The organism is Rhizobium sp. ZK1, assembly GCF_047782645.1.
In the GTDB taxonomy this organism is placed as follows: domain Bacteria; phylum Pseudomonadota; class Alphaproteobacteria; order Rhizobiales; family Rhizobiaceae; genus Rhizobium.
This window is the reverse complement of sequence record NZ_CP180587.1, coordinates 401,252-628,649: the sequence shown is the minus strand read 5'-3', so window position 1 is coordinate 628,649 and position 227,398 is coordinate 401,252. Positions and strand designations below refer to the sequence as shown.

Sequence of the window (227,398 nt, the reverse complement as noted above, 5' to 3'; positions counted from 1 at the left end):
AATAGAGAATACCGCCGAGCTTGTTTCCACCGATGTCACGGACCGCACGCACCGCATCGGCCAGCGTCTGCTTGCCGGCGGAGACGGCCGCCGCATCCTCGCTCGAAATATCCTTCTCGACCGGCAGCCCCATCGTCACACCGATCTCGACATCGAGCGATTGTGCGAGCTTCGCCAGACGGTCGAGATTGAACTTCTCGGGGCGCAGATAAGCGAATTCGATCGTGCGATATCCATGCTCGGCCGTTTTGTTAAGGGCCATTTCAAGGCCCTCCTGCGTTTGGCCGCCTGTCCATACAAATGAATGGATACCCAATCGGCGCATGGCTTTTTTCCTCCACTACAAGCCTTCAACTTTGCCACACCTATGCCATTTAGTATGGTAAGACAACAAATAAATTCGCAGATCAAAATTTTGCCCCTGCGAGCAAATTCGTTGCATTGCAGCATTTTAGTTTGATAGATCTGTATTTGTTATTTTCATCAGAATTAGTTCTGACCAAAATCAACGACATAGCCGGCATATTTGCAGGTTTAGACAACAAATATTGCATGAGCAGCATTTTTCGTCTACAAAATGGCTCGGCGAAATGATCTCGCTGCTATCTGGGAGGATTGAAATGAATTACGCTCTGAAGGCCAGCGCACTTGCGCTGACGCTCAGCCTGGCCACCGCCGCTTCGCCGGCTTGGGCAGACTTCTGGTCTGACGCCGGCGCCAAGTTCAAAGGCGTGACCTTGCACGGCGTGACCGAAAGCACGCCGCCATCGAACTACATCAAGAACGTGCTCGCCCCGGAATTCGAGAAGAAGACCGGCATCAAAGTCGAGATCGAGACGACGTCCTGGGATCAGATGTACGACAAGGCCATCAAGGACATGGAGGCCAAGACCGGCATCTACGACATGGTCTACATCGAACAGGACATCATTTACTCGTATCTGTCCCGGAATTTTCTCGTCAACATCACGCAGACGCTGAAGGATCAGGCGGATCTGAAGGCGCCGACCTACGACGACGCGAACTTCACGAGCTTCGCCGACTATTTCAAGGACAAGAAGGGCGATCTCTTTGGCGTCCCGATGGAAGCCTTCCTGAAGACATATCTCTATCGCAAGGACCTTTTCGACGATCCGAAGATCAAGGAAGCCTTCAAGAAGGAAACTGGCAAGGACCTGAAGCCGGCAATCACGCATGAGGACTACACGCAGATCGCCGAATTCTTCACCAAATACGGCAAGGATAACGGCCTGGAGCTTTGGGGCACTACCGCTCAGGCCCATACAGGTCACGCGGCGTCATGGTATGAATATTTCGAATCCATCGCGCCGACCTTTGGCGTCTATAACTGGGGCATCGACGCCAGCAACAACTATGCTGCAACCGTCGAACATGGCGGCGCGATGAACAGCGACAAGGCGAAGGCCGCGCTGAAATACTGGCTGCACCTGCGCGATATCGCTCCACCGGAATCGACCCAGTCCACCTGGACGGAGACTGCGACGACCTTCGCTGCCGGCCGTGTCGCCCAAGGATTGATCTACGGCGAGAACGCGGCATGGATTGCGAGTGATCCTGCGCAGTCGAAGGTGGTCGACAAAGTAGGCTTTGCCCTGCCGCCGCTCGAACCGGGCGTTCTGGAAGATGCGAAATCCGGAAAAGGCTATATTGGCTATTATGACGGCGGCGCTTTCGGCCTGCCGATTACATCCAAGAACAAGGAAGCGGCCCTGCTCTTCCTCGAATTCATGGGTCAGAACGATGTGCAGCCCGACTGGGCGATCGCGGCACCGCGCATCACCAACAAGGCGACCTTCGATGATCCGAAGGTCAAGGCGATGGATGTCAAGCTCGGCGGCTTCTACACGATGCTGAAGGATGAAGGCAAACTCTTCGCCGGCGCTCCCCCGTATCCGTTCCATGCCCAGTTGCGTGAAGCAACCCTGCCGATCTTCTTCGACATCCTGACTGGCAAGATCGCGCCCGACGAAGGCCTCGACCAGATGGCCGCCAAGACGGAAGAGGAGCTCACGTCGCTCGGCTATCGCAAATAAGTCATCCTCCCCACCTTGGCGGGTCGTCTTCGCTTGGCGACCCGTCTCTTTCTTGGCTCGATAGGCCGCCCCGGGGGGCCAAAGAGGATGAGGCAATGCATTCACAAAAGCTTGGATGGCTGCTGCTGTCACCGACGATCCTGATCCTCGGGCTCTTCGGCATCTTTCCTTTCATCTACGTCGTCTGGGTTTCGTTTCACCAGTGGAATCCCTTCGCCGCAAATCCGCTGATGGTCTTCAACTGGGCATCGAACTACCGCACCCTCGTCTTCGACAAACAGTTCCTCGCCTCGCTGGGAATCACCATCGCATTCGTCTTCTTTGCTGTCGTTTCCGAACTCGTCCTCGGATACGTGCTCGCGCAGGCGCTGATGAAGGATTTTCCCGGAAAGGCGTTCTTCCGCACCATCCATACCCTTCCTCTGATCATGGCGCCCATCATCGTCGGATCGGTGTGGAAGCTGATGACAACACCGTCGATCGGCATCATCCCATATCTCTTGCGAAGCTGGTTCGGGTATGATTTGAACATCGGCCAGAGCGCCGCCGCGGCCTTCACCATTACCGTTATCATGGACGTCTGGCACTGGACACCGCTGGTCACCCTGTCCCTGATTGCTGCCTTGGTCTCGCTTCCGCCAGATCCCTTCGAGCAGGCGCAGATCGATGGCGCCGGCAAGAGCCAGATCTTCTGGCACATCACGCTCCCTCTGATCCGTCCCGCCCTGCTGGCCACGGTGTTCATCAGGCTCATGGACGCGCTGCGCACGGTCGACGAAGTCCTGATGCTGACCGGGGGCGGTCCGGGGTCTTCGACGCGCTACATCGGCGTCCACATCTTCAGGGAAGTCTTTCCGAAGACGAATTACGGCTACGGTTCGGCGATTTCGGTCGTCGTGCTTTACCTCACCATCGTCGTCTGTTGGCTGCTCTACGTTGGCCTGATTGCTCCCCGCGCGAAGAGAGGTTGATCCGATGCAGAGACGGAACCCCTGGCTTTCGGTTCTCTTGTGGACGCTGATAAGCTTTGCAACTCTCTTCCCGATCTATTGGCTCTTCGTCATATCGGTAAAGCAGCCCTTCGACCTGTTCTCGACGCCAGACGTCGTCATCAGCAGCTTCTTCTGGAAGAACTATCAGGACGTGCTGACGAACGAGACATTGCGGCGATACATGATCAATTCGCTGGTCATCTCGTCTGGAAACGCAATCCTGGTCACGACCCTCGGTTTTCTTGCCTGTTACGCGCTGAGCCGCTTTGATCTCGCCGGCAAGGAAAGCATTTTCTTCTGGACGATCACCAACCGCATGGCGCCGCCGGCCGTCTTCCTGCTGCCGCTTTTCCTGTTGCTGACGCAGGTCTACAGGATCGGCGACTTTTCGCTGGCGGATTCCAGGCTCGGCATGATCCTGGTCTACTGCTCCTTCAACCTTCCCTTTGCCATCTGGACGCTGCGTCCAACGGTAGAGGGCATCCCCAAGGAACTGGACGAGGCGGCCTATATGGATGGCGCAAGCCCCTGGATGGTCCTTTACGACATCGTCTTTCCCTTGGCGCGACCGGGGCTTGCAGTGACGCTCATCCTCACCTGGGTCTTCGCGTGGAACGAATATCTGCTTGCCGCGACACTCACCAACTTCAACGCCCGCACACTCACCACCGGCCTGTCGGAATACGTGACGACGACAGGCACCGCCTGGGGCATCATGGCCGCGATCTCGATGCTGACATTGATCCCGGCGCTCATCGTCTTCTCGGTGGTGCAGCGTCACATCGTTGCCGGCCTGACCTTCGGCGCAGTGAAAGGATAGCGAGATGGCTTCGGATTCTCGAAACAACGAAAAACAACCGGGCTTCCTGCCGATCGAGACGAACTGGTTCGACCGGCTGTTCATCTCGATCGTGATCTGGGTCGCGCTCTCCCTGTTCTGGATGCGGTTCATCGAGCCGCTCGGGCTTTCGGTCTGGTTCGCCGTCGCAATCTCCGCCGTGCTCGGCGCCTACATCATCCGGAAGGGGTGAGGCGGCATTCTGTCAACAATATCAATACGCAAGCGGTGCTGCATTAGGGAGAAACGAGATTGGCAAACGTACAGGTCAGCGACGTCACCAAGAGATATGGCGCTCTTCAGGTCATGCACGGCGTCAGCGTCGATATCGAAGATGGTGAATTCGTCGTGCTGGTCGGCCCATCCGGCTGCGGCAAGTCCACGCTGCTGCGCATGATCGCCGGTCTTGAGACGGTCAGCAGCGGCGACATCAGGATCGGCGGCCGCGTCGTGACGAACGCTCCGCCGAAAGAACGCGACATCGCCATGGTCTTCCAGAGCTATGCGCTCTACCCCCACAAGACGGTCGCCGAGAACATGGGCTTCCCGCTGAAGATGCAGAAACGCCCCAAGTCGGAGATCAACGAAAAGGTCGGCAGGGCAGCCGAGATCCTCGACCTGACACGCTATCTCGACCGCTACCCGAAACAGCTGTCAGGCGGACAGCGCCAACGCGTCGCCATGGGCCGTGCCATCGTCCGAGACCCGCAGGTCTTCCTGTTCGACGAACCGCTGTCCAACCTCGACGCCAAGCTTCGCGTCACCATGCGCGTCGAAATCAAGGAGCTGCATCAGCGACTGAAAACCACCACCGTCTACGTCACGCATGACCAAATCGAAGCCATGACGATGGCAAACAAGATTGTCGTCATGCGCGACGGAAGGGTGGAACAGGTCGGCAAACCGCTCGACCTCTACGACTTCCCCGCTAATCTCTTCGTAGCCGGTTTCATCGGCAGCCCATCGATGAATTTTCTTCAGGGCAAGATCGCAACAAGGGACGGCAAGCAAATCGTCATCACCGACCAGGGCGTCATCCTGCCCGTCGACCGCGTGAATGCTGAGGACGGCAAAGCGGTGACCTACGGCATTCGCCCGGAACACATCACCATCAGTGACGACGGCATTCCGGTGGAAGTTTCGGTATACGAGCCAACCGGCTCCGAAACATTGATCTTCGGCCGTGTCGGCGGCACCCCGATCGATGCCCTCATCCGTGAACGCCTTGAGGTCGCGCCCGGCAAGACATTGCACTTTCATATTGATCCGAGACGCGTTCACATCTTTGATCAGTCGACGGGACAGCGATTGTAAAGCGAGGATCACATGAATTTTGAAGGTAAAAAAGTCATCGTCACCGGCGCCGGCAAGGGCATCGGCCGTGTCGTCGCAGAGATATTGGTCAAGCGCGGGGCTGAGGTCGCGGCACTGACCAGAAGTGCTGACGATGTCGTTTCCTTACGGGAGGATCTTGGCTGCCGGGCCATTCAGGTCGATCTTGCTGATGCGAAAGCAACGCGGGAGGCTGCGCAAGCTGCTCTGCCAGCGGATCTTCTGATCAACTGCGCCGGTACGACCGAGCTGCAATCCTTCCTGGACACCACGATAGAGGCCTTCGATCATCTGATAGCCGTCAACACACGCGCTCCGATGATCGTCGCACAGGAATTTGCGCGCTCCCTGATCGAAGAGGGGCGCAAGGGCGCCATCGTCAACGTCTCTTCCGTCGCCGCCTTCGTCGGTATTCCTGATCATGCCGCCTATTGCGCTTCGAAGGGCGGCCTTGATGGGCTGACGCGCGTCATGGCCAAGGAACTGGCGCCGAAAGGCATCCGCGTGAACGGCGTACATCCGACGGTGACGCTGACCCCGATGGCGATCAAGGCGTGGAGCGATCCGGAAAAGGCCGCCGGCATGCTGAACCGCATCCCGGTCGGACGGTTCGCGGAGTCCGAGGACGTGGCAGAGGTGATCCTTTTCCTGCTCTCGGACGAAGCCGCGATGGTCAACGGCATCTCCATGCCTGTCGATGGCGGCTACATGATCGCTTGAGACCGTATATGCCTATGGATCAGCCGCCGGAGGCAATCTTCCTGGCGGCGTTGATCTGTTTGCGGGCGCCGGAGCGTAATTGCGCGGTTTCCGCGCCGGCGATGACAAAGACGAAGCCGAATTTCAGAAGTTCGCCGGCGCGCTCGCCGTCACCGGCAAAGGCGCAGGCGAATTTTGAATGCGCGCGGCAACGCGCAACGGCATGCCGCATGGCGCTGTCGATCTCGGCGGCATTCGGTGCGACTTGATCGCCGTTGGAAAGTGCGATGGAAAGGTCCGAAGGACCGATGAAGATGCCATCGATACCGGGCACACCAAGAATATCGTCGATTGCTTCGAGCGATGCGCGCGTCTCGACCATGGCGATCGCCACCGTCAGGTCATTGGCATTCTTGAGGTAGTCATCGGCGGAGAGACCGGTATGATTGAGAGCCAGCGAAGGACCCCAGCTACGTTCGCCGACGGGCGGATATTTGGTGGCCTTGACGAAGGCCTTCGCATCCTCGGCCGAGTTGATCATCGGCGCGATGATGCCCGACGCACCGGCATCGAGCAGACGCGAGGCAGAGGCGAAATCGCCGACCGGAATACGGGCGAGAGCCGGCTTGCCGGCAATACGCACATGACTGACGGCGGCGGCTGCCGATGGCAGATCCCACATGCCATGCTGCATGTCGAGCACGACGGCATCAAAGGCTTCCTGGGCCAGATGATTGACCAGCAGCGGATCGGGAATGCCGACCCAAGCGGAAATCATCCCGCTTGCATGGTTCCTGATCCGGGCTGCAAAGCCGTCGATGTCAGTTGCACTCATGGCATTCTCCTCAGTTCGTCAGGCCACCAATGGCCATGTATTTGACCTCGAGGAACTCTTCGATGCCGTATTTCGAGCCTTCCCGGCCGATGCCGGACTGCTTCATGCCGCCGAAAGGAGCGACGGCCGTCGAGATGAGTCCCTCGTTGATACCGACAATGCCGAATTCGAGAGCCTCGGCAACCCGGAAGATGCGGCCGACGTCGCGGGCATAAAAATAGGCGGCAAGACCGAAGGGGGTATCATTCGCCATTTCGATCGCCTCCTCCTCCGTCTTGAAGCGGAAAAGCGGGGCAACCGGGCCGAACGTCTCGTCGGAGAAGATTTCCGCTGCAGGGGAGACATCTGAGAGAATGGTGGGCAGGTAGAAATTGCCGCCGCGCTGATCGCGCTTGCCGCCGGAGACGATTTTCGCACCGTGTTTGACGGCATCCTCGACATGCGTCTCGACCTTCTTGACCGCCGCCTCGTCGATCAACGGGCCGAGGGTGACGCCCTCATCCATGCCGTTGCCGAGCTTCAGCCTGGCAACGGCGGCTGCGAGCTTTTCGGCAAAGGCGTCATGCACCTTGTCCTGCACGAGAATGCGGTTGGCGCAGACGCAGGTTTGCCCCGTATTGCGGAACTTGGAGCCCATGGCACCTTTCACCGCCTCGTCGAGATCGGCGTCATCAAAGACGATGAAGGGCGCATTGCCGCCGAGTTCCATGCTGGTCTTCTTGATGGTCGGCGCACATTCAGCGAGCAGCTTGGCGCCGACTGCCGTGCTGCCGGTGAAGGTGAGCTTGCGCACCTTCGGGCTGCTGGTGATTGCGGGACCTGTTTCCGATGAAGGACCGGTAATGACGTTGCAGACGCCGGCCGGAAAGCCCGCCTCTTCCGCCATCACCGCCAGCGCCAGCGCCGAATAGGGCGTCTGGCTCGCCGGCCGGATGACGCCGGTGCAGCCTGCCGCCCAGCCGGGACCGGCCTTGCGGGTGATCATTGCCGAAGGGAAGTTCCACGGCGTGATCGCCGCGAAGACGCCAACCGGTTGTTTCTGCACGATCAGCCGACGCCCCGGAACTGGCGAAGGGATCGTGTCGCCATAGATGCGTCTTGCCTCTTCGGCGAACCATTCGATGAAGCTTGCGGAATAGACGACCTCGCCGCGGCTTTCGGAGAGCGGCTTGCCCTGCTCGATCGTCATGATCGCTGCAAGGTCCTCAAGATTCTCGTGCATCAGTTCGGCGAGGCTCCAGAGATGATTGGCGCGCTGCTCGGCGGTCAGCGCCGCCCATGCCTTCTGCGCCTTGTAGGCAGCGTCGATCGCACGGTTCGTTTCGACCGCACTCATGGCCGGCACGGTGCCGATCACCTCGCCGGTCGCAGGATTGGTGACGTCGTAGGTACGGCCGCTATCGGCCTGCACCCATTGGCCGGCGATATAATTCGCTTCGCGAAAAAGTTCCGGACGGCGAAGCTTGTAGCCCGAAAGTCTGTTGCTCATGACTGGACACCTTCCATGAAACGCGGATGCTGGGGGTCAGACGGCCGGAATATTCTCGTCATCGGGAGCGAAGTTCGATCCTCGCAACGCTTCGCAAACGGCGCGCGTCACATCCGCCGTGGTTGCCTTGCCACCAAGATCTGGAGTGAGAATGCCGGCGGCGCAGACCTGTTCCACGGCCGAGATCAGTATCTTTGCCGCAGCCGCCTCGCCAAGATGTTCCAGCATCAACGATGCCGTCCAGAAGCTCGCGACCGGATTGGCGATGCCCTTGCCGGTAATATCGAAGGCCGAACCGTGGATCGGTTCGAACATCGAGGGGAACCGGCGCTCGGGATCGACATTGCCGGTCGGCGCGATGCCGAGAGAGCCCGCAAGTGCCGCCGCGAGATCGGACAGGATGTCGGCATGCAGGTTGGTCGCAACGACAGTGTCGATGCTCTTCGGTTTTGCGACCATGCGGAAAGTCATGGCATCGACCAGTTCCTTGTCCCAGGTCACGTCGGGGAAGTCCTTGGCGACCTCGGCGGCAATCTCGTCCCAGAGCACCAAGCCGTAACGCTGGGCGTTGGACTTGGTGACGACCGTCAAGAGCTTGCGCGGGCGCTTCTGCGCCTCGCGGAAGGCGAAACGCATGATGCGCTCGACGCCACGACGCGTGAAGATCGAAGTCTCGGTCGCCACTTCCTCTGGCAGGCCGATATGGGCGCGGCCACCATGGCCGGAATATTCGCCCTCGGAATTTTCGCGCACGATCAGCCAGTCGAGATCGCCTTCTTCCGCACCCCTCAGCGGGCTTTTCACGCCGGGGAAGATTCGGGTCGGCCGGATATTGGCATATTGGTCGAGACGCTGGCAGATCGGCAGGCGCAGGCCCCAGAGCGTGACGTGATCCGGCACGTCAGGCGCGCCGACGGCGCCGAAATAGATGGCGTCAGCCTGCTTCAGCAGAGACAGCGCATCGTCAGGCATGAAGGCACCGGTCTTGCGGTAGCGCTCGCTGCCCCAGTCATAGTGATCGACGTCGAGCACGAAAGTACCGCTGCGGGCGGCCAGCACATCCAGCACTTCAAGGCCGGCGGCGATGACTTCGGGGCCGATACCATCGCCCGGAACGGAGGCGATGCGATAGCGGCGGGGCGCGGTGTTGGTATTGGCGTTCATGGGACCCCCACTCATCGTCAGATAAGGCCGCCATTGATCACAAGCATCTGCTTGGTAATCAAGCGGCTGTCGTCAGAGGTAAGCAACATTGACCACGCCCTCGACCTCGATCTCCTCGGGAACGCATTGCAGCTTCGCCGAGTTCGGCGATCCTGCTTTCATGGCTCTTGAGTTCTTGCACAGTCCACCAAGATACCCAACAATATTGTTGCGATATTCGCTGCCTGCCTTGAGGGGTAGCAGCATGGCATGATGATCTCCTATGGAAAAGGGCGATCGCGAGAAGCTTGTCGAGATCGTCGGCCGCCATATCCAGCCGTCGAAGGAAGCCTGTCTGCGGCTGGCGCGCACGCAATGGGTCCGTCCCTTTCGCTAGGTTTCAGTCAGTGCAATCCGCCGACCCCGAGGAAACGCTCCACGGCATCGTGATCGGCTGACAATTCCGACGGCGTGCCGCTCCAGGCAATCCGGCCGCGCTCCAGGATAATGACGCGATCGGCAAAATCGACGGCGCTCTGGATTCGCTGCTCCACAAGCAGGATGGTCATGTCGCCAGCCTTGGCAAGCTCGGTAAAGGCGGCCATCAATTCCTCGCAGATGACGGGCGCCAATCCTTCCAGCGGTTCGTCAAGCAGCAGCACGGATGGGCGGCCGAGAATGGTGCGGGCCGTCGAGAGCATTTGCTGCTCGCCGCCCGAGAGCTGGTTGCCGAGGTTCTTGCGTCGCTCCTTCAGCCGCGGAAACATCGCATAAGCTTCCTCCAGCGCCGTCTTCGGGCGCCCCTTGAGACCGACGAACAGATTCTCCTCGACCGTCAGGGTCGGGAAGATACAACGTGCCTGCGGCACATAGCCGAGACCACGATGCGCGCGCGTTGCGCTCGGCGCATCGGTCAGATCGGCTTCGCCGAGCCGGATGCGCCCCTCATAACGTTTCGTCTGGCCCGCGAGCGTTGCGAGCAGCGTCGTCTTGCCCATCCCGTTTCGGCCGAGCACGGCGAGGCGACAGCCAGAGGGCACCGAGAAGGTGATGCCTTCGAGCACTTTTGTCGGACCGTAGCCGGAAGAGAGATTTTCAACCTCAAGCGACATGGCTGGCATTGGCATAGCTCCCCAGATAGGCCTCACGGACACGTGCATCCTTCGTCACCTCGGCCGGCGCGCCATCAAAGATGATAGCGCCGGCCGCAAGCACGATGACGCGTTTGGCGAAGCGGAAAACGAGGTCCATGTCATGTTCGATCATCAAGACGGCGAGATCGGCCGGAAGATCGGCCAGCGCCTGTTCGATACGACCTGTGTCGCTTTGCGGTACGCCGGCTGCAGGTTCGTCGAGCAACAGCACCTTGGGCTTGAGTGCAAGCGCCAGCGCGATTTCCAGAAGCCGTTGTTGGCCATAGGCGATTTCGGCGACTTTGCGATGCATCAGCGGTCCAAGGCCAAGCTTGTCGAGCATCTCGTCGACCTCGGCCATGACATCAGGCATGGCCAGAAAATTACCGATGAGGCGCCCGGTTCGCCCCTTCCGGCGCAAGACGGCAAGCGCGACATGCTCGGCAGGCGTCATGTCCTGGAACAAGCGAGTGACCTGGAATGAACGCACGAGCCCTCGTCTCACCCGACCAATCGCATCCACTTTCGTCACCATCTCGCCGGCAAGGCGCACTTCGCCGGAATCGGGCGCCAGATTGCCGGTAACAAGATTGACGAAGGTCGTCTTGCCGGCCCCGTTCGGGCCGATCAGCGCGATGCGGTCGCCAGGCGACATGGAGAGCGAGACATCGTTGGTGACCGCCAGACCGCCGAAGGCCTTCTTCAGATGGGCGACTTCGAAAACGGCGCTCATGGACGGGCCTCCTTGCGGCGGGCGACGAGGGCAGCCGCGGTGCCGTAAAGCCCCTTGGGTGCAAAGAGTACGACCGCAATCAGCAAGGCACCGATCATCGTCAGCCAGTGGAAAGGATTGGCGGCCGAGACATAATCCTCGAAAAGCATGAAGATAACAGTGCCCGACAGTGCACCAAACAGCGAGCCCGTGCCGCCGAGCACCAGCATCACCAGCGCTTCCGCCGATTGGGTAAAGGAGAGGCTGTCGAGACCGACGACCTGGGTGGAAATCGCGTTCAAGGCGCCGCCGACACCAGCAACCGCGCCGGACAGCACATACATTTTCGCAAGCGCCGCTTTCGGCGAGGCGCCCATGGCGCGGATGCGCAGCGGATCCTCCTTGATGCCGCGGCACAGCATGCCGAAAGGCGAGCGCACGAGCAGGCGCAGCAGCACGAAGACGATCAACAGCAGAGCGATCCCGAAGACATAGGCCGTGTGGCCGTAGAGGTCGAATTCGAACATGCCTAAAATCGGATCAGGCGAAATGCCCGACAGACCGTCGCTGCCGCCCGTCCAGGAGGACGCCTTGTTGGCGAATTCGTGGAAGAGGTTGATGAGCGCAATCGACAATACGAGTTGCGGCAGGCCATGGGCGCGAAGAATGACGGCACCGCAGATGAGGCCGGCGATCGCCCCGCCGAAAATGCCGGCAAGCGTCATCAGCAGCGGATCGTTGATGCCGTAATGGGCCGAGACAATACCGGCCGCATAGGCGCCGGAGCCGAAGAGCGCGGCATGGCCGAGGGTGGCGATGCCGGCATAGCCGGTAACGAGATCGAGCGACAAGACTAGAAGCGCAATGGCGATGATGCGGGTCAAGAGCGCCAGATTGTCTGGAAAGGCGAAATAGCCGACGATAGCGGCGGCGATGATGACGGCAATGCCCGAGAGATCGCGGCTGAGGGCACTGCGGCGGCGCTGCACCAAAATTTCTTTATCATGCATGGCGAGCGTCATTTCGCCCTCCCGGCAAGGCCGCGCGGGAAGATGCAGATGATGGCGATAACCGCGAGATAGAAGAAGAATTCGCCGAATTCCGGCATGAGATAACGTCCTGTCGTATCGATCGCGCCAAGCAGCAGGCAGGCGATCAGCGCGCCCGGAATGGAACCCGCACCGCCGACCGAAACGACGACGAGGAAGGTCACCATGTAGCGCAGCGCATAATAGGGCTCGACCGGCAGCAATTCGGCACCGACGACCCCGCCAAATGCGGCAAGGCCGACTGCAACGCCGAAACTCACGGCATAGATGATCTCGGTGCGCACGCCGAGAGCTGCAGCCATCGGTGCATTATCGACCGAAGCACGCAGCTTCACACCGAAACTCGTCCTGTCGATCACGAACCAGAGGCCGAGGGCGACGGCCAGACCGCAGACGATGGCAAAGAGCCGATGCACAGGAATAGTGCGAAAGCCGAGATCGGCCGACCCCTGCAGCGCCTCGGCAAGCGGAATGGTCTTCAGCGTCGGTCCCATGAGGTAGTTGGCGATGCCGATGACACAGAAAGTAATACCGATCGTCATCAAGACTTGTGTCAGTTCCGGCGCGCCATAGATGCGCCGATAGAAGAAGCGCTCGATTGGAATGGCGATGATGATCGTTGCTGCAACGGCGGCAACGATTGCGACTGTATAACCAAGCCCCAGATCGCGGGCGACATAAGACGCCACATAACCGCCAATCATCGCGAAGGCACCATGCGCCAGGTTGACGACACGCATCAAACCCATCGTCACTGAAAGGCCGATCGATATGACGAAGAGCACCATGCCATAGGCAAGCGCATCCACGGCTATGCTGAAGACTGTCTGCATGGAACTACCCTGCTTTGATGCGGCAGACCCCCGAGGGAGGCCGGCGGGTCCGTCGCATGTCTCTTTCGAAGTCAGTGGCCTGTTACTTGGCGGCCGCAAGGCCCGGATCGCCCTGCTTTTCGAAGGTCTGAACTTCCTTGTTGATGTAGGTCCCATCACCGGCCTTGGCGACTTCGCGCAGATAGATGTTCTGTGTGATGTGGCGGCTTTCCGGATCGATGGAAACCGGGCCGCGGGGGCTGATCCACGAGAGACCCTTGACCGCATCGACCGCCTTCTGTGCATCCTGCTTGCCGCCCGTCGCTTCGATCATCTTGTAGATGACATACATGCCGTCATAGGCGCTGACGGCCGGGAAGGAGAGCTCGGCCTTGTTGCCGATTGCCTTGGTTGCGGCATCGACGAAGGCCTTGTTCTCCGGCGAGTCATGCGACACCGCATAGTGGAACGTCGTCTGGATGCCGAGTGCGGCATCGCCGAGCGCCGGCAGGTCGGATTCCTGCGTCAGGTCACCAGGCGCAAAGAACTTGATGCCGGCAGCCTTCAGGCCGTTTTCGTTGTAAGCCTTGACGAAGCCGAGCGTCGTCGGACCGGACGGTAGGAAGGCGAAGACGCCCTGCGCGCCAGAATCCTTGATGCGCTGCATGATCGGGCTGAAATCGTTGGTCGCAAGCGGCATGCGGATCGCCTCGACCACCTGACCGCCGGCCTTTTCAAAACCGGCCTTGAAGGCGTTTTCGGCATCGACGCCCGGGCCGTAGTCGCTGACGACAGAGATCACCTTCTTGACGCCGGAATCGAAGGCGACCTTGGCGATCGGCGTCGAGGTCTGCCAGGTGGTGAAGGAGGTACGCACGACGAGCGGGCTCTTGGTGACGATCGCCGAGGTCGCAGCGTTCATGATCACCATCGGCACATTGCCCTGCTTGAGGATCGGCGTCACGGCCATCGCATCCGGCGTGAAATAGAAGCCGGCGAGATACTGCACCTTTTCCTTGACGATCAACTCCTGCGCCAGCGCCTTGGACTGGGCCGGATCGGCCTGCGGCACGTCGCGATAGACGACCTCGACCGTATCATTGCCGACCTTGTTGCCGTTCAGCGCCATATAGGCGTCGATACCGGCCTTGAAGTTCTTGCCCTGCAAGGCAAACGGACCGGAGAACGGCCCGATCACGCCGACCTTGATCGTATCGGCATAGGCAGTTCCGCCGAAGAGCGCCGCCGCGACCGCAGCCATAACGAGCTTTTTCATGATGTGAGTTCCTCCCTCTATCAAAGGTGCCGCCCTCCATGGCACTGCACCGGTCTTAAGTCATTCCGTCAGAACGGCAATCCGACGTAGTTCTCCGCAAGCGCCGTCGAGGCGGCGCGGGAATGGGTGAGATAGTCCAATTCCGCCTCCTGGATCTTCTGGTCGAAATCATCCGTATCCGGGAAACGATGCATCATCGTCGTCATCCACCAGGAGAAACGCACGGCCTTCCACACACGGGCGAGCGCCTTCTGCGAATAGGCGTCTACCCCGGCACTGGAGCGATCACCGTAGAACTCGCTCAAGCCTCCGAACAGATAATGCACGTCGCTGGCGGCAAGGTTCAGCCCCTTGGCACCGGTCGGCGGCACGATATGGGCGGCATCGCCGACCAGGAACATGCGCCCGAAACGCATGGGCTCGGCCACGAAGGAGCGCAGCGGCGCAATCGACTTTTCGAAGGAAGGCGCAGTCTTCAGCACCTCGGCGTGATGGGCTGGCAAGCGGCGGCGCAGTTCGTCCCAGAAACGGTCGTCACTCCAGTCCGCGGCCTTTTCCTCCAGCGAACACTGGATGTAATAACGGCTGCGGGTCGCCGAACGCATTGAACAGAGCGCAAAGCCGCGCGGATGGTTGGCGTAGATGAGCTCATGATTGACCGGGGCGACATCGGCAAGCAGGCCAAGCCAGCCGAAGGGATAGACCTTTTCGAAAGTTCTGATTGCCTTTTCCGGAACCGCCTTGCGGCTTGCGCCGTGGAAGCCGTCACAGCCGGCGATGAAATCGCAGTCGATGCGGTGAGTGACGTCGCCCTTCTCGTAAGTAACGTAGGGTGCGCTGTCGTCGAAGTCGTGCGGCGTCACATTGGCAGCGTCGTAGATCGTCACGGCGCCGCTTGCCTCCCGCTCGATCATCAGGTCACGCGTCACTTCGGTCTGGCCGTAGACGGTCACGCGTTTACCGCCGGTCAAGCCATGGAGATCGATGCGGTGATCGCGCCCGTCGAAAGCCAGCGAAAAACCATCATGCGGCAAGCCTTCGGCGTGCAGGCGCTTAGCGGACTTCGCCTCTTCCAGCAGACGGACCGTGCCTTCTTCCAGAACGCCGGCGCGAACGCGCCCGAGGATATAATCCTTGCCTACGCGATCGAGGATGACATTGTCGATCCCAGCGCCGGTCAACAACTGACCGAGCAGCAGGCCTGATGGCCCCGAGCCGATGATGGCGATTTGGGTGCGCAATTGCTTCCTCCCCGCAATTTGTCTTTTGCCAGATTCTGACCTGCTACCTCTCATGCGGCAATGGACTTTCCCACCGAAAAATTGCACAAAACGAACATGGGAACGGGAGGAAACCCATGACGAGACATGTGCCGACCTATGAACTCTACGGCGAGGCATCGGGCAAGGAACCCGATTTCTGGCTGCATTGCGAAACAATTCCCTCGCGCAGCAGCCTTCACCATTGGGAGATCAAGCTGCACCGGCACGCGAGTTTCTTTCAGATATTATACATCGACGCCGGCGCGGGCGATGCCATTTTCGGGGAGCGCAGCCAGAGCATCCAGCCGCCGGCAGTCGTCACGGTTCCTCCCGGGTTGGAGCACGGTTTCCGCTTTTCGAAGGATATCGATGGCTTGGTCATCACGATGCTGAGCGCCAATCTCAGCCACCCTCCCGGAGACCGCAGCCGGCTCGGCGAATGGCTTGCTGTGCCGCATCTCATAGCGCTCGATCCTGATGATCCCGACGCCGCCTATCTCATGCAGAGCCTGAGGCGGCTCGGCGATGAATATCGCAACAACCGCAGCGGCCGCAGCGAGCTTCTCGCCTCCTATGCCGCATTGGCGCTGCGGCTGACGGCGAGAATTTCCTATCAGGAGGATATCAGCCAGTTCCCCACCGATGAAAACGAACGGCGGATGGAGCACCTGACTGGCCTCATCCAGCAGCATTTCCGTTCGCACAGACCTGCCTCATTCTATGCCAGGGAAATCGGCATTTCGCCGACCCATCTCAATCGTATAGTCCGATCGATGACCGGAAAGACGGCTCACGACCTGATCGCCGGCAAACTCGTCGACGAAGCCAAGCGCGAGCTCGTTTTCACGCTCGCGAACGTTCAGGAGGTCAGCTATCGGCTTGGCTTTGCCGACCCGGCCTATTTCTCCCGCTTCTTCCTCAAGCACGCCGGCGAGACCCCCAAGGATTGGCGCAAGCGGGCGAAGAACAGGCTTGAACGAGCCTAGGCTGTGCGGCGCGCCGGGACGTCCTCAAGGAAGTCCTCGATGAAGCGCTTTTGCAGCAGGATGCCATCCCACTCATCCGCAAAGAATGGCGAGTCGTAGATCAGCGTGTAGGGTCCGGCGTAACCAGCCCTTTCGCACATTTCCAGGCAATGACGGTAATCTGCGGCATCAAGTCCGGAGGCATTGTAATCGGCCTTGGCATGGCAGATTTCGGCCCGGCGCATGATATTCGCCAGCCCTTCATATTTCGCCGGCGCGCCCCAGTTTCCGAGGTCGCCATTGAGACCGATCTTGCCGTCGAGTTCATCAAGCAGCCAGTTCACTTCCCTCGGTGAGGGCAGAAGGGCGAACCAGTTTTCGGTGACAACGCGCACGCCACTTCCCTCCGCTTGCCGGGCCAGCCACTTCAGATGCCGCGCGGAACGCGCAAGGTTCTCCTCGTTAGGCGCCTGCTTGCCGGCGATGACGCGGATGCGCTCGGCACCGAGCTTCTTTGCGATATCGATCCAACCGGCAATCCATCCTGTGTCACGTTCCGCCGTCTCACCGTTGCTGGGATCGCCATCCTCGACGAGCAGCGTCTGGAAGAGAATGTTGGAGGCCTTAAGCGCATCGCGAAATTCGGCGAGATAAGAGGCATCCAGGCTCGGCAGATGGAACGAGCAGACCTCTAGCCGGCCAAGTTCGCGTTCGGCGAGCATGCCCGGCACTTCGAGCAGGCTGACGGTGCCTGGCCCATAGGGCTCCTGGCGTGTCGCGCTTTTCTGCGGATCGGGACTATAGGGGTGGGTTGCACCCAGCATCCGGTGAAGCGACCATGTGGAAACCGCAAACCGGCCATTCTGCAAAGCCTGCATCTTTCATCTCCTCCCGTTTCCACTCTGGCAAGAATGGCGTGCGGCTTCAAGCCCGCAACGCTAAATCTGGTCACCGCGAATGATCGCTTCTGCCGCCAGAGAAACCGCGAGCAGTGCGTCATCCCGATTAGCCGGGGCCGACAGAAGGAAACCAACCGGCATATCCGCCTCACCCTTTCCGCAGGGAATGGAAACGCCACACCAGTCCAGAAAATTGCCGAGCGCCGTATTGCGCAACGTCTTGCCATTTGTGGCAACGAAGAGCTCGTCGTCGCGCTCCAGTGCGGCGATCGGCGGTGCGACATGGGCAACCGAGGGGAAGGCGATCAGGCGATTGCCGATCAGACGCTCCGTATCGGCGATTAGTCGGGCACGCGCAGCAAGAATGGCGATATAGTCGGGCATGCTGGTCTTCTCGCCAAGACGAGTGCGCATGACGACACGATGATCCCTGCGCGCAGCCTCCGGCCCTGCAAGTCGTTCGCGATGGAGGGCGAAGGCTTCGGCGGTCACGAGAGCTCCATGTTTTGCCATCAGCGCAAGGATCTCGTCGAAAGCCGGGATTTCGAGCGGGCTGACAAGCGCACCGGCAGCGCGCAGCCGCTTCACACCGCCTTCGAAGGCTTCGGCGACGCCAGCACCCAGACCGTCGAACACGACGTTCCGCGGTGTTACGATCTCGATGCCTTTCAGGGACTGCCAAGCAATGGTCGGCGCGGTCAGACCGCGCATGGCGGCATCGACCCAGATGGCATCCTGCACGGAACGGCAGAGCGGGCCGAGGGAATCGAGGCTCGTTGACAGCGGATAGACGCCTTCCATGGCATAGCGTCCGCGCGTCGCCTTGTAGCCGACGATGCCGTTCAGGGCGGCAGGAATACGCACCGAACCGCCGGTATCCGTGCCCATCGCAACCGGCACAAGGCCTGCGGCAACGGCGACGCCCGCGCCGGAAGACGACCCACCGGGAATACGCGGTTCGTCCCTGCTGTGAGGATTTTCCGGCGTCCCATAATGCGGATTGATGCCGAGGCCGGAGAAAGCGAACTCGCTCATATTGGTACGGCCGATCGCCAGCATGCCGGCATTCTTGAGCGTGGTGACGACGGCAGCGTCCCTTTTAGCGGGCGCATCGCCCGCCAGTACCACCGAACCAGCCGTGGTTGCCATGCCTTCGATGTCAAAAAGATCTTTCCAGGCGATCGGAATGCCGTCGAGCGCACCGAGCGAACGGCCGTCGCGGATACGCTTCGAGGAAGCGTGGGCTTCCCGCAATGCTCGCTCGCGCAACAATACGGTAAAGACCGCCTTGTCGGCATATTGCTCGATGCCGTCGAAGATCGCCTCTGCGACGTCAACAGGATCAGCCTTTCCGCTCTGGATGATGAGGGAAAGCTGAGCGATCGACATCGCGCCGAAAGTAAGGGCCATGGGGGAGAGTCCTGTGGATATCACACAGGATTTACCGCCTATCATTTTGCAGGACCAGCCCTTGCACGGCTTTTCACGACGATTGGTACGATTTTGTGAACACTGAGTTTGAATTAGCCCTCTTCAATTTATCGCAATTAAGACACACATGCGGTGCTGCACGCGGGAAGCGGATAGGCGCGCCATTAGCTTGCCTTTCCAAGCCGCATCCCAGTGCATTGCAGGAGACTTGAAATGACACAATCTGAAACTTGGACCTCCGGTCACCAGGATATGGTGCACCAGCATGTGAAGGAGGACGTGAGCTACGGCGAAGCTGAACGCGACTACGCCGACCACGTCAGCGCGCAGAAGCTCTCGGTCCTGGAGCGGATCGTTGTCGTGGGCGCCCTCGTACTGCTGAGCTTTGTAGGCTTCACAGCACCGTCGGCACAGACATCAGCGACCGATCCGATGACGACCTCGGCTATTGAAGAAAAAGCACCTCCAGGTGATAGTCTGGTGCCACATCACCAGCGCTACGGCCATTGCCGTGAAACAAGCCCCTACGCAGACAAGGTCTGCTGAGAACCAGCGATTTTTGCCGGGCATGGAAATCTTTCGTCTGACGTGCATAAGAAGCATAGAAAAGGGAAAGAGCCATGGCCGGTGACGTAGACTACGACCTCCACCGCTTCATCGAAGCGCAGAACGGCATATACGAACAGGCTCTTACCGAGCTGAAAACCGGCCGCAAGCGCTCCCACTGGATGTGGTTCATTTTCCCACAGATCGCCGGTCTTGGGACGTCTTCCATGGCGGAGAAATATGCCATTCGCTCCGCGGAGGAAGCGTCAGCCTATCTCGCCGACCCAATCCTCGGCAGCAGACTTTTGCGCTGTGTCGAGGCGATCATCTCTGTTAACGATCGCAGCGCCCACGATATTATGGGCGCACCCGATGATCTGAAGCTGCGCTCGTCCATGACGCTCTTTGCTGCGGTCAGCGACCACGGCTCGCCCTTTCACAAGGCAATCGAGCGTTTCTACGATGGAAAATTCGACGAACGGACAATTTCGATTCTGAGCGCCGGTAATAATTAAGCCGGCGAGCGCTCCAGCGCCGCAATCTCCTTGGTGATTTCTTCGAGGCGCTGTTTCAGATCGTTTTCCGTACCATCGTCCACTTCCTCTTCGCCGAAGCAGTAACGTGCGTCGTAGAGTTCGAGCTTGGCTTCAAGCTCGGCACGTCTGGCATATAGCCGCCGGAGATAAGCGTAATTCATCTCTGCCTCCAGATTGCTCCCAGATCAGCAGAATAACGGCCATGCACCTCCAAGGTTCCCAAGACTGAGCACCTTGGTCGCGTGGGGATCAGCCGAAGGCGGAGATCGCCACGTTGCACGCTTTTTCGAAATGGCAGGAACAGCCGCCATCCGTCATGGCCTGACGGGTGACGCGCGCGCCCTCGAGCAACAGCGTCAGCGTGTCGGCAAGAAGTTCCGGCTCACGTGCACCGGCAGCCACGCAAAGAGCCGCGAGCCGGTTGCGCTGCATGGCCTTGTGGCGCTCGATCAGCTCGTGCGCCGGATGGCCTTCGCCCTTCAATTCGATGGCGGCATTGGCGAGATCGCAACCTGCTGGCTCGCCGTTCAGACAGTGAGCCCGATCTTCGACCCAGGCAAGCAGCTGGGCGCGCGCATCACCAGGATGGGCAGCTTCGAGATCGCGCCAGATCTTCTCGGCCTTGTCGGAGGCGCGGCGCAGTGTCTCGCAGACCAGTTCATCCTTGGAGCCGAAATGCCGGTAGAGGGTCATCTTGTTGGTGGAGGCAGCATCGGCGATGGCATCGACGCCAATGCCGCGAATGCCGCGCTCGCGGAAAAGCTCCGAAGCCGTCGAAACGATACGCTCCCGCGGCGGGATTCGATCATCTGAAACGGCTGCGGAGATTTCGTTCAATGTTTCTGATTTTTTCGCGGACGAAGTCCTTGACATCGATGTGACCGATCGGTAACAAATGCATTGTTACTTACCGGTAACACCACTCTTCGCGGAAGTCAATGCCAAGAGCGCTTGGCAGCGGGAGTGGAACACGGGCGACCGCCCACGAAAGGAGGACTGCACCATGAGAAAGACCAGAGAAGATTTGACCATTTCCGAAGCCCTTCGCGACCCGCTGATCGCCATGGTGCTGCGCGCCGACGGCGTGAAGCTTGACGACTTCAAGCAACTCCTCGAGACGGCCGCCCGCAAACGCGAGCCGCGTACCTCCACGGCGAGCGATATGATCGGGTCCTTTGCCAGCCGCGCCAATCTGCCGGCGATGCCCTGCTTCGGCTGATCTGACCGCTGGCCTTACAAGGCCCGATCGGCACTGGGGTTAAGCCCTGCCCCAGACGGGCTGCCGCTATCAACAGGCGGCAGCCCTTGCAACATGGTTGTTGGGCGCTTCACGTCTCCGGCATTCCGGAGTTGCGAGTTTTTTTAACATCCAACCGATTATGACTATATCTCCCAAGACGATAGAACGCTCGCCGCCGGTGACGCCGTCATCATGACAATGTTCACCGGCGGTGGCTTTGCAAGCCCAGACGGACTTGCCATGACTGACCGCAATGCCTGGCCGGAGACATAGCCCGCATCCGATCAGCCAATATCTGTACTGATAGGTCAAGAACTCGGGCTGGGCCTTGTTGTTCCTGCCTGCGGCTCTTTGTGCCGTTGCAATTTAGAGCGATGGCAAATGCCTGCGCCGTATTCGGCATTTGACCCCAAGTTCTTTAGCCACCTCAACCTGCGCCGCCTGAAAGCGGTATCCGCTGCGCCGCTATCAGGCATTTCCGTAAGCTCCCAAGATTTTGCGATTTGCTTCGCAAGCAGCTATGCCATAGTAATGTAACAGGCTCGCATAGCATCAGAGGTACGTTGAGTTGGACGGAAACACATCACCCGCAATCTCCGAAGATGAAAGCCCGGCCGAAGAGACCGGCACCAAGGGTAGCCGCCGCGCGCGTGTCAGCGGTATCGACCGCGCGCTGCAGGTGATCGACCATCTTTACGAGACGGGATCCCCGGCCGGCGTCTACGCCATTGCGAAAGCTGTAAAGGCGCCGCTTTCGACCGTCTATGTCATCGTCGACGATCTCGTCGAAAAGAACATGCTGACGCGTCAGTCCGACGGTTCGATCTGGCTCGGCTCGCGGCTTTACCATTATGGCCTTGCCTATGCCCGCTCGCTCGACTTCATGAGCGTTGCCACACATGAAATGCACGATCTTTGCCGGCAGGCCGGCGAGACCGTTCAGGTCTGCGGTCGTGACGGCGATTACATGCTGGTGCTCGCCATGGCCGATGGCCCCAGCCATTTCCAGGTCGCCTCGCGTGTCGGCACCCGCGTACCGCTCAACTGGACAGCCTCCGGCCGCCTGCTGGTCGGCCACCTGCAGGAAGACGAGCGCGTCGAGCTCTTCAAGCGCTGCGCCCGCTCCTCGCCGACCGGACGCGCCGAAATCGATCCCGCTACACTATCGCAATCCGCCGGCAAGGCCTTCGAAGCGCGCCTGTCGATCCAGGCCGGTGAATCCGACTATGCCGTCGCCTGCATTGCCTCGCCGATCTGCGATCGTGAAGGCCAATGCGTCGCCACCATTTCCATCGTCCTGCCGGAACAAAAGGCCTTTTCAGACGAGAGCCATTATACCACGCAGGTGCGCAGCTCAGCGGAACGCATCGAAAGGCTGATGGGCTGGCGCGGCCACTAAAGCGCCTGTCTCAGTCTTTAAGCGCGACGATCGCGCCGATTGCAACGGTGATATTGCCAGGCAGTTTTGGCCTTGCGGGATCCGGCAGATTCTCGAGCAGGCGAGCTCTTCAAGAACCGCCTGGTCGAAATTTACCAATTTGAGATCGCTCAGCTTTCGAAGGCCGAATAGCCAATTTCGCTAAGATGATCGGCATCGGCAATCGCATCGATGGCCGAGATTCTGTCTCCATGGAAGCTGAGGGACAGGACAACACGAAGCTCGCCCTGGACGCGGATGATGAGGCCGACCTCGCCATCCACAAGCGCGACTTCGGCGGACTGTGCCCTTCCCTTGAACATTTTGGCCACGGCATCCACGCCACGAAGCAGAACAACCCCGCCGGTGCGAGCGGCGGTCGCATCCGGCCGGAAGACGGCGTCCGGCGCGAGCAAGGCTATCAGCCCTTCCAAGTCGCCGTTGCGAGAGGCAGCAATAAAAGCTTCCGCAATGCTGCGTTTGCGAACCTGATCGACCTCAGGCGTTTCAGGTTGCCCGCTGACCCTGCGTCGCGCACGGCTCGCAAGCTGCCGGGTGGCGGCAGCGCTGCGACCGATGATCGTGGCGATCTCCTCGAAGGGAAGATCGAACATGTCATGCAGCACGAAGGCGACACGCTCTGCAGGCGAGAGCGTTTGCAGGACGACTAGTACGGCTATGCCAACCGAATCGGCAAAGGCTGCCTCGCGCTCCGGATTGCTGGCAATATCGGCGATTGCGCCATGCGCCGGCAACTCCAGCGGCTCTTCGCGTCGCGTCTTGCGTGAGCGCAGCATGTCCAGGCAGATGCGCGCCACGACCGTCGTCAGCCAGCCGGCGAGATTGTCGACGCCAGACCTGTCCGACCGCGTGAGGCGCAGCCACGCTTCCTGCACCGCATCCTCCGCTTCCGTACGCGAACCGAGCATGCGGAAGGCGACGGCCCGCAGATGCGTCCGGTTCGCCTCGAATTCATCGGCCAGCCAGTTTTTTTCATTCATTGGTCCACTCCTCATCCTGTCATGTCAAAGACCATGACGAACGGAAGCCGGACGATGTGACAGGAGCGATGTCGCATCAAGCCCTCGTGAAATTACTCCGGCGACTTGACCTGCCGCATTTTTCATTGGCTGATGGCGCGCAGATCCCTCCCTATGGTGTTTCACTATGTCCTTCCGATTTGATAGTTCAAAACAATATGCCGCCTTCCTGTTCGACATGGACGGCACGATCCTGAGCTCGACTGCGTCAGCAGAGCGCGTCTGGGGACGCTGGGCCGAGCGGCACGGGCTCGATGTCGAAAAGTTCCTGCCGACCATGCATGGATCGCGCGGTATCGACACGATCAGGCGGCTGAACCTTCCTGATATCGACGCCGAGGCGGAAGCAGCAGAGATTACTGAAGACGAAATCCGCGATGTCGACGGCGTCGTGGCACTTCCGGGTGCCGCCGATTTTCTGGCGTCGCTCCCACCGAACCGGTGGACGATCGTCACCTCCTCTCCGCGTCGCCTTGCTGAGCGCCGGCTCGAGGCAGCCGGCTTGCCGATGCCGCGGGCCATCGTGACGGCCGAGGATGTGACCGTCGGCAAGCCTGACCCGCAATGCTACATCCTCGGTGCCGAGAAGCTCGGCTTTTCCACGCGTGAATGCCTGGTCTTCGAAGACGTCGAAGCCGGCGTGAAGGCAGGAGCGGCAGCCGGAGCCGATATCATGGTCGTCACGGCCGCCGGCCACAAACATTCGCTGCAAGGCTATCCCGAAATCGAACATTATGCCGATGCGACCGTTCTCATTGCCGACAGCGGCCACCTCTCGATCAAGCTTTGATCGGCCAAGCTCTAATCGGCCAAGTTTTGATCGGTTTGCCGCACCCGCTTGAAAGGAATTGCCATGAAGCCGGAAATCGTCTGCCTGATGATGTCGTCGCTCGACGGCGGTCTGCATCCGAGCAAGTGGACAGAAAGCCCTGATGGCAGCCGCAAGGAATGGTCTGCGCTCTATCAGAGGGTCCATGAAGAGCTGCAGGGTGACGCCTGGATCGTCGGGCGCGTGACGATGGCCGAAATGGCGAAGGGAGAACCACATCCGCCGAAATCGGCCGGTGCTGTGGAGCGGCCGAACCATTTTGCCGATCGCGCGGCAAACGCTACGCGATTGCCCTCGACACCTTGGGCAAACTGCATTTCACGCGACCGGAGATCGATGGCGACCATATCGTCGTCATCCTCGGCGGCGAGGTGCCGGATACGCATCTTGCGGAGCTTGCCGCCGACGGCATCTCCTACATAGTCTCGCCTTCCGCCGAAATCGACCTGCGCGCAGCACTCGAGGTGCTGGACAAGGAACTCGGCATCCGCAAACTGCTGCTCGTAGGCGGAGCCGCGATCAACGGCGCCTTCTTTGCCGCCGGGTTGATCGACGAGTTCTATCTGCTCGTCGCTCCGGCGCTGGATGGCAGCGGCGGCCAGCCTGTCGTCACCTTTGACGGAGGACTGGCGGGCAAGACGCAGCTCTCACTGATATCGGCCGAGACGATGGGCAATGGTGCTGTCACCCTGCGCTATAAGGTCAACGCCTAACGGGCATGATGGACAGTGCAGGTATGCGGGCCCGACCAGCGATAGCACGAAGCAGGTCGGCGATGGCGGCTTTGACCGAGCAGTCGACAGTCGTTTTGCTTCCCATCTTTTTCTTCTGTTCTCGTCACATTGCCTCATCCTGATCCGTCAAACCTATGACGAACGAAAGCCGGCGACATGCCGGCCCTGCGTCAAGGGAAACACGCAATCAGGAGATTGAACATGCAAGAGAGAATGGGAAATCCAGCCCTCGTCATCCCGGAAGCCATGCAGGCACTGAATGCTCTCGGTAAAGTGCCTGCTGCGGCCGGGCTTGCGCCGGGATTTCTGGAAATCATCTATCTGCGCGCCAGCCAGATCAACGGCTGCAGCGTCTGTATCGATGGGCATTGGCGCATCGCCCGCAAACATGGGGAGACCGACGAGCGGCTCTTTGCTGTCGCATGCTGGCGCGAGGCTCCCTATTACAGCGATGCCGAACGTGCAGCACTTGCCCTGGCCGAGGCCGTCACCCGCCTCAACGACCGCACCGATCCGGTATCTGACGACGTCTGGGACGAATGCACCCGCCACTACGACGGCAAGAGCCTTGCGGCCCTCGTCATCGCGATCGCCAATATCAATGTCTGGAACCGGCTGAACGTCGCCACCCGGCAGATTGCGGGGAGATGGAAGCCCTGATCCACGGCTTCCCGGTGCTTAGATGATGCCACCGCCGCCGGAGACCGAAGCAGGGCGCTCGGCGGCGACTTTTCTGCGGTAGCCGCTGGCGCGGAAGGTGGCGACTGGATCGATCGCGCCGCCGGCGCGGCGGCGGGCTTCGGCCAGGATCGGTTCGACATCGGCGCGGTAAGCGCGCTTCAGCGTCTCGGAAGCCATCAGCGCATCATTATCCTGCTGGTAACCATCGAGCGCCTTGCGGTCGACGATCAGGGCCTGGGCATAGGCACGGCGGATTTCGTTGGCGCTGTTGATCAGGCTTTCGATCGGGTCCGTCACATTGTGAGACTGGTCGATCATGTGGGCCGGATGGAAATCATTCACGCCGCGCTGTTCAGCATCGACCAACTCGTTGAAAACGAGGAACAGGCGATAGGGCTCGATCGCACCGGCGTCGAGGTCATCGTCGCCATATTTCGAGTCGTTGAAATGGAAGCCGCCGAGCTTGCCGAACTGGATCAGGCGGGCGACGATCATCTCGATATTGGTGTTCGGTGCGTGATGGCCAAGGTCGACAAGGCAATGCGCCTTGGGGCCGAGCGTCTGGGCGATCAGGTAGTTGGTGCCCCAATCCTGTACGATGGTCGAATAGAAGGCCGGCTCGTACATCTTATGTTCGGAGAAGAGCCTCCAATCGTCCGGTAGCGCCTTGTAGATATCTGCCATCGAGGCGAGGTAACGCTCGAACGCCTTGGTAAAATTGCTCTGGCCGGGGAAGTTGGAGCCGTCGCCGATCCAGACGGTGAGAGCCTTGGAACCGATCGCCTTGCCGATCTCGATGCATTCAATGTTATGCTCGATCGCCTGCCGGCGGGTCGCCGCATCCGTGTGGCTGAGCGAACCATATTTATAGGTCAGCTTCTGGCCGGGTGCGTCCGAGAATGTATTGGAATTCATCGCGTCGAAGCCGAGACCGAGCGCATCGCCCTTTGCCTTCAGCTCCTTCACATCGGCCTTGTCCCAGGGAATATGCAGGGAAACAGTGGGGGTCGCCCGTGTCAGCTCGTTGATGACGGCGCAATCGTCGAGCTTGTCGAAAATGCCGCGCGGCTCGCCCGTTCCGGGGAAACGGGCAAAGCGCGTGCCGCCGGTGCCCACGCCCCAGGAGGGGACGGCGACGGAGAACTCCGCCACCTTGCGGGTGATCGTCTCGATATCGACACCGCGGCGCGCAAGCGTTGCACCCAGCGCTTCATAGTCGGCCTTCAGGGCCGCAGCGCGCTTGTCGTTTTCCGCCGCAACTAGATCCTGCGCAATCCTGGATTCTGTCATCTGTTCCTCCCAGAAATTCTGTTGCGGCGGGCGTGACCCGCCGCTCGCTATCAGCGGGTAAAGCTCTGAACGTTGCCAGCGTCAACGTTGATGATGTTACCGGTCGACTTGGCCGACAGATCAGACGCCAGGAAGTAGACGGCCTCGGCGATATCTTCCGGGAACACGTTGAGCTTCAGCATGGAACGCTTGCGGTAATGTTCCTCAAGATCGTCGACCTCGATCTTCGAAGAAGCCGCGCGCTGTTCGCGCCATTCACCGCTCCAGATCTTCGAGCCGCGAAGAACGGCATCCGGATTGACGGTGTTGACGCGGATGCCGGCTTCTGCGCCTTCCAGCGCCAGGCAACGGGCAAGATGGATTTCGGCAGCCTTTGCAGTGCAATATGCAGCTGCCCCCGGCGAAGCGGCAAGGCCGTTCTTCGACGCGATGAAGACAACGTTGCCGCCGAGCGCCTGACGGCGGAACAGCCGGAACGCTTCACGCGAGACGAGGAAATAGCCGGTCGCCAGAATGTCGATATTGCGGTTCCAGGTCGACAGCTCGGTCGTTTCGATCGGCGCCGATGACGCGATGCCTGCATTCGAGACGAGGATATCGATGCCGCCAAACTCGACGCAGGATTCGGCGAAGGACGAAATCACTCCGTCTTCCTTGGTGACGTCGAGCTTCAGAGTGCGAACCGCATCGGCCCCGTATTTCTTCACGAATTCGGCTTCCGTCGATTCGAGCGCTGCCTGGTCGATATCGGCCAACACCACGCAGGCGCCCTCGCCGACCAGACGAGCAGCCGTTGCGCGGCCAATGCCGCCGGCTCCGCCGGTGACGAAGGCGACCTTGCCGGCAAGGCTCTTCGGCTTCGGCATGCGCTGCAGCTTGGCCTCTTCCAGCAGCCAGTATTCGATGTCGAAGGCTTCCTGCTCCGGCAGTCCCTGATATTCAGAGACCGTGGAGGAGCCGCGCATCACGTTGATGGCGTTGACATAGAATTCGCTGGCGATGCGAGCCGTCGCCTTGTCACGGGCAAATGAGAGCATGCCGACGCCCGGCACCAGGAAGATCACCGGATTGGCGTCACGCATGGCCGGCGAATTGTCGCGCTTGCAGGCATTGTAGTAGCGGGCATAGTCCGCACGGTAATCTTCGAGCGCCTTGTCGAGGCCGGCGATGATGGCATCGACATCGGGATTTGCCGGATCGAAATCGATAATGAGCGGGCGGATCTTGGTGCGCAGGAAATGGTCAGGGCAGCTGGTGCCGAGCGCGCCGAGCGGACGCAGGTTCTTCGAATTGACGAATTCAAGCACCGCATCCTGATCGTCGAAATGGCCAAGCTTGCGTTCCTGCTTGCCGATGCGTCCCCGAATTTCCGGCATCAGGCGGGCAGCGATGGCGCGACGTTCGGCAACCGGCAGGCTTTCAACGACGGCGCCGCCGAAGATCGTCTTGCCTTCGGTCTGCCCGGCAAACCACTCGATCGCCTTGTTGATGATATCGAGCGTCAGCTCGTAGCAGGCCTTGGCGTCGTTTGCCCAGGTGAAGAGACCGTGGCTTTCGAGCACGACGCCCTTTGCGTCAGGGTTCGCCTTGACGAAGGCTTCGAGATCAAGGCCGAGCTGGAAGCCCGGACGGCGCCAGGGCAGCCAACCGATCGCGTCGCCGAAGATCTGCTTGGTCAAATCCCTGGAATTCTTGGAGGCAGCAATCGCAATAATCGCATCCGGGTGCATGTGGTCGACATGCGTATAGGGAACGAAGCCATGCAGCGGCGTATCGATCGAAGCGGCACGGGCGTTCAGGTTGAAGGTGCAATGCGGCAGGAAGCCGACCATGCGGTCTTCGTCTTCAACACCCTTGTAGATGCCTTTCAGCGATTCCAGCTTGTCCTGATAAAGCGTCGCAAAACCGTCGAGCTTGATCGTGCCGACATCGCCGCCCGAGCCCTTGACCCAGAGAACCTGAACCTTGCCGCCGCTTAGCGGATCGGTCTCCATGACCTTGGCCGAGGTATTGCCGCCACCGTAATTGGTGATGCGCTTGTCGGCGCCGAGCAGATTCGAGCGATAGAGAAGCTTGCCGGGCTCATCGAGGCCCGCCGCATAAGCATCATCCCACCGGTTCTCGAGAAGTCGAACCTTTGCCGCCATGTCATCCTCCCATATAGGCTTGTGTATAGGCCTGCGGGGCGCCGCGATAAGCACGCCCTTTCGGTCACGGTATCGCGCATCGAAATGCAGCTTGTCAATCGAAAACGATCAAATTCGATTATGTTGCATCGCAATATGAAAATTTATGATCGTTTCTGATTGACAGGCTTTAACGGATACGAAATAAATATGACAAGAGGAGGAGCCCAATGCACGAACGCGAACGCCATCGCATTATCTTAAGCGCTGTCCAGGAAAAGTCCGTCGTTACGATTCAGGACATTTCCGAGCTGACTGAGGCTTCTGAAGCGACAATTAGGCGCGACATTGCGGCTCTTCACGTGCAGGGCAAGATCCGGCGCGTTCGTGGCGGCGCGGAGGCTGTGCACCCGCCGCAGCTTGGAAATCTTGCAGGTCGCCCCTTCCGGGTGTCAGAATCCGTCAATATCGATAAAAAGCGCTCAATCGCGCGTGCGGCCGTCGATCTCTGCGAAGCGGGCGATGCCATCATCATCAACGGCGGCACAACCACCTTCCAGATGGTTCACTATATGGCCGGCCATCGCATGCAGGTCATGACCAATTCCTTCGCCATAGCCGAACATTTGGTGAAGCACTCCAAAAACACGGTGACGGTACCGGGTGGCGCAATCTACCGCGAGCAGAGCCTGATCCTGTCGCCCTTTGATAATGACGCGATCCGCAATTTCTATGCGCGGCGCATGTTCATCGGCGCTCAGGGCGTCGGCCCGCTTGGCATCATGGAGGCGGATGCCCTCATCATCCAGAGCGAGCAGAAGCTGATGCATCAGGCCGACGAGCTGGTCGTCATGGCCGATTCCAGCAAGTTCAATCGCCGGTCGAGCCTCATCCTTTGCGCGCTCGACCGGGTTTCGACAATCATAACCGACGACGGCATCGCCGATGAGGCTGCGCGTATGATCGAGAATGCCGGCGTGCGGCTCGTTGTGGCAAGCCCGGTGGCCCAGGCTGTGAAGGAGGATTCCTCGTCGGTCGCATGAGGCGTCGGCGAGGTGTGGAAGTCTAAATCTTAATGGGAGGACATGACATGAAACTTGCAAAGACACTTGCAATCGGCGTGGCTTTTGCCGTCGCCATGATGGCCGGCGCTGCAAGCGCCAAGGACATCAAGATCGGCCTCGTCGTGAAGTCGCTTGGCAACGGCTTCTTCGACGCTGCCAACAAGGGCGCTCAGGAAGCAGCCAAGGAACTCGGCGGTGTAGAAGTGATCTACACCGGCCCGACGAGCACGACGGCCGAAGGCCAGATCGAAGTCATCAACTCGCTGATTGCTCAGGGCGTTGATGCCATCGCCATCTCGGCAAACGACCCGGATGCCGTCGTTCCGGCTCTGAAGAAGGCTGCCCAGCGTGGCATCAAGGTCATCTCCTGGGATTCCGGCGTTGCTCCGGAAGGCCGCATCCTGCAGCTCAACCCGTCATCCAACGAGTTGATCGGCAAGATGTGCCTGACGCTCGCCAAGGATCATCTCGACGGCGGCAAGGGTGACTTCGCCATCCTGTCGGCCACCACGACCTCGACCAACCAGAACATCTGGATCGACCAGATGAAGAAGCAGCTGAAGGACTTCCCGGGTCTCAACCTCGTCACCACTGTCTACGGCGACGACCTCTCGGACAAGTCCTATCGTGAAGCCGAAGGCCTCCTGAAGTCCAACCCGAACGTCAAGGTCATCGTCGCTCCGACGACGGTCGGCGTTCTGGCTGCTTCGAAGGTCGTCGAAGACAAGGGCCTGGTCGGCAAGGTCTACGTCACCGGTCTCGGCCTACCCTCCGAAATGGCTGGCGCGATCAAGTCGGGCGCGACAAAGGAATTCGCAATCTGGAACCCGATCGACCTCGGCTATTCCGCAACGCAGATCGCCTATCACCTGGCAAAGGGTGATGCCGACGGCAAGCCGGGCAGCGAAATCGAAGCCGGCCGCATGGGCAAGATCAAGATTGGCGACAATGGCGAAGCCGCTATGGCCGATCCTTTCGTCTACAATGCCTCGAACATCGACCAGTTCTCCAAGGTCTTCTGATTTACGGAGATCATGAACAGACCCCCGGCGGTTTTGCCGCCGGGCTTCTCTTTCGATGGTGGTAAGCTTGCTGATGACCCCTGCCCTTCAATATCCCGTCACGGACCCAAAAGCCGACGACGCAGCCGCCATTCTCGAAATGCGCGGCATCTCGCAGATCTTTCCGGGCGTGAAGGCGCTCGATAATGTCAGCATCGCGCTCTATCCCGGCAAGGTGACGGCACTGATCGGCGAAAACGGCGCCGGCAAGTCGACGCTCGTCAAGATCCTGACCGGCATCTACCGCCCGAACGAGGGCGAAATCATCGTCGACGGCAAGCCGGTGCATTTTGCGACGGCGCAGGCCGCCATCGATGCCGGTGTCACCGCCATCCATCAGGAAACCGTGCTCTTCGACGAGCTTTCGGTCGCTGAAAACATCTTTCTCGGCCACGCGCCGCGCACACGCTGGCGCACCATCGACTGGAGCGAGATGAACAGCCGCGCAAGAACGCTGCTGACCTCGCTCGAAAGCAATATCGATCCGACGATCCGCCTGAAGGACCTCTCGATTGCGCAGCGCCATCTCGTGGCGATCGCTCGCGCCTTGTCGATCGAGGCCCGCATCGTCATCATGGACGAACCGACTGCTGCCCTGTCACGCAAGGAGATCGACGACCTCTTCCGCATCGTCGAGGGCCTGAAGGCAAGCGGCAAGGCCATCCTCTTCATCAGCCACAAGTTCGACGAGCTCTATGAGATCGCCGACAATTACGTCGTCTTCCGCGACGGGCGCGCCGTCGGGCATGGGAGGCTCAAAGAAACGCCGCAGGACGAAATCGTCCGCATGATGGTCGGCCGTGATGTCGAAAACGCCTTCCCGAAGATCGATGTGGCGATCGGCGGCCCGGTTCTCGAGGTCGAAAAATACAGCCATCGCACCGAATTCCGCGATATTTCGCTGACGCTGCGCAAGGGTGAGATCCTCGGCATTTACGGCCTGATCGGCGCCGGGCGCTCGGAGCTCGCCCAATCGCTCTTCGGCATCACCAGGCCGCTCTCCGGCAGGCTGTCACTTGAAGGCCGGGAGATTTCGATCAATTCTCCGCATGACGCCATCCGCGCCGGTATCGTCTACGTGCCGGAGGAGCGCGGCCGTCACGGCCTGGCGCTGCCGATGCCGATCTACCAGAACATGACGCTTCCCTCTCTGGCGCGCACTTCGCGCAAGGGCTTCCTGAAGGCGGCGGAAGAATTCGCGCTCGCCCGCAAATATGCCGAGCGGCTGGACCTGCGTGCTGCCGCCCTGTCCGTGCCAGTCGGCACTCTGTCAGGCGGCAACCAGCAGAAGGTCGTCATCGGCAAGTGGCTTGCGACCATGCCCAAGGTCATCATCCTCGATGAACCGACCAAAGGTATCGACATCGGCTCGAAGGCTGCCGTCCACGGCTTCATCAGCGAGCTTGCCGCCGAAGGCCTCTCCATCATCATGATCTCCTCCGAACTGCCTGAGATTATCGGCATGTCGGACCGTGTGCTCGTCATGAAGGAGGGCCTGTCGGCAGGGCTCTTCGAACGCGATCAGCTTTCGCCGGAAGCGCTGGTGCGCGCGGCGACCGGAAATGCATGAGGTGACGGCTTGATGAGACTGATCAGAAAACGCGAAACCCTGCTCTTTGCCATCATCGTGGTGATGATTGCCGTCTTCTCGACGCGTGCTGCCGATTTCGCCACACCGGACAATCTCGCCGGCATCTTCAACGATACGGCAATCCTCATCATCCTGGCGCTCGCCCAGATGACGGTCATTCTGACGAAATCGATCGACCTCTCGGTCGCTGCCAATCTCGCCTTTACCGGCATGGCAATCGCGATGATGAACGCCGCTTTTCCCGGCCTGCCTCTCGTCGCGCTCATCCTTGCCGCGGTCGTGATCGGTGCAGCCCTCGGCAGCATCAACGGCTTCCTCGTCTGGCGCCTCGAAATCCCGCCGATCGTCGTGACGCTCGGCACGCTCACCATCTATCGCGGCATGGCCTTCGTCCTGTCGGGTGGGGCCTGGGTCAATGCCCACCAGATGACGCCGACCTTCCTTGCTATTCCGCGCACGCCGATCCTCGGCTTGCCTGTGCTGAGTTGGGTTGCGATCATCATCGTTGCATTGATGTATATGCTGCTGCGCTACAGCCAGTTCGGCCGCTCGGCCTATGCAACCGGCGGCAACCCGACGGCCGCCGTCTATGCCGGGATCGATACCGGCCGGACGAAGTTCCTGGCCTTCGTCCTCTCGGGCGCGCTCGCCGGTCTGTCCAGCTATCTCTGGGTCTCGCGTTATGCAGTCGCCTATGTCGATATCGCCAATGGCTTCGAGCTCGACAGTGTTGCGGCCTGCGTGATCGGCGGCATCTCGATTGCCGGCGGCGTTGGCTCGGTTGCCGGCACCGTGCTTGGCGCGCTCTTCCTCGGCGTCATCAAGAATGCCCTGCCCGTCATCGGCATTTCGCCCTTCACGCAGATGGCGATCTCGGGAACCGTCATCATCCTCGCCGTCGTTTTCAACGCCCGGCGCGAGCGCAATCGCGGCCGTATCATCCTGCGGGATCGCGCAGCAGCGGAGGTCGCAGCATGAGCATGGTTTCGTCAACGCCCGAAAAGCGCGTCATTCCCGATCGCCTCGGCACGCCCTTCAAGCGCATCATGTCGAGCTGGGAAGTGCTGCTCTTCGGTGTGGCCGTCCTGATCTTCATCTTCAATTCCGTGGCCTCGCCCTATTTCCTCGATGCCTGGAACCTCTCGGACGCGACCTTCAATTTCACCGAAAAGGCAATGATCGCCTTTGCCATGGCGCTGCTCGTCATATCAGGCGAGATCGACCTGTCGGTTGCCGCCATCATCGCCCTTGCCTCAACGGCGATGGGTGCTGCCGCACAGGTCGGCGTCGGCACGCCGGGCCTCGTGCTGATCGGCATCGGTACCGGGCTTGTCTGCGGCATCTTCAACGGTTTTCTCGTTTCGGGGCTGAAGCTGCCGTCGATCGTCGTCACGATCGGCACGATGAGCCTGTTTCGCGGCATCTCCTATATCGTGCTCGGCGACCAGGCCTACGGCAAATATCCGGCGGATTTCGCCTATTTCGGCCAGGGTTACGTCGTCTGGGTCTTCTCCTTCGAATTCGTACTGTTCATCGTGCTGGCGATCCTCTTTGCCATCCTGCTGCATGCGACGAATTTCGGCCGACAAGTCTACACGATCGGCAACAATGATTTTGCCGCCCGTTTCTCCGGCATTCCGGTCGAGCGCGTGAAATTCATCCTCTTCCTGCTGACCGGCGTGATGAGCGGTGTCGCCGCCGTCTGCCTGACCTCGCGCCTCGGCTCGACGCGTCCTTCGATCGCGCAAGGCTGGGAACTCGAGGTCGTCACCATGGTCGTGCTCGGCGGCATCTCGATCCTCGGCGGCTCCGGCACAATCGGCGGCGTCGTCATCGCCGCCTTCGTGATGGGGCTCGTCACCTTCGGCCTCGGCCTGTTGAACGTGCCCGGCATCGTCATGTCGATCTTCATCGGCCTGCTTTTGATCATCACCATCGCCATCCCGATCATCGCCCGCCGCATCAAAGCCATGAGCGCCAAATGACCCTGGAAAAACATGCCTTCAAGATGAAGCTCAATCCCGGCATGGAGGCCGAATATCGCAAGCGTCATGACGAGATCTGGCCGGAACTGGTCGATCTTCTGCACAAGTCGGGCGCCAGCGACTATTCCATCCATCTCGACCGCGAGACCAATACGCTTTTCGGCGTGCTGACGCGCCCGAAAGACCACACCATGGCGAGCCTGCCCGACCATCCCCTCATGAAGAAGTGGTGGGCGCATATGGGCGACATCATGGAAACCAATCCGGACAATTCGCCAGTTCAAAGCGACCTCGTCACCGTCTTCCATATGCCATGAGTGACTATCGCCACATCGCCGTTCTCGACATCGGCAAGACCAATGCCAAGGTCGTCGTGCTGGACAGCGCGACGGGCGCTGAAATCGCCGTTCGCAAGCAGCCGAACGCCGTCATACGCGATGGCCTCTATCCGCATTACGATATCGAAAACCTCTGGAATTTCGCGCTAGCCTCACTCAAGGCCTTCGCCAGGGAGCCAGGCTTCGACGCGCTCTCGATCACCACACATGGGGCAGCTGCCGCCCTGCTCGATGCAAATGGCAAACTTGCCATGCCTGTCATCGATTACGAGCATGAATACCCGCAGGACATCCGCGACGCCTATGACGCGCTCCGGCCGCCCTTTGCCGAGACATTCTCGCCACGCCTGTCGATGGGGCTGAATGTCGGCGCACAGCTGCATTATCAAAAGACCGCCTTCCCGGACGCGTTCGCCAAAGTCGCAGACATCCTCACCTATGCACAATACTGGTCCGCACGGCTGACCGGTATCGCGGCAAACGAGGCGACCTCGCTCGGCTGTCACACCGACCTCTGGAACCCGAAAACCGGCGCTTATTCCTCGCTGGTCGACACGCTGGCCATTCGCGCCCGGATGGCTCCGATCCGTTCGGCTTTCGATGCGCTTGGCCCAGTCCTGCCCGAGATCGCCGATGAAATTGGGCTTTCCGTGCCCGTCTATTGCGGTATCCATGATTCAAATGCCTCGCTATTGCCGCATCTCGTCGGCCGTGAGGCACCCTTCTCCGTCGTCTCGACCGGCACGTGGGTCATCAATTTCGGCGTCGGCGGCGATCTCGACCATCTCGACGCGAAGCGCGATGCTCTTGCCAATGTCGACGCCTATGGTCGCGCCGTACCGTCGTCCCGTTTCATGGGCGGTCGCGAATTCGAAATTCTCTCAGCGGAAATCGGTGAAGTCAGCGATGCCGCTGCGCGAGCTGCCGTTGCCGATGTCATCGCCAAGGGTATCATGCTGCTGCCGAACGTGGCGACGGGCTCCGGTCCCTTTCCCGGCAAGGTCAGCCGCTGGGTGGGTCTGGAGGGCGCCAGCCGCGGAGAGCGATATGCCGCGGCCTGCCTCTATCTGGCATTGATGACACAGGCCTGTCTCGGACTGATCGGCGCAAAAGGCCCCGTTATCGTCGAAGGTCCGTTCGCGCTGAACGAGGCCTACCTGTCCCTGCTTTCCGCGTTGACCGGCCGGGACACGATGGCGCTTCCCGGCTCGACGGGTACCAGTCAGGGTGCCGCGCTGCTTGCCGGCATCAGACCCGTTTCCGGCGCGGAAAGACATTTCGCACCCTATGCAATCCCAGGGCTTTCCGGCTATCGGGAGCGGTGGTACGCCGCGATGGAATAACAGTCTTTCCAACAGTGCCCTTGTTCAGACCGGCTGCGCCGCTACTGTGGCACCTCTCGATTTGATGGAGGAGACAGCATGACTGATCCATTCGACGCGCGGGCGCTGGCCGCCAAGCTTTACAGCCTGCGCCAGGACGGAAAGCAGGAGCCGACAAGCGCCTTTCCGCTGCCGAACGATTTTCACCAGGGCATGGAAGCGCAGAATTTCCTGAAGGGCCACGAAGCTGTCGCCAGCAATGCCTGGAAGGTTACGGCCTCCCCCGAGGGCCAGCCGGTTACTGCGCCCCTCCATCCCTATGCTGAAGCCGTCTCCGGCGCAACGATCCCCTGGTATCCGGGCATGAAATTCGAGGCCGAAATTGCGGTGCGCCTCGGCAAGGACCTGCCGTATCGCAAGGGCGCACCCTACAGCCGCGCCGAAGTGCTGGAAGCAATATCCAGCGCCTATCTCGGCGCCGAACTGCTGGTCAGCGCGGTCAAGGAAAGCGGTGCTGTCTCCTTCCTTCTCTTCCTCGCAGATCGCCTTGGCAATAGCGGCTATGTGCTCGGCCCCTCCATCGCAAAGAGCTTCATCGATACCGCCGCAAGCACGCCGCTGAAGGTCACCCAAGGCAGCAAGACGATCTATGACGGCCTAGCCAAACATCCGAAGGGCGACGTCGTAACCTGGCTGGTCGACTACGCCAACGATCCGCTGCGCCCGGACGATTCGCTGAAATCGGGCGCGCTCGTCACGACCGGCACGCTCAGTGGCGCCGTCGAGCTCACCGAACCCGGCGAGATCGACATCCACTTCGGCGACAGCGCGAGATTGACCTTCTCCGTCGTCTGATACGGGCATTTCCACCCGCATGAACTGGGTGATTGTCATCCCACTCCGCCTCCTGTATTAAACTTGAGTTTATTACGAAGGTTTATTTCGGCCATCCGGCCGGAGGCAGAAGTGGAAATGACGTTTCAACCGCGCATGCAAAACAGGATCCACGGCTTTTCCGTCACCAAAGGCGTCAATCGCCGGGTGTGGAACGGCATCGTGGCGGATGTCTGGGATGTGGACTGCGCTCCTCATTCCGGTGGCTATTACGTATCGCGCGACCCGCGGCTTTTCATCCTCCTTGAAAAACGCGGGCCGGGCAATTCGCGGGTGAAGCTCTCGCCACGTGCCCATGGCACGGTGCAGGACACCGAAAAGCGGCCGATCTCCTATGTGCCGGCCGATATGGAGGTCTGGGCCGATCTGGTGGGTGTGCATTCGCTGCGCCATCTCGATATCCATTTCGATGTAGAGACCATCAGCCGAAGGCTCGGCGATGAGCTCGATCCGCAGCGTCTCGCCAATGCTCAGCTCCTGTTTTCCGACGAGCGCCTTTTGTCGCTTGCCCAGTTGATTGCTGCCGAATGCGTCAATCCGCAGCCGCTGCATGATCTCTATGGAGACGGCCTGTCGCTCTCCCTCATCATCGATGTGCTGAAGCTTACCAAGGTGCAGCCGCGCAAGCGCAGCAAGCTTGCAGGTTGGCAATTGCGCCGCGCCACCGATTTCATCGAGGAGAATTGCCTGCGCAATATCCGGCTGGAAGAACTGGCATCTGTCACCGGCCTGTCGCAATCGCATTTCAGCCATGCCTTCAAGGCATCGACCGGCGTTGCGCCGCATCAATATCAGACCAATGTCCGCCTTGACCGCGCAAAACATCTGCTCGTTGGCAGCGAATATCCGCTGACGACCATCGCTGTGGAAACCGGCTTTGCCGATCAGGCCCATTTCACCCGTGTCTTCCGTAAGAATTTGGGAACCACACCGGCGAACTGGAAAAAGGCGCAGATTGCCTGATTGCAACACGCCTGGGCATTTGCGTGCAGCGCGGAAAATTGCCCAAGAACGTTCAATTTCCACCCGATCGCGACAATCCGCCCGATTAAATTTGAGTTAAACACTCGACTTATTCAAGGCCAAACCGTGGCAAGCGAGGCCGCGGCATGAGTGGGGTAAATTATGCGAGCGCAGACCAAGGGGCTCACCTTCAGGACATATCTACTGGCAGGAACGGCATTCGCCGGGATCATGGCGGGCTCTTCCGCCCTTGCTCAAGATGCCAATCCGACGCAACTGGCGCCGATCGTCATCCAGGGCGGCGATGAAACCGCCACCAGCCCCGTCAAAGGCTATGTCGCGAAAACCTCTTCCACGGGCTCCAAGAGCGATACGCCGATCAACGAAATCCCGCAGTCGGTCTCCGTTATCGGCAGGCAGGAAATGGATGATCACGGCATCACCAACAAAATCGACGAAGCACTCCTTTACACGCCCGGCGTCACAACCCAGCCCTTCGGCAATGATCCCGATACCGATTGGTTCTATATCCGCGGCTTCAACGCGACCCAGACCGGCGTCTTTTTCGACAACCTGAACCTCTTCAGCTACGGCTTCGGCGGTTTCCAGATCGATCCGTTCATGCTGGAGCGTGTCGAGGTTCTGAAGGGGCCGGCCTCGGTTCTTTACGGCGGCGCCAATCCCGGCGGCATCATCAATCTCGTACGCAAGCGCCCGCTCGATGAGCCGCTTTATTACACCGATATCGGCATCAACAGTAACGGCAACGCCTTTACCGGTTTCGATATCTCCAACAAGGTCGGCTCCAGCGATACGATGACCTACCGCATCACCGGCAAGGTCTCCGGCGGCGACAACTACTCCGATTTCTCTCATGATTTCCGCGGCTTCATCATGCCGCAGCTGAAGGTCGCCCCTGACGATGCGACGAGTTTCACCGTCTGGGGTTATCTCGCAGGCCTCGATCAGGTCCACACAGGCAACGGCTTCTTCCCCTATGAGGGCACGGTCGTGGACGCGCCCTTCGGCAAGATCCCACGCGACGCCTTCTATGGCGAGCCTGATATCGACGACGGCAGCTATGTGCAGAAGATGGTCGGCTACGAATTCGAGCATGAATTCGACAATGGCGTGAAATTCACCTCGAATTTCCGTTATGGCCACCTGGATAAACATGAGCAGGGTCCGTACCTCAACGGCTATGTGGGTGGCGTTCCAACGGCTCCAGATTACGATCTTGCCCGTATCGGTTTCGAAGGCCGGTCCGGCGTTGATTCCGTCGGCATCGACAACCGCGTAGAGGGCGAGACAGAGCTCGGCGGCACTACCCATAACCTGCTCGCCGGTATCGACTACAAATATTACCGTCTGGACAACTGGCAGGCTTGCTGCGGCTCGAACCCGATCAGCGCGACCGATCCGGTCTATGGCACGCCGCAGGGCGCCAACTTCGTTTACGCCGATGGTATCGTGAGCATGAAGCAGATCGGCATTTACGCTCAGGACCAGATCCATTTCGGCGACGGCTGGCTTCTGACGCTGAACGGCCGCTATGATCATGTCGATATCGACTCCGATGCCGTGATCGGCACGAGCTACAGTTTCGATGACGGCGCGGCCAGCGGCCGTGCCGGCCTCGCCTACGAGTTCGACAACGGCCTGACCCCCTATGTCAGCGCAGCAAGCTTCTTCAACCCGTTGATCGGCACCGGCATTTCTGGCCCCCTCAAGCCTGAAGAAGGCTATCAGATCGAAGGCGGCGTCAAATATGAACCGGCCTTCTTCGATGGCGTGATCACAGCCTCCGTGTTCCAGATCGACAAGCGCAACAATGCCGTGACCAATCCAATCACCTTCGAACAGAGCCAGCTCGGCAAGGTACGTTCGCGCGGCTTCGAACTCGAAAGCAAGATCAACGTCAACGACAACTGGAAGGTCACGGCGGGTCTCGACTATACCGACATGGAAGTGTTGGAAAACGCCGCCAACCCGCTTCTGGTCGGCAAATCCCCCTATATCACACCGAAGGTCAAGGCTTCGCTCTGGGTCGATTATCTGGTCACGACGGGTGCGCTGGAGGGTCTCAGCCTTGGCGCCGGCATTCGACATCAAGGTTGGTCATGGGCGGATGAACAGAATACCGAAAAAGTGCCATCGGCGACGGTTTTCGATGCAGCTATCCGCTACGAGAAGGAAAACTGGGCCGCATCGCTCAATGTCGCCAACCTCTTCGACAAGGAATATGTCACCAGTTGCCAAGGCCTTACGGTCTGCGGTTATGGCGATGCACGCACGGTCACTTTCAAGCTCAGCAAGAAATGGTAAGTTGACAAATATAGTTTAGTTTTTCAGGAAGCTGCGATAAAGGAGGGTTAAGGCCCTCCTGAGCCCTTTTGCAGCCAAGCCGGAGTTTCCTCGTGTCCAAGCCCTTCCTGACCCTTACCGGGATCGATTATGCCATCGGCACCAGACCCATCCTTGATGGCATCGATCTGACGCTCGAGGCTGGCCGCATCTACGGCCTGGTCGGCCCGAACGGGTCCGGCAAGAGTACGCTCTTGAAGATCGTCGCCCGACAGATTGCCCCAAAGAGCGGTGCGATCGACTTCGACGGCAAAGCCGCCGCCGACTGGGGCAGTCGCGCCTTCGCCCGCCATGTCGCGTATATGCCGCAATTCACGCCGGCGACCGACGGCATGACCGTGCGGGAACTGGTGGCCCTTGGCCGGTTCCCCTGGCATGGCACGCTCGGCCGCTTCAGCGCCACAGACCGTGAGATGGTCGAAGAAGCGATGGTCCGCACGGAGCTTGAGGATTTTGCCGACCGTCTCGTCGCCAGCATGTCCGGCGGCGAGCGCCAGCGCGCCTGGATCGCCATGATGCTTGCCCAGAATGCCCGCTGCCTGCTGCTTGACGAGCCGACGTCCGCGCTCGACCTCGCACATCAGGCAAGCGTGCTCTCGCTGGTACAGGAACTCAGCCACGAGCGCGGCCTCACCGTCATCATCGTCCTGCACGACATCAATCTCGCGGCGCGCTATTGCGATGCCATCATAGCCCTCAATCGCGGCCAGATCACCGCCGAAGGTGCGCCGGCCGATATCATGCAGGCCGATAAGCTCCAGTCGATCTTCGGCGTCGGCATGGGCGTCTTCCCGCATCCGGTTCGCAACGAGCCGGTCAGCTACCTGCTGTAGGCCATGGCGTCTTTCTCCCGCAGGCGTTTTCTAGCCGGCGCCGCAGCCACGCTGTCTGCCCCTGCACTCCTGCGGGCGGCCGACAGCCCGCGCGTCGCGACCCTCGACTGGGCACTGCTCGAAACCCTGCTGGCCATCGGCGCCAATGTGGTCGCCGGAACGGAACTGCGGCAGTTCCGTAAGGTGGCGGTCACGCCTGTCGTTCCCGGCGGCGTCACCGATCTCGGCCTGCGTGGCACGCCGAATTTCGAGGTGCTGCGCTTCGCTCGCCCGGAAGTGATCCTCAATTCGAATTTCTACGCCTGGGCTGATGCGCGCATGCAGCCGATCGCCCCTGTCGAAAGCCATGCGATCTACAAGCCCGGCGAAAGCCCCTATGCGCTTGCCGAACAGACAACGCTCGCGATCGGCGAGCGGCTGCAGCTTGCTGCTGCAAGGCAGCTTACCGAAAAGCTTTCCGCCAAACTCGACGGTTATAAGACGGCCTTTGCTGCGGGCGATGGCAGGCCGGTCATCCCGATCAATCTCGGCGATGCCAGGCATTTCCGCGTCTTCGGTTCCGACAGCATGTTCGGCGAGGTGCTGAAGCGTGTCGGCCTAACCAATGCCTGGCAGGGAGCGACCAGCTATTCGGCGACCGCTCCCGTCGGCATCGAGACGCTGGCTTCTATGCCGGATGCCTGGATCGTCATGATCCCGCCCCATCCGGCCGATGCGATCGAGGAACTTTCGACCAGCGCCTTCTGGAACGCATTGCCGGCCGTGCGCGAGAAGCGTGTGCTGATGCTTGGCTCCATCAATCCCTATGGTGCGCTCCCGGCTGCCATGCGCTTTGCCGATCTTCTGCAGGAGGGTCTTGACCATGCATGGAATGGTTAGTCTCGCCAGGCCCGCCCGCAGCCTCAACATTCCGTTTGCCACTGTTGCGCTGCCGGTGCTTTGCATCATTGCCTTCGCGCTACTGATCGCAACACGCCCGCAGGTCCCCGGCGACGTCGCTCAAGCCACCATGCTCGACGGCGTTCTGCTCTGGAACAGCATCATGCCGCGCGCCGTAATGGCGCTGATTGCCGGTGCCGCCCTTGGCCTATCCGGCACGCTGTTGCAGCGGGTGTTGCGCAATCCGATCGCCGACGCCTCAACGCTCGGCATCGCCTCCGGCGCGGAACTGGCGATGACGGCGGCGCTCAGCTTTTCGCCGCTGCTACCTGGTTTTTCGCGAGAGGTCATCGCCTTTGGCGGCGGGCTTGGTGCCGTCGCGATCGTGCTCGCCTTGAGCTGGCGGCGCGGGCTCGATCCGGTCACCGTCGCGCTCTCGGGCATGATCGTCAGCATGATCGCTGTCGCGCTGAGCGTCACACTCATCCTGGAGCGTGGCGAATATGCGATGTCGATCTATATCTGGGGCGCCGGTTCGCTGAGCCAGCAAGATTGGAACGGCGTGCTTTCGCTCGGTCCCCGCCTTGTCCTCGGCTTTACCGCCACCCTGATCCTGGTGCGGCCGTTGCGCATTCTGACGCTGGATGACGGCAGTGCCAGGAGCCTCGGCCTCGCATTGCATTCTGCCCGCCTCGCCATCCTTGCGCTCGCGGTCTGGCTCGCTGCTTCGGTCACGGCAGAGGTCGGCATCATCGGCTTCCTCGGTTTGGCAGCACCGGCAATCGCGAGACTTCTCGGCGCACGCAGCACCGGACGCCTGATGATCGCGGCACCGCTGACCGGCGCCGGTCTGCTCTTCCTCACCGATTGCCTGACCCAGATCCTCGGCCCCGGCTTCACAGATCTCGTGCCAACAGGGGCTGCGACAGCCTTGCTCGGCGGCCCATTGCTGATTTTCCTGCTGCCGCGCGTACATTCCGTTGCGGCCACGGCGGCTCAATCAACGCGGCCGCTCACGAGACTATCAAAGCCGCTTGGCGCCCTTGCCTTGCTCTGCGCCACAGTTGTGCTGCTCTTCATCGCCTTCCTCACGCTCGGCCCGGCCGATGACGGTTGGCATCTCGCGACCGGCACCCTCTTCACCGGCCTCCTGCCCTTTCGTCTGCCACGCATCATCGTCGCGGCCTGCGCCGGCGGCATGCTCGCGGCGGCCGGCTTCATCATGCAGCGGATGACCGGCAATCCGATCGCAAGTCCGGAAGTGCTCGGCATCAGCAGTGGCGCCGGGGCTGGGTTGACGGTGGCTCTCTTCTTGTTTGGCTTCCCCTCACCCGCCATCATGCTGCTCGCCATGGCGCTTGGCGCGCTCGCCGCATTCGGGACGATGATTGCCATTTCCGCCCGAGCGCAATTCTCGCCGGAACGCATGCTGCTTGCCGGCGTCGGCATCGGCGCGTTCGCCATGGCGATCGTCACCATGGTGCTCGCTCAAGGCGATATGCGCGGATACATCCTCTTGACCTGGCTCTCCGGCTCGACCAATCGCGCCGGTGCTCTTGAAGCTTGGGCGGCAATCATCTCACTTGCCATCCTCGTCGCGCCGCTGCCGTTCCTCGGCCGCTGGCTGACGATACTGCCGCTCGGTGGCAATTCCAGCCGGTCTCTCGGTCTTCGCGTTGGCGCAAGCCGCCTGACACTTGCCATTCTCGCCGCACTGATGACGGCAATCGCCTCATTCCTCGTCGGGCCGCTCAGCCTGGCCGGGCTCATCGCCCCGCACCTTGCGCGGCTTGCCGGCTTCCACCGGCCGGGCCACCAGCTTACGGTGAGCGTTCTCTTCGGGGCTGGCGTGCTGATGACAGCCGACTGGCTCTCGCGCGTCGTTATCTACCCTTATCAGGTGCCGGTCGGCCTCTTCGCGGCCTTGATCGGCGGTCCCTATCTCATATGGCTGCTTTCGCGAAAGGACATCAAACAATGATGGCTGCACCTTTTACCGCATCCGGCGTCGCAATTGCCGTCGATCCCGGCAGGATGCTCGACGAGCTTTGCACTCATTTTGTCGAACACAGCATCGTCAGGCGCGATGGCGACCAAGTGACCCTGGAGATGATGATCGGCAAGGCCGATATCCGCCATGAAGGCCGCTCGCTTGCGATCGAGCTCTCCTGCAAGAGTGCGCGCGCACTTCAAAATGTCCGCTCAGTGCTTGCCGAGCACCTCTTCCAGTTTGCCGGCGAGGATACGTTGGAGCTCACCTGGTCGGACGCGCCGAAAGCCGACCGGCTGCCGGACTTGCGAGAAATCCGCGTCATCGGCGCCTGCAATATCAGCCCTCACATGCGCCGGGTAACCGTTGCCTGCGACGACACCAAACATTTCGCTCATGGCGGACTGCATTTCCGCCTGCTCATCCCGCCGAAGGGTCGCGTGCCTGTCTGGCCGAAACTGCGCGCGGATGGGCGTATCGAATGGGCGAAAGACGAGGATGCGCTGACGGTGCGCATCTACACGTTCCGCAGTATCGATCTGGAGCGTGGCGAGATCGACATCGATTTCGTGCTGCACGAGGGCGAAAACATGCCCGGCGCGGAATGGGCGATGAATGCGAAGCCCGGCGATATCGCCGGTGCTCTGGGGCCTGGCGGCGGCGGCGTTCCCGATGCAACCACGATGATCCTCGCCGGAGACGAGACGGCGCTACCGGCCATTTCGCGCATCGCCGCCGAAGTCCCTGCCGGAACACGGCTGCGCATCTTCCTCGAAGTCGATGGCCCTGCGGAAGAGCTGCCCCTGCCGTCGGCCGGTACGGCCGATCTTACCTGGATGCATCGCAACGGTGCGCCTGCCGGCTCTATGGGTCTCATCGAAAACGCCATCAAGGATGCGTTGGCTGACGCCGCTGCGGACACTTTCGTCTGGGCCGGTTGCGAGCGATCCGAGGCCAAACGCATTCGCGATTTTCTCAAGAGCGAACGCGCCCACGATCGCCACAAGATGAGCATCGGCGCTTACTGGGAGCGCTAGACGCCCCTCACATCTTTTCGCGGAACATCTCGATGATGGCGGAAAAATCCTTGCCGCCATTGCCGAGCTTTTCGAAGAGCGCGTAGAGCTGTGCTGCCTCCGCCCCAAGCGGCGTGGACGCACCGCTCACCAGCGCCGCTTCCTGCGACAGCCTGAGATCCTTCAGCATCAGCGCTGCGGCAAAGCCCGGCTTGTAGTCATTATTGGCCGGCGAGGTCGGCACCGGCCCCGGCACCGGGCAATAGGTATTGATCGACCAGCATTGGCCCGATGAGGTGGAGGCGACATCGAAGAGCGCCTGATGCGAGAGGCCGAGCTTTTCGGCCAGCACGAAGGCCTCGCAGACGCCGACCATGGAAATGCCGAGGATCATGTTGTTGCAGATCTTCGCCGCCTGACCAGCGCCTGCCTCACCGCAATGGACGATCTTCTTGCCCATGGCATCGAGGACCGCCTTTGCCTTGGCGAAGGCTTCGTCGGAGCCGCCGGCCATGAAGGTCAGCGTGCCGGCGCTTGCCCCGCCCGTGCCGCCGGAAACAGGTGCATCGAGCGACAGGCAGCTCGCGGCCTTGGCCATCTCATGCGCCTTGCGGCTGCTTTCGACATCGATCGTCGAGCAGTCGATGACGAGCGTGCCCTGCGCGGTCGACTGCAGGATATCGGTCCAGGCCGTCAGCACGTGTTTACCCTGCGGCAGCATGGTTATGACGATGTCCGCGTCCTTGACCGCCTGGCTAGCATGGCTTGCCGGCTTCACGCCGCTTTCTTCGGCAGCCTTCAGCACGGGAGCGGCCAGGTCGAAGCCAAGCACCTCGTGACCGGCCTTGACGAGATTGGCGGCCATCGGCCCGCCCATATTGCCGAGGCCGATGAATGCGATCCTTGCCATGCTCATCTCCTATCTGTTGTCCTCGAGGATCATGGCCGCTGCCTTTTCGGCGATCATGATCGTCGGCGAATTGGTATTGCCCGAGGTGATGGCGGGCATCACCGAGGCATCCGCGATCCTGAGCTTGCCTAGCGCCCGCAACCTGAGCCGCGGGTCAACCACGCTGTCCCTGTCCACGCCCATGCGGCAGGTGCCGACGGGATGGAAGATCGTCGTGCCGATATCGCCCGCTGCCTTCTCCAACTCTACCTCGCTCTGATAGCTCGGCCCCGGCTTGAACTCTTCCGGGCGGAAGCGGGCAAAGGAAGGCTGCGCCACGATCCGGCGCGTCAGCTTTATTGAACGAACAGCTATGTCGCGATCGCGCTGCGTCGAGAGGTATTTAGGCGCGATGACGGGTTGGGCGGCAAAATCCGGGCTGGAAACATGCACGGAACCGCGGCTTTCCGGCCGGAGATTGCAGACACTCGCCGTGATCGCCGGAAAGCGGTGGACGGGATCTCCGAACCTGTCCAGCGAAACCGGCTGGACATGATACTGCAGATCAGGCGTTTCCTTGTCAGGACCGGAACGGGTGAAGATACCGAGCTGGCTTGGCGCCATCGCCATCGGGCCGGAGCGGCGCAGGAGATATTCAATCCCGATCGCCGCCTTGCCGATCAGCTTGGAGGCCTTTTCGTTGAGTGTCGGCACGCCGGTGACCTTGTAGGCAAGCCGAAGCTGCAGGTGATCCTGCAGGTTTTCACCGATACCCTTCACCTCGGTCAGCACATCGATGCCGGCCTGATGCAGAATCTCACCGCGGCCAATGCCGGAGAGTTCAAGAATATGTGGCGAACCGATGGAGCCGGCCGATAGCACGGTCTCCCTCGCCGCATAGGCCCGCTTCGCCGTGCCGCCATGCTGGAACTCGACACCAACAACAGCGCCCTCCTCGATAAGCAGCCGGCGCACCTGTGCCTTTGTCATGACAGTGAGATTGCCGCGTTTCATCGCGGGGCGCAGGAAGGCCTTCGTCGCATTCCAGCGGATGCCGGAGCGCTGGTTGACGTCGAAGTAGCCCGAACCCTCATTGCTGCCGCGGTTGAAATCCGCCGTTTCGGGAATGCCGGCCTCCTTGGCGGCCTGCTGGAAAGCGTCGAGCACGTCCCAGCGCACCCGCGCCTTTTCCACGCGCCATTCGCCTCCGGCGCCATGCATATCGTCCCCACCCTGGTAGTGATCCTCCGACTTGCGGAAAAAGGGCAGCACGTCATCCCAGCCCCAGCCGGTGCAGCCCATCTGCCGCCAGAGATCGTAGTCGCGCGCCTGGCCGCGCATGTAGATCATGCCGTTGATCGACGAGCAGCCGCCAAGCACCTTGCCGCGCGGATAGTTCAGCGCCCGTCCGTTTAGCCCGTCCTCGGGCGCGGTCGTAAAACACCAGTCGGTGCGCGGATTGTTGATGCAGTAGAGATAACCGACGGGAATATGGATCCAGTGGTAGTTGTCGTTGCCGCCCGCCTCCAGCAGAAGAACCCTGGTGTTGCGGTCGGCCGACAGCCGGTTCGCGAGCACGCAGCCGGCGCTGCCGGCGCCGATGATGATATAGTCGTAGCGATCCATGGATCGTGCACTCCGAAATGGCTGCGTCCCGCCTCCCCGGGGTCGGGGAAGCGGGATTTCGCGCCGCCGCTGCACATCTTCTCCCGTTGCAGGAAAAGCGGTCCGCCCATTCAGCGGCGATAGACAAAGCCCAGTTTACGCCCGAGCCGAGAGGCGTAGAATTCGCCGATAATGCCGCGACGGAAGATCAGCACGCAGATCATGAAGACCACACCGGTAATGATGGTCACCGGAAATTCCGAGGTGGCGAGATAATTCTGCAGTGTCACGACCAGACCGGCTCCGAAGACCGGGCCGATCAGCGTGCCGATGCCGCCAAGCAGCGTCATCAGGATCACCTCGCCAGACATCTGCCAGGCGACATCCGTCAGCGTCGCAAACTGGAAAACCAGCGCCTTGACCGATCCGGCAAGCCCGGCAAGTGCTGCAGACATGACGAAAGCGCCGAGCTTGTAGCGCGCCACGGAATAGCCGAGCGATATCGCCCTTTGCTCGTTCTCGCGGATCGACTTCAAGATCATGCCGAAGGGTGAGTTGATAAAGCGCCAGATGATCAAAAGGCCGATCAGAAATACCGCCAGCACGAAATAATACATGTTGGTCGAACTGTTGAGATCGATGAAACCGAGGAGATGGCCGCGCGGCACGGACTGAATGCCATCCTCGCCCTCGGTGAATTCCGCCTGCAGACAGAAGAAGAAGAACATCTGCGACAGCGACAGCGTGATCATCGCGAAATAGATGCCCTGCCGGCGGATTGCGAAGAAGCCCATGACGAGGCCGAGAAGTGCTGCCCCGAGAACACCAACGAGAATTCCGAGCTCCGGCGGAAAGCCCCAAGACTTCACCGTATAGGCAGTGAAATAGGCCGCTCCCCCGAAGAAGGTCGCATGACCGAAGGAGAGCAGACCGGTATAGCCGAGCAGGAGGTTAAAGGCGCAGGCAAAGAGCGCGAAGCACAAGAGCTTCATCAGGAAGATCGGGTAGAAGAAGAAGGGAGCAAGCAGCAGAAGCAGCAGCCCGATGATCAGGAACCCGGTCTGCACCGACATCGCGGTGCGGCTCTTTTCCGTGCGGATCGTTTCGGTGATGTCAGCCATGTCACGCATCCCGTCCGAAGAGGCCCGCGGGCCTGATGAGAAGCACGATCGCCATGATGACGAAGATGACGATATTGGAGGCCTCCGGATAGAAGACCTTGGTCAGACCTTCCGCGATACCGAGCACATAGCCGGTGACGATGGCGCCCATGATCGAGCCCATGCCACCGACCACGACCACCGCAAAGACGACGATGATCATGTTCGAGCCCATCAGCGGCGACACCTGATAGATGGGTGCCGCCAATACACCGGCAAAGGCGGCAAGGCCGGCACCGAGCGCATAGGTGAAGGTCAAGAGAACCGGCACATTGACACCGAAGGCCTGGACGAGAGTGGCATTTTCCGTTGCAGAGCGCAGATAGGCGCCAAGCTTGGTCTTTTCGATCAGCAGCCATGTGCCGATGCAGACGACGAGCGACACGATCACCACCCAGCCACGATAGATCGGCAGGAACATGAAGCCAAGATTCACGCCGCCGGCTAGCGCCGGTGGCGTCGCATAGGGTTGGCCGGATGAGCCGTAGAGATAGCGGAACGTTCCTTCGACGGCGAGCGCCAGCCCGAAGGTGAAGAGCAGGCCGTAGAGCGGATCGAGATCATAGAGGCGACGAAGGAAGAGCCGCTCGATAACGGCGCCGGCAAGCCCGACGATGACCGGCGCCAGGATCAGCGATGGCCAGTAACCTATACCGAGATAATTCAAGAGCAGATAGGCGACGAAAGCGCCGAGCATGTACTGGGCGCCGTGCGCGAAGTTGATGACACGCAGAAGACCGAAGATGATCGCAAGACCGAGGCTCAGCAGCGCATAGAACGAGCCGTTGATCAGGCCGATCAGCAACTGGCCGAACAACGCCTGCAGGGGGATGCCGAAGATCATCGTCATCGCGTCACACTCCCAGAACCTTGTGCAGCACATCCATGCGCTGCGGCAGTTCGCCGACAGGGAATTCCGAGACCATCTGCCCATGATCCATCAGATAGAAGCGATCGGCAATACGGCTCGCGAAGCGAAAATTCTGCTCGACCAGCACGATCGTCATGCCGCGCTCCTTCAGCGTTTTCAGAACTTCGCCGATGCGCTGCACGATAACGGGCGCCAGTCCCTCCGTCGGCTCGTCGAGCAGCAACAGGCGCACGCCGGTGCGCAGAATGCGGGCGATCGCCAGCATCTGCTGCTCGCCGCCGGAGAGCTTGGTACCGGAACTCGTGCGCCGCTCGTAGAGGTTCGGGAAAAGCTCGTAGATTTCATCCAGGCTCATGCCGCCTGGCGCCACGACGGGCGGCAGCAGCAGGTTTTCCGAAACCGTCAGCGTCGAGAAAATGCCGCGCTCCTCGGGGACGAAGCCGATGCCCTTGTGCGCCGTCTTGTGCAGCGGCACCTGCATCATGTCCGTGCCGGCAAAGCTGATCTTTCCCTTTCGAGCGCGCACAATGCCGGTGATGGTGCGCAAAGTCGTCGTCTTGCCGACACCATTGCGGCCGAGAATGGTGATCATCTCGCCCTCGCCGACCGTCATGTCGATGCCGTGAAGGATGTGACTTTCGCCGTACCAGGCGTTGAGGCCCTGGACTTCGAGAAGCGGTGCCATCAGTCGTGCTCCTCCGTACCCATATAGGCCTGGCGCACACGCTCGTCCCGGCTAACGGTCGCATAGTCGCCCTCGGCAAGGATTTCTCCACGTTGCAGCACGGTGACATGCTGGCAGATATTGGCGACAACGGAGAGATTGTGCTCGACCATCAGAACCGCACGATCGCGTGCAACATCCCGGATGATGGCGGAGACGACGCTGACATCCTCCTGCCCCATGCCGGCCATCGGCTCATCGAGCAGCAGCACCTTCGGATCGAGCGCCAGCGTGGTGGCAATCTCAAGCACCCGCTTGCGGCCATAGGAGAGATCGACGGCGATATGATCGCGCTCCTTGGAAAGTCCGACGCTGGCAAGCAATTGCTCGGCCCGCTCATTCAGGCTGTCAAGCGCCGAAAGCGGCCGCCAAAACTGCGTGGAAAGATTGTTCGACCGCTGCAGGGCGACCCGCACGTTGTCGAGCACCGTAAGGTGCGGAAAGACCGCCGAGATCTGGAAGGAGCGGACGAGGCCCATGCGCGCCACCCTGTCCGGCGGCGTCCTGGTGATATCCGTGCCCATCAGCGTAATCGTGCCTGATGTCGGCTGCAGGAACTTGGTGAGCAGGTTGAACACCGTCGTCTTGCCGGCGCCATTCGGCCCGATCAGCGCATGGACGCTCGCATCATGCACATCGAGATCGACATTCTTGACGGCCGTGAAGCCGCCGAAATCGCGCTGCAGGCCGCGGGCGGAAAGCACCACCCGCGGCTTGGCCTGAGTTTCATTTGCGGAAACCGCCATTGTTCACTTCACCAGATCGCAGCCGCTCTTGGCGGGGTCGATATAGGCTTCCTTGCCCGGAATGGTGGCGAGAACGTTGAAATAGTCCCACGGCTCCTTGCTTTCCGAGGGCTTCTTGACCTGCAGCAGGTACATGTCGTGGATCATGCGGCCGTTCGGGCCAACCGTGCCGCCACGGCCGAAGACGTCGTCGACAGGCATCTCGTGCAACTGCTTGGCAACGGCTTCCGTCTCGTCCGTGCCAGCTTTCTGGATCGCCTTCAGATATTGCAGAACGGCCGAATAGGTGCCGGTGTGGACCATGTTCGGCATCTTGCCGGTACGGGCGAAGAACTTCTTGGCGAATTCCCGGCTCTCGTCATCGCGGTTCCAGTAATAGCCTTCCGTCAGCGTCAGGCCCTGCGCGGCCTCCATGCCGAGGCCATGGACTTCGGCAAGTGTGAAAAGCAGCGCCGCCAGATGCTGGCCGCCCTGAGTGATGCCGAATTCAGCGGCCTGCTTGATGGCGTTCGACGTGTCGAGGCCGGCATTGGCAAGGCCGATGACCTTGGCGCCTGATGATTGCGCCTGGAGCAGGAAGGACGAGAAGTCCTGGGTCGACAGGGGATGGCGCACCGACCCGACAACCGTGCCGCCGCTCGCCTTCACATAATCGGTGGTCTGTTGTTCCAGCGAATAGCCGAAGGCATAGTCCGCCGTCAGAAAGAACCAGCTGTCTCCGCCCTGTTTGACCAGCGCACCGCCGGTGCCGACGGCCAGAGCATGGGTGTCATAGGCCCAATGGAAGCCATAGGGCGAGCAGGCCTTGCCGGTGAGATCGGTCGTCGCAGCGCCGGTAACGATATCGATCTTCTTCTTTTCCTTGCCGATAGCTTGCACGGCAAGCGCCACCGAAGAGGTCGTCAGCTCCATAATGGCATCCACCTGTTCGGTGTCATACCACTGACGCGCAATGTTGGAGGCGATATCAGGCTTGTTCTGATGGTCGGCATCGACGATCTCGACCGGCATGTCGAGTACCTTACCGCCGAAATCCTCGACCGCCATCTTCGCAGCCTCGACAGAAGACTTGCCACCGAAGTCGGCATAGACGCCCGACTGGTCGTTCAGAATACCGATCTTGACCTTTCCATCGGAAATGGCTGCGCTCTGGGCAAACACGGCAGTGCTGCTTGCAAGCAAAAATGCAACGGACGCAATGAAATTCTTTCGCATAGTCTCTCCTCCCAGAGATTGGCCAGATTGCGAATCTGTTCAAATTTGGCGACCCGCCCTCCTCAAAGCGGCCACTCCGCCCTTACGATCACGGAATTTCCTCCATGAGGCAACTGGCGGTTTACATCTAATTCCAAACAGTATCTGTTCGTTTTTGAACAGAACCCGTCACAAGCCGCTCTGGCGACAGTCGCGGCGCCTCCTTGACGGGCGGCATTAGACCAAAGACGTAGACGGATAGGCGACGCCAATGAGTCACGCTTCGCAATTTACCTGGGACGATCTGCAGTTTTTTCTAGCCGTCGCCCGCACCGGTCAACTTTCGACGGCGGCGCGGCAGTTGCGTGCCAGCCACGCGACCGTCTCGCGGCGCATCGACAGGCTGGAATTTGCGCTGAAAGTGAAGCTTTTCGAGCGAAATCCGCGCGGCTACGTGCTGACCGCCATGGGTGCGCGCTTTGTCGAAACCGCCGAGAAGATGGAGCAGGAGACGGAGCGCCTGCGAGCCGATCTTTCCGATGGCTCCGGAAGCCAGCGCGGACTCGTGCGGCTGAGCGCGCCGGAAGGCTTTGCCAACTTCTTCTTTGCGACGGTGCTGCCACAATTTGCCGCGCGCCATCCACATCTCGCGCTGGAACTCGTCACCATTCAGCAGATCATGTCGCTGTCGCGCAAGGAGGCGGATATTTCCGTTGTCCTCGACGAGCCGAAGGGCGGGGCTTATTTTGCGGAGAAGCTCACGGATTACCATCTGCAGGTCTACGCTTCGCGCGACTATCTGGCGCGCGCCGAGCCGATCCGCACGCGCGACGACCTGCTGAAACATCCTTTCATCAGTTATATCGAGGAAATGATCTTCGCGCCGGGACTGGATTATCTCGGCGACGTGCATCCGCGCATCAAGCCGCAATTCCAGAGTTCAAGCATCTTCGCGCAACTGACCGCCACGAGAAACGGCCTCGGCCTCGGCATCCTGCCCTATTTCTTCGCCTGCCGTTATCCTGAGCTTGTGCGCGTGCTGCCCGACGAAATCGACCTCAAGCGCCACTACTGGATCACCTGCCATCGGGATCTCAAGCAGGCACCGCGCGTGCGCGCCGTCATCGACTTCCTGCGGGAAACAGTTCGCAGCGAGGATGCCCGTTTTATCCCGCCTTTTATCGGCGTGTCAGGCGCGATACGGAAGGCGAAGGCCGAAACCTGACTATTTCAGGAATTCGGCGCGGTGCGGGGTGAAGGTGTCGATCAGCCGGCCCTTTTCCAGCGCCTTGACGCCATGGACGAGATTGGGCGGAACGATGAAGCTGCCGCCTTGCTTCAGCACTTCGGTGCGCCCGTCGATCGTCACCTCGAAGCTGCCTTCGGCAACATAGCTTGCCTGGATATGCGGGTGAAAATGCGCAGCCCCTACGGCGCCCGGCTCAAAGACGACTTCCACCATCATCATCTCGGGCAGATAGGTCATGATACGCCGGGTCACACCTGGCTCGGGGTTCACCCACTCGGCGGCCTCGGCCGATACGAAAAGATCGCTTGATGACATGTCTGCCTCCTCGCTCCAGAATCCACCTGACCGGAATCTATCCGACCAGATCCGTCGCGCGCAAACTGGCGCACCGGCCGTCAATTGAAAAGATGACTTCCGCATCTTTGGTGCGATAGTCACTTCTGTTGACGCCGTCAGCCGGCAGGTCTATGGCGACCTTAAATCAGGGATGCCTGTGACAATCGCCCTGAACACTGGCGAGGAGACTGGACATGCAGCATACGCGCGAGGTTTTCGACTGGGCCGATCCCTTCCGGCTCGTGGAGCAACTGACCGATGAGGAGCGCATGGTGCAGGATACCGCCCATGCCTATGCGCAGGAAAAGCTCGCGCCACGCGTTCTCGAAGCCTTTCGCCACGAGAAGACCGATCCGGAAATTTTCCGCGAGATGGGCGAACTCGGGCTGCTCGGCCCGACGATCGATCCGGAATATGGCGGCGCCGGCCTCGGCTATGTCGCCTATGGCCTCATCGCCCGCGAGGTGGAGCGCGTCGACAGCGGTTACCGCTCGATGATGAGCGTGCAATCCTCGCTCGTCATGGTGCCGATCGACGCCTTCGGCTCCGAAGAACAGAAGAAGAAATACCTCCCGAAGCTTGCGACCGGCGAATGGATCGGATGTTTCGGACTGACCGAACCCAATCACGGCTCCGATCCCGGTTCCATGGCGACGCGGGCAAAGAAGGTCGACGGCGGCTATAGCCTGACCGGCTCCAAGACCTGGATTTCGAATGCGCCGATCGCCGATATCTTCGTCGTCTGGGCAAAGACCGAGGATGGCGTCATCCGCGGCTTCATCCTGGAAAAGGGCTGGAAGGGTCTCTCTGCCCCGAAGATCCAGGGCAAGGTCGGGCTCCGCGCCTCTATAACAGGCGAAGTCGTGATGGCCGACGTCTTCGTGCCGGAAGAGAACCTGCTACCGAAAGTTGCCGGCCTCAAGGGGCCTTTCACCTGTCTCAATTCCGCGCGTTTTGGCATTGCCTGGGGGGCGCTTGGCGCTGCGGAGGCCTGCTATGCCATGGCTCGGCAATATACGCTCGACCGCAAGCAGTTCGATCGGCCGCTTGCCGCCAACCAGCTGATCCAGAAAAAGCTTGCCGACATGGCGACTGAAATCTCGCTCGGGCTTCAAGGATGTTTGCGGCTCGGCCGCATGAAGGAAGAGGGTCATCCGCCGGTCGAACTCACCTCGATCCTGAAGCGCAATTCCTGCGGCAAGGCGCTGGATATCGCCCGCGCAGCCCGCGATATGCTGGGCGGCAACGGCATTTCGGATGAGTTCGGCGTTGCCCGCCACCTCGTTAATCTCGAAGTGGTCAACACCTATGAGGGAACGCATGACATCCATGCGCTGATCCTTGGCCGCGCCATTACGGGCATTGCAGCCTTTTCCAACTGAATCTGCCGCGGACAAGGCGAATTGCAACGGAGTTAACAATGTGCAACTTTTCCCCTACCGCGGCAGACAAGCCGGCGGCTTAAGGGGGATCGGCCTATGTTTCTGCTGCTCGCACTCCTGATCGGCGTCGTTGCCGGTCTTCGCGCCATGACTGCACCGGCCGCCGTCGCCTGGGGCGCAGCACTTGGCTGGTACGATCTCTCTCAGACTCCGCTTGCTTTCATGGGCTACCAGTGGACGCCATGGATCTTCACCATACTGGCTGTCGTTGAGCTCATCACCGACCAGTTGCCCACCACGCCGTCGCGCAAGGTGCCGATCCAGTTCGGCGCCCGCATCGTCATGGGTGCGTTTAGCGGCGCCGTGATCGGCGCGGCCAGCAGCCTGCTCTTCGGCGGCCTGATTGCCGGCGTCATCGGCGCCGTCATTGGCACGCTTGGCGGGGCTGCCCTGCGCGGCAGGCTCGCTGCCTCGTTCGGCCAGGATCGCCCGGCCGCCTTGATCGAAGACGCCGTCGCCATCATCGGCGCCATCATCATCGTGGCAGCGGTCTGATGAAGACCTTCGACGCAATATTCATCGGCGCCGGCCAGGCTGGCCCTTTCCTTGCCGCCCGCATGGCGGAAAAAGGCATGAAGGTGGCGCTGATCGAACGCAAGTTCCTCGGCGGCACCTGCGTCAATGCCGGCTGCATGCCGACGAAGACGCTGGTGGCAAGTGCGCGCGCCGCCCAGGTGGCGCGACGCGGAGCTGATTACGGGGTGCGGATAGCGGGGGAGATCGGCATCGATATGAAGACCGTGCGCGGTCGCGCAGAGACGGTCACCATGAATGCCCGCAACGGTCTGAGCGACTGGTTCGCCAGCATGAAAACCATGACGGTCATCTCTGGCCATGGACGCTTCACGTCTCCCAAGGAAGTCGCCGTCAACGGCGAGACGCTGACGGCGCCGAAGATCTTCCTCAATGTCGGCGCGCGGCCAACGATCCCCGACATGCCGGGCCTTGCCGATATCGATTATCTCACCTCCACCGGCATCATCCATCTCGACAGCCTGCCCAAACATCTCGCCATCATCGGCGGCAGTTATATCGGCCTGGAATTTGCGCAGATGTATCGGCGTTTCGGCTCGGAGGTAACGGTGATCGAGCGCGGCCCGAAGCTCGCCTCCCGCGAGGATGAGGATATTTCCGATGCGATCGCCGATATCCTCAGATCCGAGGGGATAAAGATCCACACTGACGTCAAGGACATCCGCTTCGCAAAGAGTGCTGATGGCGCGGCCGTCACGATCGACTCCGAGACGATCGAAGCAAGCCATGTGCTTATCGCCACCGGCCGCACGCCGAATACCGACGATCTCGGCCTCGATGCCGCGGGTGTGGCCACCGACAAGCACGGCTACATCACCGTCGACGACCGGCTTGCCACCAATGTGGACGGCATCTGGGCGCTTGGTGACTGCAACGGCCATGGCGCTTTCACCCACACGTCCTACAATGACTTCGAGATCGCAGCCGCCAATCTGCTCGACGGCGAAGATCGCAAGCTTTCGAGCCGCATTCTTGCCTACGCCCTTTATATCGACCCACCGCTCGGCCGTGTCGGCATGACCGAGAAACAAGCGCGCGCCTCGGGCCGCAAGATCATGGTCTCCACGCGGCCGATGAGCCGGGTGGGCCGCGCCAGCGAACGCGGCGAAACCAAGGGCTTCATGAAAGTGATCGCCGATGGCGAAACCAAGGAAATCCTGGGGGCGGCGATCCTCGGCATCGAAGGCGACGAGGCAATCCACGGCTTTATCGACGCCATGAACGCCGGCACGACCTATCCCATATTGCGATGGTCCGTGCCGATCCACCCGACGGTGTCGGAATTGATTCCGACGTTGCTCGGAGATTTGAAGCCTGTCTGATCTGCACCGCCGACAGATGCATCGCAATCAGCCGGAGGCCGGTCATTGAATATCGAACTGCTGATCGAAAATTACGGCCTACCCGCAATCTTTCTCGGCACCGCCTTCGAGGGGGAAACCGCTGCCTTTCTGGCCGGCGTCATCGCGCACAGAGGCCTTCTGACATATTGGGCTGCCTCGATGGCGGCTTCGGCGGGATCCTTTGCTGGCGATCAGATGTGGTTCTTTGCCGGGCGCTACGCCGCTCAAGGGAGCTTCGTTCGCCGCCTGATGGAGACGCCGGCGCTGGAGAGGGTAACGCACCTTCTTGAAAAATACCCGACGGGTTTCATCTTCGCGTTCCGCTTCCTGGTGGGATTGCGAACGATCAGCCCCATCGTCATCGGCACGACGCGCATATCGACGCAGAAATTCCTCGTCATCAACCTGCTGGCGGCGCTGGTCTGGGGCCAGCTTTTTACCGCCCTCGGCTATGCCTTCGGACATGGAATAGAACAGATGCTCGGCCGCCTTCCGCTACACAACCATCTGCTCGTTGCGCTTGCCGCCGCGGCCATCATCGCGGGCGCGGCGCTGCTGCTTCACAGGATGAAACCCGGCATAAGGCACCCGTAGGGGCGCCTTATGCCATGACGATCTGCAGTTTGACGTCTGTTGGACGTGCTTCGACCGCACGATCGAAAGCCTTGATCGAATCCTCGAAGGTAAAGGTCTCTGATATCAGCGGCTTCAGATCGACGCGGCCCGATCCGAGAAGGGCGATCGAGCGCTCGTACTGGTGCGCATAGCGGAACACCGTCTCAATGCGGATTTCCTTGGTGGAAGCCGTAGAGACGTCGAACCCGATCGGATTGACCGGCAGGCCGACGACGACAATGACGCCGCCCGGACGCGGCAGGGCCATGATCGTCTCCCAGGCCTTCGGTGAACCCGAGCATTCGAAGACGACATCGGCACCCCAGCCATCGGTCAGCCGGCTGACTTCTTCGGCCAGGTTCTTCTCGCGGATATTGACCGGAATGACGCCCTGATACTGTGCGGCAATGTCGAGCTTCGGCTGGGCGAGGTCGGCAACGATCGCGCGGGCGCAGCCGCCGGCAAGGGCGGCAATCGCCACCATGGTGCCGATCGGCCCGGCACCGAGAACGACGGCCGTATCGCCGGGCGTGATCTTCGCCTTGGTGGCAGCCTGCATGCCGACCGCGAAAGGCTCGACCATCGCGCCCTCGGCGAAGCTGACATTGTCGGGCAGCTTGAACGTGTAGTTGGCGGGATGCACGACTTCAGGCGTCAGCACGCCATGGATCGGTGGGGTCGCCCAGAAGTTGACGGCCGGGTCGATATTGTACATGCCGAGGCGGCTTGCCTTGGAATTGGGATCGGGAATGCCTGGTTCCATGCAGACGCGATCACCGATCTTCAGATGCGTCACACCCGCGCCGACTTCGACCACCGTGCCTGCCGCTTCGTGGCCGAGCACCATTGGCTCGTTGACGATGAATGGGCCGATCTTGCCGTGTGTGTAATAGTGGACGTCGGAGCCGCAGACGCCGACGGTATGGATCTTGATCTTCACCTGCCCCGGTCCCGTCTCCAGAGGCAGATCAATATCGCGAAGCGCAAGCTCATGCTGGCGCTCCAGTACCAGAGCACGGACTTTGGTCATGATCGGTTTCCTTCCCTATGGCTCCCGCGATTCATGGGGCGCCGTTGCGGCGACTATAAGACCGTAAGGCGCAGCAATTCAATCATGTCCGGCAGGCTTTTGCTCAATGCGTGACAAAGTGCTCACATACCTATCACCCGAAAGATAAGCACTCCCTAGACGTCCGTATGATTCCGGAAAGACCCAGCGAGGGCTACACTTATCTCCAGCTACCACGATAACGTGGGAAGGAGAAAAGCGATGAAGCACGACAACGATAACGTCGGCAGGAACCCTGCTTCCAACTCGCGGATCACAAAACAGCTCCGTGAATTCTGGCGCGACCTGGTGGATGAGGCCATCGCCGTACTCCGGCAAGGTCGCCAGCCGCAGCCGCTGCTCCAACCGGTGCGGGTTATTGCGCGGGCGCGGGATCGAAATCGCCCCCAGCAGCGTTATTAGACATGCGCCGACATGGCGTGGCGGGGGCATGACGCCTCCGACACCATGCGGATCGGCAATGTAAGGAAGACCGTCATGAAATCGATTGTGTCATTCTGCCTGTTCGCATCCCTTCTGCTGGCCGCAAACGAGGCGTCTGCGGCGCTCGAGGAAGCATCGCTTCCGCCGCCACAGCAGGAAGAAAAGCTGGTGCCGGCCAACCTCGAACTCACCTTTACCGGGCCCGTCGATCTCGCCCGCTCGACAGCTATCCTGCTGGATGCGCAGGGTACGGCGCTGCCCACGGGCAAACCATTCCTCTCCGGCTCGGAAGGATCCGTCTTCAAGATCCCGCTCGATCCCGCCATGGCGCCCGGCTTCTACACGCTCAACTGGCGTGTGCTCTCGAGGGACGGCCGCAGCGCCGAAGGCAACTACCAGTTCAAGGTCGACCCTTGAGCTTTTCGACATTGCACCATCTGATATCGCGCCGTGCTCGGGGCACGGCGTTTTGTTTGCATCGACGTGCCGATGGCGCCACAATTCCGACTTCGGGCGCAAAAAGGCATTTATAAGATTTTTATATTGATGCCTGTTGCCCAGTCTCGAACCTTTATGCGCTTCGGTCGCATATTAATGTCCGAGAGATCGCAAAGGTCGTCTCCACGCCAGAAAGCATAAAGGTGCCGCCTCAGCGAGACGGCGCCCTTTATCTTGTCTGACTCCAAGAATATCAACCGGAGTCAAGATCGATGATGGATATAATTCTACTCGGCACTGCAATCATTTTTTTCGGGCTTTGCTTTGCCTATACGCGCGCCTGCGACAGGCTTTGACAGGAGAAACACTGATGACCCTCGATTATGTCTTGAGCGGTGCCGTGACCGTGTTTCTCACCGTCTACCTCACCTACGCTCTCATCCGCCCAGAACGTTTCTGAAAGCGCCGGCGCTTCTCATCCAGAAGCAGCCGGGTACTGAAAGTTTCCTCCCATGACCCTCAACGGATGGCTTCAGATCCTGCTTTACTGCGGGATCGTCCTTGTGCTCGTCAAACCGCTCGGCGGTTACATGACGCGTGTCTTCAGCGGCGAGCGCACATTCCTTTCACCGGTCCTCGTTCCGATCGAACGGGGCCTTTACGCCGTTGCCGGCACCAGCGAGCGCGAAGATCAGCACTGGACCTCCTATGCCTTCGCCATGCTGATGTTCAATCTGCTTGGCGTCATCGTGCTTTACGCGCTGATGCGTCTGCAGGGCGTACTGCCCTATAACCCGGCCGGCATGGCCGCAGTGCCCGAAGAGCTTTCGTTCAATACCGCCGTCAGCTTTGTCACCAATACGAATTGGCAGAATTACGGCGGCGAAAGCACGATGTCCTACCTGGTGCAGATGATGGGCCTGACGGTTCAGAACTTCGTCTCGGCTGCGACCGGGATGGCGATTGCCGTTGCCTTCATCCGCGCCTTCTCGCGCGCATCGGGCAAGGCGATCGGCAATTTCTGGGTCGATATGATCCGCGCAACGCTCTATATTCTGCTGCCGATCTGCATTATGCTGACGCTTGCCTATGTCTGGCTTGGCGTGCCCCAGACACTCGGCCCGTATATCGATGCGACGACGCTTGAAGGCGCCAAGCAGACGATCGCCGTCGGCCCCGTGGCCTCGCAGCTTGCCATCAAGATGCTCGGCACCAATGGCGGTGGCTTCTTCAATGTCAATTCCGCCCATCCCTTCGAAAACCCGAACGCGATCTCGAACCTCATCCAGATGGTCTCGATCTTCGCGATCGGTGCAGCCCTCACCAATGTCTTCGGCCGCATGGTCGGCAATCAGCGCCAGGGCTGGGCGATCCTGGCTGCCATGGGCGTCCTCTTCATCGTCGGCGTCGGCATCACCTATTGGGCAGAAGCTGCCGGCAACCCGCTGATGCATGCCTTCGGTCTTGAGGGGGGCAACATGGAAGGCAAGGAAGTGCGCTTCGGCGTCGCCATGTCCTCGCTGTTTGCGGTCATCACCACGGCTGCTTCCTGCGGCGCGGTCAATGCCATGCACGGCTCGTTCACTGCGCTCGGCGGCCTGATCCCGCTCATCAACATGCAGCTCGGCGAAATCATCGTCGGCGGTGTCGGCGCCGGCTTCTACGGCATCCTGCTCTTCATCATCGTCGCCGTCTTCGTGGCGGGTCTGATGGTCGGCCGCACGCCGGAATATCTCGGCAAAAAGATCGAGGCAAAGGAAATGAAGATGGCTGTTCTCGCCATCCTTTGCCTGCCGCTCGCCATGCTGGTCTTCACTGCCATTGCCACCGTGATGCCTTCGGCTGTCGCCTCCGTCGGCACGGCCGGTCCACACGGCTTTTCCGAAATCCTGTATGCCTACACGTCGGGCGCGGCGAATAACGGTTCGGCTTTCGGCGGCCTGACGGGCAACACGCCCTGGTACAATATCTCGCTCGGCATCGACATGCTGATGGGTCGTTTCCTTGTGATCATTCCCGCACTTGCCATCGCCGGCTCGCTGGTTGCCAAGAAGACGGTTCCGGCTTCGGCGGGCACTTTCCCGACGGACGGCCCGCTCTTCGTCGGCCTGCTCGTCGGCACGATCCTCATCGTTGGCGGCCTTACCTTCATGCCGGCACTGGCTCTCGGTCCGGTTGTCGAGCATCTCGTTGGCCTTGCGGGCCAGACGTTCTGAGGGCTCAGCCATGCTCGTGCGCCACAGGCTCCGAAAAGCCTTCCATCCACGTCCCGGTCTGCCGGGGCGTGGAGCCCAGCGGATGCCGCGCGCCTCCGACATCATCCTGGTGATGATGGCAGGCCTGCTCGTCGTCGTCTGCGCAATCAGAATTTTACAGGGCTGACCGGCTGTCCGGTTCGCCATCCTCGTTTCAAAGCTGGAGTCTCTTATGAGCCAGGCAAAATCCGCGAGCATCCTTGATTCTCGCATTCTCATTCCGGCCGTGGGTGCAGCTTTCACCAAGCTCAACCCACGCACCCTTGCGAAAAACCCGGTCATGTTCGTCGTGGCCACGGTCTCGGCACTGACCACCGTTCTGTTCTTGCGCGACCTCGTCTCGGACAACGGCAATCTCGGCTTCTCCTTCCAGATCAATCTCTGGCTCTGGTTCACCGTGCTCTTTGCCAATTTCGCCGAAGCCGTCGCCGAAGGCCGCGGCAAGGCGCAGGCCGAATCGCTGCGCAAGGCGCGCACCGAAACACAGGCCAAGCTGCTGACAGCCAATAATGGCAGCGGCTACCGCATGGTGCCCGGCACGAGCCTGAAGGTCGGCGATCTCGTTCTTGTCGAAGCCGGCGACATCATTCCTTCCGACGGCGAAGTCGTAGAAGGTGTCGCCTCGGTCAACGAAGCGGCCATCACCGGTGAATCCGCTCCCGTCATCCGTGAATCCGGCGGCGACCGCTCGGCCGTAACCGGCGGTACGCAGGTTCTTTCCGACTGGATCCGCGTGCGCATCACGGCGGCTGCCGGCTCAACATTCCTCGATCGCATGATCTCGCTCGTTGAAGGGGCGGAACGCCAGAAGACGCCGAACGAAATCGCGCTCAACATCCTGCTTGCCGGCATGACGCTGATCTTCGTACTCGCAACGGCAACGATCCCGAGCTTTGCCTCCTATGCCGGCGGCTCGATCCCGATCATCGTGCTCGTTGCCCTTTTCGTGACGCTGATCCCGACCACGATCGGCGCCCTGCTTTCGGCGATCGGTATTGCCGGAATGGACCGCCTCGTCCGCTTCAACGTACTCGCCATGTCCGGCCGCGCCGTCGAAGCCGCCGGTGACGTCGACACGCTGCTGCTCGACAAGACCGGCACGATCACGCTGGGCAATCGCCAGGCGACCAGTTTCCGCCCGGTGCGCGGAATTTCCGAACAGGATCTCGCCGATGCGGCCCAGCTTGCTTCGCTCGCCGATGAAACGCCTGAGGGACGTTCGATCGTAGTGCTCGCCAAGGAAAGATACGCGATCCGCGGCCGCGACATGGCAAGCCTGAAGGCCACCTTCGTGCCCTTCACCGCCCAGACCCGCATGAGCGGCGTCGACCTCGAAGGGTCTGCGATCCGCAAAGGTGCCGTCGATGCGGTACTCACCTATGTCAATGGGGACGCTTCCTCGAAGAACGGCGCCGAAGTCGTTCGCGAACTGCAGTCGATATCAGACGACATCGCCAAGACCGGCGGCACCCCGCTCGCCGTTGCCCGCGATGGCAGGTTGCTTGGCATCATCCAGCTCAAGGATATCGTCAAGGGCGGCATCCGCGAGCGTTTCAACGAGCTGCGCCGTATGGGCATCCGTACAGTCATGATCACGGGCGACAACCCGATGACGGCAGCCGCCATTGCAGCCGAAGCCGGCGTGGACGACTTCCTCGCCCAGGCAACACCTGAAAACAAGCTGCAGCTGATCCGCGAGGAACAGGCCAAGGGCAAGCTGGTCGCCATGTGCGGCGACGGCACGAACGATGCGCCGGCACTGGCGCAGGCTGACGTCGGCGTCGCCATGAACACCGGCACCGTTGCGGCCCGCGAAGCCGGCAACATGGTCGACCTTGACTCCGACCCGACGAAGCTCATCGAAATCGTCGAAATCGGCAAGCAGCTCTTGATGACCCGCGGCGCGCTGACGACCTTCTCGATCGCCAACGACATCGCCAAGTATTTCGCCATCATTCCGGCGATGTTCCTGACCTTCTACCCGCAACTCGGCGTGCTCAACATCATGGGCCTCGCCACACCGCAGAGCGCCATCCTGTCGGCGATCATCTTCAACGCGCTGATCATCATCGCGCTGATCCCCTTGTCGCTGAAGGGTGTCCGTTACCGCCCGATCGGGGCCGGTGCGCTGCTGTCCCGCAACCTGCTGATCTACGGCCTCGGCGGCATCATCGTCCCCTTCATCGGCATCAAGGCGATCGACATCGTCATCACGGCCGTCGGCCTCGCCTAAGGAGATATCCAATGTTTAGAGAAATTCGTCCGGCAATCGTCATGATCGTTGCCACCACGGCCATCACCGGCCTCCTCTACCCGCTCGCCATGACAGGGGTCGCCCAGGCTCTCTTCCCCTCTCAGGCAAACGGCAGCCTCATTGAAAAGGACGGCCAGGTCATCGGCTCCACGCTCATCGGCCAGGCCTTCACCAGCGACAAGTATTTCCACGGCCGCCCATCCGCCGCGGGCGATGGCTACAATGCCGCTGCTTCCTCCGGCTCCAACCTCGGCCCGACCAGCCAGAAGCTGATCGACCGTGTGAAGGGCGACTATGATGCGGCCAAGGCAGCCAACCCGAATGCCGAAGTTCCTGCCGACCTCGTCACCGCGTCGGGCAGCGGCCTCGACCCGCATATCTCGCCGGATGCCGCCTACTTCCAGGTACCGCGCGTCGCCAAGGCGCGTGGTGTCGACGAAGCCAAGGTCAAGGCGCTGGTCGATGCGGCCGTGACTGACCGCGAACTCGGCCTGCTTGGCGAGCCGACCGTCAATGTTCTGGCGTTGAACCAGAGCCTTGATGCTTCTATGACTCAGTAAAGGTTGAGAGCCCCGGAGCGCTGCAGGCGGGCCGGGGCTCGCTCGTGAGGAAAGACCGAACCGCATGCCAGACGACAACCGCGACCAGGCCGGCAGGCCCTCGCCCGATGCGCTCCTTGAAAAGGCCCGGGCGGAGTCGCGTGGGCGCCTCAAGATCTTCCTGGGTGCCGCACCAGGCGTCGGCAAGACCTATGAAATGCTCGTCTCCGGCCGCGCCAAGATGGCCGACGGCTTCGATGTGGTTATCGGCGTTGTCGAAACCCACGGCCGCAAGGAAACCGAGGCGCTGCTCGCCGGTTTTGAAATCATCCCTCGCATCAAAGTCGCCTATCGCGGCCAATCGCTCGAAGAGATGGATCTCGACGCCATCATCGCTCGCAAGCCCGATCTCGTTCTCGTCGACGAGCTTGCCCATACCAATGCCGAGGGCAGCCGTCATCCGAAGCGCTACCTCGACGTCAAGGAGCTGCTTGATCGCGGCATCGATGTCTATTCGACGCTGAACATCCAGCATGTCGAAAGCCTGAACGACGTTGTTTCGCAGATCACCCGCATCCGGGTGCGCGAGACCGTGCCGGACTCTGTCATCGACATGGCCGACGATATCGAGATCATCGACCTGACACCCGACGACCTCATCAAGCGCCTCCATGACGGCAAGGTCTATGTAGCAAGGACCGCCGAGCGAGCGCTGACCAACTATTTCACCCCCGGCAACCTGACGGCTCTGCGCGAGCTTGCGCTGCGCAAGACCGCCCAGCGGGTCGACGACCAGCTGCTGACCCATATGCAGGCGCATGCGATTTCCGGCCCATGGGCTGCCGGCGAGCGCGTGCTGGTGTCGATCGACGATCATCCGCGCTGCGCCTCGCTCGTGCGCTACGCCTCGCGCATGGCTGCGCGCTTGCGCGCGCCCTGGGCTGCCGTCTATGTCGAGACCAACCGCTCCATCAATCTGTCGGAAACGCAGCGCGATACGATCGCGGCCACGCTCCGGCTTGCCGAACAGCTCGGCGGTGAGGCGATCACCATTCCCGGTCGCGAAGTCACCGAAGAATTGGTGCGCCACGCCACCGCCAACAATGTCACCCACATCGTCATCGGCGCACCGAAGAAGCCGACATGGCGCGAATGGTGGTGGAGCCGCTCGACGACTGACGAGCTCATCCGGCAGGCCGGCGATATCAGCGTTCATGTCATTTCCGGGAACGAGAAAGACACGGCTTCGCAGCGCGGCGTCAAGGCGGCCCCGAGCGCGCCCACGCTGAATTTCAGAGCCTATATCGTCTCGACAGCCTATGTCGCGATCGCGCTGGCTGTCAGCGTGGTACTCGATCAGGTGCTCGATGTGCGCAACCTGGCGCTCGTCTTTCTGATGGCGGTTCTGACCTCAGCGGTCATTCATGGCCTGAGGCCGGCGCTTTATGCCTGTATTCTCAGCGCTCTCTCCTTCAACTTCTTTTTCCTGCCGCCGCGCTACACGCTGACGATCAGCGACCCCGAAAGCGTGCTGGCGCTGTTCTTTTTCCTCGGCGTCGCCATTATCGCCTCAAATCTCACGGCGACGGTGCAGCGTCAGGCGGCAGCGGCCCGTCAAAGGGCGCGGACGACCGAAGACCTCTATCTCTTTTCCAAGAAGCTCGCCGGTACCGGCACACTGGATGACGTCCTCTGGGCGACCGCCTTTCAGCTTGCCTCCATGCTCAAGGTGCGCGTTGTTCTGCTCCTTCCGGAAGAAGGCTCCATCGCGGTCAAGGCCGGCTATCCGCCTGACGATACGCTCGACGATGCCGATATTGCCGCCGCCCGCTGGGCCTGGGAGCATAATCACGCTGCCGGACGCGGCGCCGATACGCTGCCGGGCGCCAAGCGTCTCTATGTACCGCTGCGCACCGGCCGCACGGCCGTCGGCGTCATCGGACTGGACAGCGACCGTCGCGACGGCCCGCTGCTGACGCCCGAGCAGCAACGTCTTCTGGACGCCCTGGCGGATCAGGCAGCACTCGCCATCGAGCGTGTCCAGCTTGTCGCCGATGTCGATCGCGCCAGACTTGCGGCGGAGGCAGATCGCTTGCGTTCGGCCCTGCTGACCTCGATTTCGCATGATCTGAAGACGCCGCTTGCGGCGATCCTCGGCGCGTCCGGCACGCTACGCGACTATTTCGATTCCATGACTGCGGAGGACCGTACCGACCTTCTCTCGACCGTCGTCGATGAATCCGAGCGCCTCAACCGCTTCATCGCCAACCTACTCGACATGACGAAGATCGAATCCGGTGCCATGGAGCCGAACTATGCACTGCACTATACTGGAGACATCGCCGGCAGCGCGTTGCGCCGCACTGCCAAGATTCTCGACCGTCACAGAACGGAAATGACGATCCCCGCCGACCTGCCCATGGTACGCGTCGATCCCGTGCTCTTCGAGCAGGTCCTCTTCAACCTGCTGGACAATGCCGCGAAATACGCGCCCGAGGGTTCGGTCATCCGGATCGAGGGTTGGGCGGATGCCGACAATGTCGTCATACAGGTCTCCGACGAAGGCCCGGGCATTCCCCCTGCAGACCTCACCCGTGTCTTCGACACCTTCTACCGCGTGCGCAAGGGCGATCAGGTCCGCGCCGGCACTGGCCTCGGCCTTTCCATATGCCGGGGCTTCATCGAGGCGATGGGCGGAACGATCACCGCCGGCAACCGGACGGACCGGTCCGGCGCCGTCTTCACCATCCGCCTTCCCAAACCGAATGACATTCCCAAACTGGATGAACTCAAATGACCGGTTCAGCCGTCAAGATTCTCGTAGTGGACGACGAGCCCCCGATCCGCAAGCTTTTACGCGTCGGCCTTACCGCACAGGGCTACGAAGTCCATGAAGCGCCGAATGCCGGTGCTGCCCGCCAGTCCGTCAAGGACGACCAGCCCGATCTCATCGTGCTCGATCTCGGTCTTCCCGATATTTCGGGCCATGACCTTTTGCGGGAATGGCGCGAGGATGGGCTCACCATGCCCGTCGTCATCCTGTCGAGCCGTACCGACGAAGCCGGCATCGTCAAGGCGCTGGAAACCGGTGCCGACGACTATGTGACCAAGCCCTTCGGTGTTAACGAGCTCGGCGCACGAATCCGCGTGGCGCTCCGCCATCGGCTGCAACAGCAGGGAGAAAAGGCGATCTTTCAGACCGGCGGTCTGTCGATCGATCTCGTCAAGCGCATCGTCAAGGTCAACGGCAGGGAGATCAAGCTGTCGCCGAAGGAATACGACATCCTGCGCGTACTCGCCCAGCACGCCGGCAAGGTGCTGACACATCAATTTCTTCTAAAGCAGGTATGGGGGCCGGCGGCGGACGTGCAGTATCTGCGCGTCTATGTGCGCCAGCTGCGGCAAAAAGTCGAGCAGATTCCCGACCAGCCACACTATATCACCACCGAGACCGGCGTCGGCTACCGGCTCCGCGAGCCTGACTGATACAAGTCGAAACAGCATCGAGAATGAAATGAACCTCTCCAACATCATCCGGCCGGAGCATACCTTCATCGGCCTGTCGGTGACGACCAAGTGGCGCGCGCTACAGGCGATTTCCGAAAAGGCCGGCAAGGCTTTCGAAATTGACGGCCAGACCGTTCTGAAAGCGCTCGAATCCCGCGAGAAGCTCGGCTCCACCGGCATTGGCAACGGCATTGCCGTTCCGCATGCGGCGATCGACGGCATGACGAGCCCACGCGGCCTCTTGATCCGCTTCGCTCAACCACTGGATTTCGATGCGATCGACGATATCCCGACAGACATCGCCTTCGTGCTGCTCTTCGGGGAAAACAATCGTGGGGAATATCTGAACGTGCTTGCCGCCATCGCCCGCAGGCTTCAGTCGGATGGCGTCTTGGCGGCCATGCGCAAGGCAAAAAGCAGTGATGAATTCTATTCGGATTTCATCGCGGATTCACGCGTCTGAAGCGAAATACGCTTTTCGCTTCAGACCTTCTCCCCGCCGTGGCGGGGGGAAGGCAAATCGAAACAAAGGGGCCGCTCCGGCTCCTTTTTATTAGAAGTCGCGCTGGAAACGGAGGAAACCGAAGGTTTCGTCGTCACCATCTTCTTCGTCGTGATACTGAACGCTGAGTTTGCTGCGCAGGTTATCAGCAATCCGGTAGTCGATGGTCACGCCAGTCGTGTAAGCGCTGCCGCCGCTGAAATCGCCGTCAGCATCGATATTGATCTTATCGAAGTACTGGAAGGCCGGGGTAACGGCCCACTTGTCGGTGAGCTTCACCTTGTACTCGGCAGCAACCGTCCATTCGGACTCTTCATAATAGTAGTTAGCACCGCTGGCCCAGATGCCAGCGAGGCCGAGGGTGCCGGGGCCGATATCAGCATAGACGATTGCGCGGATAGCGCCTTCTTCATTGTCGCTATCGTAACCACCGAGCAGGTAGCCGCTGAATGCGCCGCTCTTGAACGAAACCTGGGCTGCAACGCCGAAGTTGTTCGGGCCTTCGCCCGGCTTTTCGACATAGGCTTCTTCAAGTTCGTCGACCGAGATACCGGCTGCGAAGTTGCCAGTCTCGTACTGATAGCGGATCGAGTTATGGGTCGTCTCGTTGCTCGAGAGCGTATCCGTCTCGCCGCTCAGATCGTCATCCCACCAGCTGTACTGCTTACCAGCGCGGAAGCCGGCGATGTCGAGGTAGCCTTCATCGAGCAGGGTTTCCTGATCGGTGGCGTTGTCAGCGTTGGTGCGCAGCGTGATAACGCCGGTCAGCGTGCCATACTCGGTGTCGTTCTTGGTCTGGAAGGTGACCTGACCGCGAGTCCAGAAGTTCACGTCGGAATCGCCGGAGATGTTGTCGCCAAAACGAACTTCAGTACGAATGTAACCGCTGATCTGAAGGCAGGTTTCGGTGCCCGGGATGTAGAAGTAGCCAGTCCCGTAGGCGTCGCAAACGCGAACATATTCTACGGGCTCCGGCTCGGCTGCGACGATAGCGTCGGCTGCATGTGCTCCGGAAACCGCTGCAAGGGCGGCAACAGAGCCAAGAAGGATAGTTTTAATAGACATCAGAAAGACCTTTTACGGTTTGAAAGAGGCAAGCAGTGCTTCAAGGACACCCCCACCATCGGTCGCCGAATCCCAACGACCGGAAGTCCATGTAGGCACTCGAAAACGTCAGCGCTGCAAAAGAAGACTAAAAATCGACACACCAATGTCACTTTGGCGGTCGAACTGTGGCAGAAAAATCACGACTATGGCGCAGCGCCTTAATTGGCCGCGGGCCGACTGGCAGCACGTCCCATTCGCAATCACCCGCTGAAAATGGGATGGCTTTCTAAGGTTGGTCCCCGGAAGCGGAACAATCTTCGTTTCATTATACGACTTAGTTGATAGAGTTTAGCGTATAACCACGGAGGGTTCCCATGCAGACTTCAAGGCTCACACGGCTCATCGCGGCCGCGGTCATGGCAGGCAGCTTTGCGATCGGCAGCGTCGCGCCCGCATTCGCCGACCAGACGCTTCTCAACGTATCCTATGATCCGACGCGCGAATTGTATAAGGATTTCAACGCCGCCTTCGCTGCAAAGTGGAAGACCGACACTGGCGAAGCCGTAACGATCCAAGCCTCTCACGGTGGTTCCGGCGCCCAGGCGCGATCGGTCATCGACGGCCTTGATGCCGATGTCGTGACGCTGGCCCTCGAAGGCGACATCAACGCAATTGCCAAGGCGACGGGCAAGATTCCAGCCGACTGGAAGACCAGGCTCCCCAACAATTCGACCCCTTACACGTCGACGATCGTCTTCCTCGTGCGCAAGGGTAACCCCAAGGGCATCAAGGATTGGAGCGACCTGATCAAGGACGACGTGCAGGTCATCACGCCGAACCCGAAGACTTCGGGCGGCGCCCGCTGGAACTTCCTTGCCGCCTGGGCATGGGCCAAGCAGGCGAATGGCGGCGACGAAGCCAAGGCACAAGACTACGTCACCAAGCTCTTGCAGCACGTTCCGGTTCTCGACACCGGCGCACGTGGCGCGACGACCACCTTCGTCCAGCGCGGGCTCGGCGACGTACTACTCGCCTGGGAAAACGAAGCCTATCTCTCGCTCGAAGAACTCGGTCCCGACCAGTTCGAGATCGTGACCCCATCCTTCTCGATCCGTGCCGATCCGCCGGTTGCAATCGTCGACGGTAACGTCGACAAGAAAGGCACCCGCAAGGTCGCAGAAGCCTATCTGAACTACCTCTATTCGGATGAGGGCCAGAAGATTGCGGCGAAGCACTATTACCGCCCGATCAAGCCGGAAGCAGCCGATCCGGCCGATATTGCCCGCTTCCCGAAGCTGACGCTCGCGACGATCGATGACTTCGGCGGCTGGAAGGATGCGCAGCCGAAATTCTTCGGCGACGGCGGCGTATTTGACCAGATCTACAAGCCGGCCCAATAATAGATCTTATGAGCGCACATAACCCCACACGGTGGCGGTTCAAGCGGCCGAGCGTCATTCCGGGTTTCGGATTGGCGCTCGGCCTTACCTTGATCTGGCTCACCCTCATCGTACTGATTCCCCTGTCCGGCCTTGCCTGGCGGTCGAGCGCACTCGGCTGGGAGACGTTCTTCGGCATCGCATTCGACCAGCGAACATTGAGCGCGCTGCGCATCAGCTTCGGCTGTGCGTTCATCGCTGCCTGTCTCAATGTCGTCTTCGGCGTTATCCTTGCCTGGGTTCTGGTGCGTTACCGGTTTCCCGGCAAACGCATTATCGACGCCATGGTGGATCTGCCCTTCGCCCTGCCGACGGCCGTCGCCGGCATAGCACTGACCACTCTCTACGCTCCGAACGGCTGGGTCGGGCAATTCTTGACGCCGCTCGGCATCAAGATCGCCTTCACGCCTGCCGGTATCGTCGTTGCCCTCATCTTCGTCGGGCTGCCCTTCATCGTGCGAACGGTCCAGCCGGTCATGGAAGAGATCGACAAGGAAGTAGAGGAAGCCGCCGCCACGCTTGGCGCCAACCGCTTCCAGACCATCGCGCGCGTGCTGCTGCCGGGCCTTGCGCCGGCGGTACTGACGGGCTTTGCGCTCGCCTTTGCCCGCGCCGTCGGCGAATATGGTTCGGTCATCTTCATCGCCGGCAACCTGCCGTTCAAATCGGAAATCGCCCCGCTTTTGATCGTCATCAAGCTCGAAGAGTACAATTATGCTGCTGCGACCGGCATTGCGGCGATGATGCTGATCATCTCCTTCGCGATGCTGCTCGTCATTAATCTCATCCAGAGCTGGAGCAGACGGAGGTACGGTTATGGCGTCTGATACCATCCCATCGACCGAGCCGCACAAGCTCCATTCGGCGGTCACCGAAAGCAAGGTCGCCCGCGTCACGCTGGTCGCCATCTCGCTCGTCTTCCTGCTTTTGATCCTGCTTCTGCCGCTGGCGGCGGTCTTCGTCGAGGCCTTCCGCAAGGGTGCCGGCTCGTTTTTCGCATCGCTTCAGGATGCCGAAACCTTCTCGGCGATCCGCCTAACGTTGATCGTCGCCGGCATCAGCGTGCCTTTGAACCTTAGCTTCGGCGTCGCCGCCGCCTGGGCCATCGCCAAGTTCGAATTCAAGGGCAAGGCGTTCCTGACGACGCTGATCGACCTGCCCTTTTCGGTTTCGCCGGTCATTTCGGGTCTTGTCTTCGTGCTGCTCTTCGGCGCCAACACGTGGCTCGGCCAGTGGCTGAGCGCCAACGACATCAAGATCCTGTTTGCAGCGCCAGGGCTGATTCTCGCCACCATGTTCGTCACCTTTCCCTTTGTCGCGCGCGAGCTTATCCCGCTAATGCAGGAACAGGGAACGCAGGATGAGGAGGCCGCCCTTTCGCTCGGTGCCAGCGGCTGGCAAGCCTTCTGGCACGTCACGCTGCCGAACATCAAATGGGGCCTGCTCTACGGCGTACTGCTCTGTAATGCCCGCGCCATGGGCGAGTTCGGCGCCGTTTCGGTCGTATCAGGCCATATTCGCGGCCAGACCAATACAATGCCCTTGCAGGTGGAAATCCTCTACAACGAGTACAATTTCACCGGGGCCTTTGCGGTCGCTTCGCTGCTGGCCTTGCTTGCCCTTGTCACGCTTGTTTTGAAGACGCTGCTGGAAATGCGCTTTAGCGCGGAAATCGCCGCCAGCCGGCGGCACTGAAGGAATTAGAATGGAAGTACGCGTCCAAAACCTACGCAAGGAATTCGATCGCTTTCCGGCGCTGCACGATGTCTCGCTCGACATCCGCTCCGGCGAACTGATCGCACTGCTCGGGCCGTCAGGCTCTGGCAAGACCACGTTGCTGCGTCTCATCGCCGGCCTCGAAAGCCCGACCGAAGGCCAGATCTTCTTCGGTGACGAAGACGCGTCGAGAAAGACGGTCCAGCAGCGCAATATCGGCTTCGTGTTCCAGCATTATGCGCTGTTCCGCCATATGACGGTGCTCGACAACGTCTCCTTCGGCCTGAAGGTACGTAATTCATCCCGCCGTCCGCCGCAGGCGGAGATCCGCAAGCGGGCGCTGGAACTGCTCGATCTCGTGCAGCTCTCGGGTCTTGAAAAGCGATATCCGGCCCAACTTTCCGGCGGCCAGCGTCAACGCGTGGCACTCGCCCGCGCCATGGCAGTCGAGCCGAACGTCCTGCTGCTCGACGAGCCCTTCGGTGCGCTCGATGCACAGGTTCGCAAGGATCTGCGCAAATGGCTGCGTGAGATCCATGATCGTACCGGCCATACCACCGTCTTCGTCACCCATGATCAGGACGAAGCGATGGAGCTTGCCGATCGCGTCGTCGTCATGAGCCAGGGTGCGATCGAGCAGGTCGGCACGCCGGACCAGGTCTATGACAGTCCCAATTCGCCCTTCGTCTTCGGCTTTGTCGGCCAGTCGAACTGCCTGCAGGTGGAGGTCGCCGGCGGCGATATTCGTTTCGAGGGCCGTTCGCTGGGCCTCAACGCCGAGGATGAGGCCGATGGCGCCGCCCAGCTCTATTTCCGTCCTCATGATGTCAGGCTCTGCGAATCGGCGGAGAACTGCATTGCCGGCCAGCCGGTTGCCAGCCGCCGTGTCGCGGGCACCCGCCATATCGAGCTCGATATCGGCAAGGACCGCCCTCATATCGAAATCGAGCTTCCGCCGAGCGAAGCCGACCGGCTGGACCGCACGCGTGTTGCCTTCAAGCCGACACGCTGGAAGCTCTTTCGAGGCTGACATCATCGCAGCACCGGTTCCCGCCAGAATCGTATTTCGGGCGGGAACCCATTGGTATTTTTGTGATCTCCGGTTGTTTGTATTTTTGTCACATGCCGGGTAAAACGTTTTCGCTTAGATCGAAAAGGGCTGGACTAATTCCAATAGGAGGCACCTGGCGTTGAGGGCGGAGATATCCTTTGGAAAATCCCTGGTCGGGATTTTATTCGTAGGACTGGCAGCCGCGAGCTGCACGACGACACCGAAACCGGCGACAGCGCCGGTCAAAGCCAAACCGAAACAGTTTCAACCGGCAAAGGTCACTTTCAATTACACCACCAAGGATCGCGACTGCCTGAAACGGGCGATGTACTTCGAATCCGAGCATTCGGATGAGGCCGGCTATATGGCCGTCGGCAGCGTCGTCATGAACCGTCTGACCTCCGGCGCCTATGCCGACTCCATCTGCGGCGTCGTGGCCCAGAAGAGGCAGTTTGCGCCAGGCGTTATGACTCGAGAGGTCAAATCGCAGGCAGAGCCCGAGCTTGCGACCGCGGCTGATGCGATACTGAGCGGCGAGCGCCATCCCGCGGTGAAGGACGCAATGTTCTTCCACACCGCAGGGTTGAAGTTCCCCTACAATAACATGCATTATGTGACGGTTGCGGGCGGCAATGCCTTTTACGAGAAGCGCGATGAAGACGGCACGCTCGAAACCCCGCCGCCGCTGCCTTCTTACGAAGTCGCGATGAACTATGTACCCGGCGAAAGCATGCTGCCGCCACAGTTCGAGGCGCTGATCCCGTCAGCCGTTCCCGTGCCGATTCCAGCGCCCGATCCCATGGCGACGGCGAGCACACAACCGATACCGGTCAGTGAGCCGGTGACGTCGATCGAGCCGGAACCCGGAATGCCTGTTGCGATTCCGACGCCCCGCCCTGCCTATGACAACGTGATGCTGCGCGGAAGCATTCCGGCATACGGCGGCTGATGCGGGAAGAATGAAGAGCGCTTCAGCATCGGCCCGCAAATCAATTCCGATTTCGGGCCGACGCTTAGAGTAGCGGCGCTAGGCGCGCTCTTCCCATATCTTCGCAAGCTCCACGATCGTCCCGACAGCCTTTTCCATATCCTGGCGGCTGATCCATTCGAGCGGCGAGTGGAAGGCATGGCCTCCGGCAAAGATGTTCGGACACGGCAAGCCCATGAAGGAAAGGCGCGAACCATCCGTGCCGCCGCGGATGCTGCCGCGCACCGGTGTCATCCCTACCCTGTGCACCGCCTCGACTGCGTTCTCGACGATCTCAGGGTGACGGTCGAGCACCACCTTCATATTGCGGTACTGCTCCTTCACCTCAAAGCGATAGGTCGAGCCTGGATAGGACTTCATCACATCCTTGACGATCGCTTCGAGCATGGTCTCCTTTTCGGCAAGGCCTTCGTCGGTGAAATCGCGAATGATGAGGCTGATCGCTGCCTTTTCCATCGAGCCGGCCACACCCGTCGGATGAATGAAGCCCTGCTTTCCTTCGGTCGTCTCCGGCGCGATATCCTTCGGCAGCCGGTCGATGATGGCGCCGACGATCTTGATGGAATTTTCCATCCGGTTCTTGGCAAAACCCGGATGGATAGCGACGCCGGCAATGACGATATCAACGCTGTCGGCCGAGAAGGTCTCGTCCTCGATATGGCCGGCGGTCTCGCCATCCATCGTATAGGCGTAATCGGCGCCGAGCTTCTTCAGATCGACCTTGTTGACGCCTCGGCCGACTTCCTCATCAGGCGTAAAAAGGATCTTGATCGTCCCGTGCTTGATCTCCGGATCGTCGACGAGGATCTTTGCCGCGGCCATGATTTCCGCCAGTCCCGCCTTGTCGTCGGCGCCGAGCAGGGTCGTACCATCCGTGGTGATGATGTCGTTGCCGATCTGGTTCTTCAGCTGCGGATGCTCGGAGACACGGATCACCCGGCTCGGATCGCGGGGAAGCTGGATATCCCCACCGGCATAGTTCCTCACCATCTGCGGCTTGACGTTCTTGCCGGTGAAGTCAGGCGCCGTGTCCATATGCGAGCAGAAGCAGATGACCGGCACCTTCTTATCGGTATTTGCCGGAATGGTCGCATAGACATAGCCGTGCTCGTCAAGATGCGCATCCGAAAGGCCGATCTCCAGGAGCTCCGCAACCAGAACCCGGCCGAGATCCTTCTGTTTCTCGGTGGTCGGCTGCGTGGATGAGGCGGGATCGGATTGGGTGTCGATGACGACATAGCGGAGAAAACGGTCGAGAACGGTACCTGTCATAATATCCCTTCCAGCATGATCATCGTCTGATGATATAGCGTCCGAAGGCCCTGTGATGAAAGCTCTTTCCGCCGGCAGCGGGCCGGCATTCACCGCTCAATCCAACTCATCCACCCTCGGCGAGCGACTGTATCGACACGATATGCGACAACAGCCGGTCGTTCCTGACCTCGTGCAGCAGAAAGGAGGAGGCGTCGAGAACGGGAAGATCACCCCGATCTCCCAGCAACAGCGGATTGGGCGGACAAAGCGAACCGCATGTCTGAAGGGCGAGCGATCCCGTTCTGCCGAGAACGGCCCGGTGAACATGGCCGCAGAGAATTCCAAGTGGTGGACGTTCCATTGCTTTCAAAAGCGCAAGAAGCGCATCACCATTCTTGCATCCGACCTGATCCAGAACCTCTATGCCGATCTCGAACGGCGGCTGATGCAAAAAGACGAGAACGGGTGTCGCCGCATCGGCAAGCGTGCTTCCTAGCCACGGCAGATGCGGCAGGATGTCACCATAGCTTTGTCCGGCTACCGTTACATCGATCCCAACAAGGGTCACACCAGTGAGAGCTGCATGGAAATGCATCGGGACGGACGTGCCGGCCCAGTTGCCAATCCCGGCAAGTTCGCCCCGCATCACGGGTTGATCATCGCCATTGCCCGGCAACAGATAGACAGGAAAATCCAGCGACCGCAGGCTTTGCGCCATGCGGCGATAGCCCTCCCGCCATCCGTTATCCACCAGATCTCCGGTCAGGACGAGCGCATCGGGCCGAAATGCCTTCAGCCAATCGATCGCCCTTTCGAATATAAGCAGCGACGGACTGTCCGGTCCGGCGTGGATATCGGATATCTGTGCAACAAGCATATCGTGCCCCTCAATTCCCAATGAAGGCAGTATGCCGAAGGCGACCGTTGCATTCTATCGCCTTGCCTCCGTTCAATCGACGCGGTTGCCCGCGCCGTTGAACACATGCAGGTGCTTGGCCGGAAAGGCGACGTTGACCTTTGGTCCCGCGCTCAGCGCCTCGCGATCGAGCGTGAAGATTTTGAACGGCAGGCCATGCAGCGAAAGATGCAGGATGATGCCGAAGCCCGTCGGCTCGACGAGCTCGACATCGGCGGCAATTCCGGCTCCGTCATTCGTCATGACGACATGTTCCGGTCGGATGCCGAGCGTCACCCTCTCGCCGTTCGACAGAGGCAGCGATCTGTTGAGAGGCACGTTCGTGCCGTCCTTCAGCTTCACGCCACCGGCATCGTAATTTGCATCCAGGAAATTCATGCCGGGAGAGCCGATGAAACCGGCGACGAAGAGATTGGCGGGCCGGTCGTAGAGCTCCAGAGGGCTGCCGACCTGTTGCACGATCCCGCCATGCATGGCGACGATCCGGTCTGCCAGCGTCATCGCCTCGATCTGGTCGTGGGTCACGTAGATCGAGGTTGCCTTGAGGTCGCCATGCAGCTTCTTGATTTCGGCACGCATCTGCTCGCGCAGGCGCGCATCGAGGTTCGAAAGCGGCTCGTCGAACAGGAAGGCTTTCGGCTGGCGCACGATGGCACGGCCCATGGCGACGCGCTGACGCTGGCCGCCAGAGAGCGCCTTCGGTCGGCGCTCCAGCAGCGGATCGAGGCCGAGTTTGGAGGCGGCACTCGCCACCGCGCTGGCGATTTTCTCCTTCGCCGTCTTCCTGAGCTTCAGGCTGTAGCTCATATTGCCCGCGACATTCATGTGCGGATAAAGCGCGTAGGACTGGAACACCATGGCGATGTCGCGGTCCTTCGGATGCAGCTCGTTGACACGGTTGCCGGCGATGCGGATCTCGCCAGCTGTGACCTCTTCGAGGCCTGCGATCATGCGCAGCAAAGTGGACTTGCCGCAGCCGGACGGACCGACCAGCACGACGAATTCGCCGTCCTTGATCTCCAGGTCGACGCCTTGCAGCACCGAGAAATGACCATAGGACTTCTGGATATTCTTGATATCGATCGATGCCATGTAACTAACCCTTGACCGCGCCGGCCGTCAGGCCCTGGACGAGATACCGCTGGATGAGCAGGAAGAAGAGGCCGGCGGGAATGAGCGCCATGATGCCCGCCGCCATCATCTGCCCGAAATCCACGGAAAATTTGGAGACGAAAGTAAGAAGGCCGACCGGGAAGGTCGCGGCATCATTGCCGTTGATCAGCATCAGCGCGAAAAGCAGTTCGCTCCAGGCCGCCGTGAAGACGAAGCCGAGGGTCGCCGCTATGCCTGGCAGCGTCAGCGGCAGGATGATCTGCCGGAAGGCCGTGAACTGGGTAGCGCCATCGATCATCGCCGCCTCTTCCAGATCCTTCGGAATACCGTCGAAGAAGGACTGCATGAGGAAGGTCGCGAAAGGCACGTTGAAGGCGGTGTAGACGATGACGAGGCCCGTCAGGCTGTTTGTCAGGTGCAGCGGCGACAGGATCTTGAAGATCGGCGCCACCAGCATGACGAGCGGAAACATCTGGGTCAGCAGCATCAGCGCGATGATCCAATATTTCGCCCGAAAGCTGAAGCGCGACAGCGCATAGCCGGAGAGCGAGGCGCAGATCGTCACCGCCACCGCCGTTGAGGCCGAGACGATCAGGCTGTTCTTGAAGAAGGTCGGGAAGGCGCTGTGCTCCAGCACGAAGCTGTAGTGTTCCCATGTGGTCCGCGACGGCCACATGCGCACACCCTCGGTATAAAGCAGGTCGTTCGGCGTAACCGAAACCTTCAAGAGCCAGAAGAGGGGGAAAAGCGCGAAAACGACATAGGCGAGGATCGCCAGACGGTGCGCAATGATGGGAAGAATGGATCGTCTCATGGCTCAATCCTTGGCAAGCAGGCTCTGCCGCAGCAGGATGATCAGCATGGAATAGGCCAGAAGCAGGACCAACAGCACCAGCGCGATCGCTGAGGCATAGCCGAAATCGAGACGTCTGAAGGCCTGGGTGAAGATGTAGCTCGCAACGATCTGAGTACGATCCGCCGGCCCACCGCCGGTCATGACGACGATCAGGTCGGCGAAATTCGAAATCCAGACGGTACGCAGCATCACAGTGATGGCGATCGTCGGCGCCAGGAACGGCAGGGTGATCGACCAAAAGCGCTGGAACCAGCCCGCACCATCGATGGAGGCCGCCTCATAGAGATCGCGCGGGATTGCCTGCAGGGCGGCGAGCAGCGTGATGGCGAAGAACGGAATGCCCCACCAGACATTGGCGATGATCGGTCCCCACATCGCATATTGCGGATCTGAGAGGATATTGCCCGGCTCGCTCATCAGCCCGAGCGCAAAGAGCCAATGCGGAATCGGCCCGATGACCGGATTGAAGAGCCAGGCCCAATTCAACCCGGCGAGAAAGGACGGCACGGCCCAGGGCAGGAAGACCAGCGCCTGGATAACACCCCTGCCCCAGAACGGCTTGTCGAGCAGAAGGGCGAGGACAAGACCGAGGAAGAACTGCAGGATGACCGAGGCACCGGCCCACCAGAGCGTATTGCGCAGCGCGCCATAAAAGGCCTTGTCCCGTGAAAGTTCCCGGAAATGCTCTAACCCCACGAAGCCGCCGGAAAAGGGATTGAGAAGCTGAATATCGCGGAAGGCATAGGAAACGCCGACCACCAGTGGAACCAGCATGACCGCGATGATCAGAATCAGCGACGGCGCGCTGTAGAGATAAGGCTCCGAGGCATCGGCCAGACGGCGCAGCCATGGCCGGCGGTCGTGGCGTAACTCGAGCGTATGGGCGGTGGTGGTCATTAACCCGATACTTTCCCTCGCGACGCTTCAGGGCGCCGTCTGTCGTTGAATGAGCGGCGGCGGAAGATTTCCGCCGCCGTTTCAGTAGCCTGCTTACTTCTTGGCGAGGAACTTCTGCTGTGCCTTGGTGAGGTAATCGGCCCACTGGTCGGCGAGATCCTTGGCCGAAATGTCACCGAGCAGCGCCTGCTGCGAGGTCTTGATCGCCATGGAATCCTTGAAGAAGGCGAATTCCTCGAGATAGGTCGGCATGACCGTCGGGACGGTGTCCTTGTCGGCCAGTTCCTCGAACCAGCCCTTGAACTGGTCACCAGCGTAGAAGGGATCTTTCTCGGCTGCCGTATAGGCCGGCAGAGCGCCGATCTTCTTGTTCCATTCGATATTGCCTTCCGGGCCTTCGAGCGTGGCAATCAGCTTCCAGGAGAGATCCTTATTCTGGCTCGTCGTGAACATCGACCAGCCGCCGTAACCGATGGTCGGATAGGACTTGCCGGCCGGACCCTTGGGCAGCGGAGCGACGCCGAAATCGTCCTTTTTCATGCGTTCGGCAATCGCGATCAGCGCATCGGGGTCCTGGTCGAGGAAGGCGCAGGTGCCGGAATAGAAGCCGGCGACGACTTCATTGAAGCCCCAGTTGACGCTGTCCTTCGGCGCATAGCCCTTCTTGTAGAGATCGACCATCCACTCGATGCCCTTTGCCCAGCCTTCGCTGTTCATGGTCGAGGTGCCGTCTTCCTTGAAGTATGTGTTGTCGCCCGCCATGGAGGCGGCAAAGATCATCCAGCCGTTGAGGCCACCCGGACCGCCGCGCATGCAGTAGCCGTATTTGCCCGGCAGCTTGGAGACGGCTTCGGAGGCCTTGGTGAAATCCTCCATCGTTTTCGGCGGTTCCTTCACACCGGCTTCAGCAAGCAGCTTCTTGTTGTAGAACATGGCGCGCAGATAGAAGCCATAGGGCAGCATATAGGCGGTGTTTTTGACGTCGCGCCCGAGTTCGAGCGCGCGCGGCGTCAACTCTTTGGTGTGTTCCCACTTCGCAAGATAAGGCTCGAGGCTTTCGAGCATGCCGTTATTGGCATAGAGCGACAACCAAGTGTCAGGCATTTCCATGACGTCAGGCACGTCGCCGGCCGAGACCATGGTCGCAAACTTCTGGAAGGCTTCGTTCCAGGGCAGCGAGATGATGTCGACCTTGGTGCCGGGATTGGCGGCTTCGAACTTGCCGACGATCGACTTCAGCGTTTCGGTGCGCTCCGGGCTGGTGATGACTTCGACGAGCTTCAGCGTCGTGTCCGCAAAAGCCGTACCTGCCATCATCGTGGTCGCAAATAGCGTTGAAAGAATCAGTTTTTTCATTTTCGGTTCCCCTCCGTCGTTGTTTGTGAGGTTTCAGTTACGAGGCGACGGCAATCGCCTCCTCGATATCCCTCCACAGGGCCTCGGTTCCTTCGAGGCCGATATGAAGGCGCACAGATCGTGGGCTGATGCCGAAGGCTTGTGCGGAATTCGGCTGTGCCTTTTGCTGCAGCACCACCTCGCCCGGTACGATCAGGCTTTCATGTCCCCCCCAGCTTACGCCCAGTTTGAACAGCTTGAGGTGATCTGCGAAGGCTCTGATGTCGATGCCTTCGCGGAATATAAAAGAGAAGAGGCCCGACGTGCCGTTGAGGCCGGCAGGCAGGCGGTTGGCAAGGCCCGGATGGCAGACCTGCTCGACAACGTCGAGCGCCTGCAGGCGCTGTGCGATCGTCATGGCCGCCGCCTCATGCGCCCGCATGCGGATCGGCAGGGTGCGCAGACCACGGATCAACAGCCAGGCATCGAAGGGAGAGAGCTTGCCGCCCAGATAGGGATAGGATTCGGCCTTGATGCGGGCGATCATCTCTTTGGAGCCAGCCACAACGCCGGCAACCACATCGCTGTGGCCGCCGAGATATTTGGAGGCGGAATGGATGACGAGATCGACGCCGAGTGTTATCGGCCGCTGGAAGAACGGGCTCGCCCAGCTGTTGTCGATCATGGTGACGACGCCGTGTTTCTTTGCCAGTACGGCCAGCGCGCCGACATCATGGGCTTCCATGACCCAGCTCGTCGGGCTTTCCATGTAGAAGACCTTCGCACCGGGCAGCGCCTTGGCGACGGCCTCTTCGTCGCGGCCGTCGACATAGGTCACTTCGACCTTCATGCGCTTCAGAATGGTGCCGAACAGGCGGAAAGCATCCGGATAGACGTGCTTGACGGCGACGATACGGTCACCCGGCTCCACGAAGCTGAGAACCGCAGAAGAGATCGCCGCCATGCCGCTTGCAAAACCCAGCGCATCCTCCGCACTTTCGAGCTTTGCCAGCATCTCCTCGAACATGCGCACGGTCGGATTGAGGCCGCGCGTATAGATCGGCCGTACCTTCTCGCCGCGATAGGAGGCGATCATGTCGTCATAATCTGAAAAAGTGAAAAGCGACGTCTGGAAGATCGGCGGAACGACCGCTTCGGCGAAGTTGCCTTCGTCATGGGCGGTGATCAGCGAAGCAAGGTCAAACGGTTCGAGGCCGTCAGTCATCGGGACATTTCCTTGATGTCTTCCTCGACCACGTCGAGGATTTTCAGTGTCTCACGCCGCGCCGCCTCGGTGTCCTGGGCGGCGATGGCATTGAAAAGGGTGCGGTGAAAGGGAAAGGAGCGGCGAGCAAAGTCCTGCCTGTCGAAAGGGTGCTCCCAGAAGCGTTCGAAGGTCTCGCGCATCTGTTCGAGCAGCTGGCGAAACAGCGGATTGTGCGTGGCGTCATAGACGGCGAGGTGAAAGGCCAAGTCCTCCGGCCCGGACGTCCCCTTGGCGATATGGACCCGCTCCATCTCGTCGAGCTTCTCCTCGATGACCATGAGGTCCTTCGGCGTGCGCCGCCGTGCAGCGACCATGCCGGCCTCGCATTCGATGCCCCGGCGAACTTCCAGCGTCTGCAGCAACACGTCACGCAAATGCGCGGTATCGAGCGACAGCGACATGTGGACCGTGTCCGGGGAAACCGGTTTCAACAGATAAGTTCCACTGCCTTTGCGCGTCTCGATGACGCCAAGCGCCTGGAAATGCCGGATTGCCTCGCGAATGGTGGAACGCCCGACGGCAAGGGCGGCCATCAGTTCCCGCTCCGCCGGCAGGCGGTCACCCGCCTGAAGCCGGGCATCCTCGACATAATGCGCCAGCGCATCCGTCACTTGACGGGCGCGGTCAATCGCCGGAAGCGGCCGGATTACCGGCCTGTCGCTACCATTTGCCTTCATGGTTCCCCAAGCTCTTTTCTAAGGCAGCCGACCCTTAAAATTGGTCTGACATCCTAGCATTTCCGAAAGCTGAAGCAGCGTCAAGGCAGTATTTTGGGGTGCGGATCCCTGATGGCAAATGCGGACCTACTTTTACGTTCAGAGAGTTCCGCTCTCGCTGAAGAGGCTCAAATCACTGTTTCCACTGGATTATTGGGATTGTCCCGTTGACCCTTCAGCTCGCCTAGCCCTGATGCTCCCTCGCCTCAAACGTTCGGCGTCGCCGAACAATAGAATTGCTTTCGGCCCACTAATTCGAACGGCTCGCCAGTAGTAAATCATTGTCATCGACCCCGACATCGAGGCCGTCTCAACAACGCAAAAGGAAATCAAACATGTCCAGACTTGCTAACAAGACCGCCCTCATCACCGGGGGCACCAGCGGCATCGGCCTTGAAACGGCTCGCCAGTTTGTCGCCGAGGGCGCGCGCGTCGCCGTGACGGGCAGCAGCGCTGCCAGTGTCGAAAAGGCGCGCAAGGAGCTTGGCGAAGACGTCATCGTCATTCAGTCCGACGCTGGCAACGTCGCCGGTCAGAAGGAGGTCGTCGACCAGGTCACGAAAGCCTTCGGCCAACTCGACATCCTGTTCGTCAACGCGGGCGTCGCTCAGTTCGGTCCCGTCGAGAGCTGGTCGGAAGCGGACTTCGACAAATCGTTCGCGACAAACGTCAAGGGCCCCTATTTCCTCATCCAGGCTCTCCTGCCGATCTTCTCGAAGGGCGCCTCGATCGTGTTAAACACGTCGATCAACGCGCATATCGGCATGCCGAACTCGAGCGTCTATTCGCTGACGAAGGGCGCCCTCCTGACGCTGGCAAAGACGCTCTCGGGCGAGCTGGTCGGTCGCGGCATCCGCGTCAACGCCGTCAGCCCCGGCCCGATCGCGACCCCGCTTTACGGAAAGCTCGGTATGTCGGAAGCCGACATGAAGGCGATGGCCGAAGGCGTGCAGAACCAAATTCCGGTCGGTCGGTTCGGTGACGTGTCGGAAGTGGCGAAGACGATCGTCTTCTTCGCATCTGACGAAGCGGCCTATATCGTCGGGAGCGAGCTCATAATCGATGGCGGCATGAGCAATCTTTGATCGACGTCCAACCTCACAGGAGCAGAAAGTGCAGATCGATCTCAAAGGAAAGACAGCCCTGGTGACAGGGTCCACGGAGGGCATCGGCTACGCGATCGCCCGGCAGCTCGCAAGAGCGGGCGCGGACGTCGTCGTGAACGGCAGATCCGAAGACAAGACGGCAAAGGCCGCCGCACGGTTGAGAAACGAGGGTGCCAAGGCCAGCGTCATCGCAGTCGCGGCCGATCTCGCCACCGCCGAAGGATGCAGCGCACTTGTAGCCAAGCTTGCCCATGTCGACATCCTCATCAACAACGCTGGCATCTTCCAGCCGAGTGACTTCTTCGACACCAGCGACGAAGTGTGGGACCGGCACTGGCAGGTGAACGTCATGTCGGCGATCAGGCTATCCCGCGCCTATCTGCCAGGCATGGAGAAGGCGAACTGGGGCCGCGTCATCTTCATCGCCTCGGAATCGGGCTTCAACATCCCTGTCGAGATGATCCACTACGGGGTCAGCAAGACGGCCGATATCGCCGTCGCTCGTGGACTCGCCAAGCGCATGGCAGGCACCGGCGTGACTGTGAACTCGGTTCTTCCCGGCCCTACTCTCTCGGAGGGCGTCGAGGCAATGCTTGCCGACGAGCAGCAGAAGACCGGAAAGTCGATTGAGGAAGTTGCCGCCGACTTCGTCAAGCAACACCGCAGCGGCTCGCTCATCCAACGTGCTGCCAGCGTCGACGAGATCGCGAACCTAGTGACCTATCTGGCATCCCCGCTCGCATCGGCCACGACTGGGGCTTCTATGCGGGTGGACGGCGGCCTCATCGACACGCTTTGAGAAGAGGCCGGCTTACGGCGCAAGGTCGAGCTCACAGCATTAGAAAACCCCCGTAGAAGATGGAGGCTTCCGCCCGTGCAACGGAGTGTGGCGGGCAAGACATACGGGTAGGATAGACTTCGAGACCGACCGCTAGCTCCGGGCGCCGTCGGCCAAGCAGTGCCAGCTAACACTCAATAGCCCGCTTTCGCGGCTCCGCTTCGCGGGCTTTTTCTACGCATCGCCGGCCGGTAATCTTGCAGGGCGAAAATCGCGGGATCCTGGGGACGGGAAATCGCCTTCGTATTGGGGAAAAGTAGTGCTCGATGAAGATGAGCAAAAACAATGGGTGGTACACGCGACATTTGTGCATTTTAGGGCCGAGCAAGTTGCGTTACCCTCTTGACGAACGCACATGCTCAGCGCTTACTATGCCACCGACGGATATAAACCAAATAAATTGATATGAATGGTGGGGAGGAATATGGAGGCTCGAGTCACAGCGCACGCGCGTTATACGGTAGCCGATATCGACAAGAGATTGTATGGGTCGTTCCTTGAACATCTCGGAAGGGCCGTCTACACGGGCATCTACGAGCCCGGGCATCCAACAGCCGACGAGTCTGGCATGCGCCAGGACGTCCTTGAATTGGTTCGCGCTCTTGATACGCCAGTCTGCCGCTATCCCGGCGGAAACTTTGTATCGGCTTACAATTGGGAAGACGGTATCGGCCCCAAAAGTGAGCGTCCGACACGGCTCGACCTGGCCTGGCGGACTTCCGAGTCCAATCAGGTAGGCATTCACGAATTTGCGGGTTGGGCGAAAGCTGCGGGTACCGAGATGATGCTTGCCGTCAATCTCGGATCCCGCGGGCTTGATGACGCTCGCAACTTCGTCGAATACGTCAACCACCCAGGCGGCAGCTACTGGTCTGACCTTCGTCGCAAAAATGGACAGGCCGATCCATGGAACGTCAAGCTCTGGTGCCTCGGCAATGAGATGGACGGCCCCTGGCAGGTTGGGCACAAGACCGCAGTGGAATACGGCCACCTCGCAAACGAGACGGCCAAGGCGCTGCGTGCCTTCGACGATAGCTTGGAGCTCGTCGTTTGCGGCTCCTCACATTCCGACATGCCGACCTACCCCCAATGGGAGGCGACGGTTCTGGAAGAGACCTACGATCAGGTCGACTACATCTCGCTGCATATGTATTTCGAGAACTACGAGAAGAAGACCTCGGAGTTTCTGGCCCTGCCAGAGAAACTCGATCGGTATATCGGCACGGTCGGTGGCGTTATCGATTATGTGAAGGCGAAGAAGCGCTCCAAGAAGAATGTTCGCATCTCATTCGACGAATGGAACGTCTGGTATCACGAGCGTCGTAGCGATGCCAAGCGAATGAAGGAGTGGGACTGGCCGCATGCGCCCGTGCTGTTGGAAGACATCTATAATTTCGAGGATGTGCTTCAGGTCGGCTGCATACTCAATACCTTCATCCGCCGATCGGACGTCGTGCGGATCGCCTGTATAGCGCAGTTGGTCAATGTCATTGCGCCGATTATGACCGCACCGGGCGGCGCTGCCTGGCGCCAGACCATCTACTTTCCATTCCAGTTCGCGTCGAATTATGGACGCGGCACCGCCCTTCGGCTCGATGTGGATTGCGCCAGGTACGACGCCGATATCGCCGCGGGTGTCTCCTACCTGGACATCGCCGGCGTTCATGACGGGGATGCGGGTACGCTGACCTTCTTTGCGATCAATCGCCACGGTGAGGAGGCCATGACGATCGATCTCTCTGTGGAGGGGTTCGGCAAAGCCCGCAACGTCGAGCATACGCTGATCAAGCACGATGATCTGGAGGCTCGCAACACCAAGGACGCGCCGGACACAGTTGCCCCGATGAAGGTCGAGGGCGCGACGATTTCCAGCAATGGCGTGCAAGTCACCGTGCCCCCATACTCTTATTCGATGATCAGGATCACGCTTTGACTTTGTTGTGAAACAAGTGAGCGGCGGGAGGCCGCGAGCAATAGGGAGGAAATATCATGTTCAGAATGCTGAAACTCGCTAAGTGCATTGTGGTCGCAACTGCATTATGCGGGTCCGCTGCCCATGCACAGGAAACGGTCGCCTGGTGGGATTTTCTCAGCGGTGGTGACGGCGTGCGCATGAAACAGATGATCGCCGATTTCAACAAGGCCCATGAGGGGAAAATCAAGATCGAGGCGACCACGCTGGAATGGGGCACGCCATTTTATTCCAAGGTTCAGACCGCAGCCTCGGTCGGCGAAGCGCCCGACATCATGACTTATCACGCCAGCCGGATTCCGCTGGCGGTGAAGCAGGGAATTCTCCAGGAAATAACTGCTGACGACTGGTCCAAGATGGGCCTTGCGAAAGATGCCTATGCCGAAACCACGTGGGATGCCGTTACGATAGACGGCAAACAATATGCCGTTCCCTTCGACACCCATCCGATCGTGCTCTACTACAATAAGGATATCCTGGCTAAAGCGGGTCTGCTGACCGAGGACGGCAAGCCCAAGGGGCTCGACAGCCGGGAAAATTTCGAGGCAACCCTGCAGGGGCTGAAGAAAGCCGGCGTAAAATTCCCGCTTGGGTCGGTCACCGCCGATGGCAACTTCATGTTCCGGACAATCTACTCCTTGATGGGTCAGCAGGACGGAGAACTTCTGACCGACGGCGAATTCCTCGCGGGTGACAACGCGCAGAAACTGCAAAACGCGCTTGCCCTCCTCCAGGGGTGGACCAAGGAAGACCTGCAATCGACATATACCGATTATCCCGCGACTGTCGCCCTTTTCACATCAGGCGAGGCCGCAATGATGATCAATGGGGTTTGGGAAGTGCCGACCATGGTCGACCTTCACAAGCAGGGCAAACTCTTTGAATGGGGTGCCGTCGAGCTTCCTGTGCTTTTCAAACACGCCTCTACCTACGCAGATAGCCATACCTTTGCCATTCCCGCCAACAAAGGAAAGGACATGACGGCGGACAAAAGAGCAGCCGTGCTGGAAGTCATTTCCTGGCTTTCGAAGAACTCGCTCTACTGGGCAAGTGCAGGCCACATCCCCGCCTATGGACCGGTCACCCAGAGTGCCGAATACAAAGCCATGCAGCCGAATGCTACCTATTCTCCTCTGACGGCCAACATGATCTTCGATCCAAAGACGCCGCTCGCCGGCGTGGCCGGACCGATCTTCGATGTGATGTCCAACTACTTCGTTCCAACTCTCAACAATGAGATGGATCCGGCTAAAGCCGTCGAGGAGATCAAGACCGAACTCAACGACCTCTAGCTCCTTCTACGACAGGTCGCGGCACATTGCTCCGACCTGTCAGCAGCCCTCACGATCCCCTTATTGGAACGAAGGAAGCTTGCATCAATCATGCTCAGGAATAAACGAAGCGAGGCTTTGATCGCCGCCGTACTGGTTGCGCCTTTTGTGGCGATATACGGTCTGGTCTTTATCTACCCTTTGATCAGACTTTTCCTGACCAGTTTCACGGACGCTCCTCTGATCGGCAGCGGCGCGTATGTCGGTTTCGATAACTATGCGCGCCTCTGGGGTGAACGGCGTTTCGACACTGCACTGTGGAACACAGCCTATTTTGTCTTGCTAACGGTTGTGCCTGGGACATTTACCGCCTTTGCCATAGCACTCGGCATCAATCGGCTAGCAGGCCGGATTCAGGCCTTCGTCCTGGCGCTGTTTTTTCTGCCTTATATCCTGCCGGTGTCGGTCGTCTACCTGATCTGGGACTGGACTTTGAACTTCCAGTTCGGAATCGCAATGTATCTCTTTGACATGGTAGGGATAAGCCGGGTCCCAGTTTTCAAGTCGACAGGCTGGTTTATGCCGGCCGTCGCCTTCATCACCATCTGGTGGACTGCCGGCTTCTCCATCCTTCTGTTTCTTGCCGGTCTTCGTTCAATCCCCGCCGAAATTTATGAAGCAGCCGCTCTCGACAATGCCGGCCGCTGGGCGACGTTCCGGCAAGTTACATGGCCGCTCATGTGGCCGATCACGGCCTTGGTGCTCACCATACAGTTGATCCTGCAGCTAAAGATCTTCGACCAGGTCTACCTGTTTTCGACTGGTGGCCGCCCCAACGACAACCTTGTCCTGGTCTACTATGTCTTCCAACGCGCGTTCCAGTCCGACCAGGGAGGTCGTGCCGCTGCGGCTGCAGTCGTCCTTTTCGTGATCGTTATCGTCGTCTCGGTCATCAACTTCCAGCTCACACGTCTGTCGAAGGGAGGCGCGCGATGACCTCAACAACTGTCCAGCGCCTAAATGTGGCTGGTTTTGCGATTACGCTGGCGACCGTCATCATCGCCGTGCTCTGGGCGTTCCCGCTCTATTGGGGCGTCGTCTCGTCGCTCAAACCGGAAGACGAAGTGATAAGGCCCTACATCGAATTATGGCCAGACACCTTCACCCTCTCGCATTATGTCTTCGCACTGACTCAGACCCAGATCGGGACCTGGTATCTGAACTCGATCGTGACGGCACTGGCGATCACCGTACTGACCGTCGCTTCATCGCTTCTGTGCGGCTATGCGATATCGCAACTCGAATTTCCGCTCCGCCGCCCACTCTGGTGGCTAATCCTGGCGAGTTTCATGGTCCCTATGCAAACCATGATCGTCAATCACTTTGAACTTGTGGCAAGCCTCGGGCTTCTCAACACATGGAGCGGCATTGTACTTCCGCAATTGATCCACCCTGTGATCATCATCGTCTACAAGCAGTTCTTCGATGGAGTGCCGAAGGATTTTCGCGAGGCCGCTGTCATGGACAATGCTTCTGAATGGCGCATTCTGACGCGGGTCTACATGCCAATGAACTGGGGTGTCACGGCGGCACTTGCGATCGTCACCTTTATCTGGTCTTGGAACGCCTTTCTCTGGCCCTTCCTTGCCGTGACGAAGACCGACATGATGACCATCACCGTCGGCATTACGCAGGTCAACGATGCCTTCGGGGTCTATTATGCCCGGCAACTCTCTGCAGCCGTGCTGGCCGGCCTGCCGGTGGCAATCGCCTATCTGGTGTTTCAGCGGCGCGTGACGGAAGCGATTACCCTGTCAGCCGGCATCAAGGGATGATATTGACCGTCGGCAAGAGCTGCCGCCGTTCCGTATAAGAAGAGATTTTGCTCCTCAGTGTACGTGATGCGCCTTTCCGTCCTTGTCGAAGAGATGGACGGCAGTCATGTCGAATGAGATGAAGACGGTATCGCCCGGCTGAACATTGCAACGTCCTCCATCCTGCGCAATGACCTCGCTGCCATCCTTCAAGCTGCAATAGAGGAGCGTTCGATCGCCGAGCCGCTCCACGACACCAACTTTCGCCTCACTGCCCCGTGCGCTGGCACCTTCGCCTTCAACGGCCCGTACGGCTTCCGGCCGGATTCCGAGTTCGTAGCGACCCGGGCCTGACGGTGGCGGCGAGATTTTCAATTCGGCTCCGTCTCCTAGCCGTAAAATCCCTTCGGGTAGCAGGTCCACAGGGAGAAAATTCATTGCAGGACTGCCGACAAACCCCGCGACAAATCTCGATGCTGGCCTGAGATAAACCTCCATCGGCGTGCCGATCTGTTCGATCCTGCAATCGTTGAGCACAACAATACGGTCGGCAAGCGTCATAGCTTCAGTCTGGTCGTGCGTTACATAGATCATCGTCGACTTCATGCGCTGGTGAAGCTCGGCAAGTTCCACGCGGGTGCGTACGCGCAGCGCAGCGTCGAGGTTGGAGAGGGGCTCGTCCAAGAGAAAGGCTGTTGGGTCCTTGACGATTGCACGACCGATTGCGACGCGCTGGCGCTGGCCACCCGAAAGCTGGGCAGGCCTTCGCCCAAGTAGCGCATCCATCTCCAGCATCCGCGCCGCTTCGGCAACGCGCAGGTCGATATCCTTTTCTGGCATTCCTATGTTTCGCAAGCCGAAGGCCATGTTGTCCCGGACCGTCATGTGCGGGTAGAGCGCGTAGTTCTGAAAAACCATGGCCAGCCGGCGCTGACCTGGCGCCAACGTCTCGCTTCGCACACCGTCGATGCTCAAGGCCCCGCTCGTAATCGTTTCAAGCCCAGCGATCATCCGCAGTAACGTTGACTTTCCCGAGCCAGAGGGCCCGAGAAAAACCATGAGTTCTCCGGAACGGATTGTCAGGGATATATCTTCGATGACTTTGACATTGCCGAAGCTCTTGGTGACATTTTCAAGCCTGATTTCTGCCATGAAGTTCCTCCCGATTAAAACCATTCTTTCCGGTATATACCAGAAGTCAAGATATCAGTAGGATACGACCATTCTGTTGTGACTTCTCTCACGCCGCTCGCGAAACGGACACTTGAGCACCCGGTATACCGGCGGCATTGCGCAGTCTTAATCAAGGTTGGACGTGCTTGGCTGAACGGCATTCATACAGCAGCCAGCTGGCACCTGTTGTCCTCAGATTCTAGGGCCGCCTGACTAGCAGGCCGAGCGGCGCCCTTGATACATCATAATTTCCGATATACACATGAACAAAACATGGGGACATGATGGAGCGGGCGTTTTTAACAATTTTCGCTGGCGAGAACAGTGACGCCATCCGCGCGCTCTCGGCACCCGCGAGGGTTGATATGCTTAAACTTCTCTGCGCGGAAGGGCCGATGAACATCAATGATATTGCGCGTGCCCTTTCCCTTCCCCAATCGACAGTTGCTACCGGAATACAGATTTTGGAAGACGCGAGGCTCGTCGAGTCCCGGCTCGCCAAAGCACGGAAAGGGAACCAAAAAATCTGCTCGGCGATCTACAGTGAGATCGTCATCAGTTTCGAAAAGACGGCGGCTCAACGGCTTGATGATGTTATCGAGGTCGAGATGCCGGTCGGGCTGTATACCAGTTGTGACGTTTACGCGCCGTGTGGACTTTGTTCCACCGAAAGCGTCATCGGTCCCCTTGACGTCCCGGATTACTTTCTTGATCCGCAGCGCATGCAGGCCGGGCTCATCTGGTTCGGCAGGGGATATGTGGAATACAAATTCCCCAACAATGCCAGAGTCCTTAACAAGGATATCCGTGCAATCGAGTTCTCCCTGGAACTCTCGTCGGAAGTGCCGGGCACGAACGCCGACTGGCCATCGGATATAACACTATGGGTCAATGGAGTGGCCATCGGAACGTGGACTTCGCCTGGTGACAACGGCGATAAGCGGGGTGCGTTTACTCCACCATGGTGGAAGCTGGAGGGCTCGCAATATGGGATGCAGAAGACGTGGCATATATCACGTAGGGGGACCTTTGTTGACGGCGCTCCCGCATCAGAAGTGACGATAAACGATCTCGCGCTTGCCCAGCACTCTTCCATACGGCTAAGGGTCGGCATTGCGGAGGATGCCCGCCATACCGGGGGCGTTAACATTTTTGGTCGCAATTTCGGAAATTACGGCCGCGATATCGTTATGCGATTGCATGTCTGATCACGGTCGCCAGCAGGGTCACCGACATTGTCCGCCCCATTCCATATGGCATGATAACAACGTTAGCCCAACGCTGAATTGGAGCATTTGCGGTCGCGCAAGCTGCGCGCCCATAGCCGATTCAAATCACACCAATAAATAGCAGTTTCGCTACCGCTTCTGCACGGGGCCGCAATCTTCCTCAAAGGTTATCACACACCCCGCATGTTTCCCCAGAGCAAGACGTGAAGCTGGGGAAGAACGCGAGCGTCGAACCACCGGTCCGAGGTAACCCTGTCGACCAGCCACCGCATGCGGTTCAGTATTCCTTCGAGATCAATCAAAGCTTCCTCTTCCGTCGGCGGCGTGTGATTGCCGGGTTGCAGGAAGATCGGAAGCTCTTTGAAATCCCTTGCGACGGACCTTGCAAAGGCATAGTCGTCTTCGTTGAATATGACGATCTTCATTGCGATCCTGGGGCCGTTGCGAGCCGCAGTTATGCAGTTTGTCAATTCGCCCGGGTTGAATTCCATACCACTGGACGGTGGTTTGGGACTGAGGATCAAATGATCCAGCTCGGCAAACCAGTCCTGGGCTATCGACCCCTGTGTTTCCAAGGCGAATTGATAGCCATCGTGCTTTCCTCGGGCAATCAGCGGCGCAAACGGCTGGATCGCCGGGTTTCCACCGGACAGGGAAACCATGAGAGGACAGCCTTGAGAGAGCAATTCCACGTTCGACCAGACCTCATCGACCGACATTGGCGTCCACTCGTCGCGGAAGGCGCTGTCGACTGCATGGAGCGTGTCGCACCATTTGCAGCGATAGTCGCAGCCGCCCGTTCTGACGAAGACGGTCGGAAGCCCCATGAGCGGCCCCTCCCCCTGGATCGTCGGTCCGAAGATTTCGGTGATGCGGATCTTTTGTTCCTTGCCGATCATGGGCGATATTCCGCCCATGTCTTCGGGGTCTCGCTTACCCTGACGGCGGAGGTTTCCGGCAGGCGCTGCTTGCACCAGTCGTAAAAATGCTTGGCGAGCCATTCGGATGTCACCCGGTCATGGCCCAACGCGTCGTTGAGATGCCGGTGATCGAAAGTCTCATCTATGTATCGCTTGAGCGGCGAAAGCTCGTGATAATCACGGACGAAGCCGTCCTCGTTCAACTCCAATGCCGCAAGCTCGACCTCCACGATATAGTTGTGGCCGTGCAGACGTGCGCACTGATGGTCACCGGGAAGGTGGGACAGCTGATGCGAGGCGGAAAAATGGAACTCCTTGGTGATCCGGTACATCACTTCGCCTCTTCTGCTTTGAACGCACCCGTCGCAGCGATCCAGAAATCCGGGTCGTCATAAACGGTCGGATCTTCAACGCCGGCGAGATGGAAAGCTTCGCGGCGCTCGACGCATGTCCCGCATCTTCCGCAATGGAAACGACCGCCTTTGTAGCAAGACCATGTCTCTTCAAAAGGCGTTCGGTATTTTGCACCGTCAGCGACAATGTCGGCCTTCGTTGCGTTTACATATGGAGCAAACAAACTGACGTCGGCATATCCCTCAAGTGCATGCTGCTGCATCGTCCCGAATGCCGAAATGAACCCCGGCCGACAATCCGGGTAGATGAAGTGGTCTCCTCCGTGGACGGCAATCGCCACGGCGTCTGCGTGACGAGCAGCAGCAAGTCCGAATGCGATCGACAGCATGATGGCGTTACGGTTCGGCACGACCGTCGCCTTCATCGTCTCCTCGGCGTAGTGCCCATCAGGAACCTTGACGTCGTCCGTAAGGGCGGAGCCGGTCAGGTGCTTACCTACGTTCGATATGTCGATGATGTCGTGTGGCACGTCGAGCTTTCGCGCGCAGAGAGCCGCGAATTCCAGCTCTTTGACATGCCGTTGGCCGTAGTTGAATGAGATGAGGCCGACAAGTTTGTGGTTCGCCGCAATCTTGTATGCAAGCGAAATGGAGTCGAGACCGCCTGAGCAGACGACAAGTACTTTCATTGTAGGATCCCTTGTTTTGTTGAACCGGGTGGGCTGCGACCGGTTAGCGGGGCACCTACTAAACTTCTGAAACCGGGATGTCCAGTAACTTTGCCGGCAAGATGGCGAGCGGCGATCAGCGTCTTCGGTGCGCGGCGCTCGAACGGCCATTTCCTCTTGCAATCACATTATGATGACCTGCCCGGCAGTCCTGCTGATGGCGGCAAAGTGAAGTCTATAGTCTGCAATCGGATCGAACAATTTCAAAAGAAGGCGGCGGCCGAGGGCCACCGCTGAGAAGCTCAACTTAGCTGGTAATAAAGGGAACTCAGGCGACGTTCTGCCGTTTCGGCAACTTCCAGCCGGGGCGAGCAAAATGGCATGTGTAACCATTCGGAATCCGTTCGAGATAATCCTGATGCTCCGGTTCGGCTTCCCAGAAATCGCTGACGGGAACGACTTCCGTGACGACCTTGCCCGGCCACAGGCCTGAAGCATTCACATCGGCGATCGTGTCCTCGGCGATGCGATGCTGGTTCTCGTCCGCGTAAAAGATTGCCGACCGATAGCTTGCGCCGATGTCATTGCCCTGGCGATTGCGGGTCGATGGATCATGAATCTGGAAGAAGAACTCCAGGATGTCGCGATAGCTCGTCTTTTGCGGGTCGAAGATGATCTCTATCGCTTCGGCATGGTTGCCATGGTTGCGGTAGGTTGCATTGGGGACTTCACCGCCCGTATAACCGACACGCGTTGAAACAACGCCGGGAAGCCGTCGAATAAGGTCCTGCATTCCCCAGAAGCAGCCGCCAGCAAGTACCGCACGTTCTGTCGTCATAGAAATGTCCTTTCCAAATGCGCGAAATTGACGGGGATCGTCAAGGTCCGCTTCGCTGACGCCTATATGGGTGCTCGGCTCAATAATCGCCAGTCCCCTGCCGCGGCATCGGGACCTTCCCTGAACCACATTCTGGCTTCCAGGCTGCTGCCTCAGCCGAGGGTATAATTTCTGCGAAACGAGATTGCCCGGTGAGACGGGTCAAAGCACTCTGAGCCGAATTGCCTCGTCTATCATCCGGGCGGCATTCTCTGGTTCACAATTTCGGGCACCGCCTCTCAAAATCGGCTGCGAGCGTCGCGCAAGGGAGCTTTTGGACATGGCACCGGAAAGACGGACGACCCTGGAGCTTGATGGAGAAACCGTTCAGCAGATCGTCCAAAATCTCGATCCTGGCTTCGTCGCCGGCGGCTTTGCCCGTCTGCATGGCGGCAGCACGGAAGTTTACAGGATCGACCTTGCCGGCGCCGACCACGAGCCGCTGGTCCTCAAGATCTATCCTGACGAACCTGAATGGGGACCGGCGAAAGAGAAGCTTGTGGCGGGTTGGTTCACGGAGCTGACGCCGCTTGCGCCAAACTGGCTGGAGATCGACGAGTCGCGAAACCTCCTACCGTTGCGCTACGCCTTGCTGCCGCTGCTGCCCGGCCGCTCGCTGCGCGACTGGATGGCCGAGCCGGATATAGAGCAAGCCTATCGGCAGATGGGGGAGTTGTTGAGAGGCATTCATGCGATGCCAATGCCAGCCTATGGCTACGTGCTCGGCCACGGGATCGACAGACCGATATCAACGAATGCGGACTATATGACTTCAGCTTTCGAGGACGTGTTCCGGCGCTTTCGCGACCTGGGCGGCGATGTCGATCTCGGGCGCCGTCTGCGGCAGCTCACAGAAGGAAACTTCGGCCTTCTGCAGCAAAGCAGCAATGCCGTGCTCTGCCACGACGACTTCCATCAGGGCAATGTATTGGCCCTGCGCGGTGATGGCGGCAGGCTTCAGCTCAGCGGGCTTATCGATTTCGGCAATGCGCGGGCAGCAGACAGGCTCTTCGATCTTGCCAAAGCCCTCTTCTGCTCGGCACATGAAGATCCACGCAGCTATAAGCCCATCCTTGAAGGTTATGGCCCTGTCGATCACTTCGATATCGAGCGGGCGCTTTGGCTTTATACGCTTTTCCATCGACTGAGCATGTGGTGCTGGCTGACGAAGCTCGGCATGGATCCCGCGGCCGAGAACGGTCCCGGTGGATTGATCCGGAATCTGCGCGCGATGGTCAAAGGTCCGGGCGCTTGATATGGTGAGGCATGACGGCTCGCGCGGCTACCAAACAGGATACTGACTGGCTTGCGAGACTCCTCGTGCAGCGATGGGGCAGCACGACGATTGTCGCTCACGGCGAAGCCTTTGATCTGTTGTCCCTTCCAGCACTTGTGGCTGAACCGCAACGCGGGCTTGCGATATATCGGCTGCGGGACGACGATCCAGAACTGATGTCGCTGGGTGCGGTCTCTCCCGGCCAAGGCGTCGGTACTTTTTAGATCGAGGCCTTGGCCGATCTTTTACGTGATCAAGGAATTTCATCCCTCTGGGTCATGACGACTAACGACAACCTCGCTGCATTGCGGTTCTACCAGCGGCGAGGTTTCGAGCTGCAACAAGTTCGGCCAGGTTCGGTCGATGAAGCGCGGTTGTTGAAACCCGCGATTCCGAAAATTGGTGATCATGGAATTCCAATTCGGGATGAAATCGATTTATGCCGCCCGCTTCTCTAAGCGTGGACGAACAATGTGTTTTCGATCGCGGGCCTCTATGCCGGTTTTGACAGCATGATGGCAGATGCGTTCTTTACGCGAATATCCGACCCGAACGTCACTTCACAAACAGGGTCTTGAACTGCGATGGCTGGCATCGGAGATACTGATTGGCTGCTTTCACCTGTCCGCCGAGTTCGGCGGCCGCGTGCCACGGCCAGCGCGGATCATAGAGGATGGCACGGGCGAGCGCGATAAGGTCCGCATCGCCGGTTGCTACGATCGCTTCGGCCTGCGTCGGCTCGGTGATCAAGCCGACGGCGATGACTGGCATTTTGACGGCGCTTTTGATCGCCCTGGCGAGCGGCACCTGGTAACTCGGGCTGATCGGGATCGCCTGCGAGGGATGCAGACCGCCGCTCGATACGTGGATGGCGTCACATCCGCGTGCTTCGAGCATCCCGGCAAATTCCACACTCTCGGAAATCTCCAGACCGCCTTCGACCCAATCGGTGGCTGAAACGCGCATCGTCACCGGCCGATCAGACGGAAAGGCATCTCTGACGGCGTCGAGAACCTCCAGCGGAAACCGGGCGCGATTTTCCAGCGAACCGCCATATTCGTCGGTTCGCTGGTTCGACAAGGGCGACAGGAACTGGTGCAGCAGATAGCCGTGGGCACCATGGATCTGAACGGCGTCGATACCGATCCTTGCCGCCCGCCGTGCGGCAGCAGCAAAGGCATCGCGGACGCGCTTCATGCCATCGCGATCCAGCGCGGTCGGCGGCACGTAATTCGGATTGAAAGCGACAGCGGAGGGCGCTTCGGTCTGCCATCCGTTCGGATCGGTCGGTGGAAACTGACCGCCGCCTCTCCAGGGAACCTCAGTCGAGGCCTTGCGGCCGGCATGCGCCAATTGCACTGCAATCGGCATGTCCGACCATTTTCTGATGCTGTCGAGCGTGCGAGCCATCGCAGCTTCCGAGGCGTCATCATAAAGGCCAACATCGGCAAAGGTGATGCGTCCCTCGGGAACGACGGCAGTTGCCTCGATGGTCAGAAGCGCGGCCCCGGAAAGCGCCAGCTGTCCGAGATGAATCAGGTGCCAATCCGTCATGCATCCGTCTAAAGCCGAATACTGGCACATGGGTGCAATCACGATGCGGTTGGCGAGTTCGAGATTGTGCACGGTGAAGGGCGAGAACAGGACGGGCTGGGGCATGGCGTTCCTCGAAGCGGAATTCAGTGGTCTCGGTTTATAGCATTCTGTCGGAGTTTTACGACGGTTAGCAGAGCCTCCCCATTTCAGGAACTGTTCTTTGGTGTGGGTCCGCCTTGCGAAGCGGCTCCGTATGGCAGCTTCTTCCGATTGTTTCGCCACGCGGAAGAAAGCCTTCAGCACAACCTCTGTTCAGGGCAGGTGCGGCCGGATGTATTGATCCATCGACGATATTTCGTCCGCGAACGGCCAACGGGCCTGCGATCGCTTCATCGGCCAAAGCGTCGCAGGACATCTTTACCGACAGGCTCGAAACGGCGACCGACGAGGCGAGCGCTGTTTGAGGCCTATGGAGATAATACGGTGAGCAAAGATCTCATCACCCCGATCATGCGCATACAAGTCGAACTTGCTATCGCAAACGCGAGAAATGATCTCAACGCCCTCCGATCTCTGGAGATCGAGGCGAAACATCTAGCGCTGAGCGGCGCGGAGATCGACGCAGCAAAACGCGGAGGCAGTTTCGACTTGCTTGCCGATATCACCGTGAAACTCGCGCTGGCGATCGAAGCGGGCGATGAAGAGGCAAGCACCGTCGCACGACGACAGCTCACCGTTTTCGGTGTTCCAGACGTCGCTTCGGAACTGCTCGCCTTCGTCAAGGGGCTGGAACCACCGCCACAGAAATAAGATGCTTTCGCCCGGCAGCTTGTCCCTATGGGATCGATAGATTGCGATTGGGAGAAAAGCGCTTAAATCTCTGTCCGGGACTTAATCTTTTCAAGACAATGTGGATCGCATGGATCGATGGCAGGCAATGAGGGTCTTCGTGAAGGTCGCGGAGGCTGAGAGCTTTGCAGATGCAGGACGGCAACTCCACATGAGCCCTCCGGCCGTCACACGCATTGTGTCTGCCCTGGAAGACGTCATAGGGACGCGCCTTCTGACGCGCACGACCCGATCCGTCAGACTGACGGCAGCAGGTGCCCAGTATTTTGCGGATTGCCGGAGGCTTCTCGCCGATCTCTCGGAGGCGGAGGCTGCTGCTGCCGGCGCCTACGGCAAACCGACGGGCACGCTCACCGTGACAACCTCCGCCATGTTCGGGACAATGTTCGTCTCGCCGCTGATGACAGAATATCTCGATCTCTACCCCGATGTCATCGGTCGCGGCCTGTTCGTCGACCGCATCGTCAGCATGGTCGATGAAGGCATCGACGTTGCGATCCGTATTGGCCATCTGCCTGATTCCGGCCTCAGCGCGACGCGCGTCGGCCAGGTGAGGCGCGTCATCTGCGGATCGCCTGCCTATTTTGAAAAGCATGGCCTCCCGATGACCCCCGGCGATCTGTCGAAGCATCGCATTATCGCATCGACCAGTGCTTGGACGTCGCTCGAATGGCGCTTCGGGGTGTAGAAGAAGTCTGCGGTCCACGTCAATCCCCGCCTTTTCTGCAACACCAACGAGGCGGCAATTTCGGCGGCGGTCCGAGGCTGGGGCCTGACGCGCGTTCTGTCCTACCAGATTGCGCCGCAGCTTGAGGCAGGTGAATTGCGCACGATCCTGGCTAATTATGAGGAGGAGGCCTTGCCGATCCATGTCGTCCATCCGGAAGGCCGGTACGCTTCGGCAAAGGTACGGAGTTTTATCGATTTTGCCGTCGGAAAGCTGAGAGCCAACAGGCATTTCAATTAGCAGCGAAAGCCCGCGTATGCATCGCTGAATGCGCGGGCTCTCATGAAAGCGATTATTGCTTTGCGATCTTGCGGTCGAGGAAGTCGTGAATGAGCGGCGCCATCTCATCCAGCTTGTCTTCAAGGGCAAAATGTCCGGTGTCGAGGAGGTGCATTTCAGCGTCCGGCAGATCACGCAGGTAAGGATGCGCGCCTTCCTCAGGGAAGATCTTGTCATTCTTGCCCCAGACGATCAGCGTCGGCGGCTTGCGTTCGCGGAAGAAGGCCTGGAATTGCGGGTAGAGCGGAACATTCGTGCCATAGTCGTGGAAGAGATCGAGCTGAATATCCTTGTTGCCGGGACGGTCAAGCAAGGCCTGATCATGCACCCAATTGTCGGGGCTGATGCGGGTGAGGTCCTTGACGCCGTCGGTGTACTGGAACTTGGTGGTTTCGAGGACGACGAGATTGGACAGGGCCTCGCGTTTCTCCTTTGAATCGTCGGCCCAGTAAGCCTTGATCGGATCCCAGAACTCGCGCAGGCCTTCTTCATAGGCATTGCCGTTCTGGACGATCAGCCCGCTTACCCGTTCCGGATGCTTGATAGCCAGACGATAGCCAACGGGCGCGCCGTAATCCATGACATACATAGCGTAGGTCTTGGCGCCGAGCTCAGTCATGAGCGTATCGACCATGTCGGCATAATGGCCGAAAGTGTAGGCGAACTTGGTGTGATCGGGTGCATCGCTCTGACCGAAACCCGGATAGTCAGGTGCGATAACATGATAACGATCGGCAAGCAGCGGAATGAGGTTGCGGAACATGTGCGAGGATGTCGGGAAGCCGTGCAGAAGCAGGACGACAGGACCATCAGCCGGACCAGCTTCGCGATAGAACATGTTGACGCCATCGATCTTGGCTGAACGATAATGAACGGTCACCGGCGCCTGCCGGGTCATCGCTACATGCTTGGCAGGAGCAGCTGCGGCTTCAGAAAGGGGAGCGAAGCTGACGGTTGCCAGCATCAGGGAAAGGATCAGTCGGTTCATGTTGGTTCTCCGTTTTAACAGATCCGCCAACAACCCTTGCTGGCCTCGCACCAACAATAGCCATTCACTCGAATCCGTTAATCGGCAGAATGTGGAAGTTATTATTCCCCTTAGCGGAATAGTGAAATGTCTCGTTGTGAACCGGGACAGCGGCGCCGGCGGCGGCGATGTGACGATCTGCGCCTATGCGAAGCGGCCAACCGTTTCTTCACACCGGGCAGGTAGTTCAAGATTGGGATAATCTGTTCTCGGCCGCGTCGGCGGCGAAGAACTTGTTCTGGTTCTTCCGAACACGGCTCCCGAAATCGTCAATCGCATGCTGGTAGCCGTCAGGCGTCTCGCTCGCTAGCCGATCAGCTCAGCTTCCGGTACAGTTTTTCTGCAGCCATTGCCTGTGTCATGAGCGGAGACTATGCCAATGATATCTATCGAAGGGCCGATCTGGCGCTCTACGCGGCCAAGATGAGAGGTCGCGACCAGATCAGCATCGATCCCCATGCGCACCCGCTTGGGCGACAGAAATCATAGCAAGGTCCGCCAGTCGGGCCATAAGCCAGAGAGTTTCAATGGTCGAAAAGATTGCGCCCACCTCGCCTACGGCAGCCTCTTCGGCCACGCATGTAAACCACAGCACCTCCATCGGCTCCGAACCTGACAATGCCTGGGTCGCCGAGCGACAGGCAAAGATCACCGCCGGCAGTGGGAAAAAAGACGATCACCATGCTGCTGACAGCGATGAAGATCGTATCGATCGTGATGACGATCCGGCAGCAGAGCGGCATCTCGACCATCATTCCACCCATCCCCATACGGAGGGCTCCGATCCGGCCGAAGAACGCCTGTCCGGCGAGAGCGAGCGCATCGGTACCGGCACCCTGGATGAGGATGTTCCGTTCGGCGAGCACGTCGGATATCTGTAAGTGATCGCGCTCGCACGCTGACAAGCCTTGTGGTGCCTAGCTTTGATCAGAAGCCGGCTCATCATTGGCATCAAGCCTCCCCTCTTCAACCAGCCCCAGATTGGTCAGCAATGACTGAGAAAACCTTTTCTCACTTGACAATTTCTTTGGGAAAAGGTTTTTTCATTGCAAGTTCGATGGAGGGACGACTGGACATAACAGGAGGAAAAAGAGGCCGGATCACCATTCATGATGTCGCGGCGGCTGCTGGAATCAGCATCTCGACGGCATCGAAGGCGCTGAACGATACGGGCCGGATGGGACTGGAGACGCGCGAGCGGGTCAAGCGCATCGCGGCGGAGATCGGATACAGACCAAACGCCTTGGCAAGAGGCCTGCTCAGCAAGCGCAGTTTCACGATCGGTCTTCTCACCAACGATACCTATGGCCGCTTCACGCTGCCGGTCATGGCGGGCATATCTGATGCTCTCGTTGATCATGGTGTTTCAGTATTTCTATGCGCGATCGAGGAGGATCCGGCACTCGGGCAGATTCATGTTGAGGCGATGCTCGACAAACAGGTCGACGGCATAATTGCGACGGGAAAGCGTCTGGACAGACGGTTGCCGGTCGATCTGTCGAATTTGAACGTGCCCGTGGTCTACGCCTTTACGGAGGGAGCGCCGGGAACCGTGACGTTCCGCTCCGATGATGCACAGGGCGCGCGGCTTGCCATCGAATGGCTGGCAAAGCTCGGGCGCAAGCGGATCGCACATGTCACCGGACCGGAGAGTTTCTTTTCGGTGCGCGAGCGTGCCGATGCCTATCGCAAGGTTGCGGGAGAGGCGCGGCCGGTTCTGTTTGGAGCCTGGTCGGAAAGCTGGGGTCACGAAGCCGTCGCAAGATTGTGGGGCGGTAGCAGCGAAAAGCCCGACGGCATCTTCTGCGGCAACGATCAGATTGCGCGTGGTGTCATCGATGCGCTGCGCGAACGCGGCATCCGGGTGCCGCAGGATGTTTCGGTGGTCGGTTTCGACAATTGGGAGATTGTCGCCGCCCAGACACGTCCGCCTCTGACGACGGTGGATATGGAATTGAAGGAACTGGGGCGGCAGGCTGGATTGACGGTTCTGGCGCTTGCGGAGGGACATCAGGTGGAGCCCGGCATCAGGAAACTGCCGTGCCGTCTCGTCGTGCGGCAGTCATGCGGGGGAGACACCCTCGGAATATAGCAACGGCGCGCAGGAGGCGCGCCTTATTGGGAGGAGAGCCATGATGAAGCGCCTATTGGTGGCAACCAGCCTTGCCACACTCTGCCTGGTTTCGACAGCTTCGGCTGCCGAGAAGATCGAAATGTGGGTCCGCACCGGTATCGGCGATTCCTTCAACAAGGTCGTCGAGGCCTATAATGCGAGCCACGAAAACCAGGTGGTCACCACCGAAGTGCCCTTCGGCGAACTGGTGCAAAAATACGCAACCGCGATCGCCGGCGGCCAAGCGCCCGATGCCCTGTCGATGGACCTCATCTATAACCCGGCCTTCGCGGCCGCCGGTCAGTTAGAGGACCTGACGGATTGGGCAAAGAGCTTGCCCTATTTCAATTCTTTGTCGCCGTCGCATGTCAAGCTCGGCACCTATCAGGACAAGATCTACGGCCTGCCGCTGTCGGTCGAAACCTCGGTCTTCGCCTGGAACAAGGACCTCTACAAGAAAGCCGGTCTCGATCCTGAAAAAGCGCCCACGACCTGGGAGGAGATCGAGGCGAACGCCGAGAAGATCCGCAAGCTCGGCGATGATACCTACGGCTTTTACTTCTCGGGCGGCGGCTGCGGCGGCTGCATGATCTTCACCTTCACGCCGCTCGTCTGGGGCGCTGGTGCGGATATCCTTTCGGCGGACGGCAAGACCGCAACGCTGGACACACCGCAAATGCGCAAGGCCGTCGGCTACTATCGTGACATGGTCAAGAAGGACCTCGTTCCGGCGAGTGCCGCGAGCGACAACGGCACGAACTTCCTGAGCTTTACAAACGGCAAGATCGGCCAGCAGAGCCTCGGTGCCTTCGCCATCGGCACGCTGGTCACCCAATATCCCGACATCAACTTCGGCGTGACGCTGATCCCCAGCGTCGATGGCAAGGCCTCGTCCTTTGCCGGCGGCGACAATTTCGTCATCACCAAGGGCACGAAGAAGCTCGATGCCGTCAAGGAATTCCTCGAATATATCTATTCGATGAATGGCCAGAAGGTCATGGCGAAATATGGAAGCCTGCCGACACGCGGGGACATTGCCGACCAGGTTCTTGCCGGGCTCGATCCGCGCATGCAGGTCGGCCTCAAGGCAATCTCCGTTGCCAAGACACCCTACACGCTGCAGTTCAACGATCTGATCAACAGCGCGAACGGGCCTTGGGCAACCTTCACCAACGCCGCGATCTTCGGCGATGACGTCGATGGCGCGTTCTCGAACGCTCAGTCCGAGATGCAGTCCATCATCGACAGCGGCCAATAACTCTCCCGGCCGTGGCCGGGGGACGGTGGCAGTTCCCCGGCCGATTCAAAGATAGAAGAACTCGTAAAGCGCGGAGGTTTCGATGACCGGTTCCGGTCCACAGCGCACGCGCGCTGTCCGAAAGCGGCAGAGGTCGCAATGGCGCGGCTTTCTTTATATCGCGCCGGCCATGGCGCTCGTCATCGTCTTCTTCGTCATGCCCGTTCTCTTCACGGGATGGATGAGCCTGCACAACTGGCCGCTGATGGGCGCGGCGCGCTGGATCGGCTTTGCCAACTATATTCGCATGTGGAACGACAGCCGCTTCATGGCGGCCTTGAACTTCACCGCCTATTACACGGTGATCGTAACCATCGCGATCTTCGCAGTCGCCTTCCCGCTGGCGATCTTCGTCGAGAAGGAACGCCGCTTCGTCAGCACCTACCGGACGATCATCTTCCTGCCCGTCGTGGTCGGCCTGGCAACAGCATCGCTGCTCTGGGTGTGGCTTGCCAATGTCGACAGCGGTTTTGTCGGCCCGGCCCTTCGTGCGCTTGGCTTCGTCGAGCGAAGCCCCAATATCATGGCAAGCTTCGATACCGCTTTTGCAACCATCATCGTCATGGTCGTCTGGAAGATCGCCGGTTTTACGATGATCATCCTGTTGACCGGGCTGCAGGCCATCCCGTCCGAGTTGACTGAGGCTGCCCGCATCGATGGCGCCGGGCGCTGGCAGCGCTTTCGACATCTGACCCTGCCGCTGATGCGCAAGACGATCGCGCTGGCGCTGATCGTCTCGGTCACCGGCTCGATCCTCGCCTTCGACCAGTTCTACATCATGACGTCGGGCGGGCCGCAGAACAAGATGATCTCTGTCGTCTACTACATCTTCAACCAGTCCTTTGTGTCCTTCAATCTGGGCTACGGATCCGCCCTTTCGATCGTCCTTCTGGCGATCCTCGTTGCGATCTCCATCGTCCAGCTCTGGCTGCTGCGTGTCGGAGAGGAACGCTGATGATTTCCTCCCGTGAACGCCGCGCCCGCAAACGCTTCAGATCGCAATCGGCCTATCATGTCGCCGGCATCGCCATTTCGATCTTCTTCCTGGCACCCTTCGTCATCACGCTGCTCGCCTCCTTCCGGCATGGCACGGAGGCGAGCCTGCCGCCGCTGCCGCCCTGGCCGACGACAGGTGTCAGCTTCGATGCCTATGCACTGCTCGATACCTTCGGCGCCGGCATCTGGCGGCACATGATCAACTCGCTCTTCGTCTCGCTGGCGACGGTGTTGCTGACGGTCACTGTGAGCCTGCTCGCCGGCTACGGCTTCTCGCGCTATCGTTTCCCGCTGAAGAATGCCCTCTTCGTGCTGATCATCGCGACGCTGATGATCCCCTTCCAATCGATCCTGACGCCGCTCTTCATCATTCTGGCGAAGCTCGGCCTCAACAATTCGCTGCTGGGGCTCACCCTCGTCTACGTGACGCTGCAACTTCCCTTCTCCGTCTTCATGATGCGCAATGCCTTTGATGCCGTGCCGAAGGAGATCGAGGAAGCGGCGCGCATCGATGGTGCGCGGGACCTGAGACTGCTGATCCGCGTACTTCTGCCCCTGGTGCTGCCGGGTATTGCGACAGTCGCGATCTTTGCTTTCCTCAATGCCTGGAACGAATTTCTGGCCGCCCTCGTGCTGCTCTCCAGCAACGAGAAATACACGCTTCCCGTCCTGATGACGGCGGTGCGCGCCGGCCGCCTCGGCGCCATCAACTGGGGCGCGGTTCAGGCCGGTGTCGTCGTCATGACGATCCCCTGCCTGATCGTCTTCCTGCTTCTGCAACGCTACTACATGCGCGGGCTGATGGCCGGCGCGGTGAAATGATGATCTTTCAACGAAATGGATGAAGCCATGAACAAGCTGAAGAGAGACCGCCAGTTCCGTCCCCTGCCCGTGCCGAGCGTCGAGTTGCAGGGGCTGTTTGGCGATCGCCAGGATGCGATCTGCGATTCCACCGCCGAAACGCTGCTCGACCGCTGCGTCGAGGCCGGCATGCTGCAGGCGATCGACGTGACCCAGCCAAGCCCGGGCGTCGTCATTCCGATCGGACCCTGGGGCGGCACGACGCAGATGTTCTGGGACAGCGATCTCGGCAAGTCGATAGAAACTGTCGCCTATTCGCTCTACCGCCGGCCCAATCCGCAGCTCGAAGCCCGCGTCGATGAGATTATCGACATGTATGAGAAGCTGCAGGACAAGGACGGCTATCTGAACGCCTGGTTCCAGCGCGTCCAGCCCGGCCGACGCTGGACGAACCTGCGCGACCATCACGAGCTCTATTGCGCCGGACACCTGATCGAAGGCGCCGTCGCCTATTACCAGGCGACCGGCAAAAAGAAGCTACTCGACATCATGTGCCGCTATGCCGATTACCTGATCACGGTCTTCGGCCACGGTCCCGGCCAGATCCCCGGCTATTGCGGCCACGAGGAAATCGAGCTCGCACTGGTCAAGCTGGCGCGGGTCACGGGCGAGAAGAAATATCTCGACCTGTCGAAGTTCTTCATCGACGAGCGCGGCACCGAACCGCATTTCTTCACCGACGAAGCGATCCGCGATGGCCGGAGTGCTGCCGACTTCCACCAGAAGACCTATGAATATGGCCAGGCGCATATGCCGGTACGCGAACAGAGGAAGGTCGTCGGCCACGCAGTGCGCGCCATGTACCTCTATGCCGGCATGGCCGATATTGCCACCGAATATAATGACGACACGCTGACGGCTGCACTCGAAACCCTTTGGGACGATCTGACGACCAAGCAGATGTATGTCACCGGAGGCATCGGTCCGGCAGCTGCAAACGAAGGCTTCACCGACTATTACGACCTGCCGAACGAAAGCGCCTATGCAGAAACCTGCGCCTCGGTCGGCCTCGTCTTCTGGGCAAACCGCATGCTCGGCCGTGGCCCGAACCGTCGTTATGCCGATATCATGGAGCAGGCGCTCTATAATGGCGCCATGGCCGGCCTGTCGCTCGACGGCACGCGCTTTTTCTACGAAAATCCACTGGAAAGCGCTGGAAAGCATCATCGCTGGATCTGGCACCATTGCCCCTGCTGCCCGCCGAACATCGCCCGCCTGCTCGCCTCGGTCGGCTCCTATATGTATGCGATCGCTGAGGACGAGATTGCCGTCCACCTCTACGGGGAAAGCAAGGCGCGCTTCGATCTCGCCGGTGCCAAGGTCGAGCTTGCGCAGCAGACGCGCTACCCTTGGGATGGCGCGATCCATTTCGACCTGACGCTCGACCGCCCGGCTCACTTCGCACTGTCGCTGCGTATCCCGGAATGGGCTGACGGTGCGACGCTTTTCATCAATGGCGAAAAGCTCGATCTCGCATCCGTGCTGATGGATGGTTATGCCCGTATCGAGCGCGACTGGAAGAGCGGCGACACGGTCGATCTGTCGATCCCGCTGACGGCCCGCAAGCTCTTCGCCAATCCGCTGGTCCGTCAGGACGCCGGCCGCACGGCACTGATGCGTGGTCCGATGGTCTATTGCGTCGAGGAAACCGACAATGGCGCTGGATTGAATGGCATCACGCTCTCAGCTGATATCTCCCAGGCCAAGACATCAGAGATATCAGGTCTTCGCGGCGCGGTCGCCCTCGAACTGCCCGTCAGCCGTGATACGGCCGACTGGGGCTCTACGCTCTACCGTATCTCGCCGCCAGCGGCAAAGCAGGCGAGCGCGCGTTTCGTGCCCTATCCTTTCTGGGACAATCGCGAACCGGGCGAGATGCTCGTCTGGGTCAGAGCCGGCGAGGCGCGCGGTGAATAAAATGGCGGATACGGGCGTTGTGCTGACCGAAATTCGCAAGAGTTTCGGCAATCTGGAAGTCATCCATGGCATCGACTTGACCATCGCTGAGGGATCCTTCGTCGTCTTCGTCGGACCCTCGGGATGCGGAAAATCGACCCTGCTGCGCATGATTGCCGGGCTGGAGGATGTCACCGACGGCGAGATCGAGATCAAGGGACGCAATGTCACCGATCTCGACCCTTCCGATCGCGGCATCGCCATGGTCTTCCAGTCCTATGCGCTCTATCCGCATATGAGTGTGCGCGACAATCTCGCCTTCGGCCTGAAGATGGCCCGGACGCAAGCCTTAGAGATCGAGGCCCGCGTCAAGGCGGCCTCGGCGATCCTGAAGATCGACCATCTGCTCGATCGCCGGCCGGGACAGCTCTCGGGCGGCCAGCGGCAACGCGTGGCGATCGGTCGCGCGATCGTCCGCAAGCCGGATGTCTTCCTCTTCGACGAACCGCTGTCGAACCTCGACGCGGAGTTGCGCGTCTCGATGCGCATCGAAATTGCCAGGCTCCATCGTGAGCTTGGCAATACGATGATCTACGTCACGCACGACCAGACCGAAGCAATGACGCTCGCCGACAAGATCGTCGTGCTGCGGGATGGGTATATCGAACAGGCAGGAACGCCGCGCGAGATCTATGAGCGGCCGAACAATGTCTTCGTCGCAGGCTTCATCGGTTCGCCGCGCATGAACCTTCTCGACGCAAGTTGGACTGGCGACGGCAATATCATGGTAGCCGGCAATCGAATCCGTTCGCCGATCGGCGGGGCTGGTTTGAGCCAAGGGCAGAAAATTACCCTTGGCATGCGCCCGGAGCATCTGAGGATCGCCGCAGGCTCACAGGATGAGGCACTGCGGGCCACGGTCGATTTTGATGAATATCTCGGCGGCACTCAGTTCCTCTATTGCCAGCTTGGCGACGGCCAGCCGCTGACCGTGGAGTATAGGGGCTCGTCTGACATCGCGACCGGCAGCCAACTCGCCTTCACCTGCGATCCCGATTATTTGCACATCTTCGACGCAGACGGCATGCGGCTCGACAAATAAACTCGGCCGGCTGTAGGCTGCGTTCCTGTTCTTCGGTCGGGCGCCTGCGGCACCGGCCGATCGGCAGCAGAACTCTCGCTGGAGGACAGCACCCGCCTGTCGCGTTGCATTGATCGTTTTCCTGGATTTCGAGGCCTCGTCCCTCGGCAAGAAAAGCGTTCCGATCGAAGTTGCCTGGGTGTTCGAAGACGGCCGCTCGCGCTCGCTTCTGATCCGTCCCGCTGCCGACTGGGACGATTGGGCGGCCGATGCGGAAGCAATCCATGGGATTTCGCGGGAGTTACTGGCATCGGAGGGCGTGCCGGTAGAGCAGGTCGCTCGTGAAATGGTCGAGGTTTTGACGGGGCACGAGCTCTATGCGAGCGCCCCTTCGTGGGATGGAAAATGGCTGAGCGTTCTCCTGCGCGCCGGCGGATTTCCTCGGCATGCCCTCCGGCTCGGCAAGTCACGTGATGCCTTTATGGCCGCGGCGCGTGAATTAACAGGAGCGGCGATCACGGAGACAGAGCTATCGAAGCTCATCGACGGCATTGTCGAGGAAAGCAAGGCGGCAATCCCGGCGCATCGCGCATTGGCTGACGCCACGCTTGAGCTTACCCGATGGAAGCTTGTCCGCGAGGCGGCCAGGAAGCGGATGGCGACAGAGGGGTAGAGGTCAGCGCTTGTGAAGGCTCTCGGTTACCCAGCGTGCAAAATCCGCAGCCGGGGGCGCAAGGCGGTCGAAGCTGCGGGTAACCAGCCAGTAGGCGCCGTTCGGAACCGTGAGGTCGAAGAGCTGGCGCAAGCGGCCAGCCCGGATTTCTTCCTCTGCAAAGGCTTCATCCAGGAGCGCAACGCCCTGGCCGCGCAGCGCCGCCTGCAGCACGAGACCGTCATCGGCATAGACTGGCCCCCTCGCCGTCTCGGGCATGGCGATGCCGGCGGCCTCGAACCACCGGCTCCAGGCGTCGCGGGTCTCCTCATGCAAAAGCCCGTAAGTAAAAATGTCATGCGGAGAGGAGATCGGTGAGCCACGCTCCAGAAGATCGGAGGCGATCACCGGCACCATACGGACATCGATCAAGTGCCGGCTTTCCGTCCGTGGCCATGCGGTAACGGTGGCGCTGTGCCTGATCGCGATCTGCGCCTGGCCAGTGCGAAATTCGATCGTCCGCGGATCTGCATCGAGCGATATCTCGACGTCTGGATGAAGTCTGCGGAATTCCGGCAGGCGCGGCACCAGCCAGCAGGCGGCAAAGGAAGGTTCGACGCTGACCTTCAGATCCGAGGATACTGAAACCCCACGGATATCCTCCAGGCATTCGTCGATCCGATCCAAGGAGGGCGTCAGGATGGCAAGCAGCTTCCGGCCACTGCCTGTCAGAACGACACTTCGGTGGCGCCGCTCGAACAGCGGTTCACCCAATAGCTGTTCCAGGTCGCGGATCTGCCGGCTGACGGCCGCCTGCGAAATGAACAGTTCCTCGGCCGCAAGCGTGAAGCTCTCGAGCCGGCCCGCAACCTCGAAGCTTCGCAATGCCGTCAATGGCAGTCGACCACGCTTCATTCCATAACCTCAAGTCATCCGAAGTCGACGATAAGCTCGTTTGAAGACCGTGCGCAAGAGGAGGAGAACCACAGGAAAAGGAGAAAAGCCGTGTGGAAGCAGATCGTCTCCATCCTGATGGATGCCATTCGTCGCGTCACCTTCACATCTGATGACAGAGACAACCGGTGGCACACGGACTGTTGAACGCTCACGCAGCTTATCGGGATTTTCGCGCATTCATAATCCTGCACCGGGGTCTATAAAGACCTCTTCTTACTTGAGAAGCAGGAGCATCACGATGCAGAAGCGCAAACTCGGCAACCAGGGACTTGACGTATCGGCCATCGGTCTCGGATGCATGGGCATGAGCCAGTCCTACGGGCCGGCAGATGAGACGGAATCCATCGCAACCCTTCACCGTGCCATCGAGCTTGGCTGCACGTTTCTCGATACGGCCGAGGTTTACGGCCCCTACAAGAATGAGGAACTGCTCGGCCGTGCGCTGAAGGGGCGCCGCAATGAGGTGACGCTGGCCACCAAGTTCGGTTTCCGCCTGAAGGACGGCAAACAGGTGGGCACGGAGCGCGACAGCCGGCCCGATACCATTCGCAGCGCCATCGAAGGCTCGCTCAGGCGTCTTGCCACCGACCACATCGACCTCATCTACCAGCACCGCGTCGATCCGGCTGTGCCGATGGAAGATGTCGCCGGCACGGTCGCCGATCTCGTCAAGGAAGGCAAGGTTCGTTACTTCGGCCTTTCAGAAGCCGGTGTCGCCAATATCCGCCGCGCACACGCCGTCTTTCCAGTGTCGGCCGTGCAGAGCGAATATTCGCTGTGGGAGCGCAATCTGGAAGCCGACATCATCCCTGCTTTGAAGGAGCTCGGCATCGGCCTCGTGCCCTTCAGCCCACTTGGTCGCGGCTTCCTGGCCGGGGAGGTCAAGCGCGCCGAAGATTATCCGGAAGGTGATTTCCGCCGCGGCGATCCGCGCTATCAGGGCGAGAACTACGACGCCAATATTCGCGCGGCCGATGCCGTTCGCTCGCTCGCATCCTCGCTCGGCGTCAAGCCTGGCCAGATCGCGCTCGCCTGGATCCTGCACAAGGGCAGCGACTTCGTGCCGATCCCCGGTACCAAGCGCCGCACCTACCTGGAAGACAATATCGCTGCAGCCTCCATTGCGCTCAATGCCGAGCAGATGAAGGCGCTCGATGAAGCGCTTGCCCCCGGCAAGGTCTCGGGCAAGCGTTACAACGACACGATCATGTCGACGATCGATCGCTAAGGGTGGCTCACGCGTCGATATCGGTCGACAGCGTGATCTCCTTTTGCGCTTCCAGCTCGGCGAGCCGCTCGTTCAGGGCCTTGCGGATCGATTGATAGGTCGTGCTGCCAAGCGCCAGCCTTTTGGGCGCCGGTTGTTTTTCGGCCGCCGCGATCATCGCGTCGGTCATCTTCACGGGATCGCCCAGGATCTTGAACGAGCCATCGGCGATTGCCTTGCGCACCTGGCCGGCTGGTGTGTCCTCATAGATATCCATCTGCGGCGGCCTGACGAGGCCGGCGCCGAAATCCGTGCCCGCAGGCCCCGGCTCGGCAATGGTGATGTCGATGCCGAAAGGGGCGACTTCTTGTGCCACAGCTTCGATGAAACCTTCGATCCCCCATTTGGTAGCGTGATAGAGGCTGAAATTCGGATAGGCGATCTGGCCGCCTTCCGAAGCGACCTGCAGGATGCGACCGCCGCCCTGCTGACGCAGATGCGGCAAGGCCGCCCGGATCACCTGGATGGAGCCGATCAGATTGGTATCGATCTGATGGCGTATCTGCGCATCGTTCGCCTCTTCTGAGGCGCCGAACAGGCCATAACCGGCATTGCTGACGACGACATCGATGCGTCCCATCTCTTCGAAAGCGGCGTTGACGACCGCATGAACGGCCCGATCATCGGTGACGTCGAGGGTCGCGACCCAGAGCCGGTCGCCATACTGCGCTTCAAGATCAGTCAGGGCTTGGCGCTTGCGCAAGGTTGCGGCGACGCGATCGCCGCGCGCCAGCAGCTTCTCGGTCATGATCCGACCGAAACCGGAGGATGTGCCTGTAATGAACCATGTCTTTGTCATCGTCGCTACCTTTCTGATGCCGCCGGATCGCGGCTTGATGACAGCAAAGATAGAGAGGTTTATTGATGTGATAATCCGTTCAAATCCGCATGATCTGTTGAAAAATACCCATGAGTTATCGACCGACGCTTGATGACCTCAATGCCTTTGCGGCAATTGTCACCCATCGCAGCTTCCGCAAGGCGGCCGGGGAACTCGGCCTGTCGCCGTCGACACTGAGCCACGTGATGCGCAATATGGAAGCGCGCATGGGCGTGCGCCTGCTGCATCGCACGACACGCAGTGTTGCGGCCACGGAGGCCGGCGAAATGCTTCTCAACAGGCTGAAACCGGTCTTGCGCGATCTCGGTCTGGCGCTCGATGCCGTCGGCGAATTCGGGGGCCAGCCGAGCGGTACGCTGCGCATCAACGCCAGCGAAATTGCCGCCCGCGTGCTGTTGAATGCCGCCATTCCTCTCTTTCTCCAACGCTATCCGGAAATATCGCTCGATATCGTCAGCGAGAACCGGCTGGTCGACATTGTCGGCGAGGGCTTCGATGCCGGCATCCGCCTGCGGGAATCCGTGCCGCTCGATATGATAGCGGTCGAATTCGGTGGCGAGGCACGTTTCCTCGCGGTTGCCTCACCAGCTTACTTGAAAGACCACAGGCGGCCGAAGACGCCTGAAGACCTTAAGCGCCACCGCTGCATCCGCCTGCGTATGCCGAGCGGCAAGCTCTACCGCTGGGAGTTTGAGAAACACGGCCAGGAAGTGACGATCGAGGTATCGGGCGCTCTGACCCTCGATCATGTAGAATTGATGGCGGAAGCCGCAGTCAAAGGCCTCGGCATCGCCTATGTGCCGGAAAGGGTCGCGCGGCCCTATCTTGCCAGCGGCGAGGTTATCTCTGTTCTTGACGACTGGTGCCCGTCAATCCCCGGGCTCTGCCTCTATTATCCCGGCCACAGGCATGTGCCGCAAAGCCTCAGAGCCTTCATATCCGTGCTGACGGAAGTCGAGCGGCAAGGTGCTTAGCCCCCCGCGCGCATCACCCCTGCCCATTCTGTCTCGCCTTTTCTGCAGCGCGGAAGCGCGCCGGCGTTATGCCGCGTCTTGCCTTGAAAGCCTTGCCGAAGGCGGCTTCGGACTCATAGCCGACCCCTGCAGCGATATCTGCAACAGTCCGGCGTGTCCCGAGCAGCAGGTCGCTCGCCAGCATCATCCTGATATCGGTCAGGAACGCGCCGACCGTCATTCCGGCGCGCTCGCGAAATTGCCGGGCATAGGTAGCCCGCGACATAGCCGAATGACGGGAAAGAGAATCAATCGTCCAGGCAAAGGCCGGCGAGGACATCATTGCCACGACGGATTTGCCGAGCCTGGCATCGTCAAGCAATTGCAGCAGTCCCGAAGATGCGACGGGCGAGACCTTGCTTGCCCTCACCGCCATGACGAAAAGCGAAAGACAGGTCGCGGTGATGATCGCCAATGCTCCCGGCTTTTCTTCAGCCGTTTCCCTATAGAGCATGGCGACCAGCATCTTCAGCAGTTCCTCCTGCTCCTCGGCGAGCGATACGTGAAAGACGTCGGGCAGGCTATCGAGCAGCAAGGCGGCCGATCCCGGCGCGCAGTCGAAATGACCACAGAGCAAGTCGACATCGGCCTCACCTTCGCCGTTTTCGCGCAAGGGCAGCATGCCACCCACGGCGATGCGCAGAGGCTGTGCTTTGCCGCGTGGTCGCAGACCGACGATCGCATGCGCATCCCCGCGCGGCAGTAGCAGGAAATCGCCGGAGCGCAAGATGATTTCACGACCGGAGCCGAGGCGAATGAGACAATCGCCACCGAGGATCAGATGAAACGGCAATGTACCTGCAGTAACAGGTTCGTGGTCGATATGAAACGCACCCTGCAGCCGGCAGCGAATGTCGAGCGTTGGCTGCAGGCGGGCAAGTTCGATAAGGCGGCTTAAAACATCCATGAGACGATTGCGCTAGAAAATGACATTTTTGAGCATTCAAATTATCACCACTGAAGGTCATAGCCACGTCCAACAGCCGAGGCAATTACGCCGTCGCTGGTATGAGAAGGAATGATCTTCATGTTGGACTGGAAGGAATATCGCGGCGAACTCTTGGGCCGGATCGGCGAAATCGCCAAGATCGTGCCAGAGACGATCAAAGGCTATCAAACCCTTTCGACCGCCGGACAGAAGACCAACTATCTCGACGCCAAGCAGCGCGAGCTGATCGCCCTTGCCGTGGCCGTCACCATCCGTTGCGATGGCTGTATTGCCGTACATACGACCGAAGCCCAGAAGGTAGGCGCCACCAAGGAGGAAATTGCCGAGGCCCTCGGTGTCGCGATCTCCGTTAATGCCGGCGCTGCTCTTGTCTATTCGGCCCGCGTGATGGACGCTGCCGATGCCGTTGCAAAGTAAAACGTCCAACGTGGACCGCTTGCCGCCTCGGCAGGGTAAATGATCCTGCCGGACCAATTCGGAGAACCGAACATGTCGCTCCCCCGCATACCCGCTGCATTCTTTGGCATTGTTCTTGGCGTTGTCGGGCTCGGCAACAGCTGGCGCGCCGCCGCTGCCATCTGGCCTGTTCCGGCCAGCGTGGGCGAAGCCATCAGCCTTCTTGGCTTTGCGACCTGGCTCGTCCTCATCCTACTCTACGCCGCGAAATGCTTTATCGCGCCGAAGGAGGTGATGGCGGAACTTGAACATCCCATTCAGTGCTGCTTCGTCGGACTGGTCGGCGTCGCAACCATGCTGGCGGGACTTGCGATCCTTCCTTATTCGCGCATCGCAACGGAAGTTCTGGCTCTGGCGGGGTTCGCCATTACCTTGTTTTTCCTGCTCTGGCGAACCGGCCTGCTCTGGCGCGGTGGGCGTGATCCGGCAACCAACACGCCGGTCCTTTATCTGCCGACTGTTGCCGGCTCTTTCGTCACCGCCATTGCGGCAGGCACGCTTGGTTATGCCGACTGGGGCCAGCTCGCCTTCGGCGCCGGCTTCTTTTCCTGGCTGGCGATCGAATCCGTCTTGTTGCACCGGCTGCTGATGGCGCCGGAGCTAGCCGCACCGCTGCGCCCGACTCTGGGCATCCAGCTTGCCCCGCCAGCCGTCGGCAGCGCCGCCTATCTGAGTGTGACGACCGGCACACCCGATATGCTCGCGCATGCCATGTTCGGCTACGCCATCCTCCAGGTCCTGATCATCGGCCGTCAGCTGCCCTGGATCATGCAACAACCCTTCGCCGGCTCCTATTGGGCGTTTACCTTCGGCCTTACTGCGCTTTCGACAACAGCACTGCGCATGACGGCGCGCGGCGACACCGGCGCGATCAGCGAGCTTGCGCCCGTTATCTTCGTGCTCGTCAACATCGCGCTTGCGATCATTGCAGTCGGAACGCTCTGGCTGCTGGTGAGAGGCAAGCTTCTTCCCGCTCCCGTCCGGGCCTGAGAGCCCGAACGGCTTTAGGCGCCTGCCACCTCCTGCTGCAGATCGACCACCGCCTTAATCGGCAAATGGTCGGATGCCATGCGGGCAAGCGGAGTGTCATGCACCTCCACGGCGGAGATGATGCCTTTCCGGTTGGCAATGATGCGGTCGAGCGCCAGGACCGGCAAGCCGGCCGGAAAGCTCGGAACGGCAGGGGGCAGCGGACCGAAAGCCATCTGAAAGGTACTGAGGGACGAGCGGTCGCCGAGCCGCCATTCGTTGAGATCGCCAAGCAGGATGGTCGGCATCTCATGGCGGTCGCTGATGAGATCGACCAGCGTCTTTGCCTGTTGCGCCCGCGAGTGGCGCAGCAGGCCGAAATGGGCGGCGATGATGCGCAGCCTCGCGCCGGCTTCGAGCTCTATTTCCGCAACCAGCGCGCCGCGCGGCTCCAGCCCCGGCAGCTTCACCTGGTGGACATCATGCACGAGACCCTTGCGGACGAGCACGACATTGCCGTGCCAGCCATGCGCCTTCACCGCCCCTGAGATCGGAACCGGGACGAGTCCGGTTTCGCGCTCCAGCCGGGCGAGATCGAGAATGCCCGTACGCTCGCCGAAACGCGTATCGGCCTCCTGGAGCGCGATGACGTCGGCATCGATCTCATGGATGACACGGCTCGTGCGTTCCGGATCAAAACGTCGGTCAGTGCCGACGCATTTATGGACATTGTAGGAGGCGATAAGAGTGCCGTCATTGCGCGGCTTTGGTCCCGCACGCCAGGTCTCGACGCGCTTCTTCCTATTCTTGATGGAAGCGATGATACTGGCGGGCAGACTGTCTTTCTTCTTGACTTGCATCGGAAGGAACGCCGGCTCCATTGCTCGAAAGGCTCTTTGTCAGGATTATAGGCAGCGCAGCAAAACTTGCCATGCTGCAATCACGAAACGCGGTCAAAGATATGGGGAACCCAGCCACAGCACCTTTTCAAGCAGCCGCACCAGGAAGGGCCGTGACCACAGGCCCTCGAGCGTAACCGGCGTGGCGGACTTAATGGCATCGTCGATGCGCTCATCGATTTCGGCAGCAAAGCCGGCATTCAGCACTTCGAGATCAACCTCGAAATTCAGCCGAAGCGAGCGCGGATCGAGATTGGAGGAACCGACATAGGCCCAGGTTCCGTCGATAGAGAGAAGCTTGGAATGGCTGAAGCTGCCGGTCGAACGCCAGATGCGGCAATAGTTCTTGACGATCTGGTCGAACTGCGCCGTCATCGCCCGGTCGACCAGAACGAGATTGTTGGCCGCAGGCACTACGATATCAACCTCCACGCCACGCCGGGCCGCCGTCGTCAGCGCACTGATCAGCTCCCGATCCGGCAGAAAATAAGGCGACATGATCCGGATCGACTGGCGCGCGACGGAAAAGGCACCCATCAGCATCTTGTGGTTCGTTTCCACGCTCCGGTCCGGTCCGGAAGCCACGACGCGCAAGAAGACCGGGTCGCCGCGCTTGCGATCCAGTCGGTCGATGCGCCAGGCCTCGCCGTTCAGGACTTCGCCTGTCGTAAAACGCCAGTCTTCGGCCGCGACATCGAAGAGATCGGCCACTGCCGGGCCGCTGAGGCTGAAATGCGTGTCATGGGCAAAACTCTCGCCGACCGCCTCCTCGCTGAAACCTTCGCGGATATTCATGCCACCTGTCAGTGCGATCTTTCCATCCGCGATCAGGATTTTGCGGTGTGTGCGCAGGTTCGCATAGGGCAATCTCAGGCCCATGATGACATTGCCGTTGAAGACATCGACGGTCACGCCGCCGTCCTTCAGGTATCCGAGAATGCTCGGCACCGAATAACGCGCGCCGACTGCATCGATCAGCACGCGCACTTCCACGCCGCGCTTGATGGCTGCGATCAGCGCATCGGCGACGCGCAGCCCGATCCTGTCCCGGTCGAAGATATAGGTTTCCAGCAGGATACTGCGCTCGGCGCCATCGATTGCGGTCTTCATCGCCGCATAGGCCTCGTCGCCGTTTTCCAGCATGTCGATCGTATTGCCTGTTGTCAGCGGGTAGCGCGTGATGCGATCACCAAGCGTCTGCAGAGCGGCAAAACGCCGGCCGAACTGGCTGATGACGGCATCGGTCTCCGCGTCGAACTTTTCGAGCTCATCCAGATCGGCAGCAGGCAGCAACGCGTCGCGGCGAAGGCTCAGCGACTTGCGGCGGATGCGGTTGATGCCGGCAATCATGTAAAGCAACGCGCCGATAATCGGCGAGAGGATGATGACGCCCACCCAGCCTGTCGCAGCCCGCACCTCTTCCTTGGTCATGGTGGCGTGGATCGCCGCCGCTGCCCCCATGGCAATGGAGATGACGAAGAGGATATGCGGCCAGTAGGTCGACAGCAGTTGAAACATCGCCACAGGATATAACCGCGAATCGTCTGCGTTCAATCAGTCAGCGGCTCGCTCTCAACGCGAAATTTTCAGATGCTTAATCTGCCGGCTCAATATCGATGGCAAAGATGACCGAATGCGGCGGCAGCGCGCCATTCTCGGCGGGCTTTGCTTCCTTACCGTAGCGCTCATAGATCACCGTCCCGGCGACCGACGGCATGACCAGTGCCTGCCCTGACAAATTGGCGCGCAGCGCCAGCGTCAGATTGGCGAACTTCCACCAGACGGCGACCGCTCCTTCAGGCGCTTCCAACGCGCCGCTCCCGATGGCAGAGCTCTGCTTCAGCAGCGGTACGATATAGGTCTTGCGCAACTGCAGGAGCGATGCGACGAAAGCCAGGCTTTTCCGGCCCTCCTCGTTCTCCCGCCATTGCCAGTCGAGTTTCGAATTCTCGAAGGTCGAAAGGGTATTGGGATCGGGCAGATCGGCCACGGTCCTGCCGGCCTTCAATCCGCCGAACCCCTCAGCTTCCGCCATGCGACCCTCGCGAACTATCTTGGCGAGCTCGCCCGTGTAATCGGTGAAGAAATAGAAGGGCTGCCTCTCCCCATACTCCTCTCCCATGAAGAGGAAGGGGATATGCGGCGAGAGCAGGAGTATCGCCGTCAACGCATCCAGCATATCAGGATCGGCAAGGCTTATCAGCCGCTCGCCGAAGGCGCGGTTGCCGATTTGGTCGTGGTTCTGCAGGAAATCGACAAAGGCGGTCGGCGGCAGGTAACGACGCTCGCCGACAGGCAATTCCGGCGGATCGGTTCGGTCAGGATAGATGAAGCCGTGCTGAAGCGCCAGGCGAAGCTTGTGCCAGAGCTGATCGGCGAAAGGCTTGTAATGGCCGATGGTTTCGGCGGTCGCAATGATGTGCGCGACATGATGGAAATCATCGTTCCATTCGGCTTCATAGGCATTTGGAACGCCATTCTCGTCACGGACAAGCAGCTCCACGAGATTACGCTGGTCTTCGACGACGAGATGGACCTGTCTATCGACAAAGGCAGTTTTCACTTCGTCGGCTATCGCCGAAAGCACATGCTTTTCTGAAGTATCGTAGATTTGCTCCACGGCATCAAGCCGGAGCCCATCCAGCCGGAACTCGTCGATCCAGTAGAGCGCGTTCTCGATGAAAAAGCGCCGCACCGGTTCGCGCTCGAAATCAATCGCCGCCCCCCAGGGCGTCTCCCGGTCTTTGCGAAAGAAGCCGGGCGCATAGCCGTGGAGATAATTGCCTTCAGGTCCGAAATGATTGTAGACGACGTCGAGCAGCACCATGATGCCGAGGCCATGCGCCGTATCGATGAAGGCCTTGAAATCGTCCGGCATGCCGTAAGCGGAATGCGGCGCATAGTGTAGAACACCGTCGTAACCCCAGCCGCGACTACCGGCAAATTGCGCAACCGGCATCACTTCGATAGCCGTGATGCCGATTTCCGCAAGATGTTTCAGCTTCTCCGCCGCAGCCCGAAACGTACCCTCAGGCGTAAAGGTACCGATATGGATTTCGCTGATGACCGCCTCTTCCCAAGGACGGCCGCGCCAGAGTGAGTTCTGCCATTGATAACTGCGATCGACGATCAGCGACGGACCATGCACATCCCCGGCCTGCCGTCGCGACGCCGGATCCGGCACGGTTTTTCCATCTGGGAGGACGTACATGTACTCATCGCCTGCGGACGCTTCGGCCCCTGTCAGCTCGAACCAGCCGCCGCCGATGTTCTCCATGCGAGCATCGTGGCCGCGATGCCGCAGCGAGATCGCATCCGCGCCAGGCGCCCAGAGACGAAAACGCGCCCTTCCGCCCGCAAGCAGCTCTGCACCCCACCGCCCTGTGCGTTCCGTGACCGTGCCAGTCTTTGAAATCTGGTTCATCCCTCACTCCGTGTGGCTTCCAATCACGATCAAATTCTTGAAGCTGCGGGTTGTTCCGAACGGGCAGGAACAATCCGCGACGCGATCGGTTGAAGGTGAGAACCAAGAGATTGCCGTCATGAACGTTGCACAGAAATTTGGCCCTGCCTTCACGCTTGAAAGCGCTGACGCTGCCAGCCTCGATCAACTCAGACATCAGGCGGAAGGCTGCACGCGCTGTGAGCTCTACAAGAACGCCACCCAGCTCGTCTTTGGCGAGGGATCTCAAGAGGCCGATATCATGCTTGTCGGAGAACAGCCGGGCGACAAGGAAGATATTGCAGGATGCCCCTTTGTCGGCCCTGCCGGTCGCCTGCTCGACATCTGTCTGGAAGAGGCCGGGCTCGACCGCTCGCGATGCTATGTCACCAATGCGGTCAAGCACTTCAAGTTCCAGCCCCGCGGGAAGCGCCGCCTGCATTCGAAACCCAATGCCGGGGAGATCCGGCGCTGCGCCTGGTGGCTCGGTGCCGAAATCGAGATCATAGATCCCAAACTCGTCGTTGCGCTTGGCGCGACGGCACTTTATTCCCTCCTCGGCGCGAAGGTGAAACTGACACCCGAGCGCGGTCACGTCCTCACGCCAAAGGATCACCCGCCGGTTCTCGTGACCATCCACCCTTCCTTCCTCCTGCGGATTCGCGAGGAAGAGGATGCCGCGCGCCAGCGTGCGAATTTCATCGAGGACCTACACCGCGCTGTTCAATTTCAGGGCAACTAGAACGAGTTATTGCCTATAAATGTTGCAACGCAAAAATATTCCCGGTTTACTTGGCAAATCCACTTGAAACCGGCCCCATAGTCTGGAACCTTTTCAACAGTATCGCGTTCGAACGACGGCATGTTGTGACTGGAGATCAGCGATGGCAGAAGCTCGGGAAGAGTGGATAAAAAAACGTGCATATGCCCTTTGGGAAGAAGAAGGGCACCCGACGGGGCGAGACTCCATCCATTGGGAACAGGCAAGGGCCGAGCATGATGCGCTCAAGGGGGCCTCGAAGTCTGGAAACGGGAAGGAAGTAAAGCCTCGAGCGAAACGGGCGACCGCCGCTAAGGCTGATGCGCCGAAGGTAGCAGAGCCCACCAACGGTGGTGGCGAAGCCAAGACGAAGGCCAAACGGCCAGCGACAAGCACCAAAGCCAGCGACATCGTCAAACCGGCGCCGAAACGCGCGGTTGCTCGTAAGTCGGCTCCCTGACGAGAAATATTCAGATTTTAATGAAAAAGGGCGCTTAATCTGCGCCCCTTAAGCCTTTGTGTCATAAGTTTGAATCAGTCGCGCGCTATAAATTTCGTGAAGCGCCAGCTTCTGTGCGGGGGTGACCACAAATCGAATGAAACGTCCGTCTGGACAGACTTATAAAAAGCTGCGTCCGCGCCTCGAAACGGGGAACAAGAACGTCTTCCGTCTGTTAATGGGCAAACAGGGGAAGTCGCTGTGAACAGTCGTTTTGCTCATGCCATCAGCATCCCAGTTCCCGCGCCCCCCGGCCGGGATTTCGCGGTGTCGGTGTGAGGGATGGAGATGTCGCTTCTTGTGATCGCCGCTTTGCTCTACATCGGTTTCGCGCTGGGGCTTATTCTTTTCGTCGATAATATAGTCGGCGTATTTTTTCGTGATCCGCGCAAACCGATCCAGCTTCGTTCCTTTGCTCCGAAGCTGGACCAGGAATAACGAATATAGACAGCCTTATTGCGAGTAATCGGACAATTTGCCCGATTAACGATATTTGCAGCACGCCCTTTCCCTTATGTCCGATGCCTCTATTTTGTGGACTGGACCGGCAGACCCGGCGCGGATGATGCCGCATAAGGAATGAAAGCGATTTTTAATGGCACTGGTTGGAGGCCGCTGGCCGGAAGGCAACAGCGAAATCGGAAATTTGCTGCGCCGGAAAGGTTTGAACGCAGCCGGCATCGGGTCAGTTGAAGCATGGCCGAGTTCACTCCGACATATCGCGGAAATGGTCGTCAATTCACGCCAGCCGAAATTCGTCGCCTGGGGTCCCGAACTCGCTTTTATCTATAACGACGCCTATGTGGCGATCTTCCCAGAACGGCACCCTGATGCCCTTGGAAAACCTTTCCAGCAGGTCTGGTCTGATATCTGGCCGCAGTTCGAATCAATCGTGCAGGCAACACTTGACGGCCAGTCGCAGCTCTACAAGGAACTTCTCGTTCCGATGCAACGCGAGGGCCGGACGGAAGATACCTGGTTCACCTTCTCCTACACGCCGTTGCGGGACGACGACGGCAAGGTCGCCGGCATTCTCTGCGCCACCATGGAAGTGACGGATCAGGTGCTCGCCAAGCGGCGCGAGCGCGCTGCGCTGGACGAGTCACGGGAGAAATCCGCCACACTGGCCGTCGTCAACCGCGCCGGCGCGGCGATCACCGCAGAACTCAATGTCGACCGCCTGACGCAGATCGCCGTCGATGCCGGCGTGGCGTTGGCTGGCGCCGAATTCGGCGCCTTCTTCTACAATGTCGACGATGGCGAAGGCGGCAGTTACATGCTCTATGCGCTGTCGGGTGTCGATCGCAAACATTTCGACCGGTTCCCGATGCCGCGCAACACCAATGTCTTTGCGCCGACCTTCAATGGCGAGGGCGTAGTACGCTCCGACGATATCCTGCTCGATCCGCGTTACGGACAGAATATGCCGCATTCCGGCATGCCGGAGGGCCACCTTCCGGTGCGCAGCTATCTCGCCGTGCCGGTCAAGTCACGCGACGGCAGTGTGATTGGCGGGCTGTTCTTCGGCCATAGCGAGCCCGCCCGCTTTTCGGAAGCGGTGGAAGCAAGCCTCGTCAGCCTTGCGGGCCAGTCTGCCGTCGCGATCGATAACGCCCGGCTCATCCGCGCCGCCGAGGTCGAAATCGCTCAGCGGCGCGAGGCAGAGGATAAGCTCCGCAAGCTGAACGAAACGCTTGAGGTACGTGTCGCCGCCGAAATCCTCGAACGCCAGCAGGCCGAAGCAGCCTTGCAGCAGGCGCAAAAGATGGAATCGATCGGCAAATTGACCGGCGGGGTGGCGCACGACTTCAACAATCTGCTGCAGGTCATATCCGGCAACCTGCAGCTTCTCGGCAAGGACGTGACGAATAACGGCCGGGCCAAGGAACGCATCTCCAATGCGCTCTCCGCCGTCGAGCGTGGATCGCGCCTCGCCAGCCAACTTCTCGCCTTCGGGCGCCGCCAACCGCTGGAGCCGAAGGTAATCAATGTCGGCCGCCTCGTCTCGGCGATGGACGACATGCTGCGCCGTGCGCTCGGCGAGGAGATCGAGGTGGAGACCATGGTCTCCGGCGGTCTCTGGAACACCTTCGCCGATCCGATCCAGATCGAGAATGCGCTGCTCAACCTTGCCATCAATTCACGCGATGCGATGGATGGCGCCGGCAAGCTGACGATCGAGGTTGGCAATGCCTTTCTCGACGATTCCTACAGCCGCACTCATCCGGAGGTCGCAGCCGGCCAATATGTGGTGCTCGCCGTTACCGACACCGGCTCAGGCATGGCACCCGAGATCATCGAGCAGGCTTTCGAACCGTTCTTCTCCACCAAACCGGAGGGCAAGGGCACCGGGCTCGGCCTTTCCATGGTCTACGGTTTCGTCAAGCAGTCCGGTGGCCATGTGAAGATCTACAGCGAGACCGGCGAAGGAACGACGGTGAAGCTTTATCTCCCCCGCTCACTCCGGAGCGAGGATCGAATCGCAACTGGCGACAATATTCCCACAACCGGCGGCACCGAGACGATTCTAGTCGCCGAGGATGATGAAGGTGTGCGCACGACGGTCGTCGAGATGCTGACCGATCTCGGCTATTACGTGCTGAAGGCCAAGGATGCGCAGAGCGCATTGACCGTGATCGAGAGCGGCGCGCATATCGACCTGCTCTTTACAGACGTCGTCATGCCCGGTCCGCTGAAGAGCCCGGAACTCGCCCGCATGGCCCGCGAGCGCCTGCCCAATATCGCCGTACTTTATACGTCAGGCTATACCGAAAATTCGATTGTTCATGGCGGCCGGCTCGATCCTGGCCTGGAGCTCCTCTCCAAGCCCTATACGCGGGAGGCCTTGGCGCGGAAAGTCCGCCACGTCCTCGTCAATCAGGCGCAACGCCGCCAGACCAATCCGGTGCCGCTGCCCGGCAGCCCACAGCCGCGTGATATCGTCCAGGCCAGGCTGAAGCTTTTGCTGGTCGAGGATGATGCCTTCATCCGCATGGATACTGCAGAAATTCTGCAGGATCTCGGCTATGACGTGATCGCAGCCGACAGCGGCGAACAGGGCGTCGAACTCCTGCGCACGACGGATATAGACATCATCGTTGCCGATGTCGGCCTGCCGGGCATGTCCGGCCCGGCCTTCGCAGCCCTCGCACGCGAGGCATTCCCTTCTGTCGGCCTTGTCTTTGCGACCGGTAACAGCAATCCGCCGGATGCAAACCGTTTTTCCGGCTCCGTTCTCCTGCCGAAACCGTTCACCAGCGTAGCGCTCGATCACGCGGTGAAAACCGCCGCGCAACAGCGCCCTATCGCCTAAACCCGAGCCACCTGGGAACCATCAAGTTCGGGATATTTTCGAAATAGATCCTCGCGACTTAGGCAGCTGTCATCACGCGCCGAAAGCTCGACCGACAGATTGTCACCAACATGAAGTCGCTCGCCATCATGATAGATCGGAATGCGCGTGCCGCTCTGACTGATCAGCACGGCGTCCTTTTCAAAGCCCCTCCTCAACAGCCAGTCGCGTGGCGCCAGCAACCGGATGCTGATCTCAAACGAATGGCCCATCCCCTCTTTGACACTAAGGCTGTAGCCGACAGGCGAAAGCTGCCCGTTTACATCGATCTTGCCCTGAGCATCTGCTTTCAGAAGGTACTTTTCCATCTCTCTGCTCCTTTTCGGGGTCCGCAGGGGTGGTATCGAAACCGGGCAATTGCCGCTTTTGTTCCGAATTTCCTGTTTTTCGCCGTCAAGCCGAAAATCCAGGAACTTTTAGAAAAGACGGCGGTTGAACTTCTTTCGAAACAAAGGAGGCAGCCATGCCAAGAGGCGACAAATCCGCATATTCCGACAAACAGAAGAGAAAAGCCGAACACATTGAGGAAGGCTATGAGGATCGCGGCGTTTCCCATCAGGAGGCCGAACGTCGTGCCTGGGCAACGGTCAACAAGGAGAGCGGCGGCGGCAATAAATCGGGATCGGGACGCGGCAAGAAGGATAGCCATGAATCCTCGGAGAAGGGCGGGCGCGCCTCTGCATCCCGGTCGAAGGAAGAGCGCTCGGCATCGGCCAAGAAGGCGGCTGCAACCCGCAAGCGCAACGAACATCACGCCCATCACTGACGGTTTGTCACCAATCTTTGCAGGCGTTAGGCCTGCAACGTTCTGGAAAGGAACTTGCAATGGCGAAGAAGAAGAAAAAGTGGTCGCAGGATGTGACCGAAAACAGCGACGCCATGGACATTGAGGGAGGCGTCTTCAAATCCCACAATCCGAAGAAGATCGCCAGTTCCCTCAAGCATTCGGCCGAGGGCAGCGATCGCCGCAAATCGAGCCCCTTTCGCTCGGCCATGTCGATGCTGAATTTCTACATCAACCGCGCCGGAGACCAGTTGACGAAGAAGCAAAAGGGCACACTTGAAAAGGCGAAGGACGAGCTTCGTAAGGATTTCGGCCGAGAAACCAGGCACTGAATCACGAGGGTAAATGACTTACGAGCTTTATTATTGGGACGGCATCCAGGGCCGTGGAGAATTCGTGCGGCTGGCGCTTGAGGAAGCCGGTGCCGACTATATTGACATCACCCGCCAGTCCGACCGCGGACGCGGCACCGGCGCAATGTTAGCGATCATGCAGAGCAGCAGCGAAGCGCATATTCCCTTCGCCCCACCCTTCCTGAAGGATGGCGATCTCATTATTCCGCATGTCGCCAACATTCTTCTCTACCTCGGCCCTAAACTCCGACTGGCGCCTGATGACGAAGGGATGCGCTATGTCGTAAACGGGTTGCAGCTCACCATTACCGATTTCGTGGCCGAGGTGCATGACACGCATCACCCGATCGCCACCTCGCTCTATTACGAGGATCAGAAGGAAGAAGCGAAGGCCCGTTCGGCCAGTTTCATCAAAGAACGTATCCCGAAATTTCTCGGTTATTTCGAACGTGTGCGGCAACAGAATCCAACGAGCAGCCAATATATTGTCGGCGACGTGCTGACTTATGTAGATCTGTCGCTTTTCCAGATTATCGAAGGTCTCGTCTATGCCTTCCCAAAAGCGATGAGCCGCTATCGCAGCAAATACCCGCTGCTTGCCGCCCTCCATGACAGCGTCGAGGAGCGGCCCAACATAGCCCGCTACCTGAAATCCGACCGGCGCCTGCCTTTCAACACGCAGGGAGTTTTCCGCCATTATCCGGAACTCGACAGGGATGTGTCCTGAACCTGTTTTCGTTTCGATTTTTCGGGAACGTTTAATCGTGACACCTGTTCTTCGTAAGCACCCCGAATTCGAACCGAAGGAAAGTTGAGGCCATGCCTTCCATCAAATCTGCAAAAATCCTGGTCCTAGCAACTGATGGCTATGAGCGCTCAGAGTTGCGTGTACCGTTCGAAGAACTGAAAAAACGTGGCGCCACCGTGAAGATCGCGTCCATCAAAGAGGGCGAGATCAAGAGCTGGAACAAGACCGACTGGGGCGATACCGTTCCCGTCGACCTTCAGGCCAAGGACATCAGGGTCGAGGATTTTGATGCCCTGGTGCTGCCGGGCGGGCAGATCAATCCGGACAAACTGCGCATCGACGACAGCGCCCTGACAGTCGTCAGCGAATTCTTCAAATCAGGCAAAGTCGTTGCTGCCATCTGTCATGCGCCCTGGCTCCTGGTGGAGGTGGACGCCCTTCGCGGCCGTCAAGCGACCTCCTATTGGTCGATCAAGACCGATCTAATAAATGCCGGGGCTATCTGGAAGGATGAGAAAGTCGTCACCGACGAGGGGATTATCACGTCCCGCTCGCCTGACGATCTTGAGGCTTTCGTCGCCAAGATTGTCGAAGAGGTCGAGGAAGGGCGCCACGAGAAGCGTGCCGCCTGACGCATACCCTCCCGTTAAACTTGAAGCCCGCGGTATCAAACCGCGGGCTCTTTTTTCACTCGGGAACGGCGCGACGCGTCAGGAAATCCAGCATGCGGTTCTCATTCGCCCGAAGCCCCCGCAAGGGCTCGGTATTCCCCTCCTCCAGCGTCTCGTCCCCAGCCGAAAGTGCGATAATCTCCGGGTGGATGTAGCTGGAGCGCGAGATCGCCGGCGTATTATGCAGGACTTCGGCCGCCGCTTCCGACATTTCCTTGACGGTCGGCCGTCGTCCTTCCGACACGGCACTTCGCACCGCATCGAAGGCGGCGAGCGAACCTGCCCATGTCCGGAAGGTCTTGGCAGAGATTGCAATACCCGAGATATCAGCAAGATAGGCATTCAGCCGACCGGAATCGATCGGCTTCAGCGCGCCGGTCTCATCCTTCCAGACGAAGAGCTGCCTGCCTGGAAGGTCCGATATCTCCTCCAGGATTTTCTGCAGGCGTGGATGTTTAAGGCTGCGTTGCACGCGCTTGCCGCCCTTGGCGCGGAACTTCAGCTCTATACGGCCATCGACGATCTTCAGATGGCGCTTGAGCAGCGTCGTTGCACCATAGGTGCCGTTTTCCTTCACATAGGCCTGGTTGCCGACGCGCAGATGCGCTTCGTCCAGCAGTATCGTCAGCGCCGCAAGCACGCCGTTGATATCTTCCGAGCCGGTATCGAGATGATGCAGGACCGTTCGCCGGATCTTCGGGAGCGCCCGGCCGAACTCGATGAGCTGATAAAACTTGCCGGCACTTCGGAAAGATTGCCAATCCTTGTGGTAGCGGTACTGTTTGCGGCCACGCGCGTCATAGCCTGTCGCCTGCAGATGACCGTTCTCGTCAATGCAGATCCACACATTTTCGTAGGCTGGTGGCAAGCCGAGCGCGCGGATGCGCGCCCGCTGGATTTCGTCGGCCAGTGTTTTCCCGTCCGGCAACGTATAGCTGAAGCCCTTGCCCTTTCGTCGTCTGCGAATACCCGGTTCGGTATCGCTGACATAGATCAGGCCAAGCTCGGTGATGACGTCGGCATTCATTGCTTGTTATGAATCCGTCACTTGCTCCGCCGACCGAAGTGGAACCATCTGCGGCGCTCCGCCTTGCTTGCGTCTTTTGGCGGTTTGGTCTGCCCCTTCGGCGCAAAGACTGCAATGCTTTGGGCATAAACCATGACGGGACCCTCCTGCTCATGGAGCTTGAAAGCATCCTCCTCTGCGCCGGTATCGAGGACACGCGCCCAGTGCTTCAGGCCGTTGACCTCCGGCAAACGTACCTCGCAATCGCCGCCGGCGTTGAAGACCAGATAGAGATCGTCCATTTCCTCGGTATCGGGGGAATACGCACTCTTTGAAAGATAGACGCCGAGCACTTGCAGCCCATCATCGTTCCAGGCGCCATCGTCCATGAAATTGGCATCCGGCTTGTACCAGGCGATTTCGATGCGGCCGTCCTCGGAACTGTCGCCGGTCAGAAAGCGCTCCTGCCTCAGCACCGGATGCGCCTTACGGAAGGCAACCGCTTTGCGGCAAAAGTCGAGGAACGGATCATCGAGACCGTCCCATTTCGTCCAGCCGATCTCATTGTCCTGACAGTAGGCGTTGTTGTTGCCGCCCTGACTGTTGCCAACCTCATCGCCGGCAAGGATCATCGGCACGCCCTGAGAGAGCATCAATGTTGCCATCATGTTGCGGCGTCGGCGCGCACGCAGCCTATTGATGTCTTCGTTATCACTCGCGCCTTCGGCACCCATATTGTCGGAATGATTGTCCGAATGGCCGTCTCTGTTATCCTCGCCGTTTGCCTCATTGTGCTTGTCGTTGAAGGAAACCGTGTCCATCAGCGTAAAGCCGTCATGCGCCGAAAGGAGGTTGACCGACGACGTCGCGCCGCGATCCGAGTGATTGAACTGGACCGCCGAGCCGGTAATGCGCTGGGCGAGTTCCGACACCATGCCGCCGTCGCCCTTCCAGAAGCGGCGTACATCATCGCGGAACTTGTCGTTCCATTCCCGGAAGGGATGCGGGAAACCGCCGACCTGATAGCCGCCGGCACCGACATCCCAAGGCTCGGCAATCAGCTTCACGCCGGCAAGGATCGGATCCTGGCGGATCGCGCCGAAGAACAGGCCCTGCCGGTCGAATTCCAGATCCTGGCGGCCAAGCGTGCTGGCGAGATCGAAGCGGAAACCGTCGATGTGCATGACGCCGACCCAATAGCGCAGGCTGTCGAGCACCATGCGCATCACCATCGGGTTGGCGACGTTCAGCGTATTGCCGGTACCCGTCGTATCGAATGTGTGGCGCGGATCGTCAGGCGAAAGGATGTAGTAGCTGGCATTGTCGAGACCGCGAAAAGACATCGTCGGCCCCTTCTCGCTGCCCTCGGCCGTGTGATTATAGACGACGTCCATGATGACTTCGATGCCGGCCGCATGAAACCTCTTCACCATGGTCTTGATCTCGGTGATCTTGTCGCCCGAGAGATAGCGCGCCTGCGGTGCGAAGAAACCGAGCGTCTGATAACCCCAGTAATTCGTCAGCTTCTTCTCTTCGAGATAGCGGTCGTTGGGAAAGAACTGGATCGGCAACAGCTCGATCGCGGAAATGCCGAGTTTGACGAGATGATCGATGATTGGATCGCTACACATGCCGAGAAAGGTGCCACGCAGCCTGTCGGGCACTTTGGGATGCAGCATCGTCAGTCCGCGAACGTGCGCCTCGTAGATAATCGTCTCCGGCCAAGGCCGCCGTATTGCTTCTTCACCCGCCCAGTCGAAATCCGGATCCTGAACGACGCCCTTGACCATGTAAGGCGCGCTGTCACGCTCATCGAAGGAAAGGTCGTCCTTGCCGATCGTATAGCCATAGAGCGCATCGTCCCATTGGAGATCGCCGAGCACCTGCTTGGCATAGGGATCAAGCAGCAGCTTGTTCGGATTGAAACGATGCCCATTCTTCGGATCGTAAGGGCCATGGGCGCGATACCCATAGACCGTACCCGGGCCGATGCCGGCAATATAGCCCGACCAGATGTCGCCTTCTCGCTTCGGCAGCGGCAGCCGGGCGACTTCCTTTTTACCGTCGGGAGAAAAGAGGCAGAGCTCAATCTGCTCGGCATGAGCGGAAAAAACCGCGAAATGCGTGCCTGTGCCGGTATATTCCGCCCCCAGCTCCGGTTTCAGGAAGTCGAGTTCGGAAAAGGAAAAGCTCATGACGCCCCCACTTGATGAATGGCAAGCAGGAAACGTCGTTGCAGTGCGAAAGTTCCGTAAACTACAATCTTTCCGGCCCCATCAGGGCATCAGCTGGCCACCGTTGACCTCGATGATCTGACCTGTGATGTAGCCGGAGAGCGTCGGCGAGGCGAGGAAAAGATAGGCACCGACACAGTCCTCCGGCGTGCCGACGAAGCCCATCGGGATGGACTTGCGCTGCAATTCCATCTGCTCGTCATTCGTATAGCGCTCGTGGAAGGGTGTCGCGATGACGCCCGGCGCAACTGCATTGACGCGGATCCTGTCGGCGACGAATTCCTTGGCGTGGCCATGGGTCATCGTCGAGACGAAACCCTTGGACGCGGCATAGAGGATGGCGCCATTGCCGCCGCCGTTGCGCGCAGCAATCGATGTCGTGTTGATGATGAAGCCGCCCTGCTTCTTCAGCCAGGGATGAGCAGCGCGCGTGGCCGCCAGCACAGAGCGGGCATTAAGGTTCATGACCTTCTCATAATGCTCGTCGGTATATTCCGACGTCGGCTTGCGGCCGAGCATGCCGCCAGCATTGTTGATGAGACCGTCCAGATGGCCGAAGGTCTTGGCCGTCTCTTCGACGACGCGTTCCGTTTCGCCCTCCTTCGATACGTCACCATGCACCAGATGCACCGTGCCGCCGGCTGCCCTGATCTCGTCGGCGAGCTGTTCGGCCGGTTCGCGGCTCGAATTGTAGTGTACGCCGACCTTGGCGCCCTGCGCCGCAAAGGCGCGCGCAACGGCCGCACCGATGCCGGTGGAAGCGCCGGTAATCAGCACAGCCTTACCGGCTAGATCGGGAATTTTGATGGATGCAAGCGATTGAGCAAGATCTGCCATGGCGACGATAGCCTCCCGAAAAACCAAGAACATAGGTGATGACGTGATATGCGCCAGTCTTAGCAGGGGAGATTGGTGAAGGGCAATGCACGAACGAGCGAGATCGGTACGATTGCGGTACCAGTGCCGCCGTTGACACATGACCGGCAGGCCGTAGTCTCGGCCCGACGCAGCGCAATCAGGATGCAGTCGATCGTCGAATAGGCCGCTCTCAGACCCGTTCGAGCGCCACAGCAATCCCCTGGCCGACGCCGATGCACATTGTCGACAGCGAATAGCGACCGCCGGTTTCAACAAGCTCCAGTGCCGCGGTGCCGGTAATGCGGGCACCCGACATGCCGAGCGGATGGCCGAGCGCGATTGCGCCGCCATTGCGGTTTACGCGCTGATCGTCATCGGCAATGCCGAGTTCGCGCAGAACAGCAAGCCCCTGGCTGGCGAAGGCCTCGTTGAGCTCGATCACATCGAACTGTTCCTGCTTCATCGCAAGCCGCGCCATCAGCTTGCGGGAAGCCGGGACAGGTCCAATGCCCATGACGCGCGGCGGGACGGCCCCGGCCGCACCGCCGAGAATACGTGCAATCGGCGTCAGGCCGTATTTTTTGGCAGCCGCTTCCGACGCGATGATGAGGGCCGCCGCTCCGTCATTGACGCCCGAGGCATTACCGGCTGTCACCGTACCGCCCTGACGGAAAGGTGTCGGCAACTTGGCGAGCGCTTCCATGCTGGTCGCACGTGGATGTTCGTCTTTCTCGACGATGATAGGATCGCCCTTGCGTTGGGGGATGGTCACCGACGTGATTTCCTTGGCCAGTCTGCCGCTTGCCTGAGAGGCCGCAGCCTTCGCCTGCGAACGCACGGCAAAGGCGTCCTGGTCCTCACGGCTGACCTTGTAATCCTCAGCAACGTTCTCACCGGTTTCCGGCATGGAATCGACGCCGTACTGCTTCTTCATCAGCGGGTTGACGAAACGCCAGCCGATCGTCGTGTCATGAATTTCGGCAGCACGCGAAAAGGCCGTGTCGGCCTTCGGCATGACGAAGGGCGCGCGCGACATGCTTTCCACGCCGCCGGCGATCATCAGTTCGGCCTCGCCTGATCGCACGGCGCGCGCTGCGGTAATGACGGCGTCCATGCCCGATCCGCAGAGCCGGTTGATCGTCGTGCCCGGCACAGAGACCGGCAGGCCGGCGAGCAGCAGCGACATGCGCGCGACGTTTCTGTTGTCCTCGCCCGCCTGATTGGCGCAGCCGAAGATCACGTCATCGACGGCCTGCCAATCGACGGACGCATTCTTCGCCATCAGCGCCTTTAGCGGAATGGCGCCGAGATCGTCGGCACGCACGGAGGAGAGCGAGCCGCCATAACGGCCGATCGGCGTGCGGATATAATCGCAGATAAAGGCTTCGGTCATGGACTTGTCCTCAAAGTTCGGGAACGACGAGGTCGCCAACCGGCCCCTCGATATGAAGATGCGCGCCGGTCATGGCCTGCAGTTCTTCGACAGACATCCCGGCAAGCTTCTCGCGCAGCACGAAACGCCCGTCCTTGATGTCAATGACGGCGTGGCTCGTATAGATGCGGGTGATGCAAGCCACTCCCGTCAGCGGGAAGCTGCATTTATCGACCAGCTTCGGCTCGCCGTTCTTGGTGACATGCTCGGTGATGACGCAGACCTGTTTGGCGCCGTGCACCAGATCCATCGCACCACCGACCGCCGGCACGCCCTTGGCGCCGACGCGCCAGTTGGCGAGATCGCCGTTCTGGGCAACCTGATAGGCACCGAGGATCGCGACATCGAGATGACCGCCGCGTACCATGGCAAAACTGTCTGCGTGGTGGAAGAAAGCCGCACCCGGCTTCAGCGTCACCGCCTTCTTGCCGGCATTGATGAGATCCCAGTCCTCCTCACCTGAAGGCGGCGCCTCGCCGAAATTGAGGATGCCGTTTTCCGTGTGGAAGATCGCCTGTCGGCCCGGCGGCTGATAGCGCGCAACCATCTCCGGAAAGCCGATGCCGAGGTTCACATAGGCACCGTCGGCGATGTCCTGCGCTGCCCGCCAGGCGATCTGTGCGTTGGAGAGCTTGATATCTTCTCTGGTGTCGACGGTCATATGTAGGCCACCCCGGCTCGAATAAGCTCTTCTTCCTGTTGCGGATTGGCGATCTCGACGACGCGATCGACGAAGATGCCGGGTGTGACGACATGTTCGGGATCGATGCCACCGGCCGGCACGATCGTCGAGACCTGCGCGATCGTCTTGGCAGCTGCCATGCACATCAATGGGTTAAAGTTGCGGCCGGCCTTGTTGTAGGTGAGGTTGCCGTGGACATCACCGACCTGCGCCTTGACGATCGCGAAGTCGGCCTTCAGCCAGCGTTCCTGCACGTAGTGGCGGCCATCGAATTCGGCGATGGCCTTGCCTTCGGCAAGCTCGGTCCCGTAACCCGTCGGCGTATAGAAGGCCGGGATGCCGGCTCCGCCGGCGCGGATTCGTTCGGCGAGCGTGCCCTGCGGCACCAGCTCCAGTTCGATTTGCCCTGCAAGATATCTGTCGGTGAAGGCACGTGGATCGGACGAGCGCGGGAAGGAGCAGACCATCTTCCTGACCATGCCGGCATCGATCATTGCGGCGATGCCGATGCGGCCATTGCCGGCATTGTTGTTGATGACCGTGAGATTTTTCGGCCCTTTGTCGATCAGGGCATGAATGAGCTCGATCGGCGCACCCGAGCCACCGAAGCCACCGATCATCACGGTGGCGCCATCGCCGATTTCGGAGACGGCATCCGCCGCCCTCCCGATTGTCTTGTCCATGCTGGATCTCTCCTTGCCGGCTGAGGCTTCCTCGTGCCCCAATGAGCAAGGCATAAAGCCAGAGCCACCCGGACGGCAAGAATTTTGTGCGTTATTTTATATTTGTTTACATACCGCACAAAGAATTCACGTGCGAATGCGCAATGTTGGTGAAAATTTGATCAAATGGAACGGGCGGAAGAGATGGCAAAAACCTTGGCGGCGAAGCGGAAGCAAGCTTTACGATGTCTCCGGTGGCCTTGCCCAGGTAACTGGAGGCTAGACAGCGGTCAGACGAGAGTGCCCTTCATCCAAGTCTTTCGCCATTTCAGTGTTGCATTTCCGCACTCGACTCATGGAGCGCTCAATGGTTCAATTTCCGCGGCTGGGAGGGGAGTAAGCAGCGATGTATTACGAATGGGACGAGGCCAAGGCGCGCAGGCGGTACCTGATCAAGTTCGCGTCCGTATGGTTGGCGGCTATTGCTCTCGGATTTCTCCCAGTTTGGTGGTTGGTGCAGGAAACCACATTCTAACCTGCCGTTGATACAACCGCACGGCAAATTCATTACCGCAGCTACCTACGATCCGCAGCCTCGATCAGGCTTGGAGGATGCCTCGTAGCACTTTTGGCAGCGAGAACGTTGTCTTCGGATATAGCGTACCGACAAAGGGGGATCGGAAAGCGCCGACACCGGTACCTCGTTTTGCCGAATTGCGGTTCCCTCGGATTGACTGTTTCATGCCAATAATGTGCACCTCCCGTGAGGCGGTTATGGCCCATCACAGTATGCAAACCGAAGACGAAACCTGGTCCGTTATTGACGAAGAGACGCAGATCGTGGCGAATATCGACGGCGTCGAACTGTCAGGTATGCCCCGTCACGAGGCCAGCCAGATGCTTAAAATCCTGGACGCCATTGATAGCATTCGCCGCTCGGCTATTTGCGCCTCCCATGAACTCGCCAAATCCCGAAAGCCGAGGACCCGTCCACGCGGCTAGCAAGAGCGCGTATTGTGCGGAATCCCGCTGGCTTGTCTTTCTTGGCCATCGGATCATTTGCAAGCGACGACCGCATGTCCGCCGTAACGACGATACCCAAGGAAAGGGTTAGCTGAAAGGTGCCCGTACGGTTCGGGGAGGAGAAATGCGCCTCCGCTTCTTACTCCACTTCCAATAGCGCGGGGTTTCGTTTTACCTCTTCCCGGCGAAATCTCGAATGCCCAAATACGGCGATCCCGGTGTAGACGCGGGAACAGCAGAAAAGAAAGCGCTCAAAAAAATGCCGAACACGCTTGCCATGTGAAGCCCATGGTTCGGCTGTTTTCACCGCTTTGCACTGTCAGGCTTAACGTCCTTTGCTTTCCCGCGATGCCGGCAGTGTCGTGCTTTCCCAATGCCACTCCACATTTCCGGGTACAAATCCGAGCTTGAGGTTCCTTCGACCAATAATTCGACGGCTTCCGGTGTTCGGCGCAAGATGGTCGATATCTGTCAGGAACGCGTCAAAACTGTCGCGCCAGCGTGGATCGATGTGGTGATCGGACGCAAGCATGCGTCGATACTGTTCCCGCAGGAACTTGTGCTTATGGGTTTTTGGCATGGTGCTCGAGTGGGAATGCTGGGGTGTCGGAGCAATAGTGAGCGGGCCGTATAAATTGAGTTTGCGTTGGTTGTAAAGGCCTCTTGTCGGCAAAGCAGTTTAACCGTCACGTTCATCCGGCTCGTTGCGAGTGGCAGAACCCGGACGCGAAGCGACATAGGCGGCGCAAGCCAGGATCAGCGCACCGACAATGATTACGAGCGGAACAGATGGCTTGGACGTAACAAGGAATATTGCGTATCCCGCCGACATCCCCATCAAGGCTAAGCTCTTGGACTTGCGGGAAATCGCGCCACTCTCGCGCCAGTCACGCAGCGAGCCGCCAAATCGACTGTTCATCAGATAGGCCTCCAGGCGCGGAGATGACCGGCTGAAGAACCATGCGGCCAGGATCAGGAAGATCGTCGTCGGCATGAGCGGCAGAATGGCGCCGACAATTCCAAGGCCAACCATCAACAGACCAAGGCAAAGGTAGACAGCCCGTCGGAACGAAGGGCGCGATGGACCTGGCGTAGTACTCAATTCACACACTCCTGTCGGGTCGTCAGACCCCGAAATAATCGAAGCCCTGTTCGCCATCCACTCACCCAGACATCAATTTTGACGTCGACGGTTGCCCAGCTGACGCGTAAGTTCGCCGAACCACACGACCACCTTGCGCAACACATTCCAAACATCTGAGCGGAACCTCTACCATGACGACCCACGATTTCGTCGCGACTGCCTTTTACAACGTTATCGGCACCTTGCCTCCTGCTTTGAAAATCATGAGCGGCGATACGGTCGTAACCCGCACGCTCGATGCAGGGGGCCACGACGAGAATGAGGTCCAGCGGGCGCATGGTCCAAATCCTATGAATGGGCCGATCTTCGTTGAAGGTGCCGAACCCGGAGATGCCCTCAAGGTCGAGATTATGGACATGAAACCGACGCGGGACATGGGCTTCACTCGCAGTGTGCTGGCGGCAAATGTCATCGACCCCGAGGCGGCTCGCGATCTTCCGAGATCCGAAAAGACGTTGTGGGACATCGACCGGCAAGCCATGACGGTGAAGCTGAAGGAGCAGGTTGCCGGCATCGAAAACCTCGTCCTACCGCTATCGCCGATGATCGGATGTTTCGGCGTTGCGCCGAGCCACGGCCAGGCGATCTCAACGGCGACCAGCGGCGCGTATGGTGGAAACATGGACTATCGCTTGCTCGGTCCAGGCGCGACGATCTGGTTTCCGGTCTTTGCGCCCGGCGCGTTGTTCTTTCTCGGCGATTGTCATGCGGTCCAGGGTGACGGCGAAATCGTCGGCACCGGCGTCGAAACGACATTCGAGGTCACGGTCCGGCTGACCGTAGAAAAGGCAAGGTCAATGTCCTGGCCGAGAGCCGAGATTGCCGATGACATCATCACCATCGGCAACGCGAGACCGCTGGATCAGGCTCTGCAGCATGCGACGACGGAGATGCTGAACGTGCTCGTAGTGGACTACCGTCTGACGAAGGTGGCGGCCAGCCATCTGCTCGGCCAGGTGGTCCGCTACGATATCGGCAACGTCTTCGATCCCGCCTATACGGTCGCCTGCCGGGTTGCGAAGAAATGGCTTCCGGCGCGCTGAGCAATTGCCGGCCGCACAAGGGCTGCGATCGGAACCTCACCCATCATCGATCCGACAACAGAACTTCTGAGCCACTATCAAGGAGCCACACAAGTCCATGCGCGAAAGCGATTTCGTCAGCGGCTTCGCCCGCGGCCTCAAGGTGATCGAAGCTTTCGGTGAATTGCATCGCCGCCTATCCATCACCGATGCGGCGAAGCGCACCGGCCTCGACCGCGCCACAGTGCGCCGCTCGCTGCTGACGCTCGCCGAACTCGGCTACGCCGATTACGATGGCAAGTTCTTCACGCTGACACCGAAGATCCTGCGGCTCGGGCATGCCTATCTGGAGGCGACACCGTTGCCGGTGCTCATTCAACCGCATCTCGATGCCCTCTCAGAGAAGGCGGGCCAGAGCGCATCCGCTTCGGTGCTCGACGGCAGCGAGATCGTCTATATCGCCCGCGCCTCGCAGCGTCGCGTCATGTCGATCAACTTGACGCCGGGCAGCCGACTTCCCGCCTATTGCGCCTCGATGGGCCGCGTGCTGCTTGCCGCCCTCCCTGAAGCCGAGGCATGGGCGGTTCTTTCGCGAAGCGAGCTGAAGGCGAACACGCCGAACACGAAGACCGATCCTGGGGAACTGATGGCCGAGTTCCGCAAGGTTCGCGCACAGGGCTATGCTCTCATCGACCAGGAGCTTGAAATCGGCCTCTGCTCCATCGCCGTACCGGTCGAGAACGATCGCGGTCAGACCGTAGCTGCCATCAATATCGGTGCACCGGCCGCCCACGTGCCGGCGGCCGAGATGGTCGCGCGCTACCTGCCGCTACTCAAGGAAACGCAAACCACACTGCGCACCGTGCTGCGCTAAAGCATGTCGCGCAAAAGTGCGCAGCAGTTTCGCGATAATGACATGCGTCGAACAAAACCGAAGGCGTGGCAAGCGCAACTGAGAGATTGCGACACGCTTGTCTCATGACTATCCCCGCTTCTCGTGAGAAAAAGGAAGCGCCGGCTCGGGGTTGCCGGCCGGCCTGCGGAGTTGCTTACGGCGCTTACGATTGCTTACGCAAACTTTGTAAGCGAATTTCAATAATGGTTTCAATGGCTTGTTGTTTCGCTTACGGACCTACGAAGATAATGGTGAACTCAGGTGAAGAGACCGCCGGTATTCCGGGGCTGTTGGCTATAACCATGAGAGTTTGAGACAGGCCGTAATTTCGTAAGTTCGTAAGCGCAGTCGTTAAGGTACTGATTTTGTTCGGTAAGCGCGCTTACGAAATTCGGCAAGGCGGTGAGCCGTCACTCCGGCCGGCGCGAAATGCGAAAAACGCTGGCGGGCGGAATATTCAGGCGCACCCGGCCGAGCCTCTCCGCCCGCAGACCCAATTCCGCAAGCACATCTGGTGGAATGGAACAGGATTGGCCGTAGGTGAACTGGTAGAATGCGCCGCCACGTTCCAGCAGGCTGAAGCCGCCGCCGACGATGGCGGTGATGACCTCGATGGGCATGTTGCGAAAAGGCAGGCCGCTGACGATTGCCGCCTGCGGCCCGAGCTCGGCCCTGCAGGCAGAAAGCTCGCACGCGTCTCGCTGGAGGATCGTCACGTCAGGATAGCGCTGCCGCAGTGGAGCGATGAAGCGGGTTTCGAGCTCCACCAGGGTCAGGTCTCGCGCCGGTAGGCCGCGTTTGAGAAGCGCCTCGGTGAAAACCCCGGTGCCGGGGCCGAGCTCCAGCACCTTGCCGGCCGAAGGCTCGATCTCGCTGGTCATTAACCGCGCCAGCCGCCCTCCCGAGGGCACAATCGCGCCGATTTTCCTGGGCTCGGCGAGAAGCGCACCAAAGAAGGCGGCCAGTGGCGGCTGTTGCATGCGGGTCTCCGGCATAGATTATCCAATTCCGGTATTCCCCTTTCAAATGATGCGAGCATGACGTGCACTCGCAGCGTCGGAAAGATTCATACAGTCTGGACCGTCGGCTCGAAACTCATGTTGAAGCTCGCGCCGCCACCCTCCGCATCCGACACCCATACGCGCCCGTGGTGCAGCTTGACGATCTCGCGCACGAGGTGGAGGCCGAGCCCGATGCCCTGGCTGCGCCCGTTGGCGCGCTGGAAGGGCTCGAAAATCCGCTCCCGGTCCTCAGGCGCGATACCGCGGCCTTCATCGCTGACGGAAATCTGTGCGGGGCGCTCCACGGCGATGGTGATCGTGCCGCTCCTGCCGCCATGCTGGATGGCATTCTGCACCAGATTGGCGAGTGCCCGCTCCAGCGCGGTCTCGTCGCCGAGAATGCGTTCGGGCATCGAGCGCAGCTCGAAATTGGCCTGATAGCCGGCGGCGATGATCAGCGGCGCAAGTTCTGCGGCCTGCCGTCTGGCGACCGTCGCAAGGTCGACGGAGCGATCCGGCACCGGCTCCTGATTGAGCCGCTGCAGGTCGAGCAACTGCTGGGCCAGCGTCGAAAGACGTGCGACATCCTCCAGCAGCCGGTTGGTTGCTTCGGTCGGCGGCATGGTTTCCAGCCGGTTCTGCAATATGGCGATTGGCGTGCGCAATTCATGGGCGGCGGCCAGCATGAAACGCCGCTGCTTGTTGTGATCGTCGTCGAGGCGCTGCAGCGTCTCGTTCATGGCGATCACCAGTGGCGCGACTTCCTCCGGCACGTTCTCGAGCGGCAGGCGATAGCCTCGCGTGGTGCCATCGATGCCCTGGGCAGCCTGCGCCACCTCATTCAATCCGCGGTGAATGCCGCGCGCAACGAAGGGCGTGACCGCCAGTGTGATCAGGCCTGTCAGCAAGATGACCGGCAGCACGACGCCGGAGGCGATCGCCACGAAGACGACCAGAAGTTTACCGGCCGAAAGACTGCCCTGACGTCCGACGATAACGAGGAGATCACCGTGACTGGTCTTCACCTTTTGCAGGCGTGCGGCAATTGTCGCCGGGTTGTCCTCATCCCCGTTGAAACGCGCCTCGGCGATATCCGTACCCGAGTTCGCAATGGCGAAATATTGCGCCGGCACATTCCCATCGGTCAGCATGTGCCCCTGCTGATCACGCACCAGGAACCAGAAATCGGCGGCCTTATCGCGCTGGTAGTCCAGTGCGTCCGTGCTGGTGATGTGCATCGAACCATCGGGATTCCAGGCGATCGATTCCGTCACCGCATCGATTGCATGCTCGTCAGGAGCGAAAATCCCGCTCGTGCCCGAGATCCAGAAGACGAAGGCAAAGGCGATCGCGATCAGCACCAAGGTCGCGGCCTGCAGCGCCACCAGCCGGCGGATCAGCCGCCATTTCAGCGAATAGAACTTCATCTTCTTCATGGCCGGGCCTGCCGGATCAGATAACCCACCCCACGGATCGTATGGATCTCGACCCCGGCACATGCCGCATCAAGCTTGCGACGCACGCGCGAGACATGCGCATCGAGCGCATTGGACTGGATCTCGTCATCCATGCCGTAGACCGCCTCCTCGAGGCTGGAGCGCTCCACCGTGCGGCCGGCGCGGCGCATCAGCGCTTCCAGCACCAGCAATTCGCGGCGCGGCAATTCGAGCGCTATCTCGCCGACACGTGCCTCGCGATTGCGCAAGTCGAAATGCAGCCGGCCGAGGCACAGGCTTTCGATCTCGATATTGCCCGGACGGCGCAGGATCGCTCTCAGCCGCGCCATCAGTTCCTCGACGGCGAAGGGCTTGGCGAGATAATCGTCGGCGCCGAGATCGAGCCCCTCGATCCGGTCTTTCAGATCGCCGCGCGCCGTCAGCATGATGACGGGAACGGCCGGCTGGATGCGGCGGGCTTCGGCGATCAGTTCCAGCCCGTCGCCGTCAGGCAGGCTACGGTCGAGCAGCAGCGCATCATAACTGTTCAACCGCACGGCCTCCTCGGCCGCCTCGATGGTAGAAACGTGGTCCGTGATGATATTGTTGTTGCGAAGCGCCGCGACAAGCACAGCGGCCATTTCCGGTTCATCTTCCGCCAGCAAGACGCGCATCTAACCGTCCAACTTCAAAAGCCGCTCTCTGCACAGGCAAGATTGCGTCAGCATGACGAAAACTGCCAGAGCGCCCTGAGGTTCAATCGCCGAAAGGCAGACCAAGCGCCTCGGTCCGCGCTTCAAGAGCACGGGTGACAGCCGCCATGTCTTCACGGCCGAAACCCAGGCTTTCGGTTTCGGCATAAAGCGCGTGGCAAGCATCGAGCAGCGGCGAGGCGATGCCCGCCTGACGGGCCGCTTCGGCCACCAGCCGGTTGTTTTTCAACACGTCCGATATCGCCGCCTGAACGGAGAAATCGCGTTCCACCAACTTGCCGCTCTTGATGCGCGATATGCCGCTCGCCATCTGGCCGGCATCGACCACGGCCTTGAAAAGCGCCATGTCCAGCCCTTGCCGATCTGCGAAATGGGCGGCCTCCACGAGCCCCGTCACCGACGTGATCAGGAAGATATTGACGGCAAGCTTCATCAGAAGCGCATTCGGCACCGCACCGCAGACGACCGCCTCCCGGCACATGGGCGCCAACAGTGGACGGACCTCTTCGACAATATCCGCCTCTCCCGCCAGCATTGCCACGAGCTGCCCCTCCTCCGCCGGTCGGCGCGAACCCGAAACGGGCGCCTCGACATAGCGACCGCCGGCTGCTTGGATATCCGCTTCCAGCGCTTTCGAATAGGCCGGTGTCGTCGTACCCATATGGATGACGACATGCCTGGAAACCCGTTCCGCAAAGGCTGGCGTGCCGCGCCCGAGAACCGTATCGATCACCACGTCCGTCGCAAGCATGAGGATCACGGTGCTTGCCTTGCCGAACACCTCATCGACATCGGCTGCCACCTCGGCGCCCCCCGCTCGCAGCGTCTCCGCGCTTTTCGTCGAACGGTTCCAGACGATGAGATTGGTGCCTGTCCGTACGAGATTGAGTGCCATCGGCGTGCCCATCACGCCGAGACCGATGAAGCCCGTTTTCATTGTCGCCGCCTCTCTGGGTGCCCGAAGCGGGAAGTTTACGAGCAAACGAGATGTCTGTCTTGAAGGTTAGTGCTCAGGCGCAGGCTGGCCAGAAATCTCCAGTGCCGCCTCGCGGATCGTCTGCATGAGGATCGACAGCGGAAGCGAGGGAATGGAGTCGATACGCATCGTCAGTCCCACCGGTCCCTTCGTCTCGCCCGTATCGATCGGCAGGGCGGCCAGCACGCCGTCGGCGATATCGCGCGCCACCACACCATCGGAAATGATCCAGATCGCGTCGCTGTCGCGCACGAAGGCACGGCCGAAGGCATCGGAGACGGTTTCGATCTGGTTCGGCAGACTGGCGACACCGTTGGTAATCAGGAAATTCTCGACCACCGGCCGGATGATCGAACCGCGGGTCGGCATTAGCAGCGTATAGCGGCCGAGTTCGGCAAAGAGCGATTTTCTGGTGCCGAGCAGAGGGTGGCCGGGGCGGACGGCAAAGACCACCTGTTCGGAATAGAGATGCTCGAAGGAAAAGCCTGCCATCCTTTCCGCTCCCGCGAGACGGCCGACGACAAGATCGAGATCGCCAACACGCAGCTGCTCCAGCAGTACGGCATTGTCGCCGGTGACGATCTTCACCCGGCTCCAGGTATTTTCCTTCAGAAACAGGTCCATCGCCCGCGGCATGATGCGTGTCGAGACCGTGGGCAGAGCGCCGATACGGATCGGCGGGGCATCGCCGAATTGCTCCTGCGAGACGGAATCGAGCCCCTGCCGGAGTGCTGTCAGCGCAGCACCTGCATGGCGCAGGAAGACCTCGCCGTACCGGGTGATGCGGATGCCGCGTCCTTCCCGCTCGAAGACCCCGACGCCGAGCGCCTGCTCCAGCTCGCGGATCGTCTTCGTCACTGCCGGCTGACTGACATGCAGAAGTTCGGCCGCCTTCATGACGCTCTTCTGCCGCGCCACCTCGACAAAAGTCTGCAGATGACGAAACTTGATGCGGCTATCGATCATTGCTTTCATAACTCACGGGTTATCGGAAAGCTGGAAAATATCATTTTACTTAACCGGTTCAACTCATCAAATTGAACATGGAGGAGATTGAAAGTGCAGTTCGCCAGTATCAACGACGTCACGATCCACTACCAGCTCATCGGCGCGCCGGCTGACAGGCCGGTTATCGTCTTTGCCAATTCGCTCGGCACGGACTTCCGCATCTGGCGCGATGTGGTCGTGCGTCTTGCCGGCGATTTTGCCATCATCCTCTATGACATGCGCGGCCATGGGCTTTCCGATGTCGGCCAGGTCCCCTACGCCATGGAGGACCATGCCACCGATCTCGCCGGCCTGCTTGATCTGCTTTCGGTCAGGGATGCCGTCATCTGCGGTCTTTCGGTCGGTGGTCTGATCGCCCAGTCGCTCTACCAGCGCCGCCCGGATCTGGTGAAGGCGCTGATCCTTTGCGATACCGCCCACAAGATCGGCACGGCCGAGAGCTGGGACAGCCGTATCGCCGCCGTCGAGAAGAGTGGCATTGCCAGCATCGTCGACATGGTCATGGAGCGCTGGTTCACGCCGGCGTTCCGCCGACCTGAAAACATCGCCTATGCCGGCTACTGCAACATGCTGACCCGCCAGCCGGTGGAAGGTTATGTCGCCACATGCGCTGCGATCCGTGACGCCGATTTCACCGAGGTTGCTGCCAAGATCAAAGTGCCGACCATTTGCGTCGTTGGTGATCAGGATGGTTCGACGCCGCCGGATCTGGTGCTCTCGACAGCAAAGCTGATCCCTAACGCGCGCTACGAGGTCATCAAGGACTGCGCCCATATTCCGCCGATTGAGCAGCCGGAGGCGCTCACCGCAATCATCCGCGCCTTCCTCTCATCCATTGGAGACAAGAGCCCATGAGCGACATCGCGTCCGAACGCTATCATCAGGGCATGGCGACCCGCCGTTCCGTTCTCGGCGATGCCCATGTCGACCGTGCGCAAGCCACTGCGACGGAATTCGACAAGCCGTTCCAGGAACTGATCACGGAAGCCGCCTGGGGCCATGTCTGGTCCCGGCCGGAGCTGACGAAACGCGAGCGCTCGATGATCACGATCGCGCTGCTTGCAGCCCTTGGCCAGGACGAAGAGGTGGCGATGCATGTGCGCGCCACCGCCAATACCGGCGCCTCCCGGGAGGATATTCGCGAGGCGTTGCTGCATGTGGCAATCTATGCCGGCGTGCCGGCGGCCAATCATGCGATCAAGATCGCCAAACAGGTTTTCGAGCAGATGGACGCCGGCAAGGCAGCCTGAGGGGGAGAGAATGTCCGACTTACCGAACCGCAAGCCAGAAACCGGAGCCTTCTTCGCCCGCGACCGTGCCTGGCATCCGCCGGCTTATGCGCCGGGTTACAAGACCTCGCTCCTCCGTTCACCGCAACGCGCCCTGCTTTCTCTCGATGGCACGATTTCGGAAATCACCGGACCGGTCTTCGGCCATTCGATGATCGGCGAGATGGATAACGACCTGATCCATAATTTCGCGCGACCCGGCGAGAGCGCCATTGGCGAACGCATCATCGTCCACGGCCGGGTGCTCGATGAGCGCGGTCGCCCGCAGGCTGGTGTTCTCGTGGAGTTCTGGCAGGCCAATGCCGGCGGCCGCTACCGTCATAAAAAAGAAACCTATCTCGCCGCAATCGACCCGAATTTCGGCGGCTGCGGCCGGTTCGTCACCGACGAGGAAGGCCGTTATTTCTTCCGCACCGTGCGTCCCGGCGCATATCCCTGGCCGAACGGCGTCAACGACTGGCGCCCGGCGCATATCCATTTTTCGATCTTCGGCCACGGCTTCTCGCAACGCTTGATCACGCAGATGTATTTCGAAGGCGATCCGATGATCTGGAAATGTCCGATCGTCGGCACCATCCCGGACAAGGCGGCGATCGAACAACTCATCGCCCCGATGGATTGGGGCAATACGATCCCGATGGACAGCCGCGCCTACAAGTTCGATATCGTGCTGCGTGGCCGCCGTTCGACCATATTCGAAAACAAGCTGGAGGGGAACTGACATGCAGGAACTCGGCTATCTCAAGGAAACCCCGTCCCAGACCGCCGGCCCCTATGTGCATATCGGCCTGACGCCGAACTTCTGCGATATCACCGGCGTTTTCGACAGTGACCTCGGCACGCAGATGGTCAATGACAAGACGCTCGGCGAGCGTATCACCGTCAGCGGCCGCATCTTCGACGGTGCCGGAGCACTCGTTCGCGACGCCGTCATCGAAATCTGGCAGGCAGACAGCGCTGGCCTCTACAACAGCCCCTCGGAAATGCGCGGCACGGCAGACCCGAACTTCACCGGCTGGGGCCGCTGTCCCACCCGCGCCGGAGACGGCGTCTACAGTTTCGAAACCATCAAGCCCGGCAAGGTTCCCTTCAAGGATGGCCGCAAGATGGCGCCGCACATTACCTTCTGGATCGTCGCCCGCGGCATCAATATCGGCTTGCACACGCGCATGTATTTCCCGGAAGAGCAGGATGCCAATGCGGCGGACCCGATTCTGGCGCGGATCGAGCACCGCGAGCGCGTGGCAACGCTGATTGCTTCCCGCGATGGCGCGAAGCTGAGCTTCGACATCTATCTGCAGGGTCCGAAGGAAACGGTGTTCCTGGACATTTAAGCTATCTCGACTGGCTACTTGCCCGCGATCCGTCGGGCAAGTGGCGTCGGCTTCGCCCTGCCCTATCTGGGTCGAGATAAGCCGACAGGCAGACCGGGATTGCGATGAAACGAGCTGCCACATGACGACATCCCCTTTCGACCATCCCTTCCTTTCCGGCCTGCTCGGAGACACTGAAATCGCCGCCTACTTCTCAGCAGAGGCTGATATCAGGGCGATGCTCTCCTTCGAAGCGGCACTTGCACGCGCAGAAGCGAGGCATGGCATCATTCCGGCGGAAGCCGCGCGAACAATTGGCGAGGTCTGCGCTGGCTTTACCGCAGATGTGCAAAGCCTGAAGGCTGCGACGGCTCAAGACGGTGTCGTCATTCCGGACTTCGTCAAACAGCTCAGGAAGGTGGTCGGCAGCGAGGCCGCCGAACATGTTCATTTCGGTGCGACCAGTCAGGATGCCATCGATACCAGCCTGATGCTGCGGCTGAAGTCCATCACCTTCCTGTTCGGCGGAAGGCTGCATGCCATCGCGACGAAACTGGCAGTGCTCGAACGGCAGTTCGGCGCCAACCGCCTGATGGGCCACACACGCATGCAGGCCGCAATCCCGATTACCGCCGCCGACCGCATCGCCGCCTGGCAGATGCCACTCACGACCTATCGCGACCGGCTGACGGAGCAGACCTTCCCCGTGCAATTCGGCGGTGCTGCCGGTACACTCGAAAAGCTCGGGGCCGAGGCATCCGTCGTGCGCGCCTCGCTGGCGCAGGAGCTGGGATTGAGCGATGAGCCGCAATGGCAGAGCCGCCGCAGCCGCATTGCCGATCTCGCCAATCTCTATTCGCTGATCTCCGGCAGCCTCGGCAAATTCGGGCAGGATATCGCATTGCTCGCCGAAGCCGGCGGCGAGATCGAGCTTGCGGGTGGCGGCGCTTCCTCGGCCATGGCCCATAAGCAGAATCCGGTCGCCGCCGAAACGCTGGTTGCGCTCGCCCGCTTCAACGCAACGCAGCTCTCGGCCATCCATCATTCCCTCGTTCATGAACAGGAGCGCTCCGGGGCGGCCTGGACACTCGAATGGCTGGTGCTGCCACAGATAGTCATGGCAACCGCCGCCTCGCTGCGGCTGGCGGCGGAACTTATCGGCAATATCAAGCGGCTGGGGACAGGCTGATCGCCTTTGCATGAACGTGGTAAAACCGGCTATGCAGAGGCGTTGATTTTAGGAGTGATCCCGTGAGCTTTCCCCTCTTCGATCTTTCCGGCCGCCGCGCGCTTGTGACGGGCTCCAGCCAGGGCATTGGTTATGCGCTGGCGCTCGGGCTTGCCGAACACGGCGCCTCCATCATCATCAACGGCCGCAACGCCCAGAAGGCGGAGGCGGCTGCGGAGACGATCCGCGAGCAGAAACGCCATGCCGTCAGCGCAGCCTTCGACGTGACTGATGCGGAGGCCTGCCGCTCGGCGATTACCTATATCGAAGCCGAGATCGGCCCGATCGATATCCTTATCAACAATGCCGGCATGCAGTTCCGCACGACTCTGGAGAATTTTCCGGTCGAGAAGTGGGACGAACTCTTTCGCACCAATGTCTCCAGCGTCTTCTACGTCAGCCAACCGGTCGCGCAGGCGATGATCAGCCGCGGCCGCGGCAAGATCATCAACATCGCCTCGGTGCAGGCCGAGCTCGCCCGGCCGGGTATCGCGCCCTATACGGCAACCAAGGGTGCCATCCGCAATCTCACCCGCGGCATGGCAACGGACTGGGCGAAACACGGCCTACAGGTCAACGCCATTGCGCCCGGCTACTTCAAGACACCGCTCAATCAGGCGCTTGTCGACGATCCGAAATTCTCCGCGTGGCTTGAAACCCGAACACCGGCTGGCCGCTGGGGCAATGTGGAAGAATTGGTGGGCGCGGCCGTCTTCCTGGCGTCGGATGCATCGTCCTTCGTCAACGGCCATATGCTGATGGTCGACGGAGGGATTACGGCGTCGCTATGAGGTTAATCGCCTCCACCGTCACCACCGCCGTCGCCTCCGTCACCGCAATCAAAACTCATTTCGAGGCCGCCTTCGGCTTTGCCACGAACAGAACGTCCCGGAAAACGAAGCTGCGCCCACCAGGTGGGGTTCCAAGAAAAGAATACGGCAAACGCAACGATGAGGATGGAAACGACCGCGAGGCCTTTTGAGCACGCCTCAATCCGCAACGATATTGCCACGTCGCATCAGCCCCATCAGAATCAGTGGCAGCAAGGTCGTGATGCAGATGGCGATGAAGGCCATTGCCATGCCAAGGCCGATCGAACCCTGCTCGAACTGCCGCCAGATGAAGGTCGCGATCGTCTGCATGCCGACGGGTGCAACGACGACGGAAGCGACAAGCTCACGCGAAGCAAGCGCGAAAACAAGCAGCATGGAAGAGGCGAGGCTCGGAAAGATGAGCGGCAGCAGGATGCGGCGGAAGGCGGTGATGCCATTGGCACCGCAAACGCGGGCAGCCGCCTCCAGATTGTCGCCGATCTGTTGGAAAGCTGCGGTGGTATAGCGCACCGGCTGCGGCAGCAGGATGCAGCAATAGGCAAGCAGCAGGATGAAAGCGGTGTTGTAGGGCGTGATGGGCAGACCCGGCATGTTCCAGGCGAGGATGAGGCCAACGGCAACGACGATGCCCGGCAGGGCGTTCGGCAAGATGGTCATGACATCGATCGCCGTGCGGCCGGACATCTTCGTCTTCACCACAGTGTAGGCGGCCGTCACGCCGATCAGGCCTGTTATCAGCGCCGTGCCGATGCCAAGCGAGAAGCTGTTGACCAGTGCCGTCACGGCGCCGGCGCTGTTGCCGAAGACAGCCCTGAAATTGTCGAGGCTGACATTGTCGAAGGCGAGGCCGCCGGAGATCGTGCGCGCCAGCGCTGTTGCGAGGATTGCAAGCAGCGGTACACCGGTCGCAAGGAAGGCGACGACGGTAAACGCGACCATCACCGGAACCTTCAACGCGCCGAGCGGCCGCTTGTCCTTGGCCATCGGCTTGCCACCCACCGTCTGGTAGGAGCGGCGCGCGAGAATCCAACGCTGCAGCAGGAAAGTGCCGAGCGACATGGCGACCAGCACCAGCGACAGGGTGGCCGCACCCGGCAGATCGATCGGCCAGTCGGTGACGCGCAGGTCGATGCCCGTCACCAGCACCTGGAAACCAGCTCGACGGCCGAGCGCTGCCGGCGTGCCGTATTCCTCGATGGCAGCGGCAAAGACCAGCATCAGGCTTGCCGTCAGGCCTGGCGCCGAGAGCGGCAGCGTGATGCGCCAGAAGGCGCGGACCGGCGAGGCACCGAAGACGCGGCCGACATCGGCATAACGTGCACCGACGGCCTCGACCGTGCGCGATACGGCAAAATAGACGACCGGGAAGGTGTTGAAGGCCATGACCAGCGTCATGCCAAAAATCGAAAACAGCAAGGGCGCCAGATTGAAGCCCGCGAGCTGTTGCAGATAACCGCGCGGCTGCAGGGTCATGATCCAGCCGAGTGTGGCGATATAGGGCGGGATCATGAAGGGCACGAGCAGAAGCACGTCCCAGAGCGGCGCAAAGGGAATTCTGTAAAGGGCGCGAAAGACACCGAGCGGCACGGCCACCAGGGCCGAAGCGAGCACCACGCAGCAGCCGAGCAGGATCGTATTGACACCCATGCGGATCAGCGAGCTGTCGGCGAGCGTCGCGTAGAGCGAGGAGAAAGGGCTCGCGAAAGAGCCCTGTCCGAGTTCTGGGAAGATGCCTTGCAGCACCACTGCGATGAAGGGAACGGCAACGACGACAACAAGACCTGCTGTTGCCAGCCATGCGGCCGGAGCCGTGCCGCCGATGCCGTTTCCTCTCATATGGCTAGACCTTACTTGCCGCCGAAGAGCTCGGCGAAGGTCTTCAGCGTTTCCTTGCGCTTGCCGTAGACCGCAGCCGTATCATACTTCAACAGCGTCAGGTCGCTGATCACCGGACGGCTGGCGGCAACGTCGGTGCGCGACGGCATCAGCATTTCACCGGCAACCAGCGCCTGACCTTCGTCAGAGAGCATGTAGTCGATGAACTTCTTGGCGTCGTCCTGGTTCTTGGACCAGCTCATGATCATGGCCGGACGCGGCGCGATGACCGTGCCGGACTTTGGAAACACGACTTCGACGGTCTCGCCCTTCTTCTGGGCCGCGAGAGCGATGTAGTCGACAGCACCGAAGACGACAGCCTTTGCACCCTGCAGAACCGGGTTCAAGGCGTCAGCATTGGCGCCGGCGATGATGGCGCCGTTGGCCTGCAGGCCCTTGAAGAGCTTCCAGTCGTCCTGGCCGGCGAGAGCAGCGGCCAGTTCGAAGGAGGAGCCGGACTGCGCCGGGTCTGGAATATTGACGAGGTCCTTGTATTCCGGCTTCGTCAGGTCGGCCCATTCCGCCGGCTTCGGCGTGCCGCTCTCGCTGTTCCAGACGATGCCGAGAGCCGAGATGCCCTGTGCAACGGCGCCTTCGGACTTGAGGAAGTCCGGAACCTTGGCTGCGTTCGGGCTCGCATAATTGACGAGCCAGCCGCGCTTGGCGAAGTCGTTTGCCGTATCCCAGGACGCTGAGATGACGACGTCGACAACCGGATTGGCCGCCTCTGCTTCGATACGGGCCATGACCTTGCCGGTCGTTGCCTGGAAAACATTGACCTTGATGCCGCTCTGCTTGGTGAAGTCGGTCGACAGTTTGTCGATCAGACTCTGTGGGCCGGCGGTGTAAACGGTGACGTCGGCATGGGCGACGCCGGCCATAAGGGCGGCGGCGACAACGCCAAAAGTGATGCTCTTCAATGACTTAAACATGTTCCAATTTCTCCTCTATGGCTTGGGGTCTTTTCTCTTGAAACCAGCGGATCTGTGCAGCGTCGATCACAAGGCCGATCGTTTCGCCAGGACGCAGCCTCGTGCGGCTCAGAAGCTGCAATTGCATGCCCGGCAAGCCGGACAGCGAAACGCTTGCCAGATGCCCATCGCCGCGGAACTGCGAACGCAGGACGGTGGCTGCGAGCCGATCAGGTAAGGTTTCGCCGGCCGAGATGGAGGCGACGGGGATCAGCACGCGGGCGCGGTCACCGGCAATACCTTCGGCTTCCGTGAGCGCGATATTGCTGCCCTTGAAATGCCAGGCCGGTCCGCGCCGCTCGATATCGGCAAGGCAACCAAGGCGCAGGAAGTCGGCAACCTCGGGGGTCGCCGGCCGCTCGATCAGATCGTCGGGCGAGGCAAGCTGCTCGATCAGACCGGAACGCATGACCGCGACCTCATCGGCAAGCGTCAAAGCTTCGCTGTGGTCATGCGTCACGTAGATCGCGGTCAGGCCGAGCGTGGAGATAAGCTCGGCGAGTTCGCCCACCATGTTTTCGCGCAGTTCACGGTCGAGGTTGGAAAGCGGCTCATCGAAAAGGATAAGCTGTGGTTCGGCGACGATCGCGCGGGCAATCGCCACACGCTGCTGCTGGCCGCCAGAGAGATCGCTCGCACGCCGATCGGCATAGGCTGAAAGACCGACGCGCTCCAGGGCGCGCATCGTCCGGGTCTGGCGCTCAGCCTTGCCGACCCCACGCATTTCGAGCGGGAAAGAGACATTGCCACCGACCGGCAGATGCGGCCACAGCGCATAATCCTGAAACACCATGCCGAGCGCGCGCCGCTCGGGCGGCACGAAAGCGCCGGTCGCACCGTCGGCAACTGTCGTGCCGGCGATCGATACGGAACCCTTGGTCGGCGCAAGCAGGCCGGCAACCAGCCGCAGAAGCGTGGTCTTGCCACAGCCCGAAGGACCAAGCAGCGCCAGTGTCTTGCCCCTTTGCAGAGAAAAATCAATGCCCTTGAGGATCCGTGTCGACCCGTAACTCAATTCCAGACCCGCCGCGGCGACGGCAGAGGACGATCGGATCGAGGGGGCGTTCATGGGCAGACCAAATGTCGCTTTAAAGAAAGTATGGCGACATTTAGGCATCCTGGATGACAGGATTGCGACACATATATTTCAGTTTTGTGACAAACCGCACGCGAACGAAGACGTTGGTGTTTCCTATTGTGATCTATGACGAAGATAAGCATGCGCTCCCGGCGCGTGCTTCGCCGCCGGCTATTTCCGACACGGTTTTCTTGCCGCCTCGTGCGTGAGCACCACCAAAAGCAGGGAGATTTGCATTTTCGGTCGCGCGCAACCATTTAGGATGCATGATCCGCGGAAATGTCGCGACCTCGCTCATGCCGGAACGTTTACAGAAAACGAACCATACCGGCTTGCATTCTGAGCCAAAAGCCGATTGCTTAGGAAAATCTACTTCTTCTTCGGCTAGCCGTTGGAAGAGTGCGAGGGGATATAGGCAAACCCGTGGAATTCTGCAGCTTCGAATCGGGATCGATGGTGACTACGATGGCGGAGCGGGAAAGCTGGTTTGAAGGAAGATGAGTAACGATCTGTTTCAGGTAAAATTTTGGGGCGTACGGGGAAGCATTCCCGTGTCAGGCCCGGAATTCGACCGCTATGGAGGCAACACCTCCTGCATTGAAATCCGCTGCGGCGAGCACCGGATGCTGTTTGACGCAGGCTCGGGCCTGCGTGAAGCCGGCCTGTCGCTCATCGCTGATGATGTCCACGATGTCGATCTCTTCTTCAGCCACTGCCACTATGATCACATCATCGGCCTGCCCTTCTTCAAGGCGATCTACTACCCGTCGATCAACGTCAACATCTGGTCCGGCCATCTGGACGGCAAGATGAGCACGCGCGAGATGGTCGAGCAGTTCATCAGCCCGCCCTGGTTCCCTGTGAAGACCGACATCTGTCAGGCGACGATGAATTTCCGTGATTTCCATGCCGGCCAGACGCTGACCCCGCATGATGGCGTGGAGATGCAGACCTATATGCTGAACCATCCCGGTGGTGCGATCGGCTATCGCATCCATTGGAAAGGGCGCATCATATCGCTGATCTACGACATCGAGCACACGCCGGGTAGCTACGATCCGGTGGCGCTGGAGATGATGAAGAACGCCGATCTCGTCGTCTATGACTGCACCTATAATGAAGACGAGATGCAGCGCTTCAAAGGGTTTGGCCATTCCACGTGGCAGCACGGTACCGAACTTGCAAAAATGGCGGGCGCGAAGCGCTTCGCCCTGTTCCATCATGCGCCCTCGCGCACCGATGAACAGCTCGCTGTCATGGAAAGCCAGGCGCAGGCCGCCTTTGCCGGCGCCTTCGCCGCCCGTGACAATCAGGTCATCGACATCTGATCCTGTACGAGTGCGGCTGCCGAGACCCATTCCACCGCGGGATGGCCGGACGTCGCCTCGAAGAGCTCGGCAAGGAAATCCCACGCCGCCGCATCATGCACCAGGTGATGCGCGAGCACGCCTATTGGTTCGCTGCTGCCCGCGAACCTGTCCTGCAATTCGGCGACCAGTTCACCGATCAGGTCTGCCATCGGCCGGCCGCCGCGTGTACCGTGCCAGTCCATGAGGTCGACATGGGAATTGACGATGGCAAGCGGGCTTTCCCCCTTGACGCGTCCGTAAGTCGAAAGGGATTCGAAACCGAGCGCCGGCAGCTTGGGTATGAGACCCTTGTCGATGCGGTTCCAGGGCGGAACCAGCATGGCCAGAAAGCGTGTCGGGTAAAGCCCCTTCAGCTTCAGGAGGCCTTCGTAGAGCTCACCGAGAATGGTTTCTTCCAGACGCGCTCCGCCGAGTTCCTGCTTCTTGTCGTGGGGTCCAGCATGATTGTGATGCGCCCAGCCGTGAACCGCTACGCTGACATGCGCCTCGCCTGCAAGCCGCTGAGCCAGCGGCGCGCCGGTAAAAGCCGGGATGACCGCAAGCGTGACCGGGATACCGCAGCTTTTCGTTTCAGAGAGCAGCCGCTCCAGCGCCGCCGTCGGCTCGGTCGCATCGTCATCCCGCAGCCAAAGCCGCGCTACGCGGCCAGCGGCGCGCCAGCGCTCCAGTTCCCGATACAACGGCTCGTGGATGGTGCTATCGATCATGTGCTGCTCCCGCATGATTGCATAGGATCAAATCCAGTTCTTTCGCCGCGCCGGCAAGCGAACGCTCATCGATGACGAAGCGGCGGGCCGCGGATGCCATGGCGTCACGGCGCCCCCGGTCATCCAGCAGTCCGGCAACGGCCCGCGCATAGGCTTTCATATCGCCATCAGGCGTCAATAGGCCGGTCATATCGGCCTCCACCACGGCAGGCACGCCGGCGGTCTTCTGCGCCACAACAGGAAGGCCCGCCGCCTGCGCTTCGAGATAGGCAAGTCCATAGGCTTCGCCGCAACCCGGCCAGACATAGATGCTGCCCTTCGATAACAGTAGGGCAATCTCGTCCGGCTCCCTTTGGCCGAGCCAGTCGATACGGCCGGGCGCAAAACCGGCAAACAGCGCCTCCACCTCAGCCCGCAGCGGACCGTCACCGATGATGCCGAGTGTCCATGGACGCTCCGCGATCATGGAGAGTGCCGTGGCGAGCATCTTGTAGCTCTCCATCTTGTCGCCGGCCCGCATCATGGCCACGGTCATCAAGCGTTGCGGATCGGGGGCGGGCGTTATCGCCTCGAAGAGCGCTGTGTCGATGAAGGGCTTTATTCCGGCGATACGCGCTTCGGGAAAGACATCTTCCAGTCCTTTCCGGTCGCGTTCGGTGAAGGCGATATTGACCGCCGCCTGACGGATCGCGTCCCCCACAGGTTTCTGGAAGAAGGCCCAGCCCAGCCCATCACGTTTGCGCGAGTAGGAGGCTTCGGCCGTGACATAGGGAATGGCGAATTGCTCCGCGATCGCGGGGCCGAGGAGATCGGGGGATTTGTAATAAGGATGATAGCAGAACCAGAGTTCCGGCCTCGGCTCCGCCCGCCATTTGCGCCGCAGCCGCTCGAGTTCGCCATCCGCCGTCGCCAGAACCTCAGCCGCGGCCTCCGGAGAGCCGGCATGGACACGGAATTCGGACACGACCTCGACAGAATGGCCAGCCATCTCCAGTGCCCGGATCAACAGCCGCGCCATCAGCCGGTCGCCCGAGGGCACCGGATGATCAGGCGATTTCATCGGCGCGTAAAAAGCGATCCGCATCGCGACACTCCGCTGACGACAGTGTGTTTCCCATCGGCGCTCGCGCCGTAAGCGAAAATTTCCGCTATTGTCACTATCCTTGAACGATACAGGCAGGCATACCGAAGCGATCGTGATTAGACGAGACGATAATTCCGCCCTTTTTCGTCTTCTCTAGTGCATTTGCGATTTGAGCTTCAAGAACAGGAATTGATGACGACGGTCTGGGCCACAGGGATTTTTTCGGAGCGGATGATCAGGAAGGCCAGGCTCGGTTCCGGCCTCGTCATGTTCGTCTTCATCATCCTGCATATGTCGAACCATGCATTGGGGCTCGTTTCGCTGACGGCAGCCGATGATGCACGTCGGTTGTTTCTGGTGATCTGGCGCAATCCGGTCGGTACGATCCTCTTCTATGGCTCAGTCCTTGTCCATATGACGCTGGTGCTGCGCGGGCTCTATATGCGCCGCAGCCTCGTCATGCCGAAGAACGAGATGGCGCAGATCGTTCTCGGCCTTTTGATCCCGCTGCTGCTCATCGACCATGTCGTCGGTACACGTATCGTCCATGCACTTTACAACTATACCGACAATTACGAGACGATCGTTCGCACGCTCTGGATCAACGCACCTGATAACGGCGTGCGCCAGACTTTCGCGCTGCTCGCCGTCTGGATCCACGGCTGTATCGGCATACATTTCTGGCTGCGCTATCGGCCCTGGTACGACAATTCCTCATCGCTGCTTCTGGCGATCGCAATCCTTCTGCCGGTGCTGGCGCTGCTCGGTTTCGTCGAGATGGGCCGCACGCTGTCCGATCCCTCCTATATCGAGCAAGAATCCGGCCACTACGAAGAAACGATCAATACCCGCTATTACGATGATCCCGAGGCGCGCGAGCAAATCGCGACGATTCGCGCCGTGCTGTACGGCAGCTTCTCGGCAACGCTGGCCCTCGTCATTCTGGCACGGGCGCGCCGCAGGCTGAAAGAGCGGGCGAACCAGGTTGCGGTTCACTATCCCGGCGGCGAGACGGTGCGCGTGCCACGCGGCTTCACGGTGCTCGAAGCAAGCAGGCTTGGCGGCCTGCCGCATTATTCGGTCTGTGGCGGCAAGGGCCAGTGCTCCACCTGCCGTGTGCAGATCCTCGGCGATTATTGGACCCTGCCGCCACCCGACAAGCTGGAGCAGACGACGCTGAAGCGTATCAATGCGGCATCCGACGTGCGCCTCGCCTGTCAGCTCCGCCCGGATAAGGACTTGACCGTCGCGCCGCTGCTCGTGCCGCAGACAGAGGCTTCCCTTCCCGCCAACAGCCAGGAAACCAGCCCCGGCCGCGAGCACGAGATCGCCGTGCTCTTCTGCGACATGCGCCATTTCACCACGCTGACCGAAACCCGCCTGCCCTTTGACGTCGTCTTCCTGCTCAACCGCTATTTCGGGATCGTCGGCAAGGCGGTGGAACAGGCCGGCGGACGGCTCGACAAATTCATCGGCGACGGCGCCATGGCACTCTTCGGCCTCAACACCACGCCTGAGGAAGCCTGCCGGCAGGCGGTAGCAGCCGCAACCGCGATTGTTGCCGAGGTAGAGAAGCTCGCTGCCGAACTTTCCGACGAACTGCCTCTGCCGCTGCAGATCGTCATCGGCATCCATGCCGGCCCGGCCGTCGTCGGCACGATGGGCTATGGGCGCGTGCGCAGCCTGACTGCCGTCGGCGATACGGTCAATGTGGCAAGCCGCCTGGAAACCGCGGCCAAGGAACTCAATGCCGCTATCGTCATTTCCGAGCCGGTCGCGATGCGCGCTGGCATCGATCCGGAAACGGTCGAAAGCTGCGAAATCAATGTGCGCGGCCGGGCACTCCCCTTGAAAGTCTATGTCGTTCCGAGAGAGAAAGCGGCCGAACCGCTCAAGGAAAAACAATAATGTCCGGCCAAGCATGGCTTACTGGCAAATATTGGAAGCGCCGTTTGCGCAAGGCGCGCAATGCGCTGGCCACGCGTTTCTTCGATACCCGCTTTGGCCGCCGGCTGCTGATCGAAAATATTGGGCCGCGCGTCACCGCCATGACGGTCGATGCCGGCGATCACCTGATGAGTTTTTCGCCGGCCGACTATATCGGCCGCAAGGTCTTCCGGAAGGGCCATTTCGAACGCGAGGCCGTCGACCGGCTGCTCGTGATCCTGCGCCAGCGCGGCCTGTTGAAGAAGGACAGCATGTTGCTGGAAATCGGCGGCAATATCGGCACGCAGACCGTCTATTTTGCGCTCGCCCGGGCCTTTGCCGGGATCGTCAGCGTCGAACCGGACCCGCGCAATTTCCGCCTTCTGGAACAGAATATACGTCAGAATGGACTTACGGATGCCGTGCGCCTCGTCAACTGCGCCGCCGGCGAAGGCGAAGGCAAGATCGATTTCTTTCTAAACAGCGCCAATCATGGCAAGAGCAGCGCCATTCGTCAAAGCGCCAGCGATCAGAAGATCAGCGTTCCGGTGCGGTCTGTGATCGGCATTCTCGATGGTCTCGGCATCGACCAAGCGGCCATCGGCCTCGTCTGGATGGATATCGAGGGTTACGAGCCGGTTGCCTGCCGCTCGATGCTGCCTTTGCTTGCCCGCCGCGCGCCTCTCTATATGGAATTCACGCCGCTCTTTTACGGTCCCGAGGGCACGAAAGCCTTCATTCGCACGCTCGCCGGCTTCTACGAGGATTGCCTCGTGATCTTCGAGGACCACGAGAAGGAGATGAAAGTCCGTGATCTGCCGGGCGAATTCGATCAGTATGACGTGCTGTTCCTGCCTTAGACCGAAGAAGTGCTATCCGGCTGACTGCATCGCCAGCGATTGATGGCAGTGCACGCCAGCAAGCACGCCTGAGGCAGAGGCAAGCGTGGCGTTATGCATGGCGCTCGCCGCATCACCGGCGGCAAAGACGCCCTTGACGGACGTTTCCTTGTTATCGCCGGTTCGGATGACAGGGCCAAACGGGCCATCGTCGAAGATACAGCCGAGTTGTTCGGCGATCGGACTGGCCATCGCGGTTTTCGGAGCGATGAACACGGCATCCAGCCGCACGACCCGGTCATCGGCGAGGCGAACGGCCTCGAGCCTGGGACTATCGCCCAACAATTCCACGACAGGGCTGCGTTCGATCCGTACACCGCGAGCGGTCAGCCGTGTGAGTTGCTCTTCATCGGGCTCGAACAGCGCCTGGGTGAAATAGGTTGTCTCTCCCCAGTCGGGAATCAGCATGGCCGCATGCGTCGAATGCGGATGGCTTGCGAGAACACCGAGCTTGCCGCCGCTCACCTCATAACCATGGCAATAAGGGCAGTGCAGCACGGAACGGCCCCATCGGTCCCGCAGGCCGGGGATGTCGGGCAGCGTGTCGCTGATGCCGGTCGCCAGGACGATGCGCGCGGCCCTTTCTTGGCCACCGCCCTTGATATCGATCACGAATTTGCCGCTATCGGTACGCGCCTGAACAACTTCCCCGTCGCGGATGATGATGTTCGGATAAAGCGAGAGCTGCCGCTTTCCCTCCCGCATGATCGCCGCCGGCGCCTGGCCATCCTGGCCCAGGAAGCCATGTGACGCCTGCGAAAACCGATTGCGCGGCGCGCCGGCATCGATCAACAGAACCCGTCGTCGCGCCCTGGCAAGCTGCATTGCTGCGGATAGGCCAGCGAAATTTCCGCCGATGACGATGGCTTCGAATGACATGGACCTCTCCTTTGACGCCGCTTCAATCATGAATCAACATAAGTTACATGAAATGGCGCAGTCAAGCATCATGTCACTTGTCTTGTTACGATCCGCTTGTGATAATGCCCCATTCGATTGAAGGGAATAGAACTTCATGCGCAACGACAGCCGCCTTTCACGCATGCTGCACGTGCTGATCCACATGGATCGGCATGAGCATTCCGCAACCTCCGAAATGATTGCAAAGATGCTGAACACCAATCCCGTCGTCGTGCGCCGCACCATGGCCGGCCTTCGAGAACAGGGCTATGTCCGTTCTGAAAAGGGGCATGGCGGAGGCTGGACACTGGTGCGCCCGCTCTCCGAAATCACGCTGCTCGATGTCTACAACGCCATCGGCGAACCGCATCTTTTCGCCATCGGCCCGGCCGACGATCAGCCGAAATGCCTCGTGGAACAGGCTGTGAATGCTGCTCTCGAAGATGCGATGAAGGAGGCGCAGGCCCTGCTCCTGCGGCGATTGGGCCGCGTGACGCTGGACGAAATCGCGGCCGACTTCGAGGCAAAATATGCCGCGCTTTCGGCTGCGTCCTATTCCTGCGCCTCATAAGCGCGGATCATTTCCTTCGGTAGAGGAAATACCGGCCTTCCTTGATGCCGCCGGGCAGAGGCAGAGGTAAAAGCTCGGGATGTTCCAGCGGCAGGCCGCTGACGGCGATGCCGTGATGGGTCAGCACGCCAGCCATCAGTTGCGGCAGCCAGGTCAGCGTCACGGCATCGATCTCGTCATGGCCGGTGCCGATATCGGCATGGGCCAGCGCGGCATTGATCCCGAGAAACGCCTGGCCGGTATCACGGATATTGCCCGTCACCATGTTTTCGGCCGGCGGCGTGGAGGAGGAATAGGAGCGTATTTCCCAATCGAAGGCGATAATGCGACGGTCGGGAAAATGCTCGCGCAGATGGTCGTAGGTGCGGCCATTGCCGAGGCCGAATTCGAGCACAGGCCCCTCCACCTCTTCCACCAGATCGATGATGGCATTGAGAATATCGCGTTGAGCCGACAATCGGCGAATGAAGCTATCGAGGCGGCTCATCTTGTCCTGTCCGTCATAAAATATGTCAGCGGTGCTACCATATCGATGCGGTGCAAGTCGATTGCCGGAACCGCAAATTGCCGTTGCGGCGGTACCACGGGTCTGTGATAAACTCGGCCCCATGAACGAGATATCCAGCGACGCATTCTTTGCCAACGTGCCTGTCTTCAGCGACTTCGAAGGCGTGACCGATGAGAGCAACTACCAGCCGCTGCCCCAAGGGTGGGTGCTGGCGATGGCCGATATCGTCGGCTCGACGAAGGCGATTGCCGGCGGCCGCTACAAGGACGTCAACATGGCCGGTGCCAGCGTCATTTCTGCGGTGCTGAATGCCGTTGGCAAGGGCGACTATCCCTTCGTCTTTGCCGGTGACGGCGCGTTGATCGCCTTGCCCGCTTCGCTTGAGAAGGAAGCACGCGCAGCACTTGCCGCGACACAGGTCTGGGTGAAGGAGGATCTTGACCTCGATCTTCGTATCGCCATCGTGCCGATCGACGATATTCGCGCGGAAGGTCTCGATGTACGCGTCGCTCGCTATTCGGCAAGTCCTTATGTCACCTATGCAATGTTTTCCGGCGGCGGGACGCTTTGGGCAGAAAAGAACATGAAGATGGGCCGGTACGGCGTCGAAAAGGCCTCGCCCGGCACTCGGCCGGATCTGACCGGCCTCTCCTGTCGCTGGAGCCCGATCGAGGCCCGCAACGGCGAGATCGTCTCGATCATCGCCGTACCGGGCGAAGCTGGCCCGGGGCCGGAATTTCAGGCTCTCGTCGCCGGCATCGTTTCCATCACCGCCGAGCAGAACCGCAATGGCCATCCGGTGCCGGAAGATGGGCCGGAGTTTGCTTTTTCAATGAGTGGCATCAATCGCGAGGTGAACGCGACGGCGCCCAAAGGCAGACGACTGCGGCAAAAGCTGTTCATCTTCCTTCAGACCGGCTTGATCGTTTTCCTGCACAAATTCGGCCTCACCTTCGCTCATTTCAACGCGCGCCGCTACAAGCGGGACATCGCGGGTAATTCGGATTTCCGAAAGTTCGACGACGGACTGAAGATGACCATCGACGTGGATGCAGCTCATCTCGCCCGCATCGAGACGCTGCTGAAGCAGGCGCAGGAAAGAGGCGTGGCTCGCTACGGCCTGCACCGCCAGTCATCGGCACTGGTGACATGCTTCGTGCCGACGCCACTGTCGCGCGACCACATGCACTTTATCGATGGTGCCGCCGGCGGTTATGCCGTCGCCGCCAGCCAGATCACCGGCAAGCAGCTTTCCGGCGCCCTCGTTACGCCTTGATAACGTGATCGCCAACAAGGCCGAGCCGGCTGAAGACGTTTCGGGTATCGACAATCAGTTTGGCGCTCCTCGAAAGAGCCGCATAGTCGATCATGTCGTGATCGGTCGCGATGAGAACCGCGTCGTATCCCGTAATGGCTTCCGGCGTCAGGTCGATGGATTTCCGGCCCTTCAGCGCCTGATATTCGCGCGTCGGCGGAATTTCCGCGACGAAGGGGTCATGATAATCCGCCTTGCCGGCTCGTTCCTCGATGATTTCAATGAGACGCAGCGACGGACTTTCCCTGATATCGGCAACGTTCTTCTTGTAAGCGAGGCCAATCACGAGGACGCGTGAGCGGCTGAGCGCCTTGCCGGCACGAATATCCAGCGCCTCGGCCAGTTTGCCGACGACATAGCGCGGCATCGCCGAATTGATCTCGCCGGCAAGCTCGATGAAACGGGTCGGCAGTTCGTATTCGCGCGACTTCCAGGTAAGGTAGAAGGGGTCGATCGGAATGCAGTGGCCGCCGAGGCCGGGGCCGGGGTAGAAGGGCATATAACCGAACGGCTTGGTCTTGGCCGCGTCGATGACTTCCCAGACATCGATCCCCATTGCCGCGTAGACGGTCTTCAGCTCGTTGACGAGTGCGATGTTGACCGAGCGGAAGATGTTTTCGGTGAGCTTCACCGCTTCCGCCGTCGCATTGGAGGAGACAGGAACGACGGTCGAAACGGCTCTCCCGTAGAAGGATTTCATCAATGACAGGGCATCTGTGCCGTCACCTGCAACGACCTTGGGGATGGTCGCGGTGTGGTAATGCTGGTTGCCGGGGTCCTCACGCTCCGGCGAGAAACCGACGAAGAAGTCGGAACCGGATTTCAGCCCGGTCTCTTCGAGAATGACCTTCACGATATCATCGGTGGTGCCGGGATAGGTGGTCGATTCCAGCACGATGAGCTGGCCCGGCCGCAGATGGGCGGCGATCGACCGCGACGTCGCCTCCACGAAGGAGAGATCGGGATCGCGATGTTTGGTCAGCGGCGTCGGCACGCAGATAACGATTACGTCGCAATCCGCAAGGCCGGCGAAATCGGTCGTCGAGAAAAAACGCCCCGCATCGATCTCGGCTGTCAGCGCCTCATTCGTCACCGCATCAATATAGGAGCGGCGGGCAGCCAGCGTGACGATTTTCTTCGGGTCGATATCGAAGCCGGTCACAGTAAAGCCGCTGCGTGCCACAGCCATCGCCAGCGGCAAACCGACATAGCCAAGGCCGATAATGCCAGCGCGCGCCGTGCGGGCCTCAATCTTCTTTGAAAGCGTCTCGAAGGTGGATGAGCGTGCGTCCAAGGCTATGCCTCTTGCGAAAAGTGAATCCGAACGCTGATCTAATGCATGATCGCGGCAAATTAAACCCGGCCTCTTCGCAGCGCCTTTCCGTGCCGCGCCCTGGATTCATTAGCCGAGTGTGGCAGAAATGACTCCGGGGGGCGCTATCCCGGCAACCGGGACGCACAAAAAAATTCCTGATCCCATTGTTTCGCACTTTCAGCGTGCCTATTTTGCCAGATGATAATGAACCACTTTGCAAAGATTGCTCGCCCGTTTCCAGGAGGTCGGAAGCTGGCGGGTGTCAGTGCCGGGTCATCGGCACATCGTTGACACGATAATACCGCTCGTACATCCTGAATTCTTTGCGATCTGCTCATCGTGAATGGGCAGGTCAGGGTTGTTTTGTCTTCGGGGATGGACGTGCGACATGAGGATAATACCAAGAATGAGCACGATCGAATCCAGCGTATCCTCCATTTTGTTGGACCGTGTTGCTGAATGGCTGACGAATTCTTCGCTGGCCGGTGACGACCTCGAAAACATCGTGCGTGGTTTCTGCGAGCGGCTTGCGTCCGCCGGCCTGCCACTCGCGCGCGTGCACCTGACCTTCTCGATGCTGCATCCGCTCTACGACGCACTGAGCTTCACCTGGAAGCGCGCGAGCGGCGTAACCATCGAAGGCTTTCGCATGCCTGCCGGTCAGAAGCCGGATCGTTTCCTGCAGAGCCCCTATTTCTACCTTCTCGACAACAGTCTGCAGCATATCCGCCGCCGCATCATGCCTGACGGCCCGAATGAATTCCCGATTTTCGAGGATTTGCGGCAGGAAAAAATCACCGATTATCTCGCCTTCGTGCAGCCGTTCGGTGACGGCTCGGTGCAGGGCATGATGGGTTCATGGTCGACCGACAGCCCGGCCGGGTTTTCCGACGACATGATCGACGCGCTGCTGCGCATGCAGAACCATCTGGCGGTCGCCGCCAAGATGGCGGTGCTTGCCAAGCTCGCCAACAATATGCTGACCACCTATCTCGGCGGCGATGCCGGCAAACGCGTGCTGAACGGCCAGGTTCGCCGCGGCGACGGCGAAACGATCCGTGCGGCCCTCGTAATGGCCGACATGCGCGAATCGACCATGTATGCCGAGAAGGAGGGCCGGCAGGCCTACATCGATACGCTCAACCAATTCTTCGATGCGATCGCCGCACCCTTCAACCGCAATGGCGGCGAAATCCTGAGCTTCCTCGGCGATGGCTTTCTCGCGGTCTATCCCTGCGGCCGCCACAAGGACCCGTCCAAGATCGCCTGCGAGGCAGCGCTTTCCGCCGTACACCACGCGCAGGCGCGCGTTGCCGAGCTCAACAAGGATCGCGAGACGAAGGGACTCCCAAAGATCGGCTACGGCATCGGCCTACATGTCGGCAACGTCATGTTCGGCAATGTCGGCCTGAAGGACCGCCTCACCTTCTCTGCCTTCGGTTCGGCGGTGAACGAGGTGCAGCGCCTGCAGGTACTGACGAAGAAATATAGCCGCGAGGTCGTCGCGAGCCAGGCCTTTGCCGGCTATTGTGGCGGCGAATGGATCACGCTCGGCGAAGAAAAGCTGCGCGGCATCCGCCAGAAGGTGACGGTGCTGCAACCGCGCGCGCCGGCATCTGCCATTCACGTCGACGAAGGCTTCCGTGAAGCCGTTCAGAACGGCCTTTCGGAAGCAGAACAGGTCATCATGCTTCACCGCGACAAGAAACAGGTAAAACGTACGCCGATCGAAAAATTCATTCAGTAACCACGCGCCAACATTGCAGCCGCTTTAGCCGCTGCGCCGTATATGAGAACCCTCGCATCAAGCGCCCTGTAAAACGGGCGCAGGTGTCGCTTTTTCCCATGTCTGTCATCAACTGGACACCCCGTTTACGGTACGATAGTGTGCCTCAACGGGAACACACAAAGACTGGGGAATTTCATTGGTATGGCGTCTGCAGCCGATTTGTTGCGTGTTGAAAATCTGGATGTCGCCTTCTCCGTTTTCGGCGACCGGCTGCGCGTCGTAAAGGAAGCCAATATCCGCATCCTGCCGGGGAAAGTGACTGCCCTCGTCGGCGAAAGCGGCTCCGGCAAATCCGTCATCAGCCAGGCGATCATGGGTATCCTTCCGGCCCCGGCACATGCAAGTGGTCGCATCCTGTTTACCGACCCGCTGGATGGCAAGGCGACGGATATCCTGGCGCTGTCGCGCGACAGCGCTGAGATGCGCGACCTGCGCGGCCGCCGCATGGCGACCATCTTCCAGGAGCCGATGACGTCGCTCTCGCCGCTCCACACGGTCGGCAACCAGATCAGCGAAGTGCTTCTGATCCACACGGACGCCGATAAGAAAGAAGCGCGCGAGCGCACCGAGGAAATGCTCGGCCTCGTCGGTTTTTCCAATCCCAAGCGCACCTATGACATGTATCCGTTCGAGCTCTCAGGCGGCATGCGTCAGCGCGCCATGATCGCGATGGCGCTGATCTGCAGGCCGGCGCTGCTGATTGCCGACGAACCGACGACGGCACTCGACGTGACGATCCAGGCGCAGATCCTCGAACTGCTGCGAGACCTGCAGACCAAGCTCGGCATGGCCATGCTGCTCATCACCCACGATCTCGGTGTCGTCGCCAATATGGCCGACGAGGTGGTGGTGATCTATCACGGCGAGATCATGGAGGCCGGCCCGGTCGAGGCAATCTTCCGCAATCCGCAGCATCCTTATCTCAAGGCCTTGATGGCCGCGGTTCCGCATTTCGACATGAAGCCAGGCGAGCGGCTGAAGGCACTTCGCGAGGTTCCGGTTAATCTGGAATCGCTGATCGGCAAGAAGAAGTCGGTCGAGAAGGAAGCGCCGGGCGTGCTGCTTTCCGTCGCTAACCTTTCCAAGACCTACAAGACGCGCAAGCGCGGTTTCTTCGGCGGGCAGGAAGCGGCCATCGTTCATGCCGTCGATGATGTCAGCTTCGATATCCGCCGTGGCGAATGTCTGGGGCTGGTCGGCGAATCCGGCTGCGGCAAGACGACGGTCAGCAAGATCCTGATGCGCGCCATCACCCCGGATAGCGGGGCAGTCGTCTTCAACGACGGCAATGAGGTCATCGACGTCCTCTCCGTCAAGGGCTCGGAACTGCAGGACCTGCGCACCAAAATCCAGATGGTGTTCCAGGATCCGGTCTCCTCGCTTTCGCCGCGCATGACGGTGCGCAATATTCTCAGCGAACCGCTCGAAATCCATGACCGCGGCAACAGTGGCGAACGCAAGGCCAAGGTCGAGGCGCTGATGGGCGCGATCGGCCTCGACCGGCGCTATCTCAACCGCTATCCGCACAGCTTCTCCGGCGGCCAGCGCCAGCGCATCGGTATTGCCCGCGCGCTCGCTCTCGGTCCCAAGCTCATCATCCTCGACGAACCGGTCTCGGCCCTCGACGTCTCGGTTCAGGCACAAATCCTCAATCTCTTGAAAGACCTGCAGAAGGATCTGGGGCTCACCTATCTCTTCATCTCGCACAACCTCGCCGTCGTGGATTATATGGCCGATCGCATCGCCGTCATGTGCAAGGGCCGTATCGTTGAGATCGCGCCCCGCGAGATCATCCTGCGAAACCCGGTCCACCCCTATACGAAGTCACTGCTTGCCGCCGTTCCCTTCCCGGATCTCGACCGGCCGCTCGACTTCAAGGCGCTGCAGGAAAACGGTGCGGCCGACAAGCAGAACTGGGGCAGCGTCTTCACGGCCGATCATGACGATGCCTCCGAACTCGCCTTTGCCGACCTCGGCGGCGGCCATCTGGTGCGCGCCCGTAAGGGCGCCGACGCAAAGGAGCTGGTCTGATGGTGACGCGCCGCATCTTTCTCGGCGGCCTGATCGGCTCGGCGATCGCGCCTTCGGTGCTGCGGGCACAGCAGGTCGCCGAGCCGGAAATTTTGAAGGCCAGGGTCGCTGACGGCAGCCTGCCGCCAATGGCTGAGCGCATTCCGACTGAGCCGCGTATCGTCAATCTCAAGGAGATGGGCCGCGTGCCCGGCACCTATGGCGGCAACGTGCGCACCATCATCGGCGGTGTGCGCGATATCCGCTACATGACCGTCTACGGCTATTCGCGGCTGGTCGGCTACGACACGAAGCTGCAGTTCCAGCCCGATATCCTTCGTGACTTCACCTCGGAGAATGACACGGTCTTTACCTTCTACCTGCGCGACGGGCACAGATGGTCTGACGGGCATCCTTTCACTGCCGAAGCCTTCCGATACTGGTGGGAAGACGTCATACTCAACAAGGAACTGACGCCCGGCGGCGGCGCGCTGGAGCTACGTCCACATGGCTCCCTGCCGCGCTTCGAAGTGCTCGACGAGCTGACTGTGCGCTATAGCTGGGACAAGCCCAACCCGGTTTTCCTGTCGGCGCTTGCCGGACCTCTGCCGCTCGTCATCTATGGCCCAGGCCACTACCTGAAACAGTTCCACAAGGGCTTTCAAGACAAGGCCAAGCTCGAGGAGCTGATGAAAAAGAACCGTGCCAAAAAGTGGGCCGATCTGCACATCAAGATGGCGCTGGCTTCCCGGCCCAACAATCCCGATCTGCCGACGCTCGATCCCTGGAAAAACCGCACGGCTCCGCCGGCCGATCAGTTCGTCTTCGAGCGCAATCCGTTCTTCCACCGCGTGGACGAAAACGGCATGCAGCTGCCCTATCTCGACCGCTTCATCCTCAACGTCTCGTCTTCCTCTATCATCGCCGCCAAGGCTGGTGCTGGCGAATCCGACTTGCAGGCGACCGGCATAGACTTCAACGACTACACCTTCCTGAAAGAGGCGGAAAAGCGCTTCCCGGTGAAGGTCGCTCTCTGGAAGATGGCGCGCGGCTCGCGCATCACACTGTTGCCGAACCTCAATGTCGCCGACGACGCCTGGCGCGCGCTCTTTCGCGACGTGCGCTTTCGCCGGGCCTTGTCGCTGGCGATCAACCGGCATGAGATCAACATGGTGGCCTTCTACGGTCTCGGCAAGGCGAGCGCCGATACGGTGCTGCCGGAAAGCCCGCTCTTCAAGCAGGAATATGCCGACGCCTATGTGGATTTCGACCCTGACACGGCCAACAAGCTGCTCGACGAACTCGGCCTCGACAAGCGTGACAGCGATGGCATCCGCCTGCTGCCTGATGGACGCCGCGCCGAGATCACCGTCGAGACAGCCGGCGAGAGCAATCTCGACACGGACGTTCTGGAACTCGTGCACGATCACTGGGCCGATATCGGTCTGGCGCTTTTCACCCGCACTTCGCAGCGCGACGTCTTCCGCAATCGCGCCATGAGCGGCTCGATCATGATGTCGATCTGGTACGGGCTGGACAACGGCGTGCCGACCGCCGACATGTCTCCTTATGGACTAGCCCCTACACTGGATGACCAGCTTCAATGGCCGCTCTGGGGCATGTACTATCTTTCGGCCGGGCAGGAGGGCAAGGCGCCCGATCTGCCGGAGGCGGCCGAGCTTGTGGATCTCCTGAACCAGTGGGGCGCAAGTGCTACGACGCATGAGCGTGAGGTTATCTGGCACAAGATGCTGTCCCTCTATACCCAGCAGGTCTTTTCGATCGGCCTCATCAACAGCACGCTGCAGCCGATCCTCAGATCCGCCAAGATGCAGAACGTGCCGGAGCATGCGCTCTACGGCTTCGATCCGACCTCCTTCCTCGGCGTCTACATGCCGGACACCTTCTGGTTCAAGGAGGCCTGAGCGATGATCCGCTATATCCTCTGGCGTATCGCCGCCATGGTGCCGACCCTGCTCGTGATATCGGCGCTGGTCTTCGTCATCATCGAATTGCCGCCCGGCGACTTCTTCGAAAGCCAGATCGCCGAACTGCGCGCCCAGGGCGAAACCGCCAACCTGCAGGAAATCGAGGAGCTGCGCCATCAATACGGCTTCGACCAGCCGGAGATCATGCGCTACTTCTTCTGGGTCGGCGGCATGCTGCACGGAGATTTCGGCTATTCCTTCGAATATCAGCTGCCGGTTTCCGACGTCGTGGGCGACCGATTGTGGCTGACGATCCTCGTCTCCTTCTCGACCATCCTTCTCACCTGGCTGATTGCCTTCCCGATCGGCATCTATTCGGCAACCCATCAGTACAGCTGGGGCGATTACGGCCTGACCTTCCTCGGCCTGCTCGGCATCGCCATCCCGAACTTCATGCTGGCGCTGATCCTGATGTATTTCGCCAATGTCTGGTTCGGACTTTCCATCGGCCATCTAATGGACCAGCAATATCTGAACGAGCCGATGAGCTGGGCTAAGGCGCGGTCCATCCTCGCCCATCTCTGGATCCCGGTCATCATCGTCGGCACGGCGGGGACCGCCGGCATGATCCGCCGCCTGCGCGCCAACCTGCTCGACGAGATGCAGAAGCAATATGTGACGACGGCACGCGCCAAAGGGCTGCATCCGGTGCGCGCGCTGGTCAAATATCCGCTGCGTATGGCGCTCAACTTCTTCGTCGCCGATATCGGCTCGATCCTGCCGTCGATCATTTCGGGCGCCGAAATCGTCGCCATCGTTCTGTCGCTGGAGACCACGGGGCCGATGCTGATCAAGGCACTGCAGAGCCAGGATATGTATCTTGCCGGCTCGTTCCTGATGTTCCTCGCCTTCCTCAACGTCATCGGTGTGCTGATTTCCGATATCGCGCTCGGTTTCCTCGATCCCCGCATCCGTCTGCAAGGCAGGAGCACCAAATAATGTCGCCCCTACCCGCTCCCGGTGCGCCGCTGCCGCACTATGTTTCGACCGCCCCGTTCGACCCGATCGCAACGGAGACGATGACATCCGCGCAGTCTCGTATCCACCTCGCCTCGCAAAAGCAGCTCATGTGGTGGAAGTTCAAGCGCCACAGGCTGGCACTTGCATCCGGCATTTTCCTCGCCGCCGTCTACCTGATGATCCTGATCGTCGAGTTCCTGGCGCCTTACGGGCTGCATACCCGCAACGTCGATTTCATCCATTCGCCGCCGCAGCGCGTCCGTCTTTTCGACAGCGAGGGCAATTTCGTCGGCCCCTTCGTCTATGGCCGGAAGATGACGCTCGATATCGATACGCTGCACCGTCTCTATACCGACAACCAGAACGACATCCAGCCGATCCGCTTCTTCTGCCGTGGCGATGACTACAAGCTCTGGGGCCTTGTCGCTTCCGACTTTCATCTCGTCTGCCCGGCAATCGGCGGTCAGATGTTCCTACTCGGCACCGACCGTCTTGGCCGTGACGTGCTTTCACGCATCCTTTATGGCGCGCGCATCTCGCTCACCATCGGGCTGATCGGTATTTCCATCAGTTTCGTGCTCGGTATCGTGATCGGCGGCCTTGCAGGCTACTGGGGCGGTATCTTCGACCTCATCGTCCAGCGCCTGATCGAAGTGCTGCAATCCCTGCCTTCGTTGCCGCTCTGGATGGCGCTCGCCGCCATCATGCCGGTGACATGGAGCCCGATCGTCATCTATTTCGGCATCACCGTCATTCTTGGCATCATCGACTGGACGGGCCTTGCCCGCGCCGTGCGCTCCAAGCTTCTGGCGCTGCGCGAGGAAGATTATGTCCAGGCAGCCCAGCTCATGGGTGCCAGCACGCCGCGTGTCATCGGCCGGCATCTCGTGCCCGGCTTCATGTCGCATCTCATCGCATCCGCCACCATTTCCATTCCGGGTATGATCCTCGGTGAGACGGCACTCTCCTTCCTCGGCCTCGGCCTGCGGCCGCCCATTACCAGCTGGGGCATCCTGCTGACGGAGGCCAAGAGCGTAAGCGTCATCGCCTTCTATCCATGGCTGCTGTTCCCAATCGTTCCGGTTGTGCTAGTGATTTTGGCGTTCAATTTTCTGGGAGATGGCTTGCGTGATGCGGCAGATCCCTACAAATAGCGTCGAGTTCGACGGGCTGCTTCGCGTCCGCCGCCTCGTGGCCTCCGATTTGCGGGGGTGGTAGAAGTATGTCGTCCACCTCAGAGGGCACACACATGGCCAGACGCCTCGAAGATGCGCGCATCCTCATGTACAGCCACGATACATTCGGCCTCGGCCACTTGCGCCGTTGTCGCACGATCGCCCATGCCCTCGTCGAGGATTATCGCGGCCTGAACATCTTGATCATCTCGGGCGCGACGATTGCCGGCGCCTTCGATTATCGTGCCCGCGTCGACTTCGTGAAGATCCCGAGCGTCATCAAGCTTCGCAACGGTGAATATACGTCGCTCGCCAGCCACATCGATCTTCAGGATACGCTGAAGATGCGCGAGTCGAGCATTCGTCACACCGCCGAAACCTTCGAGCCCGATATCTTCATCGTCGACAAGGAGCCGATGGGCCTGAAGGGTGAGATCGAGGAAACACTTGCCTATCTGAAAGCGCGCGGCACCACTCTGGTGCTCGGTCTGCGCGAGATCATGGACGCGCCGCATCTGCTCGAAGCCGAGTGGAAGAGAAACAGCGTCATGCAGAAGATCGACCAGTATTACGACAGCATCTGGGTCTACGGGCCGCCGGACTTCTACGATCCGCTTGTCGGCCTCGACGTGCCTGCCGGCGTTCGCCGCAAGATGGATTTCGTCGGCTTCCTGCAGCGTAGCGTCTCCAAAGGCAAGAACTCGCTGAATGCTCGCAAGGACGACTATATCCTGGTGACGACAGGCGGCGGCGGTGACGGCTCCGATCTCGTTCACGACGTGATGAATGCCTATGAGGCCGACGAGACGCTGACGCAGAAGGCGCTTATCGTACTTGGTCCCTATATGCCGGCGGCCGAACGTGCAAAGCTGGTCAAAAAAGGGGAGAAGATCCCCTATATCGAGGTGATCGAGTTCGACAATCACATGGAGGAATTGATCGACGGTGCCACTGCCGTCGTCGCTATGGGTGGCTACAACACCTATTGCGAGATCCTTTCCTTCGACAAGCCGGCGCTCATCGTCCCACGCGTCGCCCCGCGCGAGGAGCAGCTTTTGCGCGCCCGCCGCGCCAGCGAACTCGGCCTCATCGATATGCTGCTGCCCGAGCAATCTGCTGACCCGGCGATCATGGCCGAAACGCTGAAGCGCCTGCCCTCACGGCTGCCGCCATCAAAGAGCGGCTGCAATATGCACCTCGAAGGGCTGGATCATATTTCCCGCACGGTCGGCATGTGGCTGGACAGCCGAGGACGCCATCTTTCCCTCGTCGGCGCAGAATAAAGAGCCATCCTTTGTCGCCACGCCGCAAGATTCTCGTCGTGCTGAAAGGCTACCCCCGCCTTTCGGAAACCTTCATCGCCCAGGAATTGCTCGGTCTCGAAAAGGCCGGCTTCGACCTGACGCTGATTTCCATGCGCCGGCCGACCGACAAGAAGCGTCATCCCGTCCATGACGAGATCAAGGCGCGCGTCGTCTATCTTCCGGAATATTTGCATGAAGAGCCGATCCGCGTGCTGAAGGGTCTTCTTGCCGGCTTTTCGAAACCTGGCTTCGGCGCGCTGATGAAGCGTTTCTTTGCCGATCTGCCGCGCGACATCTCCCGCAATCGCTTCCGCCGGCTCGGCCAGGCGTTGGTCCTGGCACGCGAATGGCCTGACAACGGCGAGTGGCTGCATGCTCATTTTATCCATACACCGGCTTCCGTGACGGAATATGCGAGCATTCTGACCGGCACGCCCTGGACCTGCTCGGCCCATGCCAAGGATATCTGGACCTCACCCGACTGGGACCTCGGCCAGAAGCTCGGAAGTGCCCGCTGGGCCGTCACCTGCACCCGCAGCGGCTACGAGCATATGAAGGCGCTGACGAGGCGCGAGGATGCGGTCCATCTGAGCTATCACGGGCTCGACCTCGCCCGCTTCGGCCATTTCGCGGGTGAGCGCTCGAACCGCAACGGCAGCGATCCCGCCGACCCCGTCTTCATCCTCAGCGTCGGCCGCGCGGTGGAAAAGAAGGGCTACGACGTGCTGCTGCGCGCGCTTGCCCTGCTGCCTGAGGACATCAACTGGCGCATGGACCATATCGGCGGCGGCGAGGAGCTTTCCAAGCTAAAAAAGCTTGCCGCTGAACTCGGCCTTGCCGAGCGCATCACCTGGAAGGGCGCGCTGGCGCAGGAAGACGTGCTCGATCACTATCGCCGCGCCGACCTCTTCGCGCTCGCCTGCCGCATCGCGGCCAATGGCGACCGCGACGGCCTGCCGAATGTACTGGTCGAGGCTTCCAGCCAGCGGCTCGTCTGTCTCTCCACCAATGTCTCCGGCGTACCGGAACTGCTAAGCGACGGCGAGAACGGTCTGGTCGTGCCGCCGGAGGATCCGGCAGCCCTTGCAAAGGCGCTCGAGACGGCGATCCGCAATCCCGATATGCGCAAACGGCTGGGCGATGCGGCGGAGGAACGCGTGCGAGACCATTTCGACTACCATTCCAGCATCCGTCAGCTGAGCGGCCTGTTCGAGGCAGAATGGCAGAAAGCGTCATGACGGCTCCCCGCATCTTCTTTTATGTCCAGCATCTGCTCGGCATCGGTCATATTGCGCGCGCCAGCCGCATCGCCAATGCGTTGGTAAAGGACGGCTTCGAAGTCACCGTCGTCACCGGCGGCCTGCCTGTGCCGGGCTTTCCGGGCGACGGTGTGAAGACCATCGAACTGCCGCCGGTCGTCGCCAGCAATATCGGCTTTTCCGGCCTTGCCGATGCCGATGGACAGGCGGCAGGCGAAGAATTTCTGTCCAGACGCCGCGACCTGCTTCTGAAAGCCTTTGAGGAAGCGAAGCCCGAAGTCGTCATTATCGAGGCCTTTCCCTTCGGCCGCCGACAGATGCGCTTCGAACTTCTGCCCCTGCTCGATGCGATCGGAAAGGCCAACCCGCGGCCGAAGCTCTTAAGCTCAGTGCGCGACATCCTGCAGGAAAATCGCAAGCCCGGCCGCGACGAGGAAACCGTCAAACTGGTCAAGGACCATTTCGACGCCGTGCTCATTCACGGCGATCCGGACTTTGTGCGTCTGGAAGATACTTTTCCGCTGACAGCCGAGATCGCCGACCGGCTGCGCTATACCGGTCTCGTCGCTCCACCGCCGGCACCGGAACCGTCCGAGACATTCGACATCATCGCTTCGGCGGGCGGCGGCGCCGTCGGGCTGGAACTGATCCGCGCCGCCCGCGATGCGGCCGCACTCCTGCCTGCCGATATCAGCTGGCTGCTGATTACCGGCCCCAACCTTCCCGCAGCCGACTTTTCCGCATTGTCGGAAGATGCCCCCGCCAATGTCACGCTGGTACGGTTCCGCAAGGATTTCCCCTCGCTGCTGAGCGGTGCGAAAATCTCGATCTCGCAGGCCGGCTACAATACGGTGGGCGATCTCCTGCGCACCCAATGCCGCTCGATCCTCATCCCCTTCGTGGCGGCGGGTGAGACGGAACAGACCGTGCGCGCCGAACGATTGCAGGCGTTAGGCCTTGCCGAAATCCTGCCGGAGCAGGGGCTGACGCTCGACGACGTCAAGGCTGCGGTCGAACGGGCACTTGTCGCCCCGCCGCGTCCGGCCGTTTCACTCGATCTCGATGGTGCCGTAAAAAGTGCAGCCATCATTCGTTCAATGATCGGCTGAAACCCTCGCCTATTCTAAAATTCATGTGATATAAGAAAATTTCCGGCGAGAATCGGCGTTTCGACATCAGTCCGCTCCGCCTTGTTTTCGTTGCGATATCGGCGGTCTGACTGCATGGTCCTGTATTCGGAGATTCCCCTTTCTTCAGCATCAGGATCACGGTGCGGACTTTCCCCCACAGTCTGACGGTTAGCCATGGAAAAAAGCCTCGCGCGCTACATCTGGAAGAATACGCGGCTGCAGCAGCTCTGGATTCTGCTGGTCGTCGCAGCCTCCATGGTGCCTTACTTCCTGTCCTTCGATCTGCCGAAGCAGATCGTCAATGGACCTATTCAGGGTGACGGCTTCGAAGGGCCGGGCGCAAGACAGACCTTCATGCACATCGCCTACGACATCCCACTGATCGGGCATGTCGAAATCTTCAAGGGCCTGGAGCTCAACCGCTTCCAGATGCTGATGGCACTGAGCCTCGTCTTCCTGGCGCTCGTCGTGCTGAACGGCCTCTTCAAGTTCTACATCAACACCTACAAAGGCCGGCTCGGTGAGCGCATGTTGCGCCGCATCCGCTTCGAACTCATCGATCGCGTGCTGCGTTTCCCGCCCGCCCATTTCAAGCGGGTGAAATCCGCCGAAATCGCCACCATGATCAAGGATGAGGTGGAGCCGATGGGTGGCTTCACAGGCGACGCCTTCGTCTCACCCGCCCTGCTCGGCGGTCAGGCGATCACCGCCCTTGCCTTCATCATCATCCAGAATTTCTGGCTTGGCATGATCGCGGCTGCCATCGTCGGCGTGCAGGCCATCGTCATTCCCCGCATGCGCAAGCGTCTCTTGGAACTCGGCCGTCAGCGCCAGCTGACCGCGCGCGAACTTTCAGGCCGTGTCGGCGAGATCGTCGACGGCATCGGCACGATCCACGGCAACGATACCTCCAACTTCGAGCGCGCCGATATCGCCACCCGCCTCGGCCGCATCTTCTCGATCCGCTACGACCTTTATCAGTGGAAGTTTTTAGTCAAGTTCATCAACAACTTCCTCGCCCAGGTCACGCCCTTCCTGTTCTATGCGATCGGCGGTTATCTGGCGCTGCAGGGCCGACTCGACATCGGTCAGCTCGTCGCCGTCATTTCCGCCTACAAGGACCTTCCCGGCCCGCTGAAGGAACTGATCGACTGGGACCAGATGCGCCAGGACGTGCAGGTCAAATATGCGCAGGTCTACGAGCAGTTCAATGTCGAGCCGCTGATCGAAAGCCGCATCCAGGAGCTGGCCACGACACCGGTGACACCGCTGACGAGTTCCTTCGTCGTCACAAACCTCTCCGTCAGCGACGACAGCGGCGCACGCCTCGTCGACCATGTCTCGGTTGAGATCAAACCAAACGAGACGGTTGCGATCGTCGGGCCGAACGGCAGCGGCGCGGAAGCCTTCGCCGAAGCGCTTGGCCGGCTCGTCTGGCCTGATTCCGGCCGCATTACGATCGACGGGCAGGACCTGCTGGATCTGCCGGAATCGATCACCGGCCGGCGCATCTCCTATGCAGCCGCCGACAGCTATTTCTTCCACGGCACGCTGCGCGACAATCTGCTCTACGGCCTCAAGCATGCGCCGATGAAGGAACCCGAATATGACGGCAAGGCCGCGCAAGAATATAAGTGGCATGTCGCGGAATCGCAGAAGGCCGGCAACCCGACGCTCGATCTCAACAGCGACTGGGTTGATTACAAGGCAGCCGGCGCGAACGGACCTGAAGACCTGCTGAAGGCGATCCGGCCCGTGCTCGACGCCGTCATGATGTCGCAGGACATTCTGGATCTGGCATTGCGCTCCACCGTCAATACCGAGGTTCATACTGCGCTCGGTAGCCATATCGTCGAACTTCGGAGGTCACTGCGCGAGCGGCTCGCCCAGGAAAACCTCGACGCCATCGTCGTGCCCTTCGATTTCGACGCTTACAACACACAGGCGACCGTCGGCGAAAACCTGCTCTTCGGCACGATGAAACGGCCGCTGATGAACAACCGCCGGCTTGCCGGCCATCCCTATTTCCAGCAGCTCTTCCGCGATACCGGACTGAGCACCGACCTCTATGCGATGGGTCTGGAAATCGCCGAAAACGCGGTGGAACTCTTCCACGACCTGCCGCCGGACCACCCTTTCTTCCAGCAGCTCACCTTCATGACTGCGGATGACATTCCGACCTACCAGGCGCTGCTGCAGAAGCTGCAGGGCAAGCGCTTCGAGGATGCAACACCGGAAGACCGGGCAAGCATCATCCGCCTGAGCTTCGCCTATATCGAACCTCGGCATCGCTTCGGTCTTTTGACCCAGGCGCTGATGGACAAGATCGTCGACGCCCGCAAGCAGTTCCACCAGAACATCCCCGACGATCTCGCCGAGCTGATCGAGCGTTATGATATAAACCGCTTTACGGCCTCCGCGAGCTTGATGGACAATGTGCTCTTCGGCCGCATCGCCTATCAGCAGGCCGACGCCTCCGACCGCATCCGCCTCATCATGGGTGAACTTTTCGATGCACTCGATCTCTACGACGACGTATTGTCGATCGGGCTGGAATTCGATGTGGGTTCTGGCGGCAAGCGCCTGACGGGGGTGCAGCGGCAGAAGCTCAATCTCGCCCGCGCCCTGCTCAAGCGCTCCGACTACTTCATCTTCAACCGGCCGATCCCGGCGCTTGACCAGCGCATCCAGGACCAGATCATCCACAACGTCATCGAAGGCCTGCATGAGGAAGGCAAGCGCCCGGCGATCATCTGGGTGCTGTCAAACGCCAAGCTTGCGGAAATCTTCGATCGAATTCTGCTCTTCGATCGCGGCGGTCTTGCCGAGGCGGGCAACTATCCGGAACTTTCCGAGAAAAACGGGATGTTCAAGGAACTGTTATCGTAATATTCTATTGGGGCGGCAGAGACGGCGCCCGCAAGGCGCTTGGAATTGGTTTTTAGCGCATGATCAAGGACCATGCGGCAGGGGGTTGTAACGCTCATGCTGTTGAGAGATGAAGTCGAAATGCTGCGGCGGGTGCCGATCTTCTCGAGGATCGCACCAGCGAAACTCAAGCTCTTGGCCTTCACCTCCGATCGCATGACCTACCACGCCGGCCAGAACCTGTTCCGCCAGGGTGATGTCGGCGACGCTGCCTATGTCGTTCTGTCAGGCACGGCCGACATCATCGTTTCCTCGCCTGCCGGTGAGATCAAGGTCGCCGATGTCGAGGTCAATTCCATCGTCGGCGAAATCGCCATTCTCTGCGACGTCTCGCGTACCGCGACCGTGCGCGCCACCTCACCACTCGAAGTCCTGCGCATCAGCAAGGAACATTTCCTCAAGCTTCTGAGCGATTTCCCGGAGATGGCCGTGGAGATCATGCGCGTGCTCGCCGACCGTCTCAACCATACGACCGCTGAATTGACCGCCGCGCGGGCTGCCAAGCAGCCGCAGATGGCGCAGTAAAGCTCGAAAATAAGATCCCCAAATAAAAAGGCCCGCCGGGTTTTCCAGGCGGGCCTTTTTGTTATGCCTCTATGCGCGCTACTCGCGCTGTTCCAGCGCCCTGCTGAAGGCGAGAGCCGCCAGCGTGCAGATCGCTCCTGAGAGCAGGTAGTAGCCGACGAAGGTCAGGCCGAACTGGCTCGACAGGCTGAGCGCCACCAGCGGTGCGAAGCCGGCGCCGACCAGCCAGGCAAGGTCGGAGGTGAAGGCCGCACCGGTGTAGCGGTAGCCGCGGCCAAAACGCGACGAGATCGAGCCGGTTGCCTGCCCGAAGGAAAGCCCGAGCACGCCGAAGCCGATGATGACGAAAGCGTCATGACCGCTGTTGCCGGCGCCAATCAGGAACGGGCCAACGAAACTGAAGATCGCAATCAGCACGGCGCAGATCGCAAGTTGCTTACGCCGGCCGATGCGGTCGGCGATCATGCCAGAGGCAATGATGGCAACGATGCCGACCATGGCGCCGATGACCTGCACCACCATGAAGGCGCCGATCGGCTGGTTGCCGTAAAGGTTCATCCAGCCGAGCGGAAAGATGGTGACGAGGTGGAACATGGCAAAGCTTGCAAGCGGCACGAAGGCGCCGATCAGGATATCGCGGCCGTGGATGCGCAGCACCTCGAGGATTGGGGCTGCTTCAAGCTCATGTTGCTCCAAGAGCGTGCCGAAATCCTTGGTCATGACAAGCCGAAGACGGGCAAAGAGGGCGACGACGTTGATTGCAAAGGCGACGAAGAACGGATAACGCCAGCCCCATGAGAGGAAGTCTTCCGGGGAAAGATTGGCGACGAAGTAACCGAACAGGATGCTCGCCAGCGCAAAGCCGATCGGTGCGCCGAGCTGCGGGATCATCGCATACCAGCCGCGGTGATTCGGCGGCGCATTGAGAGCAAGCAGCGAGGCAAGGCCATCCCATGCGCCGCCAAGGGCAAAGCCCTGGCCAAGGCGAAAGAGGGCCAGCAGCGCAATCGACCAGTAGCCGATCTCGTCATAACCCGGCAGGAAGGCGATTGATGCTGTCGAACCACCGAGCAGGAAGAGTGCGATAGTGAGCTTCGTGCCGCGCCCGTACAGACGATCGATCGTCATGAAAACGACCGAGCCGACAGGGCGGGCAAGGAAGGCGAGCGAGAAGATAGCAAAGGAATAGAGCGTGCCCGTCAGCCGGTCCGGCGCAAAGGGAAAGACAAGTTGTGGAAAGACGAGTACGGAAGCAAGGCCGTAAACGAAGAAATCAAAAAACTCAGACATGCGACCGATCACCACGCCGACCGCGATGCTGCCGGGCGAAACCGGCTTGTCATCGTGAATGCGCCGCGCATCCCGTTCCAGCGATGAAGATGATGGTCCTAAATGTGTGGCAGTAGCCATATGAAACGCCTCCCTCGTTCAAGGTGCTTTTTACAAAGCACCTCAAGCTGATCTTGTTCCATATTTGCAGCTTATCAAGTCCTTGTTGCGCAAATAGTTGACGCCGAATTCTCAAAAATCGATGCGATGGAAAAATCGCGTGATACCTATCCCGACCTATTCCAGAGTTTTATTGGGCAAAGTCCTGTATTTCGGATATACAAAAATCAGCGTCGGCAAAATTCCTTCTCGTTTCCATCAGGATTTCGCGGCGTTGTGGAGGCTGACTTCTCCTGCGGTGCAAAATGCATGTTGCACTGCGACCAAAGACCTCATATCGCTGCTCGTGCCAGTGCTTTAGTCGGCAATCGAACGAAACAAAAAGAGCTTAGAGACGTGCAAAAACTGCCAAAGTTTTCCCGCCTTCTATTAGTCTTGCCGCTGTTTTTTTTGGCAGGATGCAATTTGGTGGTCATGTCGCCTTCGGGCGATATTGCCACCCAGCAGCGCGACCTCATCATCGTCTCCACGGTGCTGATGCTGCTGATCATCATTCCGGTGATCTTCCTCACGCTGCTTTTCGCCTGGCGCTACCGGCGCTCCAACACGACCGCGAACTACGCGCCCGAATGGCACCATTCGACCCGCCTCGAAATCGTGATCTGGGCAGCACCGCTCGCTATCATTATTGCGCTTGGCGCCGTCACCTGGATTTCCACGCACAAGCTCGATCCCTACCGCCCGCTCGACCGTATCGATGCGGACCGTGCCATTCCGGCAGATACCAAGTCGCTGACCGTCGAGGTCGTGGCGCTCGACTGGAAATGGCTGTTCTTCTATCCCGACCTCGGCATTGCGACGGTCAATGAGCTCGCAGCTCCCGTCGACGTACCGATCGACTTCAAGATCACCGCCTCCTCGGTGATGAACTCCTTCTTCATTCCTGCCCTTGCCGGGCAGATCTACGCCATGCCCGGCATGCAGACGAGACTGCACGCCGTCATCAACAAGGAAGGCGAATATGACGGCTTCTCCGCAAATTACAGCGGTGAGGGCTTCTCGCACATGCGCTTCAAGTTCCACGGCCTGAACCAGGAGGGCTTCGACGCCTGGGTGGCGCAGGTCAAGCAGCAGGGCACGATGCTCAACCGCGACGCCTATCTGAAGCTCGAAAAGCCGAGCGAGAAGGAGCCGGTGCGATACTATGCCCGCGCCGATGCCGATCTCTACGATGCGATCCTCAACATGTGCGCCACGCCGGGCAAGATGTGCGCGAGCGAGATGATGCACATCGACATGATGGGCGGCGGCGGCAAGGAAAGCGAAGAAAACCGCGAAAAGCTGACCTACGACAACCGCCATGCGGACGAAGGCATTGTCGCACCTGCAGCGACCGTGCCCGCAACGGGCGCTCCCGCACGCAGCGAGCCTGCCGAAAGCACCGATGGCAGCAGCATGCAGAACATGCCCGGAATGGACATGCAGCATGATGGCCATTCCATGCCCGGCAATAGCAATGGCGGCGATCCGGCGCCGGCGCAGCTCAACAACAATTAACCTGGCGCTTTGCGTCGCGAGACATAATGAACGGGTTGTTCCATGTTTTCCAATCCTGACCTCCTGAAGTTCATCTTCGGCCGGTTGACCCTCGACGCGATCCCGTATCACGAGCCGATCCTGGTCGTGACCTTCATCGGCGTCGTCATCGGCGCCATCGCGGTGCTGGGTATCATCACCTATTTCAAGTTCTGGGGTTCGCTCTGGAACGACTGGATCTGCAGCGTCGATCACAAGAAGATCGGCATCATGTACGTCATCCTCGCCGTCATCATGCTGTTGCGCGGCTTTTCGGATGCCATCCTGATGCGCGTACAGCAGGCGGTTGCCTTCAACGGCATTGAAGGCCCCCTGCCACCGCATCACTACGACCAGATCTTCACCGCCCACGGCGTCATCATGATCTTCTTCGTGGCGATGCCCTTCGTCACCGGCCTCATGAACTTCGTGGTGCCGCTCCAGATCGGTGCGCGCGACGTCTCCTTCCCGTTCCTCAACAACTTCTCATTCTGGATGACGACGGCAGGCGCCATCATCATCATGATCTCGCTCTTCATCGGCGAATTTGCACAGACCGGCTGGCTCGCCTATCCGCCGCTCTCGGGTGCCGCCTATAGTCCAGGCGTCGGCGTCGACTATTATATCTGGGGCCTGCAGGTCGCCGGTGTCGGAACGACGCTGTCAGGCATCAACCTGATCGCGACCATCGTCAAGATGCGCGCGCCGGGCATGACCTTCATGAAAATGCCGGTCTTCACCTGGACGGCGCTCTGCACCAACATCCTGATCGTCGCTTCCTTCCCGATCCTGACCGCGACGCTCGCCCTCCTGTCGCTCGATCGTTATGCCGGAACGAACTTCTTCACGAACGACCTCGGCGGCAATCCGATGATGTACATCAACCTCATCTGGATCTGGGGCCACCCGGAAGTCTATATCCTCGTTCTGCCGGCCTTCGGCATCTTCTCGGAAGTGGTCGCGACCTTCTCCGGCAAGCGCCTCTTCGGCTACGCCTCGATGGTCTACGCCACCTGCGTGATCATGATCCTCTCCTATCTCGTGTGGCTGCATCACTTCTTCACGATGGGTTCGGGCGCTTCCGTCAATTCCTTCTTCGGCATCACCACGATGATCATCTCCATCCCGACGGGGGCGAAGATGTTCAACTGGCTCTTCACCATGTATCGCGGCCGCATCCGCTACGAGGTGCCGATGCTGTGGACGGTCGGCTTCATGGTGACTTTCGTCATCGGCGGCATGACCGGGGTCATGCTTGCCGTCCCCCCGGCCGACTTCGTCCTGCACAACTCGCTGTTTCTGATCGCGCACTTCCATAACGTGATCATCGGCGGCGTTCTGTTCGGCATGTTCGCCGGTGTGAACTACTGGTTTCCAAAGGCCTTCGGCTTCAAGCTCGACCCCTTCTGGGGCAAGATGAGCTTCTGGTTCTGGCAGATCGGCTTCTGGTTCGCCTTCATGCCGCTCTACGTGCTCGGCCTGATGGGCGTCACCCGCCGCATGAGCCAGTTCGACGATCCGTCGCTGCAGATCTGGTTCATCATCGCCGCCTTCGGCGTCGGCCTGATTGCGCTCGGCATTGCGTCCTTCCTGATCCAGATCGTCGTCTCCTTCAGGAAGCGCGAAGAGCTGCGCGACGACAGCGGCGACCCGTGGGACGGTCGTACGCTGGAATGGTCGACTTCCTCGCCGCCGCCGGACTACAATTTCGCCTTCACGCCGGTCGTGCATGATCACGACAGCTGGTACGATATGAAGAACCGCGGCTATGAGCGTCCGCTCGGCGGCTTCAAGCCTATCCACATGCCGAAGAATACCGGCACCGGCGCGATTCTGTCCGCCATCAGCGTGGCGCTCGCCTTCGGCCTGATCTGGTACATGTGGTGGCTGGTGGTCGTCTCGGCCGTCGCCATGCTCATCGTCGCGATCGGCCATACGTTCAACTACAAGCGTGACTTCTACATCCCTGCGGATGAAGTCATCGAAACGGAAGGCAAGCGCACCAAGCTGCTTGCCGAGCAGGTGTAAGAGACCATGAGCGATCACACTATCGACACGGCCGAAAGGCCTGAATTCTACCTCACGGAAGACCATCATCCGGAGAACAGCACCAATCTGGGCTTCTGGCTCTATCTGATGAGCGACTGCCTGATCTTCTCGGTGCTGTTTGCCACCCATGCCGTGCTCGGCCGCAGCTATGCGGCCGGCCCGTCGCCGGCCGATCTCTTCGATCTGAGGCTGGTCGCCATCAACACGTCGATGCTGCTTCTCTCCTCCATCACCTACGGGTTTGCGATGCTGCAGATGGAGCGCAACGCAAAGGCGGAAACGCTGTTTTGGCTGGCCGTGACCGGCCTCTTCGGCGCAGTCTTCATCGGCCTCGAACTCTATGAGTTCGTGAACCTCATCCATGAGGGCGCAGGACCGCAGCGCAGTGCCTTCCTGTCGTCCTTCTTTACGCTGGTCGGCACACACGGTCTGCACGTCACCTTCGGCATCATCTGGCTGGTCACGTTGATGGTGCAGGTATCCATGCACGGTCTGATCGAAGCCAACCGCCGGCGTCTGATGTGCCTTTCGATGTTCTGGCACTTCCTCGACGTCGTCTGGATCGGCGTCTTTTCCTTTGTCTATCTGATGGGAGTTCTTGGATGAGTTCGCAAGCACCCGCACATGAGGATGCCCACGAGGCTCATCACGGCCATAGTCACGGGCATCAGGCCGGTCACGGCACATTCAAGAGCTACGTGACGGGCTTCATTCTCTCCGTCATCCTGACTGCCATCCCCTTCTGGCTAGTCATGGGAGAGGTGTTCGAAAATCATGTCGTGACGGCGATCTTCGTGATGGTGTTCGCCGCCGTGCAGATCGTCGTTCACATGATCTTCTTCCTGCACATGAATACGAAGTCGGAAGGCGGCTGGACGATCATGGCGCTGATCTTCACGATCATCATCGTCGCGATCGCGCTGTCGGGTTCGCTCTGGGTCATGTATCACCTGAATACGAACATGATGCCGATGAGCCCTGAAATGATGAAGAACATGCCGTAACGGCTGGGGAAATGGGCGGCGGCAACGCCGCCCATTGCGGTTTACTCATGACCGATCTCTCTTCCGACCAACAGGACAGGCCGCGTTCGGCCGTCACACTTGCGATCCTTGGGCTCGGCCTTCTGGCCCTCATCGCTGCCCTGATCACGCTCGGCACCTGGCAAGTCTATAGGCTCTCCTGGAAACTCGATCTGATCGCCCGCGTCGATGCGCGCGTCCACGCCGAGCCCGTCGTCCCGCCAGCTCGCGCCGACTGGGGCAAGGTCAATGCCGCCGATGACGAATATCGGCGAGTGACGGCAACAGGCGCCTTCGAAAACGACAAGGAAACGCTTGTCACCGCATCGACAGCGCTTGGCGCCGGCTACTGGGTGCTGACGCCGCTTCGGCTCGCGGATGGCAGCGCGATCCTCATCAATCGCGGCTTCGTGCCGACCGACCGCCGCGACCCGGCTTCACGACCGGAGAGCTGGATTGCCAAACCCGCAAGCGTCACCGGGCTGATGCGCATGAGCGAGCCGAAAGGCATGCTCTTACGCTCCAACGATCCGGTTGCCGACCGCTGGTATTCGCGCGATGTGCCAGCCATTGCCGAAAAGCGGGGCATCGCAGATGTCGCGCCGTTTTTCATCGACGCGGACGCGACGCCCAATGCCGGCGGCTTGCCCGTCGGAGGGCTGACGGTCCTCGACTTCCCGAACAACCATCTTGTCTATGCGATCACCTGGTATGTGCTGGCGATCATGGTGGCGGGGCTGCTCATCTATATCGTGCGAAACGAGACCAGGGTACGCCGGGGAACATGAGCGATCACCGATCGGGACGGCAGGCTTCTCGACTTTCATGATGAAGGCGAGTTGTCGCCGTCCGTCGTTACCAAGTCAGTCGAAGCTTAGTCCGCTGTTATCTTGGTTTGCCGTCACAGAGCGTCCCTGACTCGGGCGTTTGCGACGGTGATTGTCTTGCGCATGACTGCGGTAAGGGCCAGGAAGAACTCTCCCGAATTCAGGAACTTGAGTGCGCTGGATCCCCATGACACGCACAGGAATTGTCTGTTGACCTCAATCCTCGCCGCCTCTCCTTCAATCAAGGATTGATGTTCATCTTCGGGCAGTTCGGAGATATCGATCGGCTTGAGATCGACGGCAAGGTTGGTCGCGGTGATCACCTGCTCCATGAACTTGAAGGTCGCCATGGAAGGATGGGAATCAATAGGCCTCTGCGAGTCAAGCGATTGCCCGCCCGATCGCTTCGGCAAGCTGGGCTTGTGAAAAGGGTTTGCCGAGGCGTGGCACGTCAATGATACCGACGCCTTCGGGAATCTCGGCAAAGCCCGTCGCAAGGATGACAGGCATATCTGGCCATTCAGCCCGGATTGCGAGCAGCAGTTGCGAACCGGTCATGCGTGGCATGGCATGATCGGAAATGACGAGATCGACCTCTTCGTGGCGAAGAATATCGAGCGCATCGGCGCCGGCGGTCGCCTCGAATACGGTGTGACCGAGATCTTCCAGCATGAGGGCCGTATTCATCAAGACCAGCCCGTCGTCATCGACGGCAAGAATGCGCAGCGGTCGCGAACTGATTAAGGTCTCGGGCAAGGATTGTTCAGGCTGTTCGACCACGCATTCGGCTTCCGCGACCGGGAACCACAACTCCGCCGCCGTTCCCTCCCCGAGCCGGCTTTTCAGAACGAGCCTGCCGCCGGACTGGCCGGCAAGACCCTGCACCATGGAAAGGCCGAGCCCTGTGCCCTTGCCGACACCTTTGGTGGTGAAGAAGGGCGTCGTGGCCTGCTTCAGCGTCTCTTCGTCCATACCTTCCCCGTCATCGCTGACGACGACACGAACATAATGACCGGGCGGCAGATTGCCGTCCTCCGACGCGACCTCTTCTGAAGCGCTGATCCTGATACGGCCACCACCCGACACGGCGTCACGGGCATTGACGACGAGGTTGAGTACGGCCGTCTCGAGCTGGTTCGGATCGGTGGCGATCGCCGGCAGACTCTCGGGAACTTCGGTTTCAAGCGAGGCGATCGGGCCGAGGGAGCGCGAAACCATGTCCATCATACCGCGCAAGAGCTCGCAAGCATCAATCGTCTCAACCTGCAACTCCTGACGGCGGGAAAAGGCGAGCATGCGCTGGGTCAGTGCCGCGCCGCGCTGGGCGCCGAGCATGGCATTGTCGACAAGCGGCGACAGAGCGGGGTCCTGCGGCATGCGCTTCTTGAGGATTTCGAGGCTACCCAGCACCGCCATCAGCAAATTGTTGAAGTCGTGCGCGATACCGCCGGTCAACTGGCCAATCGCTTCCATCTTCTGTGCCTGGAAAAGTTCTTCGCGGGTCCGCTCCAGCGCACGCTGCGTTTCCAGCTTCTCAGTGATGTCGCGAGTAATCTTGGCAAAACCGATAATCTCGCCAAAATCGTCCCAGATCGCATCGATCACGACACTGGCCCAGAAGCGGGAGCCATCCTTGCGCTGGCGCCAGCCTTCCTTTTCGAGCCGTCCGTCGCGGCTGGCGATGGCCAGTGCCTGCTGAGGCAATCCGTTAAGGCGATCCTCATCTGTATAGAAAGTGGAAAAGTGTCGGCCAATGATCTCTTCTGACCTGTAACCCTTGATGCGCTCAGCGCCGGAATTCCAGCTCGTCACGTTGCCTTCGAGATCAAGCATGTAGATCGCATAATCGGAGACGCCCTGAACGAGAAGGCGAAACTGCTCTTCGCTGCGCCTCAACGCGTTCTCGGCCTCCTTGCGCTCCGTCACGTCGCGGGTGATATTGGCAAAACCCATCAACTCGCCGGAGGCATGGCGGATCGGATCGATGATGACATGCGCCCAGAAGCGCGTGCCATCCTTGCGCTGGCACCAGCCTTCCCCCTCGAAGCGTCCTTTCGTCACGGCAATTTTAAGCGCCCTGGCGGGCAGACCGACCTGCCTGTCGGCATCGACGTAGAAACAGGAAAAATGCTGGCCGAGGATTTCGGAAGCGCGATAACCCATGAAACGCTGGGCGCCGGAATTCCAGCTCGCCACAAGACCTTCGGGCTTAGCATGTAGATCGCATGGTCGGTAATCGCATCGACGAGCACCCGGAAACGCCCCTCGTCTTCGAGAGACGTATCATATCGGTTCAAGGCTTCCATCGGCCCCCGCTAAACGATTCACCAGCGCAGTTTAACGCCGGCAGGGGCTTATAGTTCCAGCTGAACGAGGAATTTCCTCAGACAGCCTGGCTCTGCGGATAGAAGCGTGCCGCAATTCGCTCCGAAGCCGAATAGGCCTGCGTGACGATCTCAGGCACGAGATCGATGTCCGGCAGACTGCCGAGACCGAGCGGACCAACCGCAAAGAGTCCATCAATCGACGAGCCGTCGTCCAGGAACGGTTCCCCGCGGGCATTGACCGCCAAGCCAAGCGCAAGCTCGTCAGGCATGGCGAGACGCGCCGCAAGCAAGCTCTGAATCAGAGGAGCGGAAAGATCAGGCGCATGACAACGGCAATCGATGATGCGTTCGGCGTGGATGACCTCTTCGCTGGACGAACCGGCCGGCATGAAGAACAGGCCGCTGAGACCTCGGCGCCCGGCGCGACCACGCCTGAGCACGGTGCGGCCCTCGGCAAGCTCGCGCTTGAGGCGCAGATGCATGGTTTCCGGCAGGCGGTTGCGGTGGCTGTCATAGATCGCCCGCAGATGCCGGTTGAACTGACGCTTCTGGCGCGCCGGCAACGAACGCCAGAGCGAACGGGCGTGCCTGCGAAGGCCGTTCATGACCGACTGCCAGCTTCGCCCCTCCTCTTCCGCCTCGCGGCAGGCCTGGCGGATGAAGCTGACGATGTCCGGCAGGCCTTGCGGCAGCGCCTCGGCCGGGAAGACCGGATCTGCGGAATTCGGCGTGTGGCTCTGCGGCAGGAAACCGTGCCGTGAAATGATCGTTACCTGCCCGGCATAACCGGAGTCGCGAAGCTGCAGCAGCTGGTCCACGACGCGAATGCCACTGCCGAGAAGCACCGTATGAGGACGGGCAACAAGGCGCTGCGCCCTGACCGGTGAGACTTCCTGCTCTTCGGCCTCGGAGCGAGGCAGGCCGTAGCCGGTCGCGAGGATAACGGTATCGAAAAGCGGATTGGCAGGATTGGCACTTTCGAGCAGGAAGCGGTTGCCATGGCTCCTGCGGATTGCCACGACCGGATCGTGACAGACCTGGACAGTAATGTCCCGACGGGCGGCCAGCGCTTCGGAAAAGCGCTGGTAGACATAATCGCTGAAGATTTCCCTGGGCACGAAGATCTGCCGGAAGCCCGGAATCGCGGCAGGCACGGCGGCGCGGAACTCGGCATTGCTACAAAGCCAGTCGTTGAAATCGTCGGGATCGCCGAGCGAGACGGAGAGGTCGCGAACGCGCGTATTGAGAATGGTGGACGACCGTGCCGAGGAGAGAGCCTGACCGCCGTTGACTGTGGAATTCGGATCGAAAAGCTGGAGGTGGAACGGCGTACGCACGGTGCGCATCAGCGCTACCGCCATCATCATGCCGGAAAAACCACGGCCGACGATCGCAATACGCGGCACAGCGGAAATTTGCGCCGCCGCAATCGCTTTGCCGGAAAAAAGTCCCTGAACCGTCATCTCAACTCCCTTGCGGCTCATCCGCATGTGTCTCGATCGAGGTTTCAACGCAGAACATCTGAAGCCATGCGTTGGGCAGGTTCATGCGGCCATGCAAACAATCGCCGCTAAATCGGGTTCCGTCCGGAACCATGACAGGCTGGAGAAGACGCCCTCACCCTGCCCCATAGTCTATTAAACTAGTCGTGTATGAAAGCGTGAAAAGCACAAGGTAGCAAGAAGTTTATTTTACCACCTGCCCAACACCCTGATCCAAAACGGAAAATGAGTCCGGCCTAGGCGAGGATTTCGGCGGTGAAGGAAAACCGCGCCGTTTGGCCCGCAGCAAGCACCATCGTATAGGGGCGGCCCTCCAGATCGTCCGGACCGCCATTTTCGGCGGCTGTTCCGTGCCAGGGCTCGATGCAGAGGAAGGGAGCGTCGGGCTTGGTCCAGAGCGCCAGATTGGGCAGGTTCTCGAAGCTGAAATGCATGGCCGGGCCACCTTCGGCCTCATAACGCAGACCGGAGCCTGCACCTTCGGGGAAGATCATCGCATCCTGCTCGAACATCGAGTGGTCGAGCACCAGGCTGCCAGCCATGAAGGGCGAGGCAAGTTTCTTCGGCGATATCAGCCCTCCTTCGAGCCTTCGCAGCGCCGGCTCGGCACCATTGTCCAGCGTAATGGTATGCGGCTTTTTTGCAGCACCCGGCAGCGGCCAGAGAAAGGCCGCATGGAAGCCGAGGCCGAAAGGCATCGAGCGGCTGTCGCGGTTCGTGACTTCGGCGGCAACGGTCAGAGCCCGGCCTTCGACGCTGTGGATGACGGCCAGCAGGAAATCAAAGGGATAGACCGCCTTCGTCGTCTCTGAAGCGGCAAGCTCGTAGCGGCAGCTCGTCTCGGACGAAGATGCCAGCGCAAATTCACTGCGGCGGGCAAAACCGTGCTGGGCCATCGGCGCGCTCTGGCCATCGACTTTCAGGATATCGTTCGGCGCCTTGCCGACCATCGGAAACAGGATCGGTGAACGCCCAGTCCAGAAGGCGGCGTCACCATTCCAGACCCAGGAGCGCCCATCACTCGATGTCAGCGCCTGCATTTCCGCACCGAGCGAGGAAACATCGACCGTGAGAAACTGATTTGCAATCCGGATCGTGGATGACATCGAAGCCTCTTCGTGCTGGTTGGCGAGCGGACCATACATGCCCGGAAGGAGGATTTCCACCGGCGATGTGGAGCGCCGAGATTTTCGTTTTCGAGCCGGAAAATACCCCTGCTGCGTGTGGCGGCGGGGGCCGACGGTAACGCTGCCATCCAATGCGAGGAAGGCTCACGTAAAAATAACCGGCTGGTGAATTCTTTACTTGAACCCCCTGCCGGAATCGGCAAAAGTGGGTGTGCTATCAATCCCTTCATGGATTTGCCTTCTTTCCGGGCCATTTGGTCCGAGCACACATCTATTGGAAAAATACCGTGAGCAGCGATGCGTCCATACGCGCGACGAAGCCTTCGGCTTCGATGGCGCTTGCAACCGCGGCGGGGTGGGGCAAGGGCCTCTACACACTGTTCCGCATCACCGTCATGGCCTTCCGCCATCCCTGGCAAGCCGGTTTCGCCATCGGCGCCACGCTGATCGCCTCAACCTTCCAACTGCTGATCCCTCGCCTGCTCGGCCAGGCCGTCGACCATACGCAGGTGGCGCTTCACGGAGGTACGATCGGACAGCACGCGCAGGACGCGCTTTTGACGACGGCGCTGCTTCTGCTCGGCGCCAGCGTGCTGCGCGGCATCTTCACGATGATCCAGAACTACTACAGCGAGGCAGTCGGCCACCATATGGGCTACGAGCTGCGCCTTGCCTGTTACGAGAAAATCCAGCGCCTCTCCTTCTCTTTCCATGACAGCGTGCATTCAGGTGATCTCATTACCGTCGGCCTGCTCGATCTCGAAGGCGTGCGCATGTATTTCTCGACGGCGCTCGTGCGCGTCTTCCTGCTGACCATGCTGATCGGTATCGGCGCCTATATGCTGCTCTCGACCGACGTGGTGCTCGGTCTGCTGGCGCTCTCCTTCGTGCCCTTCGTCGGCTGGCGTTCTTCCGTCACCCAGCTTCGCCTGCGCGCCACCTGGCTCGACCTACAGCAGCGGCTTTCGGTGCTGACGCGCATCATGGAGGAAAATCTCGGCGGCATCCGCGTCGTGCGCGCTTTCGCAGCGCAGGAGCACGAACTGTCGAAGTTCGACGACGCCTCGAAAAATGCGCTGCAACTTGCCCATCAGCGCGTCGGTATCCGTGTCATCAATACCAGCGCCATGACCTTTTCCTTCTTTGCGTCCATGGGTCTGGTGCTGTGGGTCGGCGGCGGCAAGGTGCATTCCGGCGAGATCACCGTCGGCACGCTCGCCTCGTTCCTGACTTTCATGACCATCCTGCAGATGCCGGTGCGCCAGCTCGGCCTGATGGTCAACGCCTTCGCCCGCGCTTCGACCTGCGGTACGCGCCTTTTTGACCTTCTGGATCTTGAAATCGCCGTGCGCGACGCCCCGGATGCGAAGGAGTTGACGGTAACGGACGGTACGCTGCGCTTCGAGAATGTCAGCTTCGCCTATCCGAGTTCGCCGATGCACGAGGTTCTGCACGACGTGAGCTTTGAGGCGAAGCGTGGCGAGACGATCGGTATCGTCGGCCCGCCCGGCAGCGGCAAATCGACGCTCGCGCATCTGATCCCGCGCTTCTATGACGTGACCGGCGGCAAGATCACCATCGACGGACAGGATATTCGTAAGGCGACCCTGCAGTCACTGCGCCGCTCCGTCGCCGTCGTGCAGCAGGATTCCTTCCTGTTCACGACGACGATCGAGAACAACATCGCCTATGGCGACCCCTGGGCCAAGGAAGGCCGAATCGAGCGTGCCAGTGAGAGCGCACAGTTGCACAACTACGTGCTGGGCCTGCCGACGGGCTATGGCACGGTCGTCGGCGAACGCGGCGTCTCGCTTTCGGGCGGCCAGCGCCAGAGGCTTTCGATCGCCCGCGCGCTGATGCTGAAACCCGCGGTCATGGTGTTTGACGATTCGACCGCGGCGATCGACGCGGCAACGGAACAGCGCATTCGCAGCGCCATGCGCCGCTACGCGGCCGATCGCGTGACGATCATCGTCGCCCATCGCCTGAGTTCGCTGATGCATGCCAACAAGATCTTCTTCATCGAGGATGGCCGCATCATCGAACAGGGCACGCATGACGAGCTGTTGGCGCTCGGCGGACGATACAAGGCACTTTACGATTTGCAGGTGCGACCGGGCGACGACGCTTTGAGCGCGTAAGAAACCGGCGCAGGAGGAAACAGGATGGCCGAAGAATTGGAAACCGAGCGTCCTGACGTTCGCGAGGATGGCAGGCGCCCGCCAAGGGCGGTCGTCGGATCGCAGCGGGTCGAAGAAGAAATCTTCGGCAAGGTCTTCGATTCCAACATCGTCAAGCGCATCTGGGCCTTCGTGCATCCCTACCGGCGCGATGTGATCCTGTCGGTGATTTCGGTGCTGGTCTTCACCGGTATGCAGCTTCTCATTCCACTGATCATCCGCTACGCCATCGACCATGGCATGCAACCGGACGACAATGGCTCAGCACTGACCTTGGCGATCGTCGCCTTCCTGATTGCCATCCTCATCAACTACGGGGCCAGCTACTTTCAGGAAACGCTGGTTGGCGGCGTAGCGGAAAACGTGCTCTTCGATATCCGCAAGGCGATGTTCTCCCATCTCCAGCGCGTGTCGCTCTCCTTCATGGACAAGACCGAGGTCGGCCGGTTGATGTCGCGCCTGCAGGGCGACGTCAACTCGATGCAGGAATTCCTCGAAACCTGCGTACTCTCGGTCGGCGATATCTTCCTGCTCTTCGGCATCGTCTTCGTGATGCTCTATCTCGACTTCAAGCTCGGCTTGCTGACGCTGTCGGTGCTGCCGGTTCTCTTCGTCGTGCGCCTGTTCTGGCTACCGCTTGCCCGCAAATCCTTCATGGCAGCGCACGAGACGAACTCGGTGGCGAACGGCGCCCTGGCCGAAGCGATCCATGGCGTGCGCGCCGTCCAGAGCATGGACCGGCAGGAGGTCAACTTCACGCTTTACGACGACAAGGCGCATGCCAACCTGCTGACGCATCTGACTGCAGCCCGTTACGCGCAGATCATGGTGCCGATCGTCGATACGCTGACCGGTATCGCCATGGCGCTCGTCATCGTCGTCGGCGGCGCGCGCGTGTTGAACCAGGCGCTCGATGTCGGCGTGCTTGTCGCCTTTCTCTTCTATATCCAGCGCTTCTTCGACCCGATCCGTTCTTTGACCTTGCAATATTCCGTCATGCAGCGCGCCATGGCGTCAGGCCAACGTTTGACCGACGTGCTCGACGTGCCGGTCGAAATCAGGGATGCTCCGGATGCCAAGGTGCTTTCGCCCGACATGGACGGCTCTGTCGAATTCCGCGATGTCGTCTTTGGCTACAATCCGAAGCACCCGGTACTCAAGCATGTGAGCTTCAGGGTCAATCCCGGCGAGACGGTTGCCCTTGTCGGCCCGACCGGTTCAGGCAAATCGAGCTGCATGTCGCTGATCCACCGCTTCTACGAAGTGCAGCAGGGACAGGTCGTTGTCGGCGGCCATGACGTCCGCGAGTTGACGCAGGATTCTCTCGGCCAGCAGATCGCCATGGTGCTGCAGGAGCCCTTCCTCTTCACGGGCACGGTTTTTGAAAACATCCGCTATCACAAGACGGAAGCCACCCGCGAGCAGGTGATCGAGGCTGCCAAGGCTGTCGGCGCGCACGACTTCATCATGCGCTTGCCCCAAGGTTACGACAGCATGCTCGGCGAGCGCGGCGGCAATCTCTCGCTCGGCCAGCGTCAGCTTCTCTCCTTTGCCCGCGCATTGGTGGCCGACGCCAAGATCCTGGTGCTCGATGAGGCGACCGCCAATATCGACAGCTATACGGAGATGCTGATCCAGAAGGCGCTGGTGAAGCTGCTCGAAAACCGTACCGGCCTCGTCATCGCTCATCGCCTGGCAACGATCCGGGAAGCCGATCGCATTATCGTGCTGCAGAATGGCGAAATCGTCGAAAGCGGCAATCACCAGCAGCTCATGAAGAATGGCAAGCTTTACTCGAAGCTCTATAACCTCAACTACGCTTCCTTCGACGATATTCCCGAGGACGTGCTGGAAGAAACGGTGACGGAATCAGCGACCTGACGCCGGCAGTTGCGATTGCGCGTTTGAGCCAGCCGAATTCGCCCTGAGGATTTCAGTGCAAAATATAAATTGAGGCCCTGCGCGCCATTTCTTGGCGGGCCTGCCTCAAAAGGTGCAAGATTTGAACGAACAAACGCCGCCGTGGAGCATTTTATGTTCTATAGGGGCGATTTGCGACTAAGGAGAATGTTATGAAGAGAATTGTTGGCAGTCTGTTGATTGCGACGGCCCTTGTGGGCTCGGCTATTCAACCTGCTGCCGCACGCGACCATCATCACCACGACAATACCGGCCGTGCCATTGCCGGCGGCCTGGCAGCGGGTGTCGTCGGTGGCCTGATCGGCGGCGCCATCGTCAATAGCGGTCCCCGCTATGTCGACGGCCCCCGCTACTATGATGCAGGTCCGCCACCGCCGCGGTGCTGGTACGAGGATCGTGACGTCCGCAACCGCTACGACGGCGGCTATCACACCGAAACCGTACGGGTCTGCGATTAACGGCTTCGAGAATCACTTGACGCACTAAAGCGGCATTGACCTGATCCCTCGGTATCGCCGCTGCCTCTCGCCTCCTCGGCCGGGATTGGAGTTGCAATCCCGGCCATGCTCGCCAGAAACTGACGACGTATCGGTTGCGGCTCATTCCGCTCAGCCGGAAAAATCTCTCATCTGTCATTCGTCTGCAAAGAACCGCCGTTAGGTGTCGGCCCGGGCAATTGCACGGCTGTGCCACATGATTGCACCCGCGCAATGGGCAGAGAAAATGGACGGGGATGAATTCCTGAAACGACAAGACTTGGACCGCCCCTCCGGCGCGACCAGTGTCAACTTACTGCCATCGTTTCTCTCTTCATCATCTGCTGGTGGAGATTGCCACATCGCATCACCCGTCCGCGGCTCATCCAGCACCGGTCTTCAATGCTGATCGTTGAGCGGTGCTGGAAGGCAAATGTTTTTATCGCGCACGGGGCGCGTTGAGGGAAACCCGATGAGTGATGGTCCTGTGAACGACGGCAAGGCACAGAAGAAGGAGCGCATGCGCTTCGTGAGCGCCGAACAGGTGGCGCAGCTTGCCGGTGTTTCCCGCTCGGCCGTATCGCGCACCTTTACGCCGGGAGCAAGCGTTGCACCCGCGACGCGCGAGAAGGTGCTGCGCGCGGCTGAGGAACTCGGCTACCACGTCAACGATCTTGCGCGCGGCGTACTGGCCAATCAGAGCCGTCTTGTCGGCATTGTCGCCACCAAGCCGGAAATCGGCTTCCGCGCCCATCTCGCCGCAGCGCTCGCCAAGTTCCTGATCCAGCGCGGCAGCATTCCGATCCTCATCAACACCGGCCAGACGGAAGTCGAACTGCTGGCCGCCCAGAAGATGCTGATCGGCCATCGCGCAGAGGCGATCATCATCCTTTCCGGCTCGCCGCCGGCAAGCTTCTTCGAGCTTGCGCAGCGCAACGGCCAGCCGCTCATCGTCATCGGCCGCTCCGAACCGGATGCCGACCATGTGCGCGCCGGCAACTCGGAAGCCTCCCGCAAGGCGGCGACAGTCTTTTTCGAGGGTGGACGACGCCGCCTGGCAGTTGCCGGCTCCCACACCGGCACACCGAGCATCATCGAGCGCGAAAGCGCCTTCCTGTCGACGGCCGAAGGTCTGGGCGCAGAAGTGTTCATCGGGCGCGGCGCGGATTCGGATTATGAGAGCGGCATTACCGCGGGCCGCGCCCTGTTTTCGCAAAAGATGCGTCCCGACGCCGTCTACTGCGCCAACGACCAGATCGCCTTTGGGCTGATGGACTATGTGCGGCAGGAGACCAAGCTGCGCATTCCCGAGGATGTCGCCATCATCGGCTTCGACGATGTTCCCGAGGCGTCCTGGCTGAGCTATCAGTTGACCACCTTCCGTCAGGATCCGCTGGTCATGGCGCTGCGCGCCGTCGAACTGATGGAGCGGCGCCTGGCAAATCCGGACTTGCCGCCGGGTTATGAACGCGTCATTCCTGAGCTCGTTTTCCGCCAGAGCTTCAGGCCCTGATTCCTTTCCGAAAGATCCCCATGCATTGCGAATTTCCTGATGATGCCCGCTTCGTGCTTGCCAAAGACGTGATCCTTGATGCGGCAGGTAAGGCGCTCTCCTACTTCTCCGATCTCTCCTCACTGGAAACAGGCCACAAGCTGAACGGCCAGGATGTTGTGAGCCAGGCCGATAAGGCCGTGGAAGCAATGATCCGCGAGCGCATCACCGCCGCCTTCCCCGATGATGGCGTGCTCGGTGAAGAGGCAGGACTGGCAGAAGGTCCTTCCGGTTATCTCTGGGTCGTCGATCCCATCGATGGCACGAGCTGCTTCGTGCACGGCATCGACCAATGGTGCATCTCGATCGCCATCATGAAGGGCGAAGAAACCGTGCTCGGCCTCATCTGCCAACCGACATCGGGCGATCTTTTCGTGGCGAGGAAAGGCGCCGGCGCCTTTCTGAACGGCAAGGCGATCAGCGTCGACAAGACCACCAGGATCGGCACCGGGCTTCTCGGTGTCGGCGCCAATTTCCGCATTCCGCTGAAGCAGGTCTCGATCTTCATCCACCTGCTGCTGGAGGCAGGTGGCATGTTCATCCGCAACGGGTCCGGTGCGCTCATGCTGGCGCAGGTCGCCTGCGGTCGGCTCGCCGGCTATTATGAACCGCATATCAACGCCTGGGACTGCATGGCCGGGCTGTTGATGATCCGCGAGGCCGGCGGCTGGACCGAAACCTTCCCCGGCAAGGGCACTCTTTTGACCGGTGGCCCGGTCATTGCCGCAGCTCCCGGCGTGAAGGACGATCTCATGCGGCTCGTCAGCCGCTCGCTGCAGGATGAATTGGCGTAAGTCCGCCGCCCTGCGGAAAACAGCCTCGGCACATTTGGTGCCGAGGCTTTGATTTACAGGGTCGTCAGGCGCCGCGCGGCACGGCGTCATGCTCCTTGCGCGCCATCACGGTCGCGACGACAAAGACCAGCAGTGCGCCGGCGGCAAGGCAGGCGGCCAGGAAGAACATCGGTGCAATGATGCTTCCCGTCTCATCCTTGATCCAGGGCACGACGTTCTGGGCAACGAAGCCGCCGAGATTGCCGACGGAATTGATGGCGGCAAGCCCGGCCGCAGCCCCCGCCCCCTTCAGGAAGCGCGAGGGCAGGCTCCAGAAGACGGGCTGCGGCGCGAAGATGCCGGCTGCGGCAATGCAAAGAAAAACGAATTGCAGCACGTGGTTCGAAACGAGTGCGGACAAGAGAAGGCAGGCAGCACCGATGAAGGCCGGAATGACGATATAGGGCGTCTTTGCCTTCGCCCGGTCAGCGGCAGCCGGCACCGCCCATAAGGCGATCGCGACGAGCACCCAGGGGATGATGTTGATGAAGCCGTTCATGGTGTTGCTGACACCGAAGGCGCGAACGATCGTCGGCAGCCAGTAGCTGAGGCCGTAAGCTGCGAGCGGAAAGGCGATGTAGCAGAGCGCCATCAACAGGACGCGGGGGTCGACGAGCGCCTTGAAGCCGTTTTCGGCATTGTGGTCCATGCCGGAATTCTCGGATGCAAGCCGATTTGCGAGCCAGTCCTTCTCCTTGTCACTGAGGAAACTTGCACTTTCGGGCCGGTCGTAAAAATAGAAGAAGGTGACGATACCGGCGATGACGGCCGGAATGCCGGTTGCCAGAAACACCCATTGCCATCCTGCATGGCCGAGCAGGCCGTCGAGATCGAGCAGCATGCCTCCAACCGGCGCGCCGACCGCATTGGCAAGCGCGCTGAAGATCATGAACAGCCCTACCATGCGGCCACGATAGGACGACGGAAACCAAAGCGTCAGAAGATAGAGGACGCCGGGAAAGAAGCCCGCCTCGCAGACACCGAGCAGGAAGCGCAGGATATAGAACATCGTCGCATTCTGCGTATAGGAGAGCAGGATGGTGACGATGCCCCAGGAAACCAGGATGCGGGCGAACCAGACGCGTGCGCCGAACCTGTCGAGGAACAGGTTGCTCGGCACTTCAAAGAGGAAATAGCCGATGAAAAAGAGCGAGGCGCCAAGGCCATAGGCATATTCGCTCATGCCGAGCGCATCGACCATTTCGAGCTTGGCGTAGCTGACGTTCTGACGATCGATATATGCAATGAGGTAAAGGATTCCGAGGAATGGCATGAGCCGCCAGGTAATCTTCGAGATCAACTGCTGTTCGTTGACCATGTAAATTCTCCAAATGGTTGTTGCTTTTCTTCTCGATAGATAGCCGCATGTCGCAGATTATCAACCGCGCCGGACGGTTGGGGAGGCCACCGCATTGACAAGCGATATGTCGACAGTCATGCCTAACGGAGCGGAAGCCATCCATCCCGTCGTATCTCCAGAGAGGTCATCATGACCCTGCCCTCCCCCCGCGATTTCCTGACCTTGCTCTTTTCCGCAGCCGTGCGTGCCGCTGATCCCCTGACTGGCATCACCGCGCATCTGCCGCAAAAACCCAGGGGTAAGACGGTGGTGATAGGTGCCGGCAAGGGAGCGGCACAGATGGCGCGTGCGCTGGAAGGCGTGTGGGTCGGGCCCCTCGAAGGCGTGGTCGTTACCCGCTACGGCTATGGCTGCGAAACGCAGAACATTAAGATCATCGAAGCTGCCCATCCGGTTCCCGATGCCGCCGGCCTTGCCGCCTCCAGGCAGCTGATGGCAGCTGTCGCAGGATTGAGTGAGGACGATCTCGTCATTGCCCTGATCTGCGGCGGCGGCTCGGCGCTGCTGCCTTCCCCGCCCGAAGGGCTGACGCTGCAGGACGAGATCCTGCTCAATGAACTGCTGCTTGCCTCGGGCGCACCGATTTCGGCCATGAACGTCGTGCGCAAGCATCTCTCTACCATCAAGGGCGGACGGCTGGCTGCCGCAACCAAAGCCCGCTTCGTCAGCCTGATCGTCTCCGATATTCCCGGCGACAACCCCGCCCATGTAGCCTCTGGCCCGACCGTTCCCGACAGCTCAACCCGGCATGATGCGCTTCAGATCATCCGGCAATACAGCCTCAAGCTCCCACAGGCGGCTATCGATCATCTGAACTCCCCCAAGGCCGACGCGCCGCGGCCGAGCGATCCGGTCTTTGCCCGCCACGAACATCACATCATCGCCTCGGCCGGCGTATCGCTCGAAGCCGCAGCCGAGCTCGCCCGTTCTCAGGGCATAACACCGGCGATCCTGTCGGATTCCATCGAAGGGGAAGCGCGCGACGTGGCGCTGGTGCTTGCGGCGATCGCCCGCGAGGTCGCGGGTCGCGACCGGCCTTTCACGAAGCCGGTCGTCATTCTCTCCGGCGGCGAGACGACGGTGACATTGCGCGCCAAGGGCGGCAAAGGCGGCCGCAACTGCGAATTCGCGCTCGCGCTCGCACTGGCGATCGACGGGTATGACGCCATTCACGTGCTTGCCGCCGACACTGACGGCATCGACGGCTCGGAGAACAATGCCGGTGCATTTTCCGACGGCGGTACGGTCAAGCGGCTGCGCGCTGCCGGCCTCGACCCACGCCGCGTGCTCGACGGTAACGACAGCTATTCCGGCTTCAAAGCCATCGGCGACCTGTTCGAAACCGGCCCGACCGGCACCAATGTCAACGACTTCAGGGCAATCCTGATCGCCTGACCGCTCGTCCACGCAAGATCAGGGCGGCTCACCGCTCTACCGATGCGTTCTCGGGTAGGGATTTGGCTCCGGCGGCCTCCAGTTGGCGAGTGTCGCGGGATCGGGCTTCCATACCTCGACTTTCAAAGGATGGCAGGCGGCCGCATCGCTGGAATGGCTTGCGCCGCAATCGCCGCCCGGGCAGGCCGACAAGGCGCCGAGAAGATCGATCTCTGCAAAGAATTCGATGAAATCTCCCGGCCGCACGGGACTGGCCTTCATGAAATACTGGTGTGTATCCCTGGTGAAGCCGGTGCACATGAAGACATTCAGCACGTCATGCACATGCATCTCGGCCTGTTCGAGCGGCATGCCCGTGTCGGCGGCAAGCGCCCGCGTCAGGTTCGAATGGCAACAGTGATGATAATCACCGCCCTTCAGCAATCGGTTGGTATAGGGATCGCAGCGGGTGCCGATGACGTCATGAATGCCGGCGCCATCCTCATCCCAACCATACCAGCCGAGACTGTCATAGGTGATGGTCGCCATGGGGCGCAGGTATGGCAGCGTGCTCCAGAGACGATCACCGACACCGACATGGGTGGCATGCAGCGCCCGCGTCTTGCCGCTGAAAAAACGTTCGGTGAGATCGGCGGCGTTCCACAGATTAAGGTCACCGACCTGCGGGCCGTCCACGCTGACGATGCGAAAGAAATGCCCCTGCGGAACATGGAAGCTGCTCGCCTCGCGCGGCGGCACGATCAGTTCGCTGACCTTCGTCAGCGTTTGCCGCGCACTCTCGAAAAGACTGAGATCGGCCAACGGCAGCGTCTCGACGGGATAGACGACCACGGGCGGTGCTGCGCGTCGCTCGGCTGCGTCAGAAGGAATTGGCACGATCGACTGTTTCGACATCCTGATATTTTCGCTCCGCTGGCGGTTTTCGGGTCTTGTGCCCCGCGAGACACGATAAGTCGATGAGCACTCTTAGCGAGGCTGCGGCATTGGGCAACCGAGATGATTCTTGCTCTATGGACAAGTTTTGCTTAGTCATCTCGACATGAGAAACCTTCCCCTCGCATCCCTACGGGCATTCGAAGCGGCCGCGCGCCACGAAAGCTTTGTCCGGGCGGCTGCCGAACTGAATCTGAATCCCACCGGCATCAGCCAGCACGTGAAGGCAATGGAGACTTGGCTCCGTATCCCCCTGTTTCGGCGTCATAGCCGTGGCGTGACGTTGACGGCCGCCGGCAGGGAATTTGGCGCGGCCGTCACCTATGCGTTGGCGCATATCGAAGTCGCCGCCGGGCAGTTGAGGCTGGAAGCAAACAGCCGCCCGGTCAGCGTTGCGTGCATTCCCTCCATGGCAGTGCGATGGCTCATTCCGCAGCTGCCCAGACTGAGAATTGCTTTTCCTGAAATCAGGATCAACATCGTCTATGCGCTGGATGCCAGGACGCCCGAAGCGGCCGGTGCCGACCTGCTGATCTGCCACGGATTCCGGCCGAGCACCGGCGCCATCAAGCTCCTTGATGCCGAAACCAGACCAACCTGTTCGGCAGAATTCCTCGCCCGGCATGGCCCATTTCACAAGCCAGCCGACCTGCTTGCCTGCGAAATCCTGCATGACGAGACGACCGATGCCTGGGCGCGCTGGCTGTCAGGTGCCGGCATCCATTCCGCGCCGAAGGCCGGACCTATTTTTGCCGACTTCAATCTCATGATCGGCTCGTTGATCAGTGGCCAGGGTGTCGGCCTTTGCCCAACCGCGCTGATTGCAGAAGAGATCGCGGCAGGTTCGCTTGTTTCCCTCTTCGAGCGGGCTTCCGATATGGACAAGGCTTATTGGCTCATCGAGGCAAAGGGCCTCTCGCGCGAGGCAAAAACGCTTCGTGATTGGCTGCTTGCTGCAAGACAGGAGAACTGACGGGACGATCAGGCCTTGGCCCGCTTCGGAACAGGCAGATCCAGAGGTGTCATGCGCCAGGTGTTGCGGCCATCGGCCTTGGCGCGATAGAGCGCCCGGTCCGCCTCCTGCACGAGCGCTTCGCCGTCCACTCCGTCCGCCGCAGCAATGCCGATGCTGACACCGAGACGGATGGCAAGTCCATTGATCACAAAAGGCTGTTGGAAGGCGTCGATACAGCGCTCAGCGAGATCAATCGCCTCACCTCTTTGCCCCTTCATCAGGATTGCGAATTCATCACCGCCGAGGCGGGCGACCAGATGGCCCCGCGCATGTATCTGCAGCCGGCCGGCGACATTTTTCAGCACATCATCGCCGGCAGCATGGCCAAACGTATCATTGACAGGCTTGAACCCATCCAGATCCAGGCAGCAGATGATGACCTTTTCCCGATCCTCCGATGCAAGGGCTTTTTCGAGCGCTTTGTAGAATTGCATCCTGTTCGGCAGGCCTGTGAGAATATCATGATGTGCCAAACGATTGGCCTCAGCCTCTGCAAGGATCCTGTCGCTGACGTCGGCGACGGTGAGCAGCAGCCGGCGCTCGGCCCCCTCGAGGAGCTGGCGAACATAGATCAGCACGTGGCGCTCCGATCCGTCCAGCGTCGTCTGTCGCCAGATCGTTCGTGCATCACGGTCACCGTCGAGATGAAGGAGGATCTTCTCGAATGCCTGGAGTTCGTCGTCGACATGCATGTCGCAAGCCCGCTTCGACAGTAGCGTCGCGAGTTGGAAGCCATAGAAATCAACGGCTGCCTGGTTGGCCTGAAGAATGGCAAGGCTCTCGCCATCGCACAAAAGCATGGGCATGGGATTGGCGTCGAACAATTGGCGAAGCCAGTCTTCCCGCTGCTTGAGGCCGGTAATATCGATGCGCATGCCGATGGCGCCACCGTGGGGCGTGCGCCGGTCGTCGTGGCGCAGCCACCGGCCGTCCTGCTGTTCCTCCTGCGAAACCGGCTGACGGAATTTCTGCATGCGGGCGCTGAACCAGGCCTCCTTGTCCTCGACGCGCTCTCGCATCTTGTCCCCGGCGAGACTGGTCCTCAAAATATCCTCGAACGCGGCACCGGGCCTCAGGTGCTCGGCTATGTCGGCATAAAGCTCGGCATATTTCTGGTTCCAGAGAACATAGCGGTCGTTGGCGTCGAACACGCAGACCGCTTCCGGCAGCATCTCTATGACATAGCGCAGGCGCAGATTGGCCTCGCGCGCCGCGTAACCTGCCGGACGCTCGTCATCAACAGGCTCGAGGAAAGCAGCTGTGACCGTCTCTGTGCCTGCGGACCATTTCATGACCTGTACGCGGTATGATCGACGATGACCGGAACGATCGCTGGTGAAAGCGGTGGAGACGCCTGAGAACAGCGGCCATTCCGGCATGAGTTCGGCAATGTCCATTCCGGCAGGCTGGTCTTCGAGTTGGAGGAGATGCCGGGCTTCGGCATTGACAAAGATGACGCGGTCGGCGGCGTCGAGCACGAGCACCGCCATCGGACACGCCTCCAGGAATGCAGGGATCTCAGCACCAAGCATCGTCAGTCCAACCGTCAAGTCGCTTAAGCAGATCTTTCGGCTGTGACTTTAACAGCGGAACGTAAAGGAATGTAACCAACTATCAGAGAGCGAGAATTTCATAGCCAACCCGAAGCAAGACAAGGTTTCTCGAAAGTTAAGAGAAGACCAGAATGGAATGTTCCAGGACGGAATGGCTTGGGTACTGAATTGTTTTCACCGCTTTCACTTCGATTATATCCCAAGGTCGGCCCGCGTCTTCTTGCCTCAGCAAGGAACAGCCATGCCCTCGACCAACAACACGCGAGTCCGCCACGCTGGCACAATTGGTATGATTTTTCATGAACCGGCAAACGAAAGAAATAAATCGTCTATAGATTTTATAGATAATTCGACACCCTTGCCGTCATCGCTTCCTGACATTGCAACCTCAAACGGGAAACATCAACGATGACATTGGCAAAAACACTGGGAACGGCTGTGCTCGGCCTCATCTCTCTTGGCATGCTCAGCAGCGTTGCAGCGGCCGAGGCAAGCGCACCACTGCTCGACAAGGTGCCGACGGGAACGGTTCTGACGATCGGTGATCCGATCACGCAGAAAGCTCTGGAGGTTTCCGGCCTCGTCAAGGAACTCACCTTCGAGGTCAAATGGGCCAATCTCAGCGGCGGCCCGCAAACCTCCGAAGCCTTCCGCGCGCATGCACTTGATGTCGGCTCCGTGGCCGAAATCCCGTCGATCTTCGCAACCTGGAACAACCTGCCCGTCCGCAATATCGCCTATCGCGAACGCAAAGACCCGATTGCCAATCCAATCTACCGCTTCGGCATTGCGCCCGACGTCGACGTCAAGTCGCTCGCAGATTTCCGCGGCAAGCGCATCGCCTTCAGCCCTGGCCAGGCCCAAGGTACGCTCGTGCTTCGCGCGCTCCATGCCGCAGGCCTGACAAAGAAAGACGCCACGCTCGTCGAGTTGCCGAGCACCGGTGACGTCTATCCGAAGGCACTGGCAAGCAAGCAGGTCGATATCGCGCCGCTCGGCGGCGTCAATATCCGTCGCTACATCAGTCAATATGGCTCAGATGGCGCAAGCCTCGTCGAGCACGGCCTGCGTGACGACCCAGCCCATCTCTATGCACCGCAATGGGTGCTGGACGATCCCGCAAAAGCAGCCGCCCTTGCCGAATATGTCCGCCTCTGGGCGCGCGCAACCGAATGGGTCGATCAGAACCCCGAGATCTGGATCAGGGAATATTACATCGGCCAGCAGGGCCTCAGCCGCGAGGATGCCGAATTTCTTATCAAGCTCGCAGGCACCCAGGTCATCCCCGATAGCTGGGCGGACGTGAAGAAGCGCCATCAGGAAACCATCAACCTCTTGGCCAGCGAGCTTGGCTACAAGCCCTTCGACGTCGAACAGATCTTCGACAACCGCTTCGAAAAAATCGCCGCAGGCGCTCTGCCAAGAAGCCAGTGATCGCACATGCCGTCCATAGCGAAGAGAGGAGATCGCAAGCATGGCAACCACCTGGGATGCAGATAACGTCAAGGCGTCACGGATATCGCCGCGTGGAAGCGCTGGCGTCACCGACACGGCAAAACCCTCAGCCTCCCGCGCCCGTCGCAGGCTCGGCCCCGGACGCGAGATGCCCTTCGGACTGCAGATCGGTCCGGCACTGCTGGTGCTGGCCTGGGTTGCCGGATCGGCATTGGGGTGGATCGATCCGCGCATTCTCTCGGCGCCCTGGACGGTCGTCGAGGCCTTTGGACGGTTGATCGCCGAGGGTCGCCTTCAGGATAATTTCCTGACCTCTGCGACCCGTGCGCTGCTCGGCCTCAGCATCGGGCTTGTCATCGGCACGGCTCTCGCGGTCCTCGCCGGTCTGTCCCGCATCGGCGAGGCGCTGATCGATGGCCCGATCCAGATCAAGCGTGCCATCCCGACGCTGGCGCTGATCCCGCTTTTTATCCTGTGGTTCGGGATTGGCGAAGGCATGAAGGTCACGACCATCGTGCTTGCCGTCATCATTCCGATTTACATCCACACGCACAACGCACTGCGCAGCATCGACAGCCGCTATGTCGAACTCGCCGAGACGCTCCGCATGAGCCAGAAGGATTTCGTCTTTCAGGTCGTGCTGCCCGGCGCTCTGCCCGGCTTCCTTCTCGGTCTACGCTTTGCCGTGACCCTCTGCTGGGTGTCGCTCGTGGTGGTCGAACAGATCAACTCCACCAGCGGCCTCGGCTACATGATCGATCTTGCCCGCACCTATGGCCAGACGGACGTCATTCTCGTCGGCCTCGTGGTCTATGTGCTGCTCGGCCTCGTCTCGGACGGCCTCGTCCGCCTGCTCGAACGGAGGGTCCTGTCATGGCGCCGCACTCTGGCCAACTGAAACCTGCCGTGCATGTGGAAAAGCTCGTGCGACGTTTTGCGGCGAAGACAATCCTCGACGGCGTCGATCTCGATATCGGCGAGGGCGAGTTCGTCGCCCTGCTCGGCAAAAGCGGCTCAGGCAAGAGCACGTTCCTCAGAGCCCTTGCCGGCCTCGACCACGAGGTCGAGGGAACTGGGACGCTTGAGACGCCGGAAGAACTTTCGGTCGTCTTTCAGGATGCCCGTCTGCTGCCCTGGCGCACGGTCATTCAGAACGTGACGCTCGGTCTGCCGGATAAAGCCGGACAGAAAGCCGGACGCAGGGCGCTCGCCGAAGTCGGTCTCGAAGGACGGGAAACTGCCTGGCCGAACCAGCTTTCCGGCGGCGAACAGCAGAGGGTGGCACTCGCCCGCTCACTGGTGCGTGAGCCGGTCCTGCTGCTGGCCGACGAACCCTTCGGCGCGCTCGATGCGCTGACCCGGCTGAAGATGCATGACCTCTTGCGGGAGCTTTGTGCAAAACACCGCCCCGCCGTTCTGCTCGTCACCCATGATGTCGATGAGGCGATCTCGCTCGCCGACCGAATCCTGGTGCTCGATGAGGGCCGTTTTGTCGAGGATCTGCGTATCGACTTGGCCGTGCCGCGCGACCATGGCGATGCGCGTTTCGCAGAGATCCGAACCCGTCTTCTGAGACGGCTCGGGGTTGATGCCCCCGGCCGTCACGCTGCCTGAAACCAAGGAGATCGTCATCATGGCTAATCAGAAAAGACAGATACGGCTTGGCGCGTTCATCATGGCAACCGGCCATCATGTCGCCGCCTGGCGCCACCCGGACGCACAAGCCGATGCCGGCCTGAATGTCGATCACTATCGCGAGCTCGCCCAGACCGCCGAGCGCGGCAAATTCGACCTGGTTTTCGTTGCCGACAGCCCGGCCGGCTGGGAGCGGGCCAAAGACCCCGAAGCGCTGCGCCGCACCGCGCAGGGCGCCCATTTCGAGCCGGTGACCCTGTGGGCGGCGCTTTCTCAGGTCACAAGCCATATCGGCTTTGTCGCAACCGCCTCCACCACCTATGAAGACCCCTATCTGCTTGCCCGCAAATTCGCCTCGCTCGACTATATCTCCAAGGGGCGCGCGGCCTGGAACGTCGTCACCACGGGAGCCGATGTCTCCAAGAATTTCTCGATCCCCGGCCATCCGGCTCATGCCGACCGTTATGCGCGGGCAGAGGAATTCGTCGATCTGGTGAAGGGCTTGTGGGATTCCTATGAGGACGACGCCTTCATCCGTGACAAGGAAAGCGGCGTCTATCTCGATCCGGACAAGGTGCATCAGCTCGACCACAAAGGCCAGTTCTTCTCCGTCAGCGGCCCCTTGAATGTCGGCCGCCCGGTGCAGGGCTATCCCGTCATCGTCCAGGCCGGCGCATCCGAGCCGGGTCGCGAGCTCGCGGCGCGCACCGCCGAGATGATCTTCACCGCGAACCAGACGCTGGAGGACGCCCAGGAATTTTATGCGGACGTCAAGGGACGGCTCGGCCGCTATGGACGCAGCCCGGATGAACTGCTGATCAGCCCCGGCATCTTCCCGGTCTTAGGCGGCACGGAGGCCGAAGCACGGGAAAATTACGACTATATCCAGTCGCTGGTTCATCCCTCGGTCGCCTGGAACATCCTGTCGCGCCACTACAAGGGCGTCGATCTCTCCGGATATTCGCTCGACGATCCAGCCCCGCCGCTGCCTGACAACACCGAGCTCAACAAGAGCCGCCTCAAACTGGTTACCGACCTTGTCTCGCGCAACAATATGACGCTGCGCGAATTCTACCTGGCGGTCGCGACCGCCCGCGGCCACCGCACGGTTGTCGGCACGCCGGAGCAGGTGGCCGACGCGATGCAGGAATGGTTCGACAATGGTGCGGCGGATGCCTTCAACATCATGCCGCCGGTCCTGCCGAAGGGGCTGACCGACTTCGTCGATCAGGTCGTGCCGATCCTGCGCAAGCGCGGTCTTTTCCGCGAGGAGTACGAAGGCACGACGCTGCGCGAGAACCTCGGTCTGCGGCGTCCACCGAATGGGCTGGCGCTGAGAGCCCGGCAGGGCACATCGGCCCGGGCGGCCGGATAATCCCTCCTTCGCGGAACATGCGGGCGATCGCAACGCAGCCGGCCGCACTATTCCTTCTCATTCAATCACAGAGAACGGCGGGCATATCGCATGAGCAGCAATCCGGAATTCCTTTGGTATATCCCCAATGCCGTCAAACCCGGCCATCGCGGCGATTCCGCGACCGCAGACCATAACAGCCTGGAAACGCTGACCAGCCACGCCAGGGCGCTGGAAGAGCACGGCTGGAAGGGCGCGCTCATCGGCACCGGCTGGGGCCGTCCCGACACCTTCACGCTGGCCACTGCGCTTGCGGCACGCACCACCACCTTCGAGCCGCTGATCGCAATCCGCCCCGGCTACTGGCGGCCGGCGAATTTCGCGTCGGCGGCAGCCTCGCTCGACCATCTCACCGGTGGGCGGGTGCGCATCAATATCGTCTCTGGCAAGGACAATCTTGCTGCCTATGGCGACAGCGAGGGCGATCAGGCGCATCGCTACGGCCGCACCAAGGAATTCATGCGGCTGGTGCGAAAACTATGGACCGAGGAAAACGTCACTTATGCCGGTGAACATTTCGGGGTCCGCGAATCCACCGTCGTGCCGCGCATCGAAGCCCGCGGCGAGCGGCGTCATCCGAAACTCTATTTCGGCGGCGCCTCGGAAGCAGCGGAGCGTGTCTCCGCTACTGAAGCCGATGTTCAGCTCTTCTGGGGTGAACCGCTCGATGGCGTGAGGGAGCGGATCGAACGCCTGAAGAAGCTGAGCCGTGACCTCGACCGCGACCTGCCACCGCTTCAATTCGGGCTGAGGATCACGACGCTGGTGCGCGACACCACCGAAGTGGCCTGGGCCGACGCAGAGGCGAAGGTCGCCGAGATGGCAAACAATAGCGGTGCTGGCTGGCACGATCACCACCGCGCCGTCGCCGTCGGCCAGCAGCGCCTGCTCGATCTGCACCAGCGCAGCGAAGTGCTTGACGACAATCTCTACACCATGCCCGGCAAGTTCGGCGGCGGCGGGGCGGGCACGACTTGGCTCGTGGGTTCTGCAGCGGATGTCGCCCGCTCATTGCGCAATTACCGGGAACTCGGCATCAGCCATTTCGTGTTGTCCGACACGCCCTATCTTTCGGAGATCAAACGACAGGGCGCACAACTGCTGCCCCTGCTCAGGGCATCATGACGCTCAGAACTTCACGCTTGCCGAAAGCGTGGCGCTGAAGGGTTCGCCGATCTGGTTTGCGAGCGCCGTGGAACCGATCGAGGAGGTATAATAGGTCTTGTCGAAAATGTTCTTCAGGTTGAGCTGTACCGTCAGCGGCCGTTCGAACTGCACGGTGTAGGCCGCAAAAGCGTCCGCCACCATGTAGCCCGGCAGGAAATAGGCATTGGTATTGATGCCTGCCCGCTTGCCGGCGCCGCGAATGCCGGCGCCGATCTTCAGCGTGTTACCGTTGCCGCCAACCCCGCCGAAATCATAGGTTAGGAACAGCGAGCCGGTATGACGCGGCACATTGACCGGCCAGTTGCCCGCATAGTCGCCCTTCAACACTTCCGCATCGGTAAAACTGTAGCTGGCAATCAGGCTCAGTTCATCGGTGATCTCGCCGGCGATATCGACTTCGACGCCACGGGCGCGCACGAGGCCGGCCGTTTTAACGACGGTTAGCCCGGTGAGCGGATCCGCTTCATTGTAGGCGACGTTCTTCTTGTCGCTGGTATAGAGCGCCACATTGGCGGTCAGCCCGTCCATCATCTCGAACTTGCTGCCGATCTCATAGGAGACACCCTCTTCCGGCGGCAGGTTGCCGTAATAGCTGGCGATCGAGGATTGCGGCCGGAAGGTCTCAGCCGCATTGGCATAGAAGGAGACATCCGGCGTCAGCTTGTAGACGATGCCGCCGCGCGGAAGCCACTTGTCGCCACTGCTGTCCGTATTGGTAACAAACGGACGTCCCTTGCCGGCCATCAGGTCATAGTGCTGGTATCGCAGACCACCCACCAGGATCCACTGATCGGTGAGATAGAGCGAATCCTGAAAGTAAGCCGAGGCCGTATTGATCTTTTCGGTCTGGTCGCTGTCAGCCGCAGACACGGTCGTGCAGGCCGGCATCTTGCCATAGACCGGATTATAGATGTTGAAGTTCACCGATTGCGGGCAACGGATCAGATCGCTGCGGAACGTATCTGCATAGTCATAGGAAGCGCCGAACAGCAATTCATTGCGCAAGCCACCGATCTCGACATCACCGGTCAGATCGGCGCGGACGGCGTGATTGTAGATTTCCGAGCCCTGCGTCGCGTCGGCGCGCCGCGTCAGATTTCCGTTCCTGGCATTGTAGGCCATGACGCGGGCTTGGTTGTCGGAATATTCGTTATAGCTGTAGCTATAATCGAGATTGAGTTTCCAGTTGTCGTCGAACTCATGCTTGACGTTGAGGGTCGCTATATCGGAGCTGCCCTCAGAAATATTGTAGGGTTCGTCGAAACGGATCTTGGGATCAACGTCAACCGCATGGCCGGTATTGAGATCGAAGATCGTGCCGCGATCGAAGGGTACGCTGTAATCCTCATGTGTATAGGAGAGCGTGACCTCGGTATCCTCGCCAAACCAGGTCAGCGACGGAGAGATGATCCAGTCGCGCGTCTCGCCGAAATTGCGCCAGTAATCGATCTTCTTGTATTCGCCGATGATACGGTACGCAAAATCCGTGCCTTCGATCGGCCCGGTGAAATCAAGCCCGGTCGTTCCACCACCGAAGCTCGAAAGCGAGCCATAAACCTCACCGCCGAATGTCTGCTCCGGCTTCTTGGTGACGACGTTGATCATACCGCCGGGATCGAGAATGCCGTAGAGAGTGGATGCTGGGCCTTTTAACACCTCGACGCGGTCGGAGGTGGCATTGAAGCTGCGCGGCAAGGCGGTCTTCAGACCATTGGTGAGGATCGAGCCGTCACGATTGTCGCCGAAGCCGCGACGGATGAAGGAATCCTGCGTGCCGCCGAGCGTGTTCGACTGGCCGATGCCACTGATATTGGAGAGGGCATCGTCGAGCGACTGTGCCTTCTGATCCTTCAGCACGTCCTGGCTGACGATGTTGACCGCCTGCGGAATGTCGATAAGCGGCGTGTCAGTGCGCGTTGCCGTCACGGTGGAGATCGGCTGATAGCCCTGTGTGTCGCCATCCCTGCTGCTGCCCCTGACAACGATCGGCTCCAGTTCGGTGATGTCACCGTCGACCCGGCTGCCCTTCTTGGCGGCTGTCGTCTCGGTCTTCTTCGCATTGACAGCCGCATCTTGAGCCATGACCGGATAGGCAGCACACGCACTTAAAATTAGAAAGACCGCGCCTAAATGATTGATCCCGTTGCCCGCCCCAGCCGTCTTTCTCTGCTTCATCCAACCTTCGTATCCTTGCGGATATCGCCCCATTCATGCTGTCGATCTTGAAAATTCGCGCAACCGCGATGGGCAGGCTTATTCTTTTCATGAATGTAGTAGTCAACTTTTAATCGGCAGATTTTCCGACTGGATAAGGCTGCGGACCATCGTCGACAGGCTTGCCCGATGCGCCTGATATCCGCACTAGGCTCGGAAAATTGAGTGGAGTCAGCGGGATAACACCCCCTTTACCAGATAGGATATCCCATCCGCTGAAGCCCTTTGAAGCGCTTTCCGTTCATCGAAGCCTATTTGTCGAAGAATTTACAGCAGGAAAAAATTGACTACTACACTCATGAATACTTCTTCTCTCGGCAAAACTGCGCGAAAGCGGACATGCAACACGGACAAAAACACAGCATCAGCCTCGATCATGCATCCGGGCAAGATCGCACCATACCATTGATGGTCGAGGACATTGCCGCCGGCTACGGTCGCCGGCAGATTCTCGACAGCATTTCCCTCGATATCCCCGAAGGAAAGATGACGATGCTGGTCGGCCCGAACGGTTCCGGCAAGTCGACGCTCCTGTCGGTCATGTCCCGACTTTTAAAGCCCACCTCCGGAACGGTGCATCTGGACGGCCGCCTGCTCAATACCATGCCGACGCGCGAGATCGCCCGCAGGCTCGGCCTCCTGCCGCAGAGCCCGCTTTTGCCGGAGGGGCTGACGGTCTACGATCTCGTCTCTCGCGGCCGCTATCCGCATCAGGGTTTCCTGCGGCAATGGACGGAGGCAGATGATGCCGCCGTCGAGCACGCGCTGCGCATAACCGATACGCTGTCCTTTGCCGCACGCCCCGTCGACAGCCTCTCCGGCGGCCAGCGGCAGCGCTGCTGGATCGCCATGGCGCTCGCGCAGGAAACGCCTGTTATCCTGCTGGACGAGCCGACCACCTTCCTCGACCTGCATTATCAGGTGGAAGTGCTCGACCTCCTAAGTCACCTCACCCGTGCCCATGGCCGCACCATCGTCGCTGTGTTGCATGACCTCAACTTCGCCCTGCAATATGCCGATCGCCTTGTCTTCCTGAAGGACGGCGCAATCCGCGCGATTGCCGAACATCCCGGTGACTGTACAGCGGAACTGATCCGCGACGTATTCAATGTGAATGTCGTGCGGCTCTCCCATCCCGAAACCCACGTGCCGCTCTTTCTTCCGGCAGCCGGGCGCGGGGGCAAGGAGCGATCATTATGAGCGCGGCGCCAACCGCCGGCGCGAGCATGCCGGCGCAGATACGCCCGGTGCGCGGCCTTGCCGCCTTCGCAGCACTTGCTGTTCTTCTTCTCGCGCTGGCATCGATTCATGCCGGCATCGGGGCCCGACCCGTTGCGCCAGCGACGCTCCTGAAAGCCGTCTTCGCCTTTGACAGCCACAATTTCGAGCACCAGATCCTGGTGAAGCTTCGTTTCGCCCGGTTGGCCGGCACACTTCTGGTCGGCGCTGCGCTCGGCATTGCCGGCCTGCTCTTGCAGTCGCTGCTGCGCAATCCGCTCGGAGAGCCGCATATTCTCGGTCTGAATGCCGGTGCAAGCCTTGCCGTCGTCGCCTCGACCGCCCTGCCCTTTCTAGCCGGCGGCTTTGCCCGCCCGCTGGTTGCCGCACTCGGCGCCGGAGCGCTCTTTGCCCTCGTGCTGATGCTCGCCTCGGCCGGCCGCTCGGGCCTGACCATGCTCAAGGTCACCTTCTGCGGCATTGCCCTTTCAGCACTCGCCTCGTCGCTGACATCCACCATCCTCATCCTTGACGAAGAAACACTGCAGGAGATGCGGCTCTGGCTCGCCGGGGATCTCGCAGGGATCGGCTACGGACCGATCGGGGCCGCCTTGCCGGCGATCGGTATCGGCACATTGTTATCCCTGTTGATCGCACCAAGGCTCAATGCGCTGGCGCTCGGGGACGCAGCGGCAACAGGCCTCGGGGTGCCGGTGCGCAGCACGCGTGCAATCGGTCTTGTCGCAACGGCGCTGCTCTGCGGCGCATCCGTCTCGATCGCCGGGCCGATCGGCTTTATCGGTCTCATCGTGCCGAATGCAACCCGCTGGCTTGCCAGCGGTGATCTCAGATTTGCCCTGCCGCTCTCGGCGCTTTGCGGCGCCACCCTGCTGCTTGCCGCCGATATTGCTGCACGCGTGATTGCCGGGCCGCACGAGCTTGCCACCGGCATCATGACCGCGATCGTCGGCGCGCCGCTCTTCATCTTGGTCGTGGCGAGATATTTCCGATGACCATTGCAGTCGAGAACGGATATCGCCGGCTCAGCGTCGGACCTTTTCGCCGCCGCATCCATCTGCGCAGCGTCATCCTCTGCGGCCTGCTTGGCCTCCTCGTCGTGGCCATGGCACTTGCCGCAGCGCCGCTCGGCAGCCACGAGGCCGGTTTCGCCGACCTCGTCACCGTGATTTTCGATCCGGTCCATGCAACCGGCGACGGTCATGCCATCATCAGGGAATTCCGGCTGCCGCGTATCATGCTCGCGGTACTCGCCGGCGCCATGCTCGGGCTTTCGGGTGCAGCCATGCAATCGCTCACCCGCAACGGCCTTGCCGATCCAGGCCTGCTCGGCGTCAAGGAAGCGGCAAGCCTTGCAGTCATCGGACTGATTGTCTTTTTCCCGACGGCCAGTCCCGTCCTGCGGCCTTTTGTTGGCATGGCCGGCGGGCTCTTCAGCGCCCTTCTGGTCGTCTTCATCGCCCAAGATCTGTCACGCATGCGTTTCGTTCTGGTCGGCGTCGGCCTGTCATGGCTGATGGCCGCCGCCCTTTCCATCATCCTGACGACCGCGGATATCCGCGATGTGCAGACGGCAATGGTCTGGCTCGCCGGCAGCCTCAATACCGCTTCCTGGGATATTATTCCGATCGCTCTCGTCTGCGCCATCATTGGCGCGGCGATCCTATTCCTGACGGCGGGTGCCGCGGATGTCGCCCTGCTCGGCGATCAGGCCGCCACCGGCCTCGGCGTACGGCTGCGCCATCTCTCCATCCTGCGTTTTGTGGCACCCGTGTTGCTCACCGCAGCCTGTGTCGCCTGCGTCGGCAGCCTCGGCTTTGTCGGCCTGCTCGCACCACACATGGCGCGGCTGGCGATCCGCGGCAATCAGACGGCGTTGCTGACGGGCAGCGCACTCTTTGGCGCCGCACTCGTCCTTGCCGCCGATACGATCGGTCGGATTGCCTTTGCACCCCTGCAGCTTCCGGCCGGCATCGTGCTGTCGATCGTCGGCGTTCCCGTCCTTCTGCTTCTGCTCAGGAAGCGCCGAAACCTTCTGTGAGGATATCGATGTTCAAGCTTTTACCGGCCGTCCTTCTCGCCCTCGCCGTCAGCGCGACTCCGCTTTTGGCCGAGGATGCGCCAAAACGGCTCTTTACCGACGATTTCGGCCGCAAGGTCGAGGTGCCGGTCCATCCACAGCGCATCGTCTCCATGCATGATCTCGACATTACCATTCCGCTGATCGAGCTTGGCGTGCGCCCGGTCGCGAGCCACGGCCGCACGGGCCTCGACGGCAAGGCCTATCTGCGTGCGAGCCCGATCCTGACCGGCATAGATTTCGATAATTCCGGCATGAGCTATATCGGCGCCGTCACCGTCGATCTGGAAGCCGTCGTCGCCGCCAAGCCGGATCTCATCATCACCGAACCGGGGCGCACAACGCCGGTCGAACAGCTCGAAAAGATCGCCCCAACCATCATCATCGACAATACGGTCGGCAGCGCCCCCCATATCTACCAGCGGCTGGCCGATCTGACGGGTACTGAAGACCGCCTCGCTATTCTCGATCGCCGCTATCGCGCCCAGATCGAGGCGCTGAAGCAGGTAATGGATCCATCCAAGGTCACCGTCTCGGTGCTGCAGGCGCAGAACGGCAAGATCAGCATCTATCATACCTATCGGGCGCTCGGCCGGGTACTGCGCGATGCCGGCTTCCGCTTCCCCACCATCATCGACGCGATTCCGGAGGGCGATAGGATCGAGGTCAGCGCCGAGCGCCTGCAGGAGCTTGACGCTGACTTTATCTTCGACACCTATCGCTCTGATACCGGCGGCACGCCGGCCGAGGAGATCGATGCGATGAACAAGGTGATATCGGACTATTGCCAGTTCCTCGCCGCCTGCCGGGAGGGACGCTACATCCTGCTGCCGCGCGAGGAAGCAATCTCCAATTCCTATGCGGCGCTCAACCTGATGGTCTCGGTCGTACAGTCCCATATTTCCGGACGCCCGAGACCGCAAAAGCCCCAGGAATAGCGGTTTCCAGGCTTCCAAAGCCGGGCGAAATCCGACAAGGTACCCTTCTTAAGATGAGTATTAAGAGAAGGTATTCGCTGGCATGGACGACGCCCCCAGAGCCCAGAAAAAGCTGCGCCGCATCGACCGTTTCGGGGAGAGGCTGAAAAATCGGCGTGCCTCGCTTTCGCCAAGCCTGCTCAGCGTCGTCGATTATATCGATCAGCACCGGCACGCCGTACTCGGCAAATCGGCGCTCGAGATCGCCTCGGAGACCGGCACCTCGGACGCAACCGTCATCCGCGCCATTCAGGCGCTCGGCTTCGAAGGGCTTGTTGACCTCAAGGACACGCTGGAAGCCCATATCGGCGAGACGGACTCGCCCTCGGAGAAGATGGCCGCTACGACACAGGAGCTTGCCAGCAGCGCCGATTCCGCCATCGATTTCGTCGTCAACGATCACCGTAACGCTCTTGATGCGCTCTCCTCGCCAGCCAATCGCGCCGGGATGGGCAAAGTGATCTCGGTCATCCGCGACGCAAAACGCATCGGCGTCTTCGGCATCGGCGCTTCGGGCATTCTCGCCACCTATGCGGCTCGCCTCTTTTCCCGCAACGGCTACCCGTCCTATGCGCTCAACCTCACTGGCATTGCGCTGGCCGAACAGCTTCTGACGATGGAAGAAGGCGATGCGTTGATCTTGATGGCCCACGGCAGGCCCCACCGCGAAGGCATGACGACGATTGCCGAAGCCGAGCGCCTGGGCATTCCGATCGTCATGCTGGTCGGTCAGGAGGATACGGTGCTGCGCAAACATGCTGAGGCATCGATCGTCATTCCCCGCGCCAAATCGGACCATGTCTCCCTGCACGGGCCGACGCTGGTTTGCATCGAGGCCATTATGCTCGCGCTGGCCGGAAGCGCCCGCGAGCGGACGCTTGAGTCTCTCGACCGGTTGCTGACGCTGAGAACCGCAATACGGCCGAGCAAGAAGTGACGAGAGACTGGCCCACAGAGGCTGCCACCGCCCGAAGCGGCGGGCGCGTTAATGTGCGCCCGCACCTCCACCGGCCTGCGGCTTTTTAGTGAGAAGCAGTGCGAGTGCTGCCAACACCAGCACCACGCCGATCACAGCGAATGTATCGCTGAAGCCCATGATCAGCGCCTGGCGCTTGACGATCTGGCCGAGCGCGACGATCGCCTTCTGCGATGCGACGGCCGGATCGGTGACACCGTGCTGGGTGAAATAACCTGTAAGCTGGGTCAGGCGGTCACGCACCTCGTCACGGGTCAATGTGATCGACTGACCGATGATGTTCGAGTGGAACTGCTCGCGCTTCGTCAGGATGGTGCCAAGCGAAGCCGTGCCGACAGCACCACCGAGATTGCGCAGCATATTGGTGAGGCCCGAGGCAGCAGCGGCATCGGCAGGCGCAATGCCGGCCGTGGTGATCGCTGTGATCGGGGTCAGCACCAGGGCCTGACCGATGGCGCGCACGATATTCGGGATCCAGAACTGGTCGCCGGCATTGTTGGCCGAGAGCGTGATGTTCATGAAGCAGCTGATCGCGAAGATCGAGATGCCAAGGAAGCCAATATAGCGGGCATCGAAGCGCTTCATCAGAACCGGGACCAGCGGGATCAGCAAGAGCTGTGGCAGGCCGGTCCAGGCAAGTACATTACCGATCTGCTCGGCATTATAGCGCTGCACCTGGCCGAGATATTGCGGCAGGATATAGACCGTGCCGAAGAGCGCCACACCGACCAGCACGTTGACCAGCACGCCGATGCCGAAATTGCGCTGTGTGAGCAGGCGCAGCTTCACCAGCGGCCTCTTGACGGTGAGCTCGATCCAGATGAAGGCGGCCAGGAAGACGAAGGCCAAGATGCCGAGCTTGACGATGAAGGGCGAGGAGAACCAGTCGTCCTTGTTGCCTTCTTCCAGCACGGTCTGCAGCGCCGAGAGGCCAATTGCCATGGTGACGATGCCGGCCCAATCGCCCTCCTTGAGAAGGTGAAGCTGCATCGGCTGCTTTTCAAGCGTCAGAGCGAGAGCCGCCGCCATGATGAGGCTCGGGATGGTGTTGATGAAGAAGATGGTCTGCCAGCCGTAATTCTCAGTCAGGTAGCCACCGATCGTCGGGCCGATGGCCGGGGCGAAGGTGACCGACAAGGCGAAGACGGCAAGACCAAGCGGCTGCTGGCTCTTCGGCAGCTTGGTCAGCACCATGGTGAAGGCCATGGGGATCAGCACGCCACCCGCAAAGCCCTGCAGGCCGCGCAGCAGGATCATCGTGCCGAGATCGTGGGCGAAGGCACAGGCCATCGAGAAGAGCGGGAAGAGGATGGAATTGACCAGGATATAACGACGGAACGAGAAGACATTGCTGAAATAGGCCGTCAGCGGAATGACGACGATCTCGCCGATGAGGTAGGAGGTCGAGATCCAGGCGCCGTTATCGACGCCCGTGCCGATGCCGCCCTCGATATCGAGGAGGGAGGCATTGGTGATCTGGATATTGAGGATCGCCATGAAGGCGCCGATCATTCCGGCGAGAACGGCGATCCAATCCCTTGTGCTCGCCTTGGTGCTGGCGCCCGGCTGCGGAACAGCACCTGATGTTGTTGCGATACTGGACATGACACGATCTCCTGCCCCTTCGCTTAGTTCCTGGTAGCATCGACCTTGGTGTCGATGCTCGGCTGGACGGACATGCCGGGGCGCAGGTCGCCCTTTTCGGCGGCATCGCCATCAAGCACGATCTTGACCGGAATGCGCTGGACGACCTTGGTGAAGTTGCCGGTGGCGTTGTCGGGCGGCAGCAGCGCGAATTCCTGACCGCTTGCAGGCGACAGGCTGTCGACATGGCCGTGATAGGTGCGGCCCGGGAACATATCGACCTCGATATCGACGGGCTGACCGGCGTGCACATCGGTCAGCTGTGTCTCCTTGTAATTGGCAACGATATAGGCCGCTGTCGTCGGCACGACTGCCATCAACTGGGTGCCGGCCTGAACATACTGGCCGACGCGTAGCGTACGGTTGCCGACCGTACCGTCGACAGGCGCAACGATCGTCGCATAGGAGAGGTTAAGCTCAGCCTGATGCATGACGGCCTGGTCATGGGCAAGTGTCGCCCTGGCCTGGGCAAGCTCGGCATTCAGTAGCTCGATCTGCTTCGTCGAGGCGTCGAGGGCAGCGCTGTCACGTACGATCGTAGCCTGGGCGGCGGCGATTGCCGAAGCCGCCTGCTGGGCGGTCTGAACCGGTGCATAACCGTTGGTGGCCAGGTTCGTATAGCGCTTGTTGTTCTGTTCTGCGAAGGTCTCGTTGGCCCGGTCAACGTCGAGCGTGGCGCGAGCGGCGGCGATGGTCGACTGTTGGATATCGAGCGACGCCTGCTTGGCGTTGACGGTTGCTTCGGCAGCGGCAACATCGGCCCTTGCCTGATCGAGCGCAGTGCGGAAATCGCGGTCGTCGATGCGGGCGAGCGGCTGGCCAGCCTTCACCGCCTGATTGTCGGCAACGAGAACCTCCATAAGATAACCTGAAACCTTCGGGGAGACCGTGGTGCTGTCGGCCTGGACATAGGCATCGTCGGTTGAGACCTCGAAGCGGCCGACCGTCCAGTAATTATGGCCGTAATAGGCGCCTGCGGCGATGATGGCGATGGCGGCAACGCCGATCAGCAGCGAGCGACCGCTGCGCTGGCGAACCGATGCCTCGGTAGATGGCCAAGCAGCAGGCTCGGTGACACGCGGCATCTTGCCGGCGTCAAGCGTTGCAGGTGTGGTTTCAGCGGTGGCTTCGGTGGCCGGCATATCGGCCGGTGCGGCGTCGCTGTTCAGGGCATAGAGCTTCTTGACGGACATCGTCACTCTCCTTGTGGAAGGTCGCCGTCGTCTCGGCTGCGGCCTTGATATTCGGCTCAAGTTCAATTTAGGAAACTTGCTATTTTCCAAAATATGCGCTAAAAAAAAGATGTCAACGAGAATTCGGAAAATCACGATGGTCCAAAATCACAAAATCGAGAAGAAGCCGCGTGGCAGGCCGCAGATGCGTTGTGACGAGGATACACGCGGCGTGCTTATCGAGGCTGCCAACAAGCAGTTTCACGAGAATGGTTATGCCGCGGTCAGCATCGCGGCGATCGCACAGGAAGCCGGCGTTTCGACCAAGACGCTCTATCGCCTGTTTCCGACAAAGGCAGATCTGTTTTCCGAAATGGTCTCGGATCGCACCGGACGCTTCCTCTTGGCGCTCGATCCCGGCACCTTGGCAACGACCGAGCTCCGCCAGGGACTGGAGCGCATGCTGATGGCCTATGGCATGCTGACGCTCTCGCAGGACACGATCACGATTACCCGCCTCGTCATCGGTGAATCCGACCGCTTTCCTGAACTCGCAACCTCCTTTTACGAGAAGGCGATCGTCCGAACCAATACATCGATGGAAAACTGGCTGCGCCGGCAGGTAGAGCATGGGTTGATCAAGCTCGAGGATCCGCACGCCGCTTGCGGCATGCTGCGCGGCATGATGATCATGGAACCCCAACGCGCCGCCATGCTGCGCCAATTGCCGGCGCCCAACATCGAAGAGATCGCGACAAGGGCGAGAATGTGCGCGGATATCTTTCTGAAGGGATGTGCTGTCTAGGGCATGAAAATGCCTGCATTCGCGCGGAAATATCGCAGATCGGGCAATCGCCCGAGCACGAGCTTGCGGGCAGCCACGACGAACAAGGACTGACTGACCCGCATCGGGGAGAAGGCGACCCGAGTGCCTTAATCCTGGAGCACTGCCGCGATAATCGCGACGGCGCCGACGGTGGCAGTCAGTTGACGAACGGCGCGCCATAGCGGGATGCGCCCGACGGAAACTTGTTGTTGTCTCGGACCCGTTCGAGAAATGCCTGTCTGTCGAACAGGGCCGACTGTTCACCTGCCGACGCGTCCTGGTTCGGCAAAACAAAGGCTTGGATGTTGACGACCGGAATATTGGAGAGTGATCGAACTTCTCCGATCTTCGATGTGACTGTGACGACGACGCAGGCAGTCACAAGTTCCAGTGCAAGCTCCAGCTCGGTTGAATTCCCGACACTTCTGACGTCGAAGCCGCCGCTGCGCAAAACCTCGCCGGCAAGGTACAAACCCCGTTGATCTGGAATATAGACAAGAACTGGATGGAAGGCGCTTTCGCCAGACATGAAGCATTTTCCTTTCGGTTGAACCTCCCGTCTCAAATTATGGGATTCTTTTCAAACTTGGGTTTCGTTATATTAAGTCTTGTGTGCGGGAATGCTTTTGTTGCTATATCTTGCGACGTGAAATGGGCGGCTTATCTTCGGGATCTTTTCGCGCGATTGCCGGTGTCGATGAGGAAGCGGTTCTTGCTCAGACGGGGCCGTCGCTCGACCTGCGGAAACCGTAGCCTACCCTAAAAAAATACTGCGGCGGCCCGATCCTTGTAAACAACGCGACTCTGCACCGGACCGATGTTCTTGAACCATGCGGCCAGGCTATCGGAGGAGAGGCTGTCATCCTTCAGGCCGGACATGATCACGACCCTGCGTTTTGGTGAGCTTCCGGATTGCCAGAGCTCGAACATCAGGCCAGCGTCCCCGAAGAGGTTTTGACTGGTGATGTCGTCCAATAGCGTTCGGCCCTTGCTGTAAAAACCAAGTTCGCTGGCCACATTGTACTTGTCCATTCCAACAAGGAGCGGCACGACGGCCTGGAAGTAGCGGTTCGGAGGATGGAGCGGTTTTAAGTGATGTTAACGCCTGCTACGATTTGTTGCCGATCGAGGCAGATGAACGAAGAGCCGATTCAGGCACGTTCGATGTGCCGGCGTGCGTCGGATGCGCCACTCCGATCCGCGAAGCGTTTCAAGCCCTGCTTCAGCCGAAACATCTCTTAACAAGACAAAATCCATTCCAAAGCTGTTTTCGCGCACCTTCCGCGCGGTCGCGGCGCGACGTGGCAAAGAAGCATCCCAGGAACCAAAGTTGTCTTTTATGATAGAAATACCGGCTTAGTCATAGCGTCGGCGCTGGCTATGCCCCTGGTAATGAGCAATGTGGCCGACGCCGCGGATGCCGATGCCTACAGTGCCGATGAGCCGATGACACCGGGTTCGGATGGCGAGCGCCCGAGCGGCTGGCGCGAGAAATTTCATGATTGGGACGTCGTCGTGGGTGCCGGAGCCATATACGGCCCGAAATTCGAGGGATCGAAAGACTTCAAGGTCATGCCGCACGCGCCAAAAGATCGAACCCGACCATAAGGACCCGACCTTCATCAAGACCGTGCGGCTCAGCGTTATATATTCACCCCCGTGGTTGCGATAGCGCAGGACTGACGGCCCTTCCCTTCCGCTGAAGGCCGCCGGGATCTTGTGAAGCGGACTGCGAACGCGCTGCATTCAGAAGTAGGATTTTGAATTCTTCGACAGATACGCCGTCAGCGCGCAGCAATTGTCCTATCAATGGGTCGTTCAACACATCGGCGATTGTCATCTCGACATGGGGCATGATCGTCTCCTGCTGATTTGTTCTCCTCATCGATAGGCGCGGCTGGGAGCGCGCATGTCGAACCCGCGGCAAAAGCAAGGCGTTTGTTCAAGATTTGTTGCTGGGGACCGGGCGGGGTTCCGCATGTCCGCCGCAGCAGTGGGGCGGACATGCGGACACCCTGCGGAGGGTGATATCATCGATCCGTCTGTGTCGCATTCTGCCCCGCAACAACTCTTAACAACACGTAATCCACGGCAATCCGGAATCCGGGTTAATGCCGTCAGATGCGATCCGAAAGGATGCTGACAAATGAAGACGATCGGTGTGCGGCTTGATACCGAGCCCGCCCACGCAAGGGTCGCGCAAAGTCCGCATAGCGGGCTGTCGTCGCAAGTCTCGAAAGGATGTTTGCGATGCAATATATCGGGCGAACTCCCCGATTTCGCTCGATATGAGCTGGCCGGGCTGTAAACCCCAAGCCCGGCCAGTTGCTTCGAGCTTCGAAACCGCGAATGCGGATATTTCGCGCGAGGCGTGGAGCCGCACGATTGAACCTCAATACGACCCGATGCTTCGCAGAATGACAGGCTGTGACGCAAAGAACCGCCGAAAGCGACGATTGCGATATAAAACCACTGGAGAAGCAAAAGCGTCTCGGCCAGATGGGACAGCAGATAATCCATCGTGGCAGGCCGCCTTTTACCGGTACGCGACCGCCTGCGGTGGCGCTCGATGGTGGCGAGGCACGATGCAATCCACAACGACGCCAGAACCATGAAATGGGCATAGCTCGCCCCGGCGACGCTAAGCACGAGGGCAGCTATCGAGAATCCGATGATCTCTCTCAAGATGAGCTTGACGTAGGATTGTGCTCCCGAGGCGTTGCTCGCCTTCGCCCCGTTCGATATCCGCGGTGTTCGCCGAGCGAGTTTGCCGGTCATGTTCATCCTTCCGATGGATGAAGCAAGTACGCCACAAACCCGCGTCAAGATGGGTGAACTAATGTTAAGAGATCTCGCCGCCGCTCCTGTTGGAAGCCAATCTCGGCAGTTCTACAGACGTCTCTCGCTCACGTCTGGAGCGCCCGCACCGGCCCGGTGGACTCGCGTAGGATAAGCTCGACCGGCCAAAGCTCGTGAATTTCCAGTGGCGAACGCCCGGCCAAAAGCTGCAGCACGAGATCGGCGCATCGCGTACCTGCGGCACGCATCGACGAGCGGGTCGCCGACAGCGACGGGGCCATATTGTCGGCCGTCAGATAGGGAAAGACGTCATCGTGAGCAATGACCGAGACGTCGCTGCCGATCTGGAGCCCCAGCGAACGCGCGGCCCGGTAAATGCCGAGCGCCGTCATCATGGACCCGGCGACAAATGCGGTCGGTCGCTTCGGCTGCTCGAGAAATGACCGTGCAAAACGGAAGCCGAGTTCGTCGGTGAAATTGCCGTTTGCAATCAATTGCGGATCGACTTCGATCCCGTGGCTCTGCAAGGCGCTGCGGTAACCGATATCGCGATGCAGAGCATAGGTCGCGCCTTGGCGGCCATTGATCATCGCGATCCTCGTATGACCGAGATCGATCAGATGTGAAGTCGCACGACGCACGGCTCCTTCATTGTCGATATCGAGCCAGGGGTGAGGTACGTCGATATCTGAACGGCCGTGAACGAGAAACGGCATTCCCAACTCATGCAGCAGAGCGATCCGCTGGTCATTGGGCCGAGGCGAATGCACAATCATCGCATCCACCCTCTGGCTTTCCGCCAGCCGCCTGTAGAGCTGCATCTCAGCATCGGATTCCGGATTAGCCATCGGAATGACGAGAATGTCGGTGTCTTCCGTAACAAGGCGCTCCGCCATGCCGGCCATGAATTCCGCAAAGTGAAACTCGCCGGCGCGCCCCATGACAACGCCAATGGCGCCAACCCGGCCGGTTTTCAGCCTGACCGCATTGACATTCGGTCTGTAGCCGAGCCGCACCGCCTCTTGAACGACGCGGGCGCGCGTCACCTCGCTTACCTCGGGATAGCCACTGAGCGCACGGCTGACAGTCGTCGGAGATAATCCAAGTTGTCTTGCGAACTCTTTGAGTTTCATTGACCGAAAAGACTTTCATCGCCTGCGCTGCCGGGCATCTATACCATCGGCCTCGCAAATTCCACATTCTATGCCGTTAAATATATTCTCTCAAATCGATTTCAATTTTGTTCGCCGCCGAGATGACCATCTGTACGGCTCGAGGAACCACGGCTGCCGGGCTTCTTTTTGATTTATAATAATATTTTTCGATTTTGCACAAGCGTCGGCAGCCGTCGAGAATCCGCCTTGACAGGATATCGACCTTCTGACAGGTTTTCCTCAACCAAATCGATTTCAATTTGGTCTTTGGGAGGAGAAAATGAAGTTTCGTTTCACGGTGGCCGCCGTCGCGGCTGCACTTATTGGCGCGTCAGTACCGTCCTATGCCGCCGAGATCAGCATTTCAGCGAGCTCTACCGGCAAGAACCTCGATCTGTTCCGCAAGCAGCTCGATGCCTTCGAGAAAGCCACCGGAAATACGGTCAAGATCGTCACCATGCCGTCTTCGTCCACGGAACAGTTCTCGCAGTATCGGCTCTGGCTCGCAGCCGGCAACACGGATGTCGACGTCTACCAGACGGATGTCATCTGGGCTCCGCAGCTGGCAGACCAGTTCGTCGACCTGAAGGATGCCACCAAGGACGTCATTGGCGACTTCTTCCCGGCGATCGTCGCCTCCCAAACCGTGAACGGCCGCCTGGTCGCAATGCCGCTTTACACGGATGCGCCAGCCCTCTTTTATCGCAAGGATCTGCTTGAGAAGTATGGCAAGCAGCCGCCGAAGACCTGGGACGAGATGGAGGCAACCGCCAAGGAAATCCAGGATAAGGAGCGCGCCGCCGGTCAGAAGGATCTCTGGGGGTACGTCTTCCAGGGCAATGCCTATGAGGGCCTGACCTGCGATGCCCTCGAATGGGTCAAATCATCAGGCGGCGGCCAGATCATCGAGACCGACGGCACGATTTCAATCAACAACGAAAAGGCTGCGGCAGCACTCAATCGCGCCAAGGGCTGGATTGGGACGATTTCGCCGAGCGGCGTGCTCGCCTATCAGGAGGAAGAATCCCGCGGTGTCTGGCAGACCGGCAACGCCGTCTTCATGCGTAACTGGCCCTACGCCTATGCACTGGGCAACGGCGCCGACAGCCCGGTCAAGGGCAAGTTCGACGTGACGACGCTTCCCGTTGCCGCAGAAGGAGACAAGCCCTCCTCGACGCTCGGCGGCTGGAATCTCGCCGTCTCGAAATATTCAAAGAATCCGGATGCGGCGATCGAACTCGTCAAGTTCCTGACGTCGAAAGACAGTCAGAAGCAGCGCGCCATCGAGCTTTCCAACTTGCCGACCCTGTCGGCGCTTTATGACGACAAGGACATTGCCGCCGCGCAACCGTTCATGCCGAACTGGAAGCCGATCTTCGAAAACGCTGTGCCGCGTCCTTCGGCTGTTGCCAAGGTCAAGTACAACGAGGTTTCCGCCAAGTTCTGGACCGCCGTGCACAATACTCTCTCCGGCAGCGGTACAGCCGAAGAAAACCTAGAGCTTCTCGAAGCCGATCTGACGACGCTGCAAGGCAGCGGCTGGTAACAGATCAGGGCGGCAGCGTCGGATATCCCGTCGCTGCCGCTTCCGATAGCGCCGTCGTCGATCGTCTCATGAAGCGGATATTCCATGAGTGAAGTTGCAGTCTCCCAAAATCTGAGCACAGGCGCGCGCGCAAAAGCGATCTCTTCGGATCTACGCTCGGAACGCATCCGGTCTGCCTGGATCTTCCTGGCTCCGACCCTGCTGATCCTGGCCATCGTTGCCGGCTGGCCGCTGTTCCGCACCATCTATTTCAGCTTCACCAATGCGTCGCTGACGAACCTCGGCGATGCCCAGTTCGTCGGCTTCGACAACTATCTTTCCTGGGTCACCCTGAAGAGCGGTCGCACGATCTATAGAGGACTGCTGGCCGATCCCGCCTGGTGGGGCGCGGTCTGGAACACGGCAAAATTCACGCTGTTGTCGGTGACGATCGAAACCGCGCTCGGCCTCATCGTCGCTCTTGTGCTGAACGCGCAGTTCGTTGGCCGCGGCATCGTGCGCGCCGCCATCCTTATTCCCTGGGCGATCCCGACCATCGTTTCGGCCAAGATGTGGGCCTGGATGCTCAACGACCAGTTCGGCATCCTGAACGACATGCTTCTCGGCCTCGGGCTCATCAGCCAAAAGATCGCATGGACGGCAGATCCAAATACCGCGATGATTGCCGTGCTGATCGTCGACGTCTGGAAGACGACGCCCTTCATGGCGTTGCTGATCCTCGCGGCCCTGCAAATGGTTCCGGCCGACATCTACGAGGCTGCCAAGATCGACGGCATCAACCCCATCAAAGTGTTCTGGCGTCTGACCCTGCCGCTGATCCGCCCGGCAATCATGGTCGCTGTGATCTTCCGAATGCTCGATGCCATGCGCATCTTCGACCTGATTTACGTGCTGACGCCCAACAACGCCCAGACAAAGACCATGTCGGTCATGGCGCGCGAAAACCTCTTCGATTTCGACAAGTTCGCCTATGGCGCAACCGCCTCCACCGTTCTCTTTCTCATC

General features: G+C 60.1%; 211 protein-coding genes and 2 pseudogenes (2 of these 213 cut by a window edge). 128 read left to right on the top strand and 85 right to left on the bottom strand.

What is annotated here, in order from left to right; translation table 11 throughout:
- Window positions 1-325: the 5' end (the start) of a sugar phosphate isomerase/epimerase family protein gene (locus tag ACK9YZ_RS25525; RefSeq protein WP_416068082.1), read on the bottom strand. Its footprint begins 560 nt before the window's first position; the window shows 325 of its 885 coding nt (coding positions 1-325); its start codon is at window positions 323-325; its stop codon lies off the left edge, out of view.
- Window positions 326-620: 295 nt separating this feature from the next.
- Here ACK9YZ_RS25525 and ACK9YZ_RS25520 point away from each other — a divergent pair, with 295 nt between their 5' ends.
- From ACK9YZ_RS25520 to ACK9YZ_RS25495, 6 genes are all read left to right on the top strand, one after another.
- Window positions 621-2,054: an extracellular solute-binding protein gene (locus ACK9YZ_RS25520; protein WP_416068081.1), complete on the top strand. Its 1,434-nt coding sequence runs from the start codon at window positions 621-623 to the stop codon at window positions 2,052-2,054.
- A gap of 95 nt (window positions 2,055-2,149) precedes the next feature.
- The gene (locus ACK9YZ_RS25515) at window positions 2,150-3,025 is read left to right on the top strand and encodes a carbohydrate ABC transporter permease (RefSeq protein ID WP_183799562.1); all 876 of its coding nucleotides are present in this window, start codon (window positions 2,150-2,152) and stop codon (window positions 3,023-3,025) included.
- A gap of 4 nt (window positions 3,026-3,029) precedes the next feature.
- The gene (locus tag ACK9YZ_RS25510; RefSeq protein ID WP_216759046.1) at window positions 3,030-3,866 is read left to right on the top strand and encodes a carbohydrate ABC transporter permease; all 837 of its coding nucleotides are present in this window, start codon (window positions 3,030-3,032) and stop codon (window positions 3,864-3,866) included.
- Window positions 3,867-3,870: 4 nt separating this feature from the next.
- The gene (locus ACK9YZ_RS25505) at window positions 3,871-4,077 is read left to right on the top strand and encodes a DUF2160 family membrane protein (RefSeq protein WP_416068080.1); all 207 of its coding nucleotides are present in this window, start codon (window positions 3,871-3,873) and stop codon (window positions 4,075-4,077) included.
- A 59-nt stretch (window positions 4,078-4,136) separates the two neighbouring features.
- Window positions 4,137-5,198 (top strand): ABC transporter ATP-binding protein, encoded by a 1,062-nt coding sequence (locus ACK9YZ_RS25500; RefSeq protein ID WP_416068079.1) that lies wholly within the window; start codon window positions 4,137-4,139, stop codon window positions 5,196-5,198.
- 12 nt (window positions 5,199-5,210) lie between these two features.
- The gene (locus tag ACK9YZ_RS25495; protein WP_416068078.1) at window positions 5,211-5,936 is read left to right on the top strand and encodes an SDR family oxidoreductase; all 726 of its coding nucleotides are present in this window, start codon (window positions 5,211-5,213) and stop codon (window positions 5,934-5,936) included.
- Between the two features lie 19 nt (window positions 5,937-5,955).
- On the opposite strand, the gene ACK9YZ_RS25490 is transcribed toward ACK9YZ_RS25495, so the two are convergent.
- The 10 genes from ACK9YZ_RS25490 to pobA all read right to left on the bottom strand — a co-directional run bounded on the left by ACK9YZ_RS25490 (window position 5,956) and on the right by pobA (window position 15,605).
- Entirely contained in the window at window positions 5,956-6,750 is a 795-nt protein-coding gene (locus tag ACK9YZ_RS25490; protein WP_216759050.1) for an HpcH/HpaI aldolase family protein, read from the bottom strand.
- Between the two features lie 10 nt (window positions 6,751-6,760).
- Window positions 6,761-8,239, bottom strand: a complete 1,479-nt coding sequence (locus ACK9YZ_RS25485; protein WP_416068077.1) for an NAD-dependent succinate-semialdehyde dehydrogenase — start codon at window positions 8,237-8,239, stop codon at window positions 6,761-6,763.
- 36 nt (window positions 8,240-8,275) lie between these two features.
- Window positions 8,276-9,403, bottom strand: a complete 1,128-nt coding sequence (locus ACK9YZ_RS25480) for a tartrate dehydrogenase (protein ID WP_416068076.1) — start codon at window positions 9,401-9,403, stop codon at window positions 8,276-8,278.
- Between the two features lie 72 nt (window positions 9,404-9,475).
- Window positions 9,476-9,649: a hypothetical protein gene (locus ACK9YZ_RS25475; RefSeq protein WP_416068075.1), complete on the bottom strand. Its 174-nt coding sequence runs from the start codon at window positions 9,647-9,649 to the stop codon at window positions 9,476-9,478.
- A gap of 137 nt (window positions 9,650-9,786) precedes the next feature.
- Entirely contained in the window at window positions 9,787-10,503 is a 717-nt protein-coding gene (locus ACK9YZ_RS25470) for an ABC transporter ATP-binding protein (protein ID WP_416068074.1), read from the bottom strand.
- Complete coding sequence (locus ACK9YZ_RS25465; protein WP_416068073.1) at window positions 10,484-11,248, bottom strand: ABC transporter ATP-binding protein; 765 nt, start codon at window positions 11,246-11,248, stop codon at window positions 10,484-10,486. Before ACK9YZ_RS25465 ends, ACK9YZ_RS25470 begins: the two co-directional genes overlap by 20 nt.
- On the bottom strand, window positions 11,245-12,249 hold the full coding sequence (locus ACK9YZ_RS25460; protein ID WP_416068072.1) for a branched-chain amino acid ABC transporter permease: 1,005 nt from the start codon (window positions 12,247-12,249) through the stop codon (window positions 11,245-11,247). The genes ACK9YZ_RS25465 and ACK9YZ_RS25460 overlap by 4 nt, the downstream gene beginning before the upstream one ends.
- On the bottom strand, window positions 12,246-13,109 hold the full coding sequence (locus tag ACK9YZ_RS25455) for a branched-chain amino acid ABC transporter permease (RefSeq protein WP_416068071.1): 864 nt from the start codon (window positions 13,107-13,109) through the stop codon (window positions 12,246-12,248). Before ACK9YZ_RS25455 ends, ACK9YZ_RS25460 begins: the two co-directional genes overlap by 4 nt.
- Before the next feature lie 82 nt (window positions 13,110-13,191).
- The gene (locus ACK9YZ_RS25450; RefSeq protein ID WP_416068070.1) at window positions 13,192-14,364 is read right to left on the bottom strand and encodes an ABC transporter substrate-binding protein; all 1,173 of its coding nucleotides are present in this window, start codon (window positions 14,362-14,364) and stop codon (window positions 13,192-13,194) included.
- A 68-nt stretch (window positions 14,365-14,432) separates the two neighbouring features.
- A complete protein-coding gene (pobA, locus tag ACK9YZ_RS25445; RefSeq protein ID WP_416068069.1) occupies window positions 14,433-15,605 on the bottom strand; it encodes a 4-hydroxybenzoate 3-monooxygenase in 1,173 nt (390 codons plus the stop codon).
- Between the two features lie 116 nt (window positions 15,606-15,721).
- Between pobA and ACK9YZ_RS25440 the strand changes: the two genes are divergently transcribed.
- A complete protein-coding gene (locus ACK9YZ_RS25440; RefSeq protein WP_216759060.1) occupies window positions 15,722-16,612 on the top strand; it encodes a helix-turn-helix domain-containing protein in 891 nt (296 codons plus the stop codon).
- Here ACK9YZ_RS25440 and ACK9YZ_RS25435 read toward each other — a convergent pair.
- Both ACK9YZ_RS25435 and ACK9YZ_RS25430 read right to left on the bottom strand, forming a co-directional pair.
- Complete coding sequence (locus ACK9YZ_RS25435) at window positions 16,609-17,469, bottom strand: sugar phosphate isomerase/epimerase family protein (RefSeq protein WP_416068068.1); 861 nt, start codon at window positions 17,467-17,469, stop codon at window positions 16,609-16,611. The genes ACK9YZ_RS25440 and ACK9YZ_RS25435 overlap by 4 nt on opposite strands.
- Before the next feature lie 60 nt (window positions 17,470-17,529).
- Complete coding sequence (locus tag ACK9YZ_RS25430; RefSeq protein WP_416068067.1) at window positions 17,530-18,900, bottom strand: amidase; 1,371 nt, start codon at window positions 18,898-18,900, stop codon at window positions 17,530-17,532.
- A 273-nt stretch (window positions 18,901-19,173) separates the two neighbouring features.
- On the opposite strand from ACK9YZ_RS25430, the gene ACK9YZ_RS25425 reads away from it, so the two are divergent.
- Both ACK9YZ_RS25425 and ACK9YZ_RS25420 read left to right on the top strand, forming a co-directional pair.
- Window positions 19,174-19,467, top strand: a complete 294-nt coding sequence (locus tag ACK9YZ_RS25425; protein ID WP_216760828.1) for a hypothetical protein — start codon at window positions 19,174-19,176, stop codon at window positions 19,465-19,467.
- 74 nt (window positions 19,468-19,541) lie between these two features.
- Window positions 19,542-19,982: a DUF1810 domain-containing protein gene (locus ACK9YZ_RS25420; protein WP_416068066.1), complete on the top strand. Its 441-nt coding sequence runs from the start codon at window positions 19,542-19,544 to the stop codon at window positions 19,980-19,982.
- Here the strand turns inward: ACK9YZ_RS25420 and ACK9YZ_RS25415 are convergent.
- Window positions 19,979-20,164, bottom strand: a complete 186-nt coding sequence (locus ACK9YZ_RS25415) for a hypothetical protein (protein ID WP_216759064.1) — start codon at window positions 20,162-20,164, stop codon at window positions 19,979-19,981. The genes ACK9YZ_RS25420 and ACK9YZ_RS25415 overlap by 4 nt on opposite strands.
- Window positions 20,165-20,252: 88 nt before the next feature.
- Window positions 20,253-20,876, bottom strand: coding sequence for a TetR/AcrR family transcriptional regulator (locus tag ACK9YZ_RS25410; RefSeq protein WP_216759065.1), 624 nt, complete (start codon window positions 20,874-20,876; stop codon window positions 20,253-20,255).
- Between the two features lie 130 nt (window positions 20,877-21,006).
- Here ACK9YZ_RS25410 and ACK9YZ_RS25405 point away from each other — a divergent pair, with 130 nt between their 5' ends.
- The gene (locus ACK9YZ_RS25405; protein WP_216759066.1) at window positions 21,007-21,222 is read left to right on the top strand and encodes a hypothetical protein; all 216 of its coding nucleotides are present in this window, start codon (window positions 21,007-21,009) and stop codon (window positions 21,220-21,222) included.
- Between the two features lie 589 nt (window positions 21,223-21,811).
- Window positions 21,812-22,642 carry an IclR family transcriptional regulator gene (locus ACK9YZ_RS25400; RefSeq protein ID WP_416068065.1) on the top strand — a complete coding sequence of 277 codons (831 nt, stop codon included), beginning with the start codon at window positions 21,812-21,814 and terminating at the stop codon, window positions 22,640-22,642.
- A 149-nt stretch (window positions 22,643-22,791) separates the two neighbouring features.
- On the opposite strand, the gene ACK9YZ_RS25395 is transcribed toward ACK9YZ_RS25400, so the two are convergent.
- Window positions 22,792-23,661, bottom strand: coding sequence for a sigma-70 family RNA polymerase sigma factor (locus ACK9YZ_RS25395; RefSeq protein ID WP_416068064.1), 870 nt, complete (start codon window positions 23,659-23,661; stop codon window positions 22,792-22,794).
- Window positions 23,662-23,827: 166 nt separating this feature from the next.
- Here ACK9YZ_RS25395 and ACK9YZ_RS25390 point away from each other — a divergent pair, with 166 nt between their 5' ends.
- From ACK9YZ_RS25390 to ACK9YZ_RS25380, 3 genes are all read left to right on the top strand, one after another.
- Complete coding sequence (locus ACK9YZ_RS25390) at window positions 23,828-24,490, top strand: HAD-IA family hydrolase (RefSeq protein ID WP_416068063.1); 663 nt, start codon at window positions 23,828-23,830, stop codon at window positions 24,488-24,490.
- Between the two features lie 341 nt (window positions 24,491-24,831).
- The gene (locus ACK9YZ_RS25385) at window positions 24,832-25,242 is read left to right on the top strand and encodes a RibD family protein (protein WP_416068062.1); all 411 of its coding nucleotides are present in this window, start codon (window positions 24,832-24,834) and stop codon (window positions 25,240-25,242) included.
- 222 nt (window positions 25,243-25,464) lie between these two features.
- Window positions 25,465-25,923, top strand: coding sequence for a carboxymuconolactone decarboxylase family protein (locus ACK9YZ_RS25380; RefSeq protein ID WP_416068061.1), 459 nt, complete (start codon window positions 25,465-25,467; stop codon window positions 25,921-25,923).
- An 18-nt stretch (window positions 25,924-25,941) separates the two neighbouring features.
- Here the strand turns inward: ACK9YZ_RS25380 and rhaI are convergent, their stop codons facing one another.
- Window positions 25,942-27,234, bottom strand: coding sequence for an L-rhamnose catabolism isomerase (gene rhaI / locus ACK9YZ_RS25375; protein WP_416068060.1), 1,293 nt, complete (start codon window positions 27,232-27,234; stop codon window positions 25,942-25,944).
- 50 nt (window positions 27,235-27,284) lie between these two features.
- Window positions 27,285-29,381, bottom strand: a complete 2,097-nt coding sequence (locus ACK9YZ_RS25370; RefSeq protein ID WP_416068059.1) for a bifunctional rhamnulose-1-phosphate aldolase/short-chain dehydrogenase — start codon at window positions 29,379-29,381, stop codon at window positions 27,285-27,287.
- 209 nt (window positions 29,382-29,590) lie between these two features.
- Between ACK9YZ_RS25370 and ACK9YZ_RS25365 the strand changes: the two genes are divergently transcribed.
- From ACK9YZ_RS25365 to ACK9YZ_RS25300, 14 genes are all read left to right on the top strand, one after another.
- A complete protein-coding gene (locus ACK9YZ_RS25365) occupies window positions 29,591-30,403 on the top strand; it encodes a DeoR/GlpR family DNA-binding transcription regulator (RefSeq protein WP_416068058.1) in 813 nt (270 codons plus the stop codon).
- A gap of 47 nt (window positions 30,404-30,450) precedes the next feature.
- Window positions 30,451-31,446, top strand: coding sequence for a rhamnose ABC transporter substrate-binding protein (rhaS, locus tag ACK9YZ_RS25360; protein ID WP_183725586.1), 996 nt, complete (start codon window positions 30,451-30,453; stop codon window positions 31,444-31,446).
- A gap of 73 nt (window positions 31,447-31,519) precedes the next feature.
- The gene (locus ACK9YZ_RS25355) at window positions 31,520-33,055 is read left to right on the top strand and encodes a sugar ABC transporter ATP-binding protein (protein WP_416068057.1); all 1,536 of its coding nucleotides are present in this window, start codon (window positions 31,520-31,522) and stop codon (window positions 33,053-33,055) included.
- Window positions 33,056-33,064: 9 nt separating this feature from the next.
- A complete protein-coding gene (locus ACK9YZ_RS25350; RefSeq protein WP_416068056.1) occupies window positions 33,065-34,054 on the top strand; it encodes an ABC transporter permease in 990 nt (329 codons plus the stop codon).
- Entirely contained in the window at window positions 34,051-35,061 is a 1,011-nt protein-coding gene (locus ACK9YZ_RS25345) for an ABC transporter permease (RefSeq protein ID WP_416068055.1), read from the top strand. Before ACK9YZ_RS25350 ends, ACK9YZ_RS25345 begins: the two co-directional genes overlap by 4 nt.
- On the top strand, window positions 35,058-35,378 hold the full coding sequence (gene rhaM, locus ACK9YZ_RS25340) for an L-rhamnose mutarotase (protein WP_416068054.1): 321 nt from the start codon (window positions 35,058-35,060) through the stop codon (window positions 35,376-35,378). Before ACK9YZ_RS25345 ends, rhaM begins: the two co-directional genes overlap by 4 nt.
- Window positions 35,375-36,742, top strand: coding sequence for an FGGY-family carbohydrate kinase (locus ACK9YZ_RS25335; protein ID WP_416068053.1), 1,368 nt, complete (start codon window positions 35,375-35,377; stop codon window positions 36,740-36,742). Before rhaM ends, ACK9YZ_RS25335 begins: the two co-directional genes overlap by 4 nt.
- 78 nt (window positions 36,743-36,820) lie before the next feature.
- Complete coding sequence (locus ACK9YZ_RS25330; RefSeq protein ID WP_416068052.1) at window positions 36,821-37,576, top strand: fumarylacetoacetate hydrolase family protein; 756 nt, start codon at window positions 36,821-36,823, stop codon at window positions 37,574-37,576.
- Window positions 37,577-37,693: 117 nt separating this feature from the next.
- Window positions 37,694-38,578: a helix-turn-helix domain-containing protein gene (locus ACK9YZ_RS25325; RefSeq protein ID WP_416068051.1), complete on the top strand. Its 885-nt coding sequence runs from the start codon at window positions 37,694-37,696 to the stop codon at window positions 38,576-38,578.
- 162 nt (window positions 38,579-38,740) lie between these two features.
- Window positions 38,741-40,903 (top strand): TonB-dependent siderophore receptor, encoded by a 2,163-nt coding sequence (locus ACK9YZ_RS25320; RefSeq protein WP_416068050.1) that lies wholly within the window; start codon window positions 38,741-38,743, stop codon window positions 40,901-40,903.
- A gap of 92 nt (window positions 40,904-40,995) precedes the next feature.
- On the top strand, window positions 40,996-41,775 hold the full coding sequence (locus ACK9YZ_RS25315; RefSeq protein ID WP_416068049.1) for an ABC transporter ATP-binding protein: 780 nt from the start codon (window positions 40,996-40,998) through the stop codon (window positions 41,773-41,775).
- Between the two features lie 3 nt (window positions 41,776-41,778).
- Window positions 41,779-42,654 (top strand): ABC transporter substrate-binding protein, encoded by an 876-nt coding sequence (locus ACK9YZ_RS25310; protein WP_416068048.1) that lies wholly within the window; start codon window positions 41,779-41,781, stop codon window positions 42,652-42,654.
- The gene (gene fhuB / locus ACK9YZ_RS25305; RefSeq protein WP_416068423.1) at window positions 42,647-44,635 is read left to right on the top strand and encodes a Fe(3+)-hydroxamate ABC transporter permease FhuB; all 1,989 of its coding nucleotides are present in this window, start codon (window positions 42,647-42,649) and stop codon (window positions 44,633-44,635) included. The genes ACK9YZ_RS25310 and fhuB overlap by 8 nt, the downstream gene beginning before the upstream one ends.
- The gene (locus ACK9YZ_RS25300; RefSeq protein WP_416068047.1) at window positions 44,632-45,681 is read left to right on the top strand and encodes a DUF2218 domain-containing protein; all 1,050 of its coding nucleotides are present in this window, start codon (window positions 44,632-44,634) and stop codon (window positions 45,679-45,681) included. The genes fhuB and ACK9YZ_RS25300 overlap by 4 nt, the downstream gene beginning before the upstream one ends.
- Before the next feature lie 7 nt (window positions 45,682-45,688).
- Here ACK9YZ_RS25300 and mmsB read toward each other — a convergent pair whose 3' ends face one another.
- The 7 genes from mmsB to ACK9YZ_RS25265 all read right to left on the bottom strand — a co-directional run bounded on the left by mmsB (window position 45,689) and on the right by ACK9YZ_RS25265 (window position 52,870).
- Complete coding sequence (gene mmsB / locus ACK9YZ_RS25295) at window positions 45,689-46,570, bottom strand: 3-hydroxyisobutyrate dehydrogenase (RefSeq protein ID WP_416068046.1); 882 nt, start codon at window positions 46,568-46,570, stop codon at window positions 45,689-45,691.
- A gap of 9 nt (window positions 46,571-46,579) precedes the next feature.
- A complete protein-coding gene (locus ACK9YZ_RS25290; RefSeq protein ID WP_416068045.1) occupies window positions 46,580-48,175 on the bottom strand; it encodes a GMC family oxidoreductase in 1,596 nt (531 codons plus the stop codon).
- A 110-nt stretch (window positions 48,176-48,285) separates the two neighbouring features.
- Entirely contained in the window at window positions 48,286-49,275 is a 990-nt protein-coding gene (locus tag ACK9YZ_RS25285; protein ID WP_416068044.1) for a branched-chain amino acid ABC transporter permease, read from the bottom strand.
- 1 nt (window position 49,276) lies between these two features.
- Complete coding sequence (locus ACK9YZ_RS25280) at window positions 49,277-50,164, bottom strand: branched-chain amino acid ABC transporter permease (RefSeq protein WP_416068043.1); 888 nt, start codon at window positions 50,162-50,164, stop codon at window positions 49,277-49,279.
- A 4-nt stretch (window positions 50,165-50,168) separates the two neighbouring features.
- A complete protein-coding gene (locus ACK9YZ_RS25275) occupies window positions 50,169-50,870 on the bottom strand; it encodes an ABC transporter ATP-binding protein (protein WP_416068042.1) in 702 nt (233 codons plus the stop codon).
- Window positions 50,870-51,655, bottom strand: a complete 786-nt coding sequence (locus tag ACK9YZ_RS25270; protein ID WP_416068041.1) for an ABC transporter ATP-binding protein — start codon at window positions 51,653-51,655, stop codon at window positions 50,870-50,872. Before ACK9YZ_RS25270 ends, ACK9YZ_RS25275 begins: the two co-directional genes overlap by 1 nt.
- Before the next feature lie 3 nt (window positions 51,656-51,658).
- Window positions 51,659-52,870, bottom strand: coding sequence for an ABC transporter substrate-binding protein (locus ACK9YZ_RS25265; protein WP_216759092.1), 1,212 nt, complete (start codon window positions 52,868-52,870; stop codon window positions 51,659-51,661).
- Window positions 52,871-53,120: 250 nt separating this feature from the next.
- Here ACK9YZ_RS25265 and ACK9YZ_RS25260 point away from each other — a divergent pair, with 250 nt between their 5' ends.
- Window positions 53,121-54,074: a LysR family transcriptional regulator gene (locus tag ACK9YZ_RS25260; RefSeq protein ID WP_416068040.1), complete on the top strand. Its 954-nt coding sequence runs from the start codon at window positions 53,121-53,123 to the stop codon at window positions 54,072-54,074.
- On the opposite strand, the gene ACK9YZ_RS25255 is transcribed toward ACK9YZ_RS25260, so the two are convergent.
- Window positions 54,075-54,413 (bottom strand): cupin domain-containing protein, encoded by a 339-nt coding sequence (locus tag ACK9YZ_RS25255; protein WP_216759128.1) that lies wholly within the window; start codon window positions 54,411-54,413, stop codon window positions 54,075-54,077.
- 215 nt (window positions 54,414-54,628) lie between these two features.
- On the opposite strand from ACK9YZ_RS25255, the gene ACK9YZ_RS25250 reads away from it, so the two are divergent.
- The 4 genes from ACK9YZ_RS25250 (at window position 54,629) to ACK9YZ_RS25235 (ending at window position 58,347) form a co-directional block, all read left to right on the top strand.
- Window positions 54,629-55,816: an acyl-CoA dehydrogenase gene (locus ACK9YZ_RS25250; RefSeq protein ID WP_416068039.1), complete on the top strand. Its 1,188-nt coding sequence runs from the start codon at window positions 54,629-54,631 to the stop codon at window positions 55,814-55,816.
- A gap of 96 nt (window positions 55,817-55,912) precedes the next feature.
- Entirely contained in the window at window positions 55,913-56,371 is a 459-nt protein-coding gene (locus tag ACK9YZ_RS25245) for a DUF4126 family protein (RefSeq protein ID WP_416068038.1), read from the top strand.
- Window positions 56,371-57,732, top strand: a complete 1,362-nt coding sequence (locus ACK9YZ_RS25240) for an FAD-containing oxidoreductase (protein ID WP_416068037.1) — start codon at window positions 56,371-56,373, stop codon at window positions 57,730-57,732. Before ACK9YZ_RS25245 ends, ACK9YZ_RS25240 begins: the two co-directional genes overlap by 1 nt.
- Window positions 57,733-57,777: 45 nt before the next feature.
- Window positions 57,778-58,347: a DedA family protein gene (locus ACK9YZ_RS25235; protein WP_416068036.1), complete on the top strand. Its 570-nt coding sequence runs from the start codon at window positions 57,778-57,780 to the stop codon at window positions 58,345-58,347.
- Window positions 58,348-58,354: 7 nt separating this feature from the next.
- On the opposite strand, the gene ACK9YZ_RS25230 is transcribed toward ACK9YZ_RS25235, so the two are convergent.
- Window positions 58,355-59,398, bottom strand: a complete 1,044-nt coding sequence (locus ACK9YZ_RS25230; protein ID WP_416068035.1) for an NAD(P)-dependent alcohol dehydrogenase — start codon at window positions 59,396-59,398, stop codon at window positions 58,355-58,357.
- Window positions 59,399-59,638: 240 nt separating this feature from the next.
- Between ACK9YZ_RS25230 and ACK9YZ_RS25225 the strand changes: the two genes are divergently transcribed.
- The 9 genes from ACK9YZ_RS25225 to ACK9YZ_RS25185 all read left to right on the top strand — a co-directional run bounded on the left by ACK9YZ_RS25225 (window position 59,639) and on the right by ACK9YZ_RS25185 (window position 69,316).
- Window positions 59,639-59,839, top strand: a complete 201-nt coding sequence (locus tag ACK9YZ_RS25225; RefSeq protein WP_416068034.1) for a hypothetical protein — start codon at window positions 59,639-59,641, stop codon at window positions 59,837-59,839.
- 75 nt (window positions 59,840-59,914) lie between these two features.
- Entirely contained in the window at window positions 59,915-60,277 is a 363-nt protein-coding gene (locus tag ACK9YZ_RS25220) for a copper resistance CopC family protein (RefSeq protein ID WP_416068033.1), read from the top strand.
- Between the two features lie 391 nt (window positions 60,278-60,668).
- A complete protein-coding gene (locus ACK9YZ_RS25215) occupies window positions 60,669-60,758 on the top strand; it encodes a K(+)-transporting ATPase subunit F (RefSeq protein WP_007825856.1) in 90 nt (29 codons plus the stop codon).
- 52 nt (window positions 60,759-60,810) lie between these two features.
- Complete coding sequence (gene kdpA / locus ACK9YZ_RS25210; protein WP_416068032.1) at window positions 60,811-62,514, top strand: potassium-transporting ATPase subunit KdpA; 1,704 nt, start codon at window positions 60,811-60,813, stop codon at window positions 62,512-62,514.
- Between the two features lie 211 nt (window positions 62,515-62,725).
- Window positions 62,726-64,786, top strand: coding sequence for a potassium-transporting ATPase subunit KdpB (gene kdpB, locus ACK9YZ_RS25205; protein WP_416068031.1), 2,061 nt, complete (start codon window positions 62,726-62,728; stop codon window positions 64,784-64,786).
- Between the two features lie 11 nt (window positions 64,787-64,797).
- Entirely contained in the window at window positions 64,798-65,367 is a 570-nt protein-coding gene (gene kdpC / locus ACK9YZ_RS25200) for a potassium-transporting ATPase subunit KdpC (protein WP_416068030.1), read from the top strand.
- 64 nt (window positions 65,368-65,431) lie between these two features.
- On the top strand, window positions 65,432-68,143 hold the full coding sequence (locus ACK9YZ_RS25195) for a DUF4118 domain-containing protein (protein WP_416068029.1): 2,712 nt from the start codon (window positions 65,432-65,434) through the stop codon (window positions 68,141-68,143).
- Window positions 68,140-68,832, top strand: a complete 693-nt coding sequence (locus ACK9YZ_RS25190; protein ID WP_416068028.1) for a response regulator transcription factor — start codon at window positions 68,140-68,142, stop codon at window positions 68,830-68,832. Before ACK9YZ_RS25195 ends, ACK9YZ_RS25190 begins: the two co-directional genes overlap by 4 nt.
- A 28-nt stretch (window positions 68,833-68,860) precedes the next feature.
- Window positions 68,861-69,316, top strand: coding sequence for a PTS sugar transporter subunit IIA (locus ACK9YZ_RS25185; protein ID WP_416068027.1), 456 nt, complete (start codon window positions 68,861-68,863; stop codon window positions 69,314-69,316).
- A gap of 90 nt (window positions 69,317-69,406) precedes the next feature.
- On the opposite strand, the gene ACK9YZ_RS25180 is transcribed toward ACK9YZ_RS25185, so the two are convergent.
- Window positions 69,407-70,420 carry a porin gene (locus tag ACK9YZ_RS25180; RefSeq protein WP_416068026.1) on the bottom strand — a complete coding sequence of 338 codons (1,014 nt, stop codon included), beginning with the start codon at window positions 70,418-70,420 and terminating at the stop codon, window positions 69,407-69,409.
- Window positions 70,421-70,776: 356 nt separating this feature from the next.
- Between ACK9YZ_RS25180 and ACK9YZ_RS25175 the strand changes: the two genes are divergently transcribed.
- From ACK9YZ_RS25175 to ACK9YZ_RS25155, 5 genes are all read left to right on the top strand, one after another.
- Window positions 70,777-71,802: a sulfate ABC transporter substrate-binding protein gene (locus ACK9YZ_RS25175; RefSeq protein WP_416068025.1), complete on the top strand. Its 1,026-nt coding sequence runs from the start codon at window positions 70,777-70,779 to the stop codon at window positions 71,800-71,802.
- Window positions 71,803-71,810: 8 nt separating this feature from the next.
- Entirely contained in the window at window positions 71,811-72,668 is an 858-nt protein-coding gene (cysT, locus tag ACK9YZ_RS25170) for a sulfate ABC transporter permease subunit CysT (protein ID WP_216759145.1), read from the top strand.
- Window positions 72,658-73,536, top strand: coding sequence for a sulfate ABC transporter permease subunit CysW (gene cysW / locus ACK9YZ_RS25165; protein WP_416068024.1), 879 nt, complete (start codon window positions 72,658-72,660; stop codon window positions 73,534-73,536). Before cysT ends, cysW begins: the two co-directional genes overlap by 11 nt.
- Before the next feature lie 10 nt (window positions 73,537-73,546).
- Window positions 73,547-74,587, top strand: coding sequence for a sulfate/molybdate ABC transporter ATP-binding protein (locus ACK9YZ_RS25160; protein WP_416068023.1), 1,041 nt, complete (start codon window positions 73,547-73,549; stop codon window positions 74,585-74,587).
- A gap of 160 nt (window positions 74,588-74,747) precedes the next feature.
- A complete protein-coding gene (locus tag ACK9YZ_RS25155; protein WP_416068022.1) occupies window positions 74,748-75,557 on the top strand; it encodes a cell wall hydrolase in 810 nt (269 codons plus the stop codon).
- Between the two features lie 78 nt (window positions 75,558-75,635).
- Here the strand turns inward: ACK9YZ_RS25155 and pepT are convergent, their stop codons facing one another.
- The 8 genes from pepT to ACK9YZ_RS25115 form a co-directional block, all read right to left on the bottom strand.
- Window positions 75,636-76,868: a peptidase T gene (gene pepT / locus ACK9YZ_RS25150; protein WP_416068021.1), complete on the bottom strand. Its 1,233-nt coding sequence runs from the start codon at window positions 76,866-76,868 to the stop codon at window positions 75,636-75,638.
- A gap of 106 nt (window positions 76,869-76,974) precedes the next feature.
- On the bottom strand, window positions 76,975-77,727 hold the full coding sequence (locus ACK9YZ_RS25145; RefSeq protein WP_416068020.1) for a metallophosphoesterase: 753 nt from the start codon (window positions 77,725-77,727) through the stop codon (window positions 76,975-76,977).
- Window positions 77,728-77,799: 72 nt separating this feature from the next.
- Window positions 77,800-78,858: an ABC transporter ATP-binding protein gene (locus tag ACK9YZ_RS25140; protein WP_416068019.1), complete on the bottom strand. Its 1,059-nt coding sequence runs from the start codon at window positions 78,856-78,858 to the stop codon at window positions 77,800-77,802.
- Window positions 78,859-78,862: 4 nt separating this feature from the next.
- Window positions 78,863-79,693, bottom strand: a complete 831-nt coding sequence (locus ACK9YZ_RS25135) for a carbohydrate ABC transporter permease (protein WP_216759156.1) — start codon at window positions 79,691-79,693, stop codon at window positions 78,863-78,865.
- 3 nt (window positions 79,694-79,696) lie between these two features.
- Window positions 79,697-80,632, bottom strand: a complete 936-nt coding sequence (locus ACK9YZ_RS25130) for a carbohydrate ABC transporter permease (RefSeq protein WP_416068018.1) — start codon at window positions 80,630-80,632, stop codon at window positions 79,697-79,699.
- A gap of 93 nt (window positions 80,633-80,725) precedes the next feature.
- On the bottom strand, window positions 80,726-81,988 hold the full coding sequence (locus tag ACK9YZ_RS25125; protein ID WP_416068017.1) for an ABC transporter substrate-binding protein: 1,263 nt from the start codon (window positions 81,986-81,988) through the stop codon (window positions 80,726-80,728).
- A gap of 37 nt (window positions 81,989-82,025) precedes the next feature.
- Complete coding sequence (locus ACK9YZ_RS25120; RefSeq protein ID WP_416068016.1) at window positions 82,026-83,192, bottom strand: PLP-dependent transferase; 1,167 nt, start codon at window positions 83,190-83,192, stop codon at window positions 82,026-82,028.
- Entirely contained in the window at window positions 83,189-83,911 is a 723-nt protein-coding gene (locus ACK9YZ_RS25115) for a FadR/GntR family transcriptional regulator (protein WP_416068015.1), read from the bottom strand. The genes ACK9YZ_RS25120 and ACK9YZ_RS25115 overlap by 4 nt, the downstream gene beginning before the upstream one ends.
- Before the next feature lie 374 nt (window positions 83,912-84,285).
- Between ACK9YZ_RS25115 and ACK9YZ_RS25110 the strand changes: the two genes are divergently transcribed.
- The 6 genes from ACK9YZ_RS25110 (at window position 84,286) to ACK9YZ_RS25085 (ending at window position 90,972) form a co-directional block, all read left to right on the top strand.
- The gene (locus tag ACK9YZ_RS25110) at window positions 84,286-85,035 is read left to right on the top strand and encodes an SDR family oxidoreductase (RefSeq protein ID WP_416068014.1); all 750 of its coding nucleotides are present in this window, start codon (window positions 84,286-84,288) and stop codon (window positions 85,033-85,035) included.
- A 28-nt stretch (window positions 85,036-85,063) separates the two neighbouring features.
- The gene (locus tag ACK9YZ_RS25105; protein WP_216759162.1) at window positions 85,064-85,855 is read left to right on the top strand and encodes an SDR family NAD(P)-dependent oxidoreductase; all 792 of its coding nucleotides are present in this window, start codon (window positions 85,064-85,066) and stop codon (window positions 85,853-85,855) included.
- A 463-nt stretch (window positions 85,856-86,318) separates the two neighbouring features.
- The gene (locus tag ACK9YZ_RS25100) at window positions 86,319-87,827 is read left to right on the top strand and encodes an alpha-N-arabinofuranosidase (protein WP_416068013.1); all 1,509 of its coding nucleotides are present in this window, start codon (window positions 86,319-86,321) and stop codon (window positions 87,825-87,827) included.
- A gap of 56 nt (window positions 87,828-87,883) precedes the next feature.
- Entirely contained in the window at window positions 87,884-89,158 is a 1,275-nt protein-coding gene (locus ACK9YZ_RS25095; protein WP_216759164.1) for an extracellular solute-binding protein, read from the top strand.
- Between the two features lie 90 nt (window positions 89,159-89,248).
- Window positions 89,249-90,133: a carbohydrate ABC transporter permease gene (locus ACK9YZ_RS25090; RefSeq protein WP_416068422.1), complete on the top strand. Its 885-nt coding sequence runs from the start codon at window positions 89,249-89,251 to the stop codon at window positions 90,131-90,133.
- Complete coding sequence (locus tag ACK9YZ_RS25085) at window positions 90,130-90,972, top strand: carbohydrate ABC transporter permease (RefSeq protein ID WP_416068012.1); 843 nt, start codon at window positions 90,130-90,132, stop codon at window positions 90,970-90,972. Before ACK9YZ_RS25090 ends, ACK9YZ_RS25085 begins: the two co-directional genes overlap by 4 nt.
- A gap of 54 nt (window positions 90,973-91,026) precedes the next feature.
- Here ACK9YZ_RS25085 and ACK9YZ_RS25080 read toward each other — a convergent pair whose 3' ends face one another.
- Window positions 91,027-92,103 (bottom strand): ABC transporter ATP-binding protein, encoded by a 1,077-nt coding sequence (locus tag ACK9YZ_RS25080; RefSeq protein ID WP_416068011.1) that lies wholly within the window; start codon window positions 92,101-92,103, stop codon window positions 91,027-91,029.
- Between the two features lie 302 nt (window positions 92,104-92,405).
- Between ACK9YZ_RS25080 and ACK9YZ_RS25075 the strand changes: the two genes are divergently transcribed.
- Window positions 92,406-93,332 (top strand): ArsR/SmtB family transcription factor, encoded by a 927-nt coding sequence (locus ACK9YZ_RS25075; protein WP_183725691.1) that lies wholly within the window; start codon window positions 92,406-92,408, stop codon window positions 93,330-93,332.
- Between the two features lie 191 nt (window positions 93,333-93,523).
- Here ACK9YZ_RS25075 and queE read toward each other — a convergent pair whose 3' ends face one another.
- The 4 genes from queE to msrA form a co-directional block, all read right to left on the bottom strand.
- Complete coding sequence (queE, locus tag ACK9YZ_RS25070; RefSeq protein ID WP_416068010.1) at window positions 93,524-94,252, bottom strand: 7-carboxy-7-deazaguanine synthase QueE; 729 nt, start codon at window positions 94,250-94,252, stop codon at window positions 93,524-93,526.
- Window positions 94,249-94,605 (bottom strand): 6-carboxytetrahydropterin synthase QueD, encoded by a 357-nt coding sequence (gene queD / locus ACK9YZ_RS25065; RefSeq protein WP_416068009.1) that lies wholly within the window; start codon window positions 94,603-94,605, stop codon window positions 94,249-94,251. The genes queE and queD overlap by 4 nt, the downstream gene beginning before the upstream one ends.
- Window positions 94,605-95,315 (bottom strand): 7-cyano-7-deazaguanine synthase QueC, encoded by a 711-nt coding sequence (queC, locus tag ACK9YZ_RS25060; protein WP_416068421.1) that lies wholly within the window; start codon window positions 95,313-95,315, stop codon window positions 94,605-94,607. The genes queD and queC overlap by 1 nt, the downstream gene beginning before the upstream one ends.
- 307 nt (window positions 95,316-95,622) lie before the next feature.
- Window positions 95,623-96,132 carry a peptide-methionine (S)-S-oxide reductase MsrA gene (gene msrA, locus ACK9YZ_RS25055; RefSeq protein WP_416068008.1) on the bottom strand — a complete coding sequence of 170 codons (510 nt, stop codon included), beginning with the start codon at window positions 96,130-96,132 and terminating at the stop codon, window positions 95,623-95,625.
- 319 nt (window positions 96,133-96,451) lie between these two features.
- Here msrA and ACK9YZ_RS25050 point away from each other — a divergent pair, with 319 nt between their 5' ends.
- Both ACK9YZ_RS25050 and ACK9YZ_RS25045 read left to right on the top strand, forming a co-directional pair.
- Window positions 96,452-97,426 carry a phosphotransferase family protein gene (locus tag ACK9YZ_RS25050; RefSeq protein ID WP_416068007.1) on the top strand — a complete coding sequence of 325 codons (975 nt, stop codon included), beginning with the start codon at window positions 96,452-96,454 and terminating at the stop codon, window positions 97,424-97,426.
- A 254-nt stretch (window positions 97,427-97,680) separates the two neighbouring features.
- Window positions 97,681-97,905 carry a GNAT family N-acetyltransferase gene (locus ACK9YZ_RS25045; RefSeq protein ID WP_416068006.1) on the top strand — a complete coding sequence of 75 codons (225 nt, stop codon included), beginning with the start codon at window positions 97,681-97,683 and terminating at the stop codon, window positions 97,903-97,905.
- A 97-nt stretch (window positions 97,906-98,002) separates the two neighbouring features.
- On the opposite strand, the gene ACK9YZ_RS25040 is transcribed toward ACK9YZ_RS25045, so the two are convergent.
- Window positions 98,003-99,106, bottom strand: coding sequence for an NADH:flavin oxidoreductase/NADH oxidase (locus ACK9YZ_RS25040; RefSeq protein WP_416068005.1), 1,104 nt, complete (start codon window positions 99,104-99,106; stop codon window positions 98,003-98,005).
- 360 nt (window positions 99,107-99,466) lie between these two features.
- Here ACK9YZ_RS25040 and ACK9YZ_RS25035 point away from each other — a divergent pair, with 360 nt between their 5' ends.
- Entirely contained in the window at window positions 99,467-99,793 is a 327-nt protein-coding gene (locus tag ACK9YZ_RS25035) for a hypothetical protein (protein ID WP_253958352.1), read from the top strand.
- A gap of 109 nt (window positions 99,794-99,902) precedes the next feature.
- Window positions 99,903-100,799, top strand: a pseudogene (locus tag ACK9YZ_RS25030) (LysR family transcriptional regulator).
- 52 nt (window positions 100,800-100,851) lie between these two features.
- Here ACK9YZ_RS25030 and ACK9YZ_RS25025 read toward each other — a convergent pair.
- The gene (locus ACK9YZ_RS25025) at window positions 100,852-101,826 is read right to left on the bottom strand and encodes an alpha/beta fold hydrolase (RefSeq protein ID WP_416068004.1); all 975 of its coding nucleotides are present in this window, start codon (window positions 101,824-101,826) and stop codon (window positions 100,852-100,854) included.
- Between the two features lie 566 nt (window positions 101,827-102,392).
- On the opposite strand from ACK9YZ_RS25025, the gene ACK9YZ_RS25020 reads away from it, so the two are divergent.
- The 8 genes from ACK9YZ_RS25020 (at window position 102,393) to ACK9YZ_RS24985 (ending at window position 110,782) form a co-directional block, all read left to right on the top strand.
- Window positions 102,393-102,746, top strand: a complete 354-nt coding sequence (locus ACK9YZ_RS25020; RefSeq protein ID WP_416068003.1) for a hypothetical protein — start codon at window positions 102,393-102,395, stop codon at window positions 102,744-102,746.
- A gap of 176 nt (window positions 102,747-102,922) precedes the next feature.
- Window positions 102,923-103,957: a LacI family DNA-binding transcriptional regulator gene (locus ACK9YZ_RS25015; protein ID WP_216759176.1), complete on the top strand. Its 1,035-nt coding sequence runs from the start codon at window positions 102,923-102,925 to the stop codon at window positions 103,955-103,957.
- A 40-nt stretch (window positions 103,958-103,997) separates the two neighbouring features.
- Entirely contained in the window at window positions 103,998-105,236 is a 1,239-nt protein-coding gene (locus ACK9YZ_RS25010; RefSeq protein ID WP_416068002.1) for an ABC transporter substrate-binding protein, read from the top strand.
- An 82-nt stretch (window positions 105,237-105,318) separates the two neighbouring features.
- Window positions 105,319-106,230, top strand: a complete 912-nt coding sequence (locus tag ACK9YZ_RS25005) for a carbohydrate ABC transporter permease (RefSeq protein WP_216759178.1) — start codon at window positions 105,319-105,321, stop codon at window positions 106,228-106,230.
- Window positions 106,230-107,093 (top strand): carbohydrate ABC transporter permease, encoded by an 864-nt coding sequence (locus tag ACK9YZ_RS25000; RefSeq protein WP_183742685.1) that lies wholly within the window; start codon window positions 106,230-106,232, stop codon window positions 107,091-107,093. The genes ACK9YZ_RS25005 and ACK9YZ_RS25000 overlap by 1 nt, the downstream gene beginning before the upstream one ends.
- Window positions 107,094-107,120: 27 nt before the next feature.
- On the top strand, window positions 107,121-109,049 hold the full coding sequence (locus tag ACK9YZ_RS24995; RefSeq protein ID WP_416068001.1) for a glycoside hydrolase family 127 protein: 1,929 nt from the start codon (window positions 107,121-107,123) through the stop codon (window positions 109,047-109,049).
- 1 nt (window position 109,050) lies between these two features.
- Window positions 109,051-110,130: an ABC transporter ATP-binding protein gene (locus tag ACK9YZ_RS24990; RefSeq protein WP_416068000.1), complete on the top strand. Its 1,080-nt coding sequence runs from the start codon at window positions 109,051-109,053 to the stop codon at window positions 110,128-110,130.
- A gap of 109 nt (window positions 110,131-110,239) precedes the next feature.
- Window positions 110,240-110,782 (top strand): transcriptional regulator, encoded by a 543-nt coding sequence (locus ACK9YZ_RS24985; protein ID WP_416067999.1) that lies wholly within the window; start codon window positions 110,240-110,242, stop codon window positions 110,780-110,782.
- 3 nt (window positions 110,783-110,785) lie between these two features.
- Here the strand turns inward: ACK9YZ_RS24985 and ACK9YZ_RS24980 are convergent, their stop codons facing one another.
- Window positions 110,786-111,676 (bottom strand): LysR substrate-binding domain-containing protein, encoded by an 891-nt coding sequence (locus tag ACK9YZ_RS24980; RefSeq protein WP_416067998.1) that lies wholly within the window; start codon window positions 111,674-111,676, stop codon window positions 110,786-110,788.
- Window positions 111,677-111,956: 280 nt separating this feature from the next.
- On the opposite strand from ACK9YZ_RS24980, the gene ACK9YZ_RS24975 reads away from it, so the two are divergent.
- On the top strand, window positions 111,957-112,946 hold the full coding sequence (locus tag ACK9YZ_RS24975; RefSeq protein WP_416067997.1) for an aldo/keto reductase: 990 nt from the start codon (window positions 111,957-111,959) through the stop codon (window positions 112,944-112,946).
- A 7-nt stretch (window positions 112,947-112,953) separates the two neighbouring features.
- Here ACK9YZ_RS24975 and ACK9YZ_RS24970 read toward each other — a convergent pair whose 3' ends face one another.
- Window positions 112,954-113,784, bottom strand: a complete 831-nt coding sequence (locus tag ACK9YZ_RS24970) for an SDR family oxidoreductase (protein WP_416067996.1) — start codon at window positions 113,782-113,784, stop codon at window positions 112,954-112,956.
- Between the two features lie 110 nt (window positions 113,785-113,894).
- Between ACK9YZ_RS24970 and ACK9YZ_RS24965 the strand changes: the two genes are divergently transcribed.
- Window positions 113,895-114,800: a LysR family transcriptional regulator gene (locus ACK9YZ_RS24965; protein WP_416067995.1), complete on the top strand. Its 906-nt coding sequence runs from the start codon at window positions 113,895-113,897 to the stop codon at window positions 114,798-114,800.
- Window positions 114,801-114,813: 13 nt separating this feature from the next.
- Here ACK9YZ_RS24965 and ACK9YZ_RS24960 read toward each other — a convergent pair whose 3' ends face one another.
- Window positions 114,814-115,746 (bottom strand): AraC family transcriptional regulator, encoded by a 933-nt coding sequence (locus ACK9YZ_RS24960; protein WP_416067994.1) that lies wholly within the window; start codon window positions 115,744-115,746, stop codon window positions 114,814-114,816.
- A gap of 120 nt (window positions 115,747-115,866) precedes the next feature.
- On the opposite strand from ACK9YZ_RS24960, the gene ACK9YZ_RS24955 reads away from it, so the two are divergent.
- The gene (locus ACK9YZ_RS24955; protein ID WP_416068420.1) at window positions 115,867-116,205 is read left to right on the top strand and encodes a carboxymuconolactone decarboxylase family protein; all 339 of its coding nucleotides are present in this window, start codon (window positions 115,867-115,869) and stop codon (window positions 116,203-116,205) included.
- Between the two features lie 72 nt (window positions 116,206-116,277).
- Window positions 116,278-117,234 carry a dicarboxylate transporter/tellurite-resistance protein TehA gene (gene tehA, locus ACK9YZ_RS24950; protein ID WP_416067993.1) on the top strand — a complete coding sequence of 319 codons (957 nt, stop codon included), beginning with the start codon at window positions 116,278-116,280 and terminating at the stop codon, window positions 117,232-117,234.
- Window positions 117,235-117,248: 14 nt separating this feature from the next.
- Here tehA and ACK9YZ_RS24945 read toward each other — a convergent pair whose 3' ends face one another.
- From ACK9YZ_RS24945 to treZ, 3 genes are all read right to left on the bottom strand, one after another.
- Window positions 117,249-118,073 (bottom strand): endonuclease/exonuclease/phosphatase family protein, encoded by an 825-nt coding sequence (locus ACK9YZ_RS24945; RefSeq protein WP_416067992.1) that lies wholly within the window; start codon window positions 118,071-118,073, stop codon window positions 117,249-117,251.
- Between the two features lie 93 nt (window positions 118,074-118,166).
- Window positions 118,167-119,630, bottom strand: a complete 1,464-nt coding sequence (locus tag ACK9YZ_RS24940; RefSeq protein WP_216760841.1) for a phospholipase D-like domain-containing protein — start codon at window positions 119,628-119,630, stop codon at window positions 118,167-118,169.
- Window positions 119,631-119,706: 76 nt separating this feature from the next.
- On the bottom strand, window positions 119,707-121,536 hold the full coding sequence (gene treZ, locus ACK9YZ_RS24935; protein WP_416067991.1) for a malto-oligosyltrehalose trehalohydrolase: 1,830 nt from the start codon (window positions 121,534-121,536) through the stop codon (window positions 119,707-119,709).
- Between the two features lie 118 nt (window positions 121,537-121,654).
- Here treZ and ACK9YZ_RS24930 point away from each other — a divergent pair, with 118 nt between their 5' ends.
- The 4 genes from ACK9YZ_RS24930 to ACK9YZ_RS24915 all read left to right on the top strand — a co-directional run bounded on the left by ACK9YZ_RS24930 (window position 121,655) and on the right by ACK9YZ_RS24915 (window position 126,126).
- A complete protein-coding gene (locus ACK9YZ_RS24930) occupies window positions 121,655-122,296 on the top strand; it encodes a UdgX family uracil-DNA binding protein (protein ID WP_416067990.1) in 642 nt (213 codons plus the stop codon).
- 142 nt (window positions 122,297-122,438) lie between these two features.
- Window positions 122,439-122,774, top strand: a complete 336-nt coding sequence (locus tag ACK9YZ_RS24925; protein ID WP_216759190.1) for a DUF2934 domain-containing protein — start codon at window positions 122,439-122,441, stop codon at window positions 122,772-122,774.
- A gap of 321 nt (window positions 122,775-123,095) precedes the next feature.
- Complete coding sequence (locus ACK9YZ_RS24920; RefSeq protein WP_416067989.1) at window positions 123,096-123,251, top strand: hypothetical protein; 156 nt, start codon at window positions 123,096-123,098, stop codon at window positions 123,249-123,251.
- A gap of 157 nt (window positions 123,252-123,408) precedes the next feature.
- A complete protein-coding gene (locus tag ACK9YZ_RS24915) occupies window positions 123,409-126,126 on the top strand; it encodes a response regulator (RefSeq protein WP_416067988.1) in 2,718 nt (905 codons plus the stop codon).
- Here ACK9YZ_RS24915 and ACK9YZ_RS24910 read toward each other — a convergent pair.
- Entirely contained in the window at window positions 126,123-126,473 is a 351-nt protein-coding gene (locus tag ACK9YZ_RS24910) for a hypothetical protein (RefSeq protein ID WP_416067987.1), read from the bottom strand. The two genes, ACK9YZ_RS24915 and ACK9YZ_RS24910, sit on opposite strands and share 4 nt — an antisense overlap.
- Window positions 126,474-126,628: 155 nt before the next feature.
- Here ACK9YZ_RS24910 and ACK9YZ_RS24905 point away from each other — a divergent pair, with 155 nt between their 5' ends.
- The 4 genes from ACK9YZ_RS24905 to ACK9YZ_RS24890 all read left to right on the top strand — a co-directional run bounded on the left by ACK9YZ_RS24905 (window position 126,629) and on the right by ACK9YZ_RS24890 (window position 128,682).
- Window positions 126,629-126,931: a plasmid stabilization protein gene (locus ACK9YZ_RS24905; protein ID WP_416067986.1), complete on the top strand. Its 303-nt coding sequence runs from the start codon at window positions 126,629-126,631 to the stop codon at window positions 126,929-126,931.
- Between the two features lie 59 nt (window positions 126,932-126,990).
- Complete coding sequence (locus tag ACK9YZ_RS24900) at window positions 126,991-127,281, top strand: DUF3175 domain-containing protein (RefSeq protein ID WP_216759195.1); 291 nt, start codon at window positions 126,991-126,993, stop codon at window positions 127,279-127,281.
- Between the two features lie 13 nt (window positions 127,282-127,294).
- A complete protein-coding gene (locus ACK9YZ_RS24895) occupies window positions 127,295-128,029 on the top strand; it encodes a glutathione S-transferase (RefSeq protein ID WP_416067985.1) in 735 nt (244 codons plus the stop codon).
- 92 nt (window positions 128,030-128,121) lie between these two features.
- The gene (locus ACK9YZ_RS24890) at window positions 128,122-128,682 is read left to right on the top strand and encodes a DJ-1/PfpI/YhbO family deglycase/protease (protein WP_416067984.1); all 561 of its coding nucleotides are present in this window, start codon (window positions 128,122-128,124) and stop codon (window positions 128,680-128,682) included.
- A 55-nt stretch (window positions 128,683-128,737) separates the two neighbouring features.
- On the opposite strand, the gene ACK9YZ_RS24885 is transcribed toward ACK9YZ_RS24890, so the two are convergent.
- The 6 genes from ACK9YZ_RS24885 to ACK9YZ_RS24860 form a co-directional block, all read right to left on the bottom strand.
- The gene (locus ACK9YZ_RS24885) at window positions 128,738-129,748 is read right to left on the bottom strand and encodes a DNA topoisomerase IB (RefSeq protein WP_416067983.1); all 1,011 of its coding nucleotides are present in this window, start codon (window positions 129,746-129,748) and stop codon (window positions 128,738-128,740) included.
- A 17-nt stretch (window positions 129,749-129,765) separates the two neighbouring features.
- Entirely contained in the window at window positions 129,766-131,922 is a 2,157-nt protein-coding gene (gene glgX / locus ACK9YZ_RS24880; RefSeq protein WP_416067982.1) for a glycogen debranching protein GlgX, read from the bottom strand.
- Between the two features lie 81 nt (window positions 131,923-132,003).
- The gene (locus ACK9YZ_RS24875) at window positions 132,004-132,798 is read right to left on the bottom strand and encodes an SDR family NAD(P)-dependent oxidoreductase (protein WP_416067981.1); all 795 of its coding nucleotides are present in this window, start codon (window positions 132,796-132,798) and stop codon (window positions 132,004-132,006) included.
- A 211-nt stretch (window positions 132,799-133,009) separates the two neighbouring features.
- Entirely contained in the window at window positions 133,010-134,212 is a 1,203-nt protein-coding gene (gene pcaF / locus ACK9YZ_RS24870) for a 3-oxoadipyl-CoA thiolase (protein ID WP_216759201.1), read from the bottom strand.
- Window positions 134,213-134,222: 10 nt separating this feature from the next.
- Window positions 134,223-134,912: a CoA transferase subunit B gene (locus ACK9YZ_RS24865; protein ID WP_416067980.1), complete on the bottom strand. Its 690-nt coding sequence runs from the start codon at window positions 134,910-134,912 to the stop codon at window positions 134,223-134,225.
- Window positions 134,909-135,616 carry a 3-oxoacid CoA-transferase subunit A gene (locus ACK9YZ_RS24860; protein ID WP_216759203.1) on the bottom strand — a complete coding sequence of 236 codons (708 nt, stop codon included), beginning with the start codon at window positions 135,614-135,616 and terminating at the stop codon, window positions 134,909-134,911. Before ACK9YZ_RS24860 ends, ACK9YZ_RS24865 begins: the two co-directional genes overlap by 4 nt.
- A gap of 753 nt (window positions 135,617-136,369) precedes the next feature.
- Between ACK9YZ_RS24860 and ACK9YZ_RS24855 the strand changes: the two genes are divergently transcribed.
- Window positions 136,370-136,597, top strand: a complete 228-nt coding sequence (locus tag ACK9YZ_RS24855; protein WP_416067979.1) for a hypothetical protein — start codon at window positions 136,370-136,372, stop codon at window positions 136,595-136,597.
- Between the two features lie 700 nt (window positions 136,598-137,297).
- Here the strand turns inward: ACK9YZ_RS24855 and ACK9YZ_RS24850 are convergent.
- Window positions 137,298-137,729, bottom strand: a complete 432-nt coding sequence (locus ACK9YZ_RS24850; protein ID WP_416067978.1) for a YbaN family protein — start codon at window positions 137,727-137,729, stop codon at window positions 137,298-137,300.
- Between the two features lie 164 nt (window positions 137,730-137,893).
- Here ACK9YZ_RS24850 and ACK9YZ_RS24845 point away from each other — a divergent pair, with 164 nt between their 5' ends.
- Both ACK9YZ_RS24845 and ACK9YZ_RS24840 read left to right on the top strand, forming a co-directional pair.
- On the top strand, window positions 137,894-138,805 hold the full coding sequence (locus ACK9YZ_RS24845) for an acetamidase/formamidase family protein (RefSeq protein ID WP_416067977.1): 912 nt from the start codon (window positions 137,894-137,896) through the stop codon (window positions 138,803-138,805).
- Window positions 138,806-138,902: 97 nt separating this feature from the next.
- Entirely contained in the window at window positions 138,903-139,658 is a 756-nt protein-coding gene (locus tag ACK9YZ_RS24840) for an IclR family transcriptional regulator (RefSeq protein WP_416067976.1), read from the top strand.
- A 431-nt stretch (window positions 139,659-140,089) separates the two neighbouring features.
- Here ACK9YZ_RS24840 and ACK9YZ_RS24835 read toward each other — a convergent pair whose 3' ends face one another.
- From ACK9YZ_RS24835 to pcaQ, 5 genes are all read right to left on the bottom strand, one after another.
- Complete coding sequence (locus ACK9YZ_RS24835; protein WP_416067975.1) at window positions 140,090-140,659, bottom strand: class I SAM-dependent methyltransferase; 570 nt, start codon at window positions 140,657-140,659, stop codon at window positions 140,090-140,092.
- Between the two features lie 86 nt (window positions 140,660-140,745).
- Complete coding sequence (locus ACK9YZ_RS24830; RefSeq protein ID WP_416067974.1) at window positions 140,746-142,116, bottom strand: sensor histidine kinase; 1,371 nt, start codon at window positions 142,114-142,116, stop codon at window positions 140,746-140,748.
- Window positions 142,113-142,790 carry a response regulator transcription factor gene (locus tag ACK9YZ_RS24825; RefSeq protein WP_416067973.1) on the bottom strand — a complete coding sequence of 226 codons (678 nt, stop codon included), beginning with the start codon at window positions 142,788-142,790 and terminating at the stop codon, window positions 142,113-142,115. Before ACK9YZ_RS24825 ends, ACK9YZ_RS24830 begins: the two co-directional genes overlap by 4 nt.
- Before the next feature lie 82 nt (window positions 142,791-142,872).
- Window positions 142,873-143,811, bottom strand: a complete 939-nt coding sequence (locus tag ACK9YZ_RS24820; protein ID WP_416067972.1) for an NAD(P)-dependent oxidoreductase — start codon at window positions 143,809-143,811, stop codon at window positions 142,873-142,875.
- 21 nt (window positions 143,812-143,832) lie between these two features.
- Window positions 143,833-144,771, bottom strand: coding sequence for a pca operon transcription factor PcaQ (pcaQ, locus tag ACK9YZ_RS24815; protein WP_416067971.1), 939 nt, complete (start codon window positions 144,769-144,771; stop codon window positions 143,833-143,835).
- A gap of 93 nt (window positions 144,772-144,864) precedes the next feature.
- Here pcaQ and pcaD point away from each other — a divergent pair, with 93 nt between their 5' ends.
- From pcaD to ACK9YZ_RS24785, 6 genes are all read left to right on the top strand, one after another.
- A complete protein-coding gene (gene pcaD / locus ACK9YZ_RS24810; RefSeq protein ID WP_416067970.1) occupies window positions 144,865-145,668 on the top strand; it encodes a 3-oxoadipate enol-lactonase in 804 nt (267 codons plus the stop codon).
- Window positions 145,665-146,063, top strand: a complete 399-nt coding sequence (gene pcaC, locus ACK9YZ_RS24805) for a 4-carboxymuconolactone decarboxylase (RefSeq protein ID WP_216759214.1) — start codon at window positions 145,665-145,667, stop codon at window positions 146,061-146,063. The genes pcaD and pcaC overlap by 4 nt, the downstream gene beginning before the upstream one ends.
- Before the next feature lie 10 nt (window positions 146,064-146,073).
- On the top strand, window positions 146,074-146,823 hold the full coding sequence (gene pcaH / locus ACK9YZ_RS24800; RefSeq protein ID WP_416067969.1) for a protocatechuate 3,4-dioxygenase subunit beta: 750 nt from the start codon (window positions 146,074-146,076) through the stop codon (window positions 146,821-146,823).
- Window position 146,824: 1 nt separating this feature from the next.
- Window positions 146,825-147,436 (top strand): protocatechuate 3,4-dioxygenase subunit alpha, encoded by a 612-nt coding sequence (gene pcaG, locus ACK9YZ_RS24795; RefSeq protein ID WP_416067968.1) that lies wholly within the window; start codon window positions 146,825-146,827, stop codon window positions 147,434-147,436.
- Window positions 147,437-147,557: 121 nt separating this feature from the next.
- Window positions 147,558-148,604 (top strand): 3-carboxy-cis,cis-muconate cycloisomerase, encoded by a 1,047-nt coding sequence (locus ACK9YZ_RS24790; protein ID WP_416067967.1) that lies wholly within the window; start codon window positions 147,558-147,560, stop codon window positions 148,602-148,604.
- A gap of 62 nt (window positions 148,605-148,666) precedes the next feature.
- Window positions 148,667-149,434, top strand: a complete 768-nt coding sequence (locus ACK9YZ_RS24785) for an SDR family oxidoreductase (protein WP_416067966.1) — start codon at window positions 148,667-148,669, stop codon at window positions 149,432-149,434.
- Between the two features lie 198 nt (window positions 149,435-149,632).
- On the opposite strand, the gene ACK9YZ_RS24780 is transcribed toward ACK9YZ_RS24785, so the two are convergent.
- Genes ACK9YZ_RS24780 through ACK9YZ_RS24770 form a run of 3 tightly spaced genes read right to left on the bottom strand, consistent with a single transcriptional unit; the run spans window position 149,633 to window position 153,391 of the window.
- Window positions 149,633-151,312: an ABC transporter permease gene (locus ACK9YZ_RS24780; protein ID WP_416067965.1), complete on the bottom strand. Its 1,680-nt coding sequence runs from the start codon at window positions 151,310-151,312 to the stop codon at window positions 149,633-149,635.
- An 11-nt stretch (window positions 151,313-151,323) separates the two neighbouring features.
- On the bottom strand, window positions 151,324-152,283 hold the full coding sequence (locus ACK9YZ_RS24775; RefSeq protein WP_416067964.1) for an ABC transporter substrate-binding protein: 960 nt from the start codon (window positions 152,281-152,283) through the stop codon (window positions 151,324-151,326).
- The gene (locus ACK9YZ_RS24770) at window positions 152,276-153,391 is read right to left on the bottom strand and encodes an ABC transporter ATP-binding protein (RefSeq protein ID WP_416067963.1); all 1,116 of its coding nucleotides are present in this window, start codon (window positions 153,389-153,391) and stop codon (window positions 152,276-152,278) included. The genes ACK9YZ_RS24775 and ACK9YZ_RS24770 overlap by 8 nt, the downstream gene beginning before the upstream one ends.
- A gap of 506 nt (window positions 153,392-153,897) precedes the next feature.
- On the opposite strand from ACK9YZ_RS24770, the gene ACK9YZ_RS24765 reads away from it, so the two are divergent.
- The gene (locus tag ACK9YZ_RS24765) at window positions 153,898-154,728 is read left to right on the top strand and encodes an MBL fold metallo-hydrolase (protein ID WP_216759223.1); all 831 of its coding nucleotides are present in this window, start codon (window positions 153,898-153,900) and stop codon (window positions 154,726-154,728) included.
- Here ACK9YZ_RS24765 and ACK9YZ_RS24760 read toward each other — a convergent pair.
- Together ACK9YZ_RS24760 and ACK9YZ_RS24755 are read right to left on the bottom strand one after the other, a co-directional pair.
- Window positions 154,710-155,477 (bottom strand): polysaccharide deacetylase family protein, encoded by a 768-nt coding sequence (locus ACK9YZ_RS24760; RefSeq protein ID WP_416067962.1) that lies wholly within the window; start codon window positions 155,475-155,477, stop codon window positions 154,710-154,712. The genes ACK9YZ_RS24765 and ACK9YZ_RS24760 overlap by 19 nt on opposite strands.
- Window positions 155,467-156,561 (bottom strand): glycosyltransferase family 4 protein, encoded by a 1,095-nt coding sequence (locus ACK9YZ_RS24755; RefSeq protein WP_416067961.1) that lies wholly within the window; start codon window positions 156,559-156,561, stop codon window positions 155,467-155,469. Before ACK9YZ_RS24755 ends, ACK9YZ_RS24760 begins: the two co-directional genes overlap by 11 nt.
- 192 nt (window positions 156,562-156,753) lie before the next feature.
- Between ACK9YZ_RS24755 and ACK9YZ_RS24750 the strand changes: the two genes are divergently transcribed.
- A complete protein-coding gene (locus ACK9YZ_RS24750) occupies window positions 156,754-158,469 on the top strand; it encodes an adenylate/guanylate cyclase domain-containing protein (protein ID WP_416067960.1) in 1,716 nt (571 codons plus the stop codon).
- Complete coding sequence (locus tag ACK9YZ_RS24745; RefSeq protein ID WP_416067959.1) at window positions 158,469-159,347, top strand: FkbM family methyltransferase; 879 nt, start codon at window positions 158,469-158,471, stop codon at window positions 159,345-159,347. Before ACK9YZ_RS24750 ends, ACK9YZ_RS24745 begins: the two co-directional genes overlap by 1 nt.
- A gap of 12 nt (window positions 159,348-159,359) precedes the next feature.
- On the opposite strand, the gene ACK9YZ_RS24740 is transcribed toward ACK9YZ_RS24745, so the two are convergent.
- Window positions 159,360-160,265 (bottom strand): NAD(P)/FAD-dependent oxidoreductase, encoded by a 906-nt coding sequence (locus ACK9YZ_RS24740; protein WP_416067958.1) that lies wholly within the window; start codon window positions 160,263-160,265, stop codon window positions 159,360-159,362.
- Between the two features lie 136 nt (window positions 160,266-160,401).
- Here ACK9YZ_RS24740 and ACK9YZ_RS24735 point away from each other — a divergent pair, with 136 nt between their 5' ends.
- The gene (locus ACK9YZ_RS24735; protein ID WP_416067957.1) at window positions 160,402-160,857 is read left to right on the top strand and encodes an Rrf2 family transcriptional regulator; all 456 of its coding nucleotides are present in this window, start codon (window positions 160,402-160,404) and stop codon (window positions 160,855-160,857) included.
- A 7-nt stretch (window positions 160,858-160,864) separates the two neighbouring features.
- Here the strand turns inward: ACK9YZ_RS24735 and ACK9YZ_RS24730 are convergent, their stop codons facing one another.
- Complete coding sequence (locus tag ACK9YZ_RS24730) at window positions 160,865-161,344, bottom strand: class I SAM-dependent methyltransferase (protein ID WP_416067956.1); 480 nt, start codon at window positions 161,342-161,344, stop codon at window positions 160,865-160,867.
- Between the two features lie 121 nt (window positions 161,345-161,465).
- Between ACK9YZ_RS24730 and ACK9YZ_RS24725 the strand changes: the two genes are divergently transcribed.
- Window positions 161,466-162,641, top strand: coding sequence for a DUF3095 domain-containing protein (locus tag ACK9YZ_RS24725; protein WP_416067955.1), 1,176 nt, complete (start codon window positions 161,466-161,468; stop codon window positions 162,639-162,641).
- On the opposite strand, the gene ACK9YZ_RS24720 is transcribed toward ACK9YZ_RS24725, so the two are convergent.
- A complete protein-coding gene (locus tag ACK9YZ_RS24720; RefSeq protein ID WP_416067954.1) occupies window positions 162,631-163,974 on the bottom strand; it encodes a nucleotide sugar dehydrogenase in 1,344 nt (447 codons plus the stop codon). The genes ACK9YZ_RS24725 and ACK9YZ_RS24720 overlap by 11 nt on opposite strands.
- 427 nt (window positions 163,975-164,401) lie before the next feature.
- Here ACK9YZ_RS24720 and ACK9YZ_RS24715 point away from each other — a divergent pair, with 427 nt between their 5' ends.
- The 10 genes from ACK9YZ_RS24715 (at window position 164,402) to ACK9YZ_RS24670 (ending at window position 179,063) form a co-directional block, all read left to right on the top strand.
- Window positions 164,402-165,742 (top strand): adenylate/guanylate cyclase domain-containing protein, encoded by a 1,341-nt coding sequence (locus ACK9YZ_RS24715; RefSeq protein ID WP_216759233.1) that lies wholly within the window; start codon window positions 164,402-164,404, stop codon window positions 165,740-165,742.
- Between the two features lie 183 nt (window positions 165,743-165,925).
- Entirely contained in the window at window positions 165,926-167,815 is a 1,890-nt protein-coding gene (locus ACK9YZ_RS24710) for an ABC transporter ATP-binding protein (RefSeq protein WP_416067953.1), read from the top strand.
- Window positions 167,815-169,719, top strand: a complete 1,905-nt coding sequence (locus tag ACK9YZ_RS24705) for an ABC transporter substrate-binding protein (RefSeq protein ID WP_416067952.1) — start codon at window positions 167,815-167,817, stop codon at window positions 169,717-169,719. The genes ACK9YZ_RS24710 and ACK9YZ_RS24705 overlap by 1 nt, the downstream gene beginning before the upstream one ends.
- 3 nt (window positions 169,720-169,722) lie before the next feature.
- Window positions 169,723-170,721, top strand: a complete 999-nt coding sequence (locus ACK9YZ_RS24700; protein ID WP_216759236.1) for an ABC transporter permease — start codon at window positions 169,723-169,725, stop codon at window positions 170,719-170,721.
- Complete coding sequence (locus ACK9YZ_RS24695) at window positions 170,721-171,896, top strand: ABC transporter permease (RefSeq protein WP_216759237.1); 1,176 nt, start codon at window positions 170,721-170,723, stop codon at window positions 171,894-171,896. Before ACK9YZ_RS24700 ends, ACK9YZ_RS24695 begins: the two co-directional genes overlap by 1 nt.
- A 95-nt stretch (window positions 171,897-171,991) precedes the next feature.
- Window positions 171,992-173,200: a glycosyltransferase family protein gene (locus ACK9YZ_RS24690; protein ID WP_416067951.1), complete on the top strand. Its 1,209-nt coding sequence runs from the start codon at window positions 171,992-171,994 to the stop codon at window positions 173,198-173,200.
- 11 nt (window positions 173,201-173,211) lie between these two features.
- A complete protein-coding gene (locus tag ACK9YZ_RS24685; RefSeq protein WP_416067950.1) occupies window positions 173,212-174,459 on the top strand; it encodes a glycosyltransferase family 4 protein in 1,248 nt (415 codons plus the stop codon).
- Entirely contained in the window at window positions 174,456-175,589 is a 1,134-nt protein-coding gene (locus tag ACK9YZ_RS24680) for a glycosyltransferase family protein (protein WP_416068419.1), read from the top strand. Before ACK9YZ_RS24685 ends, ACK9YZ_RS24680 begins: the two co-directional genes overlap by 4 nt.
- A 195-nt stretch (window positions 175,590-175,784) precedes the next feature.
- On the top strand, window positions 175,785-178,499 hold the full coding sequence (locus ACK9YZ_RS24675) for an ABC transporter transmembrane domain-containing protein (RefSeq protein WP_216759241.1): 2,715 nt from the start codon (window positions 175,785-175,787) through the stop codon (window positions 178,497-178,499).
- A 96-nt stretch (window positions 178,500-178,595) separates the two neighbouring features.
- On the top strand, window positions 178,596-179,063 hold the full coding sequence (locus tag ACK9YZ_RS24670) for a cyclic nucleotide-binding domain-containing protein (RefSeq protein WP_183725830.1): 468 nt from the start codon (window positions 178,596-178,598) through the stop codon (window positions 179,061-179,063).
- A gap of 78 nt (window positions 179,064-179,141) precedes the next feature.
- Here ACK9YZ_RS24670 and ACK9YZ_RS24665 read toward each other — a convergent pair whose 3' ends face one another.
- The gene (locus tag ACK9YZ_RS24665; RefSeq protein ID WP_216759242.1) at window positions 179,142-180,473 is read right to left on the bottom strand and encodes an MFS transporter; all 1,332 of its coding nucleotides are present in this window, start codon (window positions 180,471-180,473) and stop codon (window positions 179,142-179,144) included.
- Between the two features lie 375 nt (window positions 180,474-180,848).
- Here ACK9YZ_RS24665 and cyoA point away from each other — a divergent pair, with 375 nt between their 5' ends.
- From cyoA to ACK9YZ_RS24640, 5 genes are read left to right on the top strand one after another with little or no spacing between them, the layout of a single operon-like run.
- A complete protein-coding gene (cyoA, locus tag ACK9YZ_RS24660) occupies window positions 180,849-182,009 on the top strand; it encodes a ubiquinol oxidase subunit II (protein ID WP_216759243.1) in 1,161 nt (386 codons plus the stop codon).
- 42 nt (window positions 182,010-182,051) lie between these two features.
- The gene (gene cyoB, locus ACK9YZ_RS24655) at window positions 182,052-184,055 is read left to right on the top strand and encodes a cytochrome o ubiquinol oxidase subunit I (RefSeq protein ID WP_216759244.1); all 2,004 of its coding nucleotides are present in this window, start codon (window positions 182,052-182,054) and stop codon (window positions 184,053-184,055) included.
- Window positions 184,056-184,061: 6 nt separating this feature from the next.
- Entirely contained in the window at window positions 184,062-184,682 is a 621-nt protein-coding gene (gene cyoC, locus ACK9YZ_RS24650; protein WP_216759245.1) for a cytochrome o ubiquinol oxidase subunit III, read from the top strand.
- Window positions 184,679-185,080, top strand: coding sequence for a cytochrome o ubiquinol oxidase subunit IV (gene cyoD / locus ACK9YZ_RS24645; RefSeq protein ID WP_216759246.1), 402 nt, complete (start codon window positions 184,679-184,681; stop codon window positions 185,078-185,080). Before cyoC ends, cyoD begins: the two co-directional genes overlap by 4 nt.
- A 47-nt stretch (window positions 185,081-185,127) precedes the next feature.
- Window positions 185,128-185,886: an SURF1 family protein gene (locus ACK9YZ_RS24640; RefSeq protein WP_416067949.1), complete on the top strand. Its 759-nt coding sequence runs from the start codon at window positions 185,128-185,130 to the stop codon at window positions 185,884-185,886.
- A gap of 113 nt (window positions 185,887-185,999) precedes the next feature.
- Here ACK9YZ_RS24640 and ACK9YZ_RS24635 read toward each other — a convergent pair whose 3' ends face one another.
- From ACK9YZ_RS24635 to ACK9YZ_RS24620, 4 genes and pseudogenes are all read right to left on the bottom strand, one after another.
- Complete coding sequence (locus tag ACK9YZ_RS24635) at window positions 186,000-186,275, bottom strand: hypothetical protein (RefSeq protein ID WP_416067948.1); 276 nt, start codon at window positions 186,273-186,275, stop codon at window positions 186,000-186,002.
- A 31-nt stretch (window positions 186,276-186,306) separates the two neighbouring features.
- Window positions 186,307-188,231 (bottom strand): annotated as a pseudogene (locus tag ACK9YZ_RS24630) (PAS domain S-box protein).
- Window positions 188,232-188,308: 77 nt separating this feature from the next.
- Window positions 188,309-189,715: an FAD/NAD(P)-binding protein gene (locus tag ACK9YZ_RS24625; protein WP_416067947.1), complete on the bottom strand. Its 1,407-nt coding sequence runs from the start codon at window positions 189,713-189,715 to the stop codon at window positions 188,309-188,311.
- A 275-nt stretch (window positions 189,716-189,990) separates the two neighbouring features.
- Window positions 189,991-190,860: an aldose 1-epimerase family protein gene (locus tag ACK9YZ_RS24620; protein ID WP_416067946.1), complete on the bottom strand. Its 870-nt coding sequence runs from the start codon at window positions 190,858-190,860 to the stop codon at window positions 189,991-189,993.
- Between the two features lie 308 nt (window positions 190,861-191,168).
- Here ACK9YZ_RS24620 and ACK9YZ_RS24615 point away from each other — a divergent pair, with 308 nt between their 5' ends.
- The 5 genes from ACK9YZ_RS24615 to ACK9YZ_RS24595 all read left to right on the top strand — a co-directional run bounded on the left by ACK9YZ_RS24615 (window position 191,169) and on the right by ACK9YZ_RS24595 (window position 197,803).
- The gene (locus ACK9YZ_RS24615; protein WP_416067945.1) at window positions 191,169-193,022 is read left to right on the top strand and encodes an ABC transporter ATP-binding protein; all 1,854 of its coding nucleotides are present in this window, start codon (window positions 191,169-191,171) and stop codon (window positions 193,020-193,022) included.
- A gap of 24 nt (window positions 193,023-193,046) precedes the next feature.
- The gene (locus tag ACK9YZ_RS24610) at window positions 193,047-194,942 is read left to right on the top strand and encodes an ABC transporter ATP-binding protein (RefSeq protein ID WP_416067944.1); all 1,896 of its coding nucleotides are present in this window, start codon (window positions 193,047-193,049) and stop codon (window positions 194,940-194,942) included.
- A gap of 191 nt (window positions 194,943-195,133) precedes the next feature.
- Entirely contained in the window at window positions 195,134-195,439 is a 306-nt protein-coding gene (locus tag ACK9YZ_RS24605; protein ID WP_416067943.1) for a hypothetical protein, read from the top strand.
- Between the two features lie 490 nt (window positions 195,440-195,929).
- Window positions 195,930-196,970 (top strand): LacI family DNA-binding transcriptional regulator, encoded by a 1,041-nt coding sequence (locus tag ACK9YZ_RS24600; protein WP_216759255.1) that lies wholly within the window; start codon window positions 195,930-195,932, stop codon window positions 196,968-196,970.
- A 20-nt stretch (window positions 196,971-196,990) separates the two neighbouring features.
- Window positions 196,991-197,803, top strand: a complete 813-nt coding sequence (locus ACK9YZ_RS24595) for an inositol monophosphatase family protein (RefSeq protein WP_416067942.1) — start codon at window positions 196,991-196,993, stop codon at window positions 197,801-197,803.
- A 64-nt stretch (window positions 197,804-197,867) separates the two neighbouring features.
- Here ACK9YZ_RS24595 and ACK9YZ_RS24590 read toward each other — a convergent pair whose 3' ends face one another.
- Window positions 197,868-199,160 carry an MFS transporter gene (locus ACK9YZ_RS24590; protein WP_416067941.1) on the bottom strand — a complete coding sequence of 431 codons (1,293 nt, stop codon included), beginning with the start codon at window positions 199,158-199,160 and terminating at the stop codon, window positions 197,868-197,870.
- A gap of 171 nt (window positions 199,161-199,331) precedes the next feature.
- On the opposite strand from ACK9YZ_RS24590, the gene ACK9YZ_RS24585 reads away from it, so the two are divergent.
- Window positions 199,332-200,597 (top strand): glycerate kinase type-2 family protein, encoded by a 1,266-nt coding sequence (locus tag ACK9YZ_RS24585; protein ID WP_416067940.1) that lies wholly within the window; start codon window positions 199,332-199,334, stop codon window positions 200,595-200,597.
- A gap of 36 nt (window positions 200,598-200,633) precedes the next feature.
- On the opposite strand, the gene ACK9YZ_RS24580 is transcribed toward ACK9YZ_RS24585, so the two are convergent.
- Window positions 200,634-201,491 carry an urea carboxylase-associated family protein gene (locus tag ACK9YZ_RS24580; protein ID WP_416067939.1) on the bottom strand — a complete coding sequence of 286 codons (858 nt, stop codon included), beginning with the start codon at window positions 201,489-201,491 and terminating at the stop codon, window positions 200,634-200,636.
- Between the two features lie 145 nt (window positions 201,492-201,636).
- On the opposite strand from ACK9YZ_RS24580, the gene ACK9YZ_RS24575 reads away from it, so the two are divergent.
- Entirely contained in the window at window positions 201,637-202,503 is an 867-nt protein-coding gene (locus tag ACK9YZ_RS24575; RefSeq protein WP_416067938.1) for a LysR substrate-binding domain-containing protein, read from the top strand.
- 8 nt (window positions 202,504-202,511) lie between these two features.
- Here ACK9YZ_RS24575 and ACK9YZ_RS24570 read toward each other — a convergent pair whose 3' ends face one another.
- Window positions 202,512-204,077: a diguanylate cyclase domain-containing protein gene (locus ACK9YZ_RS24570; protein ID WP_416067937.1), complete on the bottom strand. Its 1,566-nt coding sequence runs from the start codon at window positions 204,075-204,077 to the stop codon at window positions 202,512-202,514.
- Between the two features lie 429 nt (window positions 204,078-204,506).
- Here ACK9YZ_RS24570 and ACK9YZ_RS24565 point away from each other — a divergent pair, with 429 nt between their 5' ends.
- From ACK9YZ_RS24565 to ACK9YZ_RS24545, 5 genes are all read left to right on the top strand, one after another.
- Window positions 204,507-205,532 (top strand): ABC transporter substrate-binding protein, encoded by a 1,026-nt coding sequence (locus tag ACK9YZ_RS24565; RefSeq protein WP_416067936.1) that lies wholly within the window; start codon window positions 204,507-204,509, stop codon window positions 205,530-205,532.
- A gap of 40 nt (window positions 205,533-205,572) precedes the next feature.
- Window positions 205,573-206,451 carry an ABC transporter permease gene (locus tag ACK9YZ_RS24560; protein WP_416067935.1) on the top strand — a complete coding sequence of 293 codons (879 nt, stop codon included), beginning with the start codon at window positions 205,573-205,575 and terminating at the stop codon, window positions 206,449-206,451.
- Entirely contained in the window at window positions 206,427-207,167 is a 741-nt protein-coding gene (locus ACK9YZ_RS24555) for an ABC transporter ATP-binding protein (protein ID WP_416067934.1), read from the top strand. The genes ACK9YZ_RS24560 and ACK9YZ_RS24555 overlap by 25 nt, the downstream gene beginning before the upstream one ends.
- Before the next feature lie 19 nt (window positions 207,168-207,186).
- Window positions 207,187-208,563 carry an LLM class flavin-dependent oxidoreductase gene (locus ACK9YZ_RS24550; protein WP_416067933.1) on the top strand — a complete coding sequence of 459 codons (1,377 nt, stop codon included), beginning with the start codon at window positions 207,187-207,189 and terminating at the stop codon, window positions 208,561-208,563.
- A 90-nt stretch (window positions 208,564-208,653) separates the two neighbouring features.
- On the top strand, window positions 208,654-209,727 hold the full coding sequence (locus ACK9YZ_RS24545) for an LLM class flavin-dependent oxidoreductase (RefSeq protein ID WP_416067932.1): 1,074 nt from the start codon (window positions 208,654-208,656) through the stop codon (window positions 209,725-209,727).
- A gap of 3 nt (window positions 209,728-209,730) precedes the next feature.
- Here the strand turns inward: ACK9YZ_RS24545 and ACK9YZ_RS24540 are convergent, their stop codons facing one another.
- Entirely contained in the window at window positions 209,731-211,944 is a 2,214-nt protein-coding gene (locus ACK9YZ_RS24540; RefSeq protein ID WP_416067931.1) for a TonB-dependent siderophore receptor, read from the bottom strand.
- A gap of 378 nt (window positions 211,945-212,322) precedes the next feature.
- Here ACK9YZ_RS24540 and ACK9YZ_RS24535 point away from each other — a divergent pair, with 378 nt between their 5' ends.
- The 5 genes from ACK9YZ_RS24535 to ACK9YZ_RS24515 all read left to right on the top strand — a co-directional run bounded on the left by ACK9YZ_RS24535 (window position 212,323) and on the right by ACK9YZ_RS24515 (window position 217,213).
- A complete protein-coding gene (locus ACK9YZ_RS24535) occupies window positions 212,323-213,183 on the top strand; it encodes an ABC transporter ATP-binding protein (protein ID WP_416067930.1) in 861 nt (286 codons plus the stop codon).
- Window positions 213,180-214,214, top strand: coding sequence for a FecCD family ABC transporter permease (locus ACK9YZ_RS24530; protein ID WP_416067929.1), 1,035 nt, complete (start codon window positions 213,180-213,182; stop codon window positions 214,212-214,214). The genes ACK9YZ_RS24535 and ACK9YZ_RS24530 overlap by 4 nt, the downstream gene beginning before the upstream one ends.
- Window positions 214,211-215,260: a FecCD family ABC transporter permease gene (locus ACK9YZ_RS24525; protein WP_416067928.1), complete on the top strand. Its 1,050-nt coding sequence runs from the start codon at window positions 214,211-214,213 to the stop codon at window positions 215,258-215,260. The genes ACK9YZ_RS24530 and ACK9YZ_RS24525 overlap by 4 nt, the downstream gene beginning before the upstream one ends.
- A gap of 8 nt (window positions 215,261-215,268) precedes the next feature.
- On the top strand, window positions 215,269-216,237 hold the full coding sequence (locus tag ACK9YZ_RS24520; RefSeq protein ID WP_216759270.1) for an ABC transporter substrate-binding protein: 969 nt from the start codon (window positions 215,269-215,271) through the stop codon (window positions 216,235-216,237).
- A gap of 82 nt (window positions 216,238-216,319) precedes the next feature.
- Window positions 216,320-217,213: a MurR/RpiR family transcriptional regulator gene (locus tag ACK9YZ_RS24515; protein WP_416067927.1), complete on the top strand. Its 894-nt coding sequence runs from the start codon at window positions 216,320-216,322 to the stop codon at window positions 217,211-217,213.
- Between the two features lie 48 nt (window positions 217,214-217,261).
- Here the strand turns inward: ACK9YZ_RS24515 and ACK9YZ_RS24510 are convergent, their stop codons facing one another.
- Window positions 217,262-218,857 carry a DHA2 family efflux MFS transporter permease subunit gene (locus ACK9YZ_RS24510; protein ID WP_416067926.1) on the bottom strand — a complete coding sequence of 532 codons (1,596 nt, stop codon included), beginning with the start codon at window positions 218,855-218,857 and terminating at the stop codon, window positions 217,262-217,264.
- A 23-nt stretch (window positions 218,858-218,880) separates the two neighbouring features.
- A complete protein-coding gene (locus ACK9YZ_RS24505; protein ID WP_416067925.1) occupies window positions 218,881-220,089 on the bottom strand; it encodes an HlyD family secretion protein in 1,209 nt (402 codons plus the stop codon).
- A 136-nt stretch (window positions 220,090-220,225) separates the two neighbouring features.
- Here ACK9YZ_RS24505 and ACK9YZ_RS24500 point away from each other — a divergent pair, with 136 nt between their 5' ends.
- Window positions 220,226-220,873: a TetR/AcrR family transcriptional regulator gene (locus ACK9YZ_RS24500; protein WP_416067924.1), complete on the top strand. Its 648-nt coding sequence runs from the start codon at window positions 220,226-220,228 to the stop codon at window positions 220,871-220,873.
- A gap of 178 nt (window positions 220,874-221,051) precedes the next feature.
- Here ACK9YZ_RS24500 and ACK9YZ_RS24495 read toward each other — a convergent pair whose 3' ends face one another.
- Complete coding sequence (locus tag ACK9YZ_RS24495; RefSeq protein ID WP_416067923.1) at window positions 221,052-221,423, bottom strand: hypothetical protein; 372 nt, start codon at window positions 221,421-221,423, stop codon at window positions 221,052-221,054.
- A gap of 230 nt (window positions 221,424-221,653) precedes the next feature.
- Complete coding sequence (locus ACK9YZ_RS24490; protein ID WP_416067922.1) at window positions 221,654-221,911, bottom strand: hypothetical protein; 258 nt, start codon at window positions 221,909-221,911, stop codon at window positions 221,654-221,656.
- A gap of 363 nt (window positions 221,912-222,274) precedes the next feature.
- Between ACK9YZ_RS24490 and ACK9YZ_RS24485 the strand changes: the two genes are divergently transcribed.
- The gene (locus tag ACK9YZ_RS24485; RefSeq protein WP_216759277.1) at window positions 222,275-222,502 is read left to right on the top strand and encodes a hypothetical protein; all 228 of its coding nucleotides are present in this window, start codon (window positions 222,275-222,277) and stop codon (window positions 222,500-222,502) included.
- 273 nt (window positions 222,503-222,775) lie between these two features.
- Here the strand turns inward: ACK9YZ_RS24485 and ACK9YZ_RS24480 are convergent, their stop codons facing one another.
- Both ACK9YZ_RS24480 and ACK9YZ_RS24475 read right to left on the bottom strand, forming a co-directional pair.
- Window positions 222,776-223,672, bottom strand: a complete 897-nt coding sequence (locus tag ACK9YZ_RS24480; RefSeq protein WP_416067921.1) for a hypothetical protein — start codon at window positions 223,670-223,672, stop codon at window positions 222,776-222,778.
- Window positions 223,673-223,800: 128 nt separating this feature from the next.
- Window positions 223,801-224,826: a substrate-binding domain-containing protein gene (locus ACK9YZ_RS24475; RefSeq protein ID WP_216759279.1), complete on the bottom strand. Its 1,026-nt coding sequence runs from the start codon at window positions 224,824-224,826 to the stop codon at window positions 223,801-223,803.
- A 301-nt stretch (window positions 224,827-225,127) separates the two neighbouring features.
- Between ACK9YZ_RS24475 and ACK9YZ_RS24470 the strand changes: the two genes are divergently transcribed.
- Together ACK9YZ_RS24470 and ACK9YZ_RS24465 are read left to right on the top strand one after the other, a co-directional pair.
- A complete protein-coding gene (locus ACK9YZ_RS24470; RefSeq protein WP_216759280.1) occupies window positions 225,128-226,393 on the top strand; it encodes an ABC transporter substrate-binding protein in 1,266 nt (421 codons plus the stop codon).
- Window positions 226,394-226,477: 84 nt separating this feature from the next.
- Window positions 226,478-227,398, top strand: the 5' portion of a protein-coding gene (locus ACK9YZ_RS24465; RefSeq protein ID WP_416067920.1) for a carbohydrate ABC transporter permease. 66 nt of this gene lie beyond the right edge of the window; only the first 921 of its 987 coding nucleotides appear in the window; the start codon lies at window positions 226,478-226,480; the stop codon falls past the right edge of the window.

Excerpts from the sequence above, each read along its gene's own strand:
- ACK9YZ_RS25520 (WP_416068081.1), top strand. The coding sequence starts at position 621 with ATGAATTACGCTCTGAAGGCCAGCGCACTTGCGCTGACGCTCAGCCTG.
- ACK9YZ_RS25515 (WP_183799562.1), top strand. The coding sequence starts at position 2,150 with ATGCATTCACAAAAGCTTGGATGGCTGCTGCTGTCACCGACGATCCTG.
- ACK9YZ_RS25510 (WP_216759046.1), top strand. The coding sequence starts at position 3,030 with ATGCAGAGACGGAACCCCTGGCTTTCGGTTCTCTTGTGGACGCTGATA.
- ACK9YZ_RS25505 (WP_416068080.1), top strand. The coding sequence starts at position 3,871 with ATGGCTTCGGATTCTCGAAACAACGAAAAACAACCGGGCTTCCTGCCG.
- ACK9YZ_RS25495 (WP_416068078.1), top strand. The coding sequence starts at position 5,211 with ATGAATTTTGAAGGTAAAAAAGTCATCGTCACCGGCGCCGGCAAGGGC.
- ACK9YZ_RS25490 (WP_216759050.1), bottom strand. The coding sequence starts at position 6,750 with ATGAGTGCAACTGACATCGACGGCTTTGCAGCCCGGATCAGGAACCAT.
- ACK9YZ_RS25485 (WP_416068077.1), bottom strand. The coding sequence starts at position 8,239 with ATGAGCAACAGACTTTCGGGCTACAAGCTTCGCCGTCCGGAACTTTTT.
- ACK9YZ_RS25480 (WP_416068076.1), bottom strand. The coding sequence starts at position 9,403 with ATGAACGCCAATACCAACACCGCGCCCCGCCGCTATCGCATCGCCTCC.
- ACK9YZ_RS25475 (WP_416068075.1), bottom strand. The coding sequence starts at position 9,649 with ATGCTGCTACCCCTCAAGGCAGGCAGCGAATATCGCAACAATATTGTT.
- ACK9YZ_RS25470 (WP_416068074.1), bottom strand. The coding sequence starts at position 10,503 with ATGCCAGCCATGTCGCTTGAGGTTGAAAATCTCTCTTCCGGCTACGGT.
- ACK9YZ_RS25465 (WP_416068073.1), bottom strand. The coding sequence starts at position 11,248 with ATGAGCGCCGTTTTCGAAGTCGCCCATCTGAAGAAGGCCTTCGGCGGT.
- ACK9YZ_RS25460 (WP_416068072.1), bottom strand. The coding sequence starts at position 12,249 with ATGACGCTCGCCATGCATGATAAAGAAATTTTGGTGCAGCGCCGCCGC.
- ACK9YZ_RS25455 (WP_416068071.1), bottom strand. The coding sequence starts at position 13,109 with ATGCAGACAGTCTTCAGCATAGCCGTGGATGCGCTTGCCTATGGCATG.
- ACK9YZ_RS25450 (WP_416068070.1), bottom strand. The coding sequence starts at position 14,364 with ATGAAAAAGCTCGTTATGGCTGCGGTCGCGGCGGCGCTCTTCGGCGGA.
- ACK9YZ_RS25440 (WP_216759060.1), top strand. The coding sequence starts at position 15,722 with ATGACGAGACATGTGCCGACCTATGAACTCTACGGCGAGGCATCGGGC.
- ACK9YZ_RS25435 (WP_416068068.1), bottom strand. The coding sequence starts at position 17,469 with ATGCAGGCTTTGCAGAATGGCCGGTTTGCGGTTTCCACATGGTCGCTT.
- ACK9YZ_RS25430 (WP_416068067.1), bottom strand. The coding sequence starts at position 18,900 with ATGGCCCTTACTTTCGGCGCGATGTCGATCGCTCAGCTTTCCCTCATC.
- ACK9YZ_RS25425 (WP_216760828.1), top strand. The coding sequence starts at position 19,174 with ATGGTGCACCAGCATGTGAAGGAGGACGTGAGCTACGGCGAAGCTGAA.
- ACK9YZ_RS25420 (WP_416068066.1), top strand. The coding sequence starts at position 19,542 with ATGGCCGGTGACGTAGACTACGACCTCCACCGCTTCATCGAAGCGCAG.
- ACK9YZ_RS25415 (WP_216759064.1), bottom strand. The coding sequence starts at position 20,164 with ATGAATTACGCTTATCTCCGGCGGCTATATGCCAGACGTGCCGAGCTT.
- ACK9YZ_RS25410 (WP_216759065.1), bottom strand. The coding sequence starts at position 20,876 with ATGTCAAGGACTTCGTCCGCGAAAAAATCAGAAACATTGAACGAAATC.
- ACK9YZ_RS25405 (WP_216759066.1), top strand. The coding sequence starts at position 21,007 with ATGAGAAAGACCAGAGAAGATTTGACCATTTCCGAAGCCCTTCGCGAC.
- ACK9YZ_RS25395 (WP_416068064.1), bottom strand. The coding sequence starts at position 23,661 with ATGAATGAAAAAAACTGGCTGGCCGATGAATTCGAGGCGAACCGGACG.
- ACK9YZ_RS25390 (WP_416068063.1), top strand. The coding sequence starts at position 23,828 with ATGTCCTTCCGATTTGATAGTTCAAAACAATATGCCGCCTTCCTGTTC.
- ACK9YZ_RS25380 (WP_416068061.1), top strand. The coding sequence starts at position 25,465 with ATGCAAGAGAGAATGGGAAATCCAGCCCTCGTCATCCCGGAAGCCATG.
- rhaI (WP_416068060.1), bottom strand. The coding sequence starts at position 27,234 with ATGACAGAATCCAGGATTGCGCAGGATCTAGTTGCGGCGGAAAACGAC.
- ACK9YZ_RS25370 (WP_416068059.1), bottom strand. The coding sequence starts at position 29,381 with ATGGCGGCAAAGGTTCGACTTCTCGAGAACCGGTGGGATGATGCTTAT.
- ACK9YZ_RS25365 (WP_416068058.1), top strand. The coding sequence starts at position 29,591 with ATGCACGAACGCGAACGCCATCGCATTATCTTAAGCGCTGTCCAGGAA.
- rhaS (WP_183725586.1), top strand. The coding sequence starts at position 30,451 with ATGAAACTTGCAAAGACACTTGCAATCGGCGTGGCTTTTGCCGTCGCC.
- ACK9YZ_RS25355 (WP_416068057.1), top strand. The coding sequence starts at position 31,520 with ATGACCCCTGCCCTTCAATATCCCGTCACGGACCCAAAAGCCGACGAC.
- ACK9YZ_RS25345 (WP_416068055.1), top strand. The coding sequence starts at position 34,051 with ATGAGCATGGTTTCGTCAACGCCCGAAAAGCGCGTCATTCCCGATCGC.
- rhaM (WP_416068054.1), top strand. The coding sequence starts at position 35,058 with ATGACCCTGGAAAAACATGCCTTCAAGATGAAGCTCAATCCCGGCATG.
- ACK9YZ_RS25335 (WP_416068053.1), top strand. The coding sequence starts at position 35,375 with ATGAGTGACTATCGCCACATCGCCGTTCTCGACATCGGCAAGACCAAT.
- ACK9YZ_RS25330 (WP_416068052.1), top strand. The coding sequence starts at position 36,821 with ATGACTGATCCATTCGACGCGCGGGCGCTGGCCGCCAAGCTTTACAGC.
- ACK9YZ_RS25325 (WP_416068051.1), top strand. The coding sequence starts at position 37,694 with ATGACGTTTCAACCGCGCATGCAAAACAGGATCCACGGCTTTTCCGTC.
- ACK9YZ_RS25320 (WP_416068050.1), top strand. The coding sequence starts at position 38,741 with ATGCGAGCGCAGACCAAGGGGCTCACCTTCAGGACATATCTACTGGCA.
- ACK9YZ_RS25310 (WP_416068048.1), top strand. The coding sequence starts at position 41,779 with ATGGCGTCTTTCTCCCGCAGGCGTTTTCTAGCCGGCGCCGCAGCCACG.
- fhuB (WP_416068423.1), top strand. The coding sequence starts at position 42,647 with ATGGTTAGTCTCGCCAGGCCCGCCCGCAGCCTCAACATTCCGTTTGCC.
- ACK9YZ_RS25300 (WP_416068047.1), top strand. The coding sequence starts at position 44,632 with ATGATGGCTGCACCTTTTACCGCATCCGGCGTCGCAATTGCCGTCGAT.
- mmsB (WP_416068046.1), bottom strand. The coding sequence starts at position 46,570 with ATGGCAAGGATCGCATTCATCGGCCTCGGCAATATGGGCGGGCCGATG.
- ACK9YZ_RS25290 (WP_416068045.1), bottom strand. The coding sequence starts at position 48,175 with ATGGATCGCTACGACTATATCATCATCGGCGCCGGCAGCGCCGGCTGC.
- ACK9YZ_RS25285 (WP_416068044.1), bottom strand. The coding sequence starts at position 49,275 with ATGGCTGACATCACCGAAACGATCCGCACGGAAAAGAGCCGCACCGCG.
- ACK9YZ_RS25280 (WP_416068043.1), bottom strand. The coding sequence starts at position 50,164 with ATGACGATGATCTTCGGCATCCCCCTGCAGGCGTTGTTCGGCCAGTTG.
- ACK9YZ_RS25275 (WP_416068042.1), bottom strand. The coding sequence starts at position 50,870 with ATGGCACCGCTTCTCGAAGTCCAGGGCCTCAACGCCTGGTACGGCGAA.
- ACK9YZ_RS25270 (WP_416068041.1), bottom strand. The coding sequence starts at position 51,655 with ATGGCGGTTTCCGCAAATGAAACTCAGGCCAAGCCGCGGGTGGTGCTT.
- ACK9YZ_RS25265 (WP_216759092.1), bottom strand. The coding sequence starts at position 52,870 with ATGCGAAAGAATTTCATTGCGTCCGTTGCATTTTTGCTTGCAAGCAGC.
- ACK9YZ_RS25260 (WP_416068040.1), top strand. The coding sequence starts at position 53,121 with ATGAGTCACGCTTCGCAATTTACCTGGGACGATCTGCAGTTTTTTCTA.
- ACK9YZ_RS25255 (WP_216759128.1), bottom strand. The coding sequence starts at position 54,413 with ATGTCATCAAGCGATCTTTTCGTATCGGCCGAGGCCGCCGAGTGGGTG.
- ACK9YZ_RS25250 (WP_416068039.1), top strand. The coding sequence starts at position 54,629 with ATGCAGCATACGCGCGAGGTTTTCGACTGGGCCGATCCCTTCCGGCTC.
- ACK9YZ_RS25245 (WP_416068038.1), top strand. The coding sequence starts at position 55,913 with ATGTTTCTGCTGCTCGCACTCCTGATCGGCGTCGTTGCCGGTCTTCGC.
- ACK9YZ_RS25240 (WP_416068037.1), top strand. The coding sequence starts at position 56,371 with ATGAAGACCTTCGACGCAATATTCATCGGCGCCGGCCAGGCTGGCCCT.
- ACK9YZ_RS25230 (WP_416068035.1), bottom strand. The coding sequence starts at position 59,398 with ATGACCAAAGTCCGTGCTCTGGTACTGGAGCGCCAGCATGAGCTTGCG.
- ACK9YZ_RS25225 (WP_416068034.1), top strand. The coding sequence starts at position 59,639 with ATGAAGCACGACAACGATAACGTCGGCAGGAACCCTGCTTCCAACTCG.
- ACK9YZ_RS25220 (WP_416068033.1), top strand. The coding sequence starts at position 59,915 with ATGAAATCGATTGTGTCATTCTGCCTGTTCGCATCCCTTCTGCTGGCC.
- ACK9YZ_RS25215 (WP_007825856.1), top strand. The coding sequence starts at position 60,669 with ATGACCCTCGATTATGTCTTGAGCGGTGCCGTGACCGTGTTTCTCACC.
- kdpA (WP_416068032.1), top strand. The coding sequence starts at position 60,811 with ATGACCCTCAACGGATGGCTTCAGATCCTGCTTTACTGCGGGATCGTC.
- kdpB (WP_416068031.1), top strand. The coding sequence starts at position 62,726 with ATGAGCCAGGCAAAATCCGCGAGCATCCTTGATTCTCGCATTCTCATT.
- kdpC (WP_416068030.1), top strand. The coding sequence starts at position 64,798 with ATGTTTAGAGAAATTCGTCCGGCAATCGTCATGATCGTTGCCACCACG.
- ACK9YZ_RS25195 (WP_416068029.1), top strand. The coding sequence starts at position 65,432 with ATGCCAGACGACAACCGCGACCAGGCCGGCAGGCCCTCGCCCGATGCG.
- ACK9YZ_RS25190 (WP_416068028.1), top strand. The coding sequence starts at position 68,140 with ATGACCGGTTCAGCCGTCAAGATTCTCGTAGTGGACGACGAGCCCCCG.
- ACK9YZ_RS25185 (WP_416068027.1), top strand. The coding sequence starts at position 68,861 with ATGAACCTCTCCAACATCATCCGGCCGGAGCATACCTTCATCGGCCTG.
- ACK9YZ_RS25180 (WP_416068026.1), bottom strand. The coding sequence starts at position 70,420 with ATGTCTATTAAAACTATCCTTCTTGGCTCTGTTGCCGCCCTTGCAGCG.
- ACK9YZ_RS25175 (WP_416068025.1), top strand. The coding sequence starts at position 70,777 with ATGCAGACTTCAAGGCTCACACGGCTCATCGCGGCCGCGGTCATGGCA.
- cysT (WP_216759145.1), top strand. The coding sequence starts at position 71,811 with ATGAGCGCACATAACCCCACACGGTGGCGGTTCAAGCGGCCGAGCGTC.
- cysW (WP_416068024.1), top strand. The coding sequence starts at position 72,658 with ATGGCGTCTGATACCATCCCATCGACCGAGCCGCACAAGCTCCATTCG.
- ACK9YZ_RS25160 (WP_416068023.1), top strand. The coding sequence starts at position 73,547 with ATGGAAGTACGCGTCCAAAACCTACGCAAGGAATTCGATCGCTTTCCG.
- pepT (WP_416068021.1), bottom strand. The coding sequence starts at position 76,868 with ATGACAGGTACCGTTCTCGACCGTTTTCTCCGCTATGTCGTCATCGAC.
- ACK9YZ_RS25145 (WP_416068020.1), bottom strand. The coding sequence starts at position 77,727 with ATGCTTGTTGCACAGATATCCGATATCCACGCCGGACCGGACAGTCCG.
- ACK9YZ_RS25140 (WP_416068019.1), bottom strand. The coding sequence starts at position 78,858 with ATGGCATCGATCGATATCAAGAATATCCAGAAGTCCTATGGTCATTTC.
- ACK9YZ_RS25135 (WP_216759156.1), bottom strand. The coding sequence starts at position 79,693 with ATGAGACGATCCATTCTTCCCATCATTGCGCACCGTCTGGCGATCCTC.
- ACK9YZ_RS25130 (WP_416068018.1), bottom strand. The coding sequence starts at position 80,632 with ATGACCACCACCGCCCATACGCTCGAGTTACGCCACGACCGCCGGCCA.
- ACK9YZ_RS25125 (WP_416068017.1), bottom strand. The coding sequence starts at position 81,988 with ATGAAAAAACTGATTCTTTCAACGCTATTTGCGACCACGATGATGGCA.
- ACK9YZ_RS25120 (WP_416068016.1), bottom strand. The coding sequence starts at position 83,192 with ATGACTGACGGCCTCGAACCGTTTGACCTTGCTTCGCTGATCACCGCC.
- ACK9YZ_RS25115 (WP_416068015.1), bottom strand. The coding sequence starts at position 83,911 with ATGAAGGCAAATGGTAGCGACAGGCCGGTAATCCGGCCGCTTCCGGCG.
- ACK9YZ_RS25110 (WP_416068014.1), top strand. The coding sequence starts at position 84,286 with ATGTCCAGACTTGCTAACAAGACCGCCCTCATCACCGGGGGCACCAGC.
- ACK9YZ_RS25100 (WP_416068013.1), top strand. The coding sequence starts at position 86,319 with ATGGAGGCTCGAGTCACAGCGCACGCGCGTTATACGGTAGCCGATATC.
- ACK9YZ_RS25095 (WP_216759164.1), top strand. The coding sequence starts at position 87,884 with ATGTTCAGAATGCTGAAACTCGCTAAGTGCATTGTGGTCGCAACTGCA.
- ACK9YZ_RS25090 (WP_416068422.1), top strand. The coding sequence starts at position 89,249 with ATGCTCAGGAATAAACGAAGCGAGGCTTTGATCGCCGCCGTACTGGTT.
- ACK9YZ_RS25085 (WP_416068012.1), top strand. The coding sequence starts at position 90,130 with ATGACCTCAACAACTGTCCAGCGCCTAAATGTGGCTGGTTTTGCGATT.
- ACK9YZ_RS25080 (WP_416068011.1), bottom strand. The coding sequence starts at position 92,103 with ATGGCAGAAATCAGGCTTGAAAATGTCACCAAGAGCTTCGGCAATGTC.
- ACK9YZ_RS25075 (WP_183725691.1), top strand. The coding sequence starts at position 92,406 with ATGATGGAGCGGGCGTTTTTAACAATTTTCGCTGGCGAGAACAGTGAC.
- queE (WP_416068010.1), bottom strand. The coding sequence starts at position 94,252 with ATGATCGGCAAGGAACAAAAGATCCGCATCACCGAAATCTTCGGACCG.
- queD (WP_416068009.1), bottom strand. The coding sequence starts at position 94,605 with ATGTACCGGATCACCAAGGAGTTCCATTTTTCCGCCTCGCATCAGCTG.
- queC (WP_416068421.1), bottom strand. The coding sequence starts at position 95,315 with ATGAAAGTACTTGTCGTCTGCTCAGGCGGTCTCGACTCCATTTCGCTT.
- msrA (WP_416068008.1), bottom strand. The coding sequence starts at position 96,132 with ATGACGACAGAACGTGCGGTACTTGCTGGCGGCTGCTTCTGGGGAATG.
- ACK9YZ_RS25050 (WP_416068007.1), top strand. The coding sequence starts at position 96,452 with ATGGCACCGGAAAGACGGACGACCCTGGAGCTTGATGGAGAAACCGTT.
- ACK9YZ_RS25040 (WP_416068005.1), bottom strand. The coding sequence starts at position 99,106 with ATGCCCCAGCCCGTCCTGTTCTCGCCCTTCACCGTGCACAATCTCGAA.
- ACK9YZ_RS25025 (WP_416068004.1), bottom strand. The coding sequence starts at position 101,826 with ATGAACCGACTGATCCTTTCCCTGATGCTGGCAACCGTCAGCTTCGCT.
- ACK9YZ_RS25020 (WP_416068003.1), top strand. The coding sequence starts at position 102,393 with ATGGTCGAAAAGATTGCGCCCACCTCGCCTACGGCAGCCTCTTCGGCC.
- ACK9YZ_RS25015 (WP_216759176.1), top strand. The coding sequence starts at position 102,923 with ATGGAGGGACGACTGGACATAACAGGAGGAAAAAGAGGCCGGATCACC.
- ACK9YZ_RS25010 (WP_416068002.1), top strand. The coding sequence starts at position 103,998 with ATGATGAAGCGCCTATTGGTGGCAACCAGCCTTGCCACACTCTGCCTG.
- ACK9YZ_RS25005 (WP_216759178.1), top strand. The coding sequence starts at position 105,319 with ATGACCGGTTCCGGTCCACAGCGCACGCGCGCTGTCCGAAAGCGGCAG.
- ACK9YZ_RS25000 (WP_183742685.1), top strand. The coding sequence starts at position 106,230 with ATGATTTCCTCCCGTGAACGCCGCGCCCGCAAACGCTTCAGATCGCAA.
- ACK9YZ_RS24995 (WP_416068001.1), top strand. The coding sequence starts at position 107,121 with ATGAACAAGCTGAAGAGAGACCGCCAGTTCCGTCCCCTGCCCGTGCCG.
- ACK9YZ_RS24990 (WP_416068000.1), top strand. The coding sequence starts at position 109,051 with ATGGCGGATACGGGCGTTGTGCTGACCGAAATTCGCAAGAGTTTCGGC.
- ACK9YZ_RS24980 (WP_416067998.1), bottom strand. The coding sequence starts at position 111,676 with ATGAAGCGTGGTCGACTGCCATTGACGGCATTGCGAAGCTTCGAGGTT.
- ACK9YZ_RS24975 (WP_416067997.1), top strand. The coding sequence starts at position 111,957 with ATGCAGAAGCGCAAACTCGGCAACCAGGGACTTGACGTATCGGCCATC.
- ACK9YZ_RS24970 (WP_416067996.1), bottom strand. The coding sequence starts at position 113,784 with ATGACAAAGACATGGTTCATTACAGGCACATCCTCCGGTTTCGGTCGG.
- ACK9YZ_RS24965 (WP_416067995.1), top strand. The coding sequence starts at position 113,895 with ATGAGTTATCGACCGACGCTTGATGACCTCAATGCCTTTGCGGCAATT.
- ACK9YZ_RS24960 (WP_416067994.1), bottom strand. The coding sequence starts at position 115,746 with ATGGATGTTTTAAGCCGCCTTATCGAACTTGCCCGCCTGCAGCCAACG.
- ACK9YZ_RS24955 (WP_416068420.1), top strand. The coding sequence starts at position 115,867 with ATGTTGGACTGGAAGGAATATCGCGGCGAACTCTTGGGCCGGATCGGC.
- tehA (WP_416067993.1), top strand. The coding sequence starts at position 116,278 with ATGTCGCTCCCCCGCATACCCGCTGCATTCTTTGGCATTGTTCTTGGC.
- ACK9YZ_RS24945 (WP_416067992.1), bottom strand. The coding sequence starts at position 118,073 with ATGCAAGTCAAGAAGAAAGACAGTCTGCCCGCCAGTATCATCGCTTCC.
- ACK9YZ_RS24940 (WP_216760841.1), bottom strand. The coding sequence starts at position 119,630 with ATGTTTCAACTGCTGTCGACCTACTGGCCGCATATCCTCTTCGTCATC.
- treZ (WP_416067991.1), bottom strand. The coding sequence starts at position 121,536 with ATGAACCAGATTTCAAAGACTGGCACGGTCACGGAACGCACAGGGCGG.
- ACK9YZ_RS24930 (WP_416067990.1), top strand. The coding sequence starts at position 121,655 with ATGAACGTTGCACAGAAATTTGGCCCTGCCTTCACGCTTGAAAGCGCT.
- ACK9YZ_RS24925 (WP_216759190.1), top strand. The coding sequence starts at position 122,439 with ATGGCAGAAGCTCGGGAAGAGTGGATAAAAAAACGTGCATATGCCCTT.
- ACK9YZ_RS24920 (WP_416067989.1), top strand. The coding sequence starts at position 123,096 with ATGGAGATGTCGCTTCTTGTGATCGCCGCTTTGCTCTACATCGGTTTC.
- ACK9YZ_RS24915 (WP_416067988.1), top strand. The coding sequence starts at position 123,409 with ATGGCACTGGTTGGAGGCCGCTGGCCGGAAGGCAACAGCGAAATCGGA.
- ACK9YZ_RS24910 (WP_416067987.1), bottom strand. The coding sequence starts at position 126,473 with ATGGAAAAGTACCTTCTGAAAGCAGATGCTCAGGGCAAGATCGATGTA.
- ACK9YZ_RS24905 (WP_416067986.1), top strand. The coding sequence starts at position 126,629 with ATGCCAAGAGGCGACAAATCCGCATATTCCGACAAACAGAAGAGAAAA.
- ACK9YZ_RS24900 (WP_216759195.1), top strand. The coding sequence starts at position 126,991 with ATGGCGAAGAAGAAGAAAAAGTGGTCGCAGGATGTGACCGAAAACAGC.
- ACK9YZ_RS24895 (WP_416067985.1), top strand. The coding sequence starts at position 127,295 with ATGACTTACGAGCTTTATTATTGGGACGGCATCCAGGGCCGTGGAGAA.
- ACK9YZ_RS24890 (WP_416067984.1), top strand. The coding sequence starts at position 128,122 with ATGCCTTCCATCAAATCTGCAAAAATCCTGGTCCTAGCAACTGATGGC.
- ACK9YZ_RS24885 (WP_416067983.1), bottom strand. The coding sequence starts at position 129,748 with ATGAATGCCGACGTCATCACCGAGCTTGGCCTGATCTATGTCAGCGAT.
- glgX (WP_416067982.1), bottom strand. The coding sequence starts at position 131,922 with ATGAGCTTTTCCTTTTCCGAACTCGACTTCCTGAAACCGGAGCTGGGG.
- ACK9YZ_RS24875 (WP_416067981.1), bottom strand. The coding sequence starts at position 132,798 with ATGGCAGATCTTGCTCAATCGCTTGCATCCATCAAAATTCCCGATCTA.
- pcaF (WP_216759201.1), bottom strand. The coding sequence starts at position 134,212 with ATGACCGAAGCCTTTATCTGCGATTATATCCGCACGCCGATCGGCCGT.
- ACK9YZ_RS24865 (WP_416067980.1), bottom strand. The coding sequence starts at position 134,912 with ATGACCGTCGACACCAGAGAAGATATCAAGCTCTCCAACGCACAGATC.
- ACK9YZ_RS24860 (WP_216759203.1), bottom strand. The coding sequence starts at position 135,616 with ATGGACAAGACAATCGGGAGGGCGGCGGATGCCGTCTCCGAAATCGGC.
- ACK9YZ_RS24855 (WP_416067979.1), top strand. The coding sequence starts at position 136,370 with ATGGCCCATCACAGTATGCAAACCGAAGACGAAACCTGGTCCGTTATT.
- ACK9YZ_RS24845 (WP_416067977.1), top strand. The coding sequence starts at position 137,894 with ATGACGACCCACGATTTCGTCGCGACTGCCTTTTACAACGTTATCGGC.
- ACK9YZ_RS24840 (WP_416067976.1), top strand. The coding sequence starts at position 138,903 with ATGCGCGAAAGCGATTTCGTCAGCGGCTTCGCCCGCGGCCTCAAGGTG.
- ACK9YZ_RS24835 (WP_416067975.1), bottom strand. The coding sequence starts at position 140,659 with ATGCAACAGCCGCCACTGGCCGCCTTCTTTGGTGCGCTTCTCGCCGAG.
- ACK9YZ_RS24830 (WP_416067974.1), bottom strand. The coding sequence starts at position 142,116 with ATGAAGAAGATGAAGTTCTATTCGCTGAAATGGCGGCTGATCCGCCGG.
- ACK9YZ_RS24825 (WP_416067973.1), bottom strand. The coding sequence starts at position 142,790 with ATGCGCGTCTTGCTGGCGGAAGATGAACCGGAAATGGCCGCTGTGCTT.
- pcaQ (WP_416067971.1), bottom strand. The coding sequence starts at position 144,771 with ATGATCGATAGCCGCATCAAGTTTCGTCATCTGCAGACTTTTGTCGAG.
- pcaC (WP_216759214.1), top strand. The coding sequence starts at position 145,665 with ATGAGCGACATCGCGTCCGAACGCTATCATCAGGGCATGGCGACCCGC.
- pcaH (WP_416067969.1), top strand. The coding sequence starts at position 146,074 with ATGTCCGACTTACCGAACCGCAAGCCAGAAACCGGAGCCTTCTTCGCC.
- pcaG (WP_416067968.1), top strand. The coding sequence starts at position 146,825 with ATGCAGGAACTCGGCTATCTCAAGGAAACCCCGTCCCAGACCGCCGGC.
- ACK9YZ_RS24790 (WP_416067967.1), top strand. The coding sequence starts at position 147,558 with ATGACGACATCCCCTTTCGACCATCCCTTCCTTTCCGGCCTGCTCGGA.
- ACK9YZ_RS24780 (WP_416067965.1), bottom strand. The coding sequence starts at position 151,312 with ATGAGAGGAAACGGCATCGGCGGCACGGCTCCGGCCGCATGGCTGGCA.
- ACK9YZ_RS24775 (WP_416067964.1), bottom strand. The coding sequence starts at position 152,283 with ATGTTTAAGTCATTGAAGAGCATCACTTTTGGCGTTGTCGCCGCCGCC.
- ACK9YZ_RS24770 (WP_416067963.1), bottom strand. The coding sequence starts at position 153,391 with ATGAACGCCCCCTCGATCCGATCGTCCTCTGCCGTCGCCGCGGCGGGT.
- ACK9YZ_RS24765 (WP_216759223.1), top strand. The coding sequence starts at position 153,898 with ATGAGTAACGATCTGTTTCAGGTAAAATTTTGGGGCGTACGGGGAAGC.
- ACK9YZ_RS24760 (WP_416067962.1), bottom strand. The coding sequence starts at position 155,477 with ATGATCGATAGCACCATCCACGAGCCGTTGTATCGGGAACTGGAGCGC.
- ACK9YZ_RS24755 (WP_416067961.1), bottom strand. The coding sequence starts at position 156,561 with ATGCGGATCGCTTTTTACGCGCCGATGAAATCGCCTGATCATCCGGTG.
- ACK9YZ_RS24750 (WP_416067960.1), top strand. The coding sequence starts at position 156,754 with ATGACGACGGTCTGGGCCACAGGGATTTTTTCGGAGCGGATGATCAGG.
- ACK9YZ_RS24745 (WP_416067959.1), top strand. The coding sequence starts at position 158,469 with ATGTCCGGCCAAGCATGGCTTACTGGCAAATATTGGAAGCGCCGTTTG.
- ACK9YZ_RS24740 (WP_416067958.1), bottom strand. The coding sequence starts at position 160,265 with ATGTCATTCGAAGCCATCGTCATCGGCGGAAATTTCGCTGGCCTATCC.
- ACK9YZ_RS24735 (WP_416067957.1), top strand. The coding sequence starts at position 160,402 with ATGCGCAACGACAGCCGCCTTTCACGCATGCTGCACGTGCTGATCCAC.
- ACK9YZ_RS24730 (WP_416067956.1), bottom strand. The coding sequence starts at position 161,344 with ATGAGCCGCCTCGATAGCTTCATTCGCCGATTGTCGGCTCAACGCGAT.
- ACK9YZ_RS24725 (WP_416067955.1), top strand. The coding sequence starts at position 161,466 with ATGAACGAGATATCCAGCGACGCATTCTTTGCCAACGTGCCTGTCTTC.
- ACK9YZ_RS24715 (WP_216759233.1), top strand. The coding sequence starts at position 164,402 with ATGAGCACGATCGAATCCAGCGTATCCTCCATTTTGTTGGACCGTGTT.
- ACK9YZ_RS24710 (WP_416067953.1), top strand. The coding sequence starts at position 165,926 with ATGGCGTCTGCAGCCGATTTGTTGCGTGTTGAAAATCTGGATGTCGCC.
- ACK9YZ_RS24705 (WP_416067952.1), top strand. The coding sequence starts at position 167,815 with ATGGTGACGCGCCGCATCTTTCTCGGCGGCCTGATCGGCTCGGCGATC.
- ACK9YZ_RS24700 (WP_216759236.1), top strand. The coding sequence starts at position 169,723 with ATGATCCGCTATATCCTCTGGCGTATCGCCGCCATGGTGCCGACCCTG.
- ACK9YZ_RS24695 (WP_216759237.1), top strand. The coding sequence starts at position 170,721 with ATGTCGCCCCTACCCGCTCCCGGTGCGCCGCTGCCGCACTATGTTTCG.
- ACK9YZ_RS24690 (WP_416067951.1), top strand. The coding sequence starts at position 171,992 with ATGGCCAGACGCCTCGAAGATGCGCGCATCCTCATGTACAGCCACGAT.
- ACK9YZ_RS24680 (WP_416068419.1), top strand. The coding sequence starts at position 174,456 with ATGACGGCTCCCCGCATCTTCTTTTATGTCCAGCATCTGCTCGGCATC.
- ACK9YZ_RS24675 (WP_216759241.1), top strand. The coding sequence starts at position 175,785 with ATGGAAAAAAGCCTCGCGCGCTACATCTGGAAGAATACGCGGCTGCAG.
- ACK9YZ_RS24670 (WP_183725830.1), top strand. The coding sequence starts at position 178,596 with ATGCTGTTGAGAGATGAAGTCGAAATGCTGCGGCGGGTGCCGATCTTC.
- ACK9YZ_RS24665 (WP_216759242.1), bottom strand. The coding sequence starts at position 180,473 with ATGGCTACTGCCACACATTTAGGACCATCATCTTCATCGCTGGAACGG.
- cyoB (WP_216759244.1), top strand. The coding sequence starts at position 182,052 with ATGTTTTCCAATCCTGACCTCCTGAAGTTCATCTTCGGCCGGTTGACC.
- cyoC (WP_216759245.1), top strand. The coding sequence starts at position 184,062 with ATGAGCGATCACACTATCGACACGGCCGAAAGGCCTGAATTCTACCTC.
- cyoD (WP_216759246.1), top strand. The coding sequence starts at position 184,679 with ATGAGTTCGCAAGCACCCGCACATGAGGATGCCCACGAGGCTCATCAC.
- ACK9YZ_RS24640 (WP_416067949.1), top strand. The coding sequence starts at position 185,128 with ATGACCGATCTCTCTTCCGACCAACAGGACAGGCCGCGTTCGGCCGTC.
- ACK9YZ_RS24635 (WP_416067948.1), bottom strand. The coding sequence starts at position 186,275 with ATGGCGACCTTCAAGTTCATGGAGCAGGTGATCACCGCGACCAACCTT.
- ACK9YZ_RS24625 (WP_416067947.1), bottom strand. The coding sequence starts at position 189,715 with ATGACGGTTCAGGGACTTTTTTCCGGCAAAGCGATTGCGGCGGCGCAA.
- ACK9YZ_RS24620 (WP_416067946.1), bottom strand. The coding sequence starts at position 190,860 with ATGTCATCCACGATCCGGATTGCAAATCAGTTTCTCACGGTCGATGTT.
- ACK9YZ_RS24610 (WP_416067944.1), top strand. The coding sequence starts at position 193,047 with ATGGCCGAAGAATTGGAAACCGAGCGTCCTGACGTTCGCGAGGATGGC.
- ACK9YZ_RS24605 (WP_416067943.1), top strand. The coding sequence starts at position 195,134 with ATGAAGAGAATTGTTGGCAGTCTGTTGATTGCGACGGCCCTTGTGGGC.
- ACK9YZ_RS24600 (WP_216759255.1), top strand. The coding sequence starts at position 195,930 with ATGAGTGATGGTCCTGTGAACGACGGCAAGGCACAGAAGAAGGAGCGC.
- ACK9YZ_RS24595 (WP_416067942.1), top strand. The coding sequence starts at position 196,991 with ATGCATTGCGAATTTCCTGATGATGCCCGCTTCGTGCTTGCCAAAGAC.
- ACK9YZ_RS24590 (WP_416067941.1), bottom strand. The coding sequence starts at position 199,160 with ATGGTCAACGAACAGCAGTTGATCTCGAAGATTACCTGGCGGCTCATG.
- ACK9YZ_RS24585 (WP_416067940.1), top strand. The coding sequence starts at position 199,332 with ATGACCCTGCCCTCCCCCCGCGATTTCCTGACCTTGCTCTTTTCCGCA.
- ACK9YZ_RS24580 (WP_416067939.1), bottom strand. The coding sequence starts at position 201,491 with ATGTCGAAACAGTCGATCGTGCCAATTCCTTCTGACGCAGCCGAGCGA.
- ACK9YZ_RS24575 (WP_416067938.1), top strand. The coding sequence starts at position 201,637 with ATGAGAAACCTTCCCCTCGCATCCCTACGGGCATTCGAAGCGGCCGCG.
- ACK9YZ_RS24570 (WP_416067937.1), bottom strand. The coding sequence starts at position 204,077 with ATGCTTGGTGCTGAGATCCCTGCATTCCTGGAGGCGTGTCCGATGGCG.
- ACK9YZ_RS24565 (WP_416067936.1), top strand. The coding sequence starts at position 204,507 with ATGACATTGGCAAAAACACTGGGAACGGCTGTGCTCGGCCTCATCTCT.
- ACK9YZ_RS24560 (WP_416067935.1), top strand. The coding sequence starts at position 205,573 with ATGGCAACCACCTGGGATGCAGATAACGTCAAGGCGTCACGGATATCG.
- ACK9YZ_RS24555 (WP_416067934.1), top strand. The coding sequence starts at position 206,427 with ATGGCGCCGCACTCTGGCCAACTGAAACCTGCCGTGCATGTGGAAAAG.
- ACK9YZ_RS24550 (WP_416067933.1), top strand. The coding sequence starts at position 207,187 with ATGGCTAATCAGAAAAGACAGATACGGCTTGGCGCGTTCATCATGGCA.
- ACK9YZ_RS24545 (WP_416067932.1), top strand. The coding sequence starts at position 208,654 with ATGAGCAGCAATCCGGAATTCCTTTGGTATATCCCCAATGCCGTCAAA.
- ACK9YZ_RS24540 (WP_416067931.1), bottom strand. The coding sequence starts at position 211,944 with ATGAAGCAGAGAAAGACGGCTGGGGCGGGCAACGGGATCAATCATTTA.
- ACK9YZ_RS24535 (WP_416067930.1), top strand. The coding sequence starts at position 212,323 with ATGCAACACGGACAAAAACACAGCATCAGCCTCGATCATGCATCCGGG.
- ACK9YZ_RS24530 (WP_416067929.1), top strand. The coding sequence starts at position 213,180 with ATGAGCGCGGCGCCAACCGCCGGCGCGAGCATGCCGGCGCAGATACGC.
- ACK9YZ_RS24525 (WP_416067928.1), top strand. The coding sequence starts at position 214,211 with ATGACCATTGCAGTCGAGAACGGATATCGCCGGCTCAGCGTCGGACCT.
- ACK9YZ_RS24520 (WP_216759270.1), top strand. The coding sequence starts at position 215,269 with ATGTTCAAGCTTTTACCGGCCGTCCTTCTCGCCCTCGCCGTCAGCGCG.
- ACK9YZ_RS24515 (WP_416067927.1), top strand. The coding sequence starts at position 216,320 with ATGGACGACGCCCCCAGAGCCCAGAAAAAGCTGCGCCGCATCGACCGT.
- ACK9YZ_RS24510 (WP_416067926.1), bottom strand. The coding sequence starts at position 218,857 with ATGTCCAGTATCGCAACAACATCAGGTGCTGTTCCGCAGCCGGGCGCC.
- ACK9YZ_RS24505 (WP_416067925.1), bottom strand. The coding sequence starts at position 220,089 with ATGTCCGTCAAGAAGCTCTATGCCCTGAACAGCGACGCCGCACCGGCC.
- ACK9YZ_RS24500 (WP_416067924.1), top strand. The coding sequence starts at position 220,226 with ATGGTCCAAAATCACAAAATCGAGAAGAAGCCGCGTGGCAGGCCGCAG.
- ACK9YZ_RS24495 (WP_416067923.1), bottom strand. The coding sequence starts at position 221,423 with ATGTCTGGCGAAAGCGCCTTCCATCCAGTTCTTGTCTATATTCCAGAT.
- ACK9YZ_RS24485 (WP_216759277.1), top strand. The coding sequence starts at position 222,275 with ATGCCCCTGGTAATGAGCAATGTGGCCGACGCCGCGGATGCCGATGCC.
- ACK9YZ_RS24480 (WP_416067921.1), bottom strand. The coding sequence starts at position 223,672 with ATGACCGGCAAACTCGCTCGGCGAACACCGCGGATATCGAACGGGGCG.
- ACK9YZ_RS24475 (WP_216759279.1), bottom strand. The coding sequence starts at position 224,826 with ATGAAACTCAAAGAGTTCGCAAGACAACTTGGATTATCTCCGACGACT.
- ACK9YZ_RS24470 (WP_216759280.1), top strand. The coding sequence starts at position 225,128 with ATGAAGTTTCGTTTCACGGTGGCCGCCGTCGCGGCTGCACTTATTGGC.